Consider the following 230,686-nt stretch of genomic DNA (forward strand, 5'->3'; position numbering starts at 1 on the left):
CTTGCTCCCTATGGGTCGCAAGTCTGTCATTTCGCGAACCACTAGTTTGTAGATACTATTGGGTTCGATCAATGGATCATTATTTGTACACAAAAAAAGCCAACCTTTTGGTTGGCCTTTTTTTTTGAGTTATAAGTGCTAACCCGGCAACGTCCTACTCTCCCATTGAGCGAACCCAATAGTACCATCGGCGATGAGAAGCTTGACTTCCGTGTTCGGAATGGGAACGGGTATGGCCTTCTCTCCATAATCACCAGGAGTAATTACCATGTGTACAGAAGAGAGTGGGAAGTCAAATCAATATAGAAGAAAAGATTGCGTTTTTTAAGAAAACAAAAACCATTTCAATATGGCGGAATTATCAGAACCATTGGTTCAAACGGAAACATTTACGGTGATGGGACTTCGTATCCGAACTTCCAATGTACCTGGAGATGCTGAGGTTAAAATTCCAGCCATTTATTCAAAATTTTATAAAGAAGACATTCCCAAAAAAATGGAAATGTTAAGAAAATTTGATCCTTTATTTGCAGTTTATTCTTCATATGAATCTGATGAAAATGGAGCGTATGACTTTTTGTTAGGTTATGCAGTCGAATCAAATACAAAAGCACTTCCTGGTATGGAAATCATGCATATAAAATCACAAAAAGGACGTTACTTTGCGATCCAACCAGGTCCTCCGGAAGAAGTGGTTCCAAAATTTTGGGCCGAAATTTGGAATCATCCGGAAATTCCGAAAATCAGAACCTTTCAAACCGATTGGGAAGAATATTCCGAAGCAGGGATTCGAGTTTTTTTATCAACAACTTAGTCTTTCGATTCTAGTTCCCCGATTTTCGTTTCTGTACACGAAGATGATTTGCCGGAACTTCCCTCTTCTAAGGTTTGGTATTTATTTTTTTCTACTTTGACCATCTTCACCTTGATCGTATTACCAATATAATCTGATATTTCAGGATCATTCGTTTCCATTAAGATGAGGGTATGAGTACAAGGCCCATTCCAAATAATTTTCTCTTTGATAAACATGGAGTCGTATTCTTGTACTTGGTATGATGCATAACGTTTAAAACGAGACGTATGCCCCGACTGACATTTGTTATCAAAAATCCCAGTTCGGAACTTGGCACATTTATCAAAGGCAGGTTTATTGTGCACTGGGTGTGCTGCTCCTAGAGTTTGGAAAAATAATAAGAAAAGGAATAAAACAATCCAAACTTTCATACTGCTGGCATTTCCATTGGTACATTTTGAACTGATTGACTTTTCTTTTCCACTACATACACTCTCCAATCCGTAACAACCCACACCCAGATACCAACAAACATTGCGGTAGAAACCCAAAGGCCAATGGTAGCACCCGGGATGAGTAAAAAGTCAACAACGCCATGTTGTAAAACTGCCAATACAAAACCAAAAAATATAGTTAATTTCTTTGAACTTACTTCCAACTTTTGATTACTTTTCAGAAGAAAAAATGAAAAACACAAATTGATGAGTAAGTGAATATTGGAAGAATGAATGGTCCTAGCAATAAAGAGATTTAATTTTTTTTCATCTGGTTCGCGGAAAATGTAATGTGTATTCTCAATGAAAGAAAAACCCATCGCAACAAAAGCACCAAATAACACTACATTAGGTGAAAACTTTTTTTCCTTTCGATCATAACCAAAAATAAACGAAAGAATCATTATAAAAAAAATTTTAAATGTCTCTTCAGTGATTCCTGCTTGGATAAAAGCTAGATGTGCTGTTTGAGTCAGAAGGCTCACCTTTTTTTTTGGAGAAAAGTCTGTCTCTGGCCAAAGGATTGGATGGAGTCTTAATATTAAATCAGTAGACAACCATCCAAACACCAGAGCTAAAAAGATCCCTAAGACTTCCTGCCATCCTTTTTTTGGTTTGTATGCTTTCCAAATCACAACAGCCCAAGGAAACACAGTTGCCGCACCTATCAGATAGTCATAAAATCCAATTTCTTTCATTCAGGTAACTCTTCCATATAACGCCCATCGAACAGGTTGATCATTTCTTTTTGTAAGGGAGTCGGTACAAACTCAGGGTCAATGGGACCGTTCCAAAATAACTCTGTGACTCGGATGTCATTTTTGGTTCCAGGTGGAGGCATGAGTGGCCCCAAACTCTCAACCAATTGTAATGTGCGTAAGTCTTGGTCGGGATAATCAGATGCTTCCACAAGTTCTACATCGATTACATCACCATCTTGTGTGATGGTATAAGCAACCACGCTGGAATATGGATGGGGAGCTTTCGCCCAGTAATCCATGTAACTTTCTGGAATCCGCATTTTGGCTGAGATATAATTTGAGTAAGTTGGTGGGACTTTTTTCCCTCTAATTTTTTTGATATAACCTTTAACAGGTCCATTATCAGCTACCTTTTCATTCGAGATCTTTTCACCTTTCTCTTTGTTCTCTGTTTCATTTCCTGTGATGACTCCACCATTCAACCCTTGGGTATCATCAGGGACATTAGGATCAATGAAATAGAATTCCATTTTTTCTGGGCGGAAGTGATCATTTTTCTGAGTTGATTGTTCTTTCTTTTTACCACGTTGAAGGCTGATGGGAATCAGGAATACTAGACACAATAAAACCAAATGGAATAATAAAGATAGAGGTAACACATTTCGAAACCCCTTTCTTAAACCTGGTTTAAAAAACGGTTCCATTTCACCATCTTTGTCTTTTTTGATTCCTAGATTTTCTAAGCTAAATGACTTTTCTAATATAGAAGCAGAATAAAAATACAAACCAACAAGTGTTGCCAGTGAAAAGACCGCATAAGCAATATTTTGCGATGATACAAAAAAGTCTTTATCAGGGATGCCAGGTTTTAATCCAAAACCTGCGAGAAATTGAATTCCAAAGATGGGACTGATGTAAGAAAACACCCAAACGGCAGAAAATAAATACAATAAAAGTGTTAAAAATAAAATTGGGAATCCACGCCAATATTCATAAACATAAGTATGACCGAAGCCCGGTATAATTCTGTCACGAAACTTTGCCTTTTCTTTGACAATTAGTTCTAAGCGAAGTGGGAATTTGCCTTCTGTTTTGACTGCTTTTTTCCAATTTTCTCGAATACGAATCCCTTCCATATAACGCAAATAAGGTTTCGATATAAAAGATGGAATTTTATTCCGATTGAAACTAAAGAGTAAAATACAAACAGATACGGAATAATTAAATACGAACTGATGGACATCATAAAGTGGGGCAAGAGGAGACAAATTCTTTTGTGGGTTTAAAGATTCTGTGATGTATAAAAATACAAATTGGATAATGAGTGCAAGAACGAGCACAAGTAACACCGTATCAAATTTTGTGTCACGAATTCTCATCTCAGTTCTAAGTTCTGTACCAGGAAAATCTCTTTGGATTCGAGAGGATCGAATCAATTCCCGTTTTTGATTCCGATGACGACTATGGAAAAAATTGAGAAGAAGCAAAAGAAAACAAAAAATTAAAAATCCAACCTTCAATCGAAACGTAATGCCATCTGTTGCTAAAAAAGAATTGATGGCAACTTCCCATTCCATACTGGACCTGTGTAGAAGTTCTACAGGATAAAAGAGTATCCAATTCAAAATATAAATGGAAATGACAGCAATTGCCCTAAGGCGTAAGCGGAATTCTTTTGGAAAGGCAAAGAGGATTCCAAAAGCGAAAAATGGACCCAAACTGAAAAGTGGTGAGAGCCAAAGGAAAAACGTTAAGGATTTTTTTGCCCAAGGAGAGAGGTATTGAGAGTTTGCGGAATCCATTCTTTAGTCTTATCTCAAGGAAAATACTTTGAATTTTCATGGAAAACAAAAAATTTGGCGGATATGGCACAGCCGAAAGAGAAAGAAGAACAGTCGCTCAAACCCATAGTCGCAGTCTCCAAACGAAGAGGCTTTGTTTTCCCAGGGTCCGAAATTTACGGAGGCCTCTCCAATACATTTGACTATGGTCCGAACGGAATTGAAGTTTTGAACAATTTAAAACGACTTTGGTGGGAATACTTTGTCCACCGACGGGATGATGTTTTAGGACTTGATTCTTCCATTCTCCTCCACCCACGAGTTTGGGAAGCTTCTGGGCACATCTCCAATTTCAACGACCCACTTATGGATTGTAAAAAATGTAAAACTCGTGTACGAGTGGATAAGTTTTTAGAAGACAAAGAAGGCGAAGGGGCAGCCACAGGGAAAAGTCTAGAAGAGTTAACAAACACCATCCGAGACAAAGGGTATGCTTGCCCTACTTGTGGAACCGTAGGGAGTTTTACCGACGCCCGCCAATTCAATTTGATGTTCAAAACTTCCCATGGTGCTTCGGAAGAAGGAGCCACTGATATCTACCTTCGACCTGAAACGGCACAAGGGATCTTTATCAATTTCAAAAACGTGACCCAAATTGCGCGGAAAAAAGTTCCATTCGGAATTGCACAAATTGGAAAATCCTTTCGAAACGAAATCATGGCTCGCCAATTTATCTTTCGCACACGTGAGTTCGAACAGATGGAGATGGAATTTTTCTGTGAACCAGGAACTCAGAAAGAATGGTTTAAGTATTGGGTGGACTACTGCATGGACTGGCTTGTGAATGTGGTTGGTTTAAAAAAAGAAAACTTACGTGTGAGAGAACATGAAAAAGAAGAACTTTCTTTCTACAGTGATTCCACGAGTGATATCGAATACAAATACCCGTTTGGTTGGGGTGAACTTTGGGGTGTTGCATCAAGAACAGATTATGACCTTAACCAACATGAAAAATTTTCTTCTGAAGATTTAAAATACCATGACCTCGATCAAAAGAAAAAATACCTTCCTTATGTCGTCGAACCAGCACTTGGTCTAAATAGACTTTTCCTTGCGGTGTTATGTGATGCATACGAAGAAGAAAAATTAGAAAAAGACGACATTCGTACAGTCTTACGATTTGGAAAACGTGTGAGTCCCATGAAAGTGGCGATTTTCCCATTGATGAAAAAAGACGGACTTGATGCCAAAGCAAAAGAAATTTATTCAGACCTGAGAAACCATTGGTATGTTGACTATGATGAAAGTGGTGCGATTGGAAAACGTTACCGCCGTCATGATGAGATCGGAACTCCATTCTGTATCACCGTAGATTATGACACGATGAGTGACGGAACTGTTACCATCCGAGAAAGAGATTCTATGAAACAAGAAAGGATCCCAGTAACCGAACTCAAATCCTACCTCATCCAAAGAATGGTATAGTTGATCCGAGATCTTACTGAATCTGATAGAAACCAAACCATCGAACTCGTAAACCAGTTTTTCCGAAAGGTAAACGAACTCGAGTTAGATGGTTTATTTCGCATCCGCCCACGCGCTGCCACCAAATTCACTGATATTTACTTCAAACTGATTGGTACAGGGAAAGTATATATGAAAGGGTATTTCCAAGATGAGGAACTTGTCTCCCTTGTGATTGGTAGGATCGAAGAAAAACCCCACCTTGAAGAAGAAAGAAGTCTCTTCATTGACCTAGCAGTCACCAAACTTGGCAAAAAGAAAAAAGGTTATATGTCAAAACTTTTAAAAGATGTAGACCAATGGTGTTTAGAAAAAAACATCCCTTCCATCGAACTAAGAGCGATTTTAAAAAATGAAGAAGCAATTCAGTTTTGGAATCAGTCTAGTTTCGAACCATTTTACATCCGGTACCGCAAACGTTTGCCAGGGATGTAAAACCGCGGCGAGAATCTACCAACTTCCAGAACTTCCACCCCCACCAAAACTCCCTCCTCCACCTCCGCTGCTAGAACTCGAACTAGAACTTCCGCTATACGAACTAGAAGTACTTCTGTAGCTGGAAGAGGAAGAACTTGAACCCGAAGAATAGGAAGAATAAGATCCACCATCACTTTCTTCCCAAATCGTATAAAAGAAATGGAGTAAGAGTAAACTAAAATAAGAAAAGAAAAAGACTGAAATCGAAAATGATTCAGTATAACCTAGAATAAATTCTATGGAAAATCCAAAAGTCCAAACAAGAGAGATGAACCCATACTTAATTAGCCTCGTTTTCCAAGATTTCACTTGGATGGATATTGCCAAAACATAACCTAACACCAAACAGAAAAACCATTGAAAAGAATTAAAAAGGTTACTGTAATCCATCTGCATAGATGAATTTTGATCGATTGGAAGGTGAAAATAAACAAGTGCCACTACTGTGAGCCAAACTAAAAACGCGATTGCATAACGTTTTATTTGTTTTTGGAAGAATGAAATGGAAAGGCCATAAATCGTAAATAGGATCAACCCTTGGTAGTACAAGATGTAAAAAAATCGTTCCTCGTTCAAAAACGAATGAATGGAAAACCATAGGCTTAAAATGGCGATCGAGTGGAAAAAAAGTTCACTCGCACTAAACCCCAATTTTTTCGCAAAGGCTTTGAATGAATCTTTTAAAACATCATCTAACGATAGCTTAATGACAAGTAGAATAACACCAATGATCCCGATCACCCAGAAAAGGACAATCCATTCTGCGTGAAAACTAAATTGCAAAAACGGGATCCAAAAGAGAAGAGATAAGATGGCAAGTGGATAGGAGAACCATTCCCAAAGCCCATACAAAAGGTATAAATTTAAAGCGACTATACCCAAACAGAAAAAATAAAATACAGCATCTGGAAGGAAATACAAAAGTCCAAAAAATACAACGGATCCATAAAGTATTTCTAACCAAAGTTTTCGTTTATATGTTTTGCCATCTGTCATCAGGAAAAATCCAATGAGAGCAGCCACGATCACACCAGTTGCAATTCCAATGTTTTTCGCTGTATTTTCATTGGAGATGGCATAACCAATTCCCTCTGGATAGTCTGATTGTAAATTTGGATTGGAATCTGCTGCCCCGAGAATTACCGATTCGATGGCAGAATACCCAAGAAGGATTCCACTCGGTAAATCTCCCTTTTTAAACTCGGGAATCATTATATTTTTAATGATTCGATTACACATAATATCTGTTAATGTTTCTTCAAGTCCATATCCGACTTCGATTCTTACCTTCCTATCTCCTACTGACAATAAAACGAACACTCCATTGTCCTTATCCTTTTGACCAATTTTAGATAATTCCGCTACTTTTAAAGAATACGATTCTATCGTTTCTCCCTCCAAACTTTGGATGATGTAAAGAAATACTTGTGCACTCGTTTTCTCTTCGATCCCGGTGATGATGGATTGTAAGTTTGTGATTTGATCGGTATTTAACAACCCTACTTCATCAGTAATAGGCGTTGTAAGAACTTTTGCTTCCTTTGTTTGGACTTCAGTTACAGTGACAGTCAAAATCAAAAGCAAGGTAACAAGATATTGAATTGAAGTTTTCAGATCCAATCGCATAGGGCAAAACAATACCAAACTTTCTTTTTTTGGCAAGTATAGTTTGCATTGGGTCATGAAGTCTAGTTACGTTTCACTAACCTAACCATACGAAAGATAGGTCCCATTACATTTTTAAATAAAGGGAAATTGGAGAGTTTAATCAATTTAAAGGTAAGATCCAAAGAATCATGGATCATTAGTTTTGTATTTTGGAATGATTTTGAAGAATCCGTAAGCCAGTAAAACAAAATTCCCATCTGTTGCATCCATAAGAGATCTGGCAAAACTTTACTTAAGTCTTCCCGAAGTTTGGAATTCGACGAGGCCATCGCTAGTCGGATGATACCAACAGCCTCCTCACGTAATCCTTCACTCTCTTTGCTAAATGGTGATAAAGGATCTTTCGGGTCCCCCGCTTGTCTTGCAAGCACTTGTAAAAATTTTTTGTGACTAGAAAAAAGTTCCAATTGGGTTGTGATGATATATTTATAACGCATCTTAAAATCTTTCGTCGATTTGAAATAGGATTCACATAATCTCTTCAGTTCTTTTTGTGAACCTTTATAAAACTCTAATACCAAGTCTTCTTTCGATTGAAAGTGGTAGTAGGTAAGACCAAGAGATACTTTCGACTCTTTTGCAATAATTCGCATTGTTGTGTTTTCATACCCTTCCTTTTGGAAAAGCAACAGTGCTGTTCGATAAATCTTTTGTTTTGTCTCTTCCCTTTTAGGAATTTGTTTCAAAACCTTTCCATTGTTTTGGATTCGGAGTGTTTGTGGCATTAATTCAACTCATACAATCAAAGATTTAGGAAAGGATTCGATTAAGGTAATATAACTGAACACGTTCAAATTAATTAGATTTCATTTGAGTAACAAAAAAAATTAAACGTTTGGATTCGAAACCAATTCCATTGATTTTGAACATGTTCAATTATGACATATTTTTGCCATTTTTTTATTTGTCATAAAAAAATTTTCTTGCCTCATTTAAGTCAAACTGCCACATTTTTATCTTAGAAAATTCAGAGGTGAAAAATTTATGATTCGAAAAAGTCTTTTGGCCTTTTTTGTGACTGCCATGTTGGCAACCCCAGTTCTTGCGAGTTCTGGTTCTTCTTCAAAACCACTTGCGGGAACTTACCCGATCGTTTTATCCCATGGTTTATTCGGTTGGGGTGAAAATTCAGGTGGTATCATTAGTATTGTAAATTATTGGGGTGGAACTGACGACTACCTAAGAAGCCAAGGTGCTACTGTTTATGCTCCTGCAAAAACAGCTGCCAACTCAAACGAAGTTCGCGCACAAGAACTCAAAGCCGCTATCTTAACGTATGCAGCAGCTACCAATTACTCTGGCAAATTCCATATCCTTGGACACTCCCAAGGTGGTCTCGATAGCCGTTATATGGTATCTAACTTAGGTTTATCAAGCCGAGTGGCTACTCTCACCACACTCAACACTCCTCATTACGGATCTCCTATTGCGGACATCATCAAAACGGTTCTACCTAGTTGGATCCAACCGTTTGTGGCAAGCATTGTAGAAACACTTGTCAAGATCGTTTATGGTGGTACAAACCAACAAAATGCACTCGCAGCACTTTCTTCTCTAACAAAAGAAGGTTTGTCTTCCTTTAACTCTTACACACCAAATCGTTCTGGTGTTAAGTATTACTCTTACGGATCATACATCACACTTCCAGATTTAATCCAACACCCTCTTATGGGAATTTTACACCCTGCTTGTGCAGCTGGTGGACTATTCCAAGGACAAGGAGCAACAAATGATGGGCTTGTTCCACTTTCTTCACAAAAATGGGGAACTTGGAAAGGTGGTCCTTCATATGGAATTTTAACAACTGGTGTAGACCACTTGCAAGTTTCGAACACATTACGTTCTGGAAGTTTCTGGTACGATGTGGAAGGCTTTTATATGAATATGGCTTCTAACATGAAGGCGAATCAATAATTCGAATCTGAAGTTTTTTTAGAAAACCCAAGGATGTCCTTGGGTTTTTTTGTTTCCAGAAACAATTTTTCATCTTTTACTACTCTACAATCTCCATGAATACAAAATACATTCGACCATTCAGTATCGGTCTTTTCGTTATCATCATCTTATTTGTGATGTATCAATTCACAAAGTCTAATGAGTTTGGTTCTGCTAATGAAGAGAATCCAAATGACAAAGCGGAATCTTATTTTAGGACACAAAGTGATGGGTTTTCTGTGGATCCATTTTATTTAGAATCAGCAAAATCAATTTTTTCACCTGATGGCAATTTTCTAAAATTTGACGAAATTTTCGCCAAAGCAAGGTCAGGTGAATTAAATCTCATATCTGAATTGTGGAACCTAAGGCGCCAATGCCCAGAAGGGAGCACAAGAGAGCAGTGTCACGAATACATCAAAGCATTTATCCAAAATCAATATTCTGGGGAAGATGCCAAAAAACTTTTAAACTTACTCACAAATTATTTGAAATATGAAGAAGCTATGGTCCAACTCGATCCAAGTTCCAAGTCTTATACAAACGCCGAAAGATACGAACAAATCAAACAACTTAGAAGGAAGTTTTTTGCAAAGGAAGATGCAGAACTGATTTTTGGATTAGAAGAAGCCACTGCTGATTTTAGTTTTAACCGAAAGAATTTTTTAGATGAAACTAAAAATCTAAAAGCAGACGAACGAATCCGATTGTACGAAGACTTTCGAAAAAAGACATTTGGACCTTATTACAATGCAGTTGTTAGCAGGGAACCTCAGTATGATAAATTTGAAACTGAAATGGACCTTCGCCAAAACGAACTTTCTAAACTATCAGGTTCAGAACGTGATAACAAGGAACGAGAAGTACGTATCCGTTATTTTGGAAAAGACGGAAATGAACGAATGGAAAAAGTTCTGAAGGAAATCAAAGAAGAAGAAGAAAAAATCTCTAAACTTGAAATAGATGAAACAAACTATCTCAAAAACAATCCAAATCTTTCCGATTCAGAAAAAGAAAAAAAGTTAATGGAACTTCGCATCAAAACTTTAGGAAGTAAGGAACTCGCTGAAGAATATATAAGAAGATTGGAGTATGAAAAAACACTTAAAAATTCCGGGAATTAGTTCTCCTTTCACCTTCCTTCTACTTGCTGCGATTTTTTTTGCACTTTCGTTAGAACCTTTCGGTTTTGCCACCGCAGGGTTCTTGTGTTTATTTTTTTTGTTACTGGTCACAAAAGAAATCATAAAAGAGGGCAGATTATTTCATTCAATTGTATATACAGTTGTATTCTCATTTTTTGTAACCTGCACTACATTTTATTGGATGGGGAATGCAATCCGAAACATCACAGGGCATGGTCTTGTGATCTCATCCTTACTCTTTTTGTTATACGGTTTTTTTTCTTTCTATAAAATAGGAATTATTTTCATCGGATCCTTCTTTTTTAAGAAATACCGTTTGGTATCAGAGACCAAATTTTATCTCTTTATTTTCCCATCCCTATTTTTGATTTCTGATTGGATCTCTCCAATGGTATTCCCCGTATATTGGGGTGATTTGTTTCGAAACCAGATCCTTTGGCGCCAAATGGCAAGGTTTGGTATTGAAGTATTAGGACTTGTATCCGTATTATCTGTTTCTTTATTCTATTTGATGGTTGTCAGAAAAGAATATAAATGGAAACAAACTTATTTATATCTGGCTCCTATATTTTTTATTTTTTCAGGAAACCTTTACTTTTTAGCTGAAACAATTCCACCTGAAAAAGCCATACATTTGGTTTTACTACAACCAAACACACCATATGCGAAAAATAAAATCCGTGAAGATTTTGATTTTATGACTAAAACCATCCAAGGTGTTTTTAACCTAGGTGAAGAAGCAATACGGAATGCACCAAAACCAATCGATGCAATTCTTTTACCAGAATCTTCCATTCCATTTTTAGGAACCTTACCATCAAAAAATCCCAACTCAACTTATAGCAAAAGTTTTGTGGATATAACTGAAGCACTCGTTCAACTTTCCAATGCATCATTAGTTTTTAATGAACTTGTATGGGACGAAGGTTCCAGAAATTCGTTTAGTCTTTTAAAACCGGTAACATTAAACACCGAAAGACGTTATAAACATATCCTTTTGCCATTTGGCGAATATCTGCCTTTTGAAAACCAAATCCCACTGCTTAGATCTCTTTTCCCAGAAGTGAGTCATCACATCTCAGGAAGTGAATTTGGATCTCAAGTCATCAAAACAAAATCAGGAGAATCTGTAAGTTTCACGCCCCTGATCTGTTATGAAGTTTTATATCCTGAATTGGTTCGGAAGATGATCTTACACTCACCATCGGAACTCACCATCAATCTCACAAATGACTCTTGGTTTGAAAGTTTTACTGAAACAAAACAACACGCTGGTGCAGGAAGATTACGAGCGATTGAGTCTGGCAGACCTTTTGTTCGAGCGGCTGTTTCAGGGCTGAGTTCAGCATATGATCCTTGGGGAAGGGACATGATGGGTGAACTTCCGATCTTTCAAAAAGCCATTGGATACTTGGATGTGATGACCGTTTCTCATGATCGAGAAACACCTTATTTAAAATTTGGACCTTATCCATGGAGGGTATTGGCTGTTTTTGGCTTATTTTTTCTATTTTTCACGAGTCCTAGAGCTTTCGACTCTCATAAAAAGAAAAATGAAATTGAAATTTAGCATAGGATAGAAAGGCTATTCGAATATGGAATGGGAAAAAATACTTCGCGATGCGGTCAAAGAAAACTCAATTAAGGAGTTGTATCTGAGAAAGGTACCATCGTTAAAGACTTGCGAAGATTGGAATAAAGTTGTCGAAGTGGGTACTGTAGACCACAAAACTAAGTATGCATACTATAAAGGTGGACTTGTGAAATACGGAGAAAGATTGTTCTTTGTCACACAAGAAAGATTGGATGCTGTTTCTCCATTTCGCAAATGGGATTTTAAGAGCAAAATCAAAGTCACTGATCCAGAATTGACGGTTGGCGAAAAAAAATAAGCCAGTGATACCAAAATACTTGATTTGCCACCCCGACACGATGGTAAAAAAAAGACCAACAAACGTTGGTCTTTTTTTTTGAATGGTTCTAATGAAAAACAACAACAAATGGGAATTTGTTTTTGGTGTTATCGATTCAATCGAATGATCATATTGAGCTTTTCCGCAATGGCTATCACTTCCATCACTTTTGATTTTTCAATGATGATACCTGTTGGACTCACTTCTTCTAATACAAACTTTTTGCCTTTGATCTGACCCAGTAGGAGTTCCATCACTTGTGAATCTTTGGTTCTAAGTAAGACTGAATCTTCGGTGATGGTTACAATTGGTAAATTGTTACCCCAATCATCCAGTAAGAAGAGTAAATTTTGTGCAAGTTCTGCTTTCGAAGACTCTCTTAAAAAATGAACAAACGTTTCTTTGTCATACCCAAGTAAAATTCCTAATTGGAAACTATCTTTTGTCAGTAAAAAAGTATAAACTCTGTCATAGTCTTTAAGCTCACAAAATGCTTTGAGTAAGTGAATGCCATGTAAGGAAACTCTATCAGGGAATGCGATGATAGAAAAGTCAGGGTTGATGGTAATTCCACCCTTTTCCGTCACTGTCACTAATGCTTCGTGGTTGAAGTAATGGAGTCCTAGTTCCGATAAACTCAAATTCCTTTGAGGGTATTCTACTTCAATGAGACCAAAGAGTTGTAAGTAAAAAATGGCAGAAATGATTTCCTTTCGGAGATCCGCCAAATCCTCTTCATAGGTTTTGATTTGGAAGGTAGGTGAAAAAACCAAATGGTCACGGATAATATGTGAAAAAATCACAGAGGTATTGATTTTTCCATGAGCCATAATGAGTTTCACTGTTTTGTCCAATATTCCCTTTTCATAAAAAGGTACTTCAGTCGCTGTGAAAACTTCTGGAGGGTTTAACCTACGAGTCCTTGCTTCATTCACTTCGTGAATCACAAGTTTCATAATCTCAAAAATATCTTTCTTAAGAAACTCATCTGTTTCTTGGATGAGAATTACATTTTCTCCCTTTATATCTACATAACCTAACAGTTTTAAGATGGGGAGTATGAGTTCAATTTGATAAACTTGACTTTTTTCAGGGAAAATTTCAATGTCAGGGGATAAAAGTTCAGTTTCAGTTCTTTTATGATCTGCTTGTTTGATTTTTCCTGATTTTGCAAGGTTCAAACCTTTTCTTGAAATATAAGAAATGAGTTTTTTTACGTTTAAGAAAAAATCGAGGCCGTTCGCAGAAATTTTTTCCTGGCGAACACGAGTTCCCTTTTTCACTGGAGGTAAAATAGGTGAAAACTGTAAATGGTCGAGAATTTCTTTTGGGATGACAATCACTCGAATGAATTTGTCTTCCACATAATACAAATCACGAACCAAGTGAAGCGCTGTTAGGTGAGGAATTGATTGTTCAAACTTCCCACGGTTTACGGTAATATAATTGCGAATGGTTTCTGCTTCAATCACACCACCATGGATATAAATTTGGTGTAAAACATCTTTATCGAAGTCAGAGAGTTCATCGATTAACTTTTGTAAAAACTCAGCACTGAGTGCGTGTTTTAAAAAGGTATCAATGTGTTCCCCTTTTTTGACACCAACGGCTTCTTTCCATTCTTCTGGAAGTTCCGCAAGAGTCGCTTTGTGAAGGGATTTTTCTATCGAATACTTAAACTTCTCACCTTTTGGGTTTGTTTCTACTTTAATGAGTTTTTGGTATTCATCATAAGTATGGTATTTATCTAAATTATTTGTAAGGCGTTCTCGATTTTTTCTTTGGTATAAAAGATAATACTTTCGAAGGACATTTAATTCCATCTCCACGTTGATTGGTGGGATATTTACCTTTCTCGAAATTTCTCCAAGAGTCATCACACCTTTATTTTTCAAAATGGATGTCAGGATGTTCACTTGCAAAGGTGTGAACTTTTCCAAAACACCTTTGAGGTAAAATTCGTTTTGGAAGATTTCCATGAGACCCAAAATGGTCGATTTTTTGTCCTTTCCTGGGATCTTTTGGATGTTCCAAAGATTTGCGATTTTTTTGATCTCGTTGAGATCGAGTTTCTCTAACTCTTGGTACAGGACAGTTTCTTGGCTCATGGGTGCGATTTGATAAGTTTTTGGTTGGGACCTATTCCTGCAACTCTATTTCAATTGTAAGCTCGGAGTCCATTTTGTCGTTTCCAAACCCCATTTGCGTCCCAAATTAGGGTTTATGGACTCATTTTCAGAGATTGTCTCTTTCGGTCTCCACTCAAGTCTGCGGGTGGCACATTCCAGTTTTGTATTCTCAACAAGACTACTCGGAATTTTAGCAAAACTTGCGAAAGGAGAACCAAACCACAGAGAAATCGCCATCTCACTTCGCGAAGCATTCTCTCAATTGGGCGCCACCTATATCAAACTAGGCCAATTCATTGCCAGTGCTCCCTCTCTCTTCCCAATTGAATATGTAGAAGAAATGCAGGCATGTCTAGACTCTGTCAGACCGGTTCAATTCCGGGAAATTAAATCTTCTGTGGAACGAGAACTTGGAGGAAAGCTGGAATCATTATTCCATAGTTTCGAAGAAACACCTTTAGCATCTGCTTCGATTGCCCAAGTCCATGCAGCTGTCACAAAAGAAGGATTGGATGTAGTGGTGAAAGTACAAAGACCAGATGTCCACCTAACTTTGAAAACCGACATGCAGATTTTAGGAATTCTCACAAAAGTATTAGAGATCATAGCACCTGAATTTAAAAAATCAGGACTCACTGCAATGTTCCAAGAATTCCAAATTTCGATCTTACAAGAAATTGATTTCATCCAAGAAGCCAAAAACATAGAGGAGTTTGAAGCTTACCTTTTGAAGGCAAAGGAAACACGAGCCCGTGTGCCACGTGTCTATCATACACTTTCATCAAAAAAAGTTCTAACAATGGAAAGATTTTACGGAGTTCCTATTACTGATGAAAAAGGATTAAAACAATTCACAGACAACCCAAGGAAAATACTCAGTGATGCCCTTGAGATATGGTTCTCATCTTTATCCAACCAAGGATTTTTCCATGCTGATGTCCATGCAGGGAATTTGATGATCCTTAAAGATGGTAACATTGGTTTTATCGATTTTGGAATTGTAGGAAGGATCTCACCTAAAATTTGGCGAGGGCTTATGCTTTTCACACAAGGAATTGGGATTGGTGAACCTACACTCGTTGCCAAAGGTCTTGTCGAAATGGATTCAACAGATAGTGGTGTGAACCCTACTTTACTGGCAAAAGAATTGGATTCGGTATTTAACGAATTAGAGTCTGTATATGTACATTTAACAGAAAACGAAATGTTTGATGAATCCAAAGTGAATCGAATTATGTTCGATATGAAGGAAATTGCCGAAAAAAATGGATTAAAAATCCCAAGGGAATTTGCTCTCCTCATGAAACAAATGTTATACTTTGACAGATACGTAAAATCAATGGCTCCAGAAATCAATTTGTTTCGTGACTCTCAAAACTTTGTCATAGGAAAAACATGACTTTATTCGATTTAAATGAAGGAGATTCGGCAGAAATTGTTTCCATCAATATGGACAAACTACCAAAGCCGATGCTTACGGAACTTTTGGAGCTAGGATTTTTTCCTGGTGCAAAAATCCTTTTAAAAACTAAATCAGTGATTCTTGGCAAGCTGATCTGTACACTAGGTGGGACCACCATCGGTTTACGTATGAAAGATGGAGAAGCAATTTTACTTAAAACCACTTAACGATGAAAGAAAAAAACATTTACCTTGTCGGAAATCCAAACTGTGGTAAAACCACACTATTCAACCAACTCACAGGACTTACTCAAAAAACAGGAAACTTTAGCGGAGTTACTGTCGAAAAAAAAGAAGGGTATATATCCTTACCAAATATTGAATTAAAAATTACCGACTTACCAGGGACATACGGTCTCGGTGGGATTGCCGAAGATAAAAAAATCGCTTATGAAGTTTTACTCAAACGCAAAGAAGATGAAGTTGTCATTTATGTATTGGATGCACTCAATTTAGAACGTGGGTTACAATTTTTGTTACAGATTATCGATATGGGTGCCCCCACTCTCGTTGTGCTAACCATGAAAGATGTTCTGGAGAAAAAAAGAATCCAGTTGGATTTAGAAAAATTAAAACAATCTCTTGGACTACAAATTGTACTTGTGAATGCAAAATCAGGCGAAGGTATTGCCGAATTAAAATCCTTACTCGCAAAGGAAGAATCTTTTCAAAAACAAAAACGTCTTTGGAAGTGGGATGAGAAAGAAGAATCCTATCTCAATTCACTCAAACAAAAACTGAAAATCACAACAAATGAAGCAGAGTTTTTCCTAACACAATCATTAAAATTTCTAAATGGTGACCCGCATTTACAAGACAACCGTAACTTAAACCAATTCCCAATAGAAACGAAAGAACTCTTATCAAGAGAGATAGAATCTAAATCATTCCATTTTGGATACCAAGAGGAGATGATCCATCGATCTATCCTCATTAAAAAAATTATTTCCAATTCAATTTTTTACCCAAATGTAACAAAAGGTGGATGGGAAGAGAAATTAGATCAAATTTTTTTACATCCTGTATTTGGGTTTCTCTGTTTTTTCTTACTAATGGGAATTTTGTTCCAAAGTTTATTTAGTTTTGCTGAAATTCCTATGGACTTAATCGAAGGTGGGATCACAAAACTACAAGATTTCACTGGCTCATATTTACCTGATGGCCCACTTCGATCTTTACTCGTAGAAGGAATATTAGGTGGCGTTGGGAGTGTTGTTGTTTTTGTTCCTCAAATTGCTTTATTATTTTTGTTCATTGGAGTCTTAGAAGAATCTGGTTATTTAGCTCGTGCTAGTTTTTTAATGGATCGATTGATGGGAAAATTTGGTCTCTCAGGAAAATCGTTTATCCCTCTACTTTCCTCGGCGGCTTGTGCTGTACCTGCCATCCTTGGAACAAGAACAATCGAAAACAAATCGGATCGATTCACAACGATTATGGTTTCACCACTGATTATGTGCTCTGCAAGATACCCAGTTTATATATTAATCGTCGGAACTGTATTTAGTTACCCCCCTATTTTTGGTATCTTTAATGTCCAAGGATTTGTATTGTTTTCTATGTTCTTTTTGGGCATGGCCGTGAGTTTTACATTTGCTCTCATTTTTCGGAAAACTGTATTTAAAGAAAATGCATCATACTTTGTGATGGAATTACCAAGATACAATCTACCATCTATCAAAAGTTTGTTTTTTACTGTTTATGGAAAAGTGAAATCCTTTTTAGCAACAGCGGGACAAATCATTCTTTATATCTCAATATTACTTTGGTTTCTAAGTCACTTCCCCGCAGAGTATAAAGACGAAGTTTGGAAAACTAGCCCTATCGAATCCTCTTATATCGGTCGTGTAGGTAAGGTGATGGAACCTGCAATTGCCCCACTCGGATTTGATTGGAAAATTGGAATCTCAATTCTAACTTCCTTTGCTGCAAGAGAAGTGATGGTATCCACCTTAGCTGTATTATATGGATCAGAAGAGGAAGGTGAGGAATCAGAATCTTTGCGAGAAACATTACGTGCTGACAAAAAATCGGATGGATCTTTTGTTTGGACTCCGCTTACAGGGATCTCACTCCTACTGTTTTTTGCCTTTGCAAGCCAATGTATGTCCACTCTTGCTGTCACAAAAAAGGAAACCGGTAGTTTGTTATGGCCCACAGTCCAGTTCCTATATATGACTACGCTTGCAATATCAACATCCTTTATCGTATACCAATTAGGAAAAATTTTAGGATTTGTTTAATCTGCCGACAATGAAAATTAGAGGCACACTTTGGATTTTCATATTGGCAAAAAAACTCTTACAAGAAACTCAGAACCATATTTAGTCGCAGAAATTGGACTGAACCACAACGCTAACTTAGAAATTGGGAAACGAACGATTGAAAAAGCAAAAGAATCGGGCGCTCATGCTGTAAAATTCCAAACTTACATTACAGAAGAGTTCATTGATGCCACAAACCCTGAAGTAAAATTTCTATTTGATATCTTCAAACAATACGAGCTAAATGAATCTTTCCACAAAGAATTCCAAAAAACGGCATTGGATCTTGGACTTGATTTTTTTTCTACGCCATTATGTGATTCAGCAGTGGATTTGTTATCAAATCTAAACGTTCCTATTTTTAAAATTGCTTCAGGAGACATTGTCAACTTACCTTTGTTAAACAAAGTTTTCCAAACCAAAAAACCAATTATTGTATCCACTGGTGCAGCATTACCTGAAGAAGTGGTACGAGCTATTTCAAAATTTCAAACTGAAAAGGTAGAAGTATGTCTCCTTCATTGTGTTTCGATGTATCCAACACCCATTGACAAAGTGAATTTAAAATCCATTCCTTATTATTTGGATACGACAGAGTATGTAGTTGGATTCAGCGACCATTCGGACGGAACACTCGCATCAAATCTTGCCATTGGTTTCGGAGCTGTTGTCATTGAAAAACATTTCACATTAGATCGAAATTTAGATGGACCAGACCATACAATTTCTATGGATCCTATTTCATTTAAAAAACTAGCAGAAGAAACCAAACAAAGTTTTTTAATGCGTGGTGAGTATGGAAAAAATACCCATAAAGAAGAAACCGGTGGTTGGTTTTATGGAAGAAGGTCTTTGTACAAACAAAATCAATCAGTGCTGAGCCTTAGGCCTGCTCTTCACACAAAAGACAAAACAGTTTTAAATTCTTGGGATTTAGATTTAGTTGGAGATCCTTCCAATTTACCGGAAGGACCCATCCGATTGGCACCTATCAAAAAATAGGCGCCATTTGTGTTACATCTTTTGGATGATTTGTTCCAGTAAAGTTTTTAAGAACACAGGGTTTGGCGTTCCACTTTCAATTTTTCGATCATTGATGTAAAGAGAAGGAGTTGATTGAATATTTAATTTCTCTGCTTCATCAATCTCTGCATTCAATTGATTTTGAGCTTCCTTTGATGCCATACATGTTTTGAGGGAGTTCACATTGAGTCCAATGAGGTTCCCTAAATTGACAACACTTGCACCAGAATGAGCCACACCTTTTTCTAAGTTATCATACAAACCACGATACATTGGTTCAAATTTTCCTTGTTTGTCCGCACAAATTGCAGCCATGGCAGCAATACAAGAAGTAGCCCCAGGTCTAGGTTGTTGCATAAGTCGATTACAAGAGCCATCTAAAGGAAAATTTTTATACACAACCTTTACCATTCCATCATATTCAGAAAGTACCGTATGTAAAATATGACTTGTGTGGAGGCAGTGCCCACAATTGTAATCAGCATACTTTACAATTGTGATAGGTGCGTCTTTTTTCCCAATACTAGGAGACCCTTGCGTTTTGATTCCAAGTGTTGGCTCTAAAAAGAAAGCATCAATTTTTGTTTGTATTTCTTTAGAATCCATTCCTCTCGAAGTTGCGAGTGTGTTAGAGGACTCTCCCTTCACCCACATTTTGCTCGAAGCAAAACCAACTGAAAAACTAAAAAAGAATACAAGTCCAAATGTCGCATAACCATCCTTAATCGAAGAAGGAATGTCTAATTTTGGTTTTCCTTCTGTTTTCCATAATAAGTAAAGAATTACAAGCAAAGTAATCGTTACAATGTATGTGATAAAACACAATTGGCAGATGGTGCCAATGATCCCAACAGATATTCCAAATAAGATGAGATCAAAGAAAAGTCCTAATGCTAAAACAGGAAAGAGGAGAGAAATTAGTTTGGACACTTCATCTGAACTAGAACTTTTTGATATAAGGTAAAAAACATACACAACTAACCCATAAAATCCAAATCCAAGCAAAGCGATTGGAACATTCCCGAGGAATGGAATTCCAGGGATTGCGGAATAAGAACTTTCTGCTACTTTTAAACAAGAATCTCCACCACCTAATGCAGAACAAGCGGCACCTGCGACATTATCTGTCCCAATACCAAAATACTCAACTGCCAATAGGAAAGAAAAAAGAAGTCCTAAAACCCCTACGACGAGTCCACCGATTGCCAAATTTTTACGATTCATTTCTATTTTTCCCTCTTTTGATTTAGAATCCTGATACTTTCTTTTAGATCTAATTTTCCTTCATAAATGGCTTTTCCTGTGATGGCACCAAACAATTTTCCATCGGTTTGGTCATACAGTTCCACCAAATCCTGAGTGGAGGAAACACCTCCAGATGCAACGAGTTGTAAATCTGGAAATTCAGTGAGTAATTCCTTATATAAATGGGTACTCGGACCTTCCATCATCCCATCTCTTGCGATATCTGTAAAAATCACATGGCGAATTCCCATCGCATACATCGTATTTAAAAAATCTTTATATAAGATCCCTGAGTTGGTCTCCCAACCTTTGGTGCGCACATAACCATTTTTAGCATCTACTCCAATGACAATTCGGTTTTGGCCAAACAAAGAAAGTCCTTTTTCAACTATCTTAGGATCTTCGACAGCTATCGTTCCTAAAATAAACCTTGAGACTCCTAAACCATCATAAAACTTCATGTTATCGACGGATCGAATACCACCACCTAACTCAAGATCTACGGAACATTTTTCTTTTATTTTTTTGATTGTTTTTTCATTTTCCGATTTACCTGTCTTAGCTGCATTAAGATCTACAATGTGAATCAAGGTAGCACCTTGTTCTTCAAACACTTGGATCATTTTTTCAGGTGATGAAGAATAAACAGTTTTTTTAGAATAGTCTCCTTGTAAAAGGCGGACAGCTTCGTTATCGAGTAAATCAATTGCAGGTAATACTAACATTAGAGTTCTATGAAATTTTTCAGGATTCCCAGTCCTAGTTTGTCTGATTTTTCAGGGTGGAACTGAGTTCCAAATACGGTTTCCTTTTCCACAACTGCTGGAAAGGATTCCCCGTAATAATGACAATTAGCAGTGATGTCCAACCTGTCCACTCCCACTGGTCGATAGGAATGGATGAAATACATAAAGGATTCGCTAGGAATTCCCTTTAGTAGTTTGGTATTTTTTTGTTTGATATCAAAGAGTTTGTTCCAACCCATATGAGGTACTTTTAAATTTGATTTCCCTTCAAACTTTCGAATCTTCCCTCGTATAAGACCAAGCCCCGAAATTGTCGATCCAGGTTTACTTGTTTCATCAGAATCTTCGAATAACACTTGGTAACCGATACAAATCCCAAACAAATATTTTTTTCTAGCGATATGGTCTTTGATTAGAGTATCAAAACCTAGTTCGTTAAGGTTTTGCATTGCTTTGTCAAAATGGCCATCACCAGGCAAAATGATTTTGTCTGCTTGTTTTACTTGATTTGGATCGTTTGTGAAAACAAAATCATCTGTATAAAGAGAAACAGCTTTTAATAAGGAATGGATATTTCCCATTCCAAAATCTAAAACTGCAATCACTCGAGCATTCCCTTGGTCGATGGGATTTGGTCTTTGGCACTAGTATCAATTGCGATTGCTTGTCTTAATGCTTTGCCTAATGCTTTAAAAATAGACTCATGGATGTGGTGTCTATTTTCGCCGTAGTGAACCACTACATGTAAATTCATTTTTGCGTTAAGTGCAAGTTTCTGCAAAAACTCTAACGTGAGTTCGGCGTCATAAATTCCAAATTTCCCATCAAGCGTAGGACCAGTGTATTTAAAATAAAATCTTCCGCCAAGGTCGACAGCAACGGTTGTCAAAACTTCGTCCATCGGGAGTGTAAAATTTCCATACCGAAAAATCCCTTTTTTGTCCCCGAGTTGGTTATGGATCATTTGTCCCAGTAAGATCGCTGTATCTTCCACAGAGTGGTGGCAATCGATACCGATATCACCGCGGAGTTTTAAATCCATATCGATGAGACCGTGTTTAGCAATGTGTGAGAGCATATGCTCAAAAAAAGGGATTTCTGTATCAAATGCGTAAACACCACTGCCTCGGAGGTTTAGGTCCAAGCGGATGTCCGTTTCGGATGTTTTTCTGGATTCCACCATATTCCTAAGCATGTTTGGTAGAAAACCCAGCTGTCAAGAGAGAATGTATAAGATTTACGTTGCGAGGCTCAAAACACCAACCAAATTATAACCGATAAAAACCCAAAAACAATAAACCAAGGCTATGACAACAAAAACCAAAATTCGTTTCCAACGTGCGTTCAAAAATGTCCCTCTATCTGGACTAACAAATCACGTAAAAAACCTTCTCAGTTTTTTTTAGGAAATTGGATCTTTTTTTTACGTTTTTTTATTTTCCAAATCTTTGGTTGAACATTCGTATCAGTTCCGAAATGGAATCCTCTACATATTTAAAGTGTTTTGGTTTCATGGGGTCAAGAGGCATCATATCATGGATTTTTTTGTAACGATCAAAAGACTCTCTGATGTATTCCAAGTATTTTTGGCTCGTAATCCCATACCGTTTGAAAAGGGATTCATTTTCAACAAACATCCGTTTGAATTCATCCGCATAATTGCCATCATTCAAAAAATAAAATCGTAAGTCTGTTTTTGCCTGGGAAAAGGCGATATCAATGTTTGTGATGAATTTGGATGATTTGGAAGTTTCTGTACTGACTTGGCTTTGAGAAGATAATTTTGCAGCCACTTGTTCAATTGCCTTTTGTTCGGAAACTCGTTTTTCTTTTTCGAAGTCTTTTGCTAATTTTTCGCGCTTTAACACCTCTTCCACAGAGGACTTTTTTTCATCTGGCATAGTTTCATTATCCCTATCTCACAGTTGTGTCAAGGAATAAGACGAAAAATTATGCCTTCGCCTTACGTAAGGCACAATTTGGCAACCATTCACACCGGAGGCAAATGGGATCCTCGGTATTATACGTAGAAGGAGGGCAAATATTGGCGTTTTCAACTTGTAGTGGTTGTAAATAATTTATTACTGAAGTACGATCCTTTTTCATCTCAATTTGTTTGAGAATGATTTCATTGGATTTCTTTTGGTCCAAAAATAAATCTTCAACTGGCATTTGTTTCGGATTTGATTGTGGAAAAGACTCTTTTTGTTTGGTTGGTTCAAATTCCAAACTTGGTAAATAGGGAATTGCCGATGGTAAAAAATATTTAGGAAATAATTTGATAAGGGATAATGCGGTTAGGGCTCCACCTAAATGGCAAGTGCTAGAAATTTCACCATTCCCAAATTGAGAAATCAAATACCCAATGAGTAAGGCAGCCCACACTGCATTTTTTGCTTTGACTGGAATGATAAATAACAATAGTTCTGCGTTTGGATAAAAAAGACCGAATAACGCAAGTAATCCGAAGATCGCTCCTGAAGCGCCGATGGTTTGCGAAGTCATCGATTCTAAAATCGAAATCCCGCCACCTAACATTACATTTAAATAAGCTGACAATACTACAAAAATTCCAGCACCAATCTGAGATACAAAATACAAAATCACAAACTTGGTTTTCCCAATGATAGGAATGATATGATTACCTAACATATACATACCATACATATTAAAAAAGATATGGAGAGGGAGTAATCCCACTTCGTGTAGGAATCCATATGTGAAGACTTGCCATACCGCACCATTCAATACAAAATCAGGTGTGAGACCAAATCGAAAGACTAGTTGTTGGTTGGCAAAGTATTGTAAAAAAAAGATAAAACAATTTAGGATTAAAATAACATTTAAAGGATGTAGGATCGGATTCCCGAATAAACTGAGGCCCTGGTTTCGATTTCTACTCATGGTACTTCCAAAATTTAGAGTCTGGGGAAAGAAACAAGGGAAATAAAAAAAGGGGGAATCCTTTCGAAAGCCCCCCGGGAGTGATTTAAGGTAAAATCAGGCAACAGACCCTACCTTGATTATCAATCACTTCTACCATCGGATTTCTAAGGCACATGCTTAATAGTTCGGAGAAAAAATTAGGCGATTTTTGAGAGAGAATAGAGAGCTTCTCTGTTCAGAATATCAATACGGTTTTTGTCGACCGAGATAAATTCCCGTGCCTTAAGATCCGAAAGGGCACGAACCAGAGTTTCCGTTTTTGTTCCAATGAAAGTCGCCAATACATCACGAGTGACTTTGAGCTCCACATGGTTTTTTCGACCTTGGGCATTGTCTAAAACGATAAGGATCTCTGCTAATTTTTCATGGACTTGTTTGGTTCCCAAGGAGACCACATGTTCTTCCATCTCGCGCCATTCCTTTGCCATTTGGCGGAACACTTCTTTTTGGAAGTTATTATCATCTTTGACAAGGGCATCAATGAGGGCTCCTGTGATGTAACAGGCGTGTGTGTCCTCTACTGCCACAACATTGTGGTGTGAGATCGAATCTGAAATACAATCACGAAAGCCTACCCAATCCCCAGGTCCACTCAAACGAAGGGTTTGTTCTTTCCCACTGGCAAGTTGTACGTAACTTCGGACAAGCCCCGATTTAATGAAAAAAAATCCTTCCGCTTTGACCCCTGCAGTCACAAGGTGTTTGCCTCTAGGAAATATTGTAAAATCTTTCCCCGCATTAATACGCTCAATAGTTTCATGTGCAGCACAGTGCAGCACATTATGATTTTTATAATCACATAAAAAACAATCTGGATTGAGTGGAAGTTCAGACATTACACTTTTATGGTTCCCCTTACCAGTCGATTGTCGAGACAAAATTTTAGAAGACTTCTAAAATTTCATTTCCCCTTAAATTTAGGATCCCGCTTTTCTATAATACTCTGGATGGTCTCTTTAAAGTCATCCGAGATAAAATTTCGTGCTTGCGATTCTGCTTCTTTTTTCAATGCAGAATCCAATTGTTTCCAGGAGTAAAGATTCCCTTTTAATTCTTGCAAGGCAAGCGGAGACGCCTTTGACAATGAGAGCGCAAGTTCCATCGCTCTTTCGTAAACAGAAACTTTAGGGACAGCATCAAGAGCAAGGCCCCACTCCTTTGCCGTATTTCCATCAAAGGTTTCCCCAGTGAGGAGTATCCTTCCTCCTAAACTTTTTCCGAGCAATTCAGGTGCCAAATAACTCGAGCCCATTCCAGGATGGATTCCAAGACGAACAAAATTAAATGAATACTTTCCATCACTTGCGAAAATTCGTAAGTCACAACCAAAGGTTAACGATAGTCCAGCACCGATGGCATGACCATTCACAGCTGCAATGACTGGCACTGGAAGTTTTCTGACAGACAAAAAGAAACCATAAAACTTTCTCATATCACGTCTGTTTTGCGAGAAACTTTTTTCAGAAAAGGAGCGTAATAAATTTAAATCTCCGCCCGCACAAAAAACATCATTCCTTCCTGAAACGATGACGGCTCTCGGTAGATGTTTTTGTTTTCGGATCGAATGGATTAAATCAGAGAACTCTTCCCCCATTTTCCATGTCATGGAATTTCGAGAAGAGGGATTGTTCAGGAAGATGGAAAGAATAGTTCCATCTTCTGTTTCACGGGATTCTAATTCTAGGAATTCATACTCTTTGGCTTCAAATCGCGATTTCATCTATCTGAAAGGATTCGTACCAGGCTTTATCTTGTAAAGATAAAGGTTTGTTCCCAATCTCCATATTTTCAAAGTAATTGAGAAGAATTTCTAAATGTTGGCTTTCCATATTTTGGTTGGGTGATGCAGAATCAATGCCTTTGCTAAACAAAACATCCGCACGAATTTTATCTTTGTAATGATCAGGTTTTCCAGAGAAGATCAAATGCGCTGAAATCAAATCAAATCGAATCGTATCGACAATCCTTCGTAAAGAATCTTCAGACTCTAAATAGTATCTTGATGCCACTTCTGTTTGGAAATAATCCCCCCAAGTGATAAGATCAGGAACTGATCCCGTTTGTTCTAAAATTTTCTTTTGGGTCTCTTCATCTGTATAAAGATTACCGGCAAATCGTTCCAATATGGAATGGAGTTCTGACAAAATGGCTACCTTTTCTGGATTGAGGAGACCTTGTCGGATCATTGGCATAAGCTCAGGATTTACATGTTTTGGGAGAGTTAGTTCCATATACTTCCCATTTCGGCGGATTCTGTCGTTTTCTCGCATATTTTCTCAGTTAGAAAATCAGTTTTGACCCTTTAAAAATCGATAATTTTAGTATGGCGATCGGCAGAACAGACTCGATGCAGGAACTCATCACGATTTTAGAATCGTTGTTTGATGAGACAATCATTGGTTCCGATGTCAACATTGTAAAACATCTCTTCTACTATTTAAAAGCTGACAATCGTGAATTTGAATTCATTTACGAAGAGGATAACTTAGTCGCAGCCGTAGAAGAAATTGAAGCCCATACTGTCACTTTAGTGATCCCCGACCTAATTGAAAAAGGTTCCAGAAGGGCACGTGTTCGTTTTGAAGTGATGAACATCAACTACCAATTTGAAGTTGTCATCCTCGATATCCAAAAAGACCAAATTGTCATCAAAACTCCCACCGAGTTACAATCGTACCAACTCAGGACGAACAAAAGGATCCCAGTTGATGATTTGTTTATGAACTTTATCATTCTCTTTCGAAGTTTATCTGGAGGATCACGGGAAGTTGGGAAAAACCTTTATGCGGAAAGTAGATTCCCTCACTTAATGAAAGAAGTACGAAAAGACAGACCCGATAGTAAACTTATTAATATAATGTTAACGGAGGCAATTGAACGGATTTCTAAAGATTATGAAATTCACTTTTTCAAAGATGATCAAAAGTTAAATGAATTTGACGACTTCATTAAAAAAACAATCTTACGGACATCAAAAACGATCTACATCTCGGATTGCAACCGGATCACATCATATATCAATGAATCGAATGATGATGTATTATTTAATTATCATTCCGAACACAAAGAGATGGCAAAAGAGCTAGGTGATGAATTTGCTTTAGAATTTTTTGAATCCATGCGTAAACATGAGTCCAGGAACTTTTATGTTTCATACATTATCACTCCAATTCGATTATATGAAGATGTAGTGGGATTTATCAAAGTATATTCAACTGCCATGGAAAGATTTACGATTTCACAAAACCAAGCAGTCTATATTTTTGAACTTGCTGAAATCATCAGTTACGTATTCACGAAAATTGCAATCCAGTATGGTAGTTACGAAACCATGCAATCGACAACAAAGGTTGTAGATATTTCTCTTGATGGTTTATTATTTGAAATTTACGATAAACGATTGTTTCACTATTTAAAAAGACACAATATCATAAAAATGTTCATCCCACTCAATAAAGAAAGGACTATGATCCTTCGTGGGGAGATCATTCGTTTTTTGGACAAGGGGGATCATTACCATTTGGGTGTGAACTACTTTAGTTCAGCACCTGATGATATGTTGTTTTTAGAATCTTATCTATTTGAAAAGAGTATGAAAATCTTATCAGAGTAATCCGGATTGTTTTTCGGCAAGTCTGATTGCGTTCAATAATTCTTCCGAAAGAGTGGTTTCACCTGTATAGTACAATCGCAAAAGTTTTCCATGTTCTACAAGTTTTGCTCTGTAGGTGGTTTCTTCCATTGTGCCCCTAGTTTCTTTCCAGCGTAAATTATAAAATTCGCAAGCAAGTTTGTGCAGATAATAATCTGATTTTCGTAGGGAATAAGCTTTGTTTAAAAATTCTTCCGATTGACTCGCCAATTCATCCCTGGATTTTCGAAGGTCAACTGAATTTCCAGCCAGGTTTGTATGTAATAAGTTTAGAAATGTAACTTCAAAACTATAAAGCCAAACTTCGTAAATTTTAGGATACAAAGTGCGGGCTTCTTTTGCAACTTGAGGCATAAGTTCTAATTGTTTTTTATTTTCTTTACCTTCAACTTTGAAGTAATAAGTTAAAAACCTTAAATAATCAACTAAGAATAACAAACGTTCTTGGGGATTCGAAAATCGTTCTCTATTTTTCCAAGCCATTGAATATTCGAATGCGGTAGAAACATATCCTTCCCCATCTTTCCAATGAGCTTTCCCAAGTGCATAATGCAAATCTGGTGAACTTTGGTCTAGAGAAACTGCATGTTTGTATTTACGTAGGGCTTCATCCATTTGGCCTTTGGCAAAATAATGATCCCCTTGTTTTTTAGCGATGAAAGCCTCTTCGTACTTGGTGGTGTCTAGTAACCTAGCGGCCGTTACTGGTCTATCTTCAATCAACCGTAAATAACCTTCACCTCTAACTTGCCATCCAAAAAAAGTAGTGAGATAAACTGATTTCACTGTGATCATTCCCACAATATTTCCATCACGGAATGTTTTGTGGTCCTGATTCTTTTCTAATAAATATAAGGTTTGGCCAACACGAATCCCTTTGGGATCGGCAACTTTGATCGTTACGGTGTCTGGTCTTGTGTCGACTTCTAACTCTTGGGAAAGTTTATCCACTTCGTAAAAACTTGCTTTTTCGATGCCAACAACTTCCCCTACCACAATCATTCGTAAAGGATCTAAGGAAGATTGGCTTCTGAAAGCAAACGCCATCCGATCTGTTGGTGACTGTGCCCATAAAAAGGAAACCAGTAAAAAAGGGAGGATAAACAGTCGAACCATCTAAGGTAAGGATCGACCGAATTTAAAACTCTGTGAGAAGAAAAATAAAATCCCTACCAGATCGGTAGGGAAAAATCTCTTATTTAGGAAGGAATTCTAAACGGTATTTACCTTCCCCAACTTGGTTTTTCGAGTACAATATCTTTCTATGGACCCCATTCGTATAATCTTCCACAAGGTTACCATAAAAAGGACTTCCTAAATTCCCACTGTTACCAATTGGGAGTTGGGTCAAGGATTCTTCAAACCTACCATAATCTATGACCCGACGTTTGGAAGGCCCTGAAGTCGCTATCCAGTCTTCTTTCATCAGTTTGTATTTTAGGTTATTGACCACTTCCGCTCCACCTGAACTTGGTAATGGACCAATATCAAATATCCCACCAATCAATGGTAATACGCCAAGTGGGTGAGGGTGTTTGATTTTGTATAAGTGTTTCCATTTCCATAGGCTTGGAGAAGCAGAAACATTTTTCTCCAGATACTTCGCTGTCTCTTCAATGGAACGATTCAAAATATCTTCTCTTGTTTCCACTACACCTGATGTCCTCAAATCATCCCAATAATTGGAATTTGGATTTCGAATGAAACGTCGATAGGCATTCCAATATTCTGCCAATTCACCATACATCTCAAAATTTTCTTTGCCCATTTCATCTATTAGGAGTTCTTTTAAAGTAATGTAAAAGAACACATCATAAACTGCCGCTCCTTGAGATTCTGGAAAATGTTCAAAATTCCAATGTTTTAATATTTCTAGAACTTTTTTTCCACCTAACGTCTTAGGCTGTTTTACTGACGCAAATACAATTTCTAAGTACTCAGGTGCAAAGGAAGAGACGGAATCAGTTTGGATCGCTGCAAGTTCTTCTAAACTCCATTTTTCTTGAGTTTCCAAGATCCCAACTAACCTTTGAAAACGATCAGGAGGTTGCCAATTTCCCTCAGGTTTTCCAAGACCAGGTAAACTCTGGTTTGTCACTAGGTTATTTGCTGTAACAATGATTCCATTCTTAGGATTGATGATTTTCGGATTGTTTTTTGAAGGAACATATCCAATCACATCGTTTTCACCGGTGGATCCTTCTAAAATTTTCCTTGGATTCCCAGTTTTTAAAATTGGGAACCGACCCACTGCATAATAAGCAATGTTTCCATCCTTGTCCGCATAACTAAAATTAAGACCCGGAGCGCCAATCATTGATGAGGCGGAGTCCAGTTCTTGAAACGACTTGGATTTTCCCATTTTGTATAGCACATCAAGTAGTGGATTTTCCAAATGGTGGTGAGCCCAATATAAACTGACTGGTCTACCTTTATAACCTTTGATATGTTCAGTGATGATTGGTCCATGGCCCGTGATGGCCACTTCCAAAGGAATAGTAGTTCCATCCTTTTTTTTGATTTCATCTTTGTAGTAAGTTAACTCTTTCCAAGTTGAACCAGATTTGTATTTCCCAGCTTCAATGGTTTCTAAATACAAATTCACATCATCTTGTTCTAACATGGTGAGTCCCCAAGCTTTGTCACGATTGTGAGCAATGAGAGGGAAAGGAATAATCGACAAAAAATACCCATAGTTTTCATACCCTGGGTATTCGATATAGGCTTCATACCATGCACCAGGATTGGATAATGCAATATGTGGGTCGTTGGCAAGGACTGCTCCACCACTTGATGAACGACTCGGAGCGACAAGCCATGAATTACTTCCTTCGAGTGGTTCAATTGGGATTTGGAGTGAACTGACAAATTCCACCAACTGCTTTAGGTTTGTAATCTCTTTTGGTTTTCCATTATTCTTTGTCGCAATCTTTTGGTCCAAAATGTTTGTATGGTTTTGATTGAGTTTCTTCGGATCCTGTATTGCCAGTTTTTTAATTCCAGGTTGAGATTCCAAAATGGATGCATTTTGTTCAAAGTCATACCTTGGAAAAAGTTCACTCGCTGATCTTCCAACTAACTCAGATTCCATAATCGTATATAAACTATCCGATTTAATTCCTTCTGCGAATGAAAATCCCATATAAAACAAAAAGGAAATGGCATCTACCCGATCGAAAGGTCGTGGTTTAATTCCAAGGATCGTGTATTCGATTGGTAAACTTTCAGTTTCTAGAAAATGGTTCACACCTTCCAAAAACCAATCGAGCTGTTCCCAAGCTTCTGGATAAATGTGTTTTGTCTGGTTGGCATAAGTTTCTGCCGATTGTTTCAATAATAGTGATTTGAGAAACTGATCAGAAGGGATCAATTTTTCACCAAAAATTTCAGTTAGTTCCCCTTTTCCAATCCGTCTTTGTAATTCCATTTGGAAAATTCGATCTTGCGCCATCGTAAAACCTAACGCAAAATAGGCGGACTTTGCATCTTCGCCAACAATGTGAGGAATCCCAACTTCATCTCGAATTACTGTAGCTTTCGAAGAAAGTTTATCAGAACGAATCTCACCTTGGTATTTTGGAGCTTTGATGGATACAAGACCCCAAAATAAGATGTGTAATGTCACTGGCAAAGAAAGGATAAATAGAATTAAGAGACTTATAAATGGTCTCTTTTTGATAAATGTTTTGATTTGGTTTAACATAGTTTATTGTAATGCTTTAATTTGACGAATTCTGTTTTGTTTGTCAGCAGAGTCCCAAGCTGCATTCGAAAATGATTCCACCTTATAGTATTTGGTTTTGTATTCATCTTTATAAGGCACCACAAGTTCGCGGTCTGGTTCTGTTGTTTTGGCTGCTTGGATTTTTCGAAGCCCTTCTGCACCTTGGTTGAACCATTCAGGATCAATTGGTAAATTGACTCGGTGGCCACGAAAGGATGTAGCAATGTATGGACCATCTAAATCTTTATCACGAAGGATTTTCCCGTAAAAAGTAAATTCTACTTCGTTAGATCCGGAAACTAAATCACCATCATACACTGCATAGGCGATATATTCTCCATTTTTTTCATCTTTTAAATTTGCTTCTAAATGATACTTCCCTTTTTTATAAACATTTACGACAGATCTAACTATGAGAGATCCATCTTGTAATGAATCTGAGAAAACTCCATTAAATTCTGCAGGGATCGAAGGGCTGGAAAAAAAACTAGATGTTAAAGTTGTTTTTAAATTTTCAGGACCATAGGTAATTTCTGCGACAAGAGACATTTGTCCCCAATCAGCTTTTTGAGGTTTCCAAGAGAATGTGTGTATATTATCCCCTCGTGTTTGGTCACCGTCAGTTCCATTATCATTCACGGAAGCACTCACAACTCCATACCGCTGACCTTCCCATTCTTTGAATACTTGGTGAGAATCGATGGAAACTTTTACACGATTTCTTGCCTTATCACGACATTCTAGTGTAACATACATCATATCCTTGTTTCCAATCACAGCCCATGTTTTTGGTTGGAACATACAAACATAACCAGTTGGCTCATTCGTTTTTGCATCAATGGTATAATCAGGTGATGTTTCAATGATAAATGGAAACGCTAAATCATGATTGAGGATGGACATCGGTCTTGAAAATGGTGGGTATTCCGCCCATTCCATATATTTTTCTAAAATAAATTCTGGAGTTGCACCATCATCAGGAATTCCCTCTCCACCTACGCCACCTTCTCCTCCTGATTCATAACCTTGCGTTGGATCAGAACTATTTGCCATTCTTTCTTGTCTTGCTTTTTCTTTTGCTTCTTGGTCGGTTCCGAAACCGTCCTTTACGAAATAAAAGATCAAACCTACCAACACCAGTATAACAATAGTTAGATACAATCCGTATCTACGAAATAAATCCATACGCTCCCTTCCTTTTCTTTTATAAAACGGTTAAGAGCCTTGTCGGTTTTGAAACGATGTAAAGTAAAATTTAAATGGAAAAGAGACTCGCTAACGATTCAGAAATCGGAATTTCGGACGGTATTGGCATTTGTTTCCATTCTTCATAGTATTTGTATACTGTTCGTGAATAAGAAGGAACACCACCAAATCGTTTATAACCTCCAAGCCCTGCATTATAAGCTAACAATGTTGCTTCGAGACTGTCTGTACGTTCCATTAAATAATTCAAATAAAGAACACCTAATAAAAGATTTGTTTCTGGTTCGAAGAGTTCTTTTTCCGAAGAAAACGGAATCCCTTCTTTTTTGGCAAGCCACTTGGCTGTTTCCGGCATCACTTGCATTAGGCCAAGTGCCCCTTTATGCGATTTGGCGCGGGTATGGAATTGTGATTCTGTTTGGATGAGTCCAACCAAAAAACCCAATTTATCAACGGGGGAATTGTTTGAAACCTTTGCCTTTTTAGGAAATCGTAGATGATACGAGGCCCTTTCTACCACAAGGACTAAGTCCTTTTGTTCTTTCCTGGATAACCCTGGACGGTTTTTCGCGATCAAGGAATGTAATTTTAGTTTCGCAGTGTCATTCTTAGGAGAATTGCCTGCTGGGTTGATTTTTCCGTAAGATTCGAAAAAGAATAACAAAACCAGCCCGAACAACGCCAATTTATTTGAGATTTTAGAAAGTTTTCGCATGGTGACTTACCGCCTCCTTATTGTGCATCGCACAATAAGGCCAGTTTCTGGTAACCTCTCAGGAGGGCAAGTGAAAATTTGTGCACCGCACAACGTAAAAAAGGGACATTTGGGAAATGCTTGCCGAAAGTCTCTTTTGGCAAATTTCTGGAGAGGCTTGGCACCAACTCTCAATCTATATAGTTTCTTCTATTTTGGACTCAGTTTGGTCAGTGGGATTGCCTACATTTACTTTCGGTCGCGAAAGGAGGACCTCACCCCGAGTTTCCGTGGGTTACTCATTCCACTTTTGAGTTTGTTTTTCTGGTCCGTTGCCTGGTCGATTTGTAATTCCTTCTTAAACCCCTATACGGCGTACATTTTTGTTTTTTTAAAAAATCCAGCGATCCTCATATTAGGGGTTTCGATTTCAGACCTTGCCTTTCGATTCCAAGAAGACATTTTCCCTCGCTGGAGGTTTTATAGTCTCCGCATCCAAATTGTCGGTGTCATCTTAGCAGGGCTTACCAATGGAACTGGTTTTTTCTTCCGTGAGATTCGATTTGATCCCAAAATGGAATTTTATGTACCAATACAATCATCCAATAACATCGTCATTCGACTTTCGATTCTATCAATTGCCATCATTTTATGTTGTATATTGATCAATACCTTAGTTGTCTTATTTCTAAAATTCAAACGATTTGAAGGGGCAAAAAAAAGAGCAACGATTGGATTTATCTCTGCTATCTTTGGTATCCTGACTCTAGCATTTGCCGACATATTAGTTGATTTAAACTATGTTAGCAAACCCACTTATCTATTTATATTAACAAACCTAACAATCATTATAATGACAATTTTGGTCCTAGTTTCTTTGAACCAGGAAACAGTTCCTTCCTCAGTTGGATTCAAAATCATGACATTCAACTTAACTATCTTGTATCTTATCCTGTCAATTGTTGCAAACTTTTTGTTTAATAGATTTCGGATTGATATCCAAAGTGAGATGAGTCGAGAAAAACATAATGTCAAAACCCAGTTAGAACTTGGGAATTTTCATCCATTTGTGTATTTATCTGATTTAGTCATTGATATGCAGGATAAAAATTTTCGTATCAATAAAATCAATTTTCCAGAAAATAAAATTGATGGGTTACTTACAAGGTCACCATCTCATGAATCATTCAAAGTGGATACCTTTACGAATGAACCATCTGGAATTTTTTGGACTTCTGATTTTTACGCAAAAAACCACCATTTTTTAATCGCTATACCATATATAGAATACCGCGAAAAGGTTCACCAGACAGTTGTTTGGCTCATCATCACTCTCTTATTTTCTATCTTCACAATTTTTATGTTATACCCTGTTTTACATAAAACAAGCATCGTATATCCATTAACCCGCTTATTATCCGGGATCCGAAGAATGCAATCAGGTGATTTATTTGTTTCGGTAGATGTATCTAGTAAAGATGAGATTGGTGAATTATCCAAAAGTTTTAATGAGATGATCTCAATAGTGAGAGAAGCAAGATTTCAATTAGAACAAAAAATTGAAGAACGAACCGTCTCACTCAATAAAACTATCCTAGAACTTAAAGATACACAAGAACAGTTGTTACATGCAGAAAGAATGTCTACATTAGGAAAAATTGCAGCAAGTGTCGCACATGAAATAAATAATCCACTTGCCGCTATCAAAGGAAGTATTCAATTCATTAAGGATGGGCAATTTTCAGATGAAAAAGTGGAACTCTCCCAACTCGAAACAATTGCTGATTCCTTGATCGAAAATTTTAAAAACCAAAAACGTTCCGAAGTGACTTCACGTTTCAAACGGAAAAGAGAACTCATTACATTTTTCAGGTCCAAACATGTCCAAGATCCAATTTCACTTGCTGACACTTGTTTTGATTTTCGTATTGAATCAATCCCTTCCGATTTTTTATATTTATTTGAAACTAAGGAAGGGATCGAAGCATTTCAAAATAGGCTGAACGAACATGTCATACGATTCCATTTAGGGATCATTGAAACAGCTGTAGAACGAGCCTCCAAAATAGTTTTCGCATTAAAGCACCACTCCTACTCAGGACCCAAAGAAAATCAAAAAATTTTATCCTTAAAAGAAGGGATTGAATCTGTCCTTAGTATGTATTCCAAAAGTTGGAAACCCCATGTCGAATTAGAATGGAAACATTCTGGTGATCCACAGGTTCTTGGCCATGCCGATGAACTTGTCCAAGTTTGGACGAATCTAATTTATAACTCGTTCCAGGCATGTCCGAGCGAAAATGGTCGGATCTCCATCCATTTGCAAGAATCTGAAAGTGATGCTGTCATTTTCATCGAAGACAATGGAAAAGGGATTCCAGAAGAAATCTTACCTCGAATTTTTGAACCTTTTTTCACCACAAAAGAACTGGGGATGGGAACAGGGCTTGGCCTTTCCATCGTCCAAAAGATTATTGAAAACCACCAAGGTACGATCCATGTGGAAAGTCGCCCAGGGAAAACCATCTTCACCATCCACCTACCCCTAGCAAAAGCCTAGGTTCTACCCCTCATATTTGTCGTGAAAACACCGACAATGGCAAAATTATGTTAAAATTTTGTCTAAATTAGTCAAAAAAATTCTTGTCAATCTTTTGCCAAACTTATACAACAATAGAAACATCACTAGGGAATAGGAAATTTACATGCGAACTTTACTCACGGCTCTTACAACATTACTCCTCGCTGGTTCACTCAGCGCACAGTCATACACAGTCTTCATCCACGGAAAATCTGGCAAAAATCATAATGGAATCGGAACTACAGACGTAAATAGCTACTGGGGATCTTCAGTAAATTCCGTCAGCGGAAATCGAATTTTCATCGGATACGATGGAACAACTGACCCAAGAACGTATGGTTCATCCCGAGCACAAACAAACATTTCGACAGGACTCACAAACTATTGCAAAGCTGGGAAATCTTGTAAAATCGTATGCCACTCGGCAGGATGTTATGCGATAGAGTATTGGTTGTCGAACCTAGGTTCCACGGCTTCTGCCAAAGGATTTAACATCACAAAAGTGACAGCTCTTGCTGCGGCTTCTGGTGGATCGGAACTTGCGAATGCACTGAACGGAATCACTTTCGGATTTGGTGGAAATGCAATGGACAAGTCCCTCATCGTGACAACTGCTCGTGGTGCTTTCAATCATAACAATACTGGTGGAGTCGCTGTAAACCATGTGCCAGGTTATAAAGGGATGTTTGGTGCTTCTGCCATCCTACCAGGTGAAGATGATTATGCTGTTGCCTATCACTCATCTTGTGGTTACAACCGTGCAGGTGGTTTAAACAAATGCCAATCTTCCCTCACACAATACGAAGGCCTTTGGCCATTTGGTTCTAACAGAACTTATACACAGTACAGTGGACACTACCGTGCTCCATCTGTTTCTTCCACTGGATTGTATCTAGACCATGGTCAGATCAAAACAGAAGGTTGGAGATAAATTTTAGGATTCATTGATAGAAAGGAAAAGGAAAAAAGAGATGCGTAGCTCAATCACAACAATACTTGCGTTCCTCGTTGCAGGATCGCTCAGTGCACAAACCTATACCGTGTTCATTCACGGTAAATCGGACAAAAACCACAATGGTGTGGGAACAACAGACGTAAATGGATACTGGGGTTCTTCCACTAGTACTGTTTCTGGTTCTAAAATTTTCATCGGTTACGATGGAACAACTGACCCAAGAACATACGGTTCTTCCCGCGCACAATCAAACATTTCCACTGGACTCACAAACTATTGCAAAGGTGCAAACTCTTGTAAAATCGTTTGTCACTCTGCTGGTTGTTATGCGATTGAGTATTGGTTGTCTAACCTTGGTTCCACTGCGTCGGCAAAAGGTTTTAACTTAACAAAAGTAACTGCACTTGCAGCTGCTTCTGGTGGATCAGAACTTGCTTCTGCACTTAACGGAATCACTTTCGGTTTCGGTGGAAACGCAATGGACAAGTCACTCATCGTATCCACTGCTCGTGGTGCCTTCAACCATAACAACACTGCTGGTGTTGCTGTGAACCATGTACCTGGTTATAAAGGTATGATCGGTGCTTCAGCAATTCTACCAGGTGAAGATGATTATGCTGTTGCATACCACTCATCTTGTGGTTACAATAAAGCGGGTGGTCTAAACAAATGCCAATCTTCTCTCACACAAAGCGAAGGGATTTGGCCATTCAACTCTAATGTAACATACACTCAATACAGTGGACACTACAGAGCTCCTTCCTTGACAGCAACTGGTCTATACCTTGACCATAGCGAAATCAAAAAAGAAGGATACCGATAGAATCGGATCTTAACTCCAACTACATTTCAGTAGATACGAGTGCGAGACCAGCCAATTAGGCTGGTCTTTTTTTTGCCCCAATATTATTCAAATTGACACATTTGACTCAATTGTGGAATTTGTGCTTAAAGAAAGAAAATCAGGAAAGGGAAAAAATATGCGAAGCACCATCACAACTGTACTAGCGTTCCTGCTCGCAGGATCACTCAGTGCACAAACCTACACCGTGTTCATCCACGGAAAATCAGATAAAAACCACAATGGCGTGGGCACAAGCGACGTGAATTCGTATTGGGGAACCTCTGCGAATACCGTTTCTGGTTCTAAAATTTTCATCGGTTATGATGGAACCACAGATCCAAGAACGTACGGAACCGCAAGGGCCCAAACGAACATTTCCACTGGCCTCACAAACTACTGCAAAGGTGCAAACTCTTGCAAAGTTGTATGCCACTCTGCGGGATGTTATGCGATTGAGTTTTGGTTGGCGAATTTGGGATCCACTGCCTCTGCTAAGGGTTTCAATCTAACGAAAGTAACTGCTCTCGCAGCTGCTTCTGGTGGATCGGAACTTGCATCCGCTCTGAATGGCGTAACATTTGGATTTGGTGGGAATGCAATGGACAAGTCACTCATCGTATCCACAGCTCGTGGTGCGTTTAACCATAACAACACTGGAGGAATTCAGATCCACCACGTACCTGGTTACAAAGGTGCATTCGGTCCTTCTGCCATCCTTCCAGGTGAAGATGATTATGCAGTGGCTTATCACTCTGCTTGCGGATACAATCGTGCAGGTGGACTCGACAAATGCCAATCTTCCATCGTAAGTGGTAGCACTACTTATACACAATACTCAGGTCACGTAAGAGCACCATCTCTTACAGCAACTGGTTTGTATAAGAACCATAGTGAAATCAAAAACGAAGGAACAAGATAACTGTAGGTTTAAAAAAACCCAATTAGGTTTCTAAATGGGTTTTCATTTGAGAAGCTGAAGGGAAACCTTCAGCTTTTTTTGTTTTAAGAGAATCTCTTTTTATATGGTACGCATTTTCTAACCATGTTTGATCACACCTTGTCTTGATTTTCCAATGAACCAGTAGTACAAAACTGGTACCGCAAATCGACTTAGCACTGTCGCCGCTATTTCACCAAACATAAGTGAGATGGCAAGTCCTTGAAAGATGGGATCAAATAACATCACAAATGAACCAACTACAACTGCTGAGGCTGTAAGTAACATAGGCCGAAACCTTACGACACCTGCATGTACCACTGCTTCTTTTAACTCGACTCCTTTTTTGATTTCGCCTTCGATGAAATCAACTAAGATGATGGAGTTACGAACAATGATCCCGGCACCTGCAATGAATCCAATCATAGAAGTAGCTGTGAAATAAGCACCCATCACCCAGTGGCCGGGTAAAATCCCAATGAGAGAGATTGGGATCGGTGCCATAATGATAAGGGGAACCGAGAAACTTTTAAACCATCCAAGCACCAAAACATAAATGAGTAGAATCACTACCGCAAAGGCACCTCCTAAATCGCGGAACACTTCATAGGTGATAAACCATTCTCCGTCCCATTTGATCACAGGTTTCGATGTGTTCCAGGGCACATCGGCTGTTTGTGTTTCATATTTGATTTTTGGAGCCAGTTTTAACATTCCGTAGACGGGTGCTTCTTCTTCGCCTGAAAGTTCGCTCATCACATAATTGACTGGTTTTAGGTTTTTACGAAAAAGTGCCCTATCTTCTTCAATGTATGGATTCCCTAACACTCGTTCGGAGGAAACTACCCCCGATTCCATTGACATGATGTTTTGGTTTTGGAAAGGAGACTTAGAACTACGAACATTCTGTTTTACGGAAAGGCTTATTGAAACTTCTTCTGGTTCTTTTGCCGTCGCCAAACTCACTAAAGGTGACTCTGAAAACAAAATGTTACCGGTGTAAGCTAAGGCGGAAGTTTTGATTCCAAAAAGTCCTGACTTTTCAAAATCAATTGGGTAAACCATCTTTGGTCTTCCATTCCGAAGGGAAGTATCCAAATCAACAACACTTGGTTCTTCTTTGAATATTTGGTAAATTTCTTCAGTAACTTTCTTTCGTTCAGAAGCAGATGGGCCATATACTTCTGCCACCATTGTTGCCATGACTGGAGGACCAGGAGGAATTTCTAAGACCTTCGTGACAGCATGATGAGTTTCCCCAAAAGACTTGATTTCACTTCGTAAAGACTCGATGATTTCATGGCTTGATTCCTTACGATTGTTTTTGTTTTTCAATATAATTTGTAAATCATTCATCGAATCTAAATTGCGAAGGAAAGAGTGTTTCACCATACCTGAAAAAGAAAAGGGAGCAGCTTCTCCTCCAAAGATTTGGATTTTTTCCACATTCGGATTTTGTAAGAGAGTTTTGGCAAGACCTTCCGACTTTGCCATACTCTCAGCCAAAGTTGTTTTTGGTTCGTAGTCGATGAGAACCTGGAACTCTTCTTTGTTATCAAAAGGTAACATTTTTACTTTTACCCATTTGAACGCAACAAACCCCATGGAAACTACAAGCAAACCAATGGTGATCGCTCCGAAGACACTTGCATTCTTTTTTGTACCTAACAGCCAATTGGTGAATTTGATATAAAGTTGGTCAAGTTTGGATACTTGATGTCCCACATCTGTTTCCGGATGGTGGTTAGGTTCTTTTAATAATCTTACAGATGCCCAGGGAGTGATCACAAAGGCTACGATAAGAGATAAAATCATCGCAAGGCTTGCTCCGACAGGGATGGGTTTCATGTATGGCCCCATAAGACCACGTACAAATGCCATCGGAAGAATCGCGGCAATCACAGTAAAGGTGGCAAGGATCGTTGGATTCCCCACTTCGGAAACGGCTATGAGAGTTGCCCGAATGATCCCAAGTTTGGGATTTTCTTCCAAATGCCTTTCAATGTTTTCAACCACGACAATGGCATCATCAACAAGGATCCCGATGGAAAAAATCAAAGCAAATAGGGTCACACGGTTGAGTGTGTATCCAAGGAAGTAATAAATCGCTAATGTAAGAGCAAGTGTGACAGGGATGGCAATGGCCACGACGAGGGCGGAACGCCATCCCATCCAAAGGGCAATGAGGATGGTCACAGAGATGGTTGCAATGAGCAAATGTTCAATGAGTTCATGGGATTTGTCTTCTGCAGTGCTTCCGTAATCTCGAATGATACTAAGACTGATTTCTTTTGGTAAATCTTTTTGAAAAAGTTCTGCTCTTTCGATGAGGTCCTGCGAGAGGTTCACAACATTAGTGCCTTTGCGTTTGGCAAAGACAATTGTCACTGCATTTCGTTTTGTTTCTCCAATGGATTTGTCGTAGAGTATAGAAGATCTTGTCCTTTCTTCGGGTCCCTCTTCGACTATGGCCAAATCTTGGATACGAACTACCCTTCCCCCACGTTGGGCAACTGGGAGCCGTCGCACATCTGCTATATTTTTTAATACTCCACCCACTTCCATATCAAATACAGATTCAGAAGACCAATTTTTTCCAGCAGGGATTAAGGCATCATTTTGTTTTAAACTTTCGGCAACTTCAATAGAGGTGACACCATACCTTGTGAGTAAACTGGGATCAATTTTTACTCGAATTGTTTTTTTAAGTCCGCCTAACATTTGTACACTTGCTAAATCAGGTGTTGAGGATAATTCTCTTGCAAGAGGTGCTACTTTTTGACGAAGCTCATAATCATTCATTGTTTCTGAACTAAAACTGAGAGCAAGGAAAGGAACATCATCAATTGAAAATGATTTTACGATTGGTTGGGATGTATTCCTTGGAAGAATGTTTTTTGCTTCCATGAGTTTGTGATGGATTTTCACAAGGGAAGGTTCTATTGGTTCACCCACTTTAAATCGAACCGTAATATAACTTCCGTGCCATTTACTTGTGCTATAGATGTATTCCACACCTTCGAGTCCCCAAACGGCTCTTTCCACAGGTTCCGTAACTTTACGTTCTGTTTCTTCAGGAGAAAAACCAGGGCTTGGGATTTGGATATCAATCATAGGAACCGAAATTTGTGGTTCTTCTTCTTTTGGTGTCAGATAAACAGCAAATAAACCGAGTACCAAACTCGCAATTGCTATCACGGGTGTTAGCTGTGAATGTAAAAATGTTTCTGCAAGTTTTCCTGCAAAACCGGCTCTAATTTCTTCCAATGGTTTCATTTCTGTCTTCCTTTTTTGAAAATATCGAAACTTCTGTTCTCACTTGTAATAAAGCGATTTCTGATTCCAATAAAACACGTGATAACTCTAATGATTTATTAAGTGTTTCTGCAAATTGAAGTGCGTTGATAGCCCCACTTTGGAATAACCTTTGCATATTTGATACTTGCTCTTCTTGGTACTTCAAAGTTTCTCTAATGATTTCCAAACTTTCTTTCAAAGTGATTTCTTTTTGGATAAGAGACTTTACATGTGCTTCTTCTTCTTTTGTTTTTTCTTCAATTTTTTTCAGTGCTGCCTCTGCATTTAATTTTGCTTCATCAACAGCGCCGATATCTTTAGGATTATAAAGATTCATTTGCAAATATACACCTGCTTGGTATGCATTTGAAATATTACGACTTCCTTGGTACCCGTAAGCTTCTGAATAGGCTCCTACCTTTGGTAAAAATTTTGCCATCTCCATTTCTGCTTTTAATTTTTCACCTTCTGCATATTTGATCTGTGCATTCATTTGATTGGATCTTTCATAACCAGTGGGCCTTTTGAAATAGGTATCTAAAAATACATTGAGATCTGATTCAACTATCTCTAGTTCTGTCGATGGAACATCAGACAGTACAAATAGTGTTTCTTTATAATCGCTGATTTGGAGTTCTGATTGTTTTTCGAGAACTGTGATTTGATTTTTGATTGATTTTAATGCAAGATATCCTGCATATCCGACCGGATTTCCTTTATTACCTAAAGAATAACTAGATTGAAATCGACTTTCAATTTTTTTGATTTGTTCCAGTCTCTTTTGATAATCATATAAAGATTGAATTGCACGGTAATAAAATCCGGCTTGAGCAAATTCCCTATCACGAATGGCCAACCATTCAAATTTCAAACCAGTACTTCTTTTTTCATTCATCGCGGCAAAGGTTTTACCAGAACCACCTTCATACAGTGGTAAGTCCATTCCAAGAGTCCCTCGAGAATACTGATGGCTCCCAGGATAATTGAGAGTATCCTTTGCAAAAAGATTCATCGTATCAGCATTGAGTGTCGTATACGGTTGATTATTCGAATCAAGAAAGTTGCCTGGTCTGTTACGAGTGGAGGCCGTAGAAAAATCAGCATCCGTTGCACTCCTTTGGCTAAGTTTTCCCATAAAGTTGAGTGTTGGATCGTTTGTTTGAAAGGTTCTTAGATCTGCATACACTCGAGGTAACCAATGTTTGTCGGATCTATCCTTTGCAATTTCACCAGCTTTCCATTCCAAATATTTGGATTTTCTTGCTGATGAATTTTCTTCGATTCGTTTCCAAAGTTCGCTAAAACCAACTCCTTCAGCAAAAAGATAAATTGGTGTAACGAGGAATAAAAAGCTGATGAAACGTTTCATTGGATTAGTCCTTTACCTTTGCTTCCACACCAAGTTTGTTCAAAAGAATGGCCATGGGGCAAAAACCAATGGTAGAAAACACTACCAAGTTAATTCCAACGAGTAGGTTTAAAAGATACCACCAAGAAGAAACATAGGTTCCAAGTATCACCCCTACCAAACTGAACACACCAGCGATAAAAAAAACCAATCGCTCCAAATACCATGTTTTTGTAGATGCCAAGAACATTACCATACCCCCTATAGTATATAGCTTTAAACCATACATACCCTGTAGGGTATATATGGCAAGGATTTTTATTGGGGTTTAGGGAGAGAAAAAACTAATTCAGAGAGAGAATGCGGCAGTAATTGCTTTTTTTACGTCTGCTTCGATGTTTTGAGTGGACTTCTTTTCTTTGAAACAGGTATCCATATATTCGTGGATATAAGCTTCACCAAACTTTTTCATAGCCTGGTGGGCGGCTTTGAGGAGAAGAATTGCTTTTTCACAGTCTTGTTCCTCCGCTACGATGGTATTTTTGATCGCTTCCAACTGACCTTGGATACGATTGATGCGATGGATGAGTTTCGTTTGATTTTCAGAAAGGGCCATACCTACATACCCAGCAGGGTATGCAAATGCTTCAAGTAAAAAAATGACACCTTTCCCGTTTTCTAAATCCCCCGTGACAGAACTTTCGCAAAACCCTCCATACTATGTTTCCAATTTTGGGTTTTGGACAAATGCGACCGACTATAAAAAGGCAGGCATACAATTTTTATATGAATTTGCCAAACACTGCGGGCTAAAACATAATTCCTCGATCTTAGAAGTAGGTTCAGGTCTAGGGGGAAGCCTTGTGTATTGGAAGGATCATTTTAATCCCCAAAAATTATCTGCCATTAATTTGAGTGGAGAACAATCAAACTTCGCCAAAGAATTGTTTCGTGAAAGGGGGATAGAGGTAGAACCATTCCTTGAGGGAAGTTGGGAAACAATCAAATCCTTACCTATAAATTTTTATGATTATGTTTTTTCAGTCGATGCAGCGTATCATTTTAAAAACACGATCGAGTTTTACCAAGAGTCGTATCGAGTATTAAAGCCAGGCGGAAAACTTGTGTTGAATACATTCAATTTAGAAAAAGAAAACACATTGAATTTCCTTTCTTTATTACATCTCTTCTTGATTCCACCTAACGAAATAAAAACGAAGGAAATTTCAATCAAAACGCTAGAAGGGTTTGGTTTTACAGTCGAAAAAATCTTAGATTGGACTGACCCTGTCATCTATGGATTCATCCAAAACTCGAAAACTATGAATTTGTCTTTGCGACTTTTCAGCTCCATACTCAAAGCCACAATGAAATCCCTCGGACTCAGATATCATTATTATGTAGCTATAAAACCCAACTGAAATCAGTTTTAGTTTCTAATGATATCACTGACAGACATGTTTAAGATATGAGAAGTTACTTGTAACGCAGATTTTGCACCTGCTTCAAGTAATGGAATTCCATATAAAGAATAGGAACCACATAACCATAACTTACAATGCGGATCCGAATGGAGACTTGAAATTCGATCAATCGCCACCCTTGTCCTCTCATCCATCACAGGCCTTTCAAATTTGGCAAGTTTCAATGTATCATCTTTATGTGGGAGTTTGTGTGGGTTCCAGGTTTGGAATACTTTTTTGCCATGTAACTCCGGTATGATTCGTCCTAAATCTAAAGTAACTTCAGGTTTGTCATACCCTTCTCGAATGTTAAACACAAGGGAGACATTTGGATTTTTAAAATAACTTGGGTCTGTATGTAATACTACATCACTTGCTTCATATCGAAACTCAGAAAGAATTTCTTTTTCTAATTCAAATCCTTTTCCTAATATCTGGTACGCTTGATTGGCTTGGGTAGAAAGGATTACATGTTCAAATTCTTTTTCTTCCGATTCAAATTGGATAATTGTCTTTGACCCTTTTTTGACAATTTGTTGGATCTTTGCATTTAAGTGGAGGTGTTGCAATCCTTCAGTCATGCGATTCACAATGTCCCTGGTTCCAAATTTTGCGGTTTCTTGGGGGGTATAGGAATAACCTCTCGAATGATATCCAATAATGGTTTCTGCAGGATAAAGAGCGACCGTCTCTGTTTTACATGTATTCACCAAAGCAAAGGTTGGTAACAAAAACTCATAAATAAACTCATTGGAATAATTGTATCGTTTTAAAAAATCCAAAATTGTGATTTTGGGATTTTCGTTTTTCCAATCTGCTTTTGCATTAGCATAAAACTTAAGTAAGTCGGAGAATATTGTTCGCCCTTTCTGTGATAAAAAAACTTCTGAACTTGGAATTCCAATATGAAAACCTAGAATATTTTTGGAAAAAAAACCAAACACCGATTCATCATTGGAATCCACACGAAATGAATAATCAACCACCCTTGTTTGTATCCCAACCCGATCATAAACCTGAAATAATGTTGGGTAATAATCTTTCTTTATTGTACGAAATGGAATATCAAATTCGACTTCCGTCTCACCAATCATTTGTTTTGCGCCAAATGCTGCCATTCCAATTTCAGAGTGTTTTTCGTATAGTGTGACTTCACGAAATTGATTCAATGCCCATGAGGCAGTTAATCCAGTGATCCCAGAACCAATAACAGCTATCACTTCATACTCCCTGTTTTTAGAAATTGAACATGCCAAGACAAAGCGTTTTCTAAATCATGAGGAGTGTGTTTTCCTTTGGAAACCTTGAGAGCCGTTTCGTAATAAGCACGAAGTTTGTCTTTGTAAATAGGGTGAGCACATTTCTCGATGATAAGTTCTGCACGTTTTTTTGGTGGGCATCCTCGTAGATCAGCCAATCCATTTTCTGTGACAAAAATCATCGTAGAATGTTCGTTATGGTCAGTATGTGAAACCATTGGAACAATGGCTGAAATGTTTCCCTCTTTGGCAAGGGAAGGTGTCATAAAAATACTAAGGTGTGAATTTCGAGTGAAGTCACCGGATCCACCAATTCCATTCATCATCGAAGTTCCCATTACATGTGTTGAATTTACGTTCCCATAAATATCGATTTCGATCGCAGTGTTCATAGCAATAAGACCCATTCGCCGAATCACTTCTGGATGATTTGAAATTTCTTGAGGCCGGATGATAAATTTTGATTTCCAGTTTGAAATATTTTCATGGAAACGTCTCAAACCTAACTCAGAAAAGGTGAGGGCAGATGTTGATGCAATTTCTAATTTCCCTGCGTCAATTAAATCAAATACAGAATCTTGCACCACTTCCGTATACATTTGAATTGCATGGAAATTTGGATCTTTTGCCATACTTGATAACACGGCATTTGCTATATTACCAACACCATTTTGAAATGGGAGGTATTCTTTGGGAATCCTTCCCATTTTGATTTCATGTTGGATGAATTCCAATACGTGAGCTGCAATATTTTGGCAATCGGCATCTGGTGTTTTGAATACTGTGGCTGCGTCAGGTTTACTAGAACGCACAATACCTTTTATTTTTTCAGGAGGAACTTGGACATAAGGCTGACCAATCTTATCACTAGGGTTGATGATGGGAATAGGAGCGCCTTTTGAATGGTGATCTGGCAAATAAATATCATGGTAACTTTTTAGTTCTAATGGATGGGTATCAGTTAACTCAATATAAACGGAATTTGCATTTTTTAAATATGTAGCACTCATCCCCGATGATGTTGATAAATATATTTTCCCATCAGAGGATACATCGATCGCTTCGACGATTGCCACATCAATTTTTGGTAAAATTCCATGTTCAATGTACTTCACCACATGGGAAAGATGCATATCAATAAAATTCGTTTCCCCTTGGTTGATTAAATTCCGGAGATATGAATTGGATTGGTAAGGAATACGGAGTTTTAATGCCCCTGTTTTTGCAAGAACGCCGTCTAACTCTTCGCCGGTGGATGCACCTGCATACAAATTGATGGAAAATGTTTTTCCAGATTTTGTTTCTTCTTCTATCCTTTTGGCAAATGCCAAAGGAATGAGTTTTGGATACCCAGCAGGAGTGAATCCTGAACAACCCATTGTGACGTGATTTGGCAATAATTGGGCAATTTCTTCCGCAGTTTTTAATTTTTCTTCAATCAGTGGATTGGATACAGGCATAAATTTAAAATCTCTTCTTTGACCAAAGATAAAGAGATTGCCTAAAAATAAAAAGTCCAAATTCTGAACGTATGGATTTTCTCTTATATTTCTATTCGGTATTATTTGGAATCATTCTCATCGCACCCTTTGTTTTGTTTTATTATCGATTCCAAGTGGATGAATCACCTTTTGGAAAAGAATCCGAAGCACATTTAAAAGCAATTTATGAGAAAAAAAGCAATTTACTTGATACATTAAAAGACATTCGATCTGATTTTGATTCTGGTAAATTAACAGAAGAAGAATTCCAATCCCAATCCATTCCCTACATTGAAGAACTTGAACGATTAGAATCAGATTTGTCTGAAAAAAGAAAAAATGTAGTTACAATGGCTGAACCAAAAATCAATGAGAACTGGACTTGTGCCAATTGTGGTTCTTTTGTACCAGTCCCCAATGCAAAATTTTGTCCTAATTGTGGGACGAGTCGTTTGGCATAAACATTATCAGTAAAAATTAGCGATCTAATACAAATCCATTTTGTTTTCAATGAAGACTTTGTGAATAGATATAAAATACTTTTATAAAATAGGTTTTAGCCTGGGATTGTTTTCCTTTACTGCGTCACTCGTTAATTGAAAATGTTCCGGATCGAAATGAAGCTTTATTTTCTATTGAATTCTTTTGGATTGTTTCATTCAATTCGTATTTGAGAATTGCATATCATACAATCGTTTGTATTTGGAATTTGCATTTTGTAAAAGTTCTGTATGGCTTCCACTTTCTACAATTTCCCCGTTTTCCAAATAATAAATTGTGTCTGCTATTTTAACAGTTGATAGCCGATGAGCTATGATAATAACTGTTTTGTTCTCATACAATCTAACAAAGGCTTGTTGGATCAATCTTTCCGATTCAGTATCCAAAGCTGACGTTGCCTCATCTAATATAAGCACTTCAGGATTGGCAAGTAAAGTGCGGGCAATGGAAATCCTTTGTCTCTGACCACCTGACAACATCACTCCCCTTTCTCCGACAATTGTATCATAACCTTCCTCGAAAGATTCAATGAATTCGGAAGCAAAGGCATCTTCTGCGGCTCTTCTAATCTCTTCTTCTGTGGCATTTGGTTTTCCAAAGGCTATATTTTCGCGAATGGAACCATTAAATAAAAAAATATTTTGTGAAACAACACCGATCCGTTTGCGGAGATTATCCAAACTCAAATCTTTAGCATTCACATCATCCCAAAAAATCCCACCTTCTGTTGGGTCAATAAGTCTTGGCAACAAATCCACTAACGTAGATTTGCCGGCACCAGATGATCCAACAATTGCAATGGTTCCACCTTTTGGTAAGGTTAGGTTGATATTTTTAAGTGCAAATATGTCAGTATTAGGGTATATATAAGTTACATTTTTATATTCTATAGCACGACTCAAACTTCCTAAAGGTTTTGGAGTGGTTGGCTCTTTGATGTCAACATCGCGACCAAGAATTTCAAAAACACGGTCACTCGCTATCACAGAGGCTTGGATCAAATTTACCAAAATACTCATTTGTTTGAGTGGACGCATAAGAAAAATTAAAGTAAGAAAAAAGGCAATGAACATTCCTTTTGAAAAACTTGCATCTTCAAGTAAATAAGCTCCAATTCCTAAAAATACCATAGTCACAACTGAACCAGATAACTCTGTTAATGCGGGTCCAATCTGGTGATAAAAATGAGTTTTGAATGTTTTATCAGAAAGGTTTTGATTTACTTTGAAAAATCTCTCTGCTTCTTTATCTTCCATGGAAAAAGCCCGTATCACACGGATTCCAGAGATCACTTCTTGTAAGTCACCATTTAGTTCTGATAACTGCTCTTGTTGGTTTTTTGTGGTTCTTCGAATTCGGTCAGCAAATGTACTCACGGGACCGACTATCAGTGGGATCACAATAAAAAGTAGAAAGAACAATTTCCAACTTAACACAAGTAAGATGATAAGATGTGTGATAATATAAAAAAAGTCATTGATTGCATCTTTTAAATCATTAGAAACTACTTTCCCGACGATGTCTACATCATTGATGACGCGGCTCATCAAGACACCTGTTTTCTCTCGGTAAAATTCATTCAGTGGTAACACTTGTAATTTTTTATACAAGGCTTGGCGTAAGTCTTTTACGGCAAGTAATCCCGCTGAATTGACAAAATAAACAGTTCCCGCAAGGCAAATTAATTTCAGAAAATATATAGGTAAGATAATCAGACAAAATAAATATACTAAATCATCTGGTTTTTTTTCCGCCAGTTCTGCATTTGTATTTTCTTTGAGATTGGCAAACTGCCATTCCCAATAAGTCAGCCCTTGCAGACGATCTGGATTTTTGTGTTCTTGTAAAAGGGTTTGGTCTTTTTTCGTGAGGGCAATTTGGAATTTGTAATTTTCGCCTGTGCCTAAGGAATCAAAAATAGGGATGAGGGAAGTAAGCGAAGCCCCGTTAAAAATAGAAACAAATATAGACAGAAAAACTCCAAGGCTGAGTCTGTATTTGTATTTTGCCAAATATGGCCAAAGTTTTCGGTAAATCTTCACGTATGAGAACCTTATCCCTCGTTTTCTTTCTCTTGTCCCTCACTTTTTGTAGGAGAGAAACGGAGGAGTTTGCGATTCAAATTGCTTTGCCCTCAGACCCAGCCCATTTGGATCCTTTGTTTAGCACTGATCTTACCAGCCAAAAATTAGCAAGATTCCTCCACCAAGGAATTTTCCATACCGAAAAGGAATCATTGGTTTCCCCTTGGATTTCTAAAATAAAACATATCAACGATCCATCGGAAGAGATCTGGCAAATCGAGTTCAATGAGTCAAGCCCTCCCATTACCGATATCCATTTTAGTTTATCCAGACTGATTACCGAATCATATCCAAGAAAGGCAGACTACCAATTCTTAAAATCAGTAAAAATGATTCCTCCAACACCGATAATGGCCTCTTCTTCTATTTCTGTTTCGTCTGCTACTCCTACCTCTTCTACTACTACTTTCGTTACGAATGGATCAAGGTCAACATTAGAGTTCCATTTCCAAAAGGGTACCACCGAAACAGAATGGAAAGAAAAGTTGAGTTTACCTTTTGCATCCATCATCGGAAAAGAGGAATGGAAGAATCAAAATTTAAAAACCTATGGGAAATACAAACTCAAACAATGGAAAAAAAACGAATTTATTGATTTGATGTCCCAAAAAGAATTATCAAAAGGTTTACCGACCTCCATCCGTTTCCGCATCTTACCTCAATCAACAACATCATTATTTTTATATCGCAAATCGGAGTTGGATGCATTTAAATTATCAGATTTTTTATTATCAATCCCTGAAGCAATTTCAGAGTTTACTCTTACCAAAAAAGGAAGATCCGTACAATATGTAACCATCAACCAAACAAATCATTGTTTTGATATCCACTTTCGAAATGCATTGAATTTTAGCATTCCAAGAGAACTGATCATCAAAAAACTTTTAGAAAACCATGCCGACTTAACTTATGGCCCGGTCCCATTACCTTATTTAGAAAAGTTAAATTTAAACCTAAAGAAAATAGATATTCTCTTTGATAAAGAAAAAGCAATTTCCGAATTAAAACTATCCAAATGTTATCCAGCAGTATTGTCAAAAGAACTTGAGTTTCGAATGCGTGGGGATGATGAAAACCAAACCAAAGGTAGAGCCATTAAACAAGCATTAGAAGACATTGGATTAAAAATTAGATTAAAACCGATGGAAAAAGCCCCGCTCTACAAAGAAAATGGCGAAGGGAAAGGGGACCTAACGCTACTTACATGGTATTCCGATTACGATTCTATTTGGAATTTTTTAGACCCTCTTTTTCATCCAGAAAAAATTGGAAATGGAGGGAATCGATCTTTTTATCAAAACCAAATGATTGGCAAATTACTAAACAAACCCAATCGAAATATAGATGATGCCAAACAAGTGATAGAAACTGTAACAAATGAAAAACCTTGGATTTTCTTATGGTCCATCCAAGAAAACTATCTTGTCTCTAAGGAGTTTCTTCGTTATAGCGAACTCGCCGATTATCTATAAGTGGTGGTTCTAACTCAACAGAATCTACTGCTGTCGGCTGTGACTTTGAGCCATCTTCCTCATAATTTGAAATTTCAGAATCTTCATTGTCCATGCCATTCGGCACATTGCTTAGATTTGGTTGTGGATCAGACTTATTAAATCCACTACGTTTCGGCGGTAAATCTCCTATATAATAATACTGACCGTAAAGAGGAACTTTACAAACATAATCTGGATTATTTTCAATCGTAGTTCCATCATCAGCGCAAACATCAACTTTTACAAAATCACCAACAAAACTCGGGATTAATTGGTTACCCATTCCTAATTTTGATTTTACGTTTTGGATGTATTTATACCAAATTCCACCCGATACACCTGAGCCAGATCCAGGGAATGGTGCACCTTCATCATGACCAACCCAAACAACCGTTACATTTCGCGGTGTGAGTCCTGCAAACCAAACATCTCTTACGCCTTTGATCCCTTTCCATTTTGAAGATTTGAGTTTTGGTGATTGGACTGTTCCAGTTTTTCCTGCATATAAAAAAGGCTCCCCTTCTTTACGTTTCAAAGTCATAGTTCCTTCTTCAGTTAAAACAGATTGAAGAGTATTTATTGCCATCGCACAAGCAACAGGATCTAATATTTGTTCGGCGGCTTCATTGGCAACTGTATTATAAAATTCGTTTCCATCCATATCAGTGATTTTGATGATTTTTCTAGGAGTGACTCGTCTTCCCCCATTCATCAGTGTTGCATAAATCACAGACAATTCCATTGGACTCAATTCTCCAGACCCAAGGGCAAGTGATAAGTTCCTTTGGAATCTTTGTTCGGCTTCTTCTTCTGGAATAGAAAGGATGGCACTAAGTTTTTGGATGAAGTATGAAATGCCCACTTCATGCAGAAGTTTTACAGAAACAGTATTTACTGATTGCGCAAGGGCTTGACGGACTGTAATTTCCCCCTTATAACCTTTGTACCAGTTTTTGGGAGAGTAGCCAGAAATATCCAATTTTTCATCTTTGATTCTGGACGATGGATTCACGATTCGTTTTTCAAAAGCAAGTGCATAAACAAGGGCTTTGATTGTAGATCCAGGTTGGCGTTTTGCTTCTTCTGCTCGATTGAATCGGAAAACATTAGAGATTTTATAACCACCCACAAGTGCTTCTACATCCCCCGTCTCTGGATCAAGTGAAATCATCGACCCACTGAGTTGAGGTAAAATACTCCTAGTAACTTCTGCTAAGTCAGCTTTGCCTTTGCTTTGATATTCTAACTCTTGTTTGGAGAGATCACCACGAACTGAATCGACTCCAATTCGTAAGGCTTCTTCAGCAAATCTTTGTTTTTCTAGATCAAGAGTGGTATAAACAAGTAGGCCTCGTTCTTCCAAATCTTCATTAGAAAATTTTTCTAAGATAAACCTTCTGATTTCCGTATTAAAATCGGGTGCTAAATTGACTCTGAAGTCTTTGTCAGCTCCATACTTTCCAATTTCGCTGGAGTATTTAGGATTCCCTTCCTCGTCTTTCGATTCTTTCACTTTATAGATTGTGCGAAATCGTTTTAAATTTACTTCTATAGATTCTGAAAATTTAACAGGTATGTCTTTTTGCGAGGGATGGAGTTCTGGATTCCGCGCCATATCATATAACACACGTTTCTGGCGAGAAAGAGCAATTCCTAAGTTCCTAACTGGATTATATACACTTGGTGCGGGGATAATTCCAACAAGAAGTGCAGCTTCTTCAGGACTGAGTTCGGATGCGGGTTTACGAAAATAATAACGTGCAGCTTCTTCTACTCCTGTATTCCCTTCACCCAAAAAAATTTGATTTAAATACATAGCCAATATTTCCTCTTTTGAATATTGACTTTCGATATAAAAAGTACAATATAATTCCGTGAGCTTATTGAATAAATTTCGTTTCCCAAGATTGAGAGTGAGCTTCGCTAACTGTTGTGAGATGGTAGATCCACCTTGTGACAATCGAAATTGTATTAAATTGGTGACAACTGCCCGCATAATGGCTGTATAATTAAGACCTGAATGAGAAAAAAACTCTCTATCTTCAGAGGACAAAACTGCCCAAACAATCACATTATGTTTTTTCAAATTATCCGTTCGAATTGGTCGAAAATTGCGGCGATAAAACTCACCCATCACTTTCCCACTTCGATCTAGGATCTTCACTGATTTAGGCTGAAAACTATCATAAAAATTAGAAACTTCGGATCTATATTTTTCTAAAGATTTGTGTACTCTTATTTCCTCACCAGACCAAACTACATATGCTCCGCCTAAAAAGAAAAAACTAAGAAAAATACCAACGATAAATCCAATCGCAAATACCTGACTCTTTTTCTGCCAAAAGAATCGTATTAAATCTGTTAAGTGGCCATATAATACTTCTAAAATCAGATAAAAGGAATTATTCTTATAGTTCATTTTTTCTTACTCTTCGATTTTGGGAACACTAGTTTTTCCACTTCTTCAAATCGTGTCACCGGAAAAAAACTAACACCTTTTTTTACATAATCAGGGATTTCTTGGAAAGCTTTTTCATTGTCTTTCGGAAATATGATTTTTTTGATTCCCACTCGTTTTGCGGCGACAATTTTTTCTCGTAAACCACCAATCGCTAGCACTTCACCCGTTAATGTAAGCTCTCCTGTCATACCAAAACCAGGACTAATCACACGATTGGTCACAAGTGATAAGATGGCTGTGGCCATTGTGATACCAGCACTTGGACCATCTTTAGGAGTGGCGCCATCTGGAACGTGTAAGTGGATCGCTTTTTTCTCGAATAACAAATCGTTGTTCAGATAATTTTTCACAAACGACAAAGCAATGTTTGCTGACTCTTCCATCATTTTTCCCATTTGGCCAGTGAGTGTGAGGCCACCTTTGCCAGGAATTAACACTGCTTCAATGAGTAAGGTTGAACCTCCTGCATTGGTCCATGCAAGTCCAAGAGCCGTACCAGGTACCTTTGGAATTGTCATTCGATCGTCCACAAACGGAGGTGGACCTAAAAATTCCACCAAGTCTTTTTCCCTGATTTCTTTTGAGTATTTTTCCTTTAACACTTGTTTGAGGGCAAGTTTTCTGACCAATTTATCGAAAGTTTTTTCAAGACCACGCAAACCCGATTCTCTTGAATAAGAGTTGATCAAATGAGTTACCGTCTCTTTTTTCATCGTAAACAAATCTGGATTCAGCCCATTCTTAATGAAGATTTTGCTCCAGAGGTATTTTTGAAAAATTTGGATTTTTTCTTCTGTGATATAACCAGAAAGTTGTATTACTTCCATACGATCGAGTAATACTCGTGGGATAGGTTCAAATGTATTTGCTGTAGCGATGAATAAAACATCCGACAAATCAAATGGTAAATCTAAATAATGATCTCTAAAGTTAAAATTTTGTTCAGGATCAAGTACTTCTAATAATGCAGCTTGAGGGTCACCTTGGTAACCTTGCGACATTTTATCGATCTCATCAAGTAAAATCACCGTGTCCCTTTCTTTTGTGATCTTTAATGCATTGATAAGTTTACCTGGCATAGCACCAATATACGTGCGACGGTGGCCTTTGATCTCTGCTTCATCCCTGACTCCACCAACACTAAACCGATAAAACTTCCTCCCTAGTGCCTCCGCAATGGATTTTGCAATAGAAGTTTTACCGACACCAGGTGGGCCAACAAGGCAAAGGATAGAACCTTTACTTTTCGGATTGAGTTTATGCACTGCTAAAAATTCCAAGATGCGCTCTTTTACATCTTCCAATTTATGGTGGTCCCGATTGAGAATTTTTTTGGCATGTAATAGATTGATATCTCTTTGGACTGGTTTTTCCCAAGGCAGGCTATCCACCAAATCCAAATAGTTCCTGATCACATTGTAATCACTTGATATTGGATCTGAGTTTTTAAATTTATCAATTTCTCTTTCCACTTCTACAATAATTTCATCTGCAACTGGAATCGATTTTAAACGTGTAAGTAATTTATCATATTTCTGTTCAGTTTTATCCTCTCCAACACCTAATTCTTGTTGTATGGCCTTTAACTGTTCCCTTAAAAAAAATTGCCTTTGTTGGTTATCAATTTTGTCATTGATTTGTTCTTGGATTTTTTTCTGTAATACAACTAACTCGATTTCTTTTTTTAGGAATAACAAAACTTTTTCAAGTCTATCATTGATTTGAATGGCTTCTATAACGGATTGGTATTCTTCTTTTTCTAAATTAAGTATGGAACATACAAAATCTGCCATTTTTGCTGGTTCATTCACATTCATCATAGTTAATTTCATGTCTTCAGTGAACAAAGGATTGTTTTGTGCCAGTTCCTTAGTTAAGATGAGCAAAGTGCGCATTAAGGCTTTGATATTGTTTTTGCTCGTGCCCAATTCTTCTTCTGGGTAGGCAACATTAGCAATTAACATTGGTTCTTTGGTGTGGATTGAATTGATTTTAAATCTTTGGATTGTATTCACTAGAATATTCATCCCACCATCAGGTAGGTTGATTTTTTTAAGTATCCTTGCTACAACTCCAATCTGAAAAATATTATCCTCTGAAGGAAGTTCCGATTCATCTTCTTTGAGTAAAATAAGCCCTAAAAACCCAGCTCCTTTCGAAGATTCTTCGATCGCTTGGATAAATCTACCTGGAGGTACGATGAGTGGAGTGATGATACCAGGAAAAACAGGTCGTACTTTGATCGGAAGTAAAAAGATCTGTTTTGGTAAAGTATCTTCTAGTCTTGCCAATTTGGTTGGGTTTTCCCAAAATTCATTTGATTCCAATCCGTATCCTTCCTTATGTTTCAATTTTATCTGGGCCAAGTGCTAACATTTTATCACGAAACATGGCCGCTTTTTCAAAATCTAAGTCATTTGCGTAACGTAACATCTCACGTTTCAAAGCTTCACGTAACTTGTCTTTGGTTTTGTATTTCTTCAAAGTAAATTCTTTTTCCAAGTCTTTTAATGCTTCTTCTTTGCTATCCTCTTCCGCCATTTCCCTCGGAAGAATATCATGAATTTCTTTTCGAATTGTCTGTGGTGTGATTCCCATTTTTTGATTATGAGATTCTTGAATCAAACGCCGACGTTCCGTTTCACTAATCGCTTTTTTCATCGAATCTGTCATACGATCAGCATATAAAATTGCCTTTCCATTGACATTCCTTGCAGCACGACCAATCGTTTGGATGAGTGATTTGTAGTTTCTAAGAAAACCTTCTTTGTCGGCATCAAGGATAGTAACTAGAGACACTTCTGGTATATCCAAACCTTCTCTTAATAAATTGATCCCAACGATACAATCATAAACACCTTTTCGTAAGTCCCGAATGATTTCCGTACGTTCGATCGTGTCAATTTCCGAATGTAAATAAGCGATCTTTAGACCCACTTCTTTATAATAATCAGTTAAATCTTCTGACATTTTTTTTGTCAGAGTGGTAATAAGGATTCGTTCTTTTTGTTCAATCCTCAATCTAATTTCGTTAAGAATGTCTTCAATTTGATTTGCCGTTGGCCTAACTTCTACAATCGGATCAAGAAGTCCTGTTGGTCGAATGATTTGTTCAAAAATTGCCTCACTTTTATTCAATTCATTTTGATCAGGTGTGGCTGACACATACAAAGTCCTTGGTGTCATTTGTTCAAATTCTTCAAAATTCAAAGGTCTATTGTCAAGTGCGCTTGGTAAGCGAAACCCAAAGTCAACTAACGTTTGTTTTCTGGACCTATCTCCAGCATACATTCCACCGATTTGGGGTAAAGTAACATGAGATTCGTCAATGATGAGTAAAAAATCTTTTCCAGGAAAATAATCGAGAAGGCACGCCGGTCTTTCCCCTTCTGACCTACCGGTCAAATGCCTTGAATAGTTTTCAATTCCATTACAATAACCAAGTTCGAGTAACATCTCCATGTCATAGTTGGTTCTTGATTCAATTCGTTCGGCTTCTAAGTGTTTGCCTTGTTTTAGAAAATATTCTTTTTGTAAAGCCATCTCTTCTTTGATTTTTTCAATGGCATCTTTGATTTTTGGACCTGAAGTGATGAAATGTTTTGCAGGGTATACGACCACGCGGTCCAATTTGATTTTTACCTTACCTGTAAGAGGATCAATTTTAGAAAGACCATCAATCTCATCTCCAAATAATTCGATTCGAATTCCTTCCTCTTGGTAAGATGGCATAATTTCAATCGTGTCTCCCCGAACTCGGAAATTCCCTCGACTAAAATCAATATCGTTTCTTGCATATTGGATGTGTAAAAATTTACGAATGATTTGGTCACGGTCGATTTTATCTCCAACTTGCAGCATCACAACAGAGTTCATATAATCTTCAGGAGAACCCAAGCCATAAATGCAAGATACGGAACTTACAATGATCACATCATCTCGTTCCAATAAACTGGAAGTAGCACGTAATCTAAGTTTGTCGATTTCTTCATTCATCGACATATCTTTTTCTATAAATGTATCTGAAGAAGGAACGTAGGCTTCAGGTTGGTAATAATCATAATACGAAACAAAATATTCGACTGCATTTTCAGGGAAAAATTCCTTAAACTCCCGAAACAACTGAGCCGCCAATGTTTTATTATGTGATAGAATCAGAGTGGGTTTTTTGACACGAGTGATAACTTCGGCCATGGTAAATGTTTTTCCAGACCCAGTCACACCCACGAGTGTGATTTTGTTTTTACCTTCACCAAATGAATTTGCAATATTTTCAATTGCTTTCACTTGGTCTCCGGCAGCTTTAAAAGGAGAAACCATTTTGAAATTTGCCATAGGAACCTATGTTAGTTTACGAGTTGCTTTTAGGATAGCTTGTTTTCTGTTATCAGTGATTTCTAAATCAACAGAATCAAAAAGTTTTTGCATGACCATCATGCCACGCATAAGGGTTGCGGTGGATGAAAATTTACCCCTTTGGATATCATCTTCTAAATTAAAATCTTTAACGGTGTTGATCATTTCAATACTAAACACTTTATGTTTGTCTATTTGGAATGTAACTTCCACTCCACCGCCATCACCATACTTTGCTGCATTTTCTACTGCTTCAACCGTTGCGATACAAAGATCCATTCGTAACTCTTCATCGATTCCATTCCGTTTGAGAAAATAAGCAAGTCTTGCCCTTACATATTGCATTGGATTAAAATGGAGTGCACCGAGGATGACAAAAGTTTCAGTAACACCCATCTTTCGTATGATAGGTGAAACATCCGTTATATAATACTCACGTGGGTCAATTGGATTGGTTGTGATGAACGAATCTTTGACAAGTTCATCTAATACTGAAATGACAGTTTCTAAAGTTGTATCTGGTACATCTTTGAACTTTCTCTGGATTTCCATAAAAACCCAAGAGTAAAAATCGTTCACATTCCCCGACAGTCCATTGGAGAACAAAGTTTTGATTTCTTTCTCTAACTCGGTTCTGGAAAGAGGGAACGGCATATATTCCCATTTCAATGGGAACGGAGGAGTTGTAAATTGTTTTATCCTTTAGGGATTAGTCCGTGTTTTTTCTTGGCGCAGTGCTTCATAAAGGATGATGGCAACGGCATTGGATAAATTGATCGAACGACTCGATTCTGCCATAGGAATTGAAATGATTTGGTCAGAAGGGTGGACTTTGTGAATTTCTTCCGGAAGTCCCGAGGTCTCCCTGCCAAATAAAAATACATCTTGCGACGTAAAGGACACATCCCAATAGACTTTTTTTCCAAACTTGGATACAAGCAAAATTCGTTTCCCAAGGCTCTCTTTTTCCTTTTGGAAGATTTCCCAAGTGGGGTAACGAAAGAGTTCCAAATCTTTCCAATAGTCAAGGCCTGCACGCCTCACCGCTTTTTCAGAAAGATCAAAAGACGGTTCCCCCACAATCGAAAGTGGCACCCCTGCATTCACACAAAGTCTGGCAATATTACCCGTGTTAGGTGGAATTTCAGGGCGAAACAATGCAATTTCCAAGATATTTTTACTTCTTTTTCTTTTGGTTTTCCAAAGATTTCTTTAAAGCAAGACCAAAACTGGAAACAGAATCGTTAGAACTATCTTTGGAAAGATAATCTTGGTATTCCATTCTGTCTTTTGCTTCTGCAGCCTTTGTTATCGAAAGAGCAATTTGTCTTTTTTCTGGATTGATTTCCAAAACAAATACTTCGAGTTTTTGGCCAGGTTGGAAAACAGTATTGAGGGGAGTCCTTTGAGGAATTCCAGATTCTTTGTTAGGAACAAGTCCTGAAAAATCTTCTCCCAACCGTACAAATAGTCCGAATGGTTTGATTGATTCCACAATCCCTGAAATGATATCCGATTCCTTAAAAGGAAGTTTTCCTGACCAAGGGTCCGATAAAAAATCTTTTACACTGAGTGAGATTTTATTCGTAGTCCAATCCAATGTTAAAATTTTAGCACGTAAAGTTTCTCCCACTCGAAACTCAGTGGTGAGATCTGGATTTTTTTTATACGTTGCTTCCGATTGAGGGACCAAGGCATCAAGTCCATCCATGTCCACAATGAGGCCAAATTTGTGAATACTTTTCACAACACATGAAACAAACATTCCAACTTTCAACTCGTCACGTAACAGCTGTTTCTTTGTCTCTCTTTCTTTATCTGCTATTTTCTTTTGAGAGAGTAAAATTTTGTTTTGTTTTTTGCCAAGTTCGGAGATGATAAACTTGATTCGTTTACCAGCTATATTTTTTCCTTTTAAAGATACATCCAATTGGCTAAACGGAACAAAGGCTGTGTGACTTCCAAGTTTTACATCCCAACCGCCATTCCCTTCTTGTAACAACTGACCAAGAACAGGAATTTCAAATTGATGGGCTAATTCTAAATTTTCTTCTGTTAGGTTGTCTTGGGACAAACAAGTGGTAAAATAAAAATCACCAGAATTTTCTTTTAAAAAATATACGACGAGGGTATCACCTATTTTTGGTAATACATCTTCTCTCCATTCTTCTGAAGAGATATTTCCTATCACTTTGTTTTCAACAGTTCTGATAAATACATAATCATTCTTAACAGCTGTTACTTTGGCTTCATGGCGAGAGCCTGGTTCAATGGATTGTCTTTTTTTAAAACTTTCTTCTAATAAACGGTCAAATTCTGAGGATGGGCCTTTCATTTTGCGGTTCCTTCCTTGGTGGGTTTCGAGGTATATACCAACTTTCCTCCTAATACCATGGATTCAATTGGAAATATTCCCGAACTGCGTTTCAGAGGATTTTCCTTTAGGATGGAAAAATGTGCCGGTCCACCCACTCGGATTTTCCCACCATGATCAGCCCCAACATACTGGCAGGTTTTTTCAGTAAGAGTTTGGATGATACGGCGACGCACTTTGGGAAGGCTTTCCTCGTCTTGTTTTGTGGGAAGGACCAAATAACTCTTTCGACCAAAGAGGGATTCCCAAAAACGATTGGAATTTTCCTTGAGACCCTGCCTTTCATTTCGTTCTTCTCGTAATAAAGATTCCCATAAACGCACTTCCACAATGGCTGCTTGTCCAGGAAAAAGCCCCCAATGCCCGGTTCCACTGGCAAAAAGCAAATTGGAATGTGTTTCTTTTTCTTTTTGGAACAAGGATGCATAAACTGAGAATGGTTCTGAGGTCTCGGATTCAACTGTTTCACTTTCCCAATGCAAACTTTCCTTCCAAACTTTGCCATAATGTGGATTGAGTTCTGACCAAAGTTTTTGTTCTTCTTTCCATTCCTCTTGTTTCCCTTTTAATTCTTGGAGGTAAAGGATACCAAACATAGGTGCCCAGAGAAAGTCTCGTTTCTGGGCTCGGAAGAGATTTGTACCTTCTGGCATCGGATGGAAGATAACAGAAAATCCTGTATCAAGGGCGTCTTCCCAACTGGTTTTGTCGGCAAAGGTATAGGCAACTGCCAATTGCCCACTTGCTTCTAATTCTTTTCGTTTTGTATAAAGTTCGGTTTGAGAAAAACCTTTGTTTTCTTTTTCCTTCAAAAAGATAGGGACATGTTTGTTTCGTTTTGGATCCATCTTCCCACTCAGTCCGGATTGGTAGATGGCCCCTTCTCCCAGTTTTAGTTCTGGAAACAAAGACGGTTTTTGGGATTGGGAAAGAATAGGTGCATTCCATTTAGATTTACCAATTTCCGATTGGAGAGCACCCAAATTCGGGTCTGCAACCGATTCAATATGGCTAAACCCTGCTGACAAAAATCCTGTGAGGATCGTTTGAAATTCTGTCCTACTTGTTTTTCCTCCAATGGAGTTTGCCCCAAGTGTGACAGACGCATCACAAAAGCCAGGCAAAAGGTATTCAGGGTTTTGTGTTTCTTTAGTGGGTTGGATCGAGGTGATTTTTCCTTGGACAATTTCCAAATTGACAAATCCAGAAAAATTGGCTTTTTCACTGTCCCAAATCCGAACTGCTTTCATTTTCAAATTTTGAGACAAAAGAATGGTGGGGGCAAATGCCGATAGGAATAAAGTGAGGGATAGAAGCCTGCGGTTTTTCATGCTTGCGGTCTTAGTACCTTGACAGTAAGGACTAGAATGGAAAAGATTTCGGGTATGGGAAAGGAAACAAGCGAGATTTCTGATCACATCAAATTACATATCGAAAACGGGAAAATTCTCTCGCTAAAGACCCACCGGGTCTCCAAATCCGTTGAGGAACACATCAAGGAGGCCGTAGGACTCATTTTAGATAGGCTTACCTACCCCACTCTCGTCCCCACTCTCTACACCATCATCAAAGAACTTGCAATCAATGCCTGTAAGGCCAACCAAAAACGAGTTTTTTTCGAAGAACGTGGTTATAGTATGTTAAATCCTTCCGAATACGCAAGAGGGGTTCGGGAATACCGTGAGATGTTTTCGGAAGAAATGTCGAACGAGTTTGGGATCAAAGCCAAAAAAAAAGGATACTACTGTTTAATAAATTTTAAGTACAACGACGATGGGATCCTCATCGAAGTCATCAACAACACTCCCATTGCCAAAGAAGAAGAAAAATCGATCCGTGAACGTTTGGAAAAAGGAATGATGTATGATGACATCGCTCAGTTTTATATCGATAATGCGGATACATCAGAGGGAGCAGGTCTTGGCCTGGCACTCATTCTCATCATGTTAAAAGGAGAAGGAATTGATCCCAATTTTTTTAGAATCATCATTGGCGAAGATTCCACGATTGCAAGATTGGAAATACCGCTAACTGAAAATTTTGTTTCCAGCCGCGATTCTAATTAATTTTTAAATGTCATCAATTCCCCTTTCTTGTGCCATCATAACCCTTAACGAAGCAGACAATCTCAGTCGCACCTTAAAAGCAATTTCTTTCATTGATGACGTCGTGGTTGTTGATTCAGGTTCCACCGATGAAACTGTGGAAATCGCAAAATCAATGGGAGCACGAGTTTATTACCATAAATTCGATAATTATGCTGACCAAAAAAACTTTGCGATCGCTAAAACTAAATATGATTGGGTGTTTGCTATTGATGCAGATGAAGTTGTATCCCCAAAACTAAAAGAAGAAATTTTAAAACTTTTTTCGAATCAAGATATAAAAACAAAGGGATTTTTAGTTCCAAGGCTCACGTTTTATCTTGGAAAATGGATTCGATTCGGGGGTTATTACCCAAATTACCAAATCCGGTTATTTCATAAGGCAGAAGGACAGTTTAGCGGTGGTTTGGTGCATGAAAGAGTCAAACTGAATGGAAGACCATTAAAATTAAAAAATCCTCTTTTCCATTATTCTTATAAAAATATCTCAGACCATTTAAAATTCATCGATCGTTACTCAAGTTTGTTTGCAGAAGAAGAATTTAGAAATGGAAAACAAAGTTCAATATTTTGGGCTTTTATGAAAGGATGTTTTAAAGGATTTTATATGTACTGGATTCGTTTAGGAATCCTAGATGGAAAACAAGGTTTTGTCCTCGCCCTACTTGGCTTTTATTATAATTTTCTAAAGTATCTCAAACTCTATGAAAAAACGAACTCAGTCCCTTCTTTCTTTGTTATGGTTGATGCGATTCATGATGTAAAGGGCAAAAAAACCACCAAGAAAAATAGCGACCAAATTCACGTTTGATAGTTGAGTGGAACCAATTTTTGGTGACATGAGCCACATGATGATGTCCCTGATATAAGTTTGTAAGGTAGCAAATACAATCAATGCACCAATGCCAGCAACGAAAGTGGAACCCCAAAATTTACCGAGTAAGTCTTTGCGTTTATAATAATAAAAATAATATGCACAGGCTGCAGATGCGAGAAAAAAGAATAAAATATCAACGAGAATTGTCCATGGTTCCGATGGTGCGGCGAGCGGTAATGAAATCATTGGTCTTGTACCTATCTATTACCTATTTTCGGTAAGCCATTGTATAGTCCATAAGATAAAAAAAAGAGGTTTTCCTTGTATTCAAAACACACAGAGATCTTTGGCATATTGGGATTTCCCTTAGGCCACACCCTTTCCCCTTGGATCCACAACACACTGTTCCAACTCTCTGGGTATGATGCTGTCTATTTAGTATTTGAAAACGAACGATGGAAAGAAATCGGAATTGGCCCCCTTCGCGATTTAGGAGTGAAAGGAGTTTCTGTAACGATTCCCTTTAAAGAATGGGCATATACACAAGCAGACAAGGTATGTGAGTCATCTAAGACAATGTTAGCATCAAATACACTTTTACTTCGCAGTGAGGTCGAAGCTGTCAATACAGATGGATCCGGTGCGCTCTTTTCTATCTTACAAAACAATCCTGATTTATTAGATCCAAACGAATCCAAAAAAATCCTCATCCTTGGGAGTGGAGGTAGTGCCAAGGGGATTTTATTTTCCATTGCAAAGGAATTGGAAACGAATAGGAAACAACAATCTTTCCAAAGAAAGGTGCAAATCCTTGCCAGAAACCAGTCGGCGATCAGTGAAATCGAACAATCGTTAGGAAATCCAGCATGGTTGGAACGTACAACAAAGGAAGATGCAATAAAAAATAAAGAAGACTATGATCTTGTGATTCATACCACACCCATCGGAATGAAAGGTGTAGGTGGTGAACCCATTTTGGATTCCAACTTCTTCACCAAAAAACATACGTTATTCGATATTGTTTACAATCCTTTGGAAACAAATTTAGTACAAATTGCCAAACAGAAAAAGGCAGCGATCATCCCTGGCTATCATATGTTATTATTCCAAGGGATCAAACAATTTGAACTATTTACCAATACAAAAGTTAAACAAAAATGGATCCGTAAAGTAGAATCAATTTTATTACATGAATTAAAAAAGAGAAAATAAAATCGAATCCTTTCTACATTGATGATCACTATGAACTTTTTAGATTTTTTAAACGAGAGACAAAACATTGAAAAAACAAGAAACTTCAATGTATTCCAGACCTACACTTTGGATTCTCTTAAAAAAGTTTTTGATTTTACAAAAGTTTCTTCGATTAAAAAACAACATAATCCTATTCGTATCAGTGTAGTAGGAACAAATGGAAAAGGTAGCACCTCACACTACTTAGCTTGTTTATTTTCAAAATTGGGTTTACATGTGGGACTTTACACTTCTCCCCACCTACTCACTCCACTCGAAAGATTCCAAATGGTAATCCAAGGGAATCCAATCCTTCCCACATGGGAAAAAGTAAACCAATGTTTCGAAAACCATTTCCTCGCAGAAATTGATCGCTATCAAAACCTATCCTACTTTGAATTCCTAACCGTTTTTGCTTACTGCTTTTTTGCAGAAGAGAATACAGATGTAGAAATTTGGGAGGCAGGTCTTGGAGGTAGATTAGATGCGACCAAATTAGTAAACGCGGAATATGTAGTGCTTACTAAAATTGGCCTCGACCATGCGGCAATCCTAGGAAATACCAAAGAAGCCATTTGTCAGGAAAAATTGGCCATCATTGGTGATCAAACTTTGAAACTTTTTGCCATGGATAAAGAAGTGGAATCATTAAACACAGTTTTCACAAATCGTCCGAGAGCAGAAGATGTTCCTCTTTTTGTATTCGCATGCCCACCTAAAGAAAGTTATTTGGAAATGAATTTTGCGTATGCGAAAGAAATCGTCTCCCAAATCCTTCCAAATCAAAAAGATTCACTTTCAGTGATGACAATCGCTGACCTACCAAAACCAAAAGGGAGGATGGAAGTTTTGGCAAACAATCCTCTTGTTGTTTTCGACCCATCTCATAACCCAGATGCAATATTAGTGACAACCCTTGAATTTGCAAAAACCCACTCCAAATTCCACCTCCTCCTCGGAAGCCTCCCAGACAAAGACCTGAGTGGAATTCTCGAGGTTTTGCCGGAAAATACCTTGGAAAGCCTCACCTTATGGGAGGGAGAAGGGTTTGCTAGATTCCCTGACCCCGAAGGAAATCTTGTCCACCGAACGCTCCGGAAAAGTTCACAGCAAGAGATTGTTCCTTTATTCCAAGGCAGAACTCCCGTTTTGGTGTTAGGAAGTTTCCGACTTTATGGAATTGTGGCAAATTTAATACAAAATACAATAAAGATGTAAAATTGGACTTTACAAATGAATCCTGAACGAGATTGTTCTTTTAGGAAACATCGTTCAGGACTATGCAAACTCCAAAAGAACATACTAGAAAAGAAATTCTCCAAGCAGCTCGTGAAGAGTTCATCCAACTTGGTTTTGAAAAAGCCAGCATGAGAACCATTGCCAAAAAAGCAAAGGTATCCACGAGTAATATCTATAATTACTTTGAAAACAAAGAACACTTACTCACAGAAATCTTACAACCTGTGTTGTCTGGATTAGAAAAGGCGTTCGCTTATGTTTCACATCCAGATTATTTTGAAAAACGCTTTAACGACAGTTATGAGGCATGGAGAGAAAGATTCCACATCGCACTTGATTATGTCGATGCGAACCGAGATGATTTTATCCTTCTGCTCACTAAGGCACAAGGTTCCCATTTGGAAGAATTTCCAGATACGGTTCTCACAAGGCTTACTAAAATCAATTTCGAACAATACAACAACTTCAAACAAAAAAACCCTAGTTACAAGGGAGAGGTGGATGAGTTTGTAGTTCGGAACATCTTGTCATTTTTCTTGAATATCTTTGTGCAAATGGTAAGACAAGGGATTTCGAAACAAGACATGCTAGTCTACCAAGACAGTTTCCTTAAATTTTTACACTTTGGATACAAAGGATCGATTGCCTCTGATCTGAGCTGAACCAATCTGGTTCTCGATGGGAACCAAGTTTCAGATTAAAATTTGTGGAATCAAAGACCTTCCCACACTGGAGTTATGCCAGGAACTCGGTGTGGATTTTGTTGGCCTTAATTTTTCTCCCCGTTCCCCTCGTAAGATCGATGAGAGGGTAGCAGATGAGCTCCTATCAATCCGCCACAAACCAGGGTTTCCCAAAGTAGTATTTTTATTTTTTGAAAATGCTACAAATGAAATCCTTCAAATCACAAAACAATTTTCACCTGATTTGATCCAACTCATCCGGGGAGATCAATTTGTATCAACGGAACTTTGGGACTCTCTCACCATTCAAAAACAATTACTCCCTGCCATCCGGATTCAGTCACCAATTGTTTCTGATGAAGAATTAGAACCCAGGTCACCCCTCGTGATCCTAGATAGTTTTCAGAAAGGTTTAGGTGGTGGGAGTGGGCATACCTTTCCTTGGGAATATGTAACAAATGTAAAACGACCCTATTTACTTGCTGGTGGGATCACACCGGAGAATGTCCAGCTCGCTCTGAAAAGCTTGAAGCCAACAGGAATTGATGTGGCAAGTGGTGTAGAAACAGAAGGCAAAAAAGATCCAAATAAAATCAAAGAATTGGTACACAATGTCCGAAACCTATGAAGCTTTGAATACTCCAGTGATGCGCCAGTATCTGGAAGTAAAAGAACTCCACCCAGATGGGATTGTTTTCTTTCGGATGGGTGATTTTTATGAAATGTTTATGGAGGATGCAAAAATCGCCGCACAGATTTTAGACATCACTCTTACCAAAAGACAAAACCAAATTCCAATGGCTGGAATCCCTTACCATGCCACAGAAAGTTATATTTCGAGGCTTATCTCTGCGGGGAAAAAAGTAGTAGTTTGCGAACAAACTAAACCAGATGATCCTAAAGCAAAGATCATGTCAAGGGAAGTGGTGCGAATCATCACTCCTGGGACAGTTGTGGAAGACAACTTACTTGGTGGTTACCAAAACAATTATTTATCCCTTTATTACAAAGAAAAATCTTCCGTATACCTAGCGTTTGCTGATGTATCGACATCAGAACTTGTTTACTTTTTTTTCAGAGAATCAGAAACTGAAAAGATACTTGATACAATTAAACGATTTTCCCCAAAGGAAATGATTTATACAGAAGAGATCCCTCCTCTTTCAAAAGAATCAAAAATCATTTTATCTCAAATTCCAAAAGAATATTTACCTAAAAAAAAAGGTGCTGGGATCGACACCGTAGTACATGTATTAGATGCTTATTTACAATACAACTACCGAAACCAAAATTTTGTATTTAAATCCCCAAGAAGGATCGATGAAGCAGAATATTTAATTTTGGATGAACAAACTGTTTCCCATTTGGAGTTAGTCGAAAATCCGAATGACAAAAACCATACACTTTTTGGAGTTTTGAATCGATGTATCACTGCTACTGGGAAACGGTATCTGAAACAAAGGATTCTTTTCCCCACCCGGGATGAAAACAAAATCAGAGACCATTGGGACAAAATTGAAATTTTAACCCAAAACAAAAAAGAAAGATTACGAATGAAAGAATCTCTCGGAGATCTCATTGATTTGGAACGTGTCATCACTAGGTTTCGAGTGGGAAAAGCATTACCGCGAGATTTTCGTGGGATTGAAAAAAGTTTAACGGCTGTCAGTCATATGAAAGAGATTTTGGATGGAATTGGATATGACTTTTCCAAACTCCCAAAGGATTTAGAATCTCTCGTTTTAGAATTCCAAAATACATTGTTCGACGGGGAACTCCCAGTTTTTTTAGGAAACTCTCCATTTTTAAAATCCGGCTATGACAAAGAATACGATGAAGCAATCCTCGCACGAGAAAAAGGAAAAGATTGGATCCTAGAACTCGAAGAAAAAGAAAAAAAGGAATCGGGTTGTTCAAGTCTCAAAATTCGATACAACAAAATCCTTGGATACTTTATCGAAGTCTCTAAGGCGCAGGCAAAAGATGTCCCCTCTCATTTTTTGAAAAAACAAACTCTGGTGACAGGAGAAAGGTTTACCTCTCCAAAATTAGAAGAATTAGAGAGAGTCATCTTACAAGCGGATGAAATCATCGAACGAATCGAAAAACAAGTGTTTGATCGTCTTGTAAGCTCTTGTATCTCACTTTACGAAGCTTTTTTAACTTTATCTAATGAAGTGGCTTCACTTGATTACCATCTGTCTCTAACGGAGACCAAAGAAGAATACCAGTGGATAAGGCCTGAAATCCGAGCCGATGGGATCATCGAATACATTGATTCTCGCCATCCAGTCGTGGAAACTTTTTTACCCATCGGTGAACGATTTGTTCCAAACAATCTAGAACTGAATCCAAAAGAAAACGCCATTGCTGTGTTAACCGGTCCCAATATGGCAGGTAAGTCTACCTTTATGCGCCAAATTGCGATTAATCAAATTCTATTCCAAATGGGTTCCTATGTACCGGCAAAAAAAGCTTCGCTTGCCATTGTGGATCGAATTTTTACACGGATTGGGTCTGGTGACAATTTAACAAAGGGTGAATCTACTTTTTTTGTGGAGATGAAAGAAACTGCCACCATCCTCAATCAATTCACAGAAAATAGTTTGCTTATATTTGATGAAGTAGGCCGTGGTACATCCACTTACGATGGTTTGTCGATCGCATGGGCGATTTTAGAATTTTTAAGTAAAAACTTTCCAAAACCAAAAACAATATTTGCCACTCATTACCATGAGTTAACAGAACTTGAAAAAGGAGCAGGTATCTTTAATTTATATCTGGATACTTTTGAAAAGGATGGCGAAATTCTATTTTTAAAAAAAGTAAAACGTGGGAAGTCAAAACAATCTTTCGGAATCTATGTGGCAAAACTAGCAGGGATTCCTGAATCCGTTTCGGAAAGAGCAAAGGAAATTTTATCAGGTCTCGAATCTAAAAAAAGAGAAATCAAAATTAAAAATGATGAACCAACTTTATTTGGAAACCTACTGGAAAAAGAACCCAAAGGACTTTCTGTAAACGAAGAGAAAGTCCTTAGAAGAATTTCGGGACTTGATCCAAATAAAATCCCACCGCTTGAAGCACTTTCAATATTAGATGAATTAAAACGAATTCTCAAAGAGGAAAATTAAAGCTGATAAGTCGGTAAACTCAATCCAATTGATTATTTTATCTTTTAATCCCTGTTTCGCATGGATTCCAATGCCAATGCCCGCCGCATTTAACATGAGAGCATCATTAGCTCCATCGCCAACGGCAACAACGCGATCCAGAGGGATGGAAAGTTCATTTGCATATTGTTTGAGATAAAATTCCTTTTTCTCTCGGTTGATGATCTCACCAAGAATCTGTCCTGTGAAAAAACCTTCCTTCTCTTCTAAACCATTCGCACGAAAAAAATCTACCGGATACTTTTTTGAAAATAATTCCAATACGGGGCTAAATCCACCGCTTAATATTCCAAGCTTACACCCGTTCGATGGAACAAATTGAAATACTGATGCCATTCCATCATTTAAATGCAAAACATCATACACTTCTTTAAAACTTTGGATCGATAAACCTGCTAGGTGGATCACACGAAGTCGAAGGGCTTCATCAAAACCCATTCCACCTTCCATTGCTTGTTTTGTAACACTCGCAACTTCTTCATACACGCCATGTTTTCTTGCCAACTCATCAATCACTTCTTCCTTGATGACAGTAGAATCCATATCAAAAACAAAAAGAGATTCACCTGATTTTGGTAACAAAGAATTGATCACTAAAAAATCGATTTTATCTTTTGCCAACTGATTCCGAATATTTAATATTTGGTCTCTGGTTAGAGTTTCATCACTTTCAATTCTGACACAGTGTAGCCCCAATTGTTTTGAATGTGAAACCGAAATTGGTTTCTTTATTGGAAACGTTGTATCACTAAAATTTCCTATTTTAGTGGGGAATGTGTTTGGTAAGATTGTATCGGAAATGGGAGAACGAGAGATAAGAAGCAGTGAATTCATTTTATTTTTGCAAATAGGGCCGTAATTTTTTACCCCAAATTTCATACCCTTTTTCGTTAAAATGGAGAACATCACCATTCGGACGGTAAAACTCTTCGCTTAATGTAGGAGCATCAGGATTTCTCATAATGTCCCAAACCTCAATGTATTCTACATTTTTTGTTGTTCGTGCCAAATGGTTTAAAAACAAATTGAATACAGGAACAATCTGATTGAGTTCTTTTACTCTCGTTGGAGGAATCGCTAACAAAATAACTTTCGTATTCCGATTCTTGGCATGTATTTTTTGAATAATTAATTGTAAGTTGTTCTGCACTAAACTAAGGCACTTACCTTCACGAAAGTCGTTCCCACCAATTTCAATTACAATCGTATCAGGATGAAGTACAAGGACATCTTCGTCTATTCGAGTGAGGAGAGTTTCTGTCATATCACCACCAATCCCTCGATTGGTGACAACTCTTCCCGGAAATTCTTTCTTCATAAGTTCTGGTACAAATAAATGCACTAAACTATCACCAGCAAAAACTACATCAGATTTTTTGATAGATGCATTGTCGGTGGCAAAGAGAAGACGCATGGGTATCCAAGCGACTTCTATATATTTTTTAAAGTTGGCATCGTCACGCCAACCTGGCTCAGCAAAACACTTAAAGTTAGAATCAAAGTAATCACGTTTTGAGGTGGATTTACAATTGGTAACACTCAAAACTAGGGCAATCGAAATGCCCCATCGAAGGAAGAATTTAATCCTGTTCTTGCGGTTCATTCATTCGGAAGCGCTTTTGCCAATCTTTGATTTGGGCCTGCGCATATTCTTCCGTGTCACAAATTCGAAATTCAATCGGGTTATTTGTGGTTGTCTCGATGAGTTTGGCTTCGATATACCCGTTCTTTAACTTGGTTGTCTCAATGCGATATCTCATCTGAATAGCTCCAAAAACCAGGATTTAATTACCACGTATCTTTGCAATCTCTTCTAACGTTTCATCCTCTTTGTATTTTCCAAAGAGAAAAATTGCAAGTAAACAGAATGCAGAAGCAAGTGGTCCTGTCAACCGAACTCCAAGCTCCCCTCCCGCTTCTACTTCTTCGACTTTACAAATCGTAGATTCCTTACTTATTTTTGCCTCACTCTCACTATTTTTTTTGGATTCTGTCTGAGAATCGGACACAGATGGCGCAATGATCCCTGTCACATTGGGAGACACTTGTTTTTTGGATTCTCTGTCTAGACCAAGTAAAATCACAGAACTAAAGATCAAGACGGCAAGTGTTTGTCCTAATTTCTGCATGAAGGTTCGTCCTGCATAAAATAGACCTTCTCGTTTCGATCCCGTTTTTAATGAATCAAGTTCAGCAATATCTGCTAATATTGCATTTGGTAATATTCCAAGAATTGCAATTGGGATGGCAGCAACCCCAACGATCATATAACCTTGGATATATGGGGATATGGGCAAACTGTTTTTCCCAATAAAATAGATGGATAAAAATAATGCGAGAAATGTATAAAAGCCAATGAGAACCGTTCTCTTTTTCCCGATTTTCCGTGCGACAAAATTGACTACGGGATAAAAGGCAAACGACACAAGTAACATCACCGTTAGAAGTTGTGTCACAAAGTCTCGTTCCAATTCTAAAAGCACTGTTACATAATAGGAAATCCCAGTTGTGAGGATTGTGAGAGCCAGGAAGTAACACAAATCAGATAAAGCAAAATACAAAAAGTTTTTGTTTTTGAATGTGAGTAAAATTGCTTCTTTGAAGGGAACACTTGAAGCTTCTGACTCACAGTATGTTTTTTCATGAATGGTAAACACAGGGAAGTACATACAAATCGCCGCAAAGATACAAAGGATTCCCAGTGCATACTGGCGCGCAACTAACGTTTGCACAGAAGGATCTGCATCAAAAACAAAACTTGATTGTAGTGCGCTTGCAATCATCGGTTCCGTCGATGCAATGATGATCCCGAGTGCATATGTGACTGAAATGTATGTGGAGAGATTGAGTCGTTCTTCTGGGGTATGGCCAAGCTCCGGGATTAGTGCAAAAAATGGTGTGACATACACTGTTAAAAATAAGTAAAAGAGTAACATAAAACTTGTCATCCACACTAAGTTGGTCGATGAAACGAAGTTATGTGGTGGCACAAAGATTAACCAACAAAAGACGGCAGATGGAACCCCACCCAAAAATAAAAACGGAATCCTTCTTCCAAATCGTGAAGAAAAACGATCAGATGAATTTGCAATGAGTGGGTCAGTGAATGCATCCCATAAACGACCAATAGCTGCGACCACTCCAATCGTGGAAAGGCCCCAAAATGCCATTTTTTCGATTAAATCCGGGAAACAATCTTGGCCCGGTTTAGGTGCAGGGGGTAGGTAAAAATAAACTTGGTGAAGACCGATGATATTGATGAGTGTAGACCAACCAAGTTGGCCTACCGCATAACTAATTTGTTTTCGAAATGGTAAAGACGGTTTTTGCATGTGTTTCACTAGAGGCGATAAAGTAGGAGCATGATACCGCCAAAAGTGAAAAAGGCAAACTACTTTTTGTGTTTATAGAGTTCTGGAAAGTTTTTCTCGTCGTATAAAAACTTTGATTCGTAGTCTTCCCAACCTTCTGGGATTCCTTCCGTAAACTCAGGCACCATATTACAATCACGAATGAGATTCATGGTTTGTTCCATCTCGCTGCCTTTTACATTCAAATAACCTTCAGCAAACAAAGAATTGGATACATAAAGTGCCATGGATTGTAAAGAACCTAAATGCCCTTCCCGACCCGCACCAACACGGATCTCTGAATCAGGGTTCACCAAACGAAACATAGACAATACACGAATACAAAATTCAGGTGTGAGCGGTGACTTTTGGATGGCATGCCCTTTAATGGGAATAAAAAAGTTCACAGGGATAGAAATCACTCCAAGTCGTTTTAATTCAAAAGCAACTTGTACGATGTCTTTCAATTCTTCCCCCATTCCCACGATGATCCCAGAACAAAGTCCAATCTCCGCTTCTTTTGCCGCTTCAAGTGTTGTTAGTCGGTCTTTAAAAGTATGTGTAGAACAAATTTCATTGTATTTTGACTCGGACGTATTGAGGTTATGGTTGTAACGATCAAGGCCTGCATCCTTTAATGTTTTTGCTTTTTTGGAGTCTAGGATTCCGGCAGAAAGACAAACCTTCATTCCTAATTCACCATTAATTTTGGAAATAGTTTCTGCCAATTTGTCGACTGCTTTGTCAGTTGGACCTCGGCCTGAAGTCACCATACAAAAACGATAGGCACCATTCTCTTTTGCTTTTTTGGCATCTTCCCAGATTGCCTCAGGCGATTTTAAGGAATACTCTTGGATTCCAGATTCCCCACCTTTCCTTTGGGCGCAGTAACCACAATCTTCTGGGCAATACCCATTTTTGATATTATCTAATATATGAATCCGAACTCGGTTACCAAAATGACGATATCTTTCTTCAGAAGCTTTTGCCACTGCTGGTAAAAGTGGGACTTCTCCCTTTAGAATCTGAAGGGCTTCTTCCTCGGAAATGAGTGATGGAGAGGAAGAGATAGTTTTTTCTTGGATACTTGCGATCATGAGAACAAAATCTTGAACTTGCGTGACTCTGTAAACGAAGAAAAATTGAAGGAGAAACTTAGTCTTCTTCTGTTTCTAAAAATGTTAGCAGTGTCTTTTCGAGTGCTAAAAATATTCTTTCGAGTGAGGCATCTGAAATCGTATAAGGTGGAGTAATGTAAATAGTCCTTCCAAGAGGTCTTAATAAAATAAAATATTTGCGAAGAGAATCCCTGATTTGTTTTCCTATAGGATTTAAATATTCATCAGTTGCTACTGGCTCTTTCCATTCAAATGCAAAGATTCCGCCCATTACACGGACATTTTCGATAGAATTTCCCATTTTATTTTGAAAGGATTCTGCATGTGTTTTTAATTTTGACTCTAACTCTCTCACTTTTGTAAGCCCAAAATCTTTTAACATAGCAACAGACGCATAACCTACGCTACATGCTAGTGCATTCCCGGTCATTGTATGGGCATGGAAAAAAGACTTATAAGGATCTTTGGATAAAAATGTTTCATAAACAAAATTTGGAACGAGAGTGGCGGCAAGGGGTAACATCCCACCTGTTAATCCTTTTGCTATCACTAGTAAATCAGGAACAACACTTGCCTTTTGGTAAGCAAACGGATCACCTAATTTTCCCATTCCGGTAAATACCTCGTCGAAAATCAGTAATGTGTCGGTATAGGTGGCGAGTTCTCTAAGTTTGACCAATACTTTTTTATCGTAGAATAACATTCCATTGGCCCCAAATACCAAAGGTTCGATCACAATGCCAGCATATTCTTTTTGTTTGATTTCAAGTTCTAATTCAGACAAACATTCCGTAGAACAATTATTAGGTTTCTTTCCCCAAGGACAAAACATACAATTTGGAGCCGGGAACTCTTTCGTTGGGAACCGTAACTCAGAAAAAATTCGATTGAAGTAGTTTTTCCCTGATACATTCATCGCACCGATGCTATCACCATGGTATGAATTGGAAAAAACTAAAAATTCAGATCTCGGTTTTGTATTTGGATTGTTTTGATAGTATTGGATACTGAGTTTTAAAGCAATTTCTATCCCATTCGACCCGTTATCAGAATAAAAGACTTTCGCAAAATCAGAACGTGTTAACTCTAACAAAGCTTTGGATAAAGTTTCTGCTGCTTCATGGATATTCCCCGCAAGCATAACATGATCCAATGATTTAAGTTGGTTTTGTAATGCTTCCACTAAAGTCGGATGGCGATGCCCATAAATCATAGTCCACCAACTTGAGATGGCGTCTATCCAGACATTTCCGTCTTCATCTGTTACAAATTCTTTCTCTGCAGATACAATTTTTAGTAAGGATTCAGATTCATCTTGAATGGTTAGTGGCACCCAAGTGAGTGTGTTGACTGGATTATAGTTCTTCATCTGCATTGATAACAAGATCTATCACATTTCGATTTGGATCAAAATGTTCTGTAGCAAAACTGATAAATTCTTCAGAGGTTAACTTCTGCTCGGGAAAGTTAGTAAAACCTAAAAAAGAAACACCACCTAATCTCTGTATCATGGAGGCATTGTCTTCTTGTAAAGAGTTGTTTGGACCAACTAAATAAAATCCATACACAGGGATAAAACGAGATGTTAATGCTTCTAAGGTTAATAAAGTATGATTGATGGTTCCAAGTTCAGTAGATCCAACAACGATCACACCAAGATTTGATTCTTGGATCGCTCGTATGGTAAGGTAATCTTCGGTGATAGGTACAAACACTCCACCTGCCCCTTCAATCAGAGTATTATTGTTTCTTTCTTTGGAAACCAAATTCAAAAGTAGTTTTGGATCGATCGTCTGACCTTCAGCTTTTGCTGCGTAATGCGGACTCGCTGGGGTTTTATAAACAAAGATTGGATTTAAAAAACAGGAATCGGGCAAATTCGTCGTTTTTTGGATAAAGGTTGTGTCGTCGGCACTGATTGTTCCTGTTTGGATGGGTTTCCAATAACGGAATCCGAACTTTTTCGCATATTTGGCCATAAACAGGCTGGAAAAGAAGGTTTTGCCTACGTCGGTGCCGGTTCCGGTAACATAAAAAGCTTGTCCCATAAGTGCAAGTTTTATCAATTCCAGACCTCGTCTATCCGATTTATATAAGAGAGGCAATATGCAACTTCCCCTTTGGAAATCCATTCTCAAACGCGATGACAATCCCATTACGGAGATTTCACATTTTCTTCGTGAAACGGCTATCTTTGAAGGTATGTCACGAAGGACACTTCGTGAAGTAGCAAGGCTCATCCATAAAAGAAAATACTATGCTGGTGAAACTATATTTTACCAAGGCCAAGCGGGCACTGGAGTGTATTTAATCTTACAGGGAAAAGTAGAAATTTTCTCAGAACGTGAAGGAGTCACATTAAAACTCGCCGAACTTGAAAAAGGTGCTTTTTTTGGAGAACTTGCTTTGTTCCAAGATTTCCCAAGATCAGCAACTGCTGTGACTCTTGTAGATTCAATTCTACTTGGTTTTTTCCAACCAGAACTCAAAACATTATTGGAAACAAAACCTCGCGTTGGGAATGATTTACTTCTAAGTTTTGCCTCTATCATCGCTGACAGACTTCGCAAAACAAATGATACATTAGAAGCAGCATACTTTAAAAGTAAAAAGAATAAATCAAAATGATCTTTAAAGAAAATAGTATTTCTTCTCTGGTATTAAGGTCTGCTTTTTTTGGCCTCATCGCATTAACCGTTCTCATTGGGATTGTAGGTGTCAAATTTTTAGCGATTCCTCTTCTCATTTCGGGAATTCATTTTTATATCTTCCATGGGGTAGTGGATTATTTTGAATCTAGAGGAATTCATCGAGCAATCACAATCATCTTTATTTTTACTTTTTTAATTGCTGGCGCTTATTGGTTTTTGGCTTTTTATCTTCCAAACTTGTTTGAAAAAGCACAACCAATTGTATCAGAGTGGTCTATCAAAATGGATGATCCGAATTTTCAACTTTTGGATTTTTCCAAATTACCTGTTGTTTCTAAAAATCCAGAACTTTGGAAAAAAATCATCAATCCCGAAGAAATTGCAAAACTTGCAACAAGTAACTTAGAAGAGTTTCTGAGAGGAATTGTTGTGATGATTCCAACATTCATTAGTTGGATGATCATCATTCCAATTATCAGCTTTTTTTTGTTACTCGATGCAAACCTAATTTACAAAACTATGATTAGTTTTATTCCTAACCGGTTTTTTGAAATGTTCCTTATGGTATTTTACCGAATGAATCAACAGATCACAAGTTATTTGAAAAGTTTAGTGATCCAATGTGGAATTATGGCGATTGTTGCCTCCATTGGTTTTTTTATTGTTGGCGTTAAATTTTTCGTTCTATTTGGAATCTTCTTAGGTGTTGCCAATTCCATCCCTTACTTAGGACCACTGATTGGTGCCATCCCACCAATCCTCTTTGCAATTTTGTTTCCTGAAATGTCACCTTCAATCGGTTCCATTGCCTCAGTTGTCATCGTTGCACAACTTGTAGACAATGCAATAGTCCAACCAGTTGTGATTGCAAATGCAGTTTCCTTACACCCACTTGCTATTTTGATAGGGATCGCAGTGGGAGGGAATTTTTTTGGGATCTTTGGAATGTTACTGGCAATCCCTGTATTATCGATCTTAAAAGTGACAATTGGCATTTTGTATCATGCTTTAAAAGAACACCAAATCATTTAGTTACCATTTCCAGATGAAATATGAAATGGAATCAATTTATGCGTTAGTTGTAGGGAATAAAAGAGAGGTGAGTTTAATGAGACTCATTCCTCTCGTTTGTTCCATTTTCCCATTTCTGAAAATAAAATTCCGAATAAAGTTAAAAAAGATCCAATGGCACCAATTGTGCCCAATCTTTCGCCTAATACAAGATAAGCCAAGAAAAAAGAAAACACTGGTTCCAAACTATAGAGTAATCCAGCTCTGGCAGGTGACACGGCCTTTTGGTATCTAGTTTGTATCTGTGTTGTAAAAATTGTTGCAAACACTGATGTATAAATGATACCAATCCAAAATTTTAAGTCAAATTGTACATTGATAGTTTGTTTTAAAAAAATAGATTCAACTGGAAATAAAAAACTAGATACGATTGCGATTAATAAAATTTCAAACGAGACCAAAATTTGAGATGGGATTTTTTTAGTATAAATATCGATCAAAATGATATACACCGCAAAGAAAAACGCACCGATAAGAGTGAGTCCATCTCCAAACCCAAATCCTAAATTGTTTTGAATCTCATCGAAATTTTTACCATTTTGCGAAATACAAAATAATCCAATCACAACGATCACAACCGCTATCCATGTCCTTAAAGATGGAAGTTTGCGTTCTATGGCGATCTCAAGTAACGGAACAAAAATCACATAGGCACCCGTCATAAATCCAGATTGTGTTGCCGAAGTATACACAAGCCCAATGGTTTGAAACGCATATCCAAGTAATGCGGAACAAGCGACAAAAAAGGCAGGAACAATATAATCCAGACGACGATTTGCTTTTGAAAATAATGTTTTCCGATAGATTAAAAGTGTAATGAACCCAGCGACAGAAAATCGGACCGCTAAAAATAAAAAAGGAGGTACCGAATCCAAAGCAAGTTTGATGACCACAAAGGTTCCACCCCAAAGAATGGCGGCAATCACCAAAAAGAGTTCTGGAGTGAAGATCCTAGACATGTAAGGTCAGTCTTTCCCAAGAAATACGGATAGCAAGGAAAAGATGAATTGGAAATTTAAAATCAGAAAACCCCAACAGGGTACAACTTTGACATGGGAATTATATTTTCCTCCAGGCACATCCACTTGGGTGGGAGATAAGGTAAAAGAAAACCTAGACCAAATTCCACTTCCGAACCAACCAGAAGCGAATGTGCGTACGTTTTCTGAAAAAATTAAAATTGAAAATACTAATGCACATCAAATCACCTATCTTTTGTTCAATGGGTATTTTATCAGAGATTTACGTCTTGTCATAGCGAGAACCAATGATTGGGACAAGTCTGCTGAAAAACGAGAAGAAGAATGGGACCGAATTTTAACAGAAGCAGTTTCAATTGCAAAACCACTCTTTTCCAATCCAGATACAAAATTTTACGAAATCAAAGAAAACTTACACATTAGTTTCTTTGAGGATGAAATTACAGTTTCACTTTCTGTCCTTGGAGAACCAGGTTATAAACGAGGAATCAAAGCTACTTTCCCAACAAGTGCACCTGTCCCCGAGGACTTGGCTCATATACTTATTGAAGAGTGTTTCCAAATCTTTTCGATTCCAAGAGAAAAGGTAAATTCAGTTTATATTCCTTTTGCCGGAACAATGACTTTTGCCACCGAATGGAAATTAGGTGAAGAAAAAATCCCATTTTTATCGTTACCGAGGGAATTTATTTGGAAGAAACTCACATTATTTCCAGAAAAATCATATGAACATTTTTTAAAAAAACGAAACACCTTATTACCAAATAATACACATGTAACGCCCATGGTGATACAAGATACAGACCCAGCTTTAACACCGTATTGGACTCAAGAATTTTCAAATTGGAGAAAATGGATCCATGTCGAATCAATTGATCATACCATCTCAGACTTTTTAAAAACTTTTCCCGTTTTCTCTGAAGGGAACGAAAATACGACTCATTACTTTATACCGTTAAACCCACCGTATGGATACCGAAAAAACGAAATGACCGGTCCAGAAGAAAAGTTATATGCAAAGATTGGTAATAGACTTAATGTTTTATCAAAAGATTTACAGAAAAAGTTTTCCATTATTGGTTTTATACTTTGCCCAAATGAGGATAAGTGGAGCGATTGTATGAAAGAATTAAAGAATTTTTCAAAAAAAACCATCCATGTTACACATGGTGGTATCGATTTACGCGTGTTATTCTTTCATTTGGAGGGGAAATCTGAAAGAAGTTCAAATTGAACCTAGTTGGAAAGAGGTTTTAAACGATGAATTTCAAAAACCTTATTTCACAAAATTGCGCGAATGGATAAAAAACGAGTACCGATCGGCTGTTGTTTACCCACCTGCAAAACTGATTTTTTCCGCGTTTGACTTGTGTCCTTTTGACGAAGTCAAAGTGGTGATCCTTGGTCAAGATCCCTACCATGGACCAGGACAAGCGCATGGACTTTGTTTTTCAGTAAAGGAAGGTGTACCATTCCCTCCTTCCTTACAAAACATCTTCAAAGAGATAAAAGACGATTTAAATAAACCGATTCCGAAGTCAGGGGATTTAAGTTACCTCGCCAAACAAGGTGTCTTTTTACTCAATGCCACACTCACAGTCGAAAAAGACAAAGCAGGGTCTCATCAGAATCAAGGTTGGGAAATATTTACTGATGCTGTAATCAAAATCTTAGCTGAAAAAAAAACAAATTTAGTATTTTTGTTATGGGGATCTTTTGCTCAGAAAAAAGAACTTTTGATTCCACCAAACAAACATTTGGTTTTAAAATCAGCACACCCTTCTCCACTGTCTGCATACCGCGGATTCTTAGGGAACCGACATTTTTCAAAAACAAATGAATATTTAAATTCAATAGGAAAACAATCCATTGACTGGTAATGAAAAAAAAGGATATTTTTTTGTTTTTTTAACCGGTGTTTTTTTTGCATTTGAAGTCATCGGATTTAAAGAAATATTCCGAAGGTTTAACTTATCTCCAGAAATGGCAGCATTCTTTGGTGTTGGTTTTGCCTTTTTAGTTGTGACTCCCTTTTTCTTAAGTTCTAACAAACGTAGAAAAAAAGTGATCCTCACGATCAAAAGAGATGGCCTCATCTTATTCATTGGAACTTTTTCCAATGCGATGGGGATCGTTTTATATTATTATGCACTTAAACAAACAGATCTCGGTCCCGCTGCGATTCTTATCAAAACCACCGTATTGTATAATGTCATCCTTGGGGTTGTATTCCTTGGAGAAAGATTTAAGGATAGGGAAGTTTTTGGAATTGTTTTATCATTATTTGGAATTTATTTAATTTCCACCTTACAAGGTCAGATCAATTTTTTATCTGCATTTTGTATTTTATTAAGTGCTTTTTTGTTTGCGATCCAAAGTTATTTAATTAAAAAATACATCCCAGAAATATTAGGTCTTGAGTATGCATACCTACGTTTGTTTTTATTATGTATATTTTTTTTAATTTATTCATTAGGAATTGGATCTTTTGCCATACCCAAATGGAATACCATCGTGATCCTTGGTCTTTGTTCTCTACTCGGATATTTTTTAGGAAGAGCCTTTTATTTTGAAGCGCATAATTATTTACCGATCAGCAAACTGAATGCAACACTACTAATCGAACCTATTTTTCTCATGTTTGTCGGAATTTTGTTTATGAATGAGCCTTTCGACTTACAGAAATTATGTGGAGGAACAGTGATACTGCTTGGATTGTATTTAATTGTATTCCATAAACGGAAGGTGAAATCATGAAAGAACAAAACCCAAAATTGACAGACATTGAAATCCAATTTTTACTCGCATCATACCCTCTATGGAAATTAAAGGAAGAAGATGGTTTTCATTCATTATGTTTTGAATACCGATTTGATACTTTTCAAAATGCATTTGTTTTTTTAACAAAACTTGCCTTTGTGTCGCAATCCTTAGACCACCATGCAGAGATATGGAATGTTTACAACCAAGTCCGGCTCAAACTCTACACTCATGACCAAAAAACTCTCACTAAAAAAGATTTGGATTTTATCAAACTTCTAATGGAGCCTCCAAATCACTGGGATTAAAATGCAATTGGATTAACGTATTTATCATTTTGGCAAAAAAAAACCGGGGTTGGAATCCAACACCGGTTTTCTCCTTTAACAGTGATGAACTGATTAAATTTCGATTTTGTAACCTACGCGGTAAGTTTGTCCACCGATCACCACAGGGTAAGCTACCCAAGGTGCAAGAGCAGATGCTCCACCGATTGACGCAACTCCACCAACTCCCATTCCAGCAGAAAGGATGGTTTCTAATTCAAAGAAAAGGTGACCTTTGTCAGTAACTTTTGTTTGAGCATCAACTAACCAGTTCAATCCGAATCCACTTGCACCGAAACGTACGTTTTCTTTATGGATTCCTGGGTTTGGAGCATCACCAAGAAGAGTACCACCTGGTCCTAAAATTCCTGGTGCGAAGGTTTGAAGTCCTGGGTTGTTGATTGTACCAGAAACTCCCCACCATCCTTGGAAGTAGTTTACCCCTGCTCCAATATATACAGCAGTATCGTTTGCAGCATTGTATAATTTAATACCTAAGTAAGTAGGAACAGTCCAAGCTGTGTATTGCCACTCTTGGTCTAACCACTTATAACCCATCACAGTAGAAGAAGTATCACCACCAGAAATTTTTGTAGTATAGTTTACGTTAACTCTCCAGAAAAGGCTAGGTACTCCGAAGACTCCTTCTTTTTCGTAACCAATGTTTACGTTACCACCCACCATAGCTCCGTTGGTTTTTGCACCAACTGCTCCACCAGTTGTTCTTTTTAAACTGATGAGTGTGTTTTCAGCGTAGATTGCTTTTTGAAGAGAACCTGTTGGTGTTCCAGCAGCGTTTAACTGTGGGTTTCTTGAATCTAGTCCATCTTTCGTAATGGTTCCACCGAGTTGTGCAAGGTCGAATTGCATACCCAAACCGAACATAACATAAGAACGAGGACCAGATTGTGCGCTTAAGCTACCAGCCAAGCACATAAGTACGAACCCCATCATTCCAAATCGTAGAGATTTCAGCATTTGATGATTACTCCTTAGTGAGTGTTTCCTGAATTTTTTTCATTCCTGCGAACAAACGAATGCCAGTGAGCAGCCGTTCATACCGACAATTGCAATGAAACTAGTGCTTCTCATAGGATTTGTCAAATAAAATTGTTAAATCTTCACGAAAATTGTGTTAAATGTGGAATTTCGAATGAGTCTAACCCTGTCTAAACAACTTTTCCTTATTTGCAGATTCCTTTGGCTTTTTGTTCTTTTTTCTACCATGACCAGTGCCAAAGAAAGAAAGGTGATTCGTTTTTCAGGCGAATTGATTAGTTGGGAATCAGATGGTGAGAATTCTCACTTTCGTTTTTTGGATTCTACCAGCTTACGAGAACGGACCATTCTCTGTGATCCGGAAACCATGAGCCTTAGTTTTAGTCACAAAGCAAAAAACAATCTCTATGTAGAAGGAAAAGCCACCCAGAATTCTCCTACCTCCGACCAGTGGTTCTGTGTGGGCAAACCTCACGTCTTCCAAAAGTACCAAGTGACTTCTCCGGCAAAACAAGCGCAGACAAAAACCATCCAAGGCCAAGTCGTAGAAGCAGATCCGGTCTTCGGCCAAATTGTCTACCTTGTGTGGGGGAGACGGTTTTATCTAACGATCAACCCAACGGAAGCAGAAATCATGGCAGAAGAACTTTCTAAGATGAAAACAGTCATGATCGATGGGGAATACCGTTATGATAGGATCAAACGTTATTATGTAAAAGATTGATGAATTTTTGTTCGCAAACCTGGCCCATTTCTTTGGAATGGATTAGATGCAGGCTTTTTTGGTTTTAGCAAACGGAACGGTCATGAAGGGCCGATCCTTCGGTGCAAATAAGAATTCGATCGGTGAGGTAGTCTTCAATACCTCTATGGCAGGGTATCAGGAAATTTTAACTGACCCTTCTTACAAAGGTCAAATTGTTACACTTACCTACCCAATGATTGGGAACTACGGAATCAATCCCGATGATATGGAATCAGATAGAATCCAAGCTTCTGGTCTCATCGTCAAAGAGTATGTCAAACGTCCTTCAAATTTCCAATCCAAAGAAACTCTCAGTGAATTTTTAATTCGTTTTGGTATACCTGCCATTGAAGGAATTGACACACGCAAACTAACGCGCATTATCCGAAATTCAGGTGCCATGAATTGTGGGATTTTTATTAGCGAAACCTATGAAGATTCGTTTTTAGAAACTGTTAAAAATGCACCATCAATGGAAGGCCAAGACTTAGCCCAAATTGTCACCTGTGAAAAACCATATGAATACGGTGCACACTCTCCAAGCAAATTCAAACTTGCTGTATATGATTTTGGGATCAAAAGAAATATCTTACGACTACTCGATTCTGCAGGTTTTAATGTATTTGTATTCCCTGCAAAAACAAAAGCTGAAGACTTAATCAAAGAAGGTTTTGATGCATTCTTTTTATCCAATGGTCCAGGTGACCCAGCTCCACTCGATTATGCGATCCAATCGGCAAAAACCATTATGGAAGCAAAAAAACCACTCTTTGGAATTTGTTTGGGTCACCAAATCATAGGACTCGCGCTCGGTAAAAAAACTTCCAAATTAAAATTTGGTCATCGTGGTGGTAATCATCCTGTGAGAAATGAAGAAACAGGAAAAATTGAAATCACTTCGCAAAACCACGGCTTTCACGTATTAGGTGAGTCTTCACCTGACCTTCCGATCACACGGATCAATCTTTTTGATAACACTGTGGCTGGTCTAAAAACCAAAGGGTTACCTGTTATGGCAGTGCAATACCACCCGGAAGCATGCCCTGGTCCTCATGATTCAGCCTATCATTTCCAAGAATTTTATACTATGGTAGAATCTTCAAAAGTATAAACTTTGGTAAACCGAAGGGGGTTATATGTCATACAAAGAAGAAAAAAATTTCTGGGGAATTCCGTACGGGACTGAAATTTCAGCGGAAGCGTTCGTTAAAGATATTTGGGATCCAAGTACAGAAGAAATCCTCACTCCAAAACAATTCTTTGGAATTGGCTGGGGGATCAACCTACATGCTCTTGGCAGACGTGTTGGTGTGATCAAGTAACAATCGTTTTAGTATCTTTGCCAAAGCATCTCTTCCTTTTTGGTTGAGGTGCGTCAAATCTGCAAAATACGAATATTCCTTCAAAAACTCATTCTTAAAATCTAAAACCACTCTTTTGTTTTGTAAGTTTGAATTATGTAAAAATTCTAATACAGAATCTGTTATCAAGTTTGCATTTTTCTCTTTCAAATTGTTCTCCATCTTTGGAGAAAATGGAATTCGAAGAACCACAACATCAAGATTTTGATTATCCAAGATCTTAAACATTTGATTCCACAACTGAATCGATAACTCTCTTTTCCCCGCAAGGATAGAAGTATCCAAATTTTGAAAATTGTCTAACTCTTGCAAGGTTGGATCATCACCTGTTGATTTCCAGATCCAGGCACCACTCTTTTTTTCCATACTTTCTTTGATGAATTCCGACTCCAAACTCCTTCGTGATAAGTCAGATTGGACAATGGGATCATAAAATATACGATTCAAATTGGAGCTTAGAGCAAAGTATGGGAAAATTTGGATCACTAATTTCCAACTTATATCCGTTAGATTTCCAAAATATGCTTTACGAATCAATGGTTCGGTTATCTGTAAAAAATCAAAATTACCGAAGGAATAATATAATTGTTTATGAGCATCCGTAATTGAATTTTTACTCGTATTCAGTGGGGAGATATTGACATACACTTTTCTTAGATAAGGAAGTCTGTGAATCGATTTTAGTGTATCAGATAAAATTCCCTCTGGTTGTTGACTTGGCAAAGGAATATACAATATTTCACTTAAGTTTACATTTTCAATTTCTGCAATTGTTTCAGGAGAAATTCCGCTGACGATCTGACTATCTCCTAAAACAAGTATTTTAGATTTTTGATCCCAGTTTCTGTTTTTTGCGTAATACCAATAAATTGAAGTTGTTTCACAATAAGATATAAACTTACCATAAGTCAGGTGCATCACAATCGAGATGCCAACTAAAATGATAAATAGGAAACGAACTTTCATTGATTATATATCATATGAATAATGTTTAAAATTGAAAATAAAAAAAGTCTTCTTTGGCAAAAGGTGAAACGAGTGAAAACCAGAAAAATGAAAGAACTAAAATTACAGAAAATAGATATGGTTTTGTTGTTACAAAAAATGTTGGTCTATCTGTTTGTTTCCATTCTTGCCAAAGGTCAAAGAGAAATAGAGGTAAAATGATGAGTAAAAGCATAAAAGGAATTTGATTCCATGATGGAAATGTTCTTAAATTTTCTAAAATAAGTAAAGATTCCTTCGGTGAGTTGATTCTAAATAACAATAATCCAATAGAGAAAGTATAAAAGGTAAATAGAATCCCGATACCTGTAAAAACTTTGTTTTGCAATTTGGTCAATCCTAGATGTTTTAGAATTCGGTAAAGTACAAGGCAAATGCCCAAGTAAAAACCCCAAATAATAAATCCATATCCTGCCCCATGCCAAATTCCCGTTAAAAACCAAACAAACATTAGATTTATATTTTCTCTAACGAATCCATGTCGATTTCCACCTAATTTAATATAAACGTAATCACGTAACCATGTAGATAAAGAAATATGCCATTTTGACCAAAACTCCGATGGATTCGAAGAAAAAAATGGTCTTTTGAAATTGTTCATGAGTTCGAAACCCAACATTTCGGCAAGCCCCATCGCACATAATGAATAACCAAAAAAATCTGCATACACTTGGAAGGCAATGGTTGGAGCAACAATCCATAAAATTCCTGGTTCCAAGGATAAAAAGGATCCAACTTGGATTCCCACATAACGCGACAAAGGATCTGCTATACTCGATTTAATGAAAACTCCAAAACAAAACAAGGAAAGTCCGTTCCATATATTGTCTTTCGAAATGAAACGCTCTGATTCAATTTGTGGAATTAGATTCCCAGGTCTTTCAATGGGGCCAAGCAATAACAATGGGAAAAACATATCATACAGCACAAAGGTAAAAAAGTTTCTACAGACTGGTATTTTTTTATCATACACCTCAATCAAATAACTAATGTTATGGAAGGTATAAAAAGAAATTCCAATTGGTAATAGTATATTTGGTTTCCAAAGTAATGGAGATTCACCAAATTCAATCCTTAAATCTGATAGAACTCCCCAGACAAACAAGAAGTATTTAAATATCGCCAAATACAAAACATTGGCTGTGATTCCAAAAATAAAAAGTGGTCTTTTTTTATTAGCAGGGATTTTATCAATTAGAATCCCAATTGTATAATTAAAGAGTATTGAAGAGAATAATAAAATAGTTCCACCGATACCCCACTGAGAATAGAAGTAGATCCCAAAAAAAAGTAACAATAGTTTTCGAATCCGAAAGGGAGAAAAATAATAGATCAGATAAAATACGAAAAAGTATAAAAGAAAATTCAGGGAATTGAATAACAATATGGTTACTTAGGCTTCTTCAACCATTTCCAAAAACTGATTTTTGTCCTTTGTATCATTTGGATATGATAAAGTTAATACTCGGTAACTCGCTCTAAAATTACCGATGATTGTGTCTTCTTTTTTGGAAAATGAAGATTTGATCTTTTTGATGACAACATCAGTTTCTTCTTTGTCTTTACCATGTAATACTAAAACAAATTTTCCTTGGCCAACTCTTGTAAAAAAATCAAGTTCGCTAATATGATCCATCATTGTTTTACGTAACGCATCTGCATAACGAGCAAAAGTTCCAGTTCCAACTAAATGGATCATTCTTGATACATTTTGGATTTTGAACAAGGAAACAGTGAAAGATGCTTTAAGGTTGGATGCTTTCTCCATTTCCAGTAAGATTCTTGATTCAAGTGGATTAAATGGATTTCTAAAGAGTGCTTCTTTTTCCTGGAGGATTAATAAATTTGCAAACACTGGAGCAGATGTCTCCAATAGTGAAACTGCTACATCCCTAGTAGTATCAGTCCAGGCGGATCCTGTTGAATGAATAATGACCATTCCAACTAACCAGTTCAAATTGATAATAGGAAGAATAGTAAATTCACTCATGATTCCTAATTCATCATTTGTGAAAATTGATTTCAGTTCCGCATCTTCTCTGAAATTTTCCAATTTATAAACACCTGATACATTGGAAACCATACCTACAATGTCGGAATCTTTACTAAGTCGAAAGTCTTTTGTTCGTTCTGGTAAAATGAAATTGGAACCAAATACAATGTAATCGGATCTTGTTTCAGAGTCTAAAACTAGGAAAGAAAATTGTTTTACTCCTAGTTTATTTTTTATATTATCAATTAAAAAGTCATAAGCCTCATCCATCTTACGAACTTTTGAAAATTCTCTTGCAAATTGCAAAACAGATTCATTTATTTCAATGACTTCTTTTGCATGCATTAATTCATCATTGATAACTTCAAACTCTGAAACTCTTTCAAAAACAGATCCAGCAATATCTCCGACTATCTTTGCAAACTCTAGATCATCTGTAATGTATTCTTCACCATTAATGAGTTTTCCAAGTGATAAAACTCCAAAACATTTTTCACCGTGGCGAATCGGAACCAATATCTCTGACTCCATTTCATTCAATAAATTCAATTCTCTATTCGGCAATCTTGAAGATTTAAACTCACCAGCATAGATGACAGTTTCAGAATCAGAAATCCTTGCGTAAATTTCGTCACCTGGGTTGAAATACCAAGTGTCTTTTGATTGGATCCCTTGCGCTGCAATTGCTTCCCATTTTGTATTTTTGGGGTTTGTTGATGTTAATACTACGACAGAATGACAACCCACTTGACCGATTAAACTATAAACTAAGTTATCAAAAAAATCTGAGAATTCTTTAGAAGATGCAATTTCTTTAGTGATTTCAAATATGGCTTGGTAATTTTCGATCCGTTTTTTGGAAGCAAGATGATAAGCCATTGGTGCAGTTCCAAAATCTGATTCATCATCAAATAATACTTCCTCACCAATTGGAGCTGGATCTTCTTTTGATGGGCGTAATGGTTGTTTTGCGGCTTCTTTTTTTGCCTCGTTTTCCCATTCATCAAATAAATTCACTTCAGGGAGCGGAACATCTTTTTCTTGTAATTCATCGTGATAGTCACGCTCTACAAGGTCATCACCTAATTCTGGTTCTTTGGTAGGATTCAAATTGGGTTGAGTATTAGATTGAGTGGAATCTTTTTCCGATGTATTGTCTAAATCGGATTCTGGCAAAAAGTCATTTTCTAAATCTGGTTCCGGTTCGAGATCTGATTCCGAATCCACTGGTTCATAAGGATTCAACTCGTCATGAATCGAATCCAAATCATCCTCTAAATTGGAGAGAGGATTTTTGTCCCAGTCATCATGGCCTTCACTCAAATCACCAAAATCGGAATCTGTTAGCTCAGGAATATCACTTAAATCGAATTCTTCTTCACCGTCAGGATTTGGCAAATCACCAATCTCTGTGGCCAAGGTATCTGAAATTGCATCGTCTAACCAATCTGAGTCAGAATCTGATACAGGCACTGACTCTTTTTTAGTTTGATTTGTTGGAAGTTCAGCTTCCCGAAAATGTTCCGCTTTTTTGAGTAAAGAGGGAGATTCTTTTTTGGAACTGGTTGGATTTGATTCATGGGCTTCCGAAGTTTTTTTAATCTCTTCGGCTCGGTCGAGTAATCCCACTTTATATCTCCAATTCTTTCATCATTTTTTTGTATAACTCGAAGTATTGTGATTTCGAGAATTCTCGGATGACCTCGTCTGGCAAATTACCAAGTAAGTTATCTAGATAACCTAGAACTTTTTTACGATCTCCCACTGATAATTGATCACCACCTGCCTCAGCGAAAGCATCCGACGATTCTTTGTTTGTTTCAGGTACGGACACATCTGATTTACGAAGTTCTTCCAGTGGTGAAAGTTTACCTTCCATCGCATATTCATCAAGATCTACTTCAAATTCTTCCGAATCATCAGACGCAAGTGTCGGAGTTCGCACTTCTTCTGTTAGATCATGTGTTAAATCAAAACTATCGTCAATCGTAGAATCGGAAGTAAAATCGCCAAAATCAGCTTCCTCTTCATGTTCTACTAAATCGATGTCTTCCATTGGCTCCAAAGAAACTTCAGAGTTGGATGTTTCATCAATGGAATCTAAATTAAATTCGTTATTCGATTCTTCTTCAATTTGTTCTGAAAGTGTAAATTCCTTTTCCTCTGGCAAATTGGCGATGTCTTCTAAACCTTCTCCCGGAAGTTCTTCACCAAGGATAGCGTCCAAACTTTCAGGAGAAAGAGTTACATCTTCTTGTTCAATTTCTGCTTCTAATATATCGTTATCATCATGTTCTGTGATCGCATTATCTTCTTCTTCAGTAGCAGCAATATTTTCTAATTCTTCCATTGATAAAGCAATGGATTCGTCTTCATCTTCTTCCGCAAGTAGGTCAGATTTAGGTGTTAGGTCCTCTTCATAAGGAAGTGGTGCACGATCTAAACTATCAACCAATTCTTCTTCAGATACTTCTTCCGCTTCTGCAGCAATCGAATCTAATTCTTCTAAAGAAAGTGCAATAGGTCCTTCATCTTCTTCATCCGAAGCAGATTCAAAACCTTCCATCTCACCTTCTAATCCTTCAACAGAAGATTCGTCCGAATCTGATTCTGGTTCACCAAAATCAAATCCGAAATCTTCTCCCAAATCAGTATCTAATTCATGATGGTCTTCTTCTGAATCATTTTCTTCAATTGGATCATTTGCGATGATACTTCCTAGTTCATCAGCACTTAATGTAATGGACTCATCCTCAATTTCTTCACTGAGCAGATCAGATGACGTTTCTTCTGTTTCCTCAGGGATTAATCCATCAGAAATGTTTTCTAATTCTTCTAATGATAAAGTTAGTGGACCTTCATCTTCTTCCTCTTCGGACTCAACAGTATTTTCTGAAGAAGGCTCAAATTCGCCACCTAACAAATCAAACTCGCTATTTTCATCAGTAAAACTTGGTAGTTCTGAGTGATCATCAGTAGTGAAAAACTCTTCTTCTGATGCTAAAGTTTCTTCTAAACTTGCTTCGCCACCGGCACCAAGGATACTTCCCAATTCTTCATCAGAGAGGGTAAGATTTTCATCTTCTTTATTGTGCCCAAATAATTCTTCTTCTTCTGGATCTACTAAAGTTTTAAAACTAGATTCTTCTTCTCCACCTGGACCTAAGTCATCTTGTGGGATAAATGTTTCTTCGTTATCGTAATCTGTAAGATCAAATTGAGGTTTACCCTCTTCGTCAAATGCAAGTGTTGTATCTATTTCGGAATCGTCTAAATCCAGATCTAAATCTGAATGTTCATCGATTAACGCATGGTCTTCGTCTTGGTCTGCATCGAAAGATAATTCTCTCTCAGGTAACCCCGAATGTTCTTCTTCTGGTAATGAACCAGTGATATTTTCCAACTCTTCCAATGAAAGGGAGATTGGACCATCTTCTTCATCATCTTGCAAAGCTGATTGTTTTTTGGATGTTAAAATTCCATCTTCACCATTTAGTATGGCTTCAATTTCTTTATCGAGATCGATTAAATCATCATCAAACTCTAATTCTAGGTCTTCATCATCGATTGTTAATGGTTGTTTATTTTGAGATTTTGTAGGTTGTGAAGTTGGAGTTTCTATTTCAGATGTTTCTTCATAGTCTGAAAAATCAGCATGAATATCTTCATCATGCAAAATGGGATCTTCTTCCCCGAGTAAGTTTAAATCTGAATCTAAATCAATATCAAGTAAATCTTCGTAATCATCCGAAGAGGCTACCATATCGGAAATGGAATCATCTTCATCGTCAAAAGCGGAAATATCATCTAAGTTTGGAGCTTCAATCCCAGGTGAGACATCCAAATCATCATCACCTAAATCAAAATCATCCAAATCTAATGAAAACGAGTCCTCATCGAGTATAGGTTCGATGTTTTCTAGATCTTCGTTTTGATTCTTTTCTTGATCCGCCATTCGCCTCGATTACCGTTTTCCCAAATTTAGTACCTGGCCATCCTCTAACGGTTGTTCCAAGGTACTGTCCTCCGTTTTGATTTGCGCTCCTGGTAAAGTTCCACCAGCGATCTCAATTAAATCGTTTCCATTGGAACCTGCTTCTAATGTATAAACTCCAGGGTTCACAACTGGTCCCTCAATTTTAACACGAATCGGTGCTTCCGAATAGATTCTTTTTCGCAAATCAGGGTTTTCCTTTAAGTAATACAACCCTAGTAACAGTATTGCAAACAATACAAATCTACGGAGCCAGATTGGATTCAAAGGAAATCCCCCTCTGGTATATTTTCGGCAAGAAGGGGGGAAAAAAATTAACGTTCGTGCAGTAAAATGCGAACTTTTGCTTTCTTTAGGAGATTTTCTTTCTCTTTCGAGGTGGGGAGTGCTTCCGCTTCCTGTAAGAGTTCGATGGCGTGGTCATGGGATAAATCATCTTCAGAATCCCCACCTTCGGTGAGCACTCGGATTTGGTCATTTCTCACTTCACAAAATCCACCATCAATGGCGATTCGGAATTCTTTCCCCGATGTATGCAATTTGATAAGCCCAAAATCAAGTTGGGACACAAGTGTTGCATGGCCTGGTAAAATTCCAAAATAACCGACAGATCCAGGCAGAATCACTGATTCTGCCTTTCCTTGGTAAAGGATTTTGTCAGGAGAGATGACCGTTAGAGTCAGTTCTTTACTCATCCGAATTAACCTTTGAGTTGTTTTGCCGCTTCGATCACTTCGTCAATCGATCCGACCATGTAGAATGCTTGTTCTGGAAGAGAATCATACTTACCTTCGATGATCCCTTTGAAAGAACGGATCGTGTCTTCCAATTTCACATACTTACCAGGTCGACCTGTGAACTGTTCTGCCACGTGGAATGGTTGCGAAAGGAATTTTTCCAAACGACGAGCGCGAGCCACAAGGATTTTGTCATCCTCAGAAAGTTCATCCATACCAAGGATCGCAATGATATCTTGGAGGTCTTTGTAACGTTGTAAGATCCTTTGTACTTCGCGAGCAGTGTTGTAGTGTTCGTCTCCCACGATTTGTGGGTTCATGATCCGAGAAGTTGAATCAAGTGGATCCACGGCTGGGTAAATCCCTTTTTCAGAAATCGCACGAGAAAGAACCGTTGTTGCATCTAAGTGAGTGAAGGCAGTTGCCGGAGCCGGATCCGTTAAGTCGTCGGCAGGTACGTAGATCGCTTGCACAGAAGTAATGGAACCTCTAGTTGTGGAAGTGATTCGTTCTTGTAATCCCCCCATCTCTGTGGAAAGAGTTGGTTGGTATCCTACCGCAGAAGGCATACGACCTAAAAGCGCCGATACTTCAGAACCAGCTTGTGAAAAACGGAAGATATTATCTACGAATAGAAGGATATCAGATCCAGATTCATCACGAAAGTTTTCTGCCATTGTCAAAGCAGAAAGAGCCACACGGAGACGTGCACCTGGTGGTTCGTTCATCTGACCAAAACAAAGTACTGTTTTGTCGATGACACCAGAATCTTTCATCTCGTGCCAAAGGTCGTTTCCTTCGCGAGTCCTTTCCCCTACTCCAGCAAACACGGAGTAACCACCGTGTTGTTTTGCGATGTTGTTGATAAGCTCTTGGATGAGAACTGTTTTCCCTACCCCAGCACCACCGAATAGACCAGTTTTACCCCCTTTGATGTAGGGAGCAAGAAGGTCGATGACCTTGATCCCTGTTTCAAAGATTTCCGTTTTTGGCTTAATTTCTTCATAAGAAGGAGCATTTCTATGGATCGGCATTTTTTTAACGTCTTTAGGTAGGTCACCTAACTCGTCAATCACCTCACCTAACACATTGAAAATACGTCCAAGTGTCTTTGTTCCCACTGGAACAGAAATTGGTAAACCTGTATCAACAACTTCCAATCCTCTTTTTAATCCGTCAGTAGATTGAAGGGAGATCGCACGTACTGTGTTGTCTCCAATGTGTTGTTGCACTTCTGCCGTGATAGTAACATCTTTGCCGTTTACTTTCGATTGAATCTCTACGGCATTGTAGATTTCAGGCATATTGCCGGAATCAAAACTGATGTCCAATACCGAACCGATGATTTGTTTAATTTTACCTTTATTCATATATACTCCGAAAGACCTTTGTTAGGAGATGGCTTCCGCTCCCCCTACGATTTCTGAAATTTCCTGCGTAATTTTTGCCTGACGAACTCGGTTGTATCCGCGAGTCAGAAGTTTGATCATCTCACCAGCTGCATCGGTAGCTGCTTTCATCGCCACTCTACGTGCAATGTGTTCGGATGCCACCGACTCCAATATGATCTTCACAAACGTAGTTTTGATCACCATAGGTAGTAAGTTTTCTAAGATGGTTTTTGGATCTGGTTCGTATAAAACTTCTGGCCCTGAAGAACCTTTGGAAACTGTATCTTCCATTTGCAGTGGAAGGACAGATGTAATCTCAGGTTTCTGATTGGCTGCCGAATAATAGTGAGTGGAAATGATTTCAACAGAATCCACCGATTCGTTGGCAAAACGTTCCATAAAGTATGAAGCAAGATCATTTGCCTCTTTACTTCCTGCTTTGTCATCGATGTTGGTGTATGAAGTTACCAATTCTACTTTTGCAAATTTAAAGAAAGAGATCGCTTTTTTCCCTGCAGCATGGACTTCTACTTCCACACCTTTTGACTTCAACTCTTCGATTCGGTTTTTGACCATACGAAGTAAGTTGGAGTTAAATCCTCCGCATAACCCACGGTTTGCGGCAATAGCAAGGATAGCAACTTTACGGATTTTATCCGGCTTCCTTAAGTAAGGGCTATGGATGATCCCAGCAAGGCTAGACAAGGAAGACACTAACTCTCGTGTTAAATCAGCGTATGGTTTCGCCGCATTCACTTTGTTAGTGGCTTTTTTTGCCTTAGCCGTGGAGACCATCTCCATGGTTCGAGTGATTTTTCTCGTGTTTTTAACCGAGTTAATCCTCTTTTTTATCTCACGCGGTGTCGCCAAGATCTTTCCCCTTAGTTATTCTTTGCTAAAAAATGTTCAGCAATCGATTTGATTGTCTTTTGCAGAGCTGCTTCTTGTTTCACTTCTTTGGCAGTTCTGATTTCTTCTAGAATCTCTGGGTGTTGCTCTCTCATTGTTCTCAAAAGGAAAGCTTCAAATTCTCTTACTTTTGCAGTAGGAATTGTATCCATAAATCCTTTTGTTACAGCGAAGATGGAAATCACTTGTTCTTCCACTGGAGTTGGAGAGTTGTTTGGTTGTTTGAGAATTTCAAGGACTCGGTATCCACGATCAAGCTGTGCTTGTGTCACTGGATCAAGTTCTGTTCCCAACTGAGCAAACGCTTCCAAGTCACGAAACTGTGCTAGGTCTGACTTCAGAGTTCCTGCTACTTTTTTCATCGCTTTGATTTGTGCAGCAGATCCAACCCGAGATACAGAAATCCCGACATCCACCGCAGGGCGAAGGCCCGATGCAAATAGGTTAGACTGAAGGTAAATCTGACCATCAGTGATGGAAATTACGTTTGTAGGAATGTAAGCAGATACTTCCCCTTCCTGTGTCTCAATGATCGGAAGTGCAGTCATGGACCCACCACCAAATTTATCATCAAGTTTCGCTGCTCTTTCAAGTAGGCGAGAGTGAAGGTAGAATACGTCTCCAGGGTATGCTTCACGACCTGGTGGGCGGCGAAGAAGGAGTGACATTTGTCGGTAAGCTACGGCTTGTTTGGAAAGGTCATCATACACAACAAGTGTAGCTTTTCCTTCTTCATACATAAAGTATTCAGCCATCGTCGCACCAGAGTAAGGTGCAATGTATAACATAGGAGCCGGTTCCGATGCATTTGCCGATACGATGATCGTATACTCAAGAGCACCTTTTTCGCGTAACATTTCGATGGTGGAAGCAACAGTAGATGCTTTTTGTCCAATCGCTACGTAAACGCAGATCACACCTTTTCCTTTTTGGTTGATGATGGTGTCGATGGCGATGGAAGTTTTTCCAGTTCCACGGTCACCAATGATGAGCTCTCTTTGTCCACGTCCAATTGGGATCATCGCATCAATCGCTTTGATACCAGTTTGCATTGGTTCATGAACCGATTTTCTCATCGCAATCCCAGGAGCTGGAGACTCAACTGGTCTTGTTTTTTTTGCGTTGAGTGGTCCTTTTCCGTCGATCACTTCCCCGAGAGGGTTTAGTACTCGACCAAGAAGTTCTGGTCCCACTGGAACTTCGAAGATTTTTCCCACACGTTTTACGGAAAAACCTTCTTCAATTTTGATATAATCACCAAAAATAACAACCCCAACCGAATTTTCTTCTAAGTTGAAGGCTTGGCCTCGAACTCCGTTTTGGAATTCAACGAGCTCTCCTGACATTACGTTTGTGAGTCCGTAAACTCTTGCAATCCCGTCCCCGACTTCGAGAACAGTTCCGACCTCTTCGACTTGGAGGTCTTTTTTGAAGTTTTTAATTTCTTGTTTTAGTACCGACGTTACTTCGTCTGTTTTAATTTTCATTCAAATGCTCCGACTGGGATTTTCTTTTGGAGGAGAGCCTCTCGAGTTCCGTCAAGTTTTGCACGGATTGAGGCATCGATTAAAAAGTCGTCTAAATAAATTTTGAATCCACCGATTAGGTTAAGATCCGTATGTTCAGTGACACGAACTTCGCGTCCGAACTTGGAAGAAATTGACTTGGTGATACGATCCACTGCTTCTTTACCGAGAGAATCTTTGGAAACAATGCGAAGGGAACTACGATTTTTGAGTCGGTCCACTCCAGTTCGATAGTCTTCCAAAATATCCTTGAGGTAAAGAAATCGATTCTTACGAACCACAAGTGTTATAAAATTGGCAACGATTTCCGATGCCTTCCCTTGAACTGACTTTTCTGCAGTTCGTTCTTTCTCAGAAGGATCAACTAATGGAGAAAGGAAATAATGGCGTATTGAATCATCGGAGAAGAAAACATCAACTAACGCTGCTAATTCCTCTTCCGTTGACTCAAGTGAGTTAGCTTCTTGAGCTAACTCCAAAAGTGCCGTTGCGTAAACCTTTGAAATTTGGTTCAGACTCATTTGATTTTAAGTTTATCGAGTTTTGCGATCTCTTTTTCAACAAAGGAAGCATAGTCTTCCTTCTTCAATTGTTTCTCCAAGATCTCACTCGCGATGAGAACGGACATTTCCACAATTTGGTTTTGTAACTCGGACAAAGCTCTGCCTTTAGCAAGTTCGATTTCTCGAACAGCACTGTCTTTGATTCCTTTTACTTCATTGTGCGCTTCTTCCGTCAATCGAGTACGGAGAGCAACTGCATCTTTCTTAGCTTCATCGACAATTCTGTGTGCTTCTTCTGTTGCTTTGAAGAGTTGGTCTTTGTATTCTTTTAAAGACTTTTCTGCTTCAACACGAAGAGATTCCGCTTTGTTGATATCACCTTGGATGCCGGAAGCACGTTCTTCGAGAGCATGAAGGATCTTGTCCCATGCAAATTTTTTAAGAACGAAGACAACAACTGAGAAAGTGACCAGGGTCCAGATGACCAGACCCGGATTGACTTTCAGCAAATTGAAGCCGGAAGCCGCGAGGAGTACCAAGACTATTGTCCTTGTTCTACTTTAGTGGCACCAGCACCAATTGTTTTGTCAATTGAGCCATTGAGTTTGAGCGCGATAAGAAGAGCGATTACCACTGCGAAAAGTGCTGCACCTTCAATCATACCTGCTGCTACGTAAAGAACGAGTTGGATCTTTCCCGCTGCTTCTGGTTGGCGGCTAATGCTTTCTGCCACTGATCCACCAATTCTACCAATACCGATTCCTGCACCAAGTAATGCAAGTCCTGCTGCGAGTCCTACTGCGATGTATCCTAAACCGAATTCCATTGTTTTCGTTTCACTCCTGTGTGTTTTATAATATAAATAAAACCAATGTTAATGTCTATGCATCACAGTTCCGATGAACACGGTTGTGAGCAGTGAGAAAATGAACGCTTGTAAAAAGGCTACAAGTAGTTCTAAAAAGTAAATAAGCACTGAACTGAGTACAGATACAGGTGCAATGAGCCAACTTTCGCTCATAAAGATAAAACCAAGTAACGCAAGGATCATAACGTGTCCTGCTGTCATGTTGGCAAGTAACCTCATTGTTAACGCAAAAGAGCGAGCAATGTGAGTTACGATAAATTCCAATGCCCACATCAGTGGCCATAAAAGGAGTGGAACTCCTTTAGGAACAGCATGTGCTACGAAGGATATCCCTTGGTAGGTAAATGCAGTTCCGTAAATTGTGAGCAATGTAATGGATGCGAGTGAAAGGGTAACACTGATGTCACCAGTAGGAGTGATCCCTGACCAAATTTCTCCGAATGTATGAAGAGAATGTGGTGTGTGGTCAAATACTCCCAGTGCAACAAGTCCGTCTGATGCTGCAACAGTGAGTTCTCCCACGGATGGGATGAGACCGAACAAGTTACAGAAAAGGATAAAGAAAAACAAAGAGAAGATGTAATGGTAATAAGAATGTCCGTGGTGGTCCAGAGAGGAATCGACAACGTTTTCTTTCAGATAACTGACAAATGCTTCCACACCCGATGTGAATTTGTTATGAACTTTTTTTGGATTCTTAGAAATGAGATTCGCAGCTGGGATGAAAACAAGGAACATAAAAAAACAAGCAATCCACATCATGGTCACTCGTTTGGTGATATGTAAATCAAGACCACCTACGTAGTGGTATTTCACTCCGTCGTGATTCACAAATACATCATGGTTTTCTGCATCAAAACCAGGTTGGCCTTCTGTGACAATCGTGCCACCAAAGTTGAGAGGGAAGATCGGAGCATCACCTAAGTGGTGTGCCATCACTTCGCTGAAATCGAAGCCCTCATCAGAGCTGTGCCCTTCCGAATCGTTTGCAAAAACATTCGTAAAACTAAGGGAAAAAACTAATAAAAATGATAAAAAAAACCGATATTTAGACTTATTTTCCACTGAAATAGCTCGCAAATACAAGGAAAAGAAGGTGGACGAAATAGGCAATTAAAAATCCAGAAGTTGCCTCAAAAGGGTACCCTAAGACCTGAAACGCAGTCAAAATGCCTAAATTTAGAAAAAAGGAGAGGAATACTGTGAAAAACGGGAATCCAGTCTCTGATAAAGCAGGGATTTTACGAGGTAGGAATCGGAGTTGTAATATCGCCATTTGGATCGAAAACGATATGGCTCCACCAATATAAAAGAGAATTCGGTAGCCTTCTTCCACCAAACCCATTGTTAGTGGGAGACTTAAGATGAATAATATGAATAAATAACTGAAGTAATGCAAATGGAATCGTTTGATGTTGATTGAGTTTAGATCCATGGATTCCAGAGTGGATTGCCTGGGATAAAGGCGCAAGAAGGAATGGGAGGGGGTTTTTGGGGGATAGAATGGTATAGATCCCCGCCCAAATCGAACTGGGTGGGGTTATCCACCCGCCACCCAATGGCTTCCGTATATCATATGTTTGTTGGTTTGTATTGCAGAATTCGCCACTTCCCGTTTTTTTGTGATAGAAAGTTCATGTTTTGGTTTATAAACCAAGGTTGTTAAGGCAAAAAGAGTCTTAATTTATTCTACTGACTCACTATACCGAATCGATCATTGGCTAAATTACCTGTGAAGATTACTGAAGCAGCATTTGCACTATTAATCTTTATACCTTCCGAACCATTACTATAAAAGATATAAGCGCGACCTTGATATGAGTTATAAAACCAGCTACCAACAATTAAATCCATAAAACCATCACAATTAAAATCTCCAACTCCAGTGGGCTCACCGAAGTTACTTCCAACAGTTTCTCCAAGAATGGTTAAATTTGCAGAACTAACTGAAGTTGCCGTAATACCAGAAGCACTCCCATGAAAAATATATATCTTTCCTTGCCTAGAATTGAATTCATTTGCTCCAATCAAAGCGTCAGAATAACCATCACCATTGAAATCTCCCACTGAACCACTATAACCAAAAAAACCACCTTCACCTAGAATCAATGAATTTGCGGATGCGGCACCAACAGATACAATCCCATTGGTTGTGCCATGAAAAACATAAGCCTTACCTTGGTACGAGTTTGCACCAATGGAATTTGCTAGAATATCCATTTTTCCATCGCCATTAAAATCTCCAACTAGAACCATTCGACCGAATATATTACCATTTCCTTCGCCAGTTAAAGTCGCATTGGCAGAATTAGCGGTTCCTGAAGGTATGCCAGAAAGACCGGAACTGTGAAAGACATAAACTTGACCCTGGAAACTGTTATACCCGCTTGCACCTATAATCGCATCAGCAAATCCGTCTCCATTCATGTCTGCAGTAGAGATGGAAATTCCAAAATAAGCACTGACTCCTTGAGTTTGAACACCGGTTAATTTTGTATCTGCAGTTGCAGTTAACCGAGATGAAACACCAGAATTTCCTGAACTAAGGAAAATATATGCCTTAGATTTATTATACGCTCCTAGAATTGCATCAGAATATCCATCGCCATTAAAATCTCCCGATGCTAGAGCTGTGCCAATTGGATCACTACTATCTTCACCTGATAATACTGAATCCGCAAATATTGTGTTCGTTGATGGAATTCCTGATGTGCCTTGACTATGAAAAATATAAACTTTACCTTTACTTAAATTTGCACCAATAGCACCTATCATTGCATCTGCATATCCATCGCCATTAAAATCCCCTGTCCCGACTGTATACCCCAATAATTCATTGTTCACTGAACCGGCAATTATTGTATTTGCAGACGAGAGCGAATTTTCCGTTATTCCTGCTGATCCTGAATTATGAAAGATATATACCCTTCCTTGTTGATTATTCGAGCTATATGCGCTTACAATTACATCTGAATACCCATCACCATTGAAATCTTTATTGATTCCTTTTCTAACTGATATTGTTGAAATCGTAGAAAAATTTCCTGCGATGTCTTTACTTCGAACACTTATCGTATGTAACGAACTGTCTCTCCAAGTATTCAATCCAAATGGTAATTTGAATTTCCATGAATTTGTCCCAGTAGCGGCAACATAAACACCTGAATCAATAGAGACTTCAACTAATGATACAGATGTATCGTCAGTGGCATTTCCAACCAAAAATCCAGATTGAACAGTTCCTAAATTTCTCAAATTTTGAATGGAGACAGTCGGTGGAGTTGAATCTGGTAAAGAATAGTTTACTTTAAAAATATCGGAAAGATTACCTGCAAAATCTCGAGCAATAAAACGGTAATGATTAGGTGTTGTCAATGTTCCAATATATAAACTACCGTTAACGATACTTCCAGAGACATCAAAAGCAGGATCGGTTCCATCAGTAGTATATGCGATTTTTTGACATCCTGACAAAGAATCGGAACAAATTGCAGTGACTGTTTGTGGAGTAGAATAGACTCCACCTGCCGGTGTAACCGTCAATGTTGGATTCATACTATCCACTAATATAGTAGCGGATGATGTTCCAATGTTTCCGATTAAATTTGCTACACATATATTTATCTTTCTATTTCCATCTAATAATTGGGTACCTGAGTTTACGACACTATTAACAGCAATTCCGTTCGTAGCAATCCCACTAACATTTGTTCCGGTTGCCAAAACACTTGCATTACAGTCAGCTCCAATAACAATCTTATAATTCCCATCTTTATTGGATTGCCAATTGACTTGTGGATTAATATTACCAGAAATTACAGTGCCAGGAAGAACTGAATTGATGGTTACTGAAGGCAGAACGGAATCAACTGAATACGTATTTGAATAAATTTGAGAAACATTTCCAGCATGATCGCATGATCTATAATTTATCAAAGTCACGTTACTATCTTGCGTCAAGATAGGTGTCGTAAATAAATTTCCGTTTGTAATTGAACAAGAGGAAGAAAATGACGGTGTAGTGCCATTTGTCGTATAGGCAATCGCAGAACATCCAGCCCCACCTGTATCGCTGCAAGTTAACGATACATTCTGTGGCGTGCCATAATTCCCACCCTCTGGATTTATCGAAACCGTCGGAATTGAATCATCCCTTGTAAACGTTTGAACAATAGCGCTAGTTATACTTGAGCTAACAACACAAATTCGAAACGTATTTGACCCGAGACTTAGGTCTGTTGCAGCAACAACTGGGCCAAATGTGTTATGTACTTCACTAGATACTGTTCCTGATGAAACGATTGTACCTGATGTACAATTATTTCCTCCTTTTCGTATTGTATAATTACCGGATTTAGAAGATTTCCAAATAAACTGTGTCGAATTGATCGCACCATTATTTGCACTGACGACACTAGCGCCAGAAGAAATAACCAATATTTGAGATCCAGTCGAAAGAACATAAGGGTCTTCGCTATTTGGAACTCCGTCTCCATCAAAATCCTCATTCGGAAAAGCCACACTGATAGGGTCATAACCAAGAATAGAAACTAATTTAATCAGAAATGGACCAAGCGTAGCTACCTCCGATCGGAAATACTCTGCAGGATTTGCAAATCCATGAATTGCAAAATCGTTTAACTCCAATATTACGTTATTTGCAATATTTAGAACGGGAACAGGATTCGAAATAATCCCGTTGTTTACTAGCCAAACTTGTATATTCAATCCCATACCAAAAGAAAAATGTTTAACTTCGGATACTAGTTTGTTTTGCGATAAATCAATGGAAATAGTTTTGGTTTTTTCTAGAGTGGAATCATTATTAATATAGTAAAAAGCTGTGCTTTTTTCTTCAAAACCGCCTTCCTTCATTTCTCCTTGCTGATAAAATAGAGTTAGAATAGCCGGTTTCAAAAAAACCAAACCTTCAGGCTCAAATTTTAATACATTTGTTTTTTTTCCAAATCCATCTGAGACATTTCCCGATGGGGCTGCATCCTTTGTAATAGTGATTTGCTTTGATTCAGTAAGTGCTCCAGGGGGAATTTCGAGAACAAAACTCCCATCAGAGGATCTGACACTTCCACCGGAGGATCCGACTATGGCTGTAGTTGAATTACCAAATGTTGAAGAATTCGAAAGTAAAGCCAAAAGGGAGTAGTTTAAGCTACTACTTGATTTTTTGAGTTCATTTAAATCTAGAAAAGCAATACAGTTCGTAAGTAAGAGAAATGCACATAGGGAAACTTTTCGCATAAACAATGATTAACCTTTGTTTGTTAAATATTTTCAATTTTGACCATTTAAAAACAAAACAAAGATTTGGTGCAAGTTAATTACAAATGTTAGAAATTGATCACTATAACTTGGACCGGGATGGATAATTACTCGAAAATTTTAGGTATTCGCCCATATACGTGAAAGCCCGTACTTTGTATTCAGATAAAAAAACAATTTCTGAACATCTGCTTCTGTAAGATCTGTGTTGAAATAAAGGACTTCTACAATATCTGCATCAAGATTTCCATTGCCTAAATAAAGTGTATTAGGACTAGCACCGCCAGAATAATCATACGAGATAGATACTTGGTTTTTTAAACTTCCATTCCAATATTCGCGAGCGGAAGTCACTAACACTTGCACTGAATCTATCGCAAGAAATTCATTTTTTAGAATTGGTAAAGCTGATATGTTGGAGCAACTTGAGCCATTTCGACAGACAAGATATGTAGAAATTGGATGATCTATAGATATCTCTCTTCCTTGGCTACCATCTAGATTTAATAAAGTAATTCCACCTGGAATTGTATTTACCAATCTTAGGACAAAAAAAAACGCTTCCGCTATTCGTAACATACAAGCCTACTCCCCCAGATAAATCCATTCGAGATACTGTTGAACTCCTGAACGCTGCAATAGGATAACGATTGACTTGGTTCACTCGAAACACTGGCCTTTGAGTCGGAGTTCCTTGCGAAATATGATTCCCATATCCACTCACATCCGACCAGGAAGCAATTGGATCTCCATCATTTAATGCTAGTTGGTCTGCCTTAAACCACAAACGAAGCGAACCTGAACCCAAAATTCGAGGTGCAATCATTTGAACCGTATATTCGTTTGTGCTGCCATCAACACCGGTCACAATATATTTAAAAGGAGCCGTAAAAGGATTGGAAGTGATGCCACTAATTTGTTCAATCCCATTCACTGTTACAAAAACACCGTTAGTTTTGAAATTAGCAATCTATGAAGATATAGAAACTATAGATTCCGATGTGATGACAATTTTGTTTTCTGTTATGATTCAATTAACGCCGAGACTCGGAATCGAATACTCAAGAATCTCTTTTTTAACTGATGGAACATAGATCTTACCGTAATTAGCATTGACATCCGAAGTTGCCCATTTTAATAGCAACGTGTCTATAAATTTTTGACCATTGGGATCGCATGGATTTTCTGAAAATGAATTTTTACAGGAAATTATAAAGATAAAGAAGAAAAAGCAAAGTAACAAAATTAGTCTCAACATATGTAATGAACCTTCGCTTTCTCAGGTAAGAATGAAAATGAACCTAAACGATGTTAGACCCTTTTTTTGAATCCATCAAACGTCAAGAAAAAAGTTTAAAATTATGTTCAGAAAATTAGTTTTCTTTTAGGTTTGTCCAAGTTCATCTAAAATTTTTTTTAATTGGATTGCTTGGTTTTCTTCAATTCCAGACAAACAAAAAATCTGTTCCGGTATAGCCTTTGCTTTTTCACGTATATTTCTTCCACCTTTCGTTAGTGACACAAGCACAACTCGTTCATCTTCAGAACTTCTCTTACGTTCTACAAATCCACTTTGCTCTAATCTCTTTAATAAAGGAGTTAACGTTCCAGAGTCCAACTGCAGACGTTCCCCTAGTCCACTCACAGTAATTCTTTCTTCTTCCCAAAGTACCAACATAACAAGATATTGGGGATAAGTAAGCCCCACCGCCGCAAGAAGTGGGCGGTAGATCTTCATCAAACGATGCATTGAAGAATATAAAGAAAAACAAATTTGGTTCTTCAAAAGAAGAACCTCATCTGGGGGATTCTTAACCTTGGACAAGTTTTTCGATATCCTTTTCGATTGCTTCAGGTTTTGTGATGGGGGCGTAACGTTTTACAACGTTTCCATTTTTATCAATGAGAAATTTTGTGAAGTTCCATTTGATATCAAGTGAACCAAAGATGCCTGGTGCACTTTTTTTTAAGTGAGTATAAAGCGGATCTGTATTTGGACCGTTTACTTCAAGTTTAGAAAAAATTGGAAATGTCGTGGAAAAAGTTTTTTCACAAAACAATTTTATATCCGCATCGGAACCGGGTTCTTGTTCACCGAATTGGTTACAAGGGAAAGCTAGAATTTCCAATCCTTTGCCTTTCCAGCGCTCATATGTTTCTTGCAATCCTTTATACTGAGGAGTGAAACCACACTGGCTAGCAGTGTTCACTATCAATAATACCTTATCTTTAAATTGTTCCATCGGTATCTCTTCAGACCCGCGTTTCACTTTAATTTTGTAAAAATCTTCGGCCATTTTTTGCTCCCTTGTTATCATTTAGATTGTGCACAATTTAATTTTGTTCAATCTTTTTATTGCTTCCTCCTGATAAAAAGATCACAGGTATCTGGAAAAGTTGCGAATATTTTTACCCCGCCCTGATATGGGTGGGGAACTAGACCCGCCTCCCAATGCATACCGAATACCATAAACCAATCCATCTGACAAATCCCAATGTAGATTCCTCAATTTTTCTTAAAAAAAGTTCATATTTGTACGATTTTTACTCGCTTTCAAACTGTACCCATTCCTAATAATACGAATTTTATTTCGGAAATCGAATCTAGTTACTTTGGAGTAAACTATGAATATACAATTGGTCTTGAGACCTGTTTTGTTTTGTTTCTTGATCCTTTTACCAAACATTCTTTTGGCAGAGGGAGAGACAGGGACAGTCAATCCAATCGACAAATCAGATACAACGTGGATGTTAGTTTCATCTGCTTTAGTTTTTTTTATGATCCCGGGTCTTTCCTTATTTTATGGAGGGATTGTTCGTTCCAAAAATGTATTATCCACAATGATGCATAGTTTTGTTGCAATCATAGTCATGACCTTACAATGGACAATTTTTGGTTATAGCTTAGCGTTTTCTGGAGAAAATCCTTATATTGGGAATTTTGATTTAGCTTTCTTAGATGGAATCGATATAAATTCCACAAAGGGTTCAATTCCAACATACGTCCACTTTTTATTCCAAGGTATGTTTGCTCTCATTACTCCTGCACTGATTTCTGGCGCAATTGCCGAAAGAATTAAACTTTCAGCATACATTGTATTCATTCTCGTCTGGTCTACGTTAGTTTATGATCCAGTGGCACATTGGGTATGGGCAGATTCTGGTTGGTTATTCAAAATGAATGCGTTAGATTTTGCTGGAGGTACTGTGGTTCACTTAATCTCAGGGATCGCAGGACTTTCTGCTGCAATTGTGATCGGCAAAAGAAAAGGTGATCCTGGTCTCTTAACACACCCAAATAACATGACTTATACGTTACTTGGATCTGGTTTATTATGGTTTGGATGGTTTGGTTTTAATGCTGGCTCAGGACTTGCAGTTAATGGTCTTGCAGCAAGAGCATTTCTTGTCACCTTAGTTGCACCTGCTGCCGCATGTGCAAGTTGGTTACTCATCGAATGGTATCATACAAACAAAGCGACAGCCCTAGGTGCGGCTTCTGGAATTGTTGCGGGACTTGTAGTGATCACACCAGCTTCTGGTTTTGTGGGTATCAAAGGTGCATTGATTATGGGATTACTTGTTTCACCATTATGTTATTTAGCAATTCTTCTAAAAGGAAAATTGAAATATGATGATACCTTAGATGCTTTCGGTATACACGGTGCAGGTGGTGCTTTTGGCGCAATTTTAACTGGAATTTTCGCATTAGAATTAGCAGAAGGAATGACATTTGAAAGTCAAATGATGGCACAAATCATTAGTGTCGTTGCAACAGGATTTTATTCCTTTGTTGCTTCATATTTAATTGCATTCGTAATTGAAAAAACAATTGGTTTTAGAATTGAAGAAGACAAAGAAATCACTGGACTTGACCAAGAGATACATGGTGAAAAAGGATATGATATAAGGTAAAATATATGAAATTAGTAATTGCAATCATCCAACCTCATAAACTAGAAGAAGTTAAAAACGAGTTAACAAAAAACGAAATCTATCGCCTAACAGTTAGCGATGTACAAGGTTATGGCCAACAAAAAGGGAAAACGGAAGTTTTTCGAGGTCATGAATACCAAGTGAATTTACTTAGAAAAGTTCGATTGGAAATTGCTGTGAATGATGAATTTGTCAAACCCACAGTTGATGCCATTTTGAAAGCAGCAAAAACTGGACCTGAAGGTAAAATCGGCGATGGAAAAATCTTCGTAATGCCTTTGGAAGAAGTGATCCGAATCCGTAGTGGAGAGAGAGGGAACAAAGCCATCTAATCCTATAAATAAACTCCCATAGAATCAAATTAATTGCTATGGGAGTTTTAAATTACACCTTCACCAAATCCAAAATATATTCTTGGTTTGATTTTCCACCAGGAACAAAAGGATACACCCCCCAATTAGAAGGAATTTGAATTTCCACAAAAGCAGGCCCTTCTGATTGGAAAAAAGTTTCCAAAATTTCGGTGTTTTGTTCATACTCCCACAATGTGTAGGGGATACCAAATGCTTCACATAACACTGAAAAATTGGGATGAAAATGGAACTGTGAGCCAGAATACACATTCCCATAAAACAAATCCTGCTGTTGTTTGACCAATCCCAAATGCATATTATTCATTAATATAATTTTCACATTTAAGTTTTGTTCTCTAAGTGAGGCTAGTTCTTGTAAGTTCATCATAATAGAACCATCACCAGTAAAGCAATATACTGGTGTTTTTGGATTTGCCAAAGAAACACCAATTGAAGTGGGTAATCCAAAACCCATTGTCCCTTGCCCACCCGATGTGATCCATTGCGAAGGATTTGAAAATGGGTAATACTGTGCAACCCACATTTGATGTTGACCTACATCCGTAAGGATATAATGATCTTGTTTCGAAATGGAAGAAGCTAAGGAAAGAATCAAATCTTTTGCAGGATGGATCTCAGGAATTTGTTTCCACCTTTCGATCTGAGCGAAAGAACCTTCATTCTTTAAATCTTTTTTTACCGTTTTGTCGACAAATCGTTCCTCAAGTAAATAAGGTAGTACTTCAGCAATGTCTTTTTGAATACTCAAATTGGGTTGTTTGATTTTCCCTATTTCATTTGCTGCAATATCAATGTGAATGATTTTAGCCTTAGGACAAAACGTATCCTTATTTCCAATAGCACGATCATCAAAACGAACTCCTATTGCTATCAATAAATCACAAACACCAAGTGCCTCATTTGCCGCAATGGTACCATGCATTCCCATCATACCCAAATTCATTGGATCATTTTTTTCAAATATACCCAATCCCATTAGAGTCGTAACAGCTGGGATTTCATATCGTTTCACAAATTCACGTAACTGTTTATATTCTTTTTTGGCACCACCTCCAACGTATAACAGAGGGAATTCGGCGTTGGCTAAATAATCAGCAAATTCGATACAAAAATTTTCAATGGTTTGGGTATGAAAATTGTTTTGATTTGGATTCCAAAGATTTTCCAATCTTTGAGAATTATTGAATACCCTATTCCCAATGGATAACTCTGGAATGGAAATTGGTTTTGTTTGAATGTCTTTGGGTAAATCAATCCAAACTGGACCTTTTTTGCCTTCGAAAGCAAGTGAATAGGCTTCGTTTAGTACCAAAGGTATTTGATTAGGGTCTTCAATAGAATACACCTTTTTTACGATCGTCGATACGATGGATTCAGTATCCAATTCCTGGAATGCATGTGTCCCTTTTAACGAAAGTGGAACTTGTCCTGAAAAAATTAGTATTGGTATAGAATCTCTTTCTGCATCTGCGATAGCAGTGATCAGATTGGCGACGCCAGGCCCTGAAGAAACAAAAACAACTCCAATGTTTTCAGTACTCCGTGCAATTCCTTGGGCTATGAATCCAGCACCTTGTTCATGTCTGGCAAGGATGTGTTTGATCTTCGATGCCGCCAAACACTCATATAACGGTAGTATGGTTCCACCTGGTACTCCCGCAATACATTGAATGCCTTTCGATTCTAAAAATTGAATGATACATTGACTAACTGTGATTTCTTTCGACATACTCTGTCTCCTCTAGTGGTTTCCCCGTCGACTGATGCTTTCTGTCGACCGAGGAAACGAGTGAGAATTATGACAGAAAGCTACGTATGTAAGTGGAGACGACGACTAGGACGACAGTCATGAGAACATAAGAAGACATACCCAATATTAGGTTGGAGTTATTTCCAAACGGGATTGAAGTCGTCTTATTGTTCATGGTCAGTTTCTTTTATTTTGTAAGGCGTTGATTTGTCAAGAATTTATTTGGAACTAAATGATCATTCGTTCTCTTTGGCACGTTTGATAAGAGAATAAAATGCAAAGATGAAACCCAAAAAAAATCCTACGAGTAACCAAAGTGGTTCTGATTTTAAGTAATCATCCAAATAATAACCACCTACAACAAAAAGAGTGATCGATGATACAAATTCAAATCCAGCACCCGCCATTGCCATAGGTGATTTATCCCCCTTCTTCGGGGAAGGATTATTCTCACTCATTTGTCACTGCAAAATTCGACCAATGCGATCAAATCGAACACTTAATCTCCAAAGGCGGTATCTAAGTGTTCTTTCAATCCAACCAAAGCGAGACTCTTCGCCAATATAACGAGAATTATGTGAAGAAAAAACTTCGGAGTAATGACAACGTCGATCAAGCGCTTCACCTTCGTATCGATCTGCGACTTCGGGACCTTTCTCTGCTAATTCTTGACCATCCTTGTATTCGCAGGTGGAATCTTTCCAGTCGATTGAAAAATAAATAACAAGTGCTTTGCCAAGGATGTCCTCTCGTTTCACAAATCCCCATGCTCGTGAATCATGAGAATCATCACGGTTATCCCCCATGACCATGTACTGACCTTCTGGGATTTCACAACCATGTAAAAAATCACAGTATTCAAAGATATGCGCTCTTCGGTCGTCTTCAAATCCTTCTAAGATATAGTGCTCAAATCCAGGTTTGACTTCACGAAACAGGGCTCTTTGTGTTGCTTCTAAATTGTCCAAATCGGAAAGTTCTTTGCCAATGGGAACTTCTTTCGGTTCATACGATTTGAAATCGACACTTCCCTTTTCTTTGTATTCGACCAGTGCAAAATGTACCCTACCTCGATCTGTTGTTTCAATAAATTTCCGAGTGATCCGAATTGTATCTCCAGGTAAACCCACGACTCGTTTGACAAATCGTTTGGCAAAAATTCCAGAACGAGATTCTTCTTGTCCAAGTGCAGTGGCAGGTGGGATAAACGTGACGATATCACCTCGTTTTGGGTCATCGATACGAAAGAGTTCTTTTTCTGTGAAAGGCATGCGAAAGGAATACCGCATTTTATTCACGAATAAAAAGTCCCCAATTTTTAAGGTAGGGATCATAGAACCTGAAGGGATATTATTTGCATCGAGTATGGAAGATTTGAAAGCAAATACAAGAACAACGATGATTCCAAATGAAATCCCTGAGGCGGCTGCCCCTTCTTTTTCAGGTTCTTTGGATTCTGGTTTTGGTTTAGATTTGAAGATGGAGGAAAATAATCCCATAGTTCGAACCTAAGGAATTCGAAATTTCTGTCAAGAAAGGGGGAAAAAAAGCGCAAAAGACTTGTACTATTTTCGGGAATCGACGATACCATACATGGAGATCTTCTGCTTATGGAAACATCAATCCGTGGATTACGAAAAACCTTACTTGAGATGAAGGAAAACTATTCTTTTGTCTGTGTAAAAACGGGAACTGAAACAGAAGATATGGGCGAAGAAGAAATCGCTCTCCTAAAAACCATCACATCAGGGATATTACCACTCTACGTTAAAATAGGTGGACCTGAGGCACGAAATGATATGCGGATTTGCCAAAGGATTGGTGTGTCTGGGATCTCTGCCCCTATGGTGGAATCCGAATATGCCTTAAAAAACTTTATCCAAACCTTAAAAAACCTGCTAACACCCTCTGAATTTGAATCCTACAATAAATCGATCAATATGGAAACTATCACAGGTTACCGGAATTTAATGGATATATTTGATTCCCCTTCTTTTCAGGAGCTTCAGCAAGTAACTGCTGCTAGATCAGACTTAAGTGCTTCTATGGATAAAAAACCAGATGACAAAGAAGTGACAAGAGTATCCAAAAAAATCATTTCAGAAGCGAAAAGCAGAGGGAAAAAAACATCTGTTGGTGGAACCATCACCAAATCAAATTTTGAACTCATTGCAAGTGAAATCCAGCCAGACTTTATCAATTCTAGACATATTATGGTTGATACAAACCTAGCTATGAAAATTGGGGCGGCCGATATCGCAGAATGTATGTTAGTCTTTGAAATGGACTTATTCGAATTTTTCTCTAAAACATTCCCTGAAAAAGGATACTACTACCGAAACCGAGTGGAAATCAATAGAGAACGGATCGGCGAAAGAAAGGTATTGTATTTCATTCGATAAGTGGTTTATTTATTTTTTCTTTTTAGTTTAGTTACTTCCCTTCTTTTTGTTTCTCCTAAAACCATTCATGCCCCCTTGCAAAAGGGGGTATCTCTTTTTTTCCTTGCACTCTGCATTTATACTGTTTGGAAAAAAAAATATTCAACATTTAAGTCTGATCAAAATCATCAATTCCATAAAATTCCATTTACGATTCAAAACCAAAAAAAAATTCTCCCATACTTAGTTGGGATTAGTGGAACCTGTTTTGTTTTGGCAAGTACATTCCACGCATACCAACTAACCAATTTTTTAGCTGGTTCTTTTTTATTCCATGATGCCGATTATATTGGGATCTCCGATATTTTACTTTCGGTTTGGGAAGGGAAAGGCTTTGAGAGTCATTATTATAACGAAAAATTTAACGGGAGTTATCTGAGACATCATTTTGCGCCTGGGATGTTTTTCCTTTCTCCTTTTGTTGGCATTGTTCCCAACCGTTACGGGCTTGCCGTGGGGGTATTTTTTTTCTACCAGCTTGCAACAATTTTGTGGCTTTATTGGGTATATCGTTTACAACAAAAAAACAACGAAAATCTTTCTTTAAAGTTTTTGTTACTTTGGGTAATCCTTACCAACCAATTGTATTTGTACCGGATAGGATCGAGTTTCCATTTTGAAATTCTAGTTGTGGTCATTGGGTTTTTCTTTTTTTTCCAATGGGAACATCTCAAATCAATGGCAACAAGTGAAACGAAAACACAAATTAAGACAAAGTATTTCAGATTTTGTTTTTTAGGATTAAGCCTTCTATTTTTTCTTTCACAAAAAGAAGACGTTGGGATTTACTTACTCCTTTTTTTGTTACCGCGATTTTTTCTTGAATGTTATGACTTATTCGTTGGAAAAAAAATCCAAACTTGGAAGGATCTAATTTCCTTTCAGAAACAACCTACTTTTAGTATACAGATAGTAATAATAGGAATCACTTCCCTATATTTGGTGTATGTATTTTTCCTTTATCCTTATTTAATTCAATCCAACTCTCATTTCGTTTGGTCTAAAATCCTAACACAAAACTACCACTCTTCTTTCAAACAAGTAACAAGTGTTACCAAATCAGTGCAAATTTTTTTAGAAATCATTGTGAGTGGAGGCATTGGAATTCTACAATTGGTCCCAGAGTCTTTCGGAATGGGTTTTATATACCTTACACATTTTTTTTCATTAAGACCTTGGCACCATGAAGTGTATTCGTATTATAGTTATTCAATTGTACCCTTTTTATTCTATTCTGGAATCCTTTGGTTAAAGTCAGAAAAACAAATTTCACTTCCCATTGTGTTTTTGTTTTTGTCTTGTTTGTTTTGGAAAAATGCAATGGACCAGCACTTCCCACTTGAAACAGAATCGAAAAAGTTTTGGTATGACCAATCGATACAATCGGAAGTTGTAGAAGATTTACCGAAGGTCAATGCGATTTTAATTTCTGATTCTAACACAAACCAAAAAAAAGTTCCAAAAAAAGAACCAATAGTTTTCTCCCAATACAATCTTTCCTTCTTTATCACTGAGAAAACAAAACTATATCCCCTCGAACATTTACAGAACCAAATTGAAATCTGTAGAGAAACAAATGTCTGTTATGTAGTGATCGCTCCCAAGTTCACTGATGAGAAACTTTGGCCGAAAAAAAGAATTTTTGAATTATTTGAAGGACCAAAAATTTTGCCTCAAAATAAGATTTTGCAAGGCAAACAAGTTGAAGTTTGGAAACTGAATTGAAAAGTATTCGTCGATAACACGAAGTGAAGTGAGGATGATTACAATAAGACTTGTTTATTCTACGATATGAAAGACTTCATATCCGTTCTCTCTTTTTTCTATGCGAATTTGACCTTCTAACACAAGTTTTTGGATGATACTATATACAAGTCCAAGTGCCGTCGGAAGATGTCCTCCATTGTGGACTTTTTTCCCAATCGCTGCTTCCATTAATACTTTTAAGTCGGATTCCCCTTCCCGAAGCCTTCGAAGAACACCTTTTTCCAAAATACTAAGAGTTTTTTTCACTAGAGTGATTGTTTTTTTTGGGTCTTCAATCTCACTCCCATGAGCGGGTAACATCCGTTTGATGGGTTCTTCCAATAATTTAGAAAGTGTAAAATAATAATCTCCTAAATTCCCATCCATCTCTGAATAAATAGCAGTGAGATTGGCAATGATCAAATCTCCTGAAAAGTAAACCCCAGTTGAAGGGTCAACAGGTGTAATGTGGTATAAATTATGGCCAGGAGTATACAGAAATCGAAAAAGTCTCCCACCTAACTCCAAACTGTCGTTGTGATCAATGGCTACATCAATTCGTAAAACCGGATCTCCTTTTTTGGTTTCCCCAAATTTACTAAAAAATTGGCGCCAACCCTTGCGAGATTCTGTTAGAATTCGATCCAGTTCTTTTTTGTCTCCAAAAGCTTTGTGATACAAATCTTCTGTTGCTTCTTCGAAGAGTAACATAGACTCTAAATAGTTCCCCACCCCATCCGCCATTGCCCTGTAACCATAATATGTTACATTTTTTGCATAAGATTTGAGAACAAGTGCCGATGAGATATGGTCGAGATGGTTGTGCGTATAAATGATATGGCGAATGTCATTCAAAGAGAATCCCTTTGTTTTAAGGGATGCTTGTAACATTGGGATCGATTCAATATAACCTGAATCGATAAGTGTTAGACCATCATTTCCAACATACAAATAGATGTTATTTGGAGCATAGAAAGGTTGTGGTAGTATTATTTTAAAGACACCATCCCCGATGTCTTCCATCGGAGGAATTCGTTTGGGGATGGTAACCTTCAAAGTTTCACCTTATGGTTGTTTTTTGATGATCAATCTTCTTTCGATTTCGAAGATTTTCTCAGGGATTTTTTCTTTTCCTAGTTTCTTTTTGTCGTTCTCTTTAAGAAAAAGATCTGCACCAAATTTGTCCAATGCATCATTGGCTTTGATGTTTTTGAGTCCAATGAACTGAATTTGAACTTCACCAGCAGGGATCCCGTATTCTGTTCCTTTGTCTTCTGTTGTGAGGATACGAGAAATACAAGTTACAGTATCACCAGAGAATGCAGGTTGAGTATGATAACCTTCTGTGAAACCTAATTCCCAAATTGCGTTTTCGGAAATATCACGAGATGCCATCCCAGCTAACCAACCAAATACGAGCCCACCATATACTACTGGTTCTCCACCCATTGGGCCAGAGATTCCTGCAGAATACAATTTGTCATAATGAAGAGGGTGGGTGTTTCCAACTCGGTAGGTCCATTGGTAGTGTTCATCTGTGATGGTTCGTCCATTTTGGTGAACATAAATTTGACCTGGTTTGAAGTTTTCAAAATAGGTGTGACCCCAAGTGACATCTTTCATTTCAGTTGGGAATTTTAAATTCGGTAGTTTGAGTTCTGGAGTTTTTGATTCAGGGAAATATGCAGTTGCATCACCTGGTTTTGGATTTCCTTTAGGTTTCCCATTGGATTGGTAAATCATGATTTTACGTTCGTATTGTAAAACCACTTCGTTCTTTTGGTTGAGACAAAGTGTTCTTACGCTAACGATTCCTGGTTTGTCAGGTCCCTTATCATCAACAGCCAAAATTTTGGTACGAGAAGATAATGTGTCTCCAGGATACACCGGCATTAAAAATTGTGCGTTGTAATAACCAAGGTTGGCAAGCGCCTTTTCACTGTTATTCTGAACACCAATGGAAAGTGCTAAATTGAAAACCATGAGTGGGTGAACTAGTAAGTCAGAAAAACCGTGTGCTTTTGCATATTCACTAGAAAGATACAGAGGATTGGCATCCATAAACACTGTGGCAAATTCTTGGGCAAAACTTCTGTCGACTGTGAATTGGCGTGGGTGAACATAAATGTCACCAACATTGAATTCTTCGAGGTATCGTCCGTAAATGTTCTTTTTAATATCAGAGAGAGAGGCAGGAGTATTGGGAGATAACTCACCAAAGGGGGACATTGCTTTTTGAACCATGGGAATTCCTTTTTCGAATGGGATAGGACTAATTTTCCAAGCGAGGTCCTACGGAAAACGATTTTTCCAGCTCATCCGGTGGCTCGTTTGGCGTATTCCTCCTTCCATGCACTATGCCAATGATACCATTCTTCGCGGACAGCGCGGTATTTTGCCAAATCACTTCGCACTTCAAGCATAAGAGATTCTAATTCTTCCACACGACGAAAGAGTCGTAGGGTCAAAGCTTCCCATTCTTCCTGATTCTCTGCCATCCATGGCTCCATAAATTATCTATCGGCCGATCGTTTCCGTAAAATGTTGCTTTTTTAGTCTTGTGTAGGTTCGATTCATGGATCATGAGCTTTGTTTTTCCGACTGAAGATTCCATTCTCCCAAAGTACCGCATCTCTCCCATCCACCAAAAAAAATACCTTCTTGGTGGCGAAATTTTGGAATGGAATGGGGAAACACAATCTGTCAAATCACCCATCTTTCTCAATCGAAATGGAAAATTGGAACAGGTGGTCCTAGGTTCATACCCTAGTTTTGATGAAACACAAAGTCTTCGAGCCTTAGAGGCAGCAGTTAAAGCATACAACCACGGAACAGGCGTTTGGCCCACTTCTACACCTTTGGAAAGGATCACAGCGGTGAATCGCTTCATTCAACTGATGAAGGAAAAAAGAAACCAAATCATTTTACTCTTAATGTGGGAAATTGGAAAAACAGAAAAAGATGCCACAAAAGAATTTGATCGTACGATAGAATACTTAGAAGACACTGTCGAATCACTACTCGAACTTGAATCCAATTCATCAAAGTATATTGCTGAAAGTGGTCTCCTTGCCCAAATCAAACGTTCCCCTTATGGAGTTGTTTTATGTATGGGACCATTTAACTACCCATTAAACGAAACTTTTTGCACTCTGATTCCAGCCATTCTAATGGGAAATACCGTTGTCTTCAAACCTGCCAAATATGGAGTTCTACTTTTAGAACCCCTTCTTGATTGTTTTAAAGAAGCTTTCCCTCCTGGTGTCATCAACACCGTATATGGTGATGGAGCTAAAGTCATCTCACCGATCATGGAATCAGGAAAAATTGATGTGTTTGCTTTTATTGGTTCCAGTCAAACAGCCAATCTCATTACAAAAAAACATCCAAAGCTAAACCGCCTAAGGTCTGTTTTGGGATTGAATGCAAAAAATCCAGCCATTGTACTTCCTGACACAGACCTAAAAACAATGGTTCCTGAAATTGTCTCTGGATCGTTGTCATATAATGGACAAAGGTGTACCGCACTTAAAATTCTTTTTGTCCATAAAGATATTGTTGATGAATTCACCAAATTGTATTTAGAAGAATTTTCCAAATGGAAAGCGGGGATGCCTTGGGAACCAGGTGTTCAATTCACACCTCTCCCTGAAGAAGGGAAAACCAAATGGCTCAAAGAACTTTTGGATGATGCAATCAAACATGGTGCAAAGGTTTTAAACCCAGGTGGTGGTGAAATCACTGAATCATTTATGACACCTGCAATCCTTTCTCCTGTCTCACCTAACGCACGTCTGTATCATGAAGAACAGTTTGGACCTTTAGTTCCGATTGTTCCTTACTCTTCCATCGAAGAACCATTGGAATACATTATAAAGTCCAATATGGGACAACAAGCCAGTGTCTTTGGTGAAGATCCAAAAATCGTTGGCAAACTCATTGATACCCTTGTGAACCAAGTGGCTCGTGTGAATTGGAATGCACAGTGCCAACGTGGGCCCGATGTGTTTCCATTTTCAGGAAGAAAAGATTCTGCAGATGGAACTCTTTCTGTATCCGATGCCCTCCGAGTGTTTTCCTTACGGACGGTTGTCAGTTTCAAAGACACAGAAAAGGGACGTAATCTTCTCGGAGAAGTACTGAAGACAAAGAGTTCTCGTTATCTTTCCGAAGAATTTAACTTGTAAGTCCCTCAGTTTTCTCCGATCCTTGAGAAAGGGGTTTCCCTAATTTGTTGTATAGATCAGGGAGGGCAAGATGCGCTGGAGTCGATTATTCTCAATTGTTTTCACTCTCAGTTTGTTTTCCTGTAATCCTGTGAAACCCAATGATGCGTTTTTATTTACTCTCATCAACGGGTTAAATCCTTCAACAACCTTGACCAATGCGTTTATCATTGGACCCTCTTCCAAGATTAATGTGACAAGTGCTAGTGTATTATTAACATATGGGACGTCACAAACATTTGGAATTTCTTTAGGAGTAGTGCCAACATCTAATGTTACAATCAATTTTGTCTTTGATACAAGTAAACTATCTGTTGATGGAAATGTCACAACACCTCTTACAGCTCACCTAACGTTTACACCGGCAAATTATAACACTCCTCAAACAATAACACTGGCTTCCCTTGCAACAACACCGACTACTTCAAACTTAAATGTTTCATCATCTAGTCTTGACACTAACTTTAATAATATAACTGGCTCAATTTCGATAAGACACCGAGTAATGTTTTATACTGGTAGTGCCTTTTTGTTTAGGGAAGATGAGGTTATTACATCATTGACGACTTATGGCGGTTTCCCATATAACTCCTGCTCTGTAAACCCAGCTTTACCAAGCGGACTTAGTTTACATCCGACTACATGTGTAATCTCTGGAACTCCCACTGATTCACAATCTAGTGCCAATTACACTGTTACAGCAACTGATGGTACGAACACCGATACAGAAACCATTTCAATTCAAATTCAAACCACAGTTTACAAAGTGTTCGTAACTGCCTCCACATACAATGGAAACTTACAAGGCGCAGCAGCTAATGGACCTGCGGGAGCAGATGCAAAATGTAATGCAGATGCCAATAAACCAGCAACAGGTACGTTTAAAGCGATGTTGACAGATTTTAATCAATTGAGGCGAGCATGCGATGGTACTGCAAATTGTACCAATATTGCAGAAAATACTGACTGGGTTTTCCAAGTTGGTAGAAATTATATTAGGGCAAGTGATTCTGCATTCTTATTTTCACCGAATTCAGCAGGCATTTTACCAGCAAGTACGAATACCTTCTCAAACCCATATACGATGGCACATGCTTTTGATTCAGGCTCGCTGAAAACGTACTGGACTGGACTAGCTTATCCTAACTCAAATTGGCAGACAGCGACAGCACAACAAACAAATACATGCACAAGCTGGACTAGTGGCGCAGTTACTGCGACTGCTAGTCAAGGTGGGAGGCTTGGTAATTCAAATGCAACAAATTATACCGCTTTTAGAAATGATGCAAATGGAGTTTCTTGTGATACTCTTCACCACTTACTCTGCGTAGAACAATAACCAATGGGAAGCTAACACAGAGCGAACTCCCAATTCGAATTTCAAATTTCCAATCGACTCTTTTATAAAAATTGCAATCAACTCATTACAAAACTCAATCAATCCCTTTCTATCAACGGGAAAAAAATCCTTATTTTCTATTTCTGCTTCCTCTACCTACATCACCAAAACAAAGCCATCGCCCTTTTTTCTACTCGCTTTCTATCCAAAACTCAGTAAACTAATCCACCGTGATCCAAATCCTCATCAACTCCCTCGCCGGGAAAACTGTTTCCCTCACCCAAAAAACAACGGATTCCCTTTTAAAAGGAGTTCAATTTTTAGTCCATGGCAGTCTGACAAAAACAGGAGATGGATTGGATCTTTTGTCCAATGCGTTTTTTTATAAACCAGAATGGAGGGAATCACTCCAAAAACTAGGTGTTCAAGTCAGAGACACAGGACTTCGATCGAATGAGGAATTACAAAAAACAATCGAACTCACAAACCAAGCCTTTGACAAAGCCCTCTTCAAAGTAGAGCTCACTGCGAAAAAAAGTGATGATATGGTGTTTGATAACCGTATGGTATCCAGTATATTAGGAAGTTCTCATAATCAAAAATTCAAACTTACAAAAATTGATATGAGTTTTCGAACCTTCGGAAAAGACATCACAGCCAAAGAAACGATTACCGAATTCCATCACTCTGGGAAAACCAAATCTGTCCTATTTTTACCAGGTTTATTTACAGACGAATCCGTATGGCAAGAACAAACGGTAGAATATAAAAATCGACAAATCACTTCCCCAGGACTTGCCACGGAACTAGAGGATTGTGGTTACTTCTCTTTTTATTTAAGGTACAACCATGGACTCCCTATCCATGAAAATGGAAAAAAACTCATGCACCTTTTGGATGTTTTTTTTGAAGAAGGTAAGGACATCAAACCAGATATCATCTGTTATAGTTTGGGTTGCCTAATCTTTCGATCTTGTATTTATTATGCGAAGTTGGAAAACAAACCTTGGATCCATCGGCTTGGTCGGATCACACTGATTGCAGCACCAAACAAAGGTTCGTATTTGGAAAAAATTGGATTTTGGCTAGGGTTTCTCTTTGAAAAAAGTCCCAATGTGGCGATGAAGATCATCGGAATGATTGGAAACTTGCGAAGTGATGCGATCAAAGATTTATCTTTTGGCCTTATCCGAAAGGAAGAAAAAGGTTGGAAGGAAACCATTTCGGGATACTTTGCAGAAACCTATTTTGGCGAGTTAGATGATTTGGATGTGTACCAGGCGTATGCACTGATGGAAGGGCCAGAGAACCCTCTGCAAAACTTTTTAGGAGATGGCATTGTAGAGAAAAAAAGTCTCACCTACCTTACGGACAAAGTGTTCGACAAAAAAACAAACCCAGGTTTACGCACATTAGAACTGAAGAAACAAAACCATTTTTCGATCATCAGTTCGAGACCTCTCATCCATTGGGTAAAAGAAGTGTTTGGAGTGGCACCAAAGGCTTAATTTAAGATTGGGCGAGTGTTTCCAAATGTACTTTCACAGATTCAGAAAGAGCTTGGAAATCATATCCACCTTCCAAAAATGAAAGTAGTTTTCCACCGGAGTGAACACGAGATATCTCTTTCACTTCGTTTGTCATGTGCTCGTATGAAACTGTTTTTAAATTCATTCCTGCCAGTGGGTCATTTTTGTGGGCATCAAATCCAGCAGAAACCAAAACAAACTCTGGTTGGAATCTTTCCATTTCTTTATGGATAATAGAAAACTGATCCAGATATTGTTTTTCTTCTGACCCACGTGCCATTGGCAAATTCAAAGTAGTTCCAAATCCTTTGCCTTGACCACGTTCCTTTTCAGATCCTGTGCCTGGATAAAACGGATATTGGTGAAGAGAAACAAAATATACAGATTCATCTTCGTAAAACTGGTGTTGGGTGCCATTTCCATGGTGTACATCCCAATCTAAAATCAAAATTCGTTTGATTCCCTGGCTTTGCAAATACTTCGCAGTGATGGCTATATTATTAAACAAACAAAATCCCATCGCGTGATCGGACTCAGCATGGTGGCCAGGGGGGCGAACAAGGGCCATTCCATTTTTTAACTTTCCATCTAAAATATCTTGTGAGAGAGCCACTCCTGCGCCAACTGCTAGAGATGCTGCCTTAAATGTGTTTGGAGAAAAAACAGTATCACCATCTAAGTATCCACTTCCTTTTTCTTCACAAACTTTTGCCACCAAACGAACGTAATTTGGATCGTGGATCTCTGAAATAAGAGATAAGGGTGCTTCTTTGAATGATTTGTTCCAATGAAAAAACTCGGAGGGAAGATCGGAAATTGCCTCCAAAATGGATTCCAATCGGACATGGGTTTCCGGATGACCCGGCCCTGTTTTATGGTCCAAAAAGGATTCGTGAAAGGCTATCCCTGTTTTCATTGGAATAACATAAACCTTTCGATGAACACAATCATTTCAATAATTTCTGCAATGATGCGATCAATTTGTTTTGTGACTTGTATTTTTTCCTCAGGAGAAATGGTTTTGTCAAGTCCTGCATTGCCATACACTGCGTAAAATGTTTTGATATCATTAGAAAAATCAGTATTGAACCATTCTCGAAACACACGGTGTTTCATTTTGTATTCTGGTCGTATTACGCCAGTTAATTCCCATATCCCACCTTCTCCAAATCGTAATCGTAACTCAAAAAGTCCTCTGTCTTTACGAATATATACTTCTTCATCGATTTGAGAAAAATCGAGTTTTCGTAACATCACAAGCACAAGTAAGATATTTTCTAAATATTCGTTTAATTCCTTTTTTTCCAATCCACTGATTTTGGCATCGTCACCTAAATGTTGTAGATATGACTCTCCCATTGCTTTATACAATTTTGATACTTCCACCATCCGGTCTTTGAATTGTGCCTGTTCCGAAAGGACTTCGGGAAAACGACCGTACGATTTGATTTGGAAGTCATTTGTAATTTCAATCATGCCCAAATTTTAGGAAACCAAGGGAATTTCGTCAATCGATTCGATTTGAATTTTCATTCATGGGGAAAAAACTTGTCATAACAGCTATGAAACCACTATTTTCATTTCTCTTATTATTTGTATTTGTCTCTTGCCAATCTATTTCCCAGACAAAGGGCCAAGAAAGATCTGGTTCCGTAAACGAACCTCCTGAATTCATAGAAGGGCTATATATCAATACCAAAACTATTCGCGACAAAAAACGCTGGAGTTTACTATTCCAAGTGATGAAAGACGCTGGGATGAACACCGCTGTCGTGGATATGCAACCCCATCCCCCTACTCCTGAACAAATGACAGAAGCGAAGGCACTAGGAATTTATATGGTGGCAAGAGTCGTAAACTTTGAAGGTGGACTCACAGAAAAGTCACCAAACACAAATTTAATGGCATCGATTCAAAAATCCATCCGCAAAGCATGTGAATTGGGATTCCCTGAAATCCAACTCGATTACATACGTTATGCTGATGGAGGAACAAACTTCAGTATGAGTTATGAAAAAAGGTATGAGTCAATTTTAGGTATAATCAAAGAACATAAAGAAAAAACAAAAGAAAGTTGTCCGAGTGATACAAGGTGGACGGCCGATATATTTGGAAGGGTCCCATTTATTGAAAACGATGTGATTGGCCAGAAAGTAGAACCTTTTAGTGAAGAACTGAATGGCCTTTATCCCATGCTTTATCCCTCTCATTTTTACGGACTGACCAAACGTGTCGCTGATCCTTATGGAACTATAAAAGATGGACTCGATCTCACTGTTAAACGAGCCAAACAAGGAACAAAAGCCATCGCATGGGTCCAAGGATTTAATATGATGGTTGGACCAAGTAAATTGAGTTATACGGATTACATCAAAGTACAGATGCAAGGGGCACGTGATTCGGCGGGGCATGGTTTTATTGTGTGGAATGCTGGGAACGAATACTTAGAAACAATGAATGCCTATGAAAAGTATAAAAAAGAACCCACACCAAACCAGAGTAACCTTTCAAAAAATGAATAACCTTTAACCCAAATTAATAATGAGTCAGATTCTTTTTGCTTTTCAAACATAGAAACATTTGAAGATACAAAAAGAATCGAATTCATTTTTAGCAGGTTATTTACTTGCTTCCTCTATATTTTTCCTTCGTAAGTATGCATCTGCTTCTTCCTCGGATCCTAAAATTTGGATGCGAAGTTCCTTCAATTTTTTCTCTTTGTCTGCAGCAGACAAATTAGCATTCTCTCTAAGGAATTCTTTTTCTTTAGATTCGTAAGTTGATACGGATTCCCAAAGTTTGGTTTCTTTTTTACGTTCGTTCGCTAAGGCTTCCGCTTTTTCTTTCCCAAAGTATTTGGATTCAATTTTAAATAAATATTTCTCTTTTTCCTTCGGATCCGCAATAGAAGCATACTCTTTTTCACGTAGAGACATTTCCATTTGGTAATGGTCGAATTTATCTTCTCTAGAAACCAAAGAATCATAATAGTTTCCATATGTTTTTTTCTTAAAGTCTTCAAATTGTTTTACTCGAAGGTCAGCAGAAAGATTTGTCGTTTGTTTCAGAAAATTGTTTGTTCCCTCTAAAAAGGAGACTTGTGATTCTTCCATTCCAAATATCAATTCAGCTTTATCCGAAAGAATTTCCCTTCGTTTGGCTTTGATTTTTTCATATAATTCCACAAAGTTTAAGTCCGTAGGTTGCTCCCATTTGCGGTATTCTTCTTCGTAACGGAAATAGGATATAAATAGATCTTTCACCTTTTCTCTGTCAGGTGAATCATACTCAGCGTCAATATAAGCAAGGATTGTGGCATTACACTGGTCAGGAGTAAAATCGGGTTTACACTTCCTACGAAGTGCCCATACTTCCCAAACAAAATTCACTTTGCCTGATTTTAAATCTTCGAGTAACTCCAAGTATGGTTTGGTTTTGTCTTCACGAAAGGGAGAAATTGCTTCATCCCAAAATCCCTCGCCATTTCCTAAAGGAGAAATCCGTTCTGATACCATTTGTTCTTCAGGTGATAAGGAATTTTTAGAACTGGTATCTGAATCATTTTGTTTTAAAAAGTATAATAAACTTAAAAATAGAACAAGGAAGAGAACAATAATGAGTATAATTTTTTTGAAATCCATTTGTGTTAACGGGAAAACCTTTAGGAAACTTTCTGTAATTTGGAATTAGAAATCGATAAGATTCAGTACAAAAAAAAGCCGATGGAACCACCGGCTTCTCTTTGCGTGAGGATTAATTATAATCCAGCTTTTGCATTTTTTGCGATGTTTAAGTACCAACCTTGCACATCAAAAAAGTTTTGTCCACTCCATGCCAAGTTTGTTGCTTGGAGGTGGTCAATCCCTGTTGCAAACCAATAGGAAGAAGGTGTTCCTTTCCAAGCTCCCCATTTTTGAGAATTCAATGGAACCACTCCGTCATTACCACCACCTAAACCGTAAAACAATCCACCAGCCCAAGTGATTGGGTGAGTGAGTGCCATGATAGGGTGTTGGATCAGGTCAGCCCAAGCCATTTGGCTTCCATACGAGTAGTACTTGATTCCAGATTTGTTAGGAGAATTTGTGTTAAATGTTTTTACATAACTTACTGTAAGAGATTTTCCCATAGCGATTGCATCTTGCGGACGACCATCACGGTAAACTAGTTTTGCGAGGAGTCCAAGTGCAGAGTTTGCAAAAGGTTGTAACCAGCTTGGGATCGCGGCAAGAACGATATCTGCCATAGGAGCCCCTTGGTGAAGTGAATTGATTGTTGTGACGGTTTGTGTTTTTCCAGAGAATCCTAAATTGGATACCATATAACGAATCACAAGTCCACCTTGGCTGTGTCCCATCAAATGAACCTTAGAACAACCGTTTGCTGTCATCCATGTATTCACTGAAGATTGGATTTGGCTTGCGCGAACTGGAATTGAATTTGTTGCAGAACTTCCAGGTGTTGTTACCTTAGCTCCTTGGCTACGGAGGTAACCATCAAGGCCTCCCCAATATTTTACGAGACCACCAGCGAGTCCTTGTGTATCGTCAAAACCGAGGATACCGTGGACAAGTGCGATGCATTGGCCATCCAAAGGACCAGCAAACAAACCTGATGTGGGGAAGGAGAGAAGGGTTGCTAAAAACCCGATCGCAATTTTCTTTTTCATATTTCACCTGAACTTTCTATGTTTTTAGCTAAATTACCGCACACAGGCGCCATAAGTCAACAGTTTATGGCACAAATATGGCAATTGTTTCAGAACAGTGTTCTAAATCACCTTCAATTCACACCATAGGTACGTTCGTCTGAAGCTCTGTAGTACCCACTTGCTTCCTCATTTTTAATGATTTCTGCCTCTTCCCCGAAGAGTTGTTTCCGCATGGCATCGAGCAGTTTTTCGTCTTCTGCTGTCATCCCACCTTTTTTTGTGGAAAGTTGGTTCCGTTTTTCGGCATATTTCTGCTGGTTTTGCCATGCCTTTTCCCGTTCTTCTTCAAGGGCATCCCAGCGGTTTAGCGCCGCTTGGTCCATGCCCATGGTTTGGCGGATTTCCCGAAGGGCGGACTTACGTTCCCCATAGGATAAAACTTTAAGGTCTTTTTGGACAGCAACCATAAACCCTTCAGTGAGTTGTTGGCGTTTGTTTTCCATAAGCCGTGGGTATTCCTTTCCAAACTGTTCCTTTAAGGTTTGTGAATATTGACTTAGTTTTGCATCTAAATTGCCAGCAGGGCTTTCTTGGATCCGTTTCAAACTATCTCCAATTACGGTCATTTTTTTTTCCATTGCCCAAATTTGATCTGCTTTTTCACCAAACAATCGATAACGTTCTTTCCACATCATCTCACGGCGAGCTTCGTCAGACATTAGCCCCACCTTACTCATGTTTGCTTCTCTGAAACGATTATAATTGTATAAACTTTCCGACATTCGTAAAAGTTCCAATGCTTTGTTTGGAAATGCATACCCCAATATTTGGTTTAAAACCTTTACCCAATCATTCGGATATAATTTCGGAAGATCTTTCATTAACTCTTCAATCATGGCAATTTGTGCGGCAGGATTATCTATATTTTTACCATACTTTTCTTGGAGGATCCGTGCAATCTCTTCCATCGAGTATTCCATAAGTTTATGATCTGCATAATCTTCTGGTAAGTTTGGTAATTCTTTTGACTCTGAAATTTTACCTTCACTAAGAATCGATTCAAAGTCTTTTTGGTTTTTATCTTTTGTTGGTCTGATGATTAAGATAACAACAAATAGAATGATAAGTGCAGATAGTACGCTATATAGGATTTTTTTATTTTGAAACATAATGATTGAATGTGAATGATGATTTTTTTTGTAGGATGAGTATTAAAAAATTAGAGATTGGCAGTAAGTTTTTTTCTTACTGCCAAAGAGGTTATTAACCGCCTTTTGTGACGATAAACTCTAAAATCGATGCATAAAATTCTTCTTCATCAAATGTATCTGGCGGAACCCCTACCACATCTAAATGGTCTTGGCTCACAACAGATGACTTAGAAGTCATTTGTGCAGATGTTGGTGCATTTAAGTTGCTTACATACCCTAGGCTTGTATTGACAGTGATCGAATCAAAACAAATTGCACATTCGTTGTATTGCAAACGATCGCCCATTTGTTGTGAATTGATTCCAACGAGTCCGTCATCGTCATTGTTCCCACGAGTACCATCACCTTTTCCGGCCGCACCATCATTGTCACAATCGTCTACGCAATACCCGTCTCCATCAATGTTATAAAATCCTTCCTTAAGAAGGTATAACGCAGGGTTTGTATTGATGCTATCTTGTGCTGTGATGATGGATCCCCAGTATGCTGCATTACTAGAATTCACATTATAATTTGCATTGAATGCTTTCATGCCAGTTGTGATCCCATCAGTAGAGGAATAATCATTATACACTAATTGTTTTGCCGCTGCGATTCCATCATTTCCGGAACCGTAAATTGCATTTCCAAAAAGTTTCGCAAGTGCATTCACAACCGATGTGACACCTGGACCTAAGTCTAGGATGTACTTGGCAGTAGGAGAACCTCTATGTGGGCTTGATACTGAAATTAAAGCATGGACAACTTGTCTTCCGTATCTTGCACGTAATACAGCTGCTGCTTTTCTTGCATCAATTCCCCCTTGAGAGTGACCAATGATATTCACTTTGGTGGCTCCAGTGGATGTCATATAGTTTTGAATGCGGTCCGCAAGTTGTGTTCCACGCACTTCCGACGATTGGAAGGGAGTGACACTTGCTGCTAACGCCTTTTGGCTAGAGTGGATGCTACCGTTACACGCTGTTTCCAAAAACTCGTCACAAGGATCCCCAACGAAGGTACCGTAGTCGTTACCAAAGTAGTAGTATCCGAGTAAGTTGTCGAATCCAGATAGTCCATGTGCGAACACCACTGGATACACTGTTTTTCTTGAGCCTGCATGAACCCCTGTTGTGAACAATAGGAGCGCGAGGAGGCAAACAAGATTTTTCTTTTTAGAGTTCATAAATCACCTCTGAACAATCTACAGATAAGTTACAATTGTAGAGAAAAAGTCAAGTTAATTGTGTTAATTTTGGGTCAATTTATTTACTGATGACATACTTGGTACTTATTCTATAAATTTTGCCAAATATAAAACATATTTCGGGAATTGCCTAGAACCAAAGACCTTTAGCGAGTTAATCTCTCAACAACTGTCGTGTGTTGGTATTGGTTGCTGATGGGATCTCTTCACTCCTATCGTCTATTGGATAGGAACAAAAGAATTGAGTCATGTATGAAGGCACAATAAACAAATCCATTTGTATCACATGGTTCCTTTCATGTTTTCTTTTGGGTTGTCAAAAACCAAAAGAAAGTCAAACCTTAGAGTTGTTAGCTGGCACTGCCCTTGCCTACCAAGCTGCCACAACCATTGTCTGTACAAATGAACAACTTACCAAAACACAACAAGGTAGGATTTTCCAAACGAGTTTTGAATCTACGAGTGAATTTTCGTCTTTTTATATTGTTCCTTCTCCTTACCAATCAGTAGCGACTCATGGACAAAGTACAGAACAAAAAATGACTGGGACTTATTCACACAAAGCATCCATCACTGGACTTGGCCCAACTTGTTTTTACCCTCAAAATTGTAACCATAGAGGATACCCAACCATCCAACTCAACAAACTAGCGTCAGGTGGATTTAAGACTCCTGTACTCATTGAGTTCTATGTATATTTAGATATGGATCTTACGAGTAACCAAGATTGGTTTAGTTTTGCAACTTTCTCAGCTGATGCTTCCGACTCCTGGCGGAGAGTGGTTTTAGTCAATATTGATGCCAAAGATTATGTTTATCTTATGCATGTCCCAACTCACAATCAAAATGTACACACTTACCAAGTGACAAACTTACCTTTTCCAAGAAGGCAATGGAAAAAAATAACAACATGCCTAGATTTCGCTCCGCAAGGTGGGTTCGCTAAAGTTTGGGTTGATTCTACTCTCGTCTCAACTGCAAATGTTTCGGGAGGTTGTGGAGTTTTGGAACAAGCACATTTGGGTTTGTATGCGTCACCAACATTAAGTTCAGGAAACGTTTATAATGATGATGTAAGGATTGAAGAAGTCAGTGTATGCCCGTAACAATGAAACATTCGATTGAAAATCAGATCTTTGATTGAATCTTTTTAAAAGACTAAGTATGTTTTACAAACCTAACTCTTGTAAGTGTTTAATAGGCACGAGTTCGATGGATGAAAACATTCCTTCTACTTCTTTCCAATTGCCATGTGGGATATAGATTTTACTGATCCCAATTCCCGCTAGTTCTTTGATACGTAGACTGATTTGACCAACACTTCTCACTTCCCCAGATAGTCCAACTTCTCCAAGATAACCAGTTTCTCTTGAGATAGGTTTGTCACGAAACGAAGAGACAATAGATGCAGTAATGGCTAAGTCAAGGCTTGGTTCATCCACACTGAGCCCACCAGCAAGGTTACTAAAAATATCAGATTCTGAAAGTGGGAGTCCTAAGTATTTTTCAATCACCGCGGAAAGTAAAATCACACGCCGGTTATCGAGACCCTCCGCCATTCGCCTTGCTTGGCCAAATGCGGATTTGGTGACAAGGGCTTGTACTTCAACACTGATAGCACGGGATCCTTCCATCACAGAAGAAAGAACACTGCCTGACCGTTCTTCCGTTTCGGGTGAGATAAATAAACGATGGCGGTCAAGGACTTGTTTCAATCCACCTAGAACCATTTCAAAGATAGCTGTGTCTCCTACTGCCCCAAATCTGTTTTTGACCGCACGTAAAATGCGATAATAATTGAATCTGTCACCTTCAAAGTATAAAACTGTGTCCACCAAATGTTCTAACACTTTCGGACCTGCAATTTGTCCTTCCTTGGTGATATGTCCAATAAGGAAAATAGGAACTGACGTCCGTTTGGCGGTTTCTAAAAATACTTGGGATGATTCACGCAGTTGGGTGATAGTGCCTGCTTGGTTCACTAGACTTTCTTTTAGAATGGTTTGGATGGAATCAATAAAAACAACTTTTGGTTGTAAGTCGGTTATCATTTGTGAGATGTTTTCTGCATAAACTTCTGAAGATAATAATATGTTTTCGGATGTGACTCCCATTCGTTTGGCACGAAGTCCAATTTGTGAAGCGGATTCTTCCCCAGAAATGTACAATACAGTTCCTTGGTCTGCGATGTTTTTTGCCATCTCGAGTACCAAGGTAGATTTTCCAACTCCTGGTTCTCCTCCAACTAACACCAAACTGCCGGGAACAATCCCACCTCCTAACACCAAATCAAGTTCGCTAAACCCAGTCTGAGTGCGGGTATGAGAATCACTGACAACCGAGCCAATTGATTTTGGATCTGTATACTTTCGATCCCTTGGTTTTATCGATAAAGGAGAATCAAATCGACCTTGCGAAGTGTTTGTGACTTCTTCAATTTGGTTCCACTCTCCGCAAGATGGGCATTTTCCAGCCCACCTGCTAAATGTATCACCACACGCTTTACATTGGTATTGGGTGAGTTGTTTTTTGGCCATCAGTGTTCAAAAAGATTGTATACTTCTAGTAAATCAAGTTCCACTTGGGTTTCTAAAAATCCAAAACACTTTTCAGCAATGGCAAACCTGTTTTCGCGTATCATCATCTCGGTCAAAGTAGATTCGAGTGAAATTAAAAATCGAACATCGGTTGATGCATAGTCCACTTGGTCTTTAGTTAGGATTTTTTTACCCCAATCAGAACTTTGATTTTTTTTATCAATATTTTCTTCAAAAAATTCTCTGATTAGCTCTTTTAACCCATGTTTATCGGTATATGTGCGAGCAAGTTTACTTGCAATTTTTGTGCAAAATACATTTTGTACCTTGATACCAAGCCTTGCCCGAAGGAAGGTCATATCCATACGCGCAAAATGGAAAATTTTAGTAATCTCTTTTGATTCGAATAATTTTTGAATATGCGGGGCTTCTTTTTGGCCAGGAAGGATTTGCACTAAAGCAACTTTGTTTTTAGAATCGGAAATTTGAACGACACAAAGCCTGTCCCTTCGGGGATTGAGCCCCATCATTTCACAATCCACTGCTAACCGATCGTCTTTTTTAAAAGCTTCAAAAAAATCTTCGTTCAGATCTCCTTGTAAAACGACTGGTTTTATAGTTGAACGTTTTTGGGTCATAATGGCTTACTATGGAAACCACCCTAACAAAATCATCAAATAGATTTTTCCAAGATGAAAATTCAATATAGAGTTCATAATTCCGTCACCATTTCCCAATTCTTCCCTGTGAAAGCAGGTGTTTTTCAATCCGAATGCAAAAAGTTTGAACTTTTGCTCGGTACATCAAAAGACTCAAAACTAGGAACCGTTCTCAGTCCTAAATTGATTTGGAGAGAAAGTACCCGCCCAGAAGTTGGATTTTCAGTCGATCACTTAGAGTTAGAACTCACAGATGTTCCAGAAGGGAATGGATTTGACCTTTTCCAACACGGATACCAATCGTGGTCCATTTCCAGAAAAGTGGAAAGTACCGATGTTGACAGATCACCATTGTTATCATTTTTACATTATTCCCAAGAAAATGTTTATTCCAAAAACGAAGCAAAAGTTGGAAAATTTATCTCCGAATACCTCACCCTCCTTTATAATAAAGAAAATCAAAATGGTGTATTGTATGCACCACTCGAAGCAGGCGAATTTGGAACAAAGTTTGAAATAACCTTTGGTAAAGAAGGAAACGTAACGTCCGTTAAAGTAATCTATGACATCCATTGTTTGCCTGATTTACGCCCCAATGCAAAATTAAATATTTCTAAAATCAAAATTTTGTTTTTTAAAGGTTCACCTGAAACAAAGTTATTAAAATACTTTGAAGAACTAGGCAAAAAGGAAGGACCAAACAATTTACCTAAAAAAGTGCCTACTGGTTGGTGCTCATGGTATTATTATTATACTGGTATTGACCAAAAAACCATTTTAGACAATCTAACAAAAGTTAGAGAACTAAATTTACCATTTGAATTTTTCCAAATCGATGACGGTTACCAAAAAGAAATTGGAGATTGGCTCATTCCCAATGATAAATTCCCTGGAGGGATGAGAATTCTAGCAGATGAAATCAAACGTGTAGGACTAAAACCAGGGATCTGGCTTGCTCCTTTCCTTGTTCGAAAAAAATCAGAATTCTTTCGCAAATACCCAGAAGCTATTTTAAAAGACCAAAATGGAAAACCAGTTCCAGCATTGTACAACCCACTATGGGGAAGAGGATACACATATGCACTCGACATCACTCATCCTACAGCACTTGCTTATATTGAAAAAGTTTTCACTACATTAGTAAAAGAATGGGGTTATCCTTATTTAAAATTGGACTTTTTGTATGCGGGACTTTTACCAGGTGATGTTTACGACAAAACTTTGTCACCTCAAGCCCGTTACCAAAATGCTCTCAAACTCATTCGTAAAATAGTTGGGAAAAACACATTCCTATTAGGTTGTGGTGCTCCTATGTTGCCATCGATTGGTTTTTTTGATGGGATGCGAATTTCTTGTGATGTGGCTCCATTTTGGAATCCAGAAAAGATTCGGATCTTTCTGAAAGACAGAAATGCCCTTTGTACAAAGAAAGCACTGATCAATGACATCACAAGGTCTTCGATGCACAGGCATTTATGGCTCAATGATCCCGATTGCCTTCTTGTTCGCAAAAAAAAGAACAAAATGAACGAAGCACAAACAAAACTGATGGCTTCCGTCATGGCTGTGTCAGGTGGGATGTTACTTGTTTCTGATGATTTGACAAAATTAGAAACTGATCGTTTGGATTTACTCAAAAAAGCTTTCCAATTGAACAGGGAGTGCCAAGCCTATACTCCCATCCCCATTGGGATTTTCGAAAATGAATTCCCTCTCGCCCTCTATAACCCAGGAGGGTATTTAGGAATATGGAATCCTACTGAGGAAGAAAAAACAGTTCGTTTTTCTCTTCCTCCCGGCGTCAAAACGAAAGCTCCATTCTTAGATTTTTGGACTGGCACAATAGTCGATTTACACCCTGTTGACGGTGGATTCGAAACAACTTTACCAGCTTTTGGTTCTGTTGTGGTCTCTGTTTAAGAAAGAAAATTCATTGACGGTTTTCAAAAAAATCTTAGAATCTTTGCAATTCGACGTAAGAGGTTTTTTATGCGTTCCATGAAAGTTTTCACATTGATTTCAGCATTGGCATTGTTCACTTCAGTTAACAATTGTTCTATTTTAGATTCCGCTTCCGGTAGTGCGAGCCGTTTAGGAGTTTCCGTTTCTGATTCTACATCTGCACTTGTAAAATCGATTTCAAAAAGTATCTCTTCTATTTCTGAAAGCGAAAAAGAAAAAGCAATGAATGAATACAAAGAAGATATCATTGCAAGTGTATCTTTACAAATTCGATATGAAAACCAAAAACAAGAATTGGAAAACCAACTCGCTCTCATTGCAAAAAAACATGGGGTTGTTGCGTGGAAATCCAATCCATCCACATACATTGCTATCGGACAAGGATTAAAACAAGCTAAGCTCACTCCATCCGAAATGAAATTAGTAACAGAAGATGTTGCAAAACAAAACGTTGTGGTCGCAAAACTCGTATCAAAAGGATACAATCTATAATTCTCAACTTGTTAGGGCGGATTGTTTCCGCCCGCTTTCATACAATCCCAGCTTTACTCTACCTTCTTTTTGTTCTTTTCCCAATTGTATCTGTATCATCCCAAACCCATAAGAACCGATATGGTTTTTTATACATAGATTCCAATTCAGGCCAATCGAGTGGTGGCCACTCAGCACTTCTTCTCGGAGATCGTGTTTATCACTTACAGTATTCTTTTGAGGACCAAATCTTTCACATTGTGAGAGAAAGTTGGGATGATTTTCGTTTCCAATATGGTGTGGTTGAAAATCGAAATATAGAATTTTATGAATGGAATCTATCAAACTCTGCCAAACAAATCTTACGCCAGAGATGGAATGAATTGTATTTGGTCCAAGAAACTCATATCCAAAACCAAAAAAATTTAGAAGAAGATTGGGAATGGATGAGGGACAACCAAGAAAACAACCCCTTCCCAGATCTTATCATTGGCTTCGGATATTTCACAAATAGGGAAGACCCTCATTCTCCCATTCCAAAACTATTTTCCTTTCGAAAAAACGAATTGGAATATTTAAAAAAGAATATTGAAACCATTTCGGATCAATCTTCGCAAACCAAGTGGGAAATTAAAGACGATGAAATTTCTCTCCCAGAAACAAATTCACCGCTACATTTGATCCCAACGATTGAAACAGAAACAAACCTTCATATCCAAAATCAAAGAAAAATATTCGTACGAATGTTTTTACAAAATCCAGTGTTATTATATGAACAAGCGTTTGTCAAATTAGAGGGCAAAAACTTTTCACTCACACACGAGGAAGCTAAAATTTGGAAAGGATACTTACCGAAACTAGTAAATGAATTAAAGGTATGTATATTAGAAAATAGTTGTAAGGATTGGGAAGAGATGACACTTCTACTTCGAATCCTATATATACAAAAATCAATCGAAGTTAGACAAATTGTATTTCCAAAAAAGAACTTTACGGGGTTTTCATATTTAGAATACACGGAGCTCCCTGAATCAACTATCAGCACCAAACAAAAAGAATATGAAACTATCTTTATTGAAAAACGTAAAGAATTTGGAAAAGGATATCATCCGATTCAATTTTACAATTGGGAAACTTTTTTATCTCATTTTCAAAGTTTCATTGAAGCTAAAACATTTACGGAAGGAATCGAATTCAATTTGGTGGGGCAATTCCCTTATCCAAAAACTCGAAATTCATTCTTGAAACAAGGATCAAATGAAAAATCCAAACAAAGTTTCAAACAATGGGAAATGTATTCATACAAAATCCAAAACTTATATTCGTATCATTTGGTGTTTCAAAATTGCACAAATGAATTGTTCCATTATTTAAACTTAATGTTCCCTGAAGGAAAAATTGGAGAGGAAAAATTTTGGGATCCTTTGTCGGAAAATGTATTTGTATTCAATTTTATCCCTTCAATTGCTGCTAAAAAATTACATTCTAGTCCCTATACTAAAGATTTTACATTGTATCCTTCTTATCGAAATCTGAAACGAAATACAATCAGCAATTGGAAAGAAAAAAATATAGTAGAACGTTTTGTCCCCAGTTCCAAAATTTATAAGCCAAATCCTATGGACCATTCGTTTTTATTCTTCACTGAAGAGAGTGTTTGGAATCGACCCTTATTTGGTATGGCAAATCTTATGTGGGGGATTGGATATACAAGTGTGGGAATCGTAAAATCACCATTTGACCGTGGAAAAGATGTTTCAAAAGGATCCGAAACTATTTTTTATAGCTTACCTGAACTTTTTTTCTTTAATATCAGGAAAGGTCATTTCCCATTGATCTCGGCAGAAGAAATACCAGAAGAATACTACGAGAAAGAAACCAAATGAATTATTTATACTTTTACCTTCCTTATCTTTTTATTCTATTCGCTTTATCACTCCCCACCAAACCTTGGTTCTACCCTGGAAGCCAACCGTTATACCTTTCAATCACGCTCTTCTTTGTTTTATTACAATCATTCATTTTTTATAACAAAAAAAAACAGTTCATAAACGAAGTTAGTTTCCATAAATACATCCCTACCAATTGGATTATTGCAAGTTTCTATTTTTTATTTATGTTATGTTTTCCGATTCTCAATCGAAATTGGGGCGATGGACTTTTACTGTTAGAAACCAATCTTTTGGAAACAAAACTATTTGGGTTCCAATTTACCTTGGATGAAATACTAGAAAGTATTCTGCACAGCCAACTTATGAATGGATTGTCATACTTTCAAATCCAAGAAGATCCGACAGTCTCTTATTCAATTCTATCTTATTTTTCAGGGATACTATTCATCTGTGGTTTTTTATTTTTAGGACGATTTAAACAAAAAGACCTTTCGATCTTATTTCTTCTTTCATCAGGAGGGATTTTACTTGGATTTGGATATGCAGAGAATTATACGTTAGTGACAACAATCCATTTAGGATTATATCTATTTTTAAATAGGTATGCATCCGATCCAAAAGACAATGATATTCTTTTATATGGCAGCACATCAATAGTCGCCTTATCAATGTTATTCCACTTAGTTTCTGGATATTTAGTTATTTTATTAGTGTATTTATGGGTTTTCCATTCTCCCAAAGAGAAAAAAATCAAACATCTAGTTTATTGCACCTTACTCGGGTCTTTGATTTTATTGCCTTGGTTTGTTTATTTTAGTGCCTTTCATGATCCAACAGTAGACAAAAATAGCACACACCTCATCCATCCTCCTTTTTACCCATTAAAACGATGGGTATCCAACAATCATTTAAAGGAAATACTTTCCGTACTGTATTGGAATGCCGGTATCTCAACTTTTTATCTAAGTTACCAATTTTTTTTCCAAAAAGAAAAATGGAAACAATTCATAAAATATCCATTCCATAAACTGATGTTAGTTGTAATTTTAGCTTTTGTTTTGCATGGTTTTTTACATAACCCACAACTAGGGTTCCCAGCAGATTGGGACTTAATGGGATTTTATTGGTTACCCATTACCTTACTTGCTTTTTTGTATTGGAAACAAGAATCAAAAATTGTCTGGGAGTGGGTTCCGCTTCAATTCTTTGGTGCTTCGTTAGTAATGATTGCCGCAGTCCAATTAAACAAAACCAATCCAAAAGATGTTTTGATTTGGGAGATTACAAAAAAAGCAATCTCCACTTATTCAACCGAAAATAAAACATTTATCCAAAGTTTACCAAAAGAGGATAAAAAGTTTTTTGCCAAAGGTGATTTTTTGTTTTTCAAAGGAGACTACATTACACAACAATTATGTGATTTTCCAGAAAAACAAGCGCTGATAGAATCTATGAAATCACATCGAAAAAATTGGAAACAAGGTTTCTTAGATGGTACTTTTAAATCAAAAGATCAATTGAATGTTTTTTTGACAGAAGCAACAAAAACAAATGTTTTGTATCTTAAATCTCTAGAAGCAAATACGATATGTCATCCGAAGCTTTAGAAGAAGTCTCCAAATATTGTATGTAATTGGAAATTTCAATTTTCATCGCTTCAATTCGGTTGTCTCCACCTGGTAATTGAACCAATGTTTGAACAAGTGGATGTGAGCTTGAAGCAAGTAAACCATCAGAATACAAAAACAATATATCACCTGATTCAACTTTGATTTGGTTTTCGGCAAATTCCATATCTTTTAAGATCCCGAGAATTTGGCCAGATTGGTCTTGTAAAATCAATGGTGCCCGGCTATCTTTTTGGAAGACCATTGGGAATGGATGTCCACCCCGAGCATAAGTGATTTTTTTTTCGGAATGTTCAACTACGATACTAATCGCAGTCATACTATGAGTTCCAATTTCATTACACAACTCTCGATTCAATCGAGACAATAATTCGGATGGTGCAACGGTTGTTGTGCGAGCCAATTCCTTATGAATGGTAGTCATAAGGATTGCAATGAGGCCAGATGTAACACCATGACCTTCGATATCACCCATAAGGATTAATGTTTTGTCCTCTGTGAGTGGAATCACTTGGAAAAAATCTCCAGAAACAAAACTAACCGGTTTGATTTCTGAAAAAATTTTACGTTTTAAAGAAGGCAAATTCATTGTTTTGGATTGGATTTTTGCTGCAAGCCTTAAGTCACGTTTGATCGATTCATCCATCGATTCTTTATCTTTTAGAAAATTATAATACTCAAATGCTCGGGAAATAGCGGCTTCAATGGATTTTGTATGGAATGGTTTTAGAATAAAATCAGATGCCCTATGATATAAGGAAGAGACAACTGTTTGGATGTCATGTTCGCCAGTCATCATCAGAACTTGTGTTTTGGAATCGATGGATTTGATTTTGGGTAAAATTTCCAAACCAGAAGTTTGGGGCATATTTACATCTAAAAATACAATTGGATTTTTTTCCCTATCAAAGTATTCCAAACCTTGGAGTGGATTTGTGAAATAACGGACAAAATATCCCAAACCATTGACAATCAATTCCAAGGTTTCACAGATTTCAGTATCATCATCTATGATGAGAATTTCAGGTTTGAAGGAATATTCGGACATCTACGATGATTATCGGAATAAACTTGGTCTATTTTGAGACTAATCGGAATTTTAGTTTTTCTTTTACCTCTTCTACTTTTCGAAAATATGCCTCATGGAAGACTTTTTTTTCTAAATAAGGATCAGTACACGAAATCATTTCCCCATATTTCCATTCGTAAGGTTCACCATTCTCATACTGAACTCTGTTTTGATGGATTTGTGAGGATAGGCTACGAAGGTTTGTCCCACGGAAGTTTCTGACAAGCGCACGAAACGTACCCTCTTTTTCTGGATCAATGAAACGAAATTTCCGTGAAAACAATACGGCATCGTGGAAATATTCAGGAACGTTAAATGCACCTGATGTTCCCAATCGTTTGGAAAGTACTCGGATAAAATCAGTGAATTCGTTGAGGACATTTAAACCAGGGTATTCTTGTCCAAAGTACAATTCTTTTTTTAAATCTCCAGGCTCAAAGTTGATGTTTTGAGTGAGTAACCAATCGATATAAATCATTGGGAACTGTTCATCATCACCTTTCAATTGGAATTGAGAAACTTTTAAGCGTGTATGGACTAAAATTTTTCTCGATTCCGATTTTATGTAAATACGATTATCAAAATCATTTAGAATTTCAAGTTCAATGATAGGATTTTGAAATCCACGTTTTTCAACAGCAGAAATCATTCCCGAACTAACTAACAGCTGTTCCACTTCGTAATGTGTGAAACGATTGAATAGTTTTGGTTCCATATTTAAAGATGTATTTAATTCTTTCGAAACATCAACTAAAGACAAGTCATCCAGATTCAACCAGTCGGTTTGGTTTTTCTTTTTGTCTGTTGAAGAAAATACACCCATTATTTTTCACCAAATGCAGTGATTGTGTTAAAATGAATTTCTACAGTATCCCGAAAGTCTCTTGCATATCCACCTGCTAAAGTGACAACACAAGGAATGTTTAATGATTCAGCAAATTTCCTAACCATCAAATCCCTCTCCTTCAATCCTTTCATGGAGACTTTTAATTCACCAAGTGAATCATCCTCATAAGGATCTGCTCCTGCAACATAATAAATAATATTTGAATCAAAATCCTTTCGAATTTGGTTTAAGGATTTATCTAAGATCGAAAGGTATTCATCGTCTTTTATGTTGGGTTCTAAATTCACATCTAAGTTAGATATTTCTTTCTTGGGGTAAAGATTCCCTTGGTGCATCGAAAATGTGTAAACTTTGTCATCATATTGAAAAATATAAGAATTGCCATTGCCTTGATGTAAATCTAAGTCTATAATAAGTGCGTTTACATTTGGCTTTGTTTCTTTTTGTTTCCTAATAGCAATGGCAACGTCATTCAAGTAACAAAATCCTTCTGCCTTGTCAGGAAAACTATGATGGTAACCACCACCCATATTGAAAGCAAACTGGTGTTTGTCGGATAATTCACTAGCAAGAATAGTTCCTCCAACTCCGTACATAAAACTTTCCACAATACTTCGATTTAACGGCAACTCAGAATACATTGTCCGAGGTGTATGTTCATAACTAAATAAATCATCTAAGTATTCTTTTGTATGAACTAACTCGAGTTCCGCATCATCAGCTTTTTTTGGTAAAAGAATATCCCATGTTGCATAAACTGGATCTCTTTTGACTCGATTATAAAGATGGGAATATTTGTGAGCAGGGAAAACATGACCAGGTAAATCGAGGTTGTACGAAGAATGGTAGATAAGAGCAAGCGCATTTGATGCCATTAAATTGATATTTTTGCGAAAAATGACACAAGTCAATTCAATCCATACAAATTACTTGCAGGAAAAAACAAAAAAGCCAAGTTTAGGGTCTATGCTGGAAGACGATAAAATCCCCAAAAAACGCACTAAGATTATCTGTACCATTGGACCTGCCTCAGCAAATCGAGAAACGATTCTAAACTTGATTTATTCAGGTATGGACCTTGCTCGTATGAACTTTTCTCATTCCACTCATGACTACCACAAAGAGATTTTCGAATTATTAAGGGAGTGCGAACAAGAATCTGGAAAATCCATAGGAATTCTTGCTGATTTGCAAGGCCCAAAGATCCGCACTGGCAAACTCAGTTCCGGTCCCATAGAATTAAAATCGGGTGACCAAATTGCCATCAACAACAAAGGCGATTTTTTAGGGAACAAAGATGAGATCGGATGCACCTACCAATACATTTTAAATGATATTGATGTTGGGCATAAAATTCTCATCGATGATGGAAAACTTGCCTTTGTCGTAAAATCTAAAACAAAAGAAAGAGCCATTTTAGAAACAGTGATTGGTGGAGTTTTAAAAGACAACAAAGGTATCAATTTACCAGGGACTCCCATTTCTGCTCCTGCCCTTTCTGAAAAGGACATTGAAGATTTACAATTCGCACTCTCACTTGGTGTGGATTATATCGCTTTATCATTTGTTAGACGAGCAAGCGATTTGGAAATGGCACGTCAATTCATGAAAGATAGTTATGCAGGTCTCATTGCAAAAATTGAGAGACCGGAAGCCATCCAAAATATAGAAGAAATCATCGATCATTGTGATGGTATTATGATTGCAAGAGGAGATCTTGGAGTTGAGTTAGATACCCAATATGTTCCTATCATTCAAAAAGAAATGATCACAAAACTCAACCAAAGAGGAAAACCTGTCATAACTGCCACACAAATGTTAGAGACTATGATCGACAACCCAAGACCTACAAGAGCTGAAGCAAGTGATGTGGCAAATGCAGTCATGGATGGAACTGACGCAGTGATGTTGTCTGGCGAAACCGCATCTGGTAAATACCCAGTCGAAACTGTCAAAACGATGACAAGTATTATCCAAGCAGCAGAAGAATCTGAAATATACTTATCTCATTTACGAAGTATGGACCGTACAGAATTTGAAGTGGAACGTACGGCACTTGGGAGTGCTGCAGAATCCATATCGCGCTCCATCCGTGCAAAAGCAATCATCAACTTCACTCGGTCAGGTTATTCATCACTCTTGTCATCTGAATTTAGACCTCTCAATCCAATATATTCCTTTACTCCTTTTTTGGGAACTGCAAGGAAGATGCAATTGTTTTGGGGTGTTGAATCTTACGTGATGCCAATGATGGATAAGTTTCCTGATATGATTGCCTTTATGAGTAAAACTCTCAAATCAGAAGGAAAATTAAAATCAGGTGATACTGTTGTAATATTGTCTGGAGCACCAGGTTCTGTTGCACAAACAGTGGATTTTATCCAAATCCATAAAATCAAATAACAAATGTTTTTCGGATACCTTGGGCGGCGATCACACTTGTCGTCCAAGCGTTTTGAAAATTAAATCCACCCGTAATCCCATCGATATCAATCACTTCTCCTACAAAGTACAATCCAGGGCAAAGTTTACTTTCCATCGTTTGGAATTGAATTTCCTTTCGATTCACACCACCTGCAGTCACAAACTCATCCTTAAACACACCTTTTGCTACCATTTGTAATTTTTTTTGGGTTAGGTTTAATGATAAAACTCGAATGTCTGATTTGCTCAAATCAGAGTAACGTTTGTTTGCTTGTATATTTGATTCCTTTAATATCCAATCAAAAAATCGAGATGGCAATTTCCAATCGGGATTCGCTGAAACTTTTTCACTGGCAGAGGATTCTTTTTTTTTCGAATAGGTCTCCTCAACTATTTGAGTGGACTGACCACCTACCCAATTGAGTGATAATTCAACTTTATAATTGGCTTCAAATAAAGTGCGAGCTTCCCAGGCAGATAATCTCAATGCAGCTGGGCCACTCAATCCCCAATGTGTGATCAGAATTGGACCACTTTGAGCTTTTCCCTTTGGCACAATTTTGATTTCAGCATTTGGAACAACAAGACCTGTTAATTCCATTAAATCGGTATTTGCTAAAGTGAGAGTGAATAAAGAAGGAACCGGATCTACAATCGTATGATTGAGTTTTTCTAAAATGCTCCAAACCTTTCGATTGGAACCAGTTGCCATCACAACGATATCAAAAAATTCTTCCTTACCACCTTCCCACAACAAACGAAACCTTTCTATTTGGTTTTCTAATTGGTAAATCCCAACTAATCCTTGTTCAAAGTGGATAGGAATTTTATACTTTTGAAGTTCATTCAAAAAACAATTGATGATAGTTTCGGATTTGTCTGTGATAGGGAACATCCTTCCATCGGCTTCTGCTTTGAGAGTCACACCCCTTTTAGCAAACCATTCGATGGTATCCTTTGGTTGGAATCGTTCAAATGCCCATCGTAATTCTTTTTGGCCGCGTGGGTATCTAAGTGATAATAGTTCTGGGTCAAACAATTGGTGAGTCACATTACACCTCCCTCCTCCAGAAATACGAAGTTTGGTTAAAGGTTCTTTCGAGCGTTCAAATATTTGAATCGTAGCGTTTCCCTCCAAAGACTCATAAATCTGTAGAGCCGCAAAACAACCTGAGGCACCTGCCCCAATCACTGCGATTTTGGGTTTATGACCCAAAACTCACCACTCCCCAGAATTTGGCATAGACACCCATGGTTCCTTTGGAGGCAAAGGGTTTCCTTTTTGTAATAACTCAATGGAGATCGAATCTGGTGATCTAACAAATGCCATACGACCATCCCTTGGTGGTCTGTTAATGACAACTCCCATCGATTGGATTTTCTCGCAAAGATCGTATATATTATCCACTTCATAGGCAAGATGCCCAAAATTTCTTCCTATGGAATATGGTTCCACCTGATCCCAGTTATATGTAAGTTCGATTTCTGACATATCTTCTTCTCCCGTAGTTAGAAACACAAGAGTGAATTTTCCATCTGGGTATTCCTTCTTACGTGAGACTTTTAAGCCCAAAATATCTACAAAAAAATGGAGAGCTTTCTCCAAATTTTGTACTCGGATCATTGTATGTAAATATTTCATATTTTATAGGTTCTAGTTTGTAAAAAAATAAACCAATAAAAATAGCCAAGAGAAATACTTTGGAATCTCGACTCGAAACCATTCTTTTTTTCCTTCGAGTAACTTCCCTAACGAATAAAAAGAAAATACCAGTAGCACAAAAACAGAACTGACTTCAGGTAAATTAAACAAATGCATCCTCTTTAAAAAATACAAGGTTAGAATTGTCGGAAATATAAACTGAAAGAACAAATACACTCGGTAAAAAAACTTTCCAGAAGGCAAACGATGTAATGGATTATGTACTTTGTTTGCCAATTCTAATCGATGGTGGGACAACCATACTTTTGGATCTCTCACACCGCGGTCCATAACCATTTGTAAGTCATCTGGTCGAACAGATGGATAGGAAAAAAAAGAAACAATCCCTTGCCACTTGTTCTTTGTGTGAATTAAATCTGAAAATAAATCTTTTAATACATGCACGTTTGCATTGATAGGATCATAATTATGTAATTGTGATGTGAGACCATACCTTGGTTCAAAAGTTTCTTCACAATAAGTTCCAAATATTTTATCCCAAATAATAAAAACGCCACCATAGTTTTTATCAATGTATTCTGGATTCATCGCATGGTGTACTCTGTGGTGAGAAGGTGTCACAAAAACTGCTTCAAACCAGCTAGGAAGTTTTTTTATAGTACGAGTATGAACCCAAAATTGATACGTCCGATTGAGTGCATCTATGATGAGATATGATTCGACAGGGAAACCGAGAAGCGCTAGCGGCAAATAAAACATTCCGATCCCAATGTTACGAATGAAGGATTGTCTGAGGGCAACTGACAAATTGAATTCTTCACTCGAATGGTGGACTACATGTGACGCCCAAAGGATTTTGATCTCATGACTATACCGATGAGCTAAATAAAACAAAAAATCTAAAAGCACAAATAATACGATCCAATGTAAAAAGGAACTTGGACCTAGAAAAATTTTACTAAGTGTTTCCACACCGATGGACAAATCGTACAACTTGGAATATAGAAACACAATTCCTAATAAAATAAGACCATCAAATATCCGACTGAGAACACCCAAACTTAAATCAGCAAGTGAGTCCTCGTAAAAGTAATAATCTTTTTTCGTGTACCGAGTGTAGATAATTTCGATAAGCATCAAAAGAAAATAAAAAGGAACAATGGATTCAATCAGTCTCATATTTTAAACCTTAAAGATTTTTATATCGCTATCAAAGCAGAAAGGAAAGCAAGTACCTTTCCTATGTTTTCGATTTAGTTTAAAAATTTAAGATCAATGATTCCTTCATATCTATTGAAGGAATCACTTGTTCGTTATTGATTTATACCTAAAAACAATAACGAACAACAAAATTATTTTAATTGTTTGCTGAGCTCAAGATTCATTTCAGAGAAAGTTTGACTAAGTGCTGAGTTCCATCCAATCACAAGAGACTCGGCATCCTTTTTTTCGATCACTGCATTTTGTTTATATGTTTTACGGAAAACTGGAGAGGAAACACTATCCTTATCTTCATATACAACAACTTCAAACTCAATAACTGCTTTTGGTTCTTTAGATCGAAAGTCACCATACAATTGAGAAAGATTAAGTTCGATATAATGAGTCACACCAACTTTTGTGTGAAGATTAGCATCCCACTCAAAGTTTCCTGAGTGTATTAGTGATTTGGAAAATTCTTCTTTGAAATTATGAGCTGGTGGAATAAAAAATCCATTATAAAAATCAGATTCATACACCACGTTATCCTTGCGGTATACAAATTCTTTTCCTTCGAATCTAGGAGAAATAAATACTTTTCTCACAAAAAAAGTTCGAGGTTTGGGTGGTAAAAACAACTGTTTGGATTCAGATGTTTCAATTAAAAAAAATCGTTTCTCCGGGAAGGTTTTACTCACTCCAAAACATTGAGTAAACAGAAAACTAAAAATACTAACTAACAAAATACGAAATATAAATTTCATCTAGATCATTTCCATAATTTAGACTTATTTGGAGCATCTCCAAATAGGAACTGTGAAGGATATTTTTTTGCATTAGCCGTGACTTCCTTTAAGTCTTCCGATGCAATTCTCAAATTTTCAATCGAAGTAGAGATATCACCTTGGTTAGATGCAAGGAGAGTATCCAGTCGTTTGAGAGTGGTTTGTAGTTGGACAACAGTTTGGTCCAATTTTTTAGGGAGATTTTGTGTTTCTGGACTTGCAATCAGTGCTTTAACCTCACCATTTGTTTTACGCAAATCAACAAGTAATAACGTGGCTTCTTTAGTTAAGTCACCTAATCGTGCATCCAAAATCGTTTGGTTTAAGTTTTTAATCAAATCACCTACACCAAATAAAATTTTATCAACATCCGCTTTTTCGACTTTTTCAAAAAACTTATCTACCGATGCAGTAAACCTTGAAATGGTACTTGGTGCAGAAGGGATATATACTGTTTTTGGCTCCCATTCTATGTATAATGGTGGATTTTTTTCTGGATTTAAATAATCCACTTCTAAATAAGCTGTACCAGTTAATCCTTGTGATGCGAGCCTGACACGAAGCCCACTTTTGATCATTCGTTCTACTGTTTTTTTCAAATCATTTCCATAAACACCTTTCACAAAATCAGGCACCGACATTTTAATGAGTACATATCTGCCATATCGTAATGCAGTATCTTCATTTAATTTGTCTGCATATTCATTTTGAACGAAAGTAATTTCTTGAACCGTTCCGACTTTCACACCACGGTGTTTGACAGGTGATCCAATGTCCAAACCTTGTACGGATTCATCAAAGTAAGTTTCTAAACTCACCGATCTTTGGAAAATATTTCCGGCCGTAAATACAATTAAAAATAATATCAATGTAAAAAAGCTAACTAAAACAAACACACCAACTTTAAAATAAATTTTACTAGATTGATTCATAAGGGAGCACTCTCCTGCGGGATACGATTAAAAAATTGCCTAACAAATGGATCCTTTGATTTTTCTTTCAAATCTTTTGGTTTTCCTTCTGCTATAATACCTTTTTGGGATTTGTCTAACATGATCACACGGTCTGCCATCGTGAAAACTGATGGTAACTCATGTGTTACGATTACAAAGGTGACTCCCAATGTTCTAGACAAACGAATGATCAAATGGTCAAGTTCCACACTTGTGATAGGATCAAGTCCAGCGCTTGGTTCATCTAAAAATATAATTTCAGGGTCCATTGCCATCGCACGAGCAATGGCAGCTCTTTTTCTCATTCCACCCGAAAGTTCAGAAGGAGCAAGGTGGGCAAATGGAAACAAACCTACCATTTTTAATTTGGTCATAACAATTTCATTCATGATGGGAATGGGAAGGTTAGTAAACTCTTCAAGAGGTAATCTTACATTCTCTAATAGTGTCATGGATCCAAATAAAGCACTTTGTTGGTACATCACTCCAATTCGGTTCCAAATGTTAACTTTTTGTTTGCCTTCAGCAAGAACGATGTCGTCCTCATCGATCCAAATCCTACCACTGAATGGTTTTGTTAAACCAATCATATTTTTTAATACTGTCGACTTCCCACAACCTGAGCCACCAAGGATTCCAAAAATTTCTCCTTTGTAAACATCGAAGGAAATGTCTTCCATAATCACTGTTTGACCGTAACCAGTTGTTAGGTGTTCGACTCGAATGATTGGTTTGTCTTTCATATACGTAAATAAAAGTATAAGACGGAAAAAATTCCATCTAAGATAGAAACCAAGATAATAGAACCAACAACTGCAGAAGTTGTCGATTCTCCCACCGCACCTGCTCCCGAAGCGGTTTTTAAACCTCGGTAACAACCAATCGATGCGATGATCATTCCAAAAAAATAAGATTTTAGAAGTCCACCTAAAATATCGGAAAGTCCAACGGCAATGTTCACTTGGTTCACGAATGTAATCAATGGAAATCCAAAACTGACAAGTACCACTGCACCTCCAATGAGACCAAATAAATTGAACACAATAGTAAGCAAGGGAGTGACAATTAGTGATGCCACAAGCCTTGGAATGATGAGGAATTGAACAGGAGGTAGGCCCATCGTTGTGAGTGCATCAATTTCTTCAGACACCTTCATAGTCCCTAGTTCTGCGGCAAAGGCTGAACCTGATCGACCAGATAAAATAAACGCTGTCATGAGTGGGCCAAGTTCCCGAAAGAGTGAGAGCCCAACAAGGTTCGCAACAAAGATCTCAGCGCCAAATCGCCTCATAGGTATCGCAGACTGAAATGACATGATAAGCCCCAGCAAAAATCCTATCATCGCAATGATGGGAAATGCATTGACTCCCATTGACTCGGCGACTCGAAAACTATCTTTCCATCTGATTTTGGATGGATGTAAAAACGAACGCCAAAACGAAACAGTAAGTTCTCCCGTAAATGTGATGAGGTATTTGAATTCCAACAAAGAATCAATCGTAAGTTTTCCAATTTGTTCTGATTTTCGTAGGGCTACCGCCAATTGTTCTTTATATTTTTTACTATCATCATTTGCGATATTTAGCAGGTATTGGAATTTTTCATCTAATCCATGTAAGTTGAATTGGATATTCTTAGATTCAGATTCTGTTCTGACTAATTTTAAAAAAGAAATCCCAGATGTGTCGGTTTCGATCAGTTTGTTTGCATAAATTGAAATATTTCTAGGTGAATTTTTTGATAGTAGATCAAAAAAAGTCACCCAGTCTTTCGAAACTTCTTTTGTATTAAAAATTTCGGGTAAATGGATTTCTAAGGTGTTTCCTTCCCATAAAAATGAAGATTGTCTTTGATTAGATTCCACGATTCAAACGTAAAACTAATTCCGAAGGAACACTAGGCAAGTGATTTTATTTTACATTCTAACCCATTCTTTAGAAGCTTCTATATTTATGGGGAATGTAACAATCCACTTCATTGCGTTTTCTGCTGGTTTATCCTTTTTGTTTGCGATAGGCGAATTGGTTAGGACAAATGCGAGCCGCCAGTCCAGGGTGCAGGGTTTGTTATTTTTGTTCGCAGCCTTATTCCAAACTCATACATATTTGACTTGCACTGAACTCTATCAACTTTACCCACATTTTTATTTAGTACATCTACCCTTCACTGCGAGTATCGGTTCACTACTAAAACAGTATTTTTCGGAACTCTGGAATGAAAATCCAAACAAAAATGAATTTTCCCTTTGGGAACTGACTCCAGCATTTTTGGTAATATTATTTATGTTACCTTTTTATTTTTCCTCAGCAGAGGAAAAAATTGCGATCCACCAGATGTATCTATCAAAAGGAGTCCCCTTACGATTTCAGCTCATCATTTTACTTGCGGTCCTACCCATATTTTACTCCGCTTATTATGTATTCTCCAATATGTTCCGGTATATCCGGTGGGAATCTTTTAAAAAGTCAGCACACTTACGTTTGGTGGGTCTTGTGGTAGGTTTTGGAGCATTTGCCAGTGCCATCGGAGTTTATACATTATTTTTCCATGCAAGGCACGGACTTCAGATTGTTTCTTTTTTCATATCTTGTCTCATCATCGGCATTTACCTTTTGAGACAAAAAAGTCCTGAACTTTGGGGTGAAGTACAAAGGATTGTCATCGAAGAAAAAAAATACCAAACATCCCAATTGGGTTCATTTGATTTGTTAGAACTCCATAACCGATTTAAATCTTTGATGGAAACAAAAAAAGTTTACTTAGATGAAACAATCAATTTGGAAAAACTTGCAAAACATATGAATTTATCAGAACACCAACTCTCAGAATTTCTAAATACCCATTTGAAAAAAAGTTTTTTCCATTTAGTGAATTACTACCGTATTAAAGAAGCCAAAGATTTATTTGCAAATCATCCTGAAAAAAACATTTTAACCATCGCGTATGAAGTTGGTTTTCCTTCGAAATCCACTTTTTATGATGCCTTCAAACGTGAAGTGGGACAAAGCCCCAGTGAATACCGTAAGAATTTGAAAAATTAAAAACGAACGGACCGATCCGGAATCTTTTTTATTTCCGAATGGACCGATTCGGTCGATTGGTTCCCCAAAACAAGGTATGCTAGCAGTAGTCTAAGTCAGGTCAGGAGAAAAATATGTTTGGTGGTCCCGTTCAATGTGAATTGGTTCTCGATTGTGTAACCAAAATTGGTTTTGCACAAGGTGTTTTGAATTTGATACGTTATTATCCCATCGCGGGACTTGCTTTTCTTTTATTCTATGTTTGGCGAAAAGATTTCTTTGAAACATATCGCATCCAAAAGGTTTACCCAAAAGCTGAGAAAGTTTGGAAAGAATTCCGCCAATCAGCAGTTACCTTATTAGTTTTTACTCTGGTAGCTGTCACAAACATCACTTTGATGAAAGCCAAAATTGTTCCAAGTGCTGTATACTTTGGACCTGTTTCTGGTGTTTGGGAAATCAGTTATATTTTCATCAGCTTTGTTATTTTTACCATTTGGCATGAAACTTGGTTCTATTGGATGCACAGATTTGCTCATTTAAAGAAAGTATATCCGCATGTACATTCAGAACACCATCAATCAGTAAATCCTTCTCCACTAGCCGCATATAGGTTCCAAGCAACAGAGGCATTTTTAGAAGCCATCTATATTGTACCGTTTGTGATGTTTGTGCCTGTGCATTTTTATGTAGTACTATTTCAAACTTTCTATGCGATGATCCTCAATATCTGGTGGCACCTTGGATATGAATTTTTTCCAAAAGGTTGGGCCTCCCACCCCATAACAAAATGGATCAATACATCCACTCACCACAACCTCCACCACCAAAAATTCCACGGGAACTATTCCTTGTATTTCAATGTTTGGGACCGATTGATGGGGACTAACTTTGCCAATTACGAGGAATATTACGAACAAGTAGTTGAGGGAAGAGAAAAGAAAAAACGGGAAAAGAGATTGGAAGGGAAAACAAAAATAGACCAAGAATTACTTGCATCCTAACTCTTGCTAGGTTAACAGACAAAAAATCCAAATTAAAATTCGGAATCACATATATTCTAGACTCGTGTATATGTGATTTCATTCCATTTGATCTGCCTTCATTAACTAACAAATGAATGAAATGATTCTTTTTGAATATCCGATTGACTGCTCTCACCTCGAAGTTATTTAACGGAAATGCAGGTGAAATTCAATGCAATATAATATCAAAGACAAAGTTGTCCTCATCACAGGAGCAACCGGCGGTATCGGTGCCGCTTCTGCACGAGAACTATATAATTTTGGAGCAAACTTAGTTCTCACTGATCTTTCACAATCAAGTTTAGATCAATTAGCTTCCGAATTTGAAAGCCATCGTGTGATGACAAAGGTCATGGATGTTACCAATTGGGATTCCATAAGAGAAGTGAAAGAGTTAACCATAACGAAATTTGGCAAACTTGATATTGTTTTTGCCAATGCTGGGATCTCCTGGAAAAATTCAGCTCATACAATCCTCAGTTGTCAGGAAGAAGAGTTTGAGACAATTTTAGAAGTTGATTTAATGGGTGTTTGGCGGACAATCAAAACGACACTTCCAGAGATCATCAAATCTAAGGGTCAAGTGATTGTTACCTCGTCTATTTATGCTTACACGAATGGAATGTGTAATGCTCCCTATGCAGTTTCTAAAGCTGGGATCGAAATGTTCACTCGGTCATTAGGTGCGGAAATCATTGGGAAAGGTGCAAGTGCTTCTGTTTTATATCCAGGTTGGATCACAACTCCATTAACAAAAAATGTCTTCGGTGGCGATCCTTTAACAACCAAAATGCGAGAATTAGGTTTCCCTGGATTTTTAAAAAAACCAATCCCTCCGGAAAAGGTTGCAAATGCGTTAGTGAAGGGAATACTCAAACGAAAACCAAGGATCACAATCCCATACCGTTGGATACCAATCCAATGGTTCCGAGGTATTTTTGGAAATTTATCAGATTTGTATTTATCCAAGCACAAAACATTACAAAAACTCCTAACCGACTTAGAGGTTAGGTAGGATTCAATTCGTTACCAAAACATAAAAACAAAAACCTAATCCGAACAAATAAATGCAATTGTGTTGCATTTATTTGTTGCAACTAAATTGCATTTGCGAAAATTGTCAAATGAGGTATTTTTATGTTTAGGAATTGGTTTTATTTATGTTTCATCATATTTGTTGTCCAATGTAGTGCGGATCAAAACAAAGTTGAAAATGATCTGTTGCTTGGGCTGACAGCGATCAATATTTTAGATAATCCAGGAACGATCGCATTTGCATTTGATCCTGAGAAAGATGATGAAATTTTCTTTTACAGTATCAAAGAAAATCGAGTTGTAAATGTTACTGAAAATATTGGTCGCGATTTAGCCCCTAGATGGAACCCAAGTGGTTTCCAATTAGCCTTCAATAGTCGTCGAACAATACATGGCCATAATCGACCAGAAATCTATACAATGGACTTCCCTACCAAAACAATAAAAAGAGTCACTACAACAAGTGCACCAGATGAAAACCAACGTGCCGCTTGGTTCCCAGATTCAAATGCATTAGTTTTTCAAAGAGGAACCTATTTTGCACCTGCTCGGCTTCGATTGATGAAAAACGATCTTAAAACAGGAACTGAAACAGTATTGTATGAAGCTGGTGACAAATTACATGCTGCTCCTGCTATTTCAGCAGATGGAACAAAAATGATATTTCAGTCTAACAAAGATTTTGCTGGTACCTTTCCATCTAGATTGTATATGATGAATCTTACAAATTCACAAATTTCTAATTTTGCCCACCCAGAAGTAGACTTAGGATCCGATTCTGATCCGAAATGGTCATTGGATGGAAAATGGATCACCTTTGCTTCTGCTAGAAATGGAGGAGGCAACTATAATCATATTTTCATATCCAATGTAGATACAGGTGAGATTCGCCAAATTACATTTGGAGATTTTAATGATTCTTCACCTGATTTTTCCCCCAACGGTAAGGATATCGTATTCCAATCCAATCGTTACAGAGAATACGGACTTCATATTGTTTCAATCGATTCAAAAGAAGTTCGATATTTACGTGAAGGGAGGACTCCTGTTTGGACATCTCGTTCTCTAAGTGAGCTTGGATATTAACGTAATCGACCCAAACATCACATGAATCATTGATTCATGTGCACCTCAAGAGGACCTTAGTTAGGGAGAAAGCTTTTGAGGTGCATCTATGAATTCCCTTCCCCTACACCCCATCTTATTTTTTTCATTTTTGCGACATAAATGCCTTCAGGAGGAAGGAAAACCGTCCGAAAAGGAGTGTAGAGAGGAAGAGAAATATGTTTGAAGCAACACATTTCATGAAAACTCAAGACCTACTAGAACGAGGCCTTGGCGCAGCCACACAAAGACGGAAAGTGATCACCGACAATATTGCCAATGCGGATGTACCGAATTTCAAACGTTCTGAAGTTGTTTTCGAATCTATGCTAAAACGAGCCATTGAATCGGAAAAAATTGAAAAGGAAAAGGCCGTTCCTACAAAAATCACAAACGATCGTCATATTGAATTTTTTAAACCTCTCGACTACCGTGATGCCAAACCGAAAACCAATTTGGATTATTTAACCACAATGAGACCCGATGGAAACAATGTGGATATTGAAAAGGAAGTGGTAGAAGCAAACCAAAACCAAATGAGTTATAGTTTGATGATTGATCGTTTGAACCAGAATAACCGTCTCCTCAACATTGTGATGAGAACCAACTAAGGAGTAAATTATGGGTATGTTTGATTCGATTAATATTTCTGCGACAGGGCTTTCTGCTCAAAGACTCCGTATGGATGTCATCTCCAATAACATTGCCAACTCAACTACAACGAGAAACACCAATGGTGATGGTCCATTTCGTCGAGACCGAGTTATCCTAACACCGATTAACCTCAGAACACAATGGAAAAGCCCCGTGTATCCATTTGGTGTGGCCCCAGGAGAAGGGAAAGGGGTGAAAGTAATGAAGATCGAAAAGGATATGAGCCCTCTTCGTTTGACTTACGACCCAACCCATCCAGATGCGATCCAAACTGGTCCGAAAAAAGGGTATGTCGAACTCCCGAATATCAACATTGTCACAGAGATGACAGACATGATCTCTGCATCACGCTCTTATGAAGCCAATGTACAACTCATCAATGGCTCAAAAGCGATGATGAACAAAGCCATGGAAATCGGTCGGGCCTAATTACGCCTGGCCCTACTACTTTTCCTTTTTGTTGGCCTCTCACATTTTCTGATGTGACATAATTTTTTACTTTAGATTTTTGAGATCCTACCGATGATTTGAATGAGGGATTCGCCATGTCCATTGATCGCATTACAAACCTATCATCTTCCACCTACAAACCACATTCTTTACTACCACAAGGGGACAAAGTGGGAATCTTTCGTTCTGATGAACGCCATTACGGAAAAACGAATGAAGCCAAATCTCCAGATGAAGTGGCCGGCACATTTGCTGATGCATTAAAAAAAGCATTTGAACAAGTAAACGACCAACAAGTAGAAGCAGATGAACTCACACAAAAAATTGTTTTTGATCCAAACTCAGTGGAACTCCATGATGTGATGATTGCTGCAGAAAAAGCAAGGATTTCACTTACCTTCGCCAAAACCATGTCAGATGGATTCGTAAGAGCTTACAGAGAACTCACAACATTAAGATAATTTAAGTAGTATGTAAGAGCGATATTTCGTCTTATCTGTCAATTGATAGGACGACCAAACACTCGTTCTACGGCCTCATACCGGATTTGGATTTGGTCAGTGGGACGAACTTTCACTCCTCGTTTCATTTGGACACCGTCCATCCTTTCTCCATTTACATACACCACCCAACCTTCATTCCAAGTATTCCGCACACCATTCACTTCCATAATTTCCTCAGTTCGGTTGGTGGAGATAAAACGCATGGAAGGATCTTCTTTTTTGGACAATTCAGCGAGAAGGAAAAGTAAATCCTTCGATTCAAATAGTCCCGATGGAATCAATTTGTTTTCTTCAAAATCGCGGGAGATGAATTGGATTTGGATCGTTGGTTCTTTTGTTTTGTTTGCAGAAGTAGAGGAAAAGCAACTCACAAAAAATAGAATACTAGTAACAAAAATGATCAAAACAAAGGAATTGCACATTCTCTGTAATTGATTTAACTTCAGTTTTGGTAGTGGAATTGGATTCATTTATATGTTTTAAGAGTGTTTTTCGGATTTTTCATACGCATACACCAAACCTTGTGCGTTCAAATTTACATCTAAACGCAGAAGAGCCCAATCTTTATCCGTGAGAGACACTTCATTATCATCGGCCAAAATTTGCATCATTTCTTTTACTTTTGTTTCCATAAATGGAAGGCGATTTTCTTTCGGAATGTTTTTTAAATCCAACATGGCGTCATGACAAAGTTGTAATCCTTTTTTTAAATCCCGAGCCCAATGATTTAAGTTTTGGATTGGTCCAAAATGTGTCAAATAACAAAGATTAGCCCCTGTGCCCAAAATCAAATCAATCGAATTAATAGCTTCCTTTGCATCAAAGTCTGTAGGAGTGGTTGTAGGAAAAATAAATGATTTTCCATTTTCAAGATGTGGGTAAGAGATTCCAAAAGAATCACCGGTAAAAATTCCATTCAATTTTTTGTCATAAATACAAAAGTGATGATTCGCATGTCCCTTTGTATAAATGAATTCAAAGCTATGGCTTCTCCAATCCAAAAACTCGCCATGTTCCATGACACGAACTCTTTCTTTTGGAATGGGTCTGATTTCCCCATACAATTTTTGGAAATTTTCTTTTCCATAGACGGAAGTAGCACTTTTGATGAGAAGGCTTGGATCAATCAAATGTTTGGCAGTCTTTGGGTGGGCAAGTAAGACTGCATTTGGGCATTTTTCTAGTAAATACCAAGCTCCACCAGCATGATCTAGGTGAACATGTGTTACGATGATGTAATCGATACAATTAACATCAATTTGGTGATTTTCCATAACGGAAAGGATTTTGGGAATGGCATGTGTTGTATTTGTCTCAATGACAATTCCATGCCCCTCCTCTTCGATGAGATATGCAGAGGCAACTTGTTTTAGGTCAGCGTATTCAGTATCGATCGTGAAAAAAGATCCCATACCATAGTGTAAACATAGGAAATCACTTTGTCAGCTTAATTTCTAATTTCAGATTTCCGAATCAAGGTGATCCAAAATTTAAAATTAAATATCTAATTTCTTTTCAATCGGTAATTCCAAAATTTTTAGTATCTTTTTTGTCTCCAGTTCCAATTCTTCTTGGGAAAATTTCAATTCCCTACCTGCTGTTTCGGTGACTAAGTCCATTTTCTCTTTGGGAAGCATTCCTAGGGTTCCGAGTCCTGTCCTTCTTAAGAAGATATCTGTCAATGTTTTTGCCATTTCGTAGCGGATAGCAAAAACTACCTCCGCTAATATCTCGCCATCCACACTTAAGACTGTTCCCCATTTTGGATTTTCCTCTACCAAAGCAAGGATGGTTTCATAGTCCACTCCATAATGGCGTACAAGGTAATCAATAGTTGATTCCGAAAATTCTTTGTGTTTTTCTTTTGCTTTGGATATAAAATCTTCAATCCCTATGATATGACTTCCATATAAATGTTGTTTTGCGGAGATACTGGGTTTGAATTTTTGTTTAAGTTTTTTCTGAATGGATTTAAAAATAGTCTCTGCAAAATGTCTACTTGTGGTATACTTCCCTCCAGCAGCGGTGATAAGTCCTCTGATGCCATCCTTTTCATGGTCATACAATTCTGATCTTCGTGATGCTGAATAAGTATCATCACTTGCTTCGGCAAGTGGTCTAAGTCCACCATAAGCTGCAATTACGTCTTCTTTTTTTAGTTTAATTTTTAAATGTGAAGTTTCATTGATATATTCAATAAATTCGGAGATACTTTCCTTTGTGAGTTTCCAATCTTCCACCTTACCAAAGTAAGACTTTTCAGTTGGACCGATCATGGAATGACCACGCCAAGGGGCAAAACTAAAATGACCTTTCTCTCCCACAAATAATGTCATGATAGGTGTAACTTGTTTTGTGATGAGATAAATTCCTTCTGATCTTTTTTTAGGAAAAGGCACTTCTGTTTTTTTTGATTTTGCGAGGACATCTTGTGTCCATGGTCCCGAAGCATTGATCGTAACTTTCGAATGGATTTTGTAATCTTTTTTGGACAATGTATCAGTCACTTGAATGCCAACGACAGTATCTCCATCCCATAAAAGTTCCTTCACTTCTGAGTAGTTTGATACTTTAGCACCATACAATACTGCAGATTTTAGAAAACTAAGAGTTAATCTTTCGGGACTTAGACAAATTGCATCGTAAAAATATGCAGCATCTTCATAATCACCCAACTTTTGTTTCAATAGTTCTTTACGTTTGAGATAACGATGGTTTGGAATTTTTTTAGATCTGTCCCAAGTCCAAGCTTTGTCAAAAGATAAAAGATCATAAACGAACAAACCGAGCCTTGCAATGATCCCAGGTTTTGGAAGGATCATAGGATATGGATATACCAGGTTAGGTGCAATGTTTGAAAGATTCCTTCTCTCTTTTAATGCTTCCCTTACAAGTCCAATTTCAAATTGTTTTAAATAACGAAGTCCACCATGGATGAGTTTTCCTGTTGCTGCAGAAGTTGCCCCACCAAAGTCTTTTTTTTCAACTAGGCAAACGGAACAACCACGACTTGCCACTTCATATGCAAGTGTTGCTCCTGTAATCCCACCACCTATGATGGTTACATCAAAGGATTCATCCTGGAAAGAGTCGATGAAGCGTTCTAGTTTTAAATTCAATTAAATTTCTCCTCATTTTGTAACCAAACTTTAATTTGGTATTTTAAATTCTCTCGTTCACTTTCTATGTCCCAAAGCCCAAGTCGTAAAATCAGTGATGAAAGTCTCCATAAATTCAGATCAGATTCAGTTATGCCACTTCGACGTTTGTAAGACTTCAAATAACCATGTAAGATAAACTTACGTACCAAAGTGTAAAATAAAATCTTTAACTTAGGAGTGCCGGGCCATAACTCAGCATCGGTAAACAGTAGTTTGGTAAAAGAAACATCGGCGCATGGATTCCCTTTGGCAGCAGTCATCCAATCGATTATGATCCTATCTTTACCCTGTATGATTACATTCTCAGGATGAAAATCTAAATGTAGAACTGAATCACCTTCAGGTAAATTTTGTATATATGTTTGGATGGTCTCTTTTTGATTTGGAGATAAAAATTCTAAGGGTTTCGCCGCCAAACACTCGCTTAAAATCAACTTAATATCTTTTAATTTTTGGCTTTTAATTTGATGCATTCCAAAATGTAAGTCTGCAAGGGTATCGGCAATTCGAAAGAGTTCAATCGGATTTTTGTCTGGTAACTTCGTTAATGAAATTCCTTGTAATCGATCAAAAATCAATCCATACCTATCACCTACTCTTACCTTTCCATAACATTGCATCCCTGTCACATGCAAACGAAACACTTCCAATGTATTTACATATTCCGTTTCCATTTCCGCTTTGTTTGTATGGGCAAAAAACAATTTGAGAATTTGGTTGTTTGGCAACAAAAACAAATCCGCAGACCGACCAATTGCAAAAGGAACACCTAAATTTTCTTTGTTTAGTTCAATATATGAGTCCATTTCTCTTCTCTCTCGATTATGAATTTAATATTTCAAAATGTTTTTTATTGGACGCGTATAGATTTTTAAATACTGAAAAGTTTTTATCATATATGGTTTTTAAGTTGGGATTAGGAGTCCAAGTTTTATCAACAGGGATCATTCGTTTGATTTCTTCATACTTTTTGATTTTCCCAAGACCTAACGCTACGATAGCGGCAGCTCCGATGGCGCCAACATTTTCTGAATGTTCAACTCTTTCTATGGTTTTTCCCGTAATGTCAGCTAACATTTGGCATATAAAACTAGACCTGGCAACTCCACCAACAAAACGAATGGAATTCGAAGTTTTGACTTTCTTATTCGACAATTCGAGAATCCATCGTTTATGGAATAAAATTCCTTCAATGACGGAACGGATCAAAACACGTTTTCCAGTATGTAAGCTGATATTAAAAAAGATACCTCGTGATTTTGGGTCTTCAAAGGGACAACGGTTTCCATGTAACCACGGTGTAAAGATAACACCTTGTGAACCAGGTTCCGTGTCTTTGATGGAATCAAACATAAACTCAAATAAACTTTCGTAAACGGAATCAGGGTCATCAGTGATTTTCTTTTTTTCTAAATATAAATCAATTTCATCTAATGCCAAATGGTCTTTTACCCATTGTAAACATTTCCCTGATGTTTCTTGTTCCCCAAAATAATTATAATACCCATCTCTTGCACCGACGATGGATGCAATCCTTGCATTAATATCGACAGTTCTTTTTTTAGTCACGGTTCCGATCCAACCAGAAGTCCCTGCATAGATATGGGTATCACCGAGGGTAACTGCTCCTGCACCCACTCCTATGAGAGAGGCATCTCCACCACCACCAAACACAGGTGTATCGGGCATGAGGTTTAAAAAATCTGCAGATTCTTTCGTTAACCCACCTACTTTATCTTCTGCATTGATGATCTTTGGTAAATGTTCACGTTTCACCCCAAACAGTTTGCAAAGTAGTGGACTCCAATTTCCTTTTCCCTTTCTTGAATTATATAAAAATGTAGCAAATGCAGAATCCCTTGTCATCACTGCTTGGTTTGTAGAGCGGGCAATCAAATATTCTTTGACATCAAACCACCACTTCACCTTTCGAAAGTTATCTGGCTCATTTCTTTCTACCCATTTATATTTCCATAGTGGATCTTTTACACTCGCTGCCACTGCCCCAGTGATCCAAAGTGATAACAAAAGTTTGATGGCATTGATACCTTCAATTTTGAGTCCATGTAAGATCCCAGTTTTCATTTCCAAACCAGCTCTTTGGTCCATATAACTCATTGCATTTCGGACTGGCCGGAATGTTTCATCGACTAACACAAGTCCTTGCATCTGGGAACAAAAGGAAATCCCCTGAATGAATTCTTTTTTAACCCCACTCTCATCTAATACGTCTTTTGTGGTAGATTGCATCGCCATCCACCAATCTTCAGGATTTTGTTCGGCACCCCCATTCGGCAAAAGTTGAATTGGGTATTCTTTTGTAGCAGAAGAAACAAGTTCAAGAGTTGAATCCATTCGAAAGAGGCAAGTTTTCACCCCAGTCGTGCCAATATCATAGGCTAGAATGTAATCTTTTTCCATGGAAACTCCTTCGCTTGGGGGTTCTCACTCTCCATTTTCTTGTTTTACCCCTCAAATTAGGGCAAAATTGAGATTTTTCTTTCCCAAAGAGAAAAAAGTGAGTGATCACTCACAAGGATTTAGTAGGATCAGCTCCGTTGGCAATCGATTTTTAATCTCCCTCTACCTTTTCTGAGCAGACTCACCAGATTTGTGAAAAGGGGATTTGGAAATGAAATGTTACTTTTGGGAAACAAGGGAGTGATTTGTATGAACCAAGTACCAGTAAAACTTTATCGATACCGTTGGGTGGTACTATTTGCCTATATTGTGATCACTGCTACCATATGTTTACAATGGCTTACGTTTGCGCCGATCGCAAGGGAAGCGAAAGAGTTTTTCCAAGTCTCTGCCTTACAAATTGATCTCCTCTCCCTTATCTTTTTAGTCGTTTTTGTATTCATAGCAATTCCCGCTTCCTATGTCATTGATACTTATGGAGTGAAAATTGGTGTTGGATTTGGAGCACTCCTAACAGGTGTTTTTGGGTTACTCAAAGGTTTTTATGCAACAGATTATACAATGGTATTTGTTTGCCAACTTGGCCTTGCGATCGCCCAACCTTTTTTACTCAATGCGGTAACAAAAATCAGTGTATTATGGTTTCCGATCCAAGAACGAGCCACTTCAGTTGCTCTCGGAACATTAGCACAATTTTTAGGGATCATCATTGTGATGATCCTCACTCCTATTTTATTACACAGTGGACAAACCATTCCACAAGTGATGCAAGTGTATGGATTCGTTTCTATGTTATGTGCAATTTTATTTTTAGTCCTAGTGAAAGAAAAACCACCCACCTCACCAAGTACACATGGTGAAGACCATGAATTACCTTTTTTTGAAGGGATTTCTTTTTTATGGAAACAAGCGGATATGAAAAAAATTCTCTTTTTGTTTCTGATTGGGCTCGGTGTCTTCAATGCAGTGAGTACTTGCATTGATCAAATTTGTGAGATCAAGGGACTCACGACAGAAGAATCTGGTCTTGTGGGTGGTGTAATGCTCATTGCAGGGATTTTTGGTGGTGTCATCATCCCACCGATCTCTGACAAAATCCAAAAACGAAAACTATTTTTAATCATCGCAATGGTTGGGTTTATGGCAGGGCTTAGCATTTTTGTTTTATTGGAAGGATTTATAACCTTACTGTTTGGTTCGATTGTGATTGGATTTTTTCTGCTTGGAATTGGTGCACCCATTGGGTTCCAATACTGTGCTGAAATTACATCCCCTGCACCAGAATCAACTTCACAAGGATTATTACTGCTTGTAGGTCAAGTATCAGGAATTCTTTTTATCCTAGGACTTAACTTTTTTGGAATGGTATCGTTTTTATATGTTTTACTGGCACTAACAGCGATTACACTTGCTTTAGTCTTTCGTTTAAAAGAAAGTCCGTTTATGGAACCTTAACAGACACCAAGTGCTCGCCTGATGAATTTCATAACTGCTTGGACAATGTCTTCATCTTTATCAAAAACATCATCCCCTAAATAGATTTTCATCCTTTCTTTATAGTATACGGTGGCATAAGAGAATTGTAAGGACATAAAGATATTATCTAGTAAAAAAGCAGAAAGGTTACTATCCACATCCTTTTCAATTGTCCCTTCTTCCTTTGCCTTTTGAATCAAATCAATATAACATTTTGCAGACAAAGATTCCAACTCACCTGACAGGCGCGTAATGAGTTCATAATTACTTTCTGTTGTCATTTCATTGTATAACCGGATGATGTCTTGGTTTGTTCGAGAGTGAGTTTGGATGATCCGTACGATCTTTTCAATTTTACCAAAAAAATCCAAATCCATAGACAATACAGTTTCCAATGTTTTTTCCAATTGGGTGATGCCATAATCTACTACCGTAAGGAAAAAATCCTCTTTGGTTTCGAAATACTTATAAAGGGAACCAACACTGATCCCTGCTTTTTGGGCGATAGTATTGGTATTGGCACTGGTAAAACCGCGGTTGGCAAACTCAGAGATGGCGATGGATAAAATCCGTGTCCGTTTTTCTTCTGAAATCCGTTCGAAACTTTCGTTAAAATGTTTTGTGTCTGCCATACCCATCCCCGACCTATAAATGAAAAAAGGCTGGATTTCTCAAGGAAATTGATCTGAATTTCCAGAGAATCCAAGAAACTTTCTAAATTTTAGAAATTCCTTCTTGACAATGAGTGATGACTCACTCATTGTCAAGTCAAAAGAACCCTGACGAGGAAACAATCGTATGGCCACAGGCTTTTCCATCAACGAATACCCAAACGTAGAACAAACCTACAAAGACTTACGGAAATTAGTTTCCTTACCGATCCGTTCCATTCGCAAAAATGAAATGGAGAACATCATCCAAAACTATTTTGAAAAAAAATGCAGCAAGTCCAAAGCCATGATCACGAAGGCTTCGGAATACATCCCGGGCGGTGTCCAACACAACTTATCCTTTAATTTCCCGTTTCCATTAGTCTTCACCAAGGCAGCAGGTGCGTATCTTTATGATTTGGATGGAAACAAATACATCGACTTCTTACAAGCTGGTGGACCCACAGTCCTTGGAAGTAACCCCACGAGCGTTCGTAAAAAAGTCATCGAACTATTGGATTCCACAGGTCCTGTGACAGGGCTCTTCCATGAATACGAATACAAACTTGCAGAAAAAATTGTCGAACTTGTTCCTTCTGTGGAAATGTTTCGCATGTTAGGTTCCGGAACAGAAGCTTGTATGGCTTCCATTCGAGTGGCAAGGCTTGCCACGAAAAAGAAAAACATCGTCAAGATGGGAGGAGCCTACCATGGATGGAGTGACCAACTTGCTTATGGTTTACGTATCCCAGGTACAAGGCATTTTGAAGCCAATGGTGTTCCAAGATCGATCTTTAAATACACACAAGAATTTTATCCGAACGATTTGAACTCACTTGAATCTGTCCTGAAACGAAATCGTTTCTTTGGAGGAACTGCAGCTGTCCTCATCGAACCAGTTGGCCCTGAAAGTGGAACAAGACCTCTTGATCTCAATTTTAATCAAGGAGTGAGAGAACTTTGTAACAAATACGGAGCCCTTCTCATCTTTGATGAAGTGGTAACCGCATTCCGAATTGGACTTAGTGGTGCTCAAGGTTATTTTGGTGTGGACCCTGACCTCACTGTCTTTGGTAAGGTTGTTGCTGGTGGGTATCCATCTGCAGGTGGTCTTGGTGGAAAAAAAGAATACATGAAGTATGTATCTGCCGGATTACAGACAGGAACCAAAAAAGCGTTAATCGGAGGAACCATGGCAGCAAACCCACTTAGCTCCCTTGCCGGTTACTTTACGTTATGCGAAATGGAAAAAACAAAGGCATGTGAAAAATCAGGAAGAGCCGGCGACAGACTTACGAAAGGTCTACAAAAACTCATCAAAAAATACGATTTACCCTTTGTTGCCTTCAACCAAGGATCCATTTGCCACTTAGAGACCGTTGGTACAATGTTACTCGATATCGATATCAAAAAGTTCTGGACCATCAAAAAAACCATTGCAGAAGCACACAAACGGAAACATGCGATGGAAGAAATGGGAGCCGCTTATATGTCGGAAGGTCTTGTTACCTTAGCGGGAAGTCGTTTGTACACCAGTGCCTCTGATACAGATGAAGTGATTGATGATGCTTTGAAACGTTTTGACAGAGTCTTCCAAAAAGTGGAAGGGGTTTAAGAAAACAATCAACTGACAACAATCTTTTTGATTCTCAAATGAGATCAAAAATTTCTAGAAATTTTGAAAGGTTGGTAACAAGGCTCACATTCGTAAGCCTTGTTCAGTCATAGTGTAGAGTATTTTTTCTACATCTTTCATTTCGTTATATTGCCTTCCAGTGGGCGAACCCTTTGGTTTACCGGTCCACGTAGTCTTTTGGAAGATGACTCTCGATCAGCAATTCCCACCTTCTCCTCGAAAAGTACTTGTACAATTCAGGGAATCCATGGCATTATGTCTCAAATCTCGACGAGGCCCGAACTATGCCTGAACCACTGCAAAAGATCATCGATAATCTAAAAGAATTATTCAACAAACTCGACAAAACCAAAAAAATGATTTTGGCTGGGGTGCTTGCAGTGGTAGTGGTGGCCATCATCATCCTCTCCAATGTCTCTTCCCAAAGGAACCGAGTGGTTCTTTTCAAAGACTTGGATTCCAAAGACTTCTCAGAAGTCACAAAAAAATTAGATGCCCTTGGGTATTCCTATGGTTCTAGCGAAACAAGCGTCATCACTGTGGATCCAGAACAAAGGCAAGAGATTGTTACGAAACTTGCGCAAGAAAATTTAATCCCTGCTGGTGTCACTGGTTGGGAACTCTTTGATATTGAAAAATTCACAGAAACTCAATTTGACAAAGATATCAAAAAGTATAGGGCTCTCAAAGGTGCGATTGAAAAGTCGCTTAACACCTTACGTCCCATTGAAAAAGCAGATGTAAACATTGCGATCCCTGAAGGTGATTTGTTTGAATCCAATTCCTATCCAGTCAAAGCAAGTGTGATCTTACATTTCCGACCAGGTGTGGAAGGTATTAGTAAAAAAGAGATCAAAGGGATTGTGAACTTAGTCGCAAGAGCCGTTCCCAAACTCAAACCAGAAAACGTAAGTGTTGCCGATCCCGACGGAAAAATCATTTCTGATTTTGAAGAAGACTTAGAAAAAGAAAGATTAGAACTACGAATCGTTCAAGAAAAATTACGAATCGAAGAAGAAGAACGTGTTAAACGCCTCATTGATATCCGCAATACCTTACGTTGGTATTTGGGTGGAGAAGACAGAGTGGATATCACTCGGTTTGAATATTCCTTTAACTGGGACCAAGAATCCTTAACTGAAAACGAAGTATTACCAGTAGTTGCAGAAGAAGATAACCCAGATACTCCATATAACGAACGTAAATTGGTGGATGGCTATTCCTTAAAAGTATCTTCGAAAGAAACTAAAGAATCTTTTAAAGGGAGAGGGTTTACACCAGATGGTCCAGCAGGAACTGAGCCAAACCTTCCTCCAGGTTATAAAGATACTGATTACCAAAAAGCAGAGTATTCGAAAGACGAAAATATCAATAACTACGAATTCAACAAACGAGTCAAAGACATCAAACGCCAACCTTGGAAAATTGAAAAGATTGGTTTGTCTGTCGTTGTGGATGGAGTTTGGGAACGCAAAGAACGAGAAGATGGTTTGGGATATGATCGTAAGTACATCCCTGTTGCAGAACCAGACCTAAAACTCATTCGTAAAAATTTGGAAGCAGCGATTGGATACACTCGTTCCCGCGGTGACCAAATCAGTGTGATCACAATTCCAAAGGATAGAACCGAACAATTCCGTTTGGAAGATGAAGAATTCCAAAGACAACGTGCGATCCGCAATATGGTGATCGCATCCCTTGTGATTCTGATTTTACTCATCCTTGCCATTTTAGTGTATCGTGCGATCAAAAAAGAAATCGCAAGAAGAAGAAGACTCAGAGAAGAAGAACTTGCTGCCCAACAACAGATGATGAGGGAAGCAGCACTCCGTGTGATGGACGAAGGGGGAGCAGAGGTCGAACTCTCCCTCGACGAAAAACTCAGACGAGAGCTTCTCGAAAACGCTATCAACCTAGCGAAAGAAAAACCAGAGGATGTGGCTCAGTTATTACGCACATGGCTTGCTGAAGAAGAACAAACTTAAGTTAGTTGATATTTTAATTAATTTCAACTAGGATTCTTTTTTCCACCGAATATTGGCACCACGAGAAATCCGCGCATACACTTCTCGGAAATATTGGTTTGGTGCCTTACCATCAGGGTCTTGCGAATAACGAGGCCTTAGGCGGTGGACAAAATACATATCCAAATCACCTTTATTTTTCCCATGAATTTTCCCTCTATATTCTGTTTCAAAAAAGTACTTCACAAGTTCATAGGTATCTTTAGAAACATTGATTTTTCCTGTTTCCCCACCTGATTCCATGCGAGATGCGGTATTCACCGTATCACCCCAAATGTCGTATGCAAATTTAAACCGACCGACAACACCCGCAACCACAGGACCTGTATGGATTCCCAAACGTAATTCCCAAAATGGAAGGTTTAACGCAGATTTGATTTCCTTTAATTGATTCATAAAACTTTGGATTTCCAAAGCCGCCAAACAAGCGTCAATGGCGCTAGTTCTGTTTTCAACAGGTAGACCACCGGCACACATATAACTATCGCCGATGGTTTTTAGTTTCTCCAAATTATTACGCAAGATGATTTCATCAAATTGTGTGAAACAAGCATCAAGTTCCTCGATTAAACTTTGTTCATCCATACCTTCAGCAACTCTCGTAAAACCTTTGAAGTCAGTGAATAATACAGTCGCGTTTTCAAAACGTACGGGATTCACACTTCCTTTGGTTTTTAGTTCTTGTGCCACTTTATATGGCAAAATATTTAACAAAAGTTTTTCGGATTCTTCTCTTGCTTCTTCCGCTTTGTCTTGGGCAATGAGTGCTTTTTCTCTTTCTTCATCCGCTTTTTGTTTTTCCAAATCTAAGAGAAAATAACTTATATCAAGTTCTTCTGCGAGAGGCCTCGACATGATATAAACTACCAAATAATTAAAAAGAACCAGTGGCAATACAATCATCGTAAGATGGAATGCAGATTCCCCGACTCCGTATTGTTCTCGGATCAAAGGAAAATACAAAATTGCTGCGATCGCCATGGTGATGAGGCCAAGGTTTGCTAACCTCTGGCTGAGCTGGATGGTTCGTCCCTCTAGAGACAAAGCACCATGCCTTAAGACCGCATAACCAAGTAAAAACGCTGGAATAAACTGAAAATCAGCAATGGGGTAAATGGGAATTCCATGACTCGGTAACAAAGCTGCAAGCAGTAAAAGCGCAGACAATAAAAAGGAACCAATGATCCATTTGGATGCAAAATTGATATAACCTTTATTTCGTATGAACGTGAATAAGACTAAGACAAGGGCGATGGCACCATTTGCGCCAACGAGTAATTCAGCTGGGCCACCATGATGCACCCTAGACCACGGATAATCAAAGTATCCAACAAATAAATAGGGAGATGGAGCTAAAATGGCCGCAGTGATGCATAAGAAATCAATCCCTTGTAACCAAACAGGAGATTTCTGACCAATGGCTTCAAATACAAGCCTCACCATGATGCTAGGGGCAAAGGCAAAAGCGACAAAAGTCATTTGTGAAATACGAAGTTGTACTACATACGAAATGTTTAACTTAAGTGGAACCGATTGGATTACATAAAATCCAGTGAGAATGAGTGCAAAGGCACAAAGTTGGTTGATCCTTGCCGATGGATTGGCACCTGCTACTATGATCGATAAAAATACGGCACCAAACACCGATATAACGGGAGGAATTCCCCATGGATACCATTTAGCTGATTCGTAAGCATTTGGTGAAAGACCAAACGAAACACCAAAAGAGATAAAAATCAAAACAAAGGAAAGTAGAGCGAATAAAAAATAAAACATTCCATTCTTTTGGAATAGAAGTTCATTTACATCAAAAAAATCGGAGCGAAACACTCCATAGGCAACAAGTAACATTGGAATGAATAAAAAGAATCCACCAGGATACACTTTAAATCCTAAGATACTTGGTGCATTTAAGGTTGTGAGCAAAAATAATAAATTCACACCATGAAAAAGTGTTAGATGATAGTGTTTGCGAATGTATTGGTAATGTTTGATAAAGGAAGGAAGAATGAGTAAAAAATAACCTAGTGGTGCAAGGATCCCCCAAGGCCTGACAAAGGCACTACCTCGTGGGTATTTACCAAATGGAAATTCAAAAACTGTGGTTTCAAATCCTTTTCCTAATATAACACCTAAATACAAAACGAAACTGGCAAACCAACATACATAAGAATAGTATAATAATAGTTTGCTTTGTTTCCCTGTCATGTGATAGGCAAGGTAAAATGCAGTTGGTGCAAGAGGAGCAACTAAGAAATACAATAGATCATTCCAAAGAACAAGTGTTTCCACATCTTGGATCCAAGCTCTCGTTGTTAAAACTAGTCCCACACACCCAAAACTAATAAAAGAAATGGTTAAGTTCAGATGAAAATAACGATTATCTTCTTTTGATTTACGAAACTTTTGAAAGGCAAAATAACTTAAAAATAATCCAACAACAAAGGTGAGAATTCCAGGTGCACCATAAGGAATTTGATACCAAAAATATTCCCAATTGGATATAACCCCCTCTGGTTTTTCAAAATAAATTAGAGAATATGAATCCATCCTTTATAAGATCGGCTTTGAAATATTGAGAAAATAGCAAATTCTTCTATTTGACTCACTTCCTAAAATATTGTGCTATGTCGGATATGTTAGATCTCAATTTCCCAAAAAAGAACGCAACAGAATGGTTGGCAGCAGGAAAGTTTTTTGAATTCAAAAAATTCCAAATCTTTTACATACAAGAAGGCAGAGGGCAAAACTTAATCCTACTCCATGGATTCCCGACTTCCTCGTGGGATTACTCAAAAATCTTCAATGGATTAACACGATATTTCAATACGTTCGCTATTGATTTTTTAGGTTTTGGTTATTCATCAAAACCCACCAAACATACATATACGCTTATGGAACAAACCGATATCATTGAACATTTCATTGAAAAAAATGCACTCAAACGAGTAAAATTTGTTTTTCATGATTACGCAGTGAGTGTAGGACAAGAAATTCTAGCAAGGCATTTAGAACGTAAAGATCGAAAGTATGAAATTGATGGCGCTGTATTTTTTAATGGAGGACTATTTCCCCATTTACATAGACCTACATTCAAACAAAAACTTCTCGCCACACCTTTCTTAGGTGCTTTTCTTGCTAGGTTTTATGATGAAAAAAAGTTTGGTGTTGCGTTTAGTGATGTATTTGGAAAAAATACAAAACCTACAGAAAAAGAAATTTCAGTTTTATGGAAACTAATCACTTATCCTAGTAAAATACTTATCCCTCATAAACTTCTCAAGTATATCCCAGAAAGAAGATTGCACGGTGATCGTTGGAAAAATGCTCTTCTCCAAACAGAAGTCCCACTCTTATTCATCAACGGTGGCGAAGACCCAGTGAGTGGAAGCCATTTGGCCGATGAAATTGAAAGACTTCCGATCAAAAACAAAAAATTAATTCGGTGGCCAAACATCGGGCATTACCCTATGTGGGAAAATCCAGAAGAAAGTTTTAAAGAAATTTATGAGTTTCTAAAATAACCCAATAATTGCTAATTCATTTACATATGAAAATTTGAAAATGGATCCAACCCAAACTTTGGAAAATTGAGATCCTAGTTTAACAGTTGTAAAATGAATTAAGATCGATCAGATGGATTAGGGGTTGGTCCTTCCATCCCTGTTCCATCATCTGTTGGATCCGAATCAATGTTTTGTTCTTTTACTTTATATCGAATTTCAATTTTTTCAGGACTAATTTGAAGGATTTCAATCCCTTTTAAATCTTTGTTTTTTATAACCCTAACTTTTGCTACTTGTGGTTGGAGTTCTGGAATGATTTTATTTTTGATGGGGTCAAAGATATAATTACATGGGACTTGGGCAGTTATGCCTGTTAGGATTTGAGCAGACCGAATTGGTTTTAAAGAAAAATAACGAATCGCAACTTGTTCTTCTGATAATTCCGCATCTAATTTTGGATCCAAACCAGAACAAACAATAGGAATTCCAGCGGCAGTTTGTTCCCCTGTTTTATAAGAAAGGGGAATGATATTAACATTCACAGTTACATCTCTCGAACCGAGAACTCCTACTCCTTTTGGAAGCTCTGGAATTTTTACAGTTTTAGCAAATGGTTCCTTTCGATCGACAAGTGAAATTTCAGGTAACACTACTTTGTTGATTTTTTCTAAGTCTTGAGGTTTCCCACTAAGGGTAACCTTTTGAGGACTAAGGATTTGTGTCAGCTTTTCAAAGTTTGCTGGAGGATTCCCTTCAAACACAACTTCTAACGGAACAACCTTTAAACCTCTAGATTCAATTTCAACAGGGACTGTTTTTTTTAACTTTGTAACCTTAACTCCACTCGGTACACCCACAATTTTTTTAATAGGAACTTCTGTGACACCTAACTGAACATCTTCAGGATCAATCACTGCTTTCATAAATTGCGAATAATAGTTTACTACGTCTTTTAAACCTTCCACACGCACAGGAATGGTTTTTTCAGGATTTTTCGAGTAACTCAAATTACCGGATAACTTTGGATAGTCGATCGGTACATTGACAGTTTTGATTAATACTTTCGAGTTTTGCAAATTTACATAAAAAATACTCGCAACGATAAGGGAAATTAACTTTGCCTTCCAGTTACGAACCATTTTGCCAAATAATTTCAAAATCATATGATGACCCCGGAATCTTTGTCTTTGGTTTTTCTATGTGACTCATCTTTTACCTTTTTATTCCCCGACATGAGACCACTCACGAGGGCTTTTAATTCCAGTGGTTTGACTGGGTGGATCATTTCCCCTTCGTAACAAATTGTGATATCACCGGTCTCTTCAGATGTCACGATGATAATGGAATCTGTCTCTTCCGATAACCCAAGTGCAGATCTATGTCTTGCACCTAACGTTGATATTTCAACAGAACTACTCATTGGTAGATAAGATGCCGCACAGACAATTCGGTTTTGTTCAATGATGACTGCCCCATCATGAAGAGGAGAATTTTTAAAAAAGATAGTTTGCAAAATTTCAGAAGTGACAATGGAATCTATTGGCACCGCATTTTCAGAAATATCCTTAAGGCTTATATCTTTTACAAGCACGATGATCGACCCAATTTTTTCTTGGGACATGGCACGAACTGCTTCTACAATGGGATCCAAATCAAAAGTTGGCTTCAAAAAAAACAATCGAAGCAATCGTATACGCGCCAAATCACCAGTTAGCCGGCGTAATTCGGGCTGTAATAATACAATGATGGCAAAAACCAATGCAGGCCGAATGTTCGTTAAAATCCATTCAAGTAACTCAAAACCTAAGTACTCTGCTAAACTTCCCGAAATCCAGATGATCCCAACTCCAAAGAGTAACTGGATTCCTCGTGTTCTACGAAGTGTTGTATAAGTTTTATAAATTAAAAAAGCGACGATGATTACATCTAAACTGATGGAGATATAGTTTTTACTCCATGGAATGATGTATAATCCTCGAAAAAAATCCAATTTATATTCCTAAAACATCAAACATATTGTACAAACCTTTCGATTTGCCATGTAAAAATTCAGCAGCTTTTACAGCACCACTAGCAAATGTTTTGCGGTCTTGTGCTTTATGTGTGATCTCTATCCTTTCCTCAGGACTAAAAAAATAAACTGTGTGTTCTCCAACAACTTCACCTGCTCGCATCGTGTGCATTGCGATTTCCTTTTGGTCACGTTCTGGATACATTCCGTGACGACCATAAATCACATTTTCTTCTGATCGATTACTTGCTCCGAGTAATACCTCTTTGAGATACATGGCGGTACCTGATGGAGAATCTTTTTTATGGCGGTGGTGGATATCTAAAACTTCAATATCAAAATCTTCGTGTAATACTTTGGCAGCAATTTCGGTGAGTTTAAACAATAAATTCACACCCACAGACATATTTGGAGAAAAGACAATCGGAATCGTTTGTGCTGCGGACTTAATTAATGTTTTATCTGAGTCAGTAAGACCTGTCGTCCCAATGACTAAAGGTTTATGGTTTTGTAATACGACTCCAAGAATGGATTCAAAACCAGTGTGTGTACTGAAATCGATTAATACATCTGAATCTTCGCATGCTTTCTGTAAGTCGGAAGATAACAAAATCCCAGTTTCTTTGATGCCTGCATGGTTACCAGAATCAAAACCTGCATAAATGGCACCTTCTCTTACGACAGCTGCGCTTAACTCTGATTTTTTGGAAAGGGAGATTACTTGGATAATGGCTTTACCCATCCTCCCACCAGCACCTATTACACCGACTTTGATCTTAGACAATGCCTTCCTCTTTTAACTGGAATACTATTTTTTTAAAGGACTCAGCTGCTTGCCCTTCTGAAAGAGAAGTCATTGGTAATCTGAGTTCATTTGTGCAATACCCAAACCAACTCATAGCAGCTTTAATTGGAATGGGATTTGTTTCAATAAAAGCATTCACAAACACAGGAAGAAGTTTGTAATAGATTTTTTTAGAAGCTTCTAAATCACCACGTAAATACAAAGATACCATATCCACACAAGCTCGTGGGAATAAATTGGAAACAACTGAAACGACACCTTTACCACCAATCGAAAGTACTGGAAGCGTAAGGTTGTCATCACCAGATAATAAATCAAAATCGGCCGGACATTGGGAGATCACCTTTGCCATTTGTCCAAGATCCCCTGTCGCTTCTTTGATCGCTGCAATTTTAGGATGTGCCGCCAAACGACTGACAGTTTCTGGCACTAAGTTGACATTCGTGCGACCAGGAATATTGTACAACATCACTGGTTTAGATGATACATTGGCAATCGCTGTAAAATGTTGGAACATCCCTTCTTGTGTCGGTTTGTTGTAATACGGATTCACAGAAAGGATTCCGTCCACTCCGTCGGCACATGCGGATTCAGTGAGCTCAATTGCCTCTTTTGTAGAATTGGAACCTGTCCCAGCAATAACTTGGATTTTCCCGGCCACCACCTGAACTGTTTTTTGGATGAGTTCCTTATGTTCTTCATAAGATAAAGTTGGTGATTCTCCCGTTGTCCCACATGGAACCACTCCAGCAACTCCCGATCGGATCTGGTTTTCTAGGATTTTAAAATAGCTATCGTAATCGATTTTCCCTTGGCGGAAAGGGGTGATGACCGCAGTGTAGACGCCCTGAAACATAAATTAAACATCGAGGAGGGACTGATTTTTGCAATAAAAAACTGCCAAAAGACCCCGTTCTCTGAAACTTTGCGAAAATGGTCCCTTTTTTTCCCATTTCCTTCCTGATTCTAGGCTTCTTTAGCCTTATTTTGCACACAATTTATGTGTATTCACGATTTGGAGTGAAAGATGTGCCAAATGAACGGAGTTTGCATGACACAGTTACAAAAAAATCGGGTGGGATGTTTTTTATTCCCCTTTTTTTGGTGGCCACACTCCTCTTTTATTTTTACCCGCAGTGGACAGATTCTGCATTTGTTTTTCCGAGTCCAAACCACATAAACGACTTCTATCTTCTGTTAGCTGGTATATTTATATTTTCCATTCTAGGATTTGTGGATGATTTGATTCACCTAACACCTAAACTTAGGCTTATTTTAGAGTTAGGAATTGTCTTTGTTTGTTTATGGGGCATTGGACCGAGAACTAGCAGTTTTGGTTATACTTCGATCCCTCAAATTGTACAAATCATATTTTTAACCATATTTTTAGTATTTGGGATCAACTTAGTCAACTTTATGGATGGGATGGATTGGTATCTTGTCCTGACATTTACGATTTGTTTTTTTTCCATTGGAATTGTTTTACCCAACTTTTTTTCTAAACCAAATTTTGGATACAGTTTGTACACAATTTTATTCCTTTCGATGTTTGGTTTTATGTTTTATAATTTCCCAAAGGCAAAATTGTTTATGGGCGATAGTGGGTCCTTAGCTCTCGGATTTTTTGTATTGTTCCTACCATTACTTTTCCATCACGATTCCCAAAGTCCAGACACTGATCATCCAATGCTCTGGGATTTAACTGATTATTTTTATCTTTTTCCTTTCTTTTGGATTGATGGAATTTTCATATTAATCAAACGTTTCATTCAGAAAAAACATCTTTTCCAAGCACATAGAGAACATCTCTACCAAAAACTAACAGAAACGAATTTAGGAAAAGTTGGTTCCCTCGTTGTATTTTCACTTCTAAATTTATTCGTTCTTTGCCTCCACTTTCTTTTCCAACACTTAAGACTCGGAAAGTTTACCATTTTGTTTGGACTGTTTTTTGTTTCCCTCATAATGTATGCCTTTCTTTGGGTTTGGGCTTTACGAAAAAACCTTGCCTAAAGTTTGGATGAATCCAATCTTTCCGTTATGCCTCTAACAAAAAAAGAAATTCTATTTTGCATTCTCAACGGGTTTCTCATTGGAATCGCAAATCTTATCCCTGGTGTGTCTGGGGGAACCTTTGCTCTTATCCTTGGCCTTTATGACAGACTCATCACAGCCATTACTTCTTTAAATTTTGAAACCATTAAAGTTTCCTTTTCCTTACTCATAGGATTTTGGAAAGAAGAAGTGAGGACAAATTTTGCCAAGGAAATGAAACGAATTGATTTTTGGTTTTTAGTATTCCTTGGAATTGGACTTTTACTTTCTGTGATCTCTGGCGCTAAACTCATCCAATTTTTATTACAAAACCATCCAGAAGCTACACTTGCACTTTTTATTGGTCTCATCATACCATCACTAGTAGTTCCTTACAAACTTATCGAAAAACATAGTTTCATTGTTTGGTTATTTTTAATCCCAGGAATTTTATTAACCATCGTTCCTAGTTTTTTTATGGGAGAAAATACTGGTTCTGAAAATCCAATTTTTGCATTTGGAACAGGTGTGATTGCCATCTCTGCCATGATCTTGCCAGGGATTTCTGGTTCTTACATCATGCTCGTGTTAGGTGAATACCAAATTGTAATTGGTAAACTTTCGACCATCTTAGAGCCAAGTTCTATTTTATTTTTAGCTGCATTTGGAATTGGTTGTTTACTTGGACTTTTGATCTTCACACATATCGTAAAATGGTTATTTGTGAAATACAAATCACATACTATGACATTTTTACTTGGTCTTATCTTAGGTTCATTTTTTATCCTTTGGCCGTTTAAAGATTATGCCAATGGCCAAGCGGTTGTTGGAAGGTCTGGGGAAGTGAAACGAGACATCCAAATTGCCACGGCGAAAAATATCTTACCAAAAGATTTTACAGAAGCCCAAATCCCTCTCGCAGCCCTGGTGTTAGGTTTAGCATTAGGAATGGGACTCAATCGATTGGAGTCATTGCAAGAGAAGAAGTAGAATTAGAAATTCTATCAATGAGTGTCTGGATTTCAAAATCCAGACTTCTATCCACATCCATTGTCTTAAGCCCACGAAATAATTCACAATCTGGCACCAATTCTTTTCGTTTGGCAAATAAGGAAGATTGGTATACAGCATACGAAAAAATAGATAATAGTTTTGTCACACTCGTCACTGTTCTACGATTTCGTAAAACTGATATGGCTCCCATAGGCACTATGTCTTGGTTATTTCCATTCGTAGGAATCGATTGCATGGAACCAGGCATACTATCCCTTCGCACTTCAGCCGTTAGGTGAGCTGACATAAGGCCTAATCCAGATAACCCGGCAAAAGTTCCTGGTTTTGCCGATAACATCAGCGGGAATTCATCGTTCTCCTTGGGATCAAACAAATAATTTAAAAATCGGTCCGCCCAAGTACACCAAACTGCCATCGCATTTTGTAAACGATCTGCCGCAAAACTTACCTGCGAAGCGTAAAAACCACCACCTTCGGCAAATCGGTAACGAGTTTCCTCTCTTCCGTCAGTATGAATGAGAACAGGATTATCAGATAATGAATTTAATTCTTGTTCAACGACTCCACCAATGGACTCAATTTCATCCCAGACAGCCCCTAATATTTGAGGGATACAACGAACAGAATAAATGTCTTGTATCCGTTTTCCTTCCACTTTCGATTTTGGATTTTTAGAAACAATGGGATGCAGAAATTTTGCAATCAGTTTCGGTCCAGAGAATTGTTTGTGGTTGTGGTAAGCCGGATGGAAAGCGTCGGGGAAAACAGAATGGTAATGAAAAAGGTATTGTAAGAGTTCAATCGATTGCAAAAACAAGTTACGAAATGTAACCACTTGGTAACCAAGAAGGGCTGTTGTAAAACTTGTACCATTGGTTAACGAAATGGCTTCTTTGGGATGGGGTGTCCATGGTAGACCTGAAATTTTTGACGTTTTCCCATTTTGTTTTGTGGGACCTAATTCTTTCCCTTTGCCAGTAAATCCTGACTCACCAAGTAGTGCCAACGGAATGTAACTAAGAGGGATCAAGTCACCCGAGGCAGATAAAGAACCTCTTTCGGGAAGTATGGGTATACAATCCAATTCTAATAGTTGGTTCAAAACGTCTAAGGTTTCATACCGAATCCCTGAACCACCGAGTGATAAACTATAAAGTCTCGCAGCTAACACAACCCTTGCTTCTTCATGGGTTAAATTGGAATGAGGGATTCCTTCTTTGGAAAGCACAGGTTCCACTGTTAGGTGGTAAACCAATGATTTTTGGATCAAATCTAGCTCTTCATTGGAAGTGAAGGCATGCGGACCAAAACCTGTATGGATCCCGTAGATGAGTTTTTCTTTCGAAGTTTTGAGAATTGATTCAAGTTCCTCTCGTTCCTTCTGTAAGGAATCTTTGCGATTCGAAAGGTGAGAAAATGAACCAGACCGTGATAAGGAATATAATTGGGATAAATGCAGGATCATGAAAGGATTCAAACCGGGGAAAGATCCCCGGCTTTTGTAAAACTTAGACGAAGAAAATAAAGGTGATGAGAATAAAAACAGGAACCAAAATTCCCATTGAATATGCTAAATACCCACCAAAAGAAGGCATCTTCACTTTGTTTTCTTCTGCCACTGACTTCACCATAAAGTTAGGGGCGTTACCAATGTACGTATTGGCACCCATAAACACAGCACCCACTGAGATTGCTTTTAAAATCTCTTCTGCTTGGACATTTCCAATGAACTGGCCAAGAGTGAGAGGAGTAGATCCGACAGGGGTGAGGAGTCCCGAAGCCAATGATCCGAACGTTAAGTATGTGGGAGCATTGTCGAGGACTGAGGAGAAAGCCCCTGTTGCCCAAAAGAATTGCCAGTTTTGTGTGATCCCAAGTTCCTTTCCATGTGCTTCCAATAACACTAGAGCAGGGATCATAGTGATGAAAATTCCAATGAAGAGATAAGCCACTTCTTGGATCGGATGCAAAGTAAAGTTATTAAACTTTCGATTTTCTTCTTTAGATGTAAACTTAGAAAGACCAATGAGAACAATGAGAACTGCTTCTCGGATAAACCCAAGGGTTGGTGTTTCATTGATTTGTGGGATATAGTTACTGTTTAAAAATGCAACTGCTAAAATCACACCGAGTAACCAGATAAAATTTACTTGGCCACCAATTGAAAAAGGGGTAGCAAGTTTCGTATCACGGGCCAAATCTTTTTTGGTTTCTTTTTTGTAAGCCAATGTGTCCCAAACAAAATACACAGTGAGTAAGATGACAAGTGCCACTAACATCTCAGGTAATAACTTAAATGTCCATGTGAATGGGACTCCTTTTAAGTAACCCAAAAACAATGGAGGATCACCGAGAGGTGTTAAAGATCCACCAATGTTAGATACAAGAAAGATAAAAAACACAACAGTATGAACAACATGTTTTCGTTCGCTATTTGTTTTTAACAATGGACGAATCAGTAACATGGATGCACCCGTAGTTCCAATAAAAGAGGCAAGACTTGCTCCAATTAACAAGTATAACGTGTTGTTAAGTGGGGTTGCTTTGATATCCCCTTTGATCACAATCCCACCGGAAATGTAAAACAAGGATCCGAGTAAGATGATAAAAGGAATATAATCAAAGAAAACGGTATGTACGATATTATGGCTATACCCATAAACAAGTAAAACAACAAAGGAGATTGCTCCGAGACCCACTGCTAAAATGAGTTTGTTGTTATTGTCTTCCCACCAATGGGCTGTTTTGTGAGAGGCAACAGGCAAAATCGCAATCGAAAGGAGAATTGCCACAAAAGGTAAAACCGTCCAATACGGGAGTTCTTCGTGTACGGATTCTCCATGTGAGGAATGCCCTGTTTCCTCTTGTGTTGTTGTTTCTGTTGGAACCGGAGTTGGTTCTTCGGCAAATAACCCTGCAGTTGTCACAGACAAACAAATCAGGAAAACCATCAATGTGAGAAGCTTCTTCAACGTGCTCACCATCCTATTTTTTTTAGGACAGCTTACCCGAAAGAGAAATCACATGGAACTAAAAAAAGCGAGTTTCTCCAATTTTTAAGGGTACGAAAGCAGATTCGGAGATTCCCGATTGTTTCATTGCCTCTTTTGTGCGTGGCACAGGAGAATCAAGTGGTTCATCTGATAAAACAAAGGTCATATAGTGCATTGGTACCAAGTATTTTGCCTTCAAATCCAGAAAAGACATTACCGCTTGGGTGGGCCCAATGTGAACAGGTTCCATGAGCCATCGTGGTTCAGTTGCACCAATTGGCAAAATGGCCACATCAATGTTTCCAAAACGATTTGCAATTTCCTTAAAATGCGAAAAATAACCGGTATCTCCCGCAAAATACACTTTTTCCCGTGTACCAGAAATCATAAAACTTCCCCAAAGTGTTTCGTCTCGGTCAAAAAGACTTCGCCCGCTAAAATGTTGTGTCGGTGTGAATGTTAATTTTACTGAACCGAATGAAATTTCTTCCCACCAATCCATTTCGTTTACATTTTTTAAACCTTCACCTAACAGAAGTTTTTTATTTCCAAGACCTGTCAAAACCAAAGGATGAAATGTCTCCTCCAACTTTTTAAGTGTTGGAATGTCGGTGTGGTCATAATGATTGTGGGATAATATGACTATGTCTATTTTGGGAAGGTCACCGAGGGAGATACCAGGTGGAGTGTAACGTTTTGGTCCAGCAAAACTTAAAGGGGAACATCTATCACTCCAAATAGGATCCGTGAGTATATTGAGACCATCGATTTGTACAAGTGTAGTCGCATGCCCTACCCATGTGACGGAAAGTTTTGTATCGTTACTTTTTAATAGGTTACCATCATTGATTAGGATGGGAAATGGTGGATAAGTTTTAGCATCCAAACTATACTGTAAAAAAAATCGATCCCATTGCCATACGAGAACATCCCAAAATCCTTTACGTTCATAATTCGGATTTGGATTCTGGAATCCAGAATGGGTATGGTGGGGTTTTAAGATTTTAGAGTCGGCAATACTGCTCGTGGTCAATCCAAACAGAATCGTGAGTGTAACAAATGATTTCCAATTCACGAATTTTAGACTGTGACAAGACACAATAAGTTGGATCCATTTTTCGATTGCCTTTTTCCAAAATTAAACCACACTCATTTACTACTATGTATCGATACGACGAAACAAAGAATTTGTTCATCGCTTACGCGAAATGGAGAGATGCTGTCGATCGTACGGAAGGAAATGAAACTGTATTTGGTTCCAATGCAGAAATTTCGGAAATTGCAAGGGACTTAAGGGAAGATGCAGAATTTGAACTACGAATCCTAATCCAAGATCTGAAAAAACAAAACCCTGCAGCCATTAAGGAATGGGTTGAGCTCACCAAACAATTCTTAAATGCTTCAGATTTAGGAGTCACAGAAGAGCAAATGCAACAAAGAAAACAAATTGCAAGGGATTGGAAATATTCCAGGTCACCTCTAGGAGTATCCGTACGATACCCGCACCCTTCCCAATATTGGGGGAGTGGGATTGGAGTGCTCGGACCCGATTTGGACTGGTAAAAATCTCAACCCAATTGGATTCTTCCCTTATGGATTCTATCTTTTTTATCCTCTCCAAAGTCCTTACAGTTTTTTTATATCCTTTGCCTGTATTTTTTCTCTTTAGTTTATTCCTTTTGTTTCGAATCAAATCAGGGAAAACCAAATTCCAATTTTTTCTGATTTGTCTTTTTTTATATTTCAGTTCAAGTTCATTTGTTGCCAACACCTTGGTGACTGGATTGGAAAAAGACTTCCCGCCAGTTCCAATTGAATCTTCCCCAAAGGCAGATGTTGCAATTGTACTCGGTGGAATGATCCAAACCATATCATCTGTAAAAGCAAGACCCGAACTCACAGATTCCGCAGATCGTATTACAGACGCTATACGTCTATACAAAGCCGGCAAAATAAAAAAGATTCTTTTTACAGGAGGGTCTGGTTTATTACTCGCAGATGAGTTTAGAGAAGCTGACTTAGCAAAATCCTTGTTCATTGGACTTGGTGTCAAAGAAGAGGATATCATCCTAGAAAACAACTCACGAAATACGTATGAAAATGCAGTCGAAACCAAAAAAATCATCGAGAAACATAATTTTAAATCTTACATTCTCATCACGTCTGCTTTCCATATGAAACGTTCCGCTGGTTGTTTCCAAAAACAAAATCTAGATGTATTCCCTTTCCCCACCGACTACAGATCCATTCAAATGGAATCTGGGGCATTTGAACTCTATTTACCTTCAGCAGGATATTTGGATTTAACAACTCTCAGCATCAAAGAATGGGTCGGATATTTTGTGTACCGATCAAAATCCTACCTATAAAACTAGGATTTTCTCAATGTTTTTGAATGACCTTTTTGTTTGACCGAAACTTGCAATCAGAGAGGTTAGAGGAAAGACGTGATTTCGTCTAAAGAATGGACCATGAATCGTAAGTTTTTAACCCTTTTATTCCTCATTGCAATCTCTCTTGGAGGCATTGCTTATTTCTCTTCTCAAGAAACATCTTATCTTCTGCTCGATGCTTCTGAACTTGCTGCCAACCAAACTAAATACTCGGAACAAAATTTACGAGTCCGCGGATTCGTTCGTGTAGGGAGTTTGGTTCGGGAAGGAAAAAAAGCCAGATTTGATTTGGAACTAAACGATCAAATCATCCCAGTATTTTTTACAGGTGAAACCCTTTTGCCAGATGCTTTCAAAGAAGGAGCAAGGGCAAGAGTTGATGGAAAATTGGAAAAGGGTGTTCTCGTGTCAAACCACGTGGAAGCAAAATGTGCTTCCAAATATGAAGCAGGGTATGCAGAGGAAAAATGAATAATTTAGGAACCATTTTTCTTTCTGCATCACTCGCAATTTTAATTTTCTCCGCCTTACAAACTATATACGGAATCTTATATAAAGAACGAAAAGGTGTTGAGCTTGGCCGTTTGGCACTAATGACAAATCCTTTCGTTATCATTTTGGCATTTATTGTTCTACTGACACAACTTGTTCGTTCTGACTATAGCAATTATTATGTAGTGATGCACTCCAGTGAACACCTTCCTTTGTTTTACAAAATGACATCCATATGGTCAGGGTCATCTGGAAGTTTACTTTTTTGGAACTTAATACTGAATGTTTTCACCTTCATTGTGTTATGGCAAACTCGTAAATCCATCGAAGATCGAATCCCGATGATGAACCTCATCCTTGCAGTATTATCTGGATTTTTTAGTTTCCTTGCTGTATTTTACGGAGATGCCCAACCCTTCCGTGAATTTGTCCCTGAAGCAGCAGCAGGTAGAGGACTTAATCCACTACTCCAACACTGGGCGATGATCATCCATCCACCCATACTTTATATCGGTTATGTCAGTATCTCCATACCATTTGCGATTGCGATGTCGGCACTTGTGTCAGGACAACTTTCTGAAGATTGGATGAAGTTCATTCGTAAATGGACTTTGTTTTCTTGGTTTTTCCTAGGAACAGGAATTTTACTCGGATCCAAATGGGCCTACGAAGAGTTAGGTTGGGGAGGATATTGGGCATGGGATCCAGTCGAAAATGCATCTCTAATGCCCTGGTTACTAACAAGTGCTTTTGTCCATTCTGTAGTGATCCAAGAACGTAGAGGTATGTTGAAGTTTTGGAATATGTTACTTGTGATCCTTGCTTTTCACTTTAGTTTGCTCGGCACGTGGATCACTCGTTCTGGTGTTCTTGAAGGTCCTCATAGTTTTTCAAAATCCACGATTGGAACTCCCTTTATTGTTTATATCATCAGTAGTTTTTTATTTTTTACTGGGTTTGTCATCTACCGAAGAAAACACCTAACACCGGATAGAAATTTAGAAGCGATCACATCCAAGGAAGGAAGTTTTTTACTTAACAATTTCCTTTTGGTACTTTCGACCGCAGCAATTTTGTTAGGTGTCTTTTCACCACTATTGTATGGCAAAGAATTTAAGGCACCTTGGTTTAACTCATGGGGAGTACCTGCCGGGATCTTTTTATTATTGCTTATGGGTTCTGCACCATTACTTGCTTGGAGAAAAGGAGCAGGTGCTGTTTTTTTATCCACCCTACTCAAACCTTTTCTTTTTGGAATTTTTGGGGGAGCGGTTTACATCCTATTTTATTCGCAAAACTTCACAAAACCTGATAACAAATATGGAGACGTCCTTGCTGAAGTATATTCAGTCCTTACAGTAGGAATTGGTATGTTTACCATTGCAGGTATCGTACAAGAATACTACCGAGGGATAAAAGCAAGACGTGATGAACATAAAGATGAGTCTTTATTCAAAGCTGGACTCAACTTAATGTTAAAAAACAAAAGGAGGTATGGTGGTTATTTAGTTCACTTTTCACTGGTTCTCATCTTCATAGGTTATGCTGGCAATGCATTTAAAATCAATACTTCTGTTCGTTTTTTTTATGAGTTGCAACCTCCAACTTCCGAAGAAATCATTTACCAGTCCATCGACAAAGCGATGATAGGTGGATACCAAATAGAAGCAACAACGTTAAAAATCAAACCTGTGCTCATTTCGGGTCTAGGTGGTGAACCAAATATCCAAAATGTGATAGTTTCCCAAGAAGCAAGTTATGGAATTTATCGTGGTTTGGATAAAATTGCTACACTCGATACAGAAAGACGGTTTTATCCACAGATTTCTCACCTAACAGGTGATTTCGAGACTCATATCCCAACAAGTGAACCTGCAATCCATTCTATGGCAAAGGAAGACTTTTATATCCAACTTGGTGCGATCGAAACATCTGATTTAAAATCAGAAAATCCAGATCTTCCACTGATGTTTATGCAATATTACTTCACTCCCGGAAATCAAACAGACAAACTCAAATCCTTCTTAAACTTTCCAAGGCAAATTGTTGCAAATTTAGAAGTTTGGATTAACCCTTTAGTGAAATTGATTTGGCTTGGATCGGTGTTGTACTTTTTGACAGGTATCTTTTTATTACTCCCCATTGGAGAAAAAAGAAAACAACCAAAAGGAAATTTTACAGTATGACTTTATTTGATTTCCTTACCACTACTTCCAAAGAAAAAACAAACCAATCAAATTTGGATTTGGTAAAAATTCAAAAGAACAAATGTGATCAAAAATCGATTTCAATGGGATCGATGGTGGCCATATTATTTTCTTTTTTTCTGTTTTTAGGAACTTCGAATTCTCTTTTTTCTCAAAAAACAACCACCAATCTCAAAGAAGAAAAACAAATCCAAACCTTTCTCAAGGTTACGGAAAAAATCCGTTGTATATGTTTACCAAGTCTACCCATCCAATCGTGTTCTTTTAATATGTGTGCAGCTTCTAGTTATCTGAAGACATTCATTGAAAACAGGATCAAAGATGGGATGGGCGAGGAAGAAATCATTTCCAAAATGGAAAATGGATTTGGTGAAAGTGTATTAAAAGATCCTATCGTTTTAATGTTCCAAGAAAACGGAAACCAAGGAATGGTGGATTCAATTGTTTATGGTTTTGGTCCAAAAATACTCGCAAAACCAGATGATACTTGGATCAATGCCACCTTACTTGGAATAGGTGTTCTTGGATTGTATGGAATTTACCGATATGGGACTAAAAAATCAAGAGAGAACTTAGCTTCGAATAAAAATTCTGCAACCAAGGAATCAAATTCCAATCACAATCTCTCTTCTACCACAGATGCCATCAAAGAAAAAATTCGAAAATTCGAGGAATCCTAAGGATACATTAACAGAAGTTTGTCTCATTTAAATTGAAAAAAGGTTCTATTCTTCTTGTTCGGTAGAGTTAAAATTTTTATTCATGATTTGTCGAATTATTGAGTTGGTCATTCCATTCCTTTCGGATTTTGACAAGGGCAGAAACAAGAGAATTTGTATCTTCATGGGATAACTTTGCATTCAAACTGATCCTTAATCTTGGAGTTGGTACTGTCGGTGGACGAATAGCACGTACATCCAAACCAATCTCTTGCAATCGTTTTCCATAAAACAGAGCTTCCTTTTCCGAATTGAGTAACAAAGGAATGATATGTGACTCTGTATTCGTGATAACAAAACCTGAATCTAATAATGATTGTTTTAAATGATATGCCAAGGAATGTAAATTTACCCGCACTTCGTCCATAGAACGTAACAAATTTAAAACAAAAATGGCTAATTTGGAGATAATAGGAAGTGGGGCCGTGGAAAAAATAAAAGACCGCATCACATTGACTAAATGGTCTCTACCAATTTTTTTTGTTACGATGACTCCACCTTCTAAACCAAACGATTTGCCTAATGTATACACTCGGTAATCAATGGATTTGATACTTTCGGTTGGCAAATCACGAAATAATATTCCCTTCCCTTCTTTGCCATAAACTCCAATTGCATGTGCTTCATCTACAACAAGAACAAATCCAAACTCTTCCTTTAGTTGAAGGAGAGTTTTAAAGTTAGGGCTATCTCCATCCATACTAAATAGCGATTCTGTCACGACGATTCGTTTGTGTTTTCTCGATGGATCTTCTAAGTCAGTTTTCTGTAATAATGATTTTAGGTGTTCTAAGTCTAAATGATTGTAATATTTTTTTTTGGCTCCAGAAATTCGAATTCCATCAAGAATAGAGGCATGGTTTAATCTGTCGGTAAACACATAACAGTCTGGTGCTGCAATGGAATCAATCAGTCCAAAATTGGCAACAAAACCTGTAGAAACCAGTAATGCAGCTTCTCCTTCTACAAAAGATGCAAATTCTTTTTCGAATAGGTCCATGGAATCAAAATTCCCTCGGACGAGACGAGATGCTGTTGAACCAAATGGGTATTCATCTTGTAAGGTTTGGTAATATTCCAACATACGTGGGTTAGATGAAAGACCCAGATAATCATTGGAACAAAAATCAATCCCTTGATAGGTTTTTGTTTCCCGGAATAATTGTTTCTCCTTGATGGATTCCAATTTTGTTTGAATTTCTTCCCAATGGAGGCTCACAATCACCAGATTTCTGAACCTAAATTTTTTTCCGATTTAAATTTTGAAAGAATTTGTTAGAATATACCAAAGAAATGGAACTTTTGCCAAAAGATTCTTTGGAACAAATTCGAAATGCGCGTTCCCTCGTGTTTTTAACAGGTGCAGGAATCTCCCATGAAAGTGGTATCCCAACGTTTAGAGGAGAAGGAGGGCTATGGAAAAACTTCAAAGCAGAAGACTTGGCAACGCCAAAAGCCTTCCAAAACAATCCGGAACTAGTTTGGGAATGGTATGACTTTCGAAGAGAAATTTGCAAAAATGCCAACCCGAATCCTGGCCACCTAACCATAGCCAAATGGCAAAAAAATCAAATTTCGTGAGTCTTATTACTCAAAATGTTGATGGACTCCACCCCCGTTCTGGTAGTCCTTCGCTTTTAGAATTACATGGAAACATTTTCAGAGCCAGATGTACAAAATGTTCGGAAAAATTTCATTTAGTAGATGATGGACTCGACCATTCTGGTCTTAAGTATTGCAAATACTGTGAATCCTTACTCAGACCTGATATTGTTTGGTTTGGAGAAGAATATGACCAAAACTTGCTCACCAAAAGTTGGGAACTTTGTAAACAGTCTCAAGTTGTGTTTGTGATTGGGACCAGTGCCAATGTATCGGTTCCTGCCAACTTAGCACTCACTGCCATTCGAAACGGTGCTTTAGGGATCGAAATTAACCCAGAAGAAACAAACCTCACACTTTCCATGAAACATCACTTTGGTGGTAAGTCAGGAGAAGTTTTACCAAAAATTTGGAACGAACTTTTTCCAAACGAATCTTTAGAATAAAAAACTGAGTTGATACCTAAAATATAATTTTAACCACATATAAAAACTAAATCACTCAAATGAAATTTAACAAATTAACCATTTACTTTCTAGATAATAAAAAAGGAATCCAATTCAATGCTAACAGTCGCTTTACTCATTCTTTCTAACATTTTTATGACCTTTGCTTGGTATGGTCACTTAAAGTATGCAAAATCAAACCAAATGTTTTATGTGATTTTATTTTCTTGGGGGATTGCGTTTTTTGAATATGTTCTCATGGTTCCCGCCAATCGTATTGGGTATACGGTTTACAAATTTGAAGGGTTCCAATTAAAAATCATCCAAGAGATCATCACAATTTTTGTATTCATTTTATTTGCGACATTGTTCCTTGGGGAAAAAATTAAATGGAACTATATCGTAAGCTTTGGATTGATATTACTCGCAGGTTATTTTGCGTTTGGTTTTGGTAACAATTCAAATAGTCACTAGGAAATGAACAAGTGAAAGGGCCAAGTCTTCTTTTGGCATAGGGCCGATCTCTTTTACAAGTCCATTTGGACCAAAGATCCGTAAAATCGATTCTACTTCGCCAAACCCTTTTCCATGTCCCACTACATTGCCGACGATATAATGAAGACCTTTTCGGATCAGTTTTTCTCTAGCATGTTTTTCCAAATCATTGGTCTCGGCTGCAAACCCCACCCGGATGGAATTTTGGATTTGGTTTTCTTTGACATATTCATCCACTTGTTTTAAGACATCGGGATTTTCTTCAAGTTCTAGTAGTAACCCCTTACTCCCTTCCGAACTTCTTTCTTTTTTGATTTTATGTTCTGCGGTCATGATGGGCCGAAAATCTGCAGGTGCTGCAGCCATCACTAGTAATGTATCATTTTGCAATTGAGACAAGACAGTATCTCGAAGTTGCATTGTGGTTTCCACTTCTAAGTTCTGTTTGGCGCCAGAAACATTTGCATAACGTTCTAAAGTATTCCCATGGATATAAATTACTTCCACAGGGTATTGTAAAAAACTTTTGGCAATTTCATATCCCATTTTGCCAGAAGAGGCATTGGAAATATAACGGACGGGGTCAATCCATTCCCTTGTGGGGCCTGAGGTGACAATGACTCGTTTGAATTTTAAATTCATGAATTTTTTTTGTGAAACTCGATGATTTGTTCCATGATGGTTTCAACTGTTGCCAGTTTGCCATACCCTTCATCACCACAAACGACAATCCCTTTATCAGGGGATACAATGTGTACGCCATCTGCTTCTAACGTTTTTAAGTTCCTTTGCACAGCTTTATGAAGGTACATTCCAGGATTCATGGAGGGGGCGATTAACACAGGTGAAGTGCAGGCAAGATAAGTTGAAGTTACCAAATCATCGGCAATACCATTTGCCATTTTACCAATGATGTTTGCAGATGCCGGAACTACAGCTAAAACAGAAGCAATGTTTTTGATTTCGATATGAGCCATACCAGTATCAAACTCATCTACCCTTACCGGTTTTCCGGTTAAGGCTTCAAAGGTGATTTTTCCAACAAATTTAGTGGCATTAGAAGTCATAATCACACGCACAGGGTATCCATTTTTGGTAAGACCACGTACCAAATCACAAGCTTTGTAAGATGCAATGGAACCAGAAACGGCGACGATGATTTCTTTCATTTAACGGTCCTCGTATGATAATTCCCGTTCCATTTCGGAATCATGGTCTTCTTCTATTTTCGGTGTGAAGAGGATGGAAATGATTTTGTTACCTTCCATTTTTTTCACTTTGAGGCTACCTTTTTTGATTTGGACGATACTCCCTTCTTTTGGCATATCCTCGTTTTTTTCCATAAAGTAACCAGCGATGGTACGAACCTCTTCCATATCAGAAGGTTCTTCACCTTCTAAGATATCGGTTAAACTAGAAAGTTCGGTTTCCCCATCCAAAGTAATGGTTTTGGTTTTTTTGTTTTTGGATGTGACATCCACTTCATCCGTATCTGTTTCATCTCGGATTTCACCAAAAAACTCTTCGATAATATCTTCTAACGTGAGTAAACCTGAAACTCCACCATACTCATCTATGACAATCGCCATATGTTGTTTTTTTTCACGGAGTTTTGTCATCACACGTTCGATGGACATAGATTCAGGAACTTTGACAAAATCCTTTTCCATGATGACAGTGATTTTTTCCTTTTTGCCTTTCGCAGAAAGATGAGCCGCTTGCCATTTTAAATATTTTTGAACGTGAACAATCCCAACAATTTTATCCAATGTTTGGTTATATACAGGGTATCTTGAAAAACTATGTTCGGCAATGAGAGGGAGTAATTTATCAATCGTTGATTCTTGTGGAATTCCGATGATGGAAAGACGGTGTGTCATTACATCCTTAGCCGTATGTTCAGAAAAATCGAAGGTCTTTTGGATGAGTTGCATTTCCGCATTATCAATCCGGCCTTGTTTCCTTTGTTCTTCAATGATGATCATCAATTCTTCGGCAGAATGCACATACTTATCGCCAGTTCGTTGCAAACGAAAAAGTGTAAGAATTCCACCTGCCAAACGATTCATAATGAACGTAACTGGAAAAAATAAATAATAGAACAACCACATCGGTGCCGAAACACCCAATGCAATTGCTTCGGTATTTTGAATGGCTAGTGTTTTAGGAACTAACTCTCCTAAGATGACATGGAGGAGTGTAATCAGTGTGAATGAAACACCGATGGAAATACTGTGAATCGTAACTAAGTCCAATTCAATTTGGAACATATGTAAGAAACCAGAAACAACACTTGCAAATAATGCCTCTCCAATCCAACCAAGTAGAAGGCTTGCAATCGTGATTCCCACTTGGCAAACCGATAACATATCGTCGATTTTGGAGATGGCTTTTTTGGTCAGTTGGGCCATGGCCCGGTTTTCTTTGACAAGCTCCTCAAGGCGTGAAGGGCGAATTGATACCATCGCAAACTCTGCAGCGACAAAGAAACCATTGACAAAGACAAGAAGGAAGATGAGAAAGATGCCGATTATTTCCATAGAAACTCGAACACCACTAAAGTTTTAAAATCAGGGTCCATTGTATAATGAGGAACAGAATTAAGTATTTTGGACCGATCTTCTAGTGTCGCCTACAATTTGAGACAAAATGTTAGGAAAAAAACGTTTGGAAACAATGTTTCCATCGTTCCCTACTTGGCACATAATCCAAAACTGACAGGACCCATTATCTCGACTTTTCATTATGTCCCGTCTTATTGGGCAGTCGCATAGACCCAAAATCCATCCTCTTTGTATGCTGCAGGTTCTGTTAGGCTTTGTAATGAGATTGTATCGAGGACAGGGAGAGTTGGTATATAAGCGATTTTTTTTGTCCCTGAACGAAACCAAAAATGCATCCATTGGTGGTGGAAGAAAGGATCACTCCAAGATTTACCTAACACACGTTCGGTGTAAACAATCATCTTAGGAACTGTGCGGTAATCAATTCGTCGGAATAATTTTAAAAAAGAAATCTCTTCTACACTTCCATTTTCCGATCGACAAGACCAACTAAGAACGGGTCCAATAGATGATACATTTGTCACAGCAGGAAAATCCCAAATGTGTAATCGTTCTTTGTCTTTTAAAATGCGTGAACCTTCAAAATAAGCTGTGTCTACTAGAGTCAGACCTTTCCCATCCAAAGATCGCATGTTTGTCGGGCATTTCCAAGAATATAAATTAAGAGGCTTTTGAGGGTCGGTATTAGGATACAAACTAAAGAAAAATACAAATGATTGTTCTTTAAGTTCTTTTTTTAAGGAACGATGTAAACCAATCCCCGCTACATTCAAATAAATTTGAATTTTTTCATGATCTTTGTTAGTCGATGCAAGATCTTTCACAGAATCAATGATCTCTGATGCATCAGGTCTTTGGGTTCGCACCAACTTCCAATTCAATTGGTTTCTTTTGGACTCCTTCGGATTAAAAGTAAAAAGATAAAATTCCTCTTTGTAAGGGAGAAGGAATACTGTAGGAAGTTTAACTGATTCAAGTGAACGAGTATTTTCTTCTTCATTTTTCCTTTGAATTCCATTTTCTGTTTCCCTACTTTCAGTATAGGTAGAATCAAAAAACTTAGATTCTCTTGCAGTGGAAAATCCTGATAAAAATTTAAACTGTTGGTTTACAAATGGAATTTGAAAAAGTGAATGAGGGCTGCCTTTAGAATTCCTTTGTGTTCTTACGGAATTGTATTTGAACAAAACATCAAATAGACCCCAGACATCATTATCATCTCTTAAATGGCTTAATGCATATTCAAAAAATAAATCAGTGGAAAAAGCAATTGGACGGTAGTTACGGATATAATATAAATCCTCATACGGATGATTGAATAAATAATCACTCATCCCGTCTCGGATGTTTCCATTGACTGGGCCTTTTTTACCAGAAGCTGTATGGGCAAAAATAAATCCAAAATTACGAAGGAATTCTGCCGCATAAAATGCATTTTCTTCATCCAATATCCCGCGGCTTTTGGTTAGTTCAATCGTTGATTTTCGATATTCCTTGCGATAGATTTGGTTGTAACCTTGTAAAATGGTAGCAGCATATTCGAGTCGCCTCCATTTTTTTTCCTGTGCCATATAGATGATTTCATCTGTCATCCGAGATGACAACTCAGGGTTTTGGTCCATTAACATTTGTGAGATGCGAAGTTTAGGCCAAATGTCTGCTTCTGTTAGTTTTTCAGGGTCTTTTATTTTTTGTAATGCTTTGAGAGCAGATTCTGCACCACTCACCTTATAAAGTGATACAGAAATTAAGTCTTTTACTTCAGAAAGAGACATTGGTTCATTTAGAAATGGATGATGGATATCTGTTGACCAATTGGATAAATCTAACTTTAAATAATAATCCAAAGATTTTTTGTATTCTTTTTGGAAGTAAGCGAGAGCACCTAACTTCACATAAATACGATTAAGGATAGATGTTTTTTTCCCTCTAGCTGATTTTAGAAAATTCAAATAAGATTCTTCCGCACCCGGGTAATCGCCAGATAAAATTTGTAAAAATGCCAATCTTTCGATTGAATTTTCGCTCGTATTCCCATCTGTTATTTTTTCTAAATCCATTATCATTTTTTGAAAATGGATCCCTTCTCTGACAAAACCTAAAAAAGACAACTTAGCAGGTAAATCTTCATCAATTCGATCAAGGAGCGGTATCCACTCTAAATTCATATCCTCAAAAAAAGGTGAACTCACTCGCATAATGTTCACAAAATGTTTGTGCATGTCTTTGTCTTTCCCTGTGGGAAGATCGATATAGTATTGCAAACGAAACACACGGCATAGGGCATAGTAAGGTTTTGTTTTTTGACAATCCATTCGAACCATTGTCTTTTTCTCATCTTCTCCCGATTGGAAAAGATTGGTTCGCATATTCTTTGCTAAATTACGAAAATAGGTATTGGGTTCCTTTTGGATGTAGGTATCCAAAGTTTTGATGGCCTGTACTTCATCACCTTGGGATTGTTTCCATAAAGAGGTCAGTAAAAAATCGGCAAATGTATATTCCCCTTTTTTAATCCTCAGATCATATAGAATGTTTGCAATCCCTACTTTGTCTTTTTTTTTGAGATAGTATTCACCTAGCATCAAATAAAAGTCAATTTCCTGATTTGGTGTCAATGTTTCTGGAGTTTTGAACCTGTAATCCTCTCGGATGGCCAGTTGTTCTTTTCCTTGGATGAGTAATTTTCCTTGTGTTCCTGAAACAACCCAACCATGATTTCTTTGGTTTTGTGCGTATATAGATGTATAGGAAACTAGGAAGATGAAACTGAAAAAAATAGAAAGTGACAGTCGACTCTTCATCGTATCTTTGATTCTCTAGGACCAAGGGATTTGGTCAAGTGACATAAAGGGAAATGGCAGAAAGTTTCGATTACCAAAGCATTGTAGAGTGTTTCGACGAATTCATCATCATCATGGATATGAATTTAGAAATCCAATTCTCCCAAACCTCACCAAACCTCTACCTTCCCAACGATTCCATCGAGGTCGGCAAACACATCAAAGAACTCCCAATCATCCCTAGAGACGGACTCATTTTATCCAATTTGTGCCAGGAAACTTTGAGCCGGAGAATTCCTTTCCAGTTTTTCACCTCGCTACTTGGCAACCAGTATCGGATCGTAGGAAGATTTCTTGAAACCAAGTCAGGCCCTTCTGTCATTTTGCGGGGAGAACCTAACTTCAATATTGAAGGTGTGATCTTAGACAGTGGACCCTACGTCATTTTTCGTTACAAATTTGATTCAGAGTTTTTGATTACCTATGTATCTCCGAATGTTTCGATTAACTTAGGTTATCAAACCGGAGATTTCAAAAAAGGGATGTTGAAATTAGAAAATTTGGTGCATCCCGATGACAAACAACAAATTGAAATCGAAGAAAAAGAATACATCAAAAGTAAACAAAGGACCTACCAAAGGGAATTTCGTCTTAAAAAACCAGATGGCAACTTTATATATGTTTCAGAATACAGCGTTGTTAGTTACTACGACTCGTATCCTACGGAAAAGATTTCTTATCTTTCGGATATCAGCGAAAGAAAAGAAAAAGAAATAGAAATCAAAAACCAAAGGGATGAACTAAACCGAATTCGAGTTTTATTCGAAGAAACAAACGCAGCAGCAAACGTGGGAGCCTGGGAAGTAGACTTGGTTCATCATACTGTCTTTTGGGCAAAAGAAACAAAACGTATCCTCGAAGTTCCTGAAGATTATATTCCTAACCTTGAAAATGCTTTTCAATTTTACCCAATAGATTCTGAACAAAATGCTCTAAAGAAAGCATTCGAAGAAACCATTAACAATAAAACATCCTACGAACTTGTGTTACAAATCAAAACTTACACAGGAAAATTCAAATGGGTGCGTACAATTGGTCATGGAGTTTTTGAAAATGATACATGTATTCGTGTCTATGGAAGTTTCCAAGATATCACTAGTAGTGTCAATTTAGACAAACAAAAAGAAGAGGCATTATCCAAACTCGAATCTATATTAGATGCAACAACACATGTTACAATCATAGGAACTGATATTAATGGGATGATTACCCATTTCAATAAAGGAGCAGAATACCATTTACAGTATAAAGCAGAAGAAATGATTGGGAAAAATTCTCCTTCTATCTTACATAAGGAAGAAGAAGTATTATTCCGTGCAGAAAATCTATCACAAGAATATGGTGTTCCAATTTCTGGTTTTGAAACCCTTATCTACAAAGCGAAGTTTAGTGAATATGATTCACATGAATGGACCTATATCAGAAAAGATAAAACTGAATTCCCCGTGCAACTTGTCATCACTGCCAGTAGGAATTCAAAAGGTGAAATCACCGGATTTTTAGGGATAGGAATCGATATTTCTTCACAAAAGGCAACCGAAGAAGCCTTACGTGAAAGCGAAAGACGCTGGCAATTTGCACTCGAAGGATCAGGAGATGGAATTTGGGATTGGAATGCTGAAACTGACCAAGTTTATTTCTCCAATCAATGGAAGGCTATGCTTGGTTTCTCAGAATCGGAAATTGGCACGGATATTTCAGAATGGGAAAAAAGAGTCCATCCTGAAGATTTGAACGATTGTTTAGAGGCACTAGAGAAACACTATCGTGGTGAAACCAATATTTATATGAGTGAACACCGTATGCTGTGTAAAGATGGAACATATAAATGGATTTTAGATAGAGGAAAGGTCATCGAACGAACAGTAGATGGAAAACCATTACGTGTAATGGGGACACACACTGATATTACACACCGAAAGATATTAGAAAATGATCTGATCATTGCTAGAGAAAAAGCTGAAAAAGCATCGATTGCAAAATCAAATTTTTTGGCGAATATGAGCCATGAGATTCGAACTCCACTTAATGGTGTGATCGGTTTTGCTGATTTATTAATGCGCACTGAATTAAGCCAAGTCCAAAGAAAGTATATGGAAACTGTGCATTTATCTGCACTTTCACTTCTCGATTTGATCAATGATATCCTTGATTTTTCCAAAATTGAATCAGGGAAAATGGAACTTTATAAAGAAAGGGTCAACATTTATGATTTACTCCACCAAATTGCAGAAATCGTAAAACACAAAGCATACGAAAAAGGATTGGAACTCATATTAAACATATCTCCGAAAGTCCCTCGAAATGTTTTTGTCGATTCATTGCGACTTAGGCAAATCCTTTTGAATTTAATTGGTAATGCGCTTAAGTTCACTCTTCGAGGAGAAATCCAAATCAAATTAACATCAGAACCAATAAATCAAAACGAATATGAATTTTTATTCGAAGTCATCGACACAGGGATTGGGATTGATAAAGAAAATCAAACAAAAATTTTTGAAGTATTTGCCCAAGCAGATAGCTCCACAACACGGCAGTTTGGTGGAACAGGGCTTGGACTATCTATTTCTTCCAAACTATTACAACTTTTTGGTTCTAAAATTGAATTAGAATCAAAGTTACACGAAGGATCTAGATTTTATTTTAAATTCACAACGATTGCAGATAACGAACGTAACACTGAACCTAATCTAATGTCTATCAAAAAGGTTATGGTCGTCGATGACAATGATACCAATCTCACCGTTATCAAAGAAATGTTGGCATACAAAAACATTGAAACAATTACATTTAATTCACCTAAGCTGGCAATAGCAGATTTCCAAAAGGGAAACGAATATGACGTTGTGATTAGTGACTATAATATGCCTGATATGAATGGACTTGATTTCATTACACAATTGAAAAAAATTGCTGAAACTAAAAAATGCAAACTTCCTTTTTTAACCATTCATTCCTCGTCAAACGAAGAGACCATTTACGAAAAAGGAAAGGAGTTGGGGGTTGGTGTGATTTTACTGAAACCAATTCAAACCAATATCCTATACGAAAGTCTATATGATTTGATCTCTGGAAGGCACTCGGATATCAGCTCCAATGGTAAGGAAAAATTCAAACCTATCATCACAAATGAAAAAACTAAAGTGATGATCGTTGAAGACAACCCTGTAAACATGATGTTAACAAAAACCATTGTATCAAAAATATTACAATCTGCGATTATCATCGAAGCAACTAATGGAGTGGAAGCTGTAGAACATTTCAAAAAAACAGAACCTAATCTAATCCTAATGGACATCCAAATGCCAGAGATGAATGGTTATGATGCCACAAAAGAGATTCGCAAATTAACTATCGGGAAAAATGTTCCCATTATTGCTCTCACTGCTGGGACCCTCTCCGATGAAGAGAACAGGTGTTTGGAAAGTGGAATGAATGATTACATACCCAAACCAGTGGTATTAAATACCATCGCTGAAAAAATGAAACACTGGCTTCAAATCGGATAATCCGCCAACTTGATGGACGATTTGCACACTATTTCACACAAAACTCAATCCTATTTTTCGATAGACCATTGATTCTCGTATTCGTTTTGTAGGGATAATTTAACCATAAAAGATCCATTTCAGTAAAAGAGGTCATTTATGGCAGAACAAACCCAACACGCATTGGGAGACATAGCCGCACGTCAGCTGGCAAATACGGTCAAAACGAATGCACAATACGGCGCAATCACCCCACGTTTTTTAGTTAGGTTACTCGATTGGAAACCTTTAGAAGCAGGGGTTCTCCGAGTCAACCGCGTAAAATCCAATACTCAAGTGGATGTACTTTGCGGACAAAAGGGAGAACAAGAACTTCCAGAAACATTTGTTAACTACGAAGAAAAACCTCGTGAATACACTCTTAGTTTAATTTCCACAATCCTTGATGTTCAAACAAGAGTTTCAGATTTATACAGTTCTCCACACGAACAAATTAATGAACAACTACGACTAGCAATTGAAAGCGTTAAAGAAAAACAAGAATTGGAACTCATCAATAATGATGATTATGGATTATTAAAAAATGTTCCGGCTCACCAACGAATTAATACAAGAAAAGGACCTCCTACTCCGGATGATTTAGATGATTTGATTACAAAAGTTTGGAAAGAACCTTCTTTCTTTTTAGCACATCCACTTGCAATCGCTGCCTTTGGTCGTGAATGTACAAGAAGAGGTGTTCCTCCAGCAACTGTAACTCTGTTTGGTGCTCAATTTTTAACATGGAGAGGTCTGCCACTCATTCCTACTGATAAACTTCTTGTAAATGGAGAAACAACACCAAAGTCCGCAGTTGGAACTTCTAGTATTTTACTGTTGAGAGTTGGTGAAAAAAAACAAGGGGTAGTCGGATTATACCAATCAAACCTTCCAGGGGAACAAACTCCGGGACTTTCTGTTCGGTTTATGGGAATTAATCGATCAGCCATTGGATCCTATTTGATTTCTCTCTACTGCTCCGCAGCTATACTCACTGACGATGCGATTGCCTCACTCGACAATGTAGATGTGGGAAATTATTATGAATACAAATGATCCGAGTTTTTTAAATCTAAAACCGGACTCATTCATTAATGGTTCCTCATCGCATTTTCCTGACGAAAAAACGTTAGAAAAAATGGCGAAGGAAATGTATGGAGTATTGCAATCGTTTGGTGGAAGTAATCTACCGACAACAAGTTTTCCATTAAATGACTTCACTTCGAAAAATATTCCAAAAGAGTCCTTACCTTACTTAGAAGATTTAAAATTAACGGATACTGGTTTTTCCTATTCTGATTTTCAGTCTTTTCCGAGTATCAACATACCTCAGTCAGGTGGTGGGAACCTCGCATCCGCAAGGAGAGATTTTCCAATCCTAACAGAAACAGTCAATGGAAAACCATTGGTTTGGCTCGACAATGCCGCTACCACTCAAAAACCAACTTCTGTGATCGAAAGATTATCTCATTTTTATCTTCATGAGAATTCGAATATTCATCGTGCCGCTCACACTTTAGCGGCGAGGTCAACTGACGCATATGAAAAAGCGAGATCACTTGTCCAAGGTTTTATAGGAGCAGGGAGTGTTGAAGAAGTTGTGTTTGTAAGAGGAACGACAGAAGGTATCAATCTACTTTCCAATATTTTATCAGACAAATACATCCAATCAGGTGATGAAATTCTCATTACTCATTTAGAGCACCATGCAAACATCGTTCCTTGGCAAATGGTTTGCGCTAAAAAAGGAGCAAAACTAAGAGTTGCGCCAGTTGACGATTCAGGACAAATCATTCTAAGTGAATACGAACGTTTGTTAAACTCGAAGACAAAAATTGTTTCAATCACACAAGTTTCAAATGCTCTAGGTACTGTCGTTCCTGTAGAAGAGATGACAAAGTCTGCACATAAAGTAGGAGCCCTTGTGATTGTGGATGGAGCGCAATCCGTATCTCATATGCCTGTTAATGTCCAGGAAATTGATTGCGACTTCTTTGTCTTTAGTGGGCATAAACTTTTTGCTCCAACTGGCATCGGTGTTGTCTATGGAAAAAAATCGATATTAGATAGTTTGCCTCCTTGGCAAGGTGGAGGGAATATGATCAAAGATGTTAATTTTGATCACACTACCTTTCAAGATGCTCCCTTTCGTTTTGAAGCAGGAACTGGTAACATCGCCGACGCAGTTGGTCTAGGAGCTGCTATCGAATATTTGAATCGATTCGGAATGAAACATATTTCTGCATTCGAACACGATCTTTTGGAATATGGCACCAAAGAACTGTTAAAGGTTCCAGGACTCCATTTGATTGGAACAGCAAAAGATAAAGCCGGAGTTTTATCCTTTGTTATTGATGGATTCAAAACAGAAGAAATTGGGAAAAAACTAGCAGAAGAAGGCATTGCCGTTCGTGCCGGTCACCATTGTGCACAACCAATCTTAAGAAGATTTGGATTGGAATCAACCGTGAGACCTTCCCTCGCCTTTTACAATTCTTGTGAAGATATTGATTCACTCATAAGGGTGTTGTATGGATTAGGTAGCCGGAATCGTTTAGGTCTTTAGTTCAAATGGTAAAATCCAAACCTTGGATTTCATTCGAACTTCTGACTCTGACTTCTGATTTCTGATACACAACCGAATAAGGAGGAATGCTTTGGGTAATCCAAGCATTCCCTCCAATGATGGATTGTTTTCCAATGACCGTTTCACCACCTAGGATAGTGGCTCCTGCATAAATCACAACACCCTCTTCAATCGTTGGATGGCGTTTTTGTTTCGCCAAAGATTTGTTTACCGACAAAGCTCCAAGAGTCACACCTTGGTAAATTTTTACGTTGTCCGCAATACGTGTAGTTTCTCCGATCACAATCCCTGTTCCATGATCCATAAAAAATGCTCTTCCAATTTCTGCGCCGGGATGAATGTCAATTCCTGTTGCTTCATGAGCCACACCTGACAATAGCTTTGGAAAAATAGGCAATGATGCCTTAAAAAAATAATTCGCAACTCTGTGCACAGCACCAGCATAAAATCCTGAATAGGCGAGGATGACTTCATGAATACTTTCAGCAGCAGGATCACCTAAAAATGCTGCTTCTGCATCTTCCCACATCCATTGGTATAAACCAGGAAGTTTGGCAATGAAGTTATGTAAAATCTCATCTAACGCAACCAGACGACCAAGTTCTTTTTCAGCATATGTTGCATATGGTTCTAATAAGTTTTTCCAACGAATCCGAAAGAGTTCTAATTGGTCCATAATTTGTTCTTTGGATGAAAAGTTACGTTCTGAGTGATAACCAGAAAAGAGGATAGAGAACAATTCTTCCAAAAAACGGTTTGCCACTTGTTTACCACCCACCACTGTTTCAGGGATTGATTGGCGATTAAGTATTAAATTATATAATTCATCTTGCCCGTTCGATAACATATAAACTAGTTCGAAATGTATTGGAATCAATGAGAATGCGAAAAATTGGAATCTCTGAAAAACCAACTCAAAATCGATAAATCAGATGTACATCCAAGACAAAATATTGAATACGATTGTCCGATTGACCCCATTTCTTTCTCATGGACATTGTGCTAGTCTCTGTATCAAAACTTTCCAAAACCATCGGCGAAAAAAAACTTTTTACCAACCTTGATTTCTCTATCAGTGAAGGAGAAAAACTTGCCATCGTTGGAATCAATGGATCGGGTAAGTCTACCTTACTACGTGCCATACTGGGAAAAGAAGAAACAGACTCTGGACAAATCATCAAAAACAATAACCTAAAAATTGCTATCCTCGACCAAAATCCCATCTTTGATCCAAAGGAAACCATCCTCGACCATATTTACAAAGGAGACAACAAACTCGTTAAAACCATTCGTAAGTATGAAGACATATGTGAACGAATGAGCGAAGGGGAAGAAGGACTCGATGAAGAATTTACAAATGCCTCACAGGAAATGGATAGGCTTTCTGCTTGGGATTATGAACAACAAATCAAATCCATCTTACGTGAATTAGGTGTTGAAAAACTTGAACGTAAGATGTCTGAATTATCAGGTGGAATGTTAAAAAAGGTAGAACTTGCCAAATCTTTAATTGATGAAAGTAATTTACTGATTTTAGATGAGCCTACAAACCATTTGGATGTAAAATCCATATTATGGTTAGAAGACTATCTTGCCAACTTAGACAAGGCAATCCTTCTCATTACACATGATCGTTATTTTTTAGATCGGATCGTAACAAAAATTTTGGAACTTGATCGTGGGAATTATTTTTTATACGAAGGGAACTATTCAGTTTATTTAGAGAGAAAAGTCGAAAGAGAAGAAACTCTTCAAAAACAAGAAGACAAAATCAAACAATTTTTGAAACAAGAAGTGAAATGGCTCAAACGCCAACCTAAAGCTCGAACCACAAAACAAAAGGCAAGAATTGATCGAGCAAACGAATTACAATCGAGAGAAAAACGAGAAATCCAAAAAGATTTAGAACTGAGTGTCGCCGCAAAACGCCAAGGAAAAACTATATTAGAAATCCATAATCTCAAAAAATCAATTGGTGAAAAAGTTCTCATCAATGATTTTACCTATACTTTTAAAGCGAAGGAAAGACTGGGTATCATTGGTCCAAATGGAATCGGAAAATCCACTTTACTCAATTTAATGGCTGGACGACTAACACCAGATAGCGGCTATTTAAAACCAGGACTCAATACCAAAGTTGGATATTTTGACCAAACAAGTTCTGAACTTCCATTAGAACGAAATGTATTAGAATACATCAAAGATGTTGCAGGTGAGATGATTGAAACCGAATCTGGTGAAAAAATTTCAGCAGCGAAAATGTTGGAACGATTTTTATTTGATGGGAAATTACAATATACACCAATCGCCAAACTTTCTGGAGGTGAAAGACGAAGACTATTCCTAGTTCAAATTTTAATGACGGGTCCAAATTTTCTCATCTTGGATGAACCAACTAATGATTTGGATATCCAAACTCTTTCTGTTTTGGAATCCTTTTTAGATGAGTTCCCTGGCACTGTGGTGATTGTATCACATGATCGTTATTTTCTCGATCGAACCGCAGAAAGCTTACTCATCTTTCGCAAAGAAGGAAAACTCGACCACTTCATTGGAACTTTCTCTTCCTTTTTAGAACAAGATACATTAGAGATTGAAAACGAACCAGGTTCTAATCCACCCACAGTGATTCCAGAAAGGATTCAAACTGTGGAAAAACCTAAAAAATCAAAACAAGACCTAAAAAAAATCCAATCCCTAGAAAAAGACATCGCATCACTCGAAGAGAAAAAAACAATCTTAGAATCTAAATTGAGTACATTCGCAAATAATCATATGGAATTAAACAAAATAACGAAAGAAATCCAAACAATCGAGGCGGAAATTCTTTACAAAATGGAGGAATGGGAAATGTTTCATTCCGAATGAAAACGGTCCACTACACAAGAATTCTGCTTTGGACCCCCATTATCCTCATTGGGTATTTTATAGCCGCACAGGTTGGATTTAATATTGCCTTCCTCAATAGCCAAGTTTCACCCGTTTGGCCCCCAGAAGGAGTAGGACTCTCCTCCCTTTTGCTCCTTGGTCCTGTGGCTTTGCCAGGAATATACCTCGGTGCTACCTTTGCGAATTTTTATAATAACCCACACTTCCAAACAGCGTTTATTATAGGGATCGGAAACACTCTCAGTAGTTATGTCAATTATAGTATTATCAAACGAGTAACGGAAAAAACAGATCCATTGTATTCAACAAAGGATTTAATTTATTTCTTAAGCATTGGAACCTTTCCTGGATCATTTATTAGTGCAGTACTTGGAGTCACAAGTTTATGGTATTGGGATTTTTTATCTTCTGAATTGTACTTCAATGTGTTCTTTACTTGGTTTTCAGGTGAGATGCTTGGGTTTCTCATCGTAGCACCCCTACTTTATGTTTGGTTTTATCCTAAATCCAAATTAAATTTAGAACTATCTAAACAATTAGAACTTTTCCTCTGGATCATCATTGTATATATTTCGGGCTCTATTGCTTTTAGCGATGAATGGCCCCTTCTTTTTCTTCCCATCCCTTTTGTCATTGTCACAAGTATTCGGTTCCGCCAATTTGGTGCCACTTTATCAACTGTTGTTTTATCTTACACTGCTGTCACACTCACAATAGAAGGGAAAGGTGTATTTGCGAGGCGAGATGCCAGCGGCCTTTCAATCAATGATTCACTGATCTTTTTAGATGCGTTTTTATTTTGTATCAGTGGGATTGCCTATTTCCTTGTCACTGCCACACGAGAAAGAGAACGAGCCCAAGAAACTTCTCTAAAGTCATTACAAGTGTTAAACGAACTTAAAGAAAAAGCCAATGAGGAATTGGAACAAAAAGTTTTAGAACGTACTGCTGTCATCGAAGAACAAAGGATCGAAATTGAAAAACAATTGGATATGGCGAAACGCATCCAAGAATCGCTTTTCCCACAAAAAGAAATTGTACCCAATGGCGTAGAAATTTTATTCAAAAATATCCCAATGATGAAAGTTGGTGGTGATTTATATGATATTATCTGGAAACAAGACAAACAAGAATTAGGTGTATTTATCTGCGATGTATCTGGGCATGGGATCCCAGCTGCCTTATTAAGTGCTCTTGTTAAAACTTCACTTGAAAAATGGAAAGAAGACCCCAAGGACTTAAAAGAAAGTTTGGAATCGATCCGTACCCAAATCATTCCAAATTTAAGAGAACATTTTGTAACCGCAAGCCTCGTCCATTTACAGACGGAGACTGGTGTTCTCACTTTTGCACGCGCAGGCCATTTCCCTTTATTCATCATTCGAAATTCGGGTGCCATATTTAGTTTAAAACCGATGGGAAGGATCATCACACCAATCTTCGATATCCTAGCGGAAGAAGAAAAGTTCCAACTTGAAAAAGGAGATTTGATTGTGATGTTAACAGATGGCCTCACAGAAGCAAGAGATCCTTCCTCCTTACAAATGTTTGGTGAAGATAATCTCCTACAACTTGTATGTGACCTCCGAAGCCAACCTTTAATAACAATTCGAGATGAAGTATTCCAATTCGTCATCCACCTTTCGGGAGGAATTCGTGCCATCCAAGACGATTTAACTCTTGGACTGATTCGTTACACGGGCGTATAAAGTAAAAACAAATCCAAACTTTAGTATGTGGACAAGGATCCCAATCTTTCATCATCTGATCGTCTTCATGCATATGGAGGTGTTAAAAACTCTTCAATACATGGAAGAAGGATCTCCGATCGTTCCTCTTCGTTCATAGGTCCTAAGTCTCCTCCTTTATTGAAACGATTCACAGATCTTTGATAATCTGAATGATTGATCAAAAATGCCAGTTCAACTAGTTCTATTGAATTTCCATGAATTTGTCTAATATAAGCGCTACAAGAGATATAGGATCCGAAACTAGTGTTCTTTTGACGAAAGTACCTAATTTTATAAACAACTCCATATGGTGTATAACTTTGTAAATGATTTGGGAAATGTTTCTTTTTTGTATCCATCCAATCGTAAAAATATACCAAAACTGACTCATTGTTCATGGAACATCATTGCTTTCATTTGCCACATCACTTCGAAGGTTTAAAGATATTTCATCAATGGCTTCTTGGAATCCTTGTAAATACATGGTAGATACAATGTTTGGTTCATTAAAAGCATTCCCAAAATCACGTTTTTGAAATCGGTAAGGTATAAAAATGTACCAAGGGCTGATATAGCGTGTTGCCATTTGGGTATTCTTTTTCTCAGTGACCAAACGGTTTTGGTGGTATAATTTAACCGTTATTTCTAAATTTAATTTCTCTTGGCATGGGTATAAACAAAGAGTTAACATTTGTAATACTTGAACTAGATTCCCTTCTTCCCAATCACTCTTGGGCCGATTTGCTACTACAAAAAGTACATAGTCTGTTTTAACATTCGTAAGTTCAAAATTTTTATCGTCTATGTTGTGAACATAGACTGTTTTCCATTGGTATCGAGAATATCCTATTTGTTTTTGTTGTTTTGAAAAGTATTCATTCCATGGCATTCCAAACATGGGATTGATTTCAACATATCGTTTATGCCCTTTCTGATAGAACATTCGGTTTTGGTTTAAAATGGTGATGGATTCACCAATTTTGTTTTTCTCCAGTTCTTTCGGGAAGGTCCTGAGTTGGTGTTCTAAATTGGCAAAGGCACATTGAGTTATAAATAAAATACAACAGATTAAAATATATTTCACAGACAGATCATTCCTTGGTTTGGGGAGGGGTTAAAAATTCTTCGATGCAAGGAAGAAGGATTTCAGCCCTTTCCTTTTCATTCATGGGGCCAAGTTCACCACCCCGAGGGATCATGGATTTATGATAGTCTGCGTAATTGACATTGAAAATCATCTCTAACATCTCGATGGATTTGGTATTGGTTTGGCGGAGGTAAGCTGCGCAGGAAATAAAGGAACCAATCGAAGTCAACTCTCTCCGAAAGTATTGGATCTTATACGAATTAGAGTCCAGGTCATACACCCGAAGCCTATTGGGATATTGTTCCTTCTTTGTTTGCACCCACTCATGGATGTCCATTCCTGCTGGTAAATGGATGGGGTTTTTCGGATAGACCCTCCTCTCTTTTGGCAAAAGGCTTGCGCAAGAGTAAGAAAGAAGGGTTACAAGTATCAGGGATAGACGAAAGACCAAAACCATCCATGTGAAGGATTGATTCTTTGCTACGAAACCAGTCCTTTTTGGACAAATTGTACGGTTAAGGTCCATCTTCCGGCGTTTGGATTCTAGGGAATTTTTGTTGTACAATGAATTACAACCTCCATTTCCCTGGACGACCTAAGTTTTGGTAACGCCCGCCTGGGATGTGCATTGGGTTATGCCCTCCACCTGACCTCGGTAGGTGAAACTGGCTTCCTCCGCCATGGTAGGGAACTCCATACCGATACGAATTTCCGTGATAAGGAATGTGATTTTGTCGGTAGTAGTGACCACTTTGGCCTTGGTTTCTTGTGTAGTAAGAATCATCTCCCATACCAGGAGTGATACATCCCACACTTAGAAAAGACATACCACCAAGGAACAAAAAGGAGATTACCCACCTAACAAGCTTTTTACGATTAATGGTTTGGATGGATTCAAAATTGATTCGGTTCATCATGATCCAAGTATAGATGCCAAACAATGGTTTTGAAATGGAGGGTTTCCGCAGTTGCGGGGATCACCTATCTGATGTATGAGGACAGGAGAAAAAGTTTGGACAAAGGAAAGGGACCACGGTTTCGAAATCGTTTCAGAAAGAGCAAATGTTCGATCATAGGGAAGGTAATCCATTGAGAAGATTTGAGATGAGAAACAAAGTTAGAAACATGGAGATAAAATATTATGTCACCTCGCGCCCTTGATGTGGAGGAGGCGCTAGCCGTCCGAAGGACCGAAGCGAATGCGTGAGTCCGGAGCAAGCAAGGAAAGGCGCCCTAATTCGTTCTTGTTTCCCTTGTTATAGTTCAAAATGATGGAAAAATCAGTTAAATTTTCCGCAGGAAGTGTGCCCCATCCATGGCAAATATCTATTACGACGACAGTTGCGATCTCAATCTCCTTAAAGGTAAAACCATTGCAGTGATTGGCTACGGAAGCCAAGGTCACGCCCAAGCTCAAAACATGAAAGATTCTGGTTTGAAAGTCATTATTGGACTTCGCGATGGATCTAAATCAGTGAAAGAAGCGAAAGAAGCTGGTTTCGAAGTTTATAATGTAGCAGAAGCTTCTAAAAAAGCGGACATCATCCAAATCCTTGCTCCTGATACAATCCAAGCTGACATGTATAAGGCGGACATAGAACCAAACCTTACGGAAGGAAAGGCTCTTGTTTTCTCGCATGGATTTAACATCCACTACGATCTCATCACTCCTCCTAAAAACGTAGACGTGTATATGGTGGCTCCCAAAGGTCCAGGACATTTGGTTCGCCGTGTTTACACGGAAGGTGGTGGGGTTCCATGCCTCATCGCAATTTACCAAGATGCAACAGGCCAAGCAAAAGCTCGCGCACTCGCACATGCAAGTGGAGTTGGTGGAGGAAGAGCAGGAATTTTAGAAACCTCTTTCCGTGAAGAAACAGAAACAGACCTTTTTGGGGAACAAGCGGTTCTTTGTGGTGGTGTGGCAAACCTCATCATGAGTGGTTTTGAAACACTTACAGAAGCAGGATACGATCCAGAAATCGCTTACTTTGAATGTTTGCATGAAGTAAAACTCATCACTGACCTTATTTATGAAGGTGGACTAGCTCGTATGCGTTTTTCTATCTCTGATACTGCAGAGTATGGAGATTACATCAGTGGCCCACGTGTGATTGATGCAGGTGTGAAAGCTCGTATGAAAGATGTTCTGACTGACATCCAAAAAGACAAGGGTGCAGCGTTTGCAAAACGTTGGATGGCTGATACAAAAGCTGGATACCCTGAATACAAAAAACTCAAAGAAAAAAATGCGGCTCATCCTATCGAAGCAGTAGGAACAAAGCTACGTTCGATGATGAAGTGGCTCGCAAAGTAATGGTTTAGGTAACTTAAGTTAGAAGAAAGAAAGAAGGATTTTATATGAAAGTAACACAAAAGATTGTACTCGCAGCCCCTGCACGAACTCCTTTTGCACAAATAGGCAAGGCGCTCGCACAGTATCCAGGCCACCACTTAGGGAAACTAGTGGGTGAAGAAGTGATGAAACGCAGTGGTTTAAAACCAACTGACATTGACGGTGTGATCGTGGGAGAAGGATTCTCAAATGCACCAAACTCTGCTCGTGTGATTGCCAACCTCATGAACCTGCCTTTAGAAATTCCATGTTTGACAGTGGCAAACAATTGTGTATCTGGACTCGAAGCAGTTGCGGAAGCGTCTCGCCGAATTATGTTAGGTGAAGGTGAAGTCTTCCTCGTAATCGGTGAAGAATCCCAAACATCTATGCCTTTCGTTGTGAAAAATGCTCGCCTTAACAAAAAAACAAACAGCTTAGATTCACTTGTGAAACTCCTTCCAAACGACCTTCCTGAAGGAGTAGAACTTCGTGATACATTAGAAGATGGTCTTGGTGATGGGGAAACTTCTTACGGAATGCAAGTAACGGCAGAAATCCTCGCACAAAACTATGCACTCCCACGGGAAACTCAAGACAAAGTAGCATACGAATCTTTCAAAAGAGCATTCGAAGCAACACAAGAAGGTCGTTACAAACCATATATCATGGAAGTAAAAGACGATGAAGGAAACCCACTCCAAGCGGACGAAGCGGTTCTTCTTCGCGAAGGTCTTGTGAAAAACCCTACTCGTATGGGTCGCGCAATGCTTATGTTTGATAACCCAGCAATGAAATTTGATGCTTGGAAAGAAAAGTATGGAAAAGATTTGAAAAAATCGCACGGCCCTACTGTTTCCATCTTCAATGCAAGCCCACGTTCTGATGGAGCAGCGGGAATCATTGTCGCTTCTGAAGCAGCAGCAAAAAGACTCGGTCTCAAAGCAGAAGCAGTTGTAACAGGTTTCAAAATGAAAGGTGTTGCACCAAACCTTATGGGACTTGGGCAAGCAGAAGCAACTCTTGGTCTCCTTGAAGAAGTTGGCGAAAAAGTAGAAAACATCGATGTGATCGAAATCCATGAAGCATTTGCAGCAACTGCAGTAGCAGCTCTTGAAGAAATCAAAATCAGAACAGGTTTTGATTGGGAAAAGAACTTTGATGCCAAAAAGATCAACCCTAATGGTGGATCCATTGCCATTGGACACCCGTTTGGTGCTACAGGGGTTCGACTCCTACACAATGCGATCATGGACTTCCATGAAAACAAAGATGCAAAGAAAGTTCTCGTAACTGCTTGTGCACACGGTGGGATCGCAGGTTCAATGATTGTAGAAAGACCATAATTCGAATCCAAGATTCAATTACGTTCGTTCGAAAGATCGAAAAAAAGCCAAGGGTAACCTTGGCTTTTTTTTTGGGATGGAAATCTTAAGAATACAAATGATGCAAAAGGTGAACTCTTTTGAAAAGAATTTTGCATTTCGGCGAAGGGATTTGAAAGAAAGGCTATGATGTGGTAAAGAGGACGTATTGGGTGGCGGGTGGTTAACCCCACCCAATACAGGGCGGGGATAGAAGATTCACACTTTCCCCCCAAACCTCGCAAGCATCGGCACAATCCCATCCCTTGTCTGCTTGGCCGTATCATACCCCGGAACGATCTTATACAACTTCACGTAAAATTGTTTTTCAATTCGTTTGGTACCACTTCCAGTTCTCTCCAGAATATCCTTCGTATATAAATGAAATTCGAAATATCCTATATTAAATTTTCCATCAAGATTCAATTTACCTCCCAATCGAAAACGAATAGGTGAATCCAAACTAATTTTAGAAAAAATCGGAATACTCTCAATGTGATTGTTATTGGAAATCAATACTGATTCCTTCATCTCCATAGGAACAAAGTCTTTTGACTGAGGGAGTTGGAAGAGAACTTTCCCCTCTCTTCGAAATTCAATCTTATAAGACAAATATTCTAAATTTGATTGATCGATAGGACAAATATCAATTGTTAAATGATGATCCAAAACCTCAGATGAACGTGTGATCACATTTCCCTCTCTCTGACCAATTACGATCATACGTTTTCCATCACTAGGAATAGAAAATTTATAAAGTGTACCTGGTTCGGGTAAATCTTTTCCTGTTACGATTAATTCATTATGGATTGGAATTTGAGTGATTGTTTGGACACTTGCAATGTTTGCATCATAAGAATCTTTTTTATCAATCTCCCTTTCATTCAATTTGAGATTGTGTTTGAGTTTAAATAGTTCAGAAGATTTAAATTTTGCCAAAGTTAATCGCTGCATCACTACAATGAGTAGAAGTACGGCAACAAACAAAACCAAGACAAACACCCATATTTCATAAGTGATCATTTTCTCTTCTAAGATTCGAATTTGTTCTAACGAATAGGGTTTCATGATTGATCCAAAAGTATATAATATCGTTTCTTCAAAGGAACCTTACTAAAATTATCGACTTCTCAATTATAGAAAAATACCCTCCCTACCGAAAAGAGATCGACTCAGGTTCAAAACTTCTCATTTTATTACACTATGTCGGGTTACAAAATATTCATTTATCTTCTTATCCTTTGTTTCGCTTTCCCTATATTTTCGCAAAATCATTGGGATGATTATATTGCTGAAAAGAATATTGGATCCACCTATTCAATATTTGGTGACAATGTTAATCTCAGGGATTCTGGAAACATAAATGGAAAGGTCATCAAAAAACTATCCCTTGGTAGTACGGCAAAAATCCTCACAAAAACGAACCAAATTCTAGAACAGAATTCAGTCAAAGAATACTGGTACAAAGTACAAGTGGGCGAAGATACAGGTTACCTTTGGGGAGGGTTGATTGCTGATTATTCATTTCTTCTCGGTGATTTTATGATCCTTTGTAAAAATTTAGGTGTTAAAACACGCAAACTCGAATTAAAAATGATCCAAGGTTCAAAGCTGATTAGCCAAGGCAATTGGGAGGTTGGACCTATGAGTAATGAAACGTGGGAACATACAATTTATGATCCAAAACAATTTTCACCCAATCCAAATTCATTATTTGCTATCAAATATTTAATCTTTTCAGAAATTGAGTATGGTTTTACAAATGAACAAGTATTCATTTTGAATCAGGATTTTAAAATTTTACCACAATTTTCCTGGAATCCTGGTGCATGTGACCCTCCTTCATGTTCAGAAACTTGGTTGGTGTTTCCAAAAGAAACCTTACCTGAAGATAAAAAAATATTACGCAAAGTAATAAAAGGAAAAGAGAACACGATCATCGAGGTGACGCATGGTTTTGATGTTGAAGAAACAAACCAACATGACTTTTACCAAACCGAATATATATGGAAAGGAAATCAGTTTCAAAGAAAGGAAAAATAAAATCGAATGAATAAAACTATTATCATCATAACATTACTCGCTTTTTCAATACCAAGTTTTGCATGGAACAACCATGCAGGGATCACCTATTTGATATTAAAAGACCATTGGAAAGCTCAAAAGGCACCCATGGTCAAAGTAGAATCATTAAAAACTTTTTTATCGAAAGAAAAAGATTCGATTCAAGAAACACTTTCTTTATCTGAAGAATGGGCTTTAACTCGACTCCCCCATTTAACAAGAACAAAAGATGAGTTAAAATTCGCTAATATTACCAAAGAAACTGACCTAGTAACACAATTTTATAAAGCTTTAAGGGTGAATCCCAATCACAAAGCAGCTCTTTATATTCAATCTGTTCCTAAAAAAAGTGGTAAAATCCTTCCCTTGGGTCAGCTCACTACTCTCAATGAAAAAGGGAAACTAGTAAACGAAACATTCCTTTCATTACATGAAGGACAGATGATTGGTGCAGATGAAGTTTTAGTATCGGCTACAGATGAACCTGATTATGACTTAGACTTACACTTATTTGAAGATAACAACAGTGATGTGGGGAAAGTGTATGGTTTTGGTACCCAACCTTTTGGAAATCCTGCAGTCGAATATTCTTCTCAAGCACCCTTTCATATGGGTTTTTTTTATGAACCAACGATCATATTCACACTTGCAGGTTTTTTAAAACGTACTTATCCAGAATTAAGAATCCACCAATTTACATCATTATCAAAATTGGCATTTGCAAAGGGTCATCCTTATTGGGGATATCGATTTGCAGGATGGGCACTTCATTACATCCAAGACCTGACACAACCATACCACTCGTCAGTGTTACCTAGAGTAGGTGCATCAAAACAAATTGGTGTACAACTAGTATCTATGGTTGGTTACCAAACTCCAAAAGACAATATGATTCAATTTGTTTCTGGTCGCCATACCTTAATTGAAGAATACCAATATTATCTCATCAAAGATCTCATATTAACTAAAAATTGGAATCACCCTGTAGTGACTTCAATTATGACCTTTGGTACAAATGATCGAATCGAATGGAAAAGTTTAGATGATTTAAGAGTGAATGTTTGCAAAGAAGCTTATGATGCAGGTGAACCGACAGACGAACAATTGGAAAACTTAAACATACTAAAATATGAAAAATTATATGAAGAAAATCATCCAATTCATACAATTTTAGCTTCTTTATTACGAAATACATCCAAACATACTAGAGCTTATTTGGATGCGATACAACGAAACAATTAATCGATAGGTTCTACTGCAAATCGTTCCAGTAGCTCCAAAGGAATAATCTCTAATGCTCGTTTGTGGGTTGATTCTAAAAATACTTTAGGCGCAACCCCATTTCGATAAGCTTCTAACCATCTAGATGCGCACAAACACCAACGTTCCCCTGGCTTTACTCCAGGAAATGCATATTGCGGCCATGGTGTGATTAGATCGTTCCCTGATTCTTTTTGGGATTCCAAAAATTCTTTAGTTGCTAAGACACAAACTGTATGGGATCCAAAATCTTCGTCAGAAGTATTACAACACCCATCACGAAAAAATCCTGTCAAAGGATCAGTTGAACAGGGTAAAAGTGGTCCACCGAGTACGTTGATTGATTCGTCCATTTACCTACCAAAATGTATAGATAACCGCAGTAGATTTTTGAGGGAAGTTGTTTCTTATCGAAGGGGTCGAAAAAAGAAGGGGGTTTGCACCCCCGCAGTACGACCAAATGGTCTTGGAAAGCCCATAGCCATACTACTATACATATATTTGCTAGTCAAACACTTATGCATTCACTTGGAAAAAAAATATCTTTTTTTCTTCGCCATTTACCTTTACGAGCATTTTCCATTTTCCGATAAAACTGGACCTTTTGGGTATTTCGAAGATTCGAAATTCGATTACACTTTCTTTTTGAGTAATCCATTTCAAATAAAAAGGTTCTACGGAGTTACCATCGATACTTAGAAAAAGTTCAATTTGATTTTTGGTAGGTTTTATGTATTCTAATTGAATCGCATATCGATCACCTAACCGAAAATTTGTATCTCTACATTTAGTTAATATATCTTGTCCATTGGATTTACAAAGTAAAATATCTTCTTCCAATATTTCAGTTTTTGGCGGATCAATCCCTCTTCTAGGTTTCCAATACATATATAAATGAGAAATAAATTCTCTATCGGAATATTGTGTGCGGAACTGTGTGGGTATGGTCATCAATTGAAAATCTTTTGTCAGTTTATGCACTTCGAAATGAAGGTGTGGACCCTGCGAAAAACCAGTGTTACCCGAGTAACCAATTAATTGACCTTCTTCCACTTTGTCTCCGATTTCGACAACCACTCCATCTTTTTTCAAGTGGGCATAATTGGCGATTGTACCATCTTCATGTTGGATCATGATAAAATTTGCTTTTGAAAGTAAATCTTTACGAACTCCACCCTCAGAGTACTTTTTCGCAAAAGAAATAACTGTTCCTTTGCGTGCTGCATGTATTGGCGTTCCTACTGGGATTGTAAAATCGATTGAGTATTTCAAATTTTCCGAATGCGTAAATCCACCATTATAACCTTGGCCTACTCTCGCACGTATTCCATCTGAAAATGGTAGTGAATATGTAAAAGAATCATCATGTACAGCGTCCCAATCTCCATTGCTCACCCTGATTGAAATTGAGTAAAAATTTGATTTAGTTGGATCTTCAACCAAAAGTTTAGTAACAAATACGGGTTCACCATCTCTTAAAACAAAAAACTTAGGGAATTCTTGTGTTATTTTTAAGTTTTTAACTGATAAATTGAATTCAACAGATCGAAATATATCTAAATTAGGATTTTTATTTTTAAGATACAATTCAAATCCATTTTCAATTGGAACAAGAATTGTACAGGTATTTTCAGCAAGGCACTCTTCTTTACCAACTAACTCTGGTGAAGCTGATAACTCTGTAACTATTAAACAAAAAATCAATATTAACTTTTTCACTTTAAACTCGTTATCTGAAATTCGATTTTCTTTTGAAAAACATGATTTGCTGAAACATTTAAGGTCCAATCACCTTCCAGCGGTTCTTGAAAATCCTGTATCGGAATCATAAATGACGACACCCAATCTTCCTTCTTGGATTCCCAACCATATTCGTATAACACATTACTATCTTTTTTACGTAAATTCAATTGAAAAGTATAAACATCAGGTTTTAAAATGGGAAGAGAGATATAAATTGGAGCCAATTTTGAAAAAGTAGTTTGGTCACACAAATTTGTCGAAGTTACATCCAAATTGTCACATAAAAGAATTTGGTCTACATCAACTAATTTCTTCTCAATGGGCGCCGAAGTTTCTCTCCGCCAAACAAGCATGCCTTCGGTTAAATACTCTGCCTCAGCTGATTGTGTTCTAAATCGAGTAGGTATCGTTTTTTTGCGTAGTGAACGAGTTGGTTGGTATACTTCAAAATGAAGGTGTGGGCCCTCACTATAACCCGTACTTCCCGCATAACCAAGCAAGGTTCCGATTCCTACGTATTGGCCTTTTTTGACTAATACACCCATATAACGTAAATGTGCATATTCGGCAATGGTTCCATCATCATGTTTGATTTTTACAAAATTTGCAGACTGTTGGAATTTGGGATCAAATCCACCCTCATTGTTTTTCTCTTCCGTATCAATGACAATTCCAGACCTTGCAGCTGTTACCAAATCATCTTCCTTTAATCCAAAGTCGATTGAAAACCGATTGTCTCCCGAATGTGTTTTTTTTCCATGATAACCTTGGAATACCCTGACCTTCAATTTTGAATCAAACGGTAAGTCATATATATAGTGCGAATTATGTGTTACATTGTAATTCCCAAGGATCCATTTGTATTGAATTTTATAAGATACTTTTTTCTGGTTTTGAATGGTTTTTAATTGGAACAGTTTTTTTCTCTTTTTTCCTTTTAGGATCGTTACAAGAGGCAGAGGAACAGAACTCTTCATATTTTTAACAATCGCATTCACCGAAAGAGAGGTTTCAGTTACATTAGTCGCAATTTTATTGTGAAAATAGACATCTACACCTTTACGATTGGGTACAAAATCTACACATACACGATTCATTGAACAATAAGAAAGAGGTTCATTTGCATATAACAACCCTAAGGGATAAATGAGTGTTACCAAAAAAAACCAAATTCTCATAAAGATGGAATCATATTAAAGAATAGAACTCATTCGACAATCTATTTTCATCACAAAAAACATAGTTGCCTAAAGATTTATTTTATATGAAAGTGAGCAGATGAGTGCAAAGTTATATACATTCCCAATTTCTCACTTTTCTGAAAAAGCAAGATGGGGACTTGATTTAGCAAATTATCCTTACGAGCTAAACCCACTAATTCCCGGCCAACATATCCAAACATTAAAACCAATCGTGAGTGATTTGTATGTGCCTGTATTAGAAACAGATTCAGGTGTTATACAAGGCTCTAGTTCTATTCTAGATCTAGTAGAGGAAAAAGCATTTGGTAAAAAAGCAACAGACGAAGAGAGACAAATGGAGGAAAAAATAGACAACCAAATTGGGAAAAGCTTACAAACTCTTTTATACCATTTCATTTTAGATTATCCAGATATTGTTGGAAAATTGTTTTTGTTACAACCAACTACACTTGAAGAAACAGTTGGACCACCAGAACATTTTGAATTAATAGCCTTATCTCTCAAACGTAGGTATAAAATCACACCCAAAAACTTAGAAGTCGTCAAACTCGCATTAGATGAATGTTCAAAAGAACTCATCCAAATTTATAAATCAAAAAAATATTTTAATGGAAATACTTTTGGAAGAGTGGATTTAACACTTGCAAGCCTAATGGGAATGTTATCGGAACCAAAAGAATCACCTGCCTATCCTTGGTTTACTTCAGTCAAAATGCCTGAATCGTTTATCCAATGGAGAAACGAACTTGGTTATGATGTCTTGTTTGAAAAAATAAGAGAATTTTACAAAGATTTTCGAATCCAATCTAAATAATCCAAATTTCCGTTTAGAATGGGCCAAACAACGATGCAAGGCACTTCATAAGAATGTAATTCTTTGATCCTTTGCATCAGTGAATCTGATTTTTCTATCGTTGTTTTTAAAAAACAAATCACTTCGTTCGTTTCTTCTAAAACATCGTTCCAGACATAAATCGATTCTGTTTTATCCACGAGATTCGCACAAGCTGCCAAATGTTCTGAAATCACACTCTTTGCTGTCTGTTTTGCTTCTTCCTTTGATGGAAACGTCGTATAAATGGTCACATATTTTGTGTCTATATCCATGATTTTTTTTTCCTACTTGCTCTTTCACTCAGATATTTATGATTTTGCTCTATGAATCGTCGTATTTCTAAATTCACAGTACTCGTCGCGTGTATCTGTTTACCACTCTTTTCACAATCATTAAATCCCCCTACCATCACATCCACAAGCCAACTCCAACCAAAATCCAAAAAATACACACCCGTATTTGCCATGGATGGAAAACTAAAAACGAGTTGGGTAGAGGGTGTAGACGGAGAAGGAGTTGGAGAAACGCTACAAATCAAATACAAATCTCCTATCAACTTCCGATCACTTTCTATTTACAATGGGTTTGGTGATCCTAAACTTTGGGCTGCCAATAATCGCATCAAAAAACTTAAAATCACAACCGAAACTGGTAATGAAGAAATTGTCACTTTAAAAGACTCTCTTTCCAGACAGGTGATAGAATTTAAGAATGAAATTCGTGCAAAAGAAATATCTTTAACCATCCAAGAAGTTTATAAAGGAACCAATTCTGAAAATACAGCAATCGCAGAACTAATGTTTGATTCCGAGCAAGCTGGATCTGCCCTCGTTCCTCCTAAAAATACATGGGCCATTGGAAAGTGGAAAACAAAATCCAATATCGCAAGGATCCAACTTCATAACGACGGAACTTGTGAAATGGGTTACGAGACAGCAAAAATGTTATGCACTTGGACTGAAAAAGGTGACAAAGTCATCGTGAGCTTAGAAGCGACATTGCCTTTAACAAATACTGATATTTTAGAAATCAAAAGAAGAGGAAATGCAACTGATCCTACCATTGAAATTAATGGAAAACACGAATTTATCCTAAACCGAGACGAAGTGTAAGAAATTAATTTTAAATGGGGTCTGTCCAAGAAGACCAAATTGTTTCAACCACAGTGGATTCCTTTTCCACTGTGGCTTCAAAATACAAAACCGCATTTTGATAAGGTTTTCCAGAACTATCCCTAACGGGCGTTAATAAAATCAATTCACTATTTAATTCTGTTTCCAATCTTCCTAACAAAGACCATTCATCTAGTTTTCCTTGTTTTGGATATGGCAATACTAATAAACCGCTGACTGTCTCGGTTTTAGGTTTTCGTTTATTACGAACTTCCCACAAAATACGACCAATCGAATAACGAAAATTAAACTCTGAAACTGGTTGCACAATTGTAATTCCATTTTCCGAATAAAGGAAACCATCGATCGCACAGGGGCCAGAATATTCTTTCGGAACCAAATTGTTTAAATCTTTGACTAAGTCATACACTTTTGAAAGAAACAATGATTGGTATTCATTTTCTCCGCCACCAATTCGAATCCCACGAAAACCACCGTCAGGGTCAATCCACATCATTGTCGACGTGAGATAAAAAAATTCACCTTCTTTCACATCCCAGAGTGTCGAAAAATCAAAAAATCGGGAATCACCTACCCACTCTTCGCATACAACAGGAAAGCCAAACAGACGTTTGTTGACTTGCGAGATTTTCCATGAATCCGAATGAGTTTTAAAGATGATATGGTTTCGTCCTGCGAGTCCGTATTCGCTCTTTAATACAATAGGCAATTTTGTTTCTTCTAATTCAGCAAATAGATGTTCTTCGGAAGTAATTAGTTTTGCTTTTAATGGAGAGTGGTTTTTTCTAAAATCCAACTGGGTTACTTTTGAATTTAAATACCGAGAGGCCTCCAATTGAATGGGGTCAATCACAAGTTCACCCTCTTCAAAGTGATGCCTCTTCCCCCATTCAACAAAAGTCACACCTTCGAGTAAAACTCCAGTTCCGCAAGGGATTCCGGGTGTAAGACCTTTTGTTTTCCAATGAGAGTATAATTCATCACTGGGATTTTCTTCAACGAGTATGTAATCCTCTGCATTGGATATGGGGAAAAATAGTTTTTCCAAACATCGATTCCTTCTCTTTAGAGAGGAATCGAGAGTCAATGGAGGTGAATGGAGTTTGTACTCAAATAATGAGTCGAGATAATATAACTTTGGCACCAATCAATAGATGCGTCGGATAGCAGTAGCAATCCTTTGCACATTATCTTTTGTTAAGTTTGGATAAATCGGAATACAATGCCCTCTTTGAAATAATCTCTCCGCATTTGGGAACTGTAGATGGTTTTCTTCCAAAACTCTGTGGAGTGGTTCTTCAACTGTCCGCTGTGTTCCTATATGAATGGATTTAAAGTATCTTTGGATCTCTTCATAATTTTGACCGGAAACTATGATTGGAAATCTTTGGAACGTATCCTCATTTGAATTTTGGAAATATGTTTCAAGTCGAGAGTTTTGTACGGCTTGTAAATAAGCAGATGCAATTTTTTTCTTTCGTTCTAAAATCACACCAAGTTTTGATAATTGTTCAATCCCAAGTGCCGCTTGGTAATCCACTAAATTATAATCATACTTAGGTTCACCAAAATTACGTTTGGCCGAGGATCCTGACTTGTAAGACTTAATCGCATTTGCTAAATTACTTTCAGAAGTGATGATCATTGCACCATTTCCAGTTGTAATGATGTTTTCTGCGCTAAGTCCGCAGATAGCAATCTTGGATTGTTTTCCAACTGTGATGGATTCAGATGTAGCACCAATGGCCTCAGTGAAATCTTCAATCACCTCCAACCCTTCAATGGAATACTCATTCAAACGTATGAGTGATCCAAAACTATGATCAAATAAAGCAAACTTTGCACCTGATTCATTTTTTCTACGTAAAAATTCTTCTGGGCAAGGATGGAATGAATTTCGTTTTAAGTCGACAATCACTGGTTTTGCTTGGATTAAAAAAATTGCATCCAAAGCAGAGATTGGTGCATAACTTGATAATAAAACTGTGTCACCAGCTTTTACACCTAATGCAAGCAAGGCGAGATGATATGCTGATGTTAAGGAATTGGTAGAGATAGCGTATTTAATTTTAAAAGTATGGCAAAACGTTTTTTCAAAACGTTCTACAATTTCACCGGTGGAAAGATGTTCTTCCACGAGACATTCTAAAACACCCTTCAGATCTTCTCTAGAAAGGGTAGGTTTGAAGAATTCGATATTTTTTTCTTTTCGAATCGGTCTTTGTATTGTTTCGGTGCTCATCCAACAGCACTCCTCTTTATTATGTCACTTAAGTATCCCATTTATGAATTATGTCACTTCATTTTTTGAAATGCGAACATAATTTTAATCAATCATAGGAAAATTGGTTCTGATTAGACAAAGTTCTCGGAAAATGACCGAAACCATGGACCAAATTTACTCCTCCTGGGCCAATCGACTCCGAAAGAACCAAGGGATTCGTTCTCTCATGGACGATTTGGGAAAAGCAACTGGCCATCCAGATGAAATCCTACTTGGTGGGGGAAACCCTGCCCATATCCCTGAAGCAGAAGAGATCTTCCAGGATGTGTTTGCTTCTTTGGCAAAAGATCCCAATGTAAAGTCTCTACTCGGTGACTACCAAGCACCGATTGGCAATGACCACTTCAGAGAAGTCGCAGCAGAGTATTTATCTCCACTCCTCCAATCCAATCTAAAAAAAGAAAACATCGCTTTTTTGAATGGAAGCCAAAATGCATATTCATATCTTCTCAATCTTCACGCAGGTCCTATGGAGGATGGAAGTTTTAAAAAGATACTTTTGCCGATTGTCCCAGAATACATTGGTTATGCGGACCAAACGATTAATGAAGGTACATTTATCGCAAACCCACCAAACGTTGTACCAACGGGAAAAAATCGATTCCGTTACGAGTTGGACAAAAGATCATTTGATTTGACAGATGTTGGTGCACTTGCTATCTCGCGGCCTACCAATCCAACTGGCAACATCCTATCCCTTTCCGACTTGGAATGGATGGAAGAAAAAACAAAACCCAAAAATATCCCATTACTCATCGATTTAGCTTATGGAAATCCATTCCCCAACTTAATTGGGAACGAAGCACCAATCCATTATGAAAGTGGACGAACCATTTCCTTAAGTTTTTCAAAGATTGGCTTACCTGGTGTGCGATTGGGAATTTTGATTTCGGATTCAGATACAATCGAAACTGTTTCTTCCTTTTCTGCGGTGGGAAACCTTGCTGTTGGGAATTTGGGGGTGTATATGATGGAGCTTCTATTCCAAAGGGATATCCTTCCCAAATTATCGATAAACATCTTACGTCCGTTTTATGAAGCAAAACGTGATCAAGCGTTAGCGTTATTCACTACTGCCTTTCAAAAAATGGGTGTGGACTACGAAATCCATGATCCAATGGGAGGGTTTTTCCTTTGGATTCGATTCCCTTCCCTCTCTATTTCGAATCAAAAATTGTATCACCTTTGTAAAGATAAACGGCTCTTCATCGTATCAGGACATTATTTCTTTCCTGGACTAAACACTGATTTTTCGCATACGGAAGAATGCATACGTTTGACATATTGCCGTAAGGAAGAAGAATTAGCCAGGGGAGCCCAAATCCTTGCAGAAATTGTGGCCTCTCATCAGGCGAAATCCAAATGAGCGAAGATAGTATTGATTTATCAGACACAGTCGTAGAAAACCCTACCTCACGTGAAGAAAATTCTTCAGACAGCCCTTCTGCTCAATCCTATATTTTTTTATCTGACTCTGTTGGTAGCCTTACTCCAACGGCACGTTGTATCCTCGATGAATTAAAAGACTGGCACAAACGTGTAGAGAAACACGGAAGTAAAGAAAAACATGCATCGTATCTCATGACGGTGGATAAACTTCCCGAGGCGCTGGGAAAGTATACAAACCTTGGCGCTCAAGGCAGATCTGAAAATTCCATCCACCACGCTCTAAGGCAAATCTTAGACATCGACCATCGAGGCCAAAACAGAGCTGCCTATGCATACCCTTATCTCATTCGTAATGGGAGTAAAATCTCATCAAAAATTGCTCTCGTGGCACCACAAAACGAGAATAAGACGGACACTCAACCATATAGACAAGCATGTTTTCGTTTTTCCCAAGAACTCATCAAAGTATTATTAGAAAACAGAGCCAAAAAAGGTAGGAACTGGGACGAAGATAACCCAGGTGCTTTACTTTTACAGAAAAACAAGGATGGAAATACTTGGCTTTATCCCAAGTTAGGCTCTCTTGAAGCAGAAATTTCCTCTCTGGTAAGAAAAGGATTTGGGAACCTTCCTTACATCCCAATGCCAGACTTTTTACAAGATTTCACCTTGTTTGCTAGAGAACAAAACTTGGCACTACCCATTTTAACAGATTATCATATTGTCATCGACGAACTCAATATCTTACCGGATGGAAGTTTTAAACGGTTGCCAGAAGTGGTAAACCAAATCCTTGCACACTTAAATGGATTAGAACATTTCACAAAAGAACAACTCACTAAACTTGCAAAAGATGCAAAATATGAATCGTTTTTAGCACAGTTTAGCGAATACCTATCAAAACCAAAATTTTCTTCATTGGAATCAAAAATGAATCCGGAAGAAGAAGTGAAAAAGTTTTTATCCATCATCGAAAACTTCCCTTTCCCTGTAGAAAAAAACAATAGAGCGCTATCAATCAAAGAAACAATCGATCTCAGTGTAAAAATTTTAAAACGCCTTTCAGAAGAGAAAGGATCTGTATTAACGAGAAAGGATGATAGTATCTATGGAACGGTAAAAAATGCCGTTATCAGCAAAATCCCAGAACATACAAAAAATCACAATACACTGCTTCGCATCAACTTCGAAGAAGAAGTAGCAAATGCTGGTATCACTGCTCCAGATAAAGTTTCAGAATACATCAAACGTTTGAAAGACGATGTATTATCTGAACATTCTTATCATGAAGAAAAAACTCCAGATGGTAGATCTGTTTATTACGTTGTAGACCATGGTTATATGGCAGCCGTCATCCACAAATTAGCGTTTGAAGGGAGAACCAACCCTGAATACAAAAAACAGTTGGGTTATGCAAAAATTATCAACCATAAACTTTCCAATCCGAAACACCCAGGACTCAATGGTAAACTCAAACCAGAGTTAATTGCAAAACTCAATGCTGATGTTAAAAACATGGAAGTGGAGGAATTGGAAAAAGAAAGATCCAATGAAATCCGATCACGTTTTAATGTTGTACCTGGGATCTTAACCTTTGTTGTAAGCACGATGATTTTTATCACAGCGGCATATTACCTTCGTTCTGCGATGCCAATCTTTTTTGGTGTTCCATTTTCTGTTGTTCTTGGATTTTTGGCCGCAATTTATTTCAGAGAAAAAACGACTGAAGAAATTCGTGAAGATATCAAAAACTCAGGGAAGTTTTCTGGTGTTGGTGATTGGGGAAAACCATCTTATTCATCGAGTTCAACTCCAAGTTACGAAGAAGAACAAGAGACGAGCAAAAAAGAAGAAAAACTCTCACACATCTACAAAGCGGCAGACAACTTTGTATTCCCAAAACGGTTTAACAAAATCACAGACAAAGTTTTAGATCCAAAATCTTTACGATCACGTATCTACGAAAATTTAGATAATATCAAACGAAACAACATGACTCTCGCCAAAGAAAAAGACGAGGACAAAGTTGCATCCACAGTCGAATACGCAGTTTTACAATCTGTATCGACAATTTTGATTCCTGATGACGTTGCGGTGCGTGACCTTCCGAACACCATTCTCATCAACCGAAATGATATGAAGTCGGCACTATTTCGAAGCCAATTGGCAGATTTTTACCGCGAAGAAATGAACAAAAAGAAGTTCGATAAAAAACTAGTCAAATACTACACCTATCTCATCAACACAGTTGAGATGGAGTATTACAAATACCTTCCGAAAAAACGAGTTTAGAAACTAAAATCATTTGATTCTCTGCGGGTCACTCCTCCTATGGAGTTGATGTATCAAAACGGTATCGTACAATTTCCTATCATCATCATTGATGAAGATTTTCGTTCCGAAAATGCCAGTGGTCTTGGCATTCGCGCAATTGCAAAGGCCTTAGAAGGCGAAGGGATCGAAGTGCTGGGTGTAACCAGTTATGGAGACCTCACTAGTTTTGTACAACAACAGAGTCGTGCATGTGGGTTCATCCTTTCCATAGATGATGAAGAGTTTACTCCGGAGACCGAAGGGGAAGTGCCAGATGCTCTCCGCCAACTCAAAGACTTTGTTACTCAAGTACGTCATAGAAACGCAGACATCCCTCTCTTTTTATATGGGGAAACAAGAACAAGCCGCCACATTCCCAATAGTATTTTAAAAGAACTACATGGTTTCATTCACATGTTTGAAGACACACCAGAGTTTATGGCGCGTGCGATTCACAGAGAAGTAAAATCATATTTAGATAGTTTGCCTCCTCCCTTTTTTCGAGCACTCACCCAATATGCTCATGATGGAAGTTATAGTTGGCATTGTCCTGGTCACTCAGGTGGTGTTGCCTTTTTAAAAAGTCCAGTAGGACAAATGTTCCATCAGTTTTTTGGTGAGAATATGTTACGAGCTGACGTTTGTAATGCGGTCGATGAACTTGGTCAACTCTTAGATCATACTGGCCCTATTTCTGCAAGTGAAAGGAATGCCGCACGTATCTTCCAATGTGATAGTTTGTACTTTGTGACCAACGGAACTTCCACTTCTAATAAAATTGTTTGGCATAGTACCGTTGCCCCAGGTGACGTCGTAATTGTAGACCGAAATTGTCACAAAAGTATTTTGCATGCGATCACGATGACAGGTGCCATTCCAGTGTTTCTTATGCCAACACGAAACCATTTTGGGATCATAGGCCCAATCCCCAAATCCGAATTTACCTGGGAAAATATCAAAAAGAAGATCGCAGAACATCCGTTTGCGAAAGATGTAAAAGGAAATCCAAGGATTCTCACTATCACTCAAAGTACGTATGATGGTATCCTATACAATGTCGAAGACATTAAATCAGAGTTAGATGGCAAAATATCAACCCTTCATTTTGATGAAGCATGGTTACCTCACGCATCGTTTCACCGTTTTTATACTGGGATGCATGCCATTGGTTCCGATAGGCCACGTCCGAAAGAAAGTATGATCTTTGCCACACAATCAACGCATAAACTACTTGCAGGATTATCTCAAGCAAGCCAGATCCTTGTCCAAAACAGTGAAAAAGAAACATTAGATAGAAATTTATTCAACGAAGCATTTTTAATGCATACAAGTACGAGTCCACAATATGCAATCATTGCGTCTTGTGATGTGGCAGCAGCCATGATGGAATCACCTGGTGGGAATGCCCTTGTCGAAGAATCCATAGAAGAAGCTTTGGATTTCAGGCGAGCCATGCGCAAAGTAGGTTTGGAATTAGAAGAAGATTGGTGGTTTAGTGTTTGGGGTCCCGAAGCCCTTGCCGAAGAGGGTGCCGGGGAACGTGATGAATGGATTTTAAAAGCTAACGATCGTTGGCATGGATTTGGTGATATTGCAGAAGGATTTAATATGTTAGATCCAATCAAAGCAACTGTCATCACACCAGGAATGAGTGTGGAAGGAGAATTTGCTGATTGGGGAATCCCAGCTCTGATCCTTACCAAATACTTAGCAGAACATGGAATCATCGTCGAAAAAACTGGTCTATATAGTTTCTTTATCATGTTTACAATCGGTATCACAAAAGGCCGATGGAATACTATGGTAACCGAATTACAACAGTTCAAAGATGATTATGATTCGAACCAACCTCTTTGGAGAGTGATGCCAAAGTTTACAGCAGCATACCCGAAATATGATCGGATTGGATTACGAGATCTTTGCCAATCCATGCACGAAGTGTATCGAGCAAATAATATATCTCACCTAACAACGGAGATGTATTTGAGTCCAATGATTCCTGCAATGAAACCATCGGAAGCATTTGCAAAAATGGCGCATCGTGATATCGAACGAGTTCCGATAGACGAATTGGAAGGAAGGATTACATCTGTTCTCCTCACTCCATACCCACCGGGAATCCCTCTTCTCATCCCAGGAGAAAAATTTAATACGACGATCATTCGGTATCTACAGTTTGCCCGTGAGTTCAATGCAAAGTTCCCTGGCTTTGAAACGGACATCCATGGTCTAGTGGAAGAAAAATCAGAGACTGGACACTTATCATACTATGTAGATTGTGTGATGGAATCGTAAAGATCGAACTAAAACAATGAACGGTATCTAAAACCAGAAGGTGTTTCGGAAACATCTTTTGGTTTTAGAACATCAATTCCTTTTGCAAATTGCCAATCAAATCTCTCCCTCCAGCCAATTCATTTATTTATCGAAACGATACTTTCGATTGATTTTACCCATCAGTTTCTTTCGAATGATACAATCAATTGATTCCATCCATCAGTTTCATTCTATCAATCCTATCTGATTCTATCGATCATTCCCATTCGATCATTCCCATTCGATCATTCGCACTACATCTTTCAAACAATCTTCTCGGAATGAATGATCCCCTTTTGTAGTAGGAAGACCAGAATACCACTTACCATCTGGGAATTTTAAATCCACCCAATAAGTAAAAAGTGTGGTTTCGCCATTATTGTTTTTAATTTCGATGTTTAAAAGTTTCAAATCACCGATCCCTGTTTCTTTATAAAACACTTCCCCGTTTTTGGTTCGGATCCGGATTTTTTTTGGAACTACTTCATACGTAATTCCTTTTTTTTCTTCTCGTTTTAATTTGAGTTCCCAGGAATCAATTTTGATCGAATCAAGTTCATTTGAACTCAATTTTTTTTTGTATATAATTCCATCTTTAGAATGTTCAAAAAATATCGTCTGACTACCGCTAGTTGACTCACCACGAACCGTCCTTCCATCACATAAGGTTAAATTCAAAACCTTTGGCTCTCCCGATTCTTTCTCACCTCGAGCATTCCTTGGTTCTTTGGTTTCTTCGTTCGGCACGGAAGGAAGGGATGGTTCCCTTGGCATTCGTGGTTCTCCGAAGCTAGGTGAAAAAAAACCGAGTGTCCCGATCCAAAGAAAGAGTCGCAGTCGAAGTAAGTAGTCCATATTCTGACCTTTATCCATGGATGCATTTCTGACTGCAACTTTTCAAACCCTTCCCTTACCGGCACTCCTCCTTGTGATTGTTGGTTCCATACTTGTCCTCGGAAAAGCCGCCGATGTTTTAGTCGATGAAGCGGTTTCGCTCTCTACGCGCTGGGGAGTACCAAAGATGATCATTGGTGCAACGATTGTCAGCTTGGGAACCACTCTTCCGGAAGTATCCGTTTCTGTACTTGCAGCCCTCGAAGGGAATCCCGGCATTGCTCTTGGAAATGCGGTGGGTTCCATCATTTGCGATACAGGTCTTATCTTAGGGATAGCGATTCTCATCTCCCCACCTGACATCGACAAACGACTCGTGAATCGCCAAGGATGGATCCAAGTTTTAAGTGGATTTTTACTTGTGTTTGCGGCTCTGCCTTGGTCAAACCTAAACTCTATTTTTACAACAGGTGGCCGCATTGACCAAGGAACTGGAATTGTATTTTTGATCTTACTTGCTGTTTATGTTTATTTAAGTATTCGATGGTCTAGATCCAAACCAGGAGAAGTGGAAGCAGGTCTTGATGACACAACTGAATACGATGAATCTCCATTTTGGGTGATTTTTATCAAACTTGTTGTTGCGATCACTCTTGTCATATTGTCTTCCAAAGTACTGATCCCATCTGTCCAAGAAACAGCGATTCGGTTGTCGATCCCTGAATCTATCATTGGTGCTACTCTCGTTGCTTTTGGAACAAGTTTACCAGAGCTTGTGACAGCTATCCAAGCATCAAGGCGCGGTCACTCCGAACTTGCAGTAGGAAATATCATTGGTGCGGACATTCTGAATGTACTTTTTGTATCGGGTGCTGCTGCTGCTGTAACGCGGACAGGTCTCGAAGCTCCTGTGAGTTTTTTCACTTTTTATTTCCCATCGATGCTCATTGTTTTGATTTTATTCCGTTTGGGGATCGTATTCTCAAAAGATAAGATCAAACGCCCGTTTGGTGTGTTTTTACTCATTATATACACAATCGCAACGATTGCTGGATTTATCTTTAAGGGATAAACTGGAAATCATCAACCTCTCCTTCCTTTGTGATTAGGAAGGAGGAGTTTCTTTGATTCCTCCATTCCTCATAACTCAATATCGTTTTATCGTACGATTGTTTTTCTTTTTCCTTACACTCACCTTGTAAAAGTTCTGCACCTTGTCGTAACAACATCTTACCCCCTTCATTATCAAACTGACGCGGATGATCAAAGACAAATATCTCTCGGTTTTGTTCCATGGCACTGGTCGCAGTTGAGATTGTACCTGATTTTTTACCTGATTCCATAATAAATATCTTTTGGCATAAACCAGAAATCACTCGATTCCTTTTGGGAAAAGTCCATTTGGCAGGTTCCGTTTGTAACAAGAATTCAGATATTAACAATTGTTTGTTGTCAGATTTGATTCGCTTGTAAAGGTCTCTGTTTCCAGGAGGGTATTCGATACTTAGTGTTGTACCAAGAACACCTAGAACCGGTATTCCTATATCCAATGCGGTCACAAATGCTTGCCTATCAATTCCGAGAGCCATACCCGAAACGATGGCAATATTCTCTTTCTCGGAAAAAGAATTTACAAGTGTCTTTGTTGCTAAAAGGGAAATAGGGGAAGATTTTCTTGTTCCCACTATGGCAACGAGTTCTCTACTTAAAACAGATAAGTCACCCAAACAAACAAGAACAAGCGGAGGATCATAAATTTCTTTTAAAAGTTTAGGATAGGTGTCTTCATAATAATGAACTAACTTCCATTTTGAATTTTTGTTTTGTTCCCAGACTTTGCATTCCGTTCGCCAGTAGTCCCAATTTTCCTTTGTAAAAAATTTTGGTAGATCGTTATATAAAACTTCAAATGAATTATAGTTTCGCCAAAGTTTTGTTTTGCGTAAAAAAGAAGAAACCTTGGGATGACCCAAAATGGAAACTACCACATTGAATTAGGTCATTTTGTTTTGTTTTGGGCCCCAAGTAAGTTTAGATTTTTTAACACATTTTTATAGGATGAATTTTCTTCCAAAGGTTCTCGGATATTTCCTTTTTCCTTCATCTCTTCGAGAATAGATTTGATCCTAGTGTATTCGTCAAATGCTAAGGAAGATTTCCCGATTTGGTATAAAAAATTTGCCTTCGCAAATCTTGTCGGTACATTATAGGGTTCTTTTCGTAAAATTTGGTCGAGGAGAGAAAAGGCAGTTTCCACTTCATCATACCCACTACTCAGTTTGCCATTCCAACTTTCATCTTTTAAAGATGAATCAAAATAAATCAAAGCTAATTGAAAAGGAAAACGAGTATCCTCGTTATCAATTTTTACCAATTGTTTGAATAATGAAATGGCACGTGACCTTCTTGATTGTTCCCAACCCATATCCTTTGATGCATTCGCATAAGCGACAGCTGTTTCATATAACAGCTGTTTATCTAATTTACCGGTTTGGATAGCTTTCTCAAAATAAGGTAATGCCGATTCATAAGAATGGATTTCAAAACCACCTTGTTTGGCATTCGGGATTGATCCCTCAATCGCTTCTTCATAATACCGAACTCCCAATTCGGCAGAACCAGCACGCATATAAGCTCTTGCAATTTTCCAGGAGAGTGCAGCCGATTGGTTGGATTTTTGGACCAACTTTCGGATCCGTTTTTCCATCTCTTCTATTTCGGCTTCTTCTAATGCCAATTTTCCTTTCCAATTGACGATGTCTTTTTCAGAGGCCGGTTCCCCTCCAATTCGTTTGCGGTATCTGGATTCAGTCAGGGACTTAAGGTATTCACAACTGGTCAAAAATGACACCAAACCCAAAAGCGTTCCCATTTTAAGTATGAAAACCAAAGAAAACCTGCCGTTTTTTGTGCTCATCAGCTCGATTTTAGTTTCTTTCTTTTGGATGAAAAGAAAAAAATGTGATTATGTCTCTTAGTTTTCAAAGGTTGGGTGAAGGGAATTTGAAAGAGATCCAAACCCTAGAAGCCTTATGTTTTCCGGGGGAAGAATGGACGATGAAGATGATCCAAACCCATTTGGAATTCCATGTGGCTTTTGGAATTGGAGACTCCGAAACTCAATGTTATGCGTTAGTTTGTGAGACTCCATGGGAAATCGAAATTTTTCGTATCGCCACAATCCCCAACTTTAGAAAGTTAGGCTTAGCAAAACAATTGTTAGAAAAACTTTTCAAAGAGTTTCCAAAAAAAGATTTTTTTTTGGAAGTGAAAGAATCGAATGAACCAGCAATCAAACTTTATTTGTCTGCTGGTTTTGTAGAACTTGAGAGACGTAAAAAATATTATCCGGACGGATCTACTGCCGTTCTAATGAAAAGGAATCCCATCGAATGAAAAATGCTTATGTAACTGGTGCATCGCAAGGTATTGGTAAGGAATTTGTTAGAGCTCTTGGCAAAGATTATAATGTTTTTTTAATCTCTCGGACAGAAGCAGATTTAAAAAAAGTCATTTTGGAATTGGAACCTAAGTCACGAGGGATGTTAAAGTACATCGCACTTGATCTGACGAAAAAAAAGGATGTAGAAGAACTTGCAAGTATCATCGAAAAAGACAAAGATGCGGAAGTTTTAGTGAACAATGCAGGTTTTGGAACTGTTGGTGAATTTGCCGCCCTTCCCCTTGAGAAAGAATTAGATGAAGTCAATCTAAATGTAAGAACTTTAGTCCATCTCAGCCATACTGCACTTAATCGATTTAAAAAAAATAAAAAAGGTTCGTTAATCAATGTTGCATCTATCGCTGGTTATTTGCCAGCACCAGGGAGTGCGATTTACGCAGCGACAAAAGCATTCGTAAAATCTTTTACAGAATCGATTCACGAAGAAGCAAAAAACTATGGAATCCATGTGCAAGCACTTTGTCCAGGGCTTACTCATTCTGATTTCCACCAACGTGCAGGGATCAACAAATCCAAATACCCATCTTTCATGTGGCAAAACGCAGACGAAGTCGTAGAAGAGTCGTTAAATGCACTCAAATACAACCAAGCAGTTTGTATCACAGGTAGTTTCAACCAAGGTGCCATCACAGTTTCAGAATTGATTCCAAGAGGATTTTTACGCAAACTCAGTGGTAGATACTTGAAGCTAGAAGAGGAATAAGATGGATGTCGCTAAACTAGATACTTGGTATCGAAGACTCCTTGTTTTATTTTCTGTCATTTGCGGTGGGTTCCAAATCTACTATGAAGGTAATATTTGGATCAACGCAATTTTTGTTGTGTTAATGGCAGGAATGGTCGGTTATTACACAAACTTTCTTGCGATTAAAATGTTATTCCAACCTAAACATGGTAAGGTGCTTGGTTGGTCAGGACTTGTGCCTAAAAATAAGTCTAAAATTGCAAAATCACTCGGCGAAAGTATCCAAAGTAACTTACTCCATCCTGACATCATCCTTGCTTATATTTATGAAAGGAACTTGGTGGAGACAGGCATTCAAAAAATTGTGAAAGAAATAGACGAAGCCATTCATAATGACGAAATCAGAACCATTCTTGTAACAAAAATTATCTCCATGTTAAAGGAACGAGGACCAGAAATTTTAGAAGTCATCTTTGATTTTTCAGAAGAGACAATGAAAAAAATGGCGGAACGACCTGAAGAAGTCCAAAAACTTTGGGAATATACCAGGAACCGCCTAACATACTACTTAACAGAAGAAACCAACCGAGAGGAACTCGGACAACAACTCCGAGTCATTTTACTTGAAGAAATGCCAAAACTTGCAAACCTTCTAAACGAAGGACTTGAAGAGTATTTAAAAACAAGGAGTACGCTTGGTAAGATTGGGATTGGTGTGAAAAAAATATTTTCATTCAACGAAGATGCTATCCGTGAACTTTTAGAACGATTTGTCAAAGACCCAGAAACATCCGATCAATTTATGAAAATGATGGATGATATGATGGCTGGTTTACAAGAAAGACTCAACTCCAAAGAAACCCAAGAGTTCATTACGGGTAAAATTTCCAATTGGTTGGAAGCAAGTGGTGATTATGCGAGACAAAATTTATTACCATCAGGAATAGAACGCCTACAAGCCTACTTGGATGATCCAAACAACTGGGAAGAAATTGAAAAAAACTTCTTCCGTGCTGTAGATTGGGTAAAAAAACGCCTTCTTGAATTTATGAATAGTGAGGAAGGAAAAACCTATCTCAAAACCAATATCGAAAAGTTTGTACATAACATCAATGTGACAGCACTTGTAGAAGAACGTGTAATGGCTCTCGACACCGATGATTTAGAAAAAATGATTCTCGATAACACTGGTGGGAATTTGGTTGTTATACAATTTTTAGGTGGAATCCTTGGAATGATAGCGGGACTTATCCAAGTTCATATTTATTTTGCAGTACCAGTTGGAACACTTGTACTCATAACTTATATCGCTCATTACCGAAACCAAAAACGAATTCAAGATCCAAAAGAAACCTTATAAAGGTTTCTTTTGGGTTTTTTAATCCAAGCTTATATCTTTTTAGAAATTCAAATCACAGCATTTAGGTGGGTATTCTATACAAAATCTCGATTACAAATATGAATAGGATTAAAATAAATAATGGAAGGAACCACTTACCTCTTGGTACACAGGTTCTTGTTTCATTTCCAATCTAATTTCAGTTACATCATTCCACAAGTAACGCAAACCGAATGTTGAAAGAAGATGATTTTCTGGTTTTTGGTTCCAATAGTGTTGGAACTGGATTCCACCTAACAACTTCCAGTTCCCCAATTCCTTTTGGTAAATACTTTGGACATTTGGACCAAACCGCCCACCAAAATCCCATTGCGGATGGAATTGGGACTTGAAACCGAGTAAAAATGAAATAGTCCCCCACCTGTCTTTGGTTTTCGAAAATTCATCAGAAAAAGTCCAACCAACTGCGACATCCACATTGGGAACTTGTTTTCTTTGCCAACGATTTTCATTTGTCACACTCCCTTCACCTAACCAAACATTTTGTCGGTTTTTGATGAGGGTTGTTTGGATTCCAAAATCCAATAAATAGGACCAATGTTTGGAAATTGCATTATAAGGAGATAGGGAAACCAAACGAACAAAAGTAAACGAGGTGAATTCTAATCGTTTCCCTTCGTAGTTTCTGATGACTCCATCAAAAAACACCAATTCACTATTAGGTGGAGAACCTTTTGATTGATTTAATAAATCATGGTATGCAAACCGAT

207 protein-coding genes, 1 rRNA gene and 1 pseudogene (1 of these 209 cut by a window edge) are annotated in these 230,686 nt (G+C 37.9%); 88 read left to right on the plus strand and 121 right to left on the minus strand.

Going from position 1 to position 230,686, the window contains the following annotated elements; all coding sequences use genetic code 11:
- Nucleotides 1-141: 141 nt before the first annotated feature.
- Nucleotides 142-258: ribosomal RNA gene (rrf, locus tag EHQ43_RS06135) — 5S ribosomal RNA — on the minus strand.
- Nucleotides 259-349: 91 nt separating this feature from the next.
- Between rrf and EHQ43_RS06140 the strand changes: the two genes are divergently transcribed.
- Nucleotides 350-814, plus strand: a complete 465-nt coding sequence (locus tag EHQ43_RS06140; RefSeq protein WP_135741279.1) for a GyrI-like domain-containing protein — start codon at nucleotides 350-352, stop codon at nucleotides 812-814.
- Here EHQ43_RS06140 and EHQ43_RS06145 read toward each other — a convergent pair.
- Genes EHQ43_RS06145 through EHQ43_RS06155 form a run of 3 tightly spaced genes read right to left on the minus strand, consistent with a single transcriptional unit; the run spans nucleotide 811 to nucleotide 3,793 of the window.
- Nucleotides 811-1,227 (minus strand): hypothetical protein, encoded by a 417-nt coding sequence (locus EHQ43_RS06145; protein WP_135770413.1) that lies wholly within the window; start codon nucleotides 1,225-1,227, stop codon nucleotides 811-813. The two genes, EHQ43_RS06140 and EHQ43_RS06145, sit on opposite strands and share 4 nt — an antisense overlap.
- Complete coding sequence (locus EHQ43_RS06150) at nucleotides 1,224-1,988, minus strand: PrsW family glutamic-type intramembrane protease (RefSeq protein ID WP_135741277.1); 765 nt, start codon at nucleotides 1,986-1,988, stop codon at nucleotides 1,224-1,226. Before EHQ43_RS06150 ends, EHQ43_RS06145 begins: the two co-directional genes overlap by 4 nt.
- A complete protein-coding gene (locus tag EHQ43_RS06155; RefSeq protein ID WP_135770414.1) occupies nucleotides 1,985-3,793 on the minus strand; it encodes an energy transducer TonB family protein in 1,809 nt (602 codons plus the stop codon). The genes EHQ43_RS06150 and EHQ43_RS06155 overlap by 4 nt, the downstream gene beginning before the upstream one ends.
- 63 nt (nucleotides 3,794-3,856) lie before the next feature.
- Between EHQ43_RS06155 and EHQ43_RS06160 the strand changes: the two genes are divergently transcribed.
- The gene (locus tag EHQ43_RS06160; RefSeq protein ID WP_167481762.1) at nucleotides 3,857-5,257 is read left to right on the plus strand and encodes a glycine--tRNA ligase; all 1,401 of its coding nucleotides are present in this window, start codon (nucleotides 3,857-3,859) and stop codon (nucleotides 5,255-5,257) included.
- Nucleotides 5,258-5,731 carry a GNAT family N-acetyltransferase gene (locus EHQ43_RS06165; RefSeq protein WP_135770415.1) on the plus strand — a complete coding sequence of 158 codons (474 nt, stop codon included), beginning with the start codon at nucleotides 5,258-5,260 and terminating at the stop codon, nucleotides 5,729-5,731.
- 15 nt (nucleotides 5,732-5,746) lie between these two features.
- Here EHQ43_RS06165 and EHQ43_RS06170 read toward each other — a convergent pair whose 3' ends face one another.
- Both EHQ43_RS06170 and EHQ43_RS06175 read right to left on the minus strand, forming a co-directional pair.
- Nucleotides 5,747-7,435 carry a TPM domain-containing protein gene (locus EHQ43_RS06170; RefSeq protein ID WP_135770416.1) on the minus strand — a complete coding sequence of 563 codons (1,689 nt, stop codon included), beginning with the start codon at nucleotides 7,433-7,435 and terminating at the stop codon, nucleotides 5,747-5,749.
- 26 nt (nucleotides 7,436-7,461) lie between these two features.
- The gene (locus tag EHQ43_RS06175) at nucleotides 7,462-8,166 is read right to left on the minus strand and encodes a TetR/AcrR family transcriptional regulator (protein ID WP_135754636.1); all 705 of its coding nucleotides are present in this window, start codon (nucleotides 8,164-8,166) and stop codon (nucleotides 7,462-7,464) included.
- 259 nt (nucleotides 8,167-8,425) lie between these two features.
- On the opposite strand from EHQ43_RS06175, the gene EHQ43_RS06180 reads away from it, so the two are divergent.
- The 4 genes from EHQ43_RS06180 to EHQ43_RS06195 all read left to right on the plus strand — a co-directional run bounded on the left by EHQ43_RS06180 (nucleotide 8,426) and on the right by EHQ43_RS06195 (nucleotide 12,413).
- Nucleotides 8,426-9,355, plus strand: coding sequence for an esterase/lipase family protein (locus EHQ43_RS06180; RefSeq protein WP_135754635.1), 930 nt, complete (start codon nucleotides 8,426-8,428; stop codon nucleotides 9,353-9,355).
- Between the two features lie 95 nt (nucleotides 9,356-9,450).
- Nucleotides 9,451-10,500 carry a lipase secretion chaperone gene (locus tag EHQ43_RS06185; protein WP_135770417.1) on the plus strand — a complete coding sequence of 350 codons (1,050 nt, stop codon included), beginning with the start codon at nucleotides 9,451-9,453 and terminating at the stop codon, nucleotides 10,498-10,500.
- A complete protein-coding gene (gene lnt, locus EHQ43_RS06190; protein WP_135770418.1) occupies nucleotides 10,469-12,091 on the plus strand; it encodes an apolipoprotein N-acyltransferase in 1,623 nt (540 codons plus the stop codon). Before EHQ43_RS06185 ends, lnt begins: the two co-directional genes overlap by 32 nt.
- A gap of 25 nt (nucleotides 12,092-12,116) precedes the next feature.
- A complete protein-coding gene (locus EHQ43_RS06195; RefSeq protein WP_015676730.1) occupies nucleotides 12,117-12,413 on the plus strand; it encodes a hypothetical protein in 297 nt (98 codons plus the stop codon).
- A 128-nt stretch (nucleotides 12,414-12,541) separates the two neighbouring features.
- Here EHQ43_RS06195 and EHQ43_RS06200 read toward each other — a convergent pair whose 3' ends face one another.
- On the minus strand, nucleotides 12,542-14,542 hold the full coding sequence (locus EHQ43_RS06200; RefSeq protein WP_135741268.1) for a helicase: 2,001 nt from the start codon (nucleotides 14,540-14,542) through the stop codon (nucleotides 12,542-12,544).
- Between the two features lie 115 nt (nucleotides 14,543-14,657).
- On the opposite strand from EHQ43_RS06200, the gene EHQ43_RS06205 reads away from it, so the two are divergent.
- Genes EHQ43_RS06205 through EHQ43_RS06220 form a run of 4 tightly spaced genes read left to right on the plus strand, consistent with a single transcriptional unit; the run spans nucleotide 14,658 to nucleotide 19,290 of the window.
- Nucleotides 14,658-15,962, plus strand: a complete 1,305-nt coding sequence (locus tag EHQ43_RS06205) for an ABC1 kinase family protein (RefSeq protein ID WP_135741267.1) — start codon at nucleotides 14,658-14,660, stop codon at nucleotides 15,960-15,962.
- Complete coding sequence (locus EHQ43_RS06210) at nucleotides 15,959-16,192, plus strand: FeoA family protein (protein WP_135770419.1); 234 nt, start codon at nucleotides 15,959-15,961, stop codon at nucleotides 16,190-16,192. The genes EHQ43_RS06205 and EHQ43_RS06210 overlap by 4 nt, the downstream gene beginning before the upstream one ends.
- 2 nt (nucleotides 16,193-16,194) lie before the next feature.
- Nucleotides 16,195-18,267 (plus strand): ferrous iron transport protein B, encoded by a 2,073-nt coding sequence (gene feoB / locus EHQ43_RS06215; protein ID WP_135770420.1) that lies wholly within the window; start codon nucleotides 16,195-16,197, stop codon nucleotides 18,265-18,267.
- A gap of 30 nt (nucleotides 18,268-18,297) precedes the next feature.
- The gene (locus EHQ43_RS06220; RefSeq protein WP_135770421.1) at nucleotides 18,298-19,290 is read left to right on the plus strand and encodes an N-acetylneuraminate synthase family protein; all 993 of its coding nucleotides are present in this window, start codon (nucleotides 18,298-18,300) and stop codon (nucleotides 19,288-19,290) included.
- A gap of 12 nt (nucleotides 19,291-19,302) precedes the next feature.
- Here EHQ43_RS06220 and EHQ43_RS06225 read toward each other — a convergent pair whose 3' ends face one another.
- From EHQ43_RS06225 to EHQ43_RS06265, 9 genes are all read right to left on the minus strand, one after another.
- On the minus strand, nucleotides 19,303-20,535 hold the full coding sequence (locus tag EHQ43_RS06225) for a vitamin K epoxide reductase/DsbA family protein (RefSeq protein WP_135754629.1): 1,233 nt from the start codon (nucleotides 20,533-20,535) through the stop codon (nucleotides 19,303-19,305).
- A 2-nt stretch (nucleotides 20,536-20,537) separates the two neighbouring features.
- Nucleotides 20,538-21,281 carry a 1-(5-phosphoribosyl)-5-[(5-phosphoribosylamino)methylideneamino]imidazole-4-carboxamide isomerase gene (hisA, locus tag EHQ43_RS06230; RefSeq protein WP_135770422.1) on the minus strand — a complete coding sequence of 248 codons (744 nt, stop codon included), beginning with the start codon at nucleotides 21,279-21,281 and terminating at the stop codon, nucleotides 20,538-20,540.
- Nucleotides 21,281-21,907: an imidazole glycerol phosphate synthase subunit HisH gene (hisH, locus tag EHQ43_RS06235; protein WP_135770423.1), complete on the minus strand. Its 627-nt coding sequence runs from the start codon at nucleotides 21,905-21,907 to the stop codon at nucleotides 21,281-21,283. The genes hisA and hisH overlap by 1 nt, the downstream gene beginning before the upstream one ends.
- Nucleotides 21,904-22,485, minus strand: coding sequence for an imidazoleglycerol-phosphate dehydratase HisB (hisB, locus tag EHQ43_RS06240; RefSeq protein ID WP_167481756.1), 582 nt, complete (start codon nucleotides 22,483-22,485; stop codon nucleotides 21,904-21,906). Before hisB ends, hisH begins: the two co-directional genes overlap by 4 nt.
- Before the next feature lie 250 nt (nucleotides 22,486-22,735).
- Nucleotides 22,736-23,203, minus strand: coding sequence for an LIC11177 family protein (locus EHQ43_RS06245; protein WP_135770424.1), 468 nt, complete (start codon nucleotides 23,201-23,203; stop codon nucleotides 22,736-22,738).
- Nucleotides 23,204-23,252: 49 nt separating this feature from the next.
- Nucleotides 23,253-24,206, minus strand: coding sequence for a rhomboid family intramembrane serine protease (locus EHQ43_RS06250; protein WP_135770425.1), 954 nt, complete (start codon nucleotides 24,204-24,206; stop codon nucleotides 23,253-23,255).
- Nucleotides 24,207-24,385: 179 nt separating this feature from the next.
- A complete protein-coding gene (locus tag EHQ43_RS06255; RefSeq protein ID WP_135741257.1) occupies nucleotides 24,386-25,084 on the minus strand; it encodes a Crp/Fnr family transcriptional regulator in 699 nt (232 codons plus the stop codon).
- A gap of 65 nt (nucleotides 25,085-25,149) precedes the next feature.
- Entirely contained in the window at nucleotides 25,150-25,968 is an 819-nt protein-coding gene (locus EHQ43_RS06260; RefSeq protein ID WP_135741256.1) for an enoyl-CoA hydratase/isomerase family protein, read from the minus strand.
- Nucleotides 25,952-26,479, minus strand: a complete 528-nt coding sequence (locus tag EHQ43_RS06265) for a hypothetical protein (RefSeq protein WP_135741255.1) — start codon at nucleotides 26,477-26,479, stop codon at nucleotides 25,952-25,954. Before EHQ43_RS06265 ends, EHQ43_RS06260 begins: the two co-directional genes overlap by 17 nt.
- 92 nt (nucleotides 26,480-26,571) lie before the next feature.
- On the opposite strand from EHQ43_RS06265, the gene EHQ43_RS06270 reads away from it, so the two are divergent.
- The gene (locus EHQ43_RS06270; RefSeq protein WP_135770426.1) at nucleotides 26,572-27,861 is read left to right on the plus strand and encodes a DUF1577 domain-containing protein; all 1,290 of its coding nucleotides are present in this window, start codon (nucleotides 26,572-26,574) and stop codon (nucleotides 27,859-27,861) included.
- Here the strand turns inward: EHQ43_RS06270 and EHQ43_RS06275 are convergent.
- The 4 genes from EHQ43_RS06275 to EHQ43_RS06290 all read right to left on the minus strand — a co-directional run bounded on the left by EHQ43_RS06275 (nucleotide 27,853) and on the right by EHQ43_RS06290 (nucleotide 33,545).
- Nucleotides 27,853-29,016, minus strand: a complete 1,164-nt coding sequence (locus tag EHQ43_RS06275) for a tetratricopeptide repeat protein (RefSeq protein WP_135741253.1) — start codon at nucleotides 29,014-29,016, stop codon at nucleotides 27,853-27,855. The two genes, EHQ43_RS06270 and EHQ43_RS06275, sit on opposite strands and share 9 nt — an antisense overlap.
- 79 nt (nucleotides 29,017-29,095) lie before the next feature.
- A complete protein-coding gene (locus EHQ43_RS06280) occupies nucleotides 29,096-31,603 on the minus strand; it encodes a penicillin acylase family protein (protein WP_135770427.1) in 2,508 nt (835 codons plus the stop codon).
- A 3-nt stretch (nucleotides 31,604-31,606) separates the two neighbouring features.
- Nucleotides 31,607-32,809: a hypothetical protein gene (locus EHQ43_RS06285; protein ID WP_135754624.1), complete on the minus strand. Its 1,203-nt coding sequence runs from the start codon at nucleotides 32,807-32,809 to the stop codon at nucleotides 31,607-31,609.
- Nucleotides 32,810-32,879: 70 nt separating this feature from the next.
- Entirely contained in the window at nucleotides 32,880-33,545 is a 666-nt protein-coding gene (locus EHQ43_RS06290; protein ID WP_135741250.1) for a lytic transglycosylase domain-containing protein, read from the minus strand.
- A gap of 157 nt (nucleotides 33,546-33,702) precedes the next feature.
- Here EHQ43_RS06290 and EHQ43_RS06295 point away from each other — a divergent pair, with 157 nt between their 5' ends.
- The 4 genes from EHQ43_RS06295 (at nucleotide 33,703) to EHQ43_RS06310 (ending at nucleotide 38,823) form a co-directional block, all read left to right on the plus strand.
- Nucleotides 33,703-36,084, plus strand: coding sequence for a HAMP domain-containing sensor histidine kinase (locus tag EHQ43_RS06295; protein ID WP_135770428.1), 2,382 nt, complete (start codon nucleotides 33,703-33,705; stop codon nucleotides 36,082-36,084).
- A 145-nt stretch (nucleotides 36,085-36,229) separates the two neighbouring features.
- Nucleotides 36,230-37,036 (plus strand): hypothetical protein, encoded by an 807-nt coding sequence (locus EHQ43_RS06300; RefSeq protein ID WP_135754621.1) that lies wholly within the window; start codon nucleotides 36,230-36,232, stop codon nucleotides 37,034-37,036.
- Nucleotides 37,037-37,076: 40 nt separating this feature from the next.
- Nucleotides 37,077-37,883 (plus strand): hypothetical protein, encoded by an 807-nt coding sequence (locus tag EHQ43_RS06305; protein WP_135754620.1) that lies wholly within the window; start codon nucleotides 37,077-37,079, stop codon nucleotides 37,881-37,883.
- 157 nt (nucleotides 37,884-38,040) lie between these two features.
- Nucleotides 38,041-38,823 carry a hypothetical protein gene (locus tag EHQ43_RS06310; protein WP_135741246.1) on the plus strand — a complete coding sequence of 261 codons (783 nt, stop codon included), beginning with the start codon at nucleotides 38,041-38,043 and terminating at the stop codon, nucleotides 38,821-38,823.
- A gap of 117 nt (nucleotides 38,824-38,940) precedes the next feature.
- On the opposite strand, the gene EHQ43_RS06315 is transcribed toward EHQ43_RS06310, so the two are convergent.
- The 4 genes from EHQ43_RS06315 to EHQ43_RS06330 form a co-directional block, all read right to left on the minus strand.
- Entirely contained in the window at nucleotides 38,941-42,117 is a 3,177-nt protein-coding gene (locus tag EHQ43_RS06315; RefSeq protein WP_135770429.1) for an efflux RND transporter permease subunit, read from the minus strand.
- Nucleotides 42,095-43,507, minus strand: coding sequence for a TolC family protein (locus tag EHQ43_RS06320; RefSeq protein WP_135770430.1), 1,413 nt, complete (start codon nucleotides 43,505-43,507; stop codon nucleotides 42,095-42,097). Before EHQ43_RS06320 ends, EHQ43_RS06315 begins: the two co-directional genes overlap by 23 nt.
- A gap of 4 nt (nucleotides 43,508-43,511) precedes the next feature.
- Nucleotides 43,512-43,736 carry a YgaP family membrane protein gene (locus EHQ43_RS06325; RefSeq protein ID WP_135754949.1) on the minus strand — a complete coding sequence of 75 codons (225 nt, stop codon included), beginning with the start codon at nucleotides 43,734-43,736 and terminating at the stop codon, nucleotides 43,512-43,514.
- 99 nt (nucleotides 43,737-43,835) lie between these two features.
- A complete protein-coding gene (locus tag EHQ43_RS06330; protein WP_135741242.1) occupies nucleotides 43,836-44,102 on the minus strand; it encodes a metal-sensitive transcriptional regulator in 267 nt (88 codons plus the stop codon).
- A gap of 43 nt (nucleotides 44,103-44,145) precedes the next feature.
- On the opposite strand from EHQ43_RS06330, the gene EHQ43_RS06335 reads away from it, so the two are divergent.
- Nucleotides 44,146-44,907: a class I SAM-dependent methyltransferase gene (locus EHQ43_RS06335; protein ID WP_135770431.1), complete on the plus strand. Its 762-nt coding sequence runs from the start codon at nucleotides 44,146-44,148 to the stop codon at nucleotides 44,905-44,907.
- A gap of 8 nt (nucleotides 44,908-44,915) precedes the next feature.
- Here the strand turns inward: EHQ43_RS06335 and EHQ43_RS06340 are convergent, their stop codons facing one another.
- Together EHQ43_RS06340 and EHQ43_RS06345 are read right to left on the minus strand one after the other, a co-directional pair.
- A complete protein-coding gene (locus EHQ43_RS06340) occupies nucleotides 44,916-46,169 on the minus strand; it encodes an NAD(P)-binding protein (protein WP_135770432.1) in 1,254 nt (417 codons plus the stop codon).
- Entirely contained in the window at nucleotides 46,166-47,668 is a 1,503-nt protein-coding gene (locus EHQ43_RS06345; RefSeq protein WP_135770433.1) for a succinate CoA transferase, read from the minus strand. Before EHQ43_RS06345 ends, EHQ43_RS06340 begins: the two co-directional genes overlap by 4 nt.
- A 71-nt stretch (nucleotides 47,669-47,739) precedes the next feature.
- Between EHQ43_RS06345 and EHQ43_RS06350 the strand changes: the two genes are divergently transcribed.
- The gene (locus tag EHQ43_RS06350; RefSeq protein ID WP_135741238.1) at nucleotides 47,740-48,150 is read left to right on the plus strand and encodes a zinc ribbon domain-containing protein; all 411 of its coding nucleotides are present in this window, start codon (nucleotides 47,740-47,742) and stop codon (nucleotides 48,148-48,150) included.
- A 198-nt stretch (nucleotides 48,151-48,348) separates the two neighbouring features.
- On the opposite strand, the gene EHQ43_RS06355 is transcribed toward EHQ43_RS06350, so the two are convergent.
- Entirely contained in the window at nucleotides 48,349-50,232 is a 1,884-nt protein-coding gene (locus EHQ43_RS06355) for an ABC transporter ATP-binding protein (protein ID WP_135741237.1), read from the minus strand.
- 2 nt (nucleotides 50,233-50,234) lie between these two features.
- Between EHQ43_RS06355 and EHQ43_RS06360 the strand changes: the two genes are divergently transcribed.
- Nucleotides 50,235-51,746: an ABC transporter substrate-binding protein gene (locus EHQ43_RS06360; protein WP_135770434.1), complete on the plus strand. Its 1,512-nt coding sequence runs from the start codon at nucleotides 50,235-50,237 to the stop codon at nucleotides 51,744-51,746.
- Here the strand turns inward: EHQ43_RS06360 and EHQ43_RS06365 are convergent.
- From EHQ43_RS06365 to EHQ43_RS06395, 7 genes are read right to left on the minus strand one after another with little or no spacing between them, the layout of a single operon-like run.
- Complete coding sequence (locus EHQ43_RS06365; RefSeq protein ID WP_135770435.1) at nucleotides 51,703-54,186, minus strand: transglycosylase domain-containing protein; 2,484 nt, start codon at nucleotides 54,184-54,186, stop codon at nucleotides 51,703-51,705. The genes EHQ43_RS06360 and EHQ43_RS06365 overlap by 44 nt on opposite strands.
- A complete protein-coding gene (lon, locus tag EHQ43_RS06370; protein ID WP_135770436.1) occupies nucleotides 54,183-56,555 on the minus strand; it encodes an endopeptidase La in 2,373 nt (790 codons plus the stop codon). The genes EHQ43_RS06365 and lon overlap by 4 nt, the downstream gene beginning before the upstream one ends.
- Nucleotides 56,556-56,568: 13 nt before the next feature.
- Complete coding sequence (gene uvrB / locus EHQ43_RS06375; protein ID WP_135754611.1) at nucleotides 56,569-58,563, minus strand: excinuclease ABC subunit UvrB; 1,995 nt, start codon at nucleotides 58,561-58,563, stop codon at nucleotides 56,569-56,571.
- A gap of 6 nt (nucleotides 58,564-58,569) precedes the next feature.
- Nucleotides 58,570-59,238: an ATP-binding protein gene (locus tag EHQ43_RS06380; protein ID WP_135741233.1), complete on the minus strand. Its 669-nt coding sequence runs from the start codon at nucleotides 59,236-59,238 to the stop codon at nucleotides 58,570-58,572.
- A 48-nt stretch (nucleotides 59,239-59,286) separates the two neighbouring features.
- Nucleotides 59,287-59,754 (minus strand): tRNA (cytidine(34)-2'-O)-methyltransferase, encoded by a 468-nt coding sequence (locus tag EHQ43_RS06385; RefSeq protein ID WP_135770437.1) that lies wholly within the window; start codon nucleotides 59,752-59,754, stop codon nucleotides 59,287-59,289.
- A gap of 7 nt (nucleotides 59,755-59,761) precedes the next feature.
- Nucleotides 59,762-60,919 (minus strand): S1 RNA-binding domain-containing protein, encoded by a 1,158-nt coding sequence (locus EHQ43_RS06390; RefSeq protein WP_135770438.1) that lies wholly within the window; start codon nucleotides 60,917-60,919, stop codon nucleotides 59,762-59,764.
- On the minus strand, nucleotides 60,916-62,208 hold the full coding sequence (locus EHQ43_RS06395) for a hypothetical protein (RefSeq protein WP_244242673.1): 1,293 nt from the start codon (nucleotides 62,206-62,208) through the stop codon (nucleotides 60,916-60,918). The genes EHQ43_RS06390 and EHQ43_RS06395 overlap by 4 nt, the downstream gene beginning before the upstream one ends.
- Nucleotides 62,209-62,325: 117 nt before the next feature.
- On the opposite strand from EHQ43_RS06395, the gene EHQ43_RS06400 reads away from it, so the two are divergent.
- Both EHQ43_RS06400 and EHQ43_RS06405 read left to right on the plus strand, forming a co-directional pair.
- On the plus strand, nucleotides 62,326-63,024 hold the full coding sequence (locus tag EHQ43_RS06400; RefSeq protein ID WP_135741229.1) for a histidine kinase: 699 nt from the start codon (nucleotides 62,326-62,328) through the stop codon (nucleotides 63,022-63,024).
- A gap of 7 nt (nucleotides 63,025-63,031) precedes the next feature.
- The gene (locus EHQ43_RS06405; protein ID WP_135754609.1) at nucleotides 63,032-63,874 is read left to right on the plus strand and encodes a glycosyltransferase family 2 protein; all 843 of its coding nucleotides are present in this window, start codon (nucleotides 63,032-63,034) and stop codon (nucleotides 63,872-63,874) included.
- Here the strand turns inward: EHQ43_RS06405 and EHQ43_RS06410 are convergent.
- A complete protein-coding gene (locus EHQ43_RS06410; RefSeq protein ID WP_012387849.1) occupies nucleotides 63,782-64,126 on the minus strand; it encodes a hypothetical protein in 345 nt (114 codons plus the stop codon). The two genes, EHQ43_RS06405 and EHQ43_RS06410, sit on opposite strands and share 93 nt — an antisense overlap.
- Before the next feature lie 75 nt (nucleotides 64,127-64,201).
- Between EHQ43_RS06410 and EHQ43_RS06415 the strand changes: the two genes are divergently transcribed.
- From EHQ43_RS06415 to mutS, 5 genes are all read left to right on the plus strand, one after another.
- The gene (locus EHQ43_RS06415; protein ID WP_135741227.1) at nucleotides 64,202-65,092 is read left to right on the plus strand and encodes a shikimate dehydrogenase family protein; all 891 of its coding nucleotides are present in this window, start codon (nucleotides 64,202-64,204) and stop codon (nucleotides 65,090-65,092) included.
- 30 nt (nucleotides 65,093-65,122) lie between these two features.
- On the plus strand, nucleotides 65,123-66,331 hold the full coding sequence (locus EHQ43_RS06420) for a folylpolyglutamate synthase/dihydrofolate synthase family protein (RefSeq protein WP_135770439.1): 1,209 nt from the start codon (nucleotides 65,123-65,125) through the stop codon (nucleotides 66,329-66,331).
- A gap of 62 nt (nucleotides 66,332-66,393) precedes the next feature.
- The gene (locus EHQ43_RS06425; protein WP_135741225.1) at nucleotides 66,394-67,014 is read left to right on the plus strand and encodes a TetR/AcrR family transcriptional regulator; all 621 of its coding nucleotides are present in this window, start codon (nucleotides 66,394-66,396) and stop codon (nucleotides 67,012-67,014) included.
- Nucleotides 67,015-67,030: 16 nt separating this feature from the next.
- Nucleotides 67,031-67,663: a phosphoribosylanthranilate isomerase gene (locus tag EHQ43_RS06430; protein ID WP_135770440.1), complete on the plus strand. Its 633-nt coding sequence runs from the start codon at nucleotides 67,031-67,033 to the stop codon at nucleotides 67,661-67,663.
- A complete protein-coding gene (mutS, locus tag EHQ43_RS06435; protein WP_135770441.1) occupies nucleotides 67,647-70,169 on the plus strand; it encodes a DNA mismatch repair protein MutS in 2,523 nt (840 codons plus the stop codon). The genes EHQ43_RS06430 and mutS overlap by 17 nt, the downstream gene beginning before the upstream one ends.
- Here mutS and serB read toward each other — a convergent pair.
- Genes serB through bioD form a run of 7 tightly spaced genes read right to left on the minus strand, consistent with a single transcriptional unit; the run spans nucleotide 70,140 to nucleotide 76,724 of the window.
- Nucleotides 70,140-71,042 (minus strand): phosphoserine phosphatase SerB, encoded by a 903-nt coding sequence (serB, locus tag EHQ43_RS06440; RefSeq protein ID WP_135741222.1) that lies wholly within the window; start codon nucleotides 71,040-71,042, stop codon nucleotides 70,140-70,142. The two genes, mutS and serB, sit on opposite strands and share 30 nt — an antisense overlap.
- Before the next feature lies 1 nt (nucleotide 71,043).
- A complete protein-coding gene (locus EHQ43_RS06445; RefSeq protein ID WP_135770707.1) occupies nucleotides 71,044-71,769 on the minus strand; it encodes a GDSL-type esterase/lipase family protein in 726 nt (241 codons plus the stop codon).
- A gap of 19 nt (nucleotides 71,770-71,788) precedes the next feature.
- A complete protein-coding gene (locus EHQ43_RS06450) occupies nucleotides 71,789-71,968 on the minus strand; it encodes a hypothetical protein (protein ID WP_002975048.1) in 180 nt (59 codons plus the stop codon).
- 24 nt (nucleotides 71,969-71,992) lie between these two features.
- A complete protein-coding gene (locus EHQ43_RS06455; protein WP_244242674.1) occupies nucleotides 71,993-73,540 on the minus strand; it encodes an MFS transporter in 1,548 nt (515 codons plus the stop codon).
- Nucleotides 73,541-73,599: 59 nt separating this feature from the next.
- On the minus strand, nucleotides 73,600-74,655 hold the full coding sequence (bioB, locus tag EHQ43_RS06460) for a biotin synthase BioB (RefSeq protein WP_135770442.1): 1,056 nt from the start codon (nucleotides 74,653-74,655) through the stop codon (nucleotides 73,600-73,602).
- A gap of 58 nt (nucleotides 74,656-74,713) precedes the next feature.
- Nucleotides 74,714-76,045 carry an adenosylmethionine--8-amino-7-oxononanoate transaminase gene (gene bioA, locus EHQ43_RS06465; RefSeq protein ID WP_135741220.1) on the minus strand — a complete coding sequence of 444 codons (1,332 nt, stop codon included), beginning with the start codon at nucleotides 76,043-76,045 and terminating at the stop codon, nucleotides 74,714-74,716.
- Entirely contained in the window at nucleotides 76,032-76,724 is a 693-nt protein-coding gene (gene bioD, locus EHQ43_RS06470) for a dethiobiotin synthase (RefSeq protein ID WP_135754945.1), read from the minus strand. Before bioD ends, bioA begins: the two co-directional genes overlap by 14 nt.
- Nucleotides 76,725-76,782: 58 nt before the next feature.
- Between bioD and EHQ43_RS06475 the strand changes: the two genes are divergently transcribed.
- Complete coding sequence (locus EHQ43_RS06475) at nucleotides 76,783-77,304, plus strand: cyclic nucleotide-binding domain-containing protein (RefSeq protein WP_135741219.1); 522 nt, start codon at nucleotides 76,783-76,785, stop codon at nucleotides 77,302-77,304.
- Nucleotides 77,301-78,359 carry an AI-2E family transporter gene (locus EHQ43_RS06480; RefSeq protein ID WP_135741218.1) on the plus strand — a complete coding sequence of 353 codons (1,059 nt, stop codon included), beginning with the start codon at nucleotides 77,301-77,303 and terminating at the stop codon, nucleotides 78,357-78,359. The genes EHQ43_RS06475 and EHQ43_RS06480 overlap by 4 nt, the downstream gene beginning before the upstream one ends.
- An 83-nt stretch (nucleotides 78,360-78,442) precedes the next feature.
- Here the strand turns inward: EHQ43_RS06480 and EHQ43_RS06485 are convergent, their stop codons facing one another.
- Complete coding sequence (locus EHQ43_RS06485) at nucleotides 78,443-79,357, minus strand: DMT family transporter (RefSeq protein ID WP_135754604.1); 915 nt, start codon at nucleotides 79,355-79,357, stop codon at nucleotides 78,443-78,445.
- Nucleotides 79,358-79,400: 43 nt separating this feature from the next.
- Here EHQ43_RS06485 and EHQ43_RS06490 point away from each other — a divergent pair, with 43 nt between their 5' ends.
- From EHQ43_RS06490 to EHQ43_RS06505, 4 genes are read left to right on the plus strand one after another with little or no spacing between them, the layout of a single operon-like run.
- Nucleotides 79,401-80,612, plus strand: a complete 1,212-nt coding sequence (locus tag EHQ43_RS06490) for a hypothetical protein (RefSeq protein ID WP_135770443.1) — start codon at nucleotides 79,401-79,403, stop codon at nucleotides 80,610-80,612.
- On the plus strand, nucleotides 80,545-81,258 hold the full coding sequence (gene ung / locus EHQ43_RS06495; protein ID WP_167481757.1) for a uracil-DNA glycosylase: 714 nt from the start codon (nucleotides 80,545-80,547) through the stop codon (nucleotides 81,256-81,258). The genes EHQ43_RS06490 and ung overlap by 68 nt, the downstream gene beginning before the upstream one ends.
- Nucleotides 81,248-82,135: a DMT family transporter gene (locus tag EHQ43_RS06500; protein ID WP_135754602.1), complete on the plus strand. Its 888-nt coding sequence runs from the start codon at nucleotides 81,248-81,250 to the stop codon at nucleotides 82,133-82,135. Before ung ends, EHQ43_RS06500 begins: the two co-directional genes overlap by 11 nt.
- Entirely contained in the window at nucleotides 82,132-82,446 is a 315-nt protein-coding gene (locus EHQ43_RS06505; RefSeq protein WP_135770444.1) for a 4a-hydroxytetrahydrobiopterin dehydratase, read from the plus strand. Before EHQ43_RS06500 ends, EHQ43_RS06505 begins: the two co-directional genes overlap by 4 nt.
- A gap of 93 nt (nucleotides 82,447-82,539) precedes the next feature.
- On the opposite strand, the gene EHQ43_RS06510 is transcribed toward EHQ43_RS06505, so the two are convergent.
- Nucleotides 82,540-83,442 carry a porin OmpL1 gene (locus EHQ43_RS06510; protein WP_135770445.1) on the minus strand — a complete coding sequence of 301 codons (903 nt, stop codon included), beginning with the start codon at nucleotides 83,440-83,442 and terminating at the stop codon, nucleotides 82,540-82,542.
- Between the two features lie 175 nt (nucleotides 83,443-83,617).
- Here EHQ43_RS06510 and EHQ43_RS06515 point away from each other — a divergent pair, with 175 nt between their 5' ends.
- The 3 genes from EHQ43_RS06515 to EHQ43_RS06525 are packed head-to-tail and all read left to right on the plus strand — an operon-like array spanning nucleotide 83,618 to nucleotide 85,530.
- Complete coding sequence (locus EHQ43_RS06515; protein WP_135770446.1) at nucleotides 83,618-84,187, plus strand: hypothetical protein; 570 nt, start codon at nucleotides 83,618-83,620, stop codon at nucleotides 84,185-84,187.
- Between the two features lie 46 nt (nucleotides 84,188-84,233).
- Nucleotides 84,234-85,319, plus strand: a complete 1,086-nt coding sequence (gene carA / locus EHQ43_RS06520; protein WP_135741211.1) for a glutamine-hydrolyzing carbamoyl-phosphate synthase small subunit — start codon at nucleotides 84,234-84,236, stop codon at nucleotides 85,317-85,319.
- Nucleotides 85,320-85,344: 25 nt separating this feature from the next.
- Nucleotides 85,345-85,530, plus strand: a complete 186-nt coding sequence (locus tag EHQ43_RS06525) for a DUF5808 domain-containing protein (RefSeq protein WP_135741210.1) — start codon at nucleotides 85,345-85,347, stop codon at nucleotides 85,528-85,530.
- Here EHQ43_RS06525 and EHQ43_RS06530 read toward each other — a convergent pair.
- The 16 genes from EHQ43_RS06530 to EHQ43_RS19700 form a co-directional block, all read right to left on the minus strand.
- Nucleotides 85,492-86,535 carry a hypothetical protein gene (locus EHQ43_RS06530; RefSeq protein ID WP_135770447.1) on the minus strand — a complete coding sequence of 348 codons (1,044 nt, stop codon included), beginning with the start codon at nucleotides 86,533-86,535 and terminating at the stop codon, nucleotides 85,492-85,494. The genes EHQ43_RS06525 and EHQ43_RS06530 overlap by 39 nt on opposite strands.
- 25 nt (nucleotides 86,536-86,560) lie before the next feature.
- Nucleotides 86,561-87,871: an MBOAT family O-acyltransferase gene (locus EHQ43_RS06535; protein WP_244242675.1), complete on the minus strand. Its 1,311-nt coding sequence runs from the start codon at nucleotides 87,869-87,871 to the stop codon at nucleotides 86,561-86,563.
- 96 nt (nucleotides 87,872-87,967) lie between these two features.
- Complete coding sequence (locus EHQ43_RS06540) at nucleotides 87,968-90,196, minus strand: GAF domain-containing protein (RefSeq protein WP_135770448.1); 2,229 nt, start codon at nucleotides 90,194-90,196, stop codon at nucleotides 87,968-87,970.
- Between the two features lies 1 nt (nucleotide 90,197).
- Entirely contained in the window at nucleotides 90,198-92,522 is a 2,325-nt protein-coding gene (locus EHQ43_RS06545; RefSeq protein WP_135754597.1) for a hypothetical protein, read from the minus strand.
- A gap of 9 nt (nucleotides 92,523-92,531) precedes the next feature.
- On the minus strand, nucleotides 92,532-92,828 hold the full coding sequence (locus tag EHQ43_RS06550; protein ID WP_135754596.1) for a polysaccharide biosynthesis/export family protein: 297 nt from the start codon (nucleotides 92,826-92,828) through the stop codon (nucleotides 92,532-92,534).
- Nucleotides 92,829-92,875: 47 nt separating this feature from the next.
- Nucleotides 92,876-93,256 carry an ATP synthase F1 subunit epsilon gene (atpC, locus tag EHQ43_RS06555; RefSeq protein ID WP_015677061.1) on the minus strand — a complete coding sequence of 127 codons (381 nt, stop codon included), beginning with the start codon at nucleotides 93,254-93,256 and terminating at the stop codon, nucleotides 92,876-92,878.
- A gap of 5 nt (nucleotides 93,257-93,261) precedes the next feature.
- Entirely contained in the window at nucleotides 93,262-94,668 is a 1,407-nt protein-coding gene (atpD, locus tag EHQ43_RS06560; protein ID WP_135741204.1) for a F0F1 ATP synthase subunit beta, read from the minus strand.
- 21 nt (nucleotides 94,669-94,689) lie between these two features.
- Nucleotides 94,690-95,559: an ATP synthase F1 subunit gamma gene (gene atpG, locus EHQ43_RS06565; protein ID WP_039928501.1), complete on the minus strand. Its 870-nt coding sequence runs from the start codon at nucleotides 95,557-95,559 to the stop codon at nucleotides 94,690-94,692.
- 11 nt (nucleotides 95,560-95,570) lie between these two features.
- Complete coding sequence (gene atpA / locus EHQ43_RS06570; RefSeq protein WP_135741203.1) at nucleotides 95,571-97,085, minus strand: F0F1 ATP synthase subunit alpha; 1,515 nt, start codon at nucleotides 97,083-97,085, stop codon at nucleotides 95,571-95,573.
- Nucleotides 97,082-97,645 (minus strand): ATP synthase F1 subunit delta, encoded by a 564-nt coding sequence (gene atpH / locus EHQ43_RS06575; RefSeq protein ID WP_135741202.1) that lies wholly within the window; start codon nucleotides 97,643-97,645, stop codon nucleotides 97,082-97,084. Before atpH ends, atpA begins: the two co-directional genes overlap by 4 nt.
- Nucleotides 97,642-98,166 carry a F0F1 ATP synthase subunit B gene (locus EHQ43_RS06580; protein WP_135741201.1) on the minus strand — a complete coding sequence of 175 codons (525 nt, stop codon included), beginning with the start codon at nucleotides 98,164-98,166 and terminating at the stop codon, nucleotides 97,642-97,644. The genes atpH and EHQ43_RS06580 overlap by 4 nt, the downstream gene beginning before the upstream one ends.
- Nucleotides 98,167-98,168: 2 nt before the next feature.
- On the minus strand, nucleotides 98,169-98,453 hold the full coding sequence (atpE, locus tag EHQ43_RS06585; protein WP_002975055.1) for an ATP synthase F0 subunit C: 285 nt from the start codon (nucleotides 98,451-98,453) through the stop codon (nucleotides 98,169-98,171).
- A gap of 48 nt (nucleotides 98,454-98,501) precedes the next feature.
- Nucleotides 98,502-99,581 (minus strand): F0F1 ATP synthase subunit A, encoded by a 1,080-nt coding sequence (atpB, locus tag EHQ43_RS06590; protein WP_425256021.1) that lies wholly within the window; start codon nucleotides 99,579-99,581, stop codon nucleotides 98,502-98,504.
- The gene (locus EHQ43_RS06595; RefSeq protein ID WP_135770449.1) at nucleotides 99,550-99,930 is read right to left on the minus strand and encodes a hypothetical protein; all 381 of its coding nucleotides are present in this window, start codon (nucleotides 99,928-99,930) and stop codon (nucleotides 99,550-99,552) included. The genes atpB and EHQ43_RS06595 overlap by 32 nt, the downstream gene beginning before the upstream one ends.
- Before the next feature lie 254 nt (nucleotides 99,931-100,184).
- Nucleotides 100,185-103,754 carry a beta strand repeat-containing protein gene (locus EHQ43_RS06600; RefSeq protein ID WP_135770450.1) on the minus strand — a complete coding sequence of 1,190 codons (3,570 nt, stop codon included), beginning with the start codon at nucleotides 103,752-103,754 and terminating at the stop codon, nucleotides 100,185-100,187.
- Nucleotides 103,755-103,895: 141 nt separating this feature from the next.
- Nucleotides 103,896-104,354 (minus strand): hypothetical protein, encoded by a 459-nt coding sequence (locus EHQ43_RS19700; RefSeq protein WP_244242676.1) that lies wholly within the window; start codon nucleotides 104,352-104,354, stop codon nucleotides 103,896-103,898.
- Nucleotides 104,355-104,620: 266 nt separating this feature from the next.
- Here EHQ43_RS19700 and EHQ43_RS19705 point away from each other — a divergent pair, with 266 nt between their 5' ends.
- Complete coding sequence (locus EHQ43_RS19705) at nucleotides 104,621-104,869, plus strand: hypothetical protein (RefSeq protein WP_244242677.1); 249 nt, start codon at nucleotides 104,621-104,623, stop codon at nucleotides 104,867-104,869.
- 290 nt (nucleotides 104,870-105,159) lie between these two features.
- On the opposite strand, the gene EHQ43_RS06610 is transcribed toward EHQ43_RS19705, so the two are convergent.
- Both EHQ43_RS06610 and EHQ43_RS06615 read right to left on the minus strand, forming a co-directional pair.
- Complete coding sequence (locus tag EHQ43_RS06610; RefSeq protein ID WP_135770451.1) at nucleotides 105,160-105,600, minus strand: MarR family winged helix-turn-helix transcriptional regulator; 441 nt, start codon at nucleotides 105,598-105,600, stop codon at nucleotides 105,160-105,162.
- On the minus strand, nucleotides 105,587-106,072 hold the full coding sequence (locus EHQ43_RS06615) for a glutathione peroxidase (RefSeq protein WP_135741197.1): 486 nt from the start codon (nucleotides 106,070-106,072) through the stop codon (nucleotides 105,587-105,589). Before EHQ43_RS06615 ends, EHQ43_RS06610 begins: the two co-directional genes overlap by 14 nt.
- Nucleotides 106,073-106,400: 328 nt before the next feature.
- Here EHQ43_RS06615 and EHQ43_RS06620 point away from each other — a divergent pair, with 328 nt between their 5' ends.
- The gene (locus EHQ43_RS06620) at nucleotides 106,401-107,690 is read left to right on the plus strand and encodes an ammonium transporter (protein WP_135754593.1); all 1,290 of its coding nucleotides are present in this window, start codon (nucleotides 106,401-106,403) and stop codon (nucleotides 107,688-107,690) included.
- Nucleotides 107,691-107,695: 5 nt separating this feature from the next.
- On the plus strand, nucleotides 107,696-108,043 hold the full coding sequence (locus EHQ43_RS06625) for a P-II family nitrogen regulator (protein ID WP_002975072.1): 348 nt from the start codon (nucleotides 107,696-107,698) through the stop codon (nucleotides 108,041-108,043).
- Between the two features lie 52 nt (nucleotides 108,044-108,095).
- Here EHQ43_RS06625 and ilvB read toward each other — a convergent pair whose 3' ends face one another.
- The 3 genes from ilvB to lepB all read right to left on the minus strand — a co-directional run bounded on the left by ilvB (nucleotide 108,096) and on the right by lepB (nucleotide 111,334).
- On the minus strand, nucleotides 108,096-109,814 hold the full coding sequence (ilvB, locus tag EHQ43_RS06630) for a biosynthetic-type acetolactate synthase large subunit (protein WP_135770452.1): 1,719 nt from the start codon (nucleotides 109,812-109,814) through the stop codon (nucleotides 108,096-108,098).
- 257 nt (nucleotides 109,815-110,071) lie between these two features.
- The gene (locus EHQ43_RS06635; RefSeq protein ID WP_135770453.1) at nucleotides 110,072-110,293 is read right to left on the minus strand and encodes an AtpZ/AtpI family protein; all 222 of its coding nucleotides are present in this window, start codon (nucleotides 110,291-110,293) and stop codon (nucleotides 110,072-110,074) included.
- Between the two features lie 3 nt (nucleotides 110,294-110,296).
- Entirely contained in the window at nucleotides 110,297-111,334 is a 1,038-nt protein-coding gene (gene lepB, locus EHQ43_RS06640) for a signal peptidase I (RefSeq protein ID WP_135741193.1), read from the minus strand.
- Nucleotides 111,335-111,445: 111 nt separating this feature from the next.
- Between lepB and EHQ43_RS06645 the strand changes: the two genes are divergently transcribed.
- Entirely contained in the window at nucleotides 111,446-112,237 is a 792-nt protein-coding gene (locus EHQ43_RS06645; protein WP_135741192.1) for an aldolase, read from the plus strand.
- Between the two features lie 252 nt (nucleotides 112,238-112,489).
- Entirely contained in the window at nucleotides 112,490-114,001 is a 1,512-nt protein-coding gene (locus tag EHQ43_RS06650) for a DUF2079 domain-containing protein (RefSeq protein WP_244242678.1), read from the plus strand.
- Between the two features lie 54 nt (nucleotides 114,002-114,055).
- Here the strand turns inward: EHQ43_RS06650 and EHQ43_RS06655 are convergent, their stop codons facing one another.
- The 3 genes from EHQ43_RS06655 to EHQ43_RS06665 all read right to left on the minus strand — a co-directional run bounded on the left by EHQ43_RS06655 (nucleotide 114,056) and on the right by EHQ43_RS06665 (nucleotide 116,520).
- Entirely contained in the window at nucleotides 114,056-115,078 is a 1,023-nt protein-coding gene (locus EHQ43_RS06655) for an MBL fold metallo-hydrolase (RefSeq protein WP_135741190.1), read from the minus strand.
- 9 nt (nucleotides 115,079-115,087) lie between these two features.
- On the minus strand, nucleotides 115,088-116,266 hold the full coding sequence (locus tag EHQ43_RS06660; protein WP_135741189.1) for a MaoC family dehydratase: 1,179 nt from the start codon (nucleotides 116,264-116,266) through the stop codon (nucleotides 115,088-115,090).
- A 71-nt stretch (nucleotides 116,267-116,337) separates the two neighbouring features.
- Complete coding sequence (locus EHQ43_RS06665; RefSeq protein WP_208730951.1) at nucleotides 116,338-116,520, minus strand: hypothetical protein; 183 nt, start codon at nucleotides 116,518-116,520, stop codon at nucleotides 116,338-116,340.
- 84 nt (nucleotides 116,521-116,604) lie between these two features.
- On the opposite strand from EHQ43_RS06665, the gene EHQ43_RS06670 reads away from it, so the two are divergent.
- The 3 genes from EHQ43_RS06670 (at nucleotide 116,605) to EHQ43_RS06680 (ending at nucleotide 121,095) form a co-directional block, all read left to right on the plus strand.
- Complete coding sequence (locus EHQ43_RS06670; RefSeq protein ID WP_135770455.1) at nucleotides 116,605-118,209, plus strand: NADP-dependent glyceraldehyde-3-phosphate dehydrogenase; 1,605 nt, start codon at nucleotides 116,605-116,607, stop codon at nucleotides 118,207-118,209.
- Between the two features lie 70 nt (nucleotides 118,210-118,279).
- A complete protein-coding gene (locus EHQ43_RS06675; protein ID WP_135770456.1) occupies nucleotides 118,280-119,587 on the plus strand; it encodes a DUF1554 domain-containing protein in 1,308 nt (435 codons plus the stop codon).
- A 230-nt stretch (nucleotides 119,588-119,817) separates the two neighbouring features.
- The gene (locus EHQ43_RS06680; RefSeq protein ID WP_135754589.1) at nucleotides 119,818-121,095 is read left to right on the plus strand and encodes an esterase/lipase family protein; all 1,278 of its coding nucleotides are present in this window, start codon (nucleotides 119,818-119,820) and stop codon (nucleotides 121,093-121,095) included.
- Nucleotide 121,096: 1 nt separating this feature from the next.
- Here EHQ43_RS06680 and EHQ43_RS06685 read toward each other — a convergent pair whose 3' ends face one another.
- Together EHQ43_RS06685 and EHQ43_RS06690 are read right to left on the minus strand one after the other, a co-directional pair.
- Complete coding sequence (locus EHQ43_RS06685; RefSeq protein ID WP_135770457.1) at nucleotides 121,097-122,032, minus strand: histone deacetylase family protein; 936 nt, start codon at nucleotides 122,030-122,032, stop codon at nucleotides 121,097-121,099.
- Nucleotides 122,029-122,592, minus strand: a complete 564-nt coding sequence (locus EHQ43_RS06690; RefSeq protein ID WP_135741183.1) for a hypothetical protein — start codon at nucleotides 122,590-122,592, stop codon at nucleotides 122,029-122,031. Before EHQ43_RS06690 ends, EHQ43_RS06685 begins: the two co-directional genes overlap by 4 nt.
- 86 nt (nucleotides 122,593-122,678) lie before the next feature.
- Between EHQ43_RS06690 and EHQ43_RS06695 the strand changes: the two genes are divergently transcribed.
- On the plus strand, nucleotides 122,679-123,638 hold the full coding sequence (locus tag EHQ43_RS06695; RefSeq protein ID WP_135741182.1) for a putative glycoside hydrolase: 960 nt from the start codon (nucleotides 122,679-122,681) through the stop codon (nucleotides 123,636-123,638).
- 96 nt (nucleotides 123,639-123,734) lie between these two features.
- On the opposite strand, the gene EHQ43_RS06700 is transcribed toward EHQ43_RS06695, so the two are convergent.
- The 4 genes from EHQ43_RS06700 to EHQ43_RS06715 all read right to left on the minus strand — a co-directional run bounded on the left by EHQ43_RS06700 (nucleotide 123,735) and on the right by EHQ43_RS06715 (nucleotide 128,143).
- Nucleotides 123,735-124,757: a lipase secretion chaperone gene (locus tag EHQ43_RS06700; protein WP_135741181.1), complete on the minus strand. Its 1,023-nt coding sequence runs from the start codon at nucleotides 124,755-124,757 to the stop codon at nucleotides 123,735-123,737.
- A 116-nt stretch (nucleotides 124,758-124,873) separates the two neighbouring features.
- On the minus strand, nucleotides 124,874-125,785 hold the full coding sequence (locus tag EHQ43_RS06705) for an esterase/lipase family protein (protein ID WP_135741180.1): 912 nt from the start codon (nucleotides 125,783-125,785) through the stop codon (nucleotides 124,874-124,876).
- Nucleotides 125,786-125,898: 113 nt separating this feature from the next.
- The gene (locus tag EHQ43_RS06710; protein WP_135741179.1) at nucleotides 125,899-126,936 is read right to left on the minus strand and encodes a hypothetical protein; all 1,038 of its coding nucleotides are present in this window, start codon (nucleotides 126,934-126,936) and stop codon (nucleotides 125,899-125,901) included.
- A 94-nt stretch (nucleotides 126,937-127,030) separates the two neighbouring features.
- Nucleotides 127,031-128,143, minus strand: coding sequence for a lipase family alpha/beta hydrolase (locus tag EHQ43_RS06715; protein WP_135741178.1), 1,113 nt, complete (start codon nucleotides 128,141-128,143; stop codon nucleotides 127,031-127,033).
- A gap of 269 nt (nucleotides 128,144-128,412) precedes the next feature.
- On the opposite strand from EHQ43_RS06715, the gene EHQ43_RS06720 reads away from it, so the two are divergent.
- On the plus strand, nucleotides 128,413-129,270 hold the full coding sequence (locus tag EHQ43_RS06720) for a polysaccharide lyase family protein (protein WP_135770458.1): 858 nt from the start codon (nucleotides 128,413-128,415) through the stop codon (nucleotides 129,268-129,270).
- A gap of 63 nt (nucleotides 129,271-129,333) precedes the next feature.
- Here EHQ43_RS06720 and radA read toward each other — a convergent pair whose 3' ends face one another.
- Together radA and EHQ43_RS06730 are read right to left on the minus strand one after the other, a co-directional pair.
- The gene (radA, locus tag EHQ43_RS06725) at nucleotides 129,334-130,701 is read right to left on the minus strand and encodes a DNA repair protein RadA (protein WP_135741176.1); all 1,368 of its coding nucleotides are present in this window, start codon (nucleotides 130,699-130,701) and stop codon (nucleotides 129,334-129,336) included.
- On the minus strand, nucleotides 130,701-131,339 hold the full coding sequence (locus EHQ43_RS06730; protein WP_135741175.1) for a ribonuclease D: 639 nt from the start codon (nucleotides 131,337-131,339) through the stop codon (nucleotides 130,701-130,703). The genes radA and EHQ43_RS06730 overlap by 1 nt, the downstream gene beginning before the upstream one ends.
- 54 nt (nucleotides 131,340-131,393) lie before the next feature.
- On the opposite strand from EHQ43_RS06730, the gene EHQ43_RS06735 reads away from it, so the two are divergent.
- The 4 genes from EHQ43_RS06735 (at nucleotide 131,394) to EHQ43_RS06750 (ending at nucleotide 137,292) form a co-directional block, all read left to right on the plus strand.
- Nucleotides 131,394-133,280, plus strand: coding sequence for a glycoside hydrolase family 36 protein (locus EHQ43_RS06735; RefSeq protein WP_135770459.1), 1,887 nt, complete (start codon nucleotides 131,394-131,396; stop codon nucleotides 133,278-133,280).
- Between the two features lie 78 nt (nucleotides 133,281-133,358).
- Nucleotides 133,359-133,814, plus strand: coding sequence for a putative lipoprotein (locus tag EHQ43_RS06740; protein WP_244242679.1), 456 nt, complete (start codon nucleotides 133,359-133,361; stop codon nucleotides 133,812-133,814).
- A gap of 425 nt (nucleotides 133,815-134,239) precedes the next feature.
- Nucleotides 134,240-135,679: a hypothetical protein gene (locus tag EHQ43_RS06745; protein WP_425269621.1), complete on the plus strand. Its 1,440-nt coding sequence runs from the start codon at nucleotides 134,240-134,242 to the stop codon at nucleotides 135,677-135,679.
- Nucleotides 135,676-137,292 (plus strand): dolichyl-phosphate-mannose--protein mannosyltransferase, encoded by a 1,617-nt coding sequence (locus tag EHQ43_RS06750; protein WP_135770460.1) that lies wholly within the window; start codon nucleotides 135,676-135,678, stop codon nucleotides 137,290-137,292. The genes EHQ43_RS06745 and EHQ43_RS06750 overlap by 4 nt, the downstream gene beginning before the upstream one ends.
- On the opposite strand, the gene EHQ43_RS06755 is transcribed toward EHQ43_RS06750, so the two are convergent.
- From EHQ43_RS06755 to EHQ43_RS06765, 3 genes are read right to left on the minus strand one after another with little or no spacing between them, the layout of a single operon-like run.
- Entirely contained in the window at nucleotides 137,249-138,361 is a 1,113-nt protein-coding gene (locus EHQ43_RS06755; RefSeq protein ID WP_135770461.1) for a SpoIIE family protein phosphatase, read from the minus strand. The two genes, EHQ43_RS06750 and EHQ43_RS06755, sit on opposite strands and share 44 nt — an antisense overlap.
- 28 nt (nucleotides 138,362-138,389) lie before the next feature.
- On the minus strand, nucleotides 138,390-139,205 hold the full coding sequence (locus tag EHQ43_RS06760) for a hypothetical protein (RefSeq protein WP_135741170.1): 816 nt from the start codon (nucleotides 139,203-139,205) through the stop codon (nucleotides 138,390-138,392).
- Nucleotides 139,205-140,104 (minus strand): histone deacetylase family protein, encoded by a 900-nt coding sequence (locus tag EHQ43_RS06765; protein WP_135741169.1) that lies wholly within the window; start codon nucleotides 140,102-140,104, stop codon nucleotides 139,205-139,207. Before EHQ43_RS06765 ends, EHQ43_RS06760 begins: the two co-directional genes overlap by 1 nt.
- 91 nt (nucleotides 140,105-140,195) lie before the next feature.
- On the opposite strand from EHQ43_RS06765, the gene pyk reads away from it, so the two are divergent.
- The gene (gene pyk, locus EHQ43_RS06770; RefSeq protein WP_135742416.1) at nucleotides 140,196-141,632 is read left to right on the plus strand and encodes a pyruvate kinase; all 1,437 of its coding nucleotides are present in this window, start codon (nucleotides 140,196-140,198) and stop codon (nucleotides 141,630-141,632) included.
- Here the strand turns inward: pyk and EHQ43_RS06775 are convergent.
- From EHQ43_RS06775 to EHQ43_RS06805, 7 genes are all read right to left on the minus strand, one after another.
- The gene (locus tag EHQ43_RS06775; RefSeq protein WP_135754582.1) at nucleotides 141,625-142,869 is read right to left on the minus strand and encodes a BaiN/RdsA family NAD(P)/FAD-dependent oxidoreductase; all 1,245 of its coding nucleotides are present in this window, start codon (nucleotides 142,867-142,869) and stop codon (nucleotides 141,625-141,627) included. The genes pyk and EHQ43_RS06775 overlap by 8 nt on opposite strands.
- Nucleotides 142,870-142,872: 3 nt before the next feature.
- A complete protein-coding gene (locus EHQ43_RS06780) occupies nucleotides 142,873-143,295 on the minus strand; it encodes a VOC family protein (protein ID WP_135754581.1) in 423 nt (140 codons plus the stop codon).
- A 12-nt stretch (nucleotides 143,296-143,307) separates the two neighbouring features.
- The gene (locus EHQ43_RS06785) at nucleotides 143,308-144,495 is read right to left on the minus strand and encodes a sterol desaturase family protein (protein WP_135741166.1); all 1,188 of its coding nucleotides are present in this window, start codon (nucleotides 144,493-144,495) and stop codon (nucleotides 143,308-143,310) included.
- Nucleotides 144,496-144,668: 173 nt separating this feature from the next.
- On the minus strand, nucleotides 144,669-145,280 hold the full coding sequence (locus EHQ43_RS06790; protein WP_135741165.1) for an ABC-type transport auxiliary lipoprotein, LBF_0736 family: 612 nt from the start codon (nucleotides 145,278-145,280) through the stop codon (nucleotides 144,669-144,671).
- Between the two features lie 5 nt (nucleotides 145,281-145,285).
- Nucleotides 145,286-146,233 (minus strand): MlaD family protein, encoded by a 948-nt coding sequence (locus tag EHQ43_RS06795; RefSeq protein ID WP_135741164.1) that lies wholly within the window; start codon nucleotides 146,231-146,233, stop codon nucleotides 145,286-145,288.
- A complete protein-coding gene (locus EHQ43_RS06800; protein WP_135741163.1) occupies nucleotides 146,230-146,997 on the minus strand; it encodes an ABC transporter ATP-binding protein in 768 nt (255 codons plus the stop codon). Before EHQ43_RS06800 ends, EHQ43_RS06795 begins: the two co-directional genes overlap by 4 nt.
- Complete coding sequence (locus EHQ43_RS06805; RefSeq protein WP_135754579.1) at nucleotides 146,994-148,118, minus strand: MlaE family ABC transporter permease; 1,125 nt, start codon at nucleotides 148,116-148,118, stop codon at nucleotides 146,994-146,996. Before EHQ43_RS06805 ends, EHQ43_RS06800 begins: the two co-directional genes overlap by 4 nt.
- A 40-nt stretch (nucleotides 148,119-148,158) precedes the next feature.
- Here EHQ43_RS06805 and EHQ43_RS06810 point away from each other — a divergent pair, with 40 nt between their 5' ends.
- The 7 genes from EHQ43_RS06810 (at nucleotide 148,159) to fliE (ending at nucleotide 154,003) form a co-directional block, all read left to right on the plus strand.
- Entirely contained in the window at nucleotides 148,159-149,295 is a 1,137-nt protein-coding gene (locus EHQ43_RS06810; protein ID WP_244242681.1) for a helix-turn-helix domain-containing protein, read from the plus strand.
- A gap of 113 nt (nucleotides 149,296-149,408) precedes the next feature.
- A complete protein-coding gene (locus EHQ43_RS06815) occupies nucleotides 149,409-150,278 on the plus strand; it encodes a sterol desaturase family protein (protein ID WP_135754578.1) in 870 nt (289 codons plus the stop codon).
- 193 nt (nucleotides 150,279-150,471) lie between these two features.
- A complete protein-coding gene (locus EHQ43_RS06820; protein ID WP_135741160.1) occupies nucleotides 150,472-151,314 on the plus strand; it encodes an SDR family NAD(P)-dependent oxidoreductase in 843 nt (280 codons plus the stop codon).
- A gap of 122 nt (nucleotides 151,315-151,436) precedes the next feature.
- Nucleotides 151,437-152,420: a TolB family protein gene (locus EHQ43_RS06825; protein ID WP_135754577.1), complete on the plus strand. Its 984-nt coding sequence runs from the start codon at nucleotides 151,437-151,439 to the stop codon at nucleotides 152,418-152,420.
- 197 nt (nucleotides 152,421-152,617) lie between these two features.
- Entirely contained in the window at nucleotides 152,618-153,049 is a 432-nt protein-coding gene (gene flgB / locus EHQ43_RS06830) for a flagellar basal body rod protein FlgB (RefSeq protein ID WP_015676362.1), read from the plus strand.
- 10 nt (nucleotides 153,050-153,059) lie between these two features.
- Nucleotides 153,060-153,521: a flagellar basal body rod protein FlgC gene (flgC, locus tag EHQ43_RS06835; protein WP_012387770.1), complete on the plus strand. Its 462-nt coding sequence runs from the start codon at nucleotides 153,060-153,062 to the stop codon at nucleotides 153,519-153,521.
- Nucleotides 153,522-153,637: 116 nt separating this feature from the next.
- On the plus strand, nucleotides 153,638-154,003 hold the full coding sequence (gene fliE / locus EHQ43_RS06840; RefSeq protein ID WP_015677580.1) for a flagellar hook-basal body complex protein FliE: 366 nt from the start codon (nucleotides 153,638-153,640) through the stop codon (nucleotides 154,001-154,003).
- 38 nt (nucleotides 154,004-154,041) lie between these two features.
- On the opposite strand, the gene EHQ43_RS06845 is transcribed toward fliE, so the two are convergent.
- The 5 genes from EHQ43_RS06845 to EHQ43_RS06865 all read right to left on the minus strand — a co-directional run bounded on the left by EHQ43_RS06845 (nucleotide 154,042) and on the right by EHQ43_RS06865 (nucleotide 159,627).
- Nucleotides 154,042-154,416 carry a DUF4430 domain-containing protein gene (locus EHQ43_RS06845; RefSeq protein ID WP_244242682.1) on the minus strand — a complete coding sequence of 125 codons (375 nt, stop codon included), beginning with the start codon at nucleotides 154,414-154,416 and terminating at the stop codon, nucleotides 154,042-154,044.
- Nucleotides 154,417-154,524: 108 nt separating this feature from the next.
- Nucleotides 154,525-155,457, minus strand: coding sequence for an MBL fold metallo-hydrolase (locus EHQ43_RS06850; protein ID WP_135770462.1), 933 nt, complete (start codon nucleotides 155,455-155,457; stop codon nucleotides 154,525-154,527).
- 84 nt (nucleotides 155,458-155,541) lie between these two features.
- Nucleotides 155,542-157,164 carry a glycerol-3-phosphate dehydrogenase/oxidase gene (locus tag EHQ43_RS06855; RefSeq protein ID WP_135770463.1) on the minus strand — a complete coding sequence of 541 codons (1,623 nt, stop codon included), beginning with the start codon at nucleotides 157,162-157,164 and terminating at the stop codon, nucleotides 155,542-155,544.
- Nucleotides 157,161-158,012, minus strand: a complete 852-nt coding sequence (locus tag EHQ43_RS06860) for a phosphotransferase family protein (protein ID WP_135770464.1) — start codon at nucleotides 158,010-158,012, stop codon at nucleotides 157,161-157,163. The genes EHQ43_RS06855 and EHQ43_RS06860 overlap by 4 nt, the downstream gene beginning before the upstream one ends.
- Before the next feature lie 16 nt (nucleotides 158,013-158,028).
- Nucleotides 158,029-159,627 carry a xylulokinase gene (locus EHQ43_RS06865; protein ID WP_135770465.1) on the minus strand — a complete coding sequence of 533 codons (1,599 nt, stop codon included), beginning with the start codon at nucleotides 159,625-159,627 and terminating at the stop codon, nucleotides 158,029-158,031.
- A gap of 249 nt (nucleotides 159,628-159,876) precedes the next feature.
- On the opposite strand from EHQ43_RS06865, the gene EHQ43_RS06870 reads away from it, so the two are divergent.
- Nucleotides 159,877-161,082 (plus strand): MFS transporter, encoded by a 1,206-nt coding sequence (locus tag EHQ43_RS06870; RefSeq protein WP_135741154.1) that lies wholly within the window; start codon nucleotides 159,877-159,879, stop codon nucleotides 161,080-161,082.
- Here the strand turns inward: EHQ43_RS06870 and EHQ43_RS06875 are convergent.
- The gene (locus EHQ43_RS06875) at nucleotides 161,079-161,735 is read right to left on the minus strand and encodes a TetR/AcrR family transcriptional regulator (RefSeq protein ID WP_135741150.1); all 657 of its coding nucleotides are present in this window, start codon (nucleotides 161,733-161,735) and stop codon (nucleotides 161,079-161,081) included. The two genes, EHQ43_RS06870 and EHQ43_RS06875, sit on opposite strands and share 4 nt — an antisense overlap.
- Nucleotides 161,736-161,901: 166 nt before the next feature.
- Between EHQ43_RS06875 and EHQ43_RS06880 the strand changes: the two genes are divergently transcribed.
- Together EHQ43_RS06880 and fliF are read left to right on the plus strand one after the other, a co-directional pair.
- A complete protein-coding gene (locus tag EHQ43_RS06880; RefSeq protein ID WP_135741149.1) occupies nucleotides 161,902-163,368 on the plus strand; it encodes an aspartate aminotransferase family protein in 1,467 nt (488 codons plus the stop codon).
- A gap of 305 nt (nucleotides 163,369-163,673) precedes the next feature.
- Complete coding sequence (fliF, locus tag EHQ43_RS06885) at nucleotides 163,674-165,374, plus strand: flagellar basal-body MS-ring/collar protein FliF (protein WP_135741148.1); 1,701 nt, start codon at nucleotides 163,674-163,676, stop codon at nucleotides 165,372-165,374.
- A 27-nt stretch (nucleotides 165,375-165,401) separates the two neighbouring features.
- Here the strand turns inward: fliF and EHQ43_RS06890 are convergent, their stop codons facing one another.
- Nucleotides 165,402-167,963 carry an adenylate/guanylate cyclase domain-containing protein gene (locus EHQ43_RS06890; protein WP_135770466.1) on the minus strand — a complete coding sequence of 854 codons (2,562 nt, stop codon included), beginning with the start codon at nucleotides 167,961-167,963 and terminating at the stop codon, nucleotides 165,402-165,404.
- 86 nt (nucleotides 167,964-168,049) lie between these two features.
- On the opposite strand from EHQ43_RS06890, the gene EHQ43_RS06895 reads away from it, so the two are divergent.
- Nucleotides 168,050-168,937, plus strand: a complete 888-nt coding sequence (locus EHQ43_RS06895) for an alpha/beta fold hydrolase (protein WP_244242683.1) — start codon at nucleotides 168,050-168,052, stop codon at nucleotides 168,935-168,937.
- A gap of 98 nt (nucleotides 168,938-169,035) precedes the next feature.
- On the opposite strand, the gene EHQ43_RS06900 is transcribed toward EHQ43_RS06895, so the two are convergent.
- The 4 genes from EHQ43_RS06900 to dapA are packed head-to-tail and all read right to left on the minus strand — an operon-like array spanning nucleotide 169,036 to nucleotide 172,591.
- Nucleotides 169,036-170,082, minus strand: a complete 1,047-nt coding sequence (locus EHQ43_RS06900; protein ID WP_135741145.1) for a CdaR family protein — start codon at nucleotides 170,080-170,082, stop codon at nucleotides 169,036-169,038.
- Nucleotides 170,079-170,909 carry a diadenylate cyclase CdaA gene (cdaA, locus tag EHQ43_RS06905; RefSeq protein WP_135741144.1) on the minus strand — a complete coding sequence of 277 codons (831 nt, stop codon included), beginning with the start codon at nucleotides 170,907-170,909 and terminating at the stop codon, nucleotides 170,079-170,081. Before cdaA ends, EHQ43_RS06900 begins: the two co-directional genes overlap by 4 nt.
- 1 nt (nucleotide 170,910) lies before the next feature.
- Nucleotides 170,911-171,714, minus strand: coding sequence for a 4-hydroxy-tetrahydrodipicolinate reductase (gene dapB, locus EHQ43_RS06910; protein ID WP_135770467.1), 804 nt, complete (start codon nucleotides 171,712-171,714; stop codon nucleotides 170,911-170,913).
- Nucleotides 171,707-172,591, minus strand: coding sequence for a 4-hydroxy-tetrahydrodipicolinate synthase (gene dapA / locus EHQ43_RS06915; protein WP_135754564.1), 885 nt, complete (start codon nucleotides 172,589-172,591; stop codon nucleotides 171,707-171,709). The genes dapB and dapA overlap by 8 nt, the downstream gene beginning before the upstream one ends.
- Before the next feature lie 77 nt (nucleotides 172,592-172,668).
- Here dapA and EHQ43_RS06920 point away from each other — a divergent pair, with 77 nt between their 5' ends.
- Complete coding sequence (locus tag EHQ43_RS06920) at nucleotides 172,669-173,748, plus strand: MraY family glycosyltransferase (protein ID WP_135770468.1); 1,080 nt, start codon at nucleotides 172,669-172,671, stop codon at nucleotides 173,746-173,748.
- Between the two features lie 27 nt (nucleotides 173,749-173,775).
- Nucleotides 173,776-174,759, plus strand: coding sequence for a DUF368 domain-containing protein (locus tag EHQ43_RS06925; RefSeq protein ID WP_135742411.1), 984 nt, complete (start codon nucleotides 173,776-173,778; stop codon nucleotides 174,757-174,759).
- On the opposite strand, the gene EHQ43_RS06930 is transcribed toward EHQ43_RS06925, so the two are convergent.
- Genes EHQ43_RS06930 through EHQ43_RS06940 form a run of 3 tightly spaced genes read right to left on the minus strand, consistent with a single transcriptional unit; the run spans nucleotide 174,725 to nucleotide 178,851 of the window.
- Nucleotides 174,725-176,248 (minus strand): aromatic amino acid ammonia-lyase, encoded by a 1,524-nt coding sequence (locus EHQ43_RS06930; protein WP_135770469.1) that lies wholly within the window; start codon nucleotides 176,246-176,248, stop codon nucleotides 174,725-174,727. The two genes, EHQ43_RS06925 and EHQ43_RS06930, sit on opposite strands and share 35 nt — an antisense overlap.
- Nucleotides 176,249-176,291: 43 nt before the next feature.
- Nucleotides 176,292-177,755: a sodium:proton antiporter gene (locus tag EHQ43_RS06935; protein WP_208730953.1), complete on the minus strand. Its 1,464-nt coding sequence runs from the start codon at nucleotides 177,753-177,755 to the stop codon at nucleotides 176,292-176,294.
- A 58-nt stretch (nucleotides 177,756-177,813) separates the two neighbouring features.
- Complete coding sequence (locus EHQ43_RS06940; protein WP_244242684.1) at nucleotides 177,814-178,851, minus strand: MBL fold metallo-hydrolase; 1,038 nt, start codon at nucleotides 178,849-178,851, stop codon at nucleotides 177,814-177,816.
- Between the two features lie 86 nt (nucleotides 178,852-178,937).
- On the opposite strand from EHQ43_RS06940, the gene EHQ43_RS06945 reads away from it, so the two are divergent.
- The 5 genes from EHQ43_RS06945 to EHQ43_RS06965 all read left to right on the plus strand — a co-directional run bounded on the left by EHQ43_RS06945 (nucleotide 178,938) and on the right by EHQ43_RS06965 (nucleotide 183,548).
- A complete protein-coding gene (locus tag EHQ43_RS06945) occupies nucleotides 178,938-179,339 on the plus strand; it encodes a hypothetical protein (RefSeq protein ID WP_135742409.1) in 402 nt (133 codons plus the stop codon).
- Nucleotides 179,340-179,368: 29 nt separating this feature from the next.
- Nucleotides 179,369-180,145, plus strand: coding sequence for a YdcF family protein (locus tag EHQ43_RS06950; RefSeq protein ID WP_135770471.1), 777 nt, complete (start codon nucleotides 179,369-179,371; stop codon nucleotides 180,143-180,145).
- 102 nt (nucleotides 180,146-180,247) lie between these two features.
- A complete protein-coding gene (locus EHQ43_RS06955; protein ID WP_135741137.1) occupies nucleotides 180,248-180,640 on the plus strand; it encodes a cytochrome c maturation protein CcmE domain-containing protein in 393 nt (130 codons plus the stop codon).
- Nucleotides 180,637-182,847, plus strand: coding sequence for a heme lyase CcmF/NrfE family subunit (locus EHQ43_RS06960; RefSeq protein WP_135770472.1), 2,211 nt, complete (start codon nucleotides 180,637-180,639; stop codon nucleotides 182,845-182,847). Before EHQ43_RS06955 ends, EHQ43_RS06960 begins: the two co-directional genes overlap by 4 nt.
- Before the next feature lie 113 nt (nucleotides 182,848-182,960).
- A complete protein-coding gene (locus EHQ43_RS06965; protein WP_135770715.1) occupies nucleotides 182,961-183,548 on the plus strand; it encodes a cytochrome c-type biogenesis protein CcmH in 588 nt (195 codons plus the stop codon).
- A 76-nt stretch (nucleotides 183,549-183,624) separates the two neighbouring features.
- Here the strand turns inward: EHQ43_RS06965 and EHQ43_RS06970 are convergent, their stop codons facing one another.
- Nucleotides 183,625-184,806, minus strand: coding sequence for an aminotransferase class I/II-fold pyridoxal phosphate-dependent enzyme (locus EHQ43_RS06970; RefSeq protein ID WP_135741135.1), 1,182 nt, complete (start codon nucleotides 184,804-184,806; stop codon nucleotides 183,625-183,627).
- Between the two features lie 74 nt (nucleotides 184,807-184,880).
- Between EHQ43_RS06970 and EHQ43_RS06975 the strand changes: the two are divergent.
- Together EHQ43_RS06975 and EHQ43_RS06980 are read left to right on the plus strand one after the other, a co-directional pair.
- Nucleotides 184,881-185,635: pseudogene (locus EHQ43_RS06975) on the plus strand (SIR2 family NAD-dependent protein deacylase).
- 117 nt (nucleotides 185,636-185,752) lie between these two features.
- Nucleotides 185,753-186,109, plus strand: coding sequence for a DMT family protein (locus tag EHQ43_RS06980; RefSeq protein WP_135741134.1), 357 nt, complete (start codon nucleotides 185,753-185,755; stop codon nucleotides 186,107-186,109).
- On the opposite strand, the gene EHQ43_RS06985 is transcribed toward EHQ43_RS06980, so the two are convergent.
- The 4 genes from EHQ43_RS06985 to EHQ43_RS07000 form a co-directional block, all read right to left on the minus strand.
- Nucleotides 186,095-186,772 (minus strand): phosphopantothenoylcysteine decarboxylase domain-containing protein, encoded by a 678-nt coding sequence (locus tag EHQ43_RS06985; RefSeq protein ID WP_135741133.1) that lies wholly within the window; start codon nucleotides 186,770-186,772, stop codon nucleotides 186,095-186,097. The genes EHQ43_RS06980 and EHQ43_RS06985 overlap by 15 nt on opposite strands.
- Nucleotides 186,769-187,299: a phosphopantothenoylcysteine decarboxylase gene (locus EHQ43_RS06990; RefSeq protein ID WP_135770473.1), complete on the minus strand. Its 531-nt coding sequence runs from the start codon at nucleotides 187,297-187,299 to the stop codon at nucleotides 186,769-186,771. Before EHQ43_RS06990 ends, EHQ43_RS06985 begins: the two co-directional genes overlap by 4 nt.
- Nucleotides 187,300-188,670, minus strand: coding sequence for a hemolysin family protein (locus tag EHQ43_RS06995; RefSeq protein WP_135741131.1), 1,371 nt, complete (start codon nucleotides 188,668-188,670; stop codon nucleotides 187,300-187,302).
- Nucleotides 188,671-188,885: 215 nt separating this feature from the next.
- A complete protein-coding gene (locus tag EHQ43_RS07000; protein WP_135770474.1) occupies nucleotides 188,886-191,498 on the minus strand; it encodes a tol-pal system YbgF family protein in 2,613 nt (870 codons plus the stop codon).
- Nucleotides 191,499-191,551: 53 nt separating this feature from the next.
- Here EHQ43_RS07000 and EHQ43_RS07005 point away from each other — a divergent pair, with 53 nt between their 5' ends.
- From EHQ43_RS07005 to EHQ43_RS07015, 3 genes are all read left to right on the plus strand, one after another.
- Nucleotides 191,552-195,046 carry a PAS domain-containing hybrid sensor histidine kinase/response regulator gene (locus EHQ43_RS07005; RefSeq protein WP_135770475.1) on the plus strand — a complete coding sequence of 1,165 codons (3,495 nt, stop codon included), beginning with the start codon at nucleotides 191,552-191,554 and terminating at the stop codon, nucleotides 195,044-195,046.
- Between the two features lie 138 nt (nucleotides 195,047-195,184).
- On the plus strand, nucleotides 195,185-196,120 hold the full coding sequence (locus EHQ43_RS07010; protein ID WP_135770476.1) for a family 2A encapsulin nanocompartment shell protein: 936 nt from the start codon (nucleotides 195,185-195,187) through the stop codon (nucleotides 196,118-196,120).
- Nucleotides 196,107-197,630 (plus strand): family 2A encapsulin nanocompartment cargo protein cysteine desulfurase, encoded by a 1,524-nt coding sequence (locus tag EHQ43_RS07015; RefSeq protein ID WP_135770477.1) that lies wholly within the window; start codon nucleotides 196,107-196,109, stop codon nucleotides 197,628-197,630. The genes EHQ43_RS07010 and EHQ43_RS07015 overlap by 14 nt, the downstream gene beginning before the upstream one ends.
- A 1-nt stretch (nucleotide 197,631) precedes the next feature.
- On the opposite strand, the gene epsC is transcribed toward EHQ43_RS07015, so the two are convergent.
- Nucleotides 197,632-198,498: a serine O-acetyltransferase EpsC gene (gene epsC / locus EHQ43_RS07020; RefSeq protein ID WP_135770478.1), complete on the minus strand. Its 867-nt coding sequence runs from the start codon at nucleotides 198,496-198,498 to the stop codon at nucleotides 197,632-197,634.
- Between the two features lie 143 nt (nucleotides 198,499-198,641).
- On the opposite strand from epsC, the gene EHQ43_RS07025 reads away from it, so the two are divergent.
- Entirely contained in the window at nucleotides 198,642-200,519 is a 1,878-nt protein-coding gene (locus EHQ43_RS07025) for an ABC-F family ATP-binding cassette domain-containing protein (RefSeq protein ID WP_135754551.1), read from the plus strand.
- Nucleotides 200,516-202,249, plus strand: a complete 1,734-nt coding sequence (locus EHQ43_RS07030) for a SpoIIE family protein phosphatase (protein ID WP_135741124.1) — start codon at nucleotides 200,516-200,518, stop codon at nucleotides 202,247-202,249. Before EHQ43_RS07025 ends, EHQ43_RS07030 begins: the two co-directional genes overlap by 4 nt.
- Nucleotides 202,250-202,314: 65 nt before the next feature.
- On the opposite strand, the gene EHQ43_RS07035 is transcribed toward EHQ43_RS07030, so the two are convergent.
- Genes EHQ43_RS07035 through EHQ43_RS07050 form a run of 4 tightly spaced genes read right to left on the minus strand, consistent with a single transcriptional unit; the run spans nucleotide 202,315 to nucleotide 204,274 of the window.
- Nucleotides 202,315-202,668 carry a hypothetical protein gene (locus tag EHQ43_RS07035; protein ID WP_244242687.1) on the minus strand — a complete coding sequence of 118 codons (354 nt, stop codon included), beginning with the start codon at nucleotides 202,666-202,668 and terminating at the stop codon, nucleotides 202,315-202,317.
- Entirely contained in the window at nucleotides 202,665-203,354 is a 690-nt protein-coding gene (locus EHQ43_RS07040; RefSeq protein ID WP_135770479.1) for a hypothetical protein, read from the minus strand. The genes EHQ43_RS07035 and EHQ43_RS07040 overlap by 4 nt, the downstream gene beginning before the upstream one ends.
- A 7-nt stretch (nucleotides 203,355-203,361) precedes the next feature.
- On the minus strand, nucleotides 203,362-203,883 hold the full coding sequence (locus EHQ43_RS07045; RefSeq protein WP_244242688.1) for a hypothetical protein: 522 nt from the start codon (nucleotides 203,881-203,883) through the stop codon (nucleotides 203,362-203,364).
- 43 nt (nucleotides 203,884-203,926) lie between these two features.
- Nucleotides 203,927-204,274: a hypothetical protein gene (locus EHQ43_RS07050; RefSeq protein WP_244242689.1), complete on the minus strand. Its 348-nt coding sequence runs from the start codon at nucleotides 204,272-204,274 to the stop codon at nucleotides 203,927-203,929.
- A gap of 398 nt (nucleotides 204,275-204,672) precedes the next feature.
- Between EHQ43_RS07050 and ilvC the strand changes: the two genes are divergently transcribed.
- Nucleotides 204,673-205,674, plus strand: a complete 1,002-nt coding sequence (gene ilvC, locus EHQ43_RS07055; RefSeq protein WP_135741121.1) for a ketol-acid reductoisomerase — start codon at nucleotides 204,673-204,675, stop codon at nucleotides 205,672-205,674.
- Nucleotides 205,675-205,718: 44 nt separating this feature from the next.
- The gene (locus tag EHQ43_RS07060; RefSeq protein WP_015676354.1) at nucleotides 205,719-207,038 is read left to right on the plus strand and encodes a thiolase family protein; all 1,320 of its coding nucleotides are present in this window, start codon (nucleotides 205,719-205,721) and stop codon (nucleotides 207,036-207,038) included.
- A 237-nt stretch (nucleotides 207,039-207,275) separates the two neighbouring features.
- On the opposite strand, the gene EHQ43_RS07065 is transcribed toward EHQ43_RS07060, so the two are convergent.
- Complete coding sequence (locus tag EHQ43_RS07065; RefSeq protein ID WP_135770481.1) at nucleotides 207,276-208,124, minus strand: hypothetical protein; 849 nt, start codon at nucleotides 208,122-208,124, stop codon at nucleotides 207,276-207,278.
- 135 nt (nucleotides 208,125-208,259) lie between these two features.
- Between EHQ43_RS07065 and EHQ43_RS07070 the strand changes: the two genes are divergently transcribed.
- Nucleotides 208,260-209,099 (plus strand): SH3 domain-containing protein, encoded by an 840-nt coding sequence (locus EHQ43_RS07070; RefSeq protein WP_135741119.1) that lies wholly within the window; start codon nucleotides 208,260-208,262, stop codon nucleotides 209,097-209,099.
- 6 nt (nucleotides 209,100-209,105) lie between these two features.
- Nucleotides 209,106-210,362, plus strand: coding sequence for a phospholipase C/P1 nuclease family protein (locus EHQ43_RS07075; protein ID WP_135741118.1), 1,257 nt, complete (start codon nucleotides 209,106-209,108; stop codon nucleotides 210,360-210,362).
- Here EHQ43_RS07075 and EHQ43_RS07080 read toward each other — a convergent pair.
- From EHQ43_RS07080 to EHQ43_RS07090, 3 genes are all read right to left on the minus strand, one after another.
- On the minus strand, nucleotides 210,359-210,733 hold the full coding sequence (locus tag EHQ43_RS07080; RefSeq protein ID WP_135741117.1) for a DUF2237 family protein: 375 nt from the start codon (nucleotides 210,731-210,733) through the stop codon (nucleotides 210,359-210,361). The two genes, EHQ43_RS07075 and EHQ43_RS07080, sit on opposite strands and share 4 nt — an antisense overlap.
- A gap of 163 nt (nucleotides 210,734-210,896) precedes the next feature.
- Entirely contained in the window at nucleotides 210,897-212,099 is a 1,203-nt protein-coding gene (locus tag EHQ43_RS07085; RefSeq protein WP_135770482.1) for a M23 family metallopeptidase, read from the minus strand.
- The gene (locus EHQ43_RS07090) at nucleotides 212,096-213,301 is read right to left on the minus strand and encodes a M23 family metallopeptidase (RefSeq protein WP_135770483.1); all 1,206 of its coding nucleotides are present in this window, start codon (nucleotides 213,299-213,301) and stop codon (nucleotides 212,096-212,098) included. The genes EHQ43_RS07085 and EHQ43_RS07090 overlap by 4 nt, the downstream gene beginning before the upstream one ends.
- Nucleotides 213,302-213,401: 100 nt before the next feature.
- Here EHQ43_RS07090 and EHQ43_RS07095 point away from each other — a divergent pair, with 100 nt between their 5' ends.
- Nucleotides 213,402-214,139, plus strand: a complete 738-nt coding sequence (locus tag EHQ43_RS07095) for a glutathione S-transferase N-terminal domain-containing protein (RefSeq protein WP_135770484.1) — start codon at nucleotides 213,402-213,404, stop codon at nucleotides 214,137-214,139.
- On the opposite strand, the gene cutA is transcribed toward EHQ43_RS07095, so the two are convergent.
- Nucleotides 214,109-214,432 carry a divalent-cation tolerance protein CutA gene (gene cutA / locus EHQ43_RS07100; RefSeq protein ID WP_135770485.1) on the minus strand — a complete coding sequence of 108 codons (324 nt, stop codon included), beginning with the start codon at nucleotides 214,430-214,432 and terminating at the stop codon, nucleotides 214,109-214,111. The two genes, EHQ43_RS07095 and cutA, sit on opposite strands and share 31 nt — an antisense overlap.
- A 51-nt stretch (nucleotides 214,433-214,483) precedes the next feature.
- Here cutA and EHQ43_RS07105 point away from each other — a divergent pair, with 51 nt between their 5' ends.
- Nucleotides 214,484-215,272 (plus strand): NADase-type glycan-binding domain-containing protein, encoded by a 789-nt coding sequence (locus tag EHQ43_RS07105; protein WP_135754546.1) that lies wholly within the window; start codon nucleotides 214,484-214,486, stop codon nucleotides 215,270-215,272.
- Nucleotides 215,273-215,282: 10 nt separating this feature from the next.
- On the opposite strand, the gene EHQ43_RS07110 is transcribed toward EHQ43_RS07105, so the two are convergent.
- Nucleotides 215,283-216,341: a hypothetical protein gene (locus EHQ43_RS07110; protein WP_135770486.1), complete on the minus strand. Its 1,059-nt coding sequence runs from the start codon at nucleotides 216,339-216,341 to the stop codon at nucleotides 215,283-215,285.
- Between the two features lie 99 nt (nucleotides 216,342-216,440).
- Nucleotides 216,441-217,535, minus strand: coding sequence for a DegT/DnrJ/EryC1/StrS family aminotransferase (locus EHQ43_RS07115; RefSeq protein ID WP_135770487.1), 1,095 nt, complete (start codon nucleotides 217,533-217,535; stop codon nucleotides 216,441-216,443).
- 133 nt (nucleotides 217,536-217,668) lie between these two features.
- Here EHQ43_RS07115 and EHQ43_RS07120 point away from each other — a divergent pair, with 133 nt between their 5' ends.
- Genes EHQ43_RS07120 through EHQ43_RS07130 form a run of 3 tightly spaced genes read left to right on the plus strand, consistent with a single transcriptional unit; the run spans nucleotide 217,669 to nucleotide 223,574 of the window.
- Nucleotides 217,669-218,943: a valine--pyruvate transaminase gene (locus EHQ43_RS07120; protein WP_135770488.1), complete on the plus strand. Its 1,275-nt coding sequence runs from the start codon at nucleotides 217,669-217,671 to the stop codon at nucleotides 218,941-218,943.
- On the plus strand, nucleotides 218,940-221,258 hold the full coding sequence (locus EHQ43_RS07125; RefSeq protein WP_135770489.1) for a hypothetical protein: 2,319 nt from the start codon (nucleotides 218,940-218,942) through the stop codon (nucleotides 221,256-221,258). The genes EHQ43_RS07120 and EHQ43_RS07125 overlap by 4 nt, the downstream gene beginning before the upstream one ends.
- Before the next feature lie 48 nt (nucleotides 221,259-221,306).
- Complete coding sequence (locus tag EHQ43_RS07130; RefSeq protein WP_135741107.1) at nucleotides 221,307-223,574, plus strand: arginine/lysine/ornithine decarboxylase; 2,268 nt, start codon at nucleotides 221,307-221,309, stop codon at nucleotides 223,572-223,574.
- Between the two features lie 252 nt (nucleotides 223,575-223,826).
- Here the strand turns inward: EHQ43_RS07130 and EHQ43_RS07135 are convergent, their stop codons facing one another.
- Nucleotides 223,827-224,468: a hypothetical protein gene (locus EHQ43_RS07135; RefSeq protein ID WP_135770490.1), complete on the minus strand. Its 642-nt coding sequence runs from the start codon at nucleotides 224,466-224,468 to the stop codon at nucleotides 223,827-223,829.
- Here EHQ43_RS07135 and EHQ43_RS07140 point away from each other — a divergent pair.
- Nucleotides 224,467-225,501 carry a calcium/sodium antiporter gene (locus EHQ43_RS07140; RefSeq protein ID WP_135754543.1) on the plus strand — a complete coding sequence of 345 codons (1,035 nt, stop codon included), beginning with the start codon at nucleotides 224,467-224,469 and terminating at the stop codon, nucleotides 225,499-225,501. The genes EHQ43_RS07135 and EHQ43_RS07140 overlap by 2 nt on opposite strands.
- On the opposite strand, the gene dprA is transcribed toward EHQ43_RS07140, so the two are convergent.
- Together dprA and EHQ43_RS07150 are read right to left on the minus strand one after the other, a co-directional pair.
- Nucleotides 225,491-226,417 (minus strand): DNA-processing protein DprA, encoded by a 927-nt coding sequence (dprA, locus tag EHQ43_RS07145; RefSeq protein ID WP_135770491.1) that lies wholly within the window; start codon nucleotides 226,415-226,417, stop codon nucleotides 225,491-225,493. The two genes, EHQ43_RS07140 and dprA, sit on opposite strands and share 11 nt — an antisense overlap.
- An 11-nt stretch (nucleotides 226,418-226,428) precedes the next feature.
- Nucleotides 226,429-227,346, minus strand: coding sequence for a tetratricopeptide repeat protein (locus EHQ43_RS07150; protein WP_135770493.1), 918 nt, complete (start codon nucleotides 227,344-227,346; stop codon nucleotides 226,429-226,431).
- Nucleotides 227,347-227,396: 50 nt separating this feature from the next.
- Here EHQ43_RS07150 and EHQ43_RS07155 point away from each other — a divergent pair, with 50 nt between their 5' ends.
- The 3 genes from EHQ43_RS07155 to EHQ43_RS07165 are packed head-to-tail and all read left to right on the plus strand — an operon-like array spanning nucleotide 227,397 to nucleotide 229,937.
- Complete coding sequence (locus EHQ43_RS07155) at nucleotides 227,397-227,825, plus strand: GNAT family N-acetyltransferase (RefSeq protein ID WP_135741102.1); 429 nt, start codon at nucleotides 227,397-227,399, stop codon at nucleotides 227,823-227,825.
- On the plus strand, nucleotides 227,822-228,595 hold the full coding sequence (locus EHQ43_RS07160; RefSeq protein ID WP_135741101.1) for an SDR family NAD(P)-dependent oxidoreductase: 774 nt from the start codon (nucleotides 227,822-227,824) through the stop codon (nucleotides 228,593-228,595). The genes EHQ43_RS07155 and EHQ43_RS07160 overlap by 4 nt, the downstream gene beginning before the upstream one ends.
- Nucleotide 228,596: 1 nt before the next feature.
- Complete coding sequence (locus EHQ43_RS07165) at nucleotides 228,597-229,937, plus strand: DUF445 family protein (RefSeq protein WP_135741100.1); 1,341 nt, start codon at nucleotides 228,597-228,599, stop codon at nucleotides 229,935-229,937.
- A 108-nt stretch (nucleotides 229,938-230,045) separates the two neighbouring features.
- Here EHQ43_RS07165 and EHQ43_RS07170 read toward each other — a convergent pair whose 3' ends face one another.
- On the minus strand, nucleotides 230,046-230,686 hold the final stretch of the coding sequence (locus EHQ43_RS07170) for an Lnb N-terminal periplasmic domain-containing protein (protein ID WP_135770495.1). 1,300 nt of this gene lie beyond the right edge of the window; the window shows 641 of its 1,941 coding nt (coding positions 1,301-1,941); its start codon lies beyond the right edge, outside the window; the stop codon is at nucleotides 230,046-230,048.

Origin of the sequence: Leptospira bouyouniensis (assembly GCF_004769525.1) — a bacterium.
Classification (GTDB): Bacteria; Spirochaetota; Leptospiria; order Leptospirales; family Leptospiraceae; genus Leptospira_A; species Leptospira_A bouyouniensis.

Coding starts and splice junctions, on each gene's coding strand:
- bioD (WP_135754945.1), bottom strand. CDS start 76,724: ATGGGACAAGCTTTTTATGTTACCGGAACCGGCACCGACGTAGGCAAA.
- EHQ43_RS06360 (WP_135770434.1), top strand. CDS start 50,235: ATGAGAACCTTATCCCTCGTTTTCTTTCTCTTGTCCCTCACTTTTTGT.
- EHQ43_RS06320 (WP_135770430.1), bottom strand. CDS start 43,507: ATGAAACGTTTCATCAGCTTTTTATTCCTCGTTACACCAATTTATCTT.
- EHQ43_RS06510 (WP_135770445.1), bottom strand. CDS start 83,442: ATGCTGAAATCTCTACGATTTGGAATGATGGGGTTCGTACTTATGTGC.
- EHQ43_RS06600 (WP_135770450.1), bottom strand. CDS start 103,754: ATGCGAAAAGTTTCCCTATGTGCATTTCTCTTACTTACGAACTGTATT.
- EHQ43_RS06755 (WP_135770461.1), bottom strand. CDS start 138,361: ATGTCCGAATATTCCTTCAAACCTGAAATTCTCATCATAGATGATGAT.
- EHQ43_RS06430 (WP_135770440.1), top strand. CDS start 67,031: ATGGGAACCAAGTTTCAGATTAAAATTTGTGGAATCAAAGACCTTCCC.
- EHQ43_RS06865 (WP_135770465.1), bottom strand. CDS start 159,627: ATGGAAAAAGATTACATTCTAGCCTATGATATTGGCACGACTGGGGTG.
- EHQ43_RS06665 (WP_208730951.1), bottom strand. CDS start 116,520: ATGGCAGAGAATCAGGAAGAATGGGAAGCTTTGACCCTACGACTCTTT.
- EHQ43_RS06860 (WP_135770464.1), bottom strand. CDS start 158,012: ATGGACTCATATATTGAACTAAACAAAGAAAATTTAGGTGTTCCTTTT.
- EHQ43_RS06195 (WP_015676730.1), top strand. CDS start 12,117: ATGGAATGGGAAAAAATACTTCGCGATGCGGTCAAAGAAAACTCAATT.
- lnt (WP_135770418.1), top strand. CDS start 10,469: ATGAAAAAACACTTAAAAATTCCGGGAATTAGTTCTCCTTTCACCTTC.
- flgB (WP_015676362.1), top strand. CDS start 152,618: ATGTTTGAAGCAACACATTTCATGAAAACTCAAGACCTACTAGAACGA.
- EHQ43_RS06955 (WP_135741137.1), top strand. CDS start 180,248: ATGAATCGTAAGTTTTTAACCCTTTTATTCCTCATTGCAATCTCTCTT.
- EHQ43_RS07165 (WP_135741100.1), top strand. CDS start 228,597: ATGGATGTCGCTAAACTAGATACTTGGTATCGAAGACTCCTTGTTTTA.
- EHQ43_RS06275 (WP_135741253.1), bottom strand. CDS start 29,016: ATGGTTCGACTGTTTATCCTCCCTTTTTTACTGGTTTCCTTTTTATGG.
- EHQ43_RS06895 (WP_244242683.1), top strand. CDS start 168,050: ATGTTAGATCTCAATTTCCCAAAAAAGAACGCAACAGAATGGTTGGCA.
- EHQ43_RS07160 (WP_135741101.1), top strand. CDS start 227,822: ATGAAAAATGCTTATGTAACTGGTGCATCGCAAGGTATTGGTAAGGAA.
- EHQ43_RS06960 (WP_135770472.1), top strand. CDS start 180,637: ATGAATAATTTAGGAACCATTTTTCTTTCTGCATCACTCGCAATTTTA.
- EHQ43_RS06870 (WP_135741154.1), top strand. CDS start 159,877: ATGAACCAAGTACCAGTAAAACTTTATCGATACCGTTGGGTGGTACTA.
- EHQ43_RS07065 (WP_135770481.1), bottom strand. CDS start 208,124: ATGAAACCCTATTCGTTAGAACAAATTCGAATCTTAGAAGAGAAAATG.
- serB (WP_135741222.1), bottom strand. CDS start 71,042: ATGAATTCACTGCTTCTTATCTCTCGTTCTCCCATTTCCGATACAATC.
- EHQ43_RS06365 (WP_135770435.1), bottom strand. CDS start 54,186: ATGAACTATAAGAATAATTCCTTTTATCTGATTTTAGAAGTATTATAT.
- EHQ43_RS06685 (WP_135770457.1), bottom strand. CDS start 122,032: ATGAAAACAGGGATAGCCTTTCACGAATCCTTTTTGGACCATAAAACA.
- EHQ43_RS06750 (WP_135770460.1), top strand. CDS start 135,676: ATGAATTATTTATACTTTTACCTTCCTTATCTTTTTATTCTATTCGCT.
- EHQ43_RS06310 (WP_135741246.1), top strand. CDS start 38,041: ATGCGAAGCACCATCACAACTGTACTAGCGTTCCTGCTCGCAGGATCA.
- atpH (WP_135741202.1), bottom strand. CDS start 97,645: ATGAGTCTGAACCAAATTTCAAAGGTTTACGCAACGGCACTTTTGGAG.
- EHQ43_RS06315 (WP_135770429.1), bottom strand. CDS start 42,117: ATGAAACCATTGGAAGAAATTAGAGCCGGTTTTGCAGGAAAACTTGCA.
- EHQ43_RS06625 (WP_002975072.1), top strand. CDS start 107,696: ATGAAATTAGTAATTGCAATCATCCAACCTCATAAACTAGAAGAAGTT.
- EHQ43_RS06800 (WP_135741163.1), bottom strand. CDS start 146,997: ATGAAAGACAAACCAATCATTCGAGTCGAACACCTAACAACTGGTTAC.
- EHQ43_RS06285 (WP_135754624.1), bottom strand. CDS start 32,809: ATGGATTTATTTCGTAGATACGGATTGTATCTAACTATTGTTATACTG.
- EHQ43_RS06820 (WP_135741160.1), top strand. CDS start 150,472: ATGCAATATAATATCAAAGACAAAGTTGTCCTCATCACAGGAGCAACC.
- EHQ43_RS07155 (WP_135741102.1), top strand. CDS start 227,397: ATGTCTCTTAGTTTTCAAAGGTTGGGTGAAGGGAATTTGAAAGAGATC.
- EHQ43_RS06280 (WP_135770427.1), bottom strand. CDS start 31,603: ATGTTAAACCAAATCAAAACATTTATCAAAAAGAGACCATTTATAAGT.
- EHQ43_RS07095 (WP_135770484.1), top strand. CDS start 213,402: ATGAGTGCAAAGTTATATACATTCCCAATTTCTCACTTTTCTGAAAAA.
- EHQ43_RS06155 (WP_135770414.1), bottom strand. CDS start 3,793: ATGGATTCCGCAAACTCTCAATACCTCTCTCCTTGGGCAAAAAAATCC.
- flgC (WP_012387770.1), top strand. CDS start 153,060: ATGGGTATGTTTGATTCGATTAATATTTCTGCGACAGGGCTTTCTGCT.
- atpC (WP_015677061.1), bottom strand. CDS start 93,256: ATGAGTAAAGAACTGACTCTAACGGTCATCTCTCCTGACAAAATCCTT.
- EHQ43_RS06675 (WP_135770456.1), top strand. CDS start 118,280: ATGCGCTGGAGTCGATTATTCTCAATTGTTTTCACTCTCAGTTTGTTT.
- EHQ43_RS06530 (WP_135770447.1), bottom strand. CDS start 86,535: ATGAAAGTTCGTTTCCTATTTATCATTTTAGTTGGCATCTCGATTGTG.
- EHQ43_RS06505 (WP_135770444.1), top strand. CDS start 82,132: ATGAAAGAACAAAACCCAAAATTGACAGACATTGAAATCCAATTTTTA.
- EHQ43_RS06255 (WP_135741257.1), bottom strand. CDS start 25,084: ATGTCTGAACTTCCACTCAATCCAGATTGTTTTTTATGTGATTATAAA.
- EHQ43_RS06450 (WP_002975048.1), bottom strand. CDS start 71,968: ATGAGATATCGCATTGAGACAACCAAGTTAAAGAACGGGTATATCGAA.
- EHQ43_RS07115 (WP_135770487.1), bottom strand. CDS start 217,535: ATGAGCACCGAAACAATACAAAGACCGATTCGAAAAGAAAAAAATATC.
- EHQ43_RS06720 (WP_135770458.1), top strand. CDS start 128,413: ATGTATGAAGGCACAATAAACAAATCCATTTGTATCACATGGTTCCTT.
- EHQ43_RS06985 (WP_135741133.1), bottom strand. CDS start 186,772: ATGAATTTAAAATTCAAACGAGTCATTGTCACCTCAGGCCCCACAAGG.
- EHQ43_RS07105 (WP_135754546.1), top strand. CDS start 214,484: ATGAATCGTCGTATTTCTAAATTCACAGTACTCGTCGCGTGTATCTGT.
- EHQ43_RS06270 (WP_135770426.1), top strand. CDS start 26,572: ATGGCGATCGGCAGAACAGACTCGATGCAGGAACTCATCACGATTTTA.
- EHQ43_RS06330 (WP_135741242.1), bottom strand. CDS start 44,102: ATGGCCCTTTCTGAAAATCAAACGAAACTCATCCATCGCATCAATCGT.
- EHQ43_RS06670 (WP_135770455.1), top strand. CDS start 116,605: ATGAGCTTTGTTTTTCCGACTGAAGATTCCATTCTCCCAAAGTACCGC.
- EHQ43_RS06995 (WP_135741131.1), bottom strand. CDS start 188,670: ATGGAAATAATCGGCATCTTTCTCATCTTCCTTCTTGTCTTTGTCAAT.
- EHQ43_RS06145 (WP_135770413.1), bottom strand. CDS start 1,227: ATGAAAGTTTGGATTGTTTTATTCCTTTTCTTATTATTTTTCCAAACT.
- EHQ43_RS06300 (WP_135754621.1), top strand. CDS start 36,230: ATGCGAACTTTACTCACGGCTCTTACAACATTACTCCTCGCTGGTTCA.
- EHQ43_RS06515 (WP_135770446.1), top strand. CDS start 83,618: ATGAGTCTAACCCTGTCTAAACAACTTTTCCTTATTTGCAGATTCCTT.
- EHQ43_RS06290 (WP_135741250.1), bottom strand. CDS start 33,545: ATGCGAAAACTTTCTAAAATCTCAAATAAATTGGCGTTGTTCGGGCTG.
- EHQ43_RS06695 (WP_135741182.1), top strand. CDS start 122,679: ATGAAACCACTATTTTCATTTCTCTTATTATTTGTATTTGTCTCTTGC.
- EHQ43_RS06400 (WP_135741229.1), top strand. CDS start 62,326: ATGGAAAAGATTTCGGGTATGGGAAAGGAAACAAGCGAGATTTCTGAT.
- EHQ43_RS07005 (WP_135770475.1), top strand. CDS start 191,552: ATGGCAGAAAGTTTCGATTACCAAAGCATTGTAGAGTGTTTCGACGAA.
- cutA (WP_135770485.1), bottom strand. CDS start 214,432: ATGGATATAGACACAAAATATGTGACCATTTATACGACGTTTCCATCA.
- mutS (WP_135770441.1), top strand. CDS start 67,647: ATGTCCGAAACCTATGAAGCTTTGAATACTCCAGTGATGCGCCAGTAT.
- EHQ43_RS06410 (WP_012387849.1), bottom strand. CDS start 64,126: ATGATTTCATTACCGCTCGCCGCACCATCGGAACCATGGACAATTCTC.
- EHQ43_RS06455 (WP_244242674.1), bottom strand. CDS start 73,540: ATGCAAAAACCGTCTTTACCATTTCGAAAACAAATTAGTTATGCGGTA.
- EHQ43_RS06475 (WP_135741219.1), top strand. CDS start 76,783: ATGCAACTTCCCCTTTGGAAATCCATTCTCAAACGCGATGACAATCCC.
- EHQ43_RS06980 (WP_135741134.1), top strand. CDS start 185,753: ATGCTAACAGTCGCTTTACTCATTCTTTCTAACATTTTTATGACCTTT.
- EHQ43_RS06825 (WP_135754577.1), top strand. CDS start 151,437: ATGTTTAGGAATTGGTTTTATTTATGTTTCATCATATTTGTTGTCCAA.
- ung (WP_167481757.1), top strand. CDS start 80,545: ATGGTGGTATCGATTTACGCGTGTTATTCTTTCATTTGGAGGGGAAAT.
- EHQ43_RS06990 (WP_135770473.1), bottom strand. CDS start 187,299: ATGAAAGAAATCATCGTCGCCGTTTCTGGTTCCATTGCATCTTACAAA.
- hisA (WP_135770422.1), bottom strand. CDS start 21,281: ATGTTAGTATTACCTGCAATTGATTTACTCGATAACGAAGCTGTCCGC.
- EHQ43_RS06545 (WP_135754597.1), bottom strand. CDS start 92,522: ATGGCGGATCAAGAAAAGAATCAAAACGAAGATCTAGAAAACATCGAA.
- EHQ43_RS06765 (WP_135741169.1), bottom strand. CDS start 140,104: ATGGCATCAAATGCGCTTGCTCTTATCTACCATTCTTCGTACAACCTC.
- radA (WP_135741176.1), bottom strand. CDS start 130,701: ATGGCCAAAAAACAACTCACCCAATACCAATGTAAAGCGTGTGGTGAT.
- EHQ43_RS06390 (WP_135770438.1), bottom strand. CDS start 60,919: ATGAAAGGCCCATCCTCAGAATTTGACCGTTTATTAGAAGAAAGTTTT.
- EHQ43_RS06150 (WP_135741277.1), bottom strand. CDS start 1,988: ATGAAAGAAATTGGATTTTATGACTATCTGATAGGTGCGGCAACTGTG.
- EHQ43_RS06645 (WP_135741192.1), top strand. CDS start 111,446: ATGGAAACATCAATCCGTGGATTACGAAAAACCTTACTTGAGATGAAG.
- fliF (WP_135741148.1), top strand. CDS start 163,674: ATGCCTGAACCACTGCAAAAGATCATCGATAATCTAAAAGAATTATTC.
- EHQ43_RS07150 (WP_135770493.1), bottom strand. CDS start 227,346: ATGAGCACAAAAAACGGCAGGTTTTCTTTGGTTTTCATACTTAAAATG.
- EHQ43_RS06890 (WP_135770466.1), bottom strand. CDS start 167,963: ATGGATTCATATTCTCTAATTTATTTTGAAAAACCAGAGGGGGTTATA.
- pyk (WP_135742416.1), top strand. CDS start 140,196: ATGCTGGAAGACGATAAAATCCCCAAAAAACGCACTAAGATTATCTGT.
- EHQ43_RS06175 (WP_135754636.1), bottom strand. CDS start 8,166: ATGCCACAAACACTCCGAATCCAAAACAATGGAAAGGTTTTGAAACAA.
- EHQ43_RS07080 (WP_135741117.1), bottom strand. CDS start 210,733: ATGGACGAATCAATCAACGTACTCGGTGGACCACTTTTACCCTGTTCA.
- bioA (WP_135741220.1), bottom strand. CDS start 76,045: ATGAAGAACTATAATCCAGTCAACACACTCACTTGGGTGCCACTAACC.
- EHQ43_RS07050 (WP_244242689.1), bottom strand. CDS start 204,274: ATGATGAACCGAATCAATTTTGAATCCATCCAAACCATTAATCGTAAA.
- EHQ43_RS07125 (WP_135770489.1), top strand. CDS start 218,940: ATGAGCGAAGATAGTATTGATTTATCAGACACAGTCGTAGAAAACCCT.
- EHQ43_RS06595 (WP_135770449.1), bottom strand. CDS start 99,930: ATGGATCTAAACTCAATCAACATCAAACGATTCCATTTGCATTACTTC.
- EHQ43_RS06740 (WP_244242679.1), top strand. CDS start 133,359: ATGAAAGTTTTCACATTGATTTCAGCATTGGCATTGTTCACTTCAGTT.
- EHQ43_RS06950 (WP_135770471.1), top strand. CDS start 179,369: ATGGATTCTATCTTTTTTATCCTCTCCAAAGTCCTTACAGTTTTTTTA.
- EHQ43_RS06715 (WP_135741178.1), bottom strand. CDS start 128,143: ATGAACTCTAAAAAGAAAAATCTTGTTTGCCTCCTCGCGCTCCTATTG.
- EHQ43_RS06245 (WP_135770424.1), bottom strand. CDS start 23,203: ATGCCAGATGAAAAAAAGTCCTCTGTGGAAGAGGTGTTAAAGCGCGAA.
- epsC (WP_135770478.1), bottom strand. CDS start 198,498: ATGTTATCGAACGGGCAAGATGAATTATATAATTTAATACTTAATCGC.
- EHQ43_RS06335 (WP_135770431.1), top strand. CDS start 44,146: ATGACACCTTTCCCGTTTTCTAAATCCCCCGTGACAGAACTTTCGCAA.
- atpD (WP_135741204.1), bottom strand. CDS start 94,668: ATGAATAAAGGTAAAATTAAACAAATCATCGGTTCGGTATTGGACATC.
- EHQ43_RS06140 (WP_135741279.1), top strand. CDS start 350: ATGGCGGAATTATCAGAACCATTGGTTCAAACGGAAACATTTACGGTG.
- EHQ43_RS06200 (WP_135741268.1), bottom strand. CDS start 14,542: ATGAGCCAAGAAACTGTCCTGTACCAAGAGTTAGAGAAACTCGATCTC.
- hisB (WP_167481756.1), bottom strand. CDS start 22,485: ATGGTGGAATCCAGAAAAACATCCGAAACGGACATCCGCTTGGACCTA.
- EHQ43_RS07135 (WP_135770490.1), bottom strand. CDS start 224,468: ATGGATAAAGGTCAGAATATGGACTACTTACTTCGACTGCGACTCTTT.
- EHQ43_RS06920 (WP_135770468.1), top strand. CDS start 172,669: ATGGTCCCTTTTTTTCCCATTTCCTTCCTGATTCTAGGCTTCTTTAGC.
- EHQ43_RS06210 (WP_135770419.1), top strand. CDS start 15,959: ATGACTTTATTCGATTTAAATGAAGGAGATTCGGCAGAAATTGTTTCC.
- EHQ43_RS06615 (WP_135741197.1), bottom strand. CDS start 106,072: ATGGCCGAAGATTTTTACAAAATTAAAGTGAAACGCGGGTCTGAAGAG.
- EHQ43_RS06815 (WP_135754578.1), top strand. CDS start 149,409: ATGTTTGGTGGTCCCGTTCAATGTGAATTGGTTCTCGATTGTGTAACC.
- EHQ43_RS06260 (WP_135741256.1), bottom strand. CDS start 25,968: ATGAAATCGCGATTTGAAGCCAAAGAGTATGAATTCCTAGAATTAGAA.
- EHQ43_RS07015 (WP_135770477.1), top strand. CDS start 196,107: ATGAATACAAATGATCCGAGTTTTTTAAATCTAAAACCGGACTCATTC.
- EHQ43_RS06490 (WP_135770443.1), top strand. CDS start 79,401: ATGAATTGGAAATTTAAAATCAGAAAACCCCAACAGGGTACAACTTTG.
- feoB (WP_135770420.1), top strand. CDS start 16,195: ATGAAAGAAAAAAACATTTACCTTGTCGGAAATCCAAACTGTGGTAAA.
- EHQ43_RS06660 (WP_135741189.1), bottom strand. CDS start 116,266: ATGGTTCAAAAAGCAATGTCCCCCTTTGGTGAGTTATCTCCCAATACT.
- EHQ43_RS06795 (WP_135741164.1), bottom strand. CDS start 146,233: ATGAATCAATCTAGTAAAATTTATTTTAAAGTTGGTGTGTTTGTTTTA.
- EHQ43_RS06790 (WP_135741165.1), bottom strand. CDS start 145,280: ATGAAATTTATATTTCGTATTTTGTTAGTTAGTATTTTTAGTTTTCTG.
- EHQ43_RS06480 (WP_135741218.1), top strand. CDS start 77,301: ATGATCTTTAAAGAAAATAGTATTTCTTCTCTGGTATTAAGGTCTGCT.
- EHQ43_RS06745 (WP_425269621.1), top strand. CDS start 134,240: ATGAGGGACAACCAAGAAAACAACCCCTTCCCAGATCTTATCATTGGC.
- ilvB (WP_135770452.1), bottom strand. CDS start 109,814: ATGTCGAAAGAAATCACAGTTAGTCAATGTATCATTCAATTTTTAGAA.
- EHQ43_RS06780 (WP_135754581.1), bottom strand. CDS start 143,295: ATGAAATATTTACATACAATGATCCGAGTACAAAATTTGGAGAAAGCT.
- EHQ43_RS07090 (WP_135770483.1), bottom strand. CDS start 213,301: ATGAGAATTTGGTTTTTTTTGGTAACACTCATTTATCCCTTAGGGTTG.
- EHQ43_RS07070 (WP_135741119.1), top strand. CDS start 208,260: ATGTCGGGTTACAAAATATTCATTTATCTTCTTATCCTTTGTTTCGCT.
- EHQ43_RS06850 (WP_135770462.1), bottom strand. CDS start 155,457: ATGGGATCTTTTTTCACGATCGATACTGAATACGCTGACCTAAAACAA.
- EHQ43_RS06325 (WP_135754949.1), bottom strand. CDS start 43,736: ATGTTCTTGGCATCTACAAAAACATGGTATTTGGAGCGATTGGTTTTT.
- EHQ43_RS06760 (WP_135741170.1), bottom strand. CDS start 139,205: ATGGGTGTATTTTCTTCAACAGACAAAAAGAAAAACCAAACCGACTGG.
- EHQ43_RS07120 (WP_135770488.1), top strand. CDS start 217,669: ATGACCGAAACCATGGACCAAATTTACTCCTCCTGGGCCAATCGACTC.
- EHQ43_RS07075 (WP_135741118.1), top strand. CDS start 209,106: ATGAATAAAACTATTATCATCATAACATTACTCGCTTTTTCAATACCA.
- EHQ43_RS06305 (WP_135754620.1), top strand. CDS start 37,077: ATGCGTAGCTCAATCACAACAATACTTGCGTTCCTCGTTGCAGGATCG.
- EHQ43_RS07010 (WP_135770476.1), top strand. CDS start 195,185: ATGGCAGAACAAACCCAACACGCATTGGGAGACATAGCCGCACGTCAG.
- EHQ43_RS06635 (WP_135770453.1), bottom strand. CDS start 110,293: ATGAGTGAGAATAATCCTTCCCCGAAGAAGGGGGATAAATCACCTATG.
- EHQ43_RS06880 (WP_135741149.1), top strand. CDS start 161,902: ATGGCCACAGGCTTTTCCATCAACGAATACCCAAACGTAGAACAAACC.
- atpA (WP_135741203.1), bottom strand. CDS start 97,085: ATGAAAATTAAAACAGACGAAGTAACGTCGGTACTAAAACAAGAAATT.
- EHQ43_RS06930 (WP_135770469.1), bottom strand. CDS start 176,248: ATGATCCTGCATTTATCCCAATTATATTCCTTATCACGGTCTGGTTCA.
- EHQ43_RS06705 (WP_135741180.1), bottom strand. CDS start 125,785: ATGAAAAAGAAAATTGCGATCGGGTTTTTAGCAACCCTTCTCTCCTTC.
- EHQ43_RS06350 (WP_135741238.1), top strand. CDS start 47,740: ATGGATTTTCTCTTATATTTCTATTCGGTATTATTTGGAATCATTCTC.
- EHQ43_RS06185 (WP_135770417.1), top strand. CDS start 9,451: ATGAATACAAAATACATTCGACCATTCAGTATCGGTCTTTTCGTTATC.
- EHQ43_RS06205 (WP_135741267.1), top strand. CDS start 14,658: ATGGACTCATTTTCAGAGATTGTCTCTTTCGGTCTCCACTCAAGTCTG.
- EHQ43_RS06405 (WP_135754609.1), top strand. CDS start 63,032: ATGTCATCAATTCCCCTTTCTTGTGCCATCATAACCCTTAACGAAGCA.
- EHQ43_RS07130 (WP_135741107.1), top strand. CDS start 221,307: ATGTATCAAAACGGTATCGTACAATTTCCTATCATCATCATTGATGAA.
- EHQ43_RS06485 (WP_135754604.1), bottom strand. CDS start 79,357: ATGTCTAGGATCTTCACTCCAGAACTCTTTTTGGTGATTGCCGCCATT.
- EHQ43_RS06945 (WP_135742409.1), top strand. CDS start 178,938: ATGTATCGATACGACGAAACAAAGAATTTGTTCATCGCTTACGCGAAA.
- uvrB (WP_135754611.1), bottom strand. CDS start 58,563: ATGGCAAATTTCAAAATGGTTTCTCCTTTTAAAGCTGCCGGAGACCAA.
- EHQ43_RS06785 (WP_135741166.1), bottom strand. CDS start 144,495: ATGAGACTGATTGAATCCATTGTTCCTTTTTATTTTCTTTTGATGCTT.
- fliE (WP_015677580.1), top strand. CDS start 153,638: ATGTCCATTGATCGCATTACAAACCTATCATCTTCCACCTACAAACCA.
- EHQ43_RS07025 (WP_135754551.1), top strand. CDS start 198,642: ATGGACATTGTGCTAGTCTCTGTATCAAAACTTTCCAAAACCATCGGC.
- dapA (WP_135754564.1), bottom strand. CDS start 172,591: ATGTTTCAGGGCGTCTACACTGCGGTCATCACCCCTTTCCGCCAAGGG.
- EHQ43_RS06700 (WP_135741181.1), bottom strand. CDS start 124,757: ATGGATTTCAAAAAAATTATACTCATTATTGTTCTCTTCCTTGTTCTA.
- EHQ43_RS06925 (WP_135742411.1), top strand. CDS start 173,776: ATGCCTCTAACAAAAAAAGAAATTCTATTTTGCATTCTCAACGGGTTT.
- atpE (WP_002975055.1), bottom strand. CDS start 98,453: ATGGAATTCGGTTTAGGATACATCGCAGTAGGACTCGCAGCAGGACTT.
- EHQ43_RS07140 (WP_135754543.1), top strand. CDS start 224,467: ATGGATGCATTTCTGACTGCAACTTTTCAAACCCTTCCCTTACCGGCA.
- EHQ43_RS06425 (WP_135741225.1), top strand. CDS start 66,394: ATGCAAACTCCAAAAGAACATACTAGAAAAGAAATTCTCCAAGCAGCT.
- EHQ43_RS06180 (WP_135754635.1), top strand. CDS start 8,426: ATGATTCGAAAAAGTCTTTTGGCCTTTTTTGTGACTGCCATGTTGGCA.
- EHQ43_RS06730 (WP_135741175.1), bottom strand. CDS start 131,339: ATGACCCAAAAACGTTCAACTATAAAACCAGTCGTTTTACAAGGAGAT.
- bioB (WP_135770442.1), bottom strand. CDS start 74,655: ATGATCGCAAGTATCCAAGAAAAAACTATCTCTTCCTCTCCATCACTC.
- EHQ43_RS06875 (WP_135741150.1), bottom strand. CDS start 161,735: ATGGCAGACACAAAACATTTTAACGAAAGTTTCGAACGGATTTCAGAA.
- EHQ43_RS06735 (WP_135770459.1), top strand. CDS start 131,394: ATGAAAATTCAATATAGAGTTCATAATTCCGTCACCATTTCCCAATTC.
- EHQ43_RS06225 (WP_135754629.1), bottom strand. CDS start 20,535: ATGAATCGTAAAAATTTGGCAATCGGTGGACTCGTCGTAGGGGTTTTA.
- EHQ43_RS06525 (WP_135741210.1), top strand. CDS start 85,345: ATGTCATACAAAGAAGAAAAAAATTTCTGGGGAATTCCGTACGGGACT.
- carA (WP_135741211.1), top strand. CDS start 84,234: ATGCAGGCTTTTTTGGTTTTAGCAAACGGAACGGTCATGAAGGGCCGA.
- EHQ43_RS07030 (WP_135741124.1), top strand. CDS start 200,516: ATGAAAACGGTCCACTACACAAGAATTCTGCTTTGGACCCCCATTATC.
- EHQ43_RS07000 (WP_135770474.1), bottom strand. CDS start 191,498: ATGAAGAGTCGACTGTCACTTTCTATTTTTTTCAGTTTCATCTTCCTA.
- EHQ43_RS06690 (WP_135741183.1), bottom strand. CDS start 122,592: ATGATTGAAATTACAAATGACTTCCAAATCAAATCGTACGGTCGTTTT.
- EHQ43_RS06160 (WP_167481762.1), top strand. CDS start 3,857: ATGGCACAGCCGAAAGAGAAAGAAGAACAGTCGCTCAAACCCATAGTC.
- EHQ43_RS07035 (WP_244242687.1), bottom strand. CDS start 202,668: ATGAACAATGAGTCAGTTTTGGTATATTTTTACGATTGGATGGATACA.
- EHQ43_RS06265 (WP_135741255.1), bottom strand. CDS start 26,479: ATGGAACTAACTCTCCCAAAACATGTAAATCCTGAGCTTATGCCAATG.
- EHQ43_RS06710 (WP_135741179.1), bottom strand. CDS start 126,936: ATGTTTCAAAATAAAAAAATCCTATATAGCGTACTATCTGCACTTATC.
- EHQ43_RS06420 (WP_135770439.1), top strand. CDS start 65,123: ATGAACTTTTTAGATTTTTTAAACGAGAGACAAAACATTGAAAAAACA.
- EHQ43_RS06250 (WP_135770425.1), bottom strand. CDS start 24,206: ATGAGTAGAAATCGAAACCAGGGCCTCAGTTTATTCGGGAATCCGATC.
- lepB (WP_135741193.1), bottom strand. CDS start 111,334: ATGGGATTATTTTCCTCCATCTTCAAATCTAAACCAAAACCAGAATCC.
- EHQ43_RS19700 (WP_244242676.1), bottom strand. CDS start 104,354: ATGTTACGAATAGCGGAAGCGTTTTTTTTTGTCCTAAGATTGGTAAAT.
- EHQ43_RS07060 (WP_015676354.1), top strand. CDS start 205,719: ATGAAAGTAACACAAAAGATTGTACTCGCAGCCCCTGCACGAACTCCT.
- EHQ43_RS06620 (WP_135754593.1), top strand. CDS start 106,401: ATGAATATACAATTGGTCTTGAGACCTGTTTTGTTTTGTTTCTTGATC.
- ilvC (WP_135741121.1), top strand. CDS start 204,673: ATGGCAAATATCTATTACGACGACAGTTGCGATCTCAATCTCCTTAAA.
- EHQ43_RS06900 (WP_135741145.1), bottom strand. CDS start 170,082: ATGATTTTGAAATTATTTGGCAAAATGGTTCGTAACTGGAAGGCAAAG.
- EHQ43_RS07045 (WP_244242688.1), bottom strand. CDS start 203,883: ATGGACCTTAACCGTACAATTTGTCCAAAAAGGACTGGTTTCGTAGCA.
- EHQ43_RS06380 (WP_135741233.1), bottom strand. CDS start 59,238: ATGCCGTTCCCTCTTTCCAGAACCGAGTTAGAGAAAGAAATCAAAACT.
- EHQ43_RS06345 (WP_135770433.1), bottom strand. CDS start 47,668: ATGCCTGTATCCAATCCACTGATTGAAGAAAAATTAAAAACTGCGGAA.
- EHQ43_RS06395 (WP_244242673.1), bottom strand. CDS start 62,208: ATGAAAGCAGTTCGGATTTGGGACAGTGAAAAAGCCAATTTTTCTGGA.
- EHQ43_RS06965 (WP_135770715.1), top strand. CDS start 182,961: ATGGTGGCCATATTATTTTCTTTTTTTCTGTTTTTAGGAACTTCGAAT.